The 230,686-nt window shown below is 60.8% G+C and carries 194 protein-coding genes, 1 tRNA gene and 4 pseudogenes (2 of these 199 running past the window's edge); 95 read left to right on the forward strand and 104 right to left on the reverse strand.

The genetic code is table 11. The features are described 5' to 3' along the window. A protein-coding gene (locus A7317_RS29730; protein WP_172831334.1) for an AAA family ATPase crosses the window boundary here: on the reverse strand, positions 1-2,039 show its 5' portion. 610 nt of this gene lie to the left of the window's left edge; 2,039 of the gene's 2,649 nt are visible here — the first part of the coding sequence; the start codon lies at positions 2,037-2,039; its stop codon lies beyond the left edge, outside the window. A gap of 693 nt (positions 2,040-2,732) precedes the next feature. Between A7317_RS29730 and A7317_RS00750 the strand changes: the two genes are divergently transcribed. Beyond that, the gene (locus A7317_RS00750; RefSeq protein WP_069074997.1) at positions 2,733-3,644 is read left to right on the forward strand and encodes an endonuclease/exonuclease/phosphatase family protein; all 912 of its coding nucleotides are present in this window, start codon (positions 2,733-2,735) and stop codon (positions 3,642-3,644) included. Then, positions 3,644-4,372, forward strand: a complete 729-nt coding sequence (locus tag A7317_RS00755; RefSeq protein ID WP_069074998.1) for a hypothetical protein — start codon at positions 3,644-3,646, stop codon at positions 4,370-4,372. The genes A7317_RS00750 and A7317_RS00755 overlap by 1 nt, the downstream gene beginning before the upstream one ends. A 288-nt stretch (positions 4,373-4,660) precedes the next feature. Here A7317_RS00755 and A7317_RS00760 read toward each other — a convergent pair whose 3' ends face one another. Beyond that, positions 4,661-5,059, reverse strand: a complete 399-nt coding sequence (locus A7317_RS00760) for a hypothetical protein (RefSeq protein ID WP_069074999.1) — start codon at positions 5,057-5,059, stop codon at positions 4,661-4,663. Positions 5,060-5,275: 216 nt separating this feature from the next. Further along, positions 5,276-5,352: transfer RNA gene (locus A7317_RS00765), tRNA-Arg, on the reverse strand. Positions 5,353-5,723: 371 nt separating this feature from the next. Between A7317_RS00765 and gabD the strand changes: the two genes are divergently transcribed. From gabD to A7317_RS00780, 3 genes are all read left to right on the forward strand, one after another. Then, the gene (gene gabD / locus A7317_RS00770) at positions 5,724-7,166 is read left to right on the forward strand and encodes an NADP-dependent succinate-semialdehyde dehydrogenase (RefSeq protein WP_069075000.1); all 1,443 of its coding nucleotides are present in this window, start codon (positions 5,724-5,726) and stop codon (positions 7,164-7,166) included. 198 nt (positions 7,167-7,364) lie between these two features. Further along, positions 7,365-8,642, forward strand: a complete 1,278-nt coding sequence (gene gabT / locus A7317_RS00775) for a 4-aminobutyrate--2-oxoglutarate transaminase (RefSeq protein ID WP_024072736.1) — start codon at positions 7,365-7,367, stop codon at positions 8,640-8,642. Between the two features lie 137 nt (positions 8,643-8,779). Then, positions 8,780-9,988 (forward strand): HDOD domain-containing protein, encoded by a 1,209-nt coding sequence (locus tag A7317_RS00780; RefSeq protein ID WP_069075001.1) that lies wholly within the window; start codon positions 8,780-8,782, stop codon positions 9,986-9,988. Positions 9,989-10,227: 239 nt separating this feature from the next. On the opposite strand, the gene A7317_RS00785 is transcribed toward A7317_RS00780, so the two are convergent. Together A7317_RS00785 and desA are read right to left on the reverse strand one after the other, a co-directional pair. Continuing rightward, positions 10,228-11,229: a GGDEF domain-containing protein gene (locus tag A7317_RS00785; RefSeq protein WP_069075002.1), complete on the reverse strand. Its 1,002-nt coding sequence runs from the start codon at positions 11,227-11,229 to the stop codon at positions 10,228-10,230. A gap of 201 nt (positions 11,230-11,430) precedes the next feature. Beyond that, the gene (gene desA, locus A7317_RS00790) at positions 11,431-12,615 is read right to left on the reverse strand and encodes a delta-9 fatty acid desaturase DesA (RefSeq protein ID WP_024072739.1); all 1,185 of its coding nucleotides are present in this window, start codon (positions 12,613-12,615) and stop codon (positions 11,431-11,433) included. 166 nt (positions 12,616-12,781) lie between these two features. Here desA and dibA point away from each other — a divergent pair, with 166 nt between their 5' ends. The 6 genes from dibA to A7317_RS00820 all read left to right on the forward strand — a co-directional run bounded on the left by dibA (position 12,782) and on the right by A7317_RS00820 (position 19,178). Continuing rightward, the gene (gene dibA, locus A7317_RS00795) at positions 12,782-14,695 is read left to right on the forward strand and encodes a phosphodiesterase DibA (protein ID WP_069075003.1); all 1,914 of its coding nucleotides are present in this window, start codon (positions 12,782-12,784) and stop codon (positions 14,693-14,695) included. A gap of 394 nt (positions 14,696-15,089) precedes the next feature. Further along, positions 15,090-15,272, forward strand: coding sequence for a sulfur starvation response protein OscA (gene oscA / locus A7317_RS00800; RefSeq protein WP_003170956.1), 183 nt, complete (start codon positions 15,090-15,092; stop codon positions 15,270-15,272). Positions 15,273-15,338: 66 nt separating this feature from the next. Next, the gene (locus A7317_RS00805; RefSeq protein WP_069075004.1) at positions 15,339-16,349 is read left to right on the forward strand and encodes a sulfate ABC transporter substrate-binding protein; all 1,011 of its coding nucleotides are present in this window, start codon (positions 15,339-15,341) and stop codon (positions 16,347-16,349) included. A 140-nt stretch (positions 16,350-16,489) separates the two neighbouring features. Further along, positions 16,490-17,308, forward strand: coding sequence for a sulfate ABC transporter permease subunit CysT (cysT, locus tag A7317_RS00810; protein ID WP_024072742.1), 819 nt, complete (start codon positions 16,490-16,492; stop codon positions 17,306-17,308). A 13-nt stretch (positions 17,309-17,321) separates the two neighbouring features. Further along, positions 17,322-18,194: a sulfate ABC transporter permease subunit CysW gene (gene cysW, locus A7317_RS00815; RefSeq protein WP_024072743.1), complete on the forward strand. Its 873-nt coding sequence runs from the start codon at positions 17,322-17,324 to the stop codon at positions 18,192-18,194. A 3-nt stretch (positions 18,195-18,197) separates the two neighbouring features. Next, a complete protein-coding gene (locus A7317_RS00820; RefSeq protein WP_024072744.1) occupies positions 18,198-19,178 on the forward strand; it encodes a sulfate/molybdate ABC transporter ATP-binding protein in 981 nt (326 codons plus the stop codon). 126 nt (positions 19,179-19,304) lie between these two features. Here A7317_RS00820 and A7317_RS00825 read toward each other — a convergent pair whose 3' ends face one another. Next, positions 19,305-19,832, reverse strand: a complete 528-nt coding sequence (locus tag A7317_RS00825; RefSeq protein WP_069075005.1) for a DUF962 domain-containing protein — start codon at positions 19,830-19,832, stop codon at positions 19,305-19,307. An 83-nt stretch (positions 19,833-19,915) separates the two neighbouring features. On the opposite strand from A7317_RS00825, the gene A7317_RS00830 reads away from it, so the two are divergent. Both A7317_RS00830 and A7317_RS00835 read left to right on the forward strand, forming a co-directional pair. Next, a complete protein-coding gene (locus A7317_RS00830) occupies positions 19,916-20,602 on the forward strand; it encodes a Crp/Fnr family transcriptional regulator (protein WP_069075006.1) in 687 nt (228 codons plus the stop codon). Between the two features lie 38 nt (positions 20,603-20,640). After that, positions 20,641-21,006: a response regulator gene (locus A7317_RS00835; RefSeq protein ID WP_024072747.1), complete on the forward strand. Its 366-nt coding sequence runs from the start codon at positions 20,641-20,643 to the stop codon at positions 21,004-21,006. A 127-nt stretch (positions 21,007-21,133) separates the two neighbouring features. Here A7317_RS00835 and A7317_RS00840 read toward each other — a convergent pair whose 3' ends face one another. Beyond that, positions 21,134-22,138: an AraC family transcriptional regulator gene (locus tag A7317_RS00840; RefSeq protein WP_024072748.1), complete on the reverse strand. Its 1,005-nt coding sequence runs from the start codon at positions 22,136-22,138 to the stop codon at positions 21,134-21,136. A gap of 101 nt (positions 22,139-22,239) precedes the next feature. Here A7317_RS00840 and A7317_RS00845 point away from each other — a divergent pair, with 101 nt between their 5' ends. Beyond that, entirely contained in the window at positions 22,240-23,319 is a 1,080-nt protein-coding gene (locus A7317_RS00845) for a fatty acid desaturase (RefSeq protein ID WP_069075007.1), read from the forward strand. Here A7317_RS00845 and A7317_RS00850 read toward each other — a convergent pair. The 3 genes from A7317_RS00850 to A7317_RS00860 are packed head-to-tail and all read right to left on the reverse strand — an operon-like array spanning position 23,291 to position 27,335. After that, complete coding sequence (locus A7317_RS00850; RefSeq protein ID WP_069075008.1) at positions 23,291-24,901, reverse strand: arylsulfatase; 1,611 nt, start codon at positions 24,899-24,901, stop codon at positions 23,291-23,293. The two genes, A7317_RS00845 and A7317_RS00850, sit on opposite strands and share 29 nt — an antisense overlap. Positions 24,902-24,930: 29 nt before the next feature. Continuing rightward, positions 24,931-25,746, reverse strand: coding sequence for an ABC transporter ATP-binding protein (locus A7317_RS00855; RefSeq protein WP_024072751.1), 816 nt, complete (start codon positions 25,744-25,746; stop codon positions 24,931-24,933). Next, positions 25,743-27,335 (reverse strand): ABC transporter permease, encoded by a 1,593-nt coding sequence (locus A7317_RS00860; RefSeq protein WP_069075009.1) that lies wholly within the window; start codon positions 27,333-27,335, stop codon positions 25,743-25,745. Before A7317_RS00860 ends, A7317_RS00855 begins: the two co-directional genes overlap by 4 nt. Before the next feature lie 288 nt (positions 27,336-27,623). On the opposite strand from A7317_RS00860, the gene A7317_RS00865 reads away from it, so the two are divergent. Further along, complete coding sequence (locus tag A7317_RS00865; RefSeq protein WP_069075010.1) at positions 27,624-28,625, forward strand: ABC transporter substrate-binding protein; 1,002 nt, start codon at positions 27,624-27,626, stop codon at positions 28,623-28,625. 29 nt (positions 28,626-28,654) lie between these two features. On the opposite strand, the gene A7317_RS00870 is transcribed toward A7317_RS00865, so the two are convergent. Next, positions 28,655-29,575 (reverse strand): LysR family transcriptional regulator, encoded by a 921-nt coding sequence (locus A7317_RS00870; RefSeq protein WP_024072753.1) that lies wholly within the window; start codon positions 29,573-29,575, stop codon positions 28,655-28,657. Positions 29,576-29,756: 181 nt separating this feature from the next. On the opposite strand from A7317_RS00870, the gene A7317_RS00875 reads away from it, so the two are divergent. Further along, the gene (locus tag A7317_RS00875) at positions 29,757-30,662 is read left to right on the forward strand and encodes a TauD/TfdA dioxygenase family protein (protein ID WP_069075011.1); all 906 of its coding nucleotides are present in this window, start codon (positions 29,757-29,759) and stop codon (positions 30,660-30,662) included. 396 nt (positions 30,663-31,058) lie between these two features. On the opposite strand, the gene A7317_RS00880 is transcribed toward A7317_RS00875, so the two are convergent. Both A7317_RS00880 and A7317_RS00885 read right to left on the reverse strand, forming a co-directional pair. After that, positions 31,059-32,666, reverse strand: a complete 1,608-nt coding sequence (locus A7317_RS00880; RefSeq protein ID WP_069075012.1) for an alkaline phosphatase family protein — start codon at positions 32,664-32,666, stop codon at positions 31,059-31,061. A gap of 100 nt (positions 32,667-32,766) precedes the next feature. Next, positions 32,767-33,711 (reverse strand): LysR family transcriptional regulator, encoded by a 945-nt coding sequence (locus tag A7317_RS00885; protein ID WP_024072756.1) that lies wholly within the window; start codon positions 33,709-33,711, stop codon positions 32,767-32,769. Between the two features lie 155 nt (positions 33,712-33,866). On the opposite strand from A7317_RS00885, the gene A7317_RS00890 reads away from it, so the two are divergent. Continuing rightward, on the forward strand, positions 33,867-36,215 hold the full coding sequence (locus tag A7317_RS00890) for a TonB-dependent receptor (protein WP_069075013.1): 2,349 nt from the start codon (positions 33,867-33,869) through the stop codon (positions 36,213-36,215). On the opposite strand, the gene A7317_RS00895 is transcribed toward A7317_RS00890, so the two are convergent. Continuing rightward, positions 36,212-37,396, reverse strand: coding sequence for a CynX/NimT family MFS transporter (locus A7317_RS00895; RefSeq protein WP_069075014.1), 1,185 nt, complete (start codon positions 37,394-37,396; stop codon positions 36,212-36,214). The genes A7317_RS00890 and A7317_RS00895 overlap by 4 nt on opposite strands. A gap of 110 nt (positions 37,397-37,506) precedes the next feature. Between A7317_RS00895 and A7317_RS00900 the strand changes: the two genes are divergently transcribed. From A7317_RS00900 to A7317_RS00970, 15 genes are all read left to right on the forward strand, one after another. Next, complete coding sequence (locus tag A7317_RS00900; RefSeq protein WP_069075015.1) at positions 37,507-38,358, forward strand: LysR family transcriptional regulator; 852 nt, start codon at positions 37,507-37,509, stop codon at positions 38,356-38,358. Positions 38,359-38,598: 240 nt separating this feature from the next. Continuing rightward, positions 38,599-39,414, forward strand: coding sequence for an energy transducer TonB (locus A7317_RS00905; protein WP_069075016.1), 816 nt, complete (start codon positions 38,599-38,601; stop codon positions 39,412-39,414). A gap of 52 nt (positions 39,415-39,466) precedes the next feature. Further along, complete coding sequence (locus A7317_RS00910) at positions 39,467-40,189, forward strand: MotA/TolQ/ExbB proton channel family protein (protein ID WP_093235410.1); 723 nt, start codon at positions 39,467-39,469, stop codon at positions 40,187-40,189. A 1-nt stretch (position 40,190) separates the two neighbouring features. Then, the gene (locus A7317_RS00915) at positions 40,191-40,592 is read left to right on the forward strand and encodes an ExbD/TolR family protein (protein ID WP_010565408.1); all 402 of its coding nucleotides are present in this window, start codon (positions 40,191-40,193) and stop codon (positions 40,590-40,592) included. Positions 40,593-40,908: 316 nt separating this feature from the next. Further along, positions 40,909-41,490 (forward strand): alpha/beta hydrolase, encoded by a 582-nt coding sequence (locus tag A7317_RS00920; RefSeq protein WP_024072766.1) that lies wholly within the window; start codon positions 40,909-40,911, stop codon positions 41,488-41,490. 49 nt (positions 41,491-41,539) lie between these two features. Continuing rightward, the gene (locus A7317_RS00925; RefSeq protein ID WP_024072767.1) at positions 41,540-42,466 is read left to right on the forward strand and encodes a sigma 54-interacting transcriptional regulator; all 927 of its coding nucleotides are present in this window, start codon (positions 41,540-41,542) and stop codon (positions 42,464-42,466) included. Positions 42,467-42,592: 126 nt separating this feature from the next. Beyond that, positions 42,593-43,375: a MetQ/NlpA family ABC transporter substrate-binding protein gene (locus A7317_RS00930; RefSeq protein WP_024072768.1), complete on the forward strand. Its 783-nt coding sequence runs from the start codon at positions 42,593-42,595 to the stop codon at positions 43,373-43,375. A gap of 491 nt (positions 43,376-43,866) precedes the next feature. Then, positions 43,867-44,532 (forward strand): amino acid ABC transporter permease, encoded by a 666-nt coding sequence (locus tag A7317_RS00935; RefSeq protein WP_024072769.1) that lies wholly within the window; start codon positions 43,867-43,869, stop codon positions 44,530-44,532. Beyond that, positions 44,513-45,172, forward strand: coding sequence for an amino acid ABC transporter permease (locus A7317_RS00940; protein WP_024072770.1), 660 nt, complete (start codon positions 44,513-44,515; stop codon positions 45,170-45,172). The genes A7317_RS00935 and A7317_RS00940 overlap by 20 nt, the downstream gene beginning before the upstream one ends. Next, positions 45,169-45,945 carry an amino acid ABC transporter ATP-binding protein gene (locus tag A7317_RS00945; RefSeq protein ID WP_024072771.1) on the forward strand — a complete coding sequence of 259 codons (777 nt, stop codon included), beginning with the start codon at positions 45,169-45,171 and terminating at the stop codon, positions 45,943-45,945. The genes A7317_RS00940 and A7317_RS00945 overlap by 4 nt, the downstream gene beginning before the upstream one ends. Beyond that, the gene (locus A7317_RS00950) at positions 45,942-46,793 is read left to right on the forward strand and encodes a transporter substrate-binding domain-containing protein (RefSeq protein ID WP_069075017.1); all 852 of its coding nucleotides are present in this window, start codon (positions 45,942-45,944) and stop codon (positions 46,791-46,793) included. The genes A7317_RS00945 and A7317_RS00950 overlap by 4 nt, the downstream gene beginning before the upstream one ends. A 303-nt stretch (positions 46,794-47,096) precedes the next feature. Continuing rightward, positions 47,097-48,200 (forward strand): efflux RND transporter periplasmic adaptor subunit, encoded by a 1,104-nt coding sequence (locus A7317_RS00955; RefSeq protein WP_069075018.1) that lies wholly within the window; start codon positions 47,097-47,099, stop codon positions 48,198-48,200. Continuing rightward, entirely contained in the window at positions 48,197-49,267 is a 1,071-nt protein-coding gene (locus A7317_RS00960; RefSeq protein ID WP_024072774.1) for an efflux RND transporter periplasmic adaptor subunit, read from the forward strand. Before A7317_RS00955 ends, A7317_RS00960 begins: the two co-directional genes overlap by 4 nt. Continuing rightward, complete coding sequence (locus A7317_RS00965; RefSeq protein WP_069075019.1) at positions 49,264-52,308, forward strand: efflux RND transporter permease subunit; 3,045 nt, start codon at positions 49,264-49,266, stop codon at positions 52,306-52,308. The genes A7317_RS00960 and A7317_RS00965 overlap by 4 nt, the downstream gene beginning before the upstream one ends. A gap of 316 nt (positions 52,309-52,624) precedes the next feature. Further along, complete coding sequence (locus A7317_RS00970; RefSeq protein ID WP_069075020.1) at positions 52,625-53,251, forward strand: class I SAM-dependent methyltransferase; 627 nt, start codon at positions 52,625-52,627, stop codon at positions 53,249-53,251. A 109-nt stretch (positions 53,252-53,360) separates the two neighbouring features. Here A7317_RS00970 and A7317_RS00975 read toward each other — a convergent pair whose 3' ends face one another. The 14 genes from A7317_RS00975 to A7317_RS01040 form a co-directional block, all read right to left on the reverse strand. After that, positions 53,361-55,535 (reverse strand): glycoside hydrolase, encoded by a 2,175-nt coding sequence (locus tag A7317_RS00975; RefSeq protein WP_069075021.1) that lies wholly within the window; start codon positions 55,533-55,535, stop codon positions 53,361-53,363. A 357-nt stretch (positions 55,536-55,892) separates the two neighbouring features. Then, on the reverse strand, positions 55,893-56,537 hold the full coding sequence (locus A7317_RS00980) for a methionine ABC transporter permease (protein WP_024072778.1): 645 nt from the start codon (positions 56,535-56,537) through the stop codon (positions 55,893-55,895). After that, positions 56,527-57,642, reverse strand: coding sequence for a methionine ABC transporter ATP-binding protein (locus A7317_RS00985; protein ID WP_069075022.1), 1,116 nt, complete (start codon positions 57,640-57,642; stop codon positions 56,527-56,529). The genes A7317_RS00980 and A7317_RS00985 overlap by 11 nt, the downstream gene beginning before the upstream one ends. After that, complete coding sequence (locus A7317_RS00990) at positions 57,639-58,454, reverse strand: MetQ/NlpA family ABC transporter substrate-binding protein (protein WP_024072780.1); 816 nt, start codon at positions 58,452-58,454, stop codon at positions 57,639-57,641. The genes A7317_RS00985 and A7317_RS00990 overlap by 4 nt, the downstream gene beginning before the upstream one ends. A 109-nt stretch (positions 58,455-58,563) precedes the next feature. Continuing rightward, positions 58,564-59,925 (reverse strand): LLM class flavin-dependent oxidoreductase, encoded by a 1,362-nt coding sequence (locus A7317_RS00995; RefSeq protein WP_024072781.1) that lies wholly within the window; start codon positions 59,923-59,925, stop codon positions 58,564-58,566. Next, positions 59,925-61,118: an SfnB family sulfur acquisition oxidoreductase gene (locus A7317_RS01000; RefSeq protein ID WP_069075023.1), complete on the reverse strand. Its 1,194-nt coding sequence runs from the start codon at positions 61,116-61,118 to the stop codon at positions 59,925-59,927. Before A7317_RS01000 ends, A7317_RS00995 begins: the two co-directional genes overlap by 1 nt. Positions 61,119-61,142: 24 nt before the next feature. After that, the gene (locus A7317_RS01005; protein WP_024072783.1) at positions 61,143-62,384 is read right to left on the reverse strand and encodes an SfnB family sulfur acquisition oxidoreductase; all 1,242 of its coding nucleotides are present in this window, start codon (positions 62,382-62,384) and stop codon (positions 61,143-61,145) included. A 187-nt stretch (positions 62,385-62,571) separates the two neighbouring features. Further along, complete coding sequence (locus tag A7317_RS01010) at positions 62,572-63,357, reverse strand: hypothetical protein (protein ID WP_024072784.1); 786 nt, start codon at positions 63,355-63,357, stop codon at positions 62,572-62,574. A gap of 377 nt (positions 63,358-63,734) precedes the next feature. After that, the gene (gene tcyN, locus A7317_RS01015) at positions 63,735-64,481 is read right to left on the reverse strand and encodes an L-cystine ABC transporter ATP-binding protein TcyN (protein ID WP_024072785.1); all 747 of its coding nucleotides are present in this window, start codon (positions 64,479-64,481) and stop codon (positions 63,735-63,737) included. Between the two features lie 3 nt (positions 64,482-64,484). Further along, positions 64,485-65,150: a cystine ABC transporter permease gene (gene tcyL / locus A7317_RS01020; RefSeq protein ID WP_032884921.1), complete on the reverse strand. Its 666-nt coding sequence runs from the start codon at positions 65,148-65,150 to the stop codon at positions 64,485-64,487. Beyond that, a complete protein-coding gene (gene tcyJ / locus A7317_RS01025; protein WP_024072787.1) occupies positions 65,150-65,944 on the reverse strand; it encodes a cystine ABC transporter substrate-binding protein in 795 nt (264 codons plus the stop codon). The genes tcyL and tcyJ overlap by 1 nt, the downstream gene beginning before the upstream one ends. Before the next feature lie 613 nt (positions 65,945-66,557). After that, positions 66,558-66,773 (reverse strand): hypothetical protein, encoded by a 216-nt coding sequence (locus A7317_RS01030; protein ID WP_024072831.1) that lies wholly within the window; start codon positions 66,771-66,773, stop codon positions 66,558-66,560. A gap of 234 nt (positions 66,774-67,007) precedes the next feature. Continuing rightward, on the reverse strand, positions 67,008-68,114 hold the full coding sequence (gene aguA, locus A7317_RS01035; RefSeq protein ID WP_024072830.1) for an agmatine deiminase: 1,107 nt from the start codon (positions 68,112-68,114) through the stop codon (positions 67,008-67,010). Between the two features lie 122 nt (positions 68,115-68,236). Further along, positions 68,237-71,146, reverse strand: a complete 2,910-nt coding sequence (locus A7317_RS01040) for an aminotransferase (protein WP_069075024.1) — start codon at positions 71,144-71,146, stop codon at positions 68,237-68,239. A 151-nt stretch (positions 71,147-71,297) separates the two neighbouring features. Here A7317_RS01040 and rfbB point away from each other — a divergent pair, with 151 nt between their 5' ends. The 7 genes from rfbB to A7317_RS01075 are packed head-to-tail and all read left to right on the forward strand — an operon-like array spanning position 71,298 to position 78,381. Next, positions 71,298-72,380, forward strand: a complete 1,083-nt coding sequence (gene rfbB / locus A7317_RS01045; protein WP_069075025.1) for a dTDP-glucose 4,6-dehydratase — start codon at positions 71,298-71,300, stop codon at positions 72,378-72,380. Then, positions 72,377-73,252 carry a glucose-1-phosphate thymidylyltransferase RfbA gene (gene rfbA / locus A7317_RS01050; protein WP_069075026.1) on the forward strand — a complete coding sequence of 292 codons (876 nt, stop codon included), beginning with the start codon at positions 72,377-72,379 and terminating at the stop codon, positions 73,250-73,252. Before rfbB ends, rfbA begins: the two co-directional genes overlap by 4 nt. Further along, the gene (rfbC, locus tag A7317_RS01055) at positions 73,249-73,794 is read left to right on the forward strand and encodes a dTDP-4-dehydrorhamnose 3,5-epimerase (RefSeq protein WP_069075027.1); all 546 of its coding nucleotides are present in this window, start codon (positions 73,249-73,251) and stop codon (positions 73,792-73,794) included. The genes rfbA and rfbC overlap by 4 nt, the downstream gene beginning before the upstream one ends. Further along, positions 73,791-74,672, forward strand: coding sequence for a dTDP-4-dehydrorhamnose reductase (gene rfbD / locus A7317_RS01060; protein WP_069075028.1), 882 nt, complete (start codon positions 73,791-73,793; stop codon positions 74,670-74,672). The genes rfbC and rfbD overlap by 4 nt, the downstream gene beginning before the upstream one ends. A 36-nt stretch (positions 74,673-74,708) precedes the next feature. Next, positions 74,709-76,517, forward strand: coding sequence for a sensor histidine kinase (locus tag A7317_RS01065; RefSeq protein ID WP_069075029.1), 1,809 nt, complete (start codon positions 74,709-74,711; stop codon positions 76,515-76,517). Continuing rightward, positions 76,514-77,899, forward strand: coding sequence for a sigma-54-dependent transcriptional regulator (locus A7317_RS01070; protein WP_024072823.1), 1,386 nt, complete (start codon positions 76,514-76,516; stop codon positions 77,897-77,899). The genes A7317_RS01065 and A7317_RS01070 overlap by 4 nt, the downstream gene beginning before the upstream one ends. Positions 77,900-77,925: 26 nt before the next feature. After that, positions 77,926-78,381: a YiiD C-terminal domain-containing protein gene (locus tag A7317_RS01075; protein ID WP_041161075.1), complete on the forward strand. Its 456-nt coding sequence runs from the start codon at positions 77,926-77,928 to the stop codon at positions 78,379-78,381. Between the two features lie 81 nt (positions 78,382-78,462). Here the strand turns inward: A7317_RS01075 and cysQ are convergent, their stop codons facing one another. Next, positions 78,463-79,299 (reverse strand): 3'(2'),5'-bisphosphate nucleotidase CysQ, encoded by an 837-nt coding sequence (cysQ, locus tag A7317_RS01080; RefSeq protein ID WP_024072821.1) that lies wholly within the window; start codon positions 79,297-79,299, stop codon positions 78,463-78,465. Continuing rightward, a complete protein-coding gene (nudE, locus tag A7317_RS01085; RefSeq protein WP_024072820.1) occupies positions 79,296-79,862 on the reverse strand; it encodes an ADP compounds hydrolase NudE in 567 nt (188 codons plus the stop codon). The genes cysQ and nudE overlap by 4 nt, the downstream gene beginning before the upstream one ends. 87 nt (positions 79,863-79,949) lie before the next feature. On the opposite strand from nudE, the gene yrfG reads away from it, so the two are divergent. Then, a complete protein-coding gene (gene yrfG / locus A7317_RS01090; RefSeq protein WP_069075030.1) occupies positions 79,950-80,612 on the forward strand; it encodes a GMP/IMP nucleotidase in 663 nt (220 codons plus the stop codon). A 48-nt stretch (positions 80,613-80,660) separates the two neighbouring features. On the opposite strand, the gene lysM is transcribed toward yrfG, so the two are convergent. Continuing rightward, on the reverse strand, positions 80,661-81,101 hold the full coding sequence (gene lysM / locus A7317_RS01095; RefSeq protein WP_024072818.1) for a peptidoglycan-binding protein LysM: 441 nt from the start codon (positions 81,099-81,101) through the stop codon (positions 80,661-80,663). 132 nt (positions 81,102-81,233) lie between these two features. Here lysM and A7317_RS01100 point away from each other — a divergent pair, with 132 nt between their 5' ends. From A7317_RS01100 to A7317_RS01115, 4 genes are all read left to right on the forward strand, one after another. After that, on the forward strand, positions 81,234-82,121 hold the full coding sequence (locus A7317_RS01100) for a LysR family transcriptional regulator (RefSeq protein ID WP_024072817.1): 888 nt from the start codon (positions 81,234-81,236) through the stop codon (positions 82,119-82,121). 97 nt (positions 82,122-82,218) lie between these two features. Beyond that, positions 82,219-83,058 (forward strand): formate dehydrogenase accessory sulfurtransferase FdhD, encoded by an 840-nt coding sequence (gene fdhD / locus A7317_RS01105; protein WP_069075031.1) that lies wholly within the window; start codon positions 82,219-82,221, stop codon positions 83,056-83,058. Continuing rightward, positions 83,055-85,403, forward strand: a complete 2,349-nt coding sequence (locus A7317_RS01110) for an FdhF/YdeP family oxidoreductase (RefSeq protein WP_024072815.1) — start codon at positions 83,055-83,057, stop codon at positions 85,401-85,403. Before fdhD ends, A7317_RS01110 begins: the two co-directional genes overlap by 4 nt. Before the next feature lie 203 nt (positions 85,404-85,606). Further along, positions 85,607-86,083, forward strand: a complete 477-nt coding sequence (locus A7317_RS01115) for a glycine zipper domain-containing protein (protein WP_017848563.1) — start codon at positions 85,607-85,609, stop codon at positions 86,081-86,083. Between the two features lie 73 nt (positions 86,084-86,156). Here the strand turns inward: A7317_RS01115 and A7317_RS01120 are convergent, their stop codons facing one another. From A7317_RS01120 to A7317_RS01130, 3 genes are all read right to left on the reverse strand, one after another. Beyond that, the gene (locus A7317_RS01120) at positions 86,157-86,588 is read right to left on the reverse strand and encodes an acyl-CoA thioesterase (protein ID WP_069075032.1); all 432 of its coding nucleotides are present in this window, start codon (positions 86,586-86,588) and stop codon (positions 86,157-86,159) included. A gap of 23 nt (positions 86,589-86,611) precedes the next feature. Then, positions 86,612-88,549, reverse strand: a complete 1,938-nt coding sequence (locus A7317_RS01125) for a RecQ family ATP-dependent DNA helicase (protein ID WP_069075033.1) — start codon at positions 88,547-88,549, stop codon at positions 86,612-86,614. 285 nt (positions 88,550-88,834) lie between these two features. Beyond that, positions 88,835-90,010, reverse strand: a complete 1,176-nt coding sequence (locus tag A7317_RS01130) for a tetratricopeptide repeat protein (RefSeq protein WP_024072812.1) — start codon at positions 90,008-90,010, stop codon at positions 88,835-88,837. A gap of 175 nt (positions 90,011-90,185) precedes the next feature. On the opposite strand from A7317_RS01130, the gene A7317_RS29735 reads away from it, so the two are divergent. The 4 genes from A7317_RS29735 to A7317_RS01145 all read left to right on the forward strand — a co-directional run bounded on the left by A7317_RS29735 (position 90,186) and on the right by A7317_RS01145 (position 93,058). Beyond that, on the forward strand, positions 90,186-90,356 hold the full coding sequence (locus A7317_RS29735) for a YhfG family protein (protein ID WP_003236014.1): 171 nt from the start codon (positions 90,186-90,188) through the stop codon (positions 90,354-90,356). After that, positions 90,356-90,955 (forward strand): putative adenosine monophosphate-protein transferase Fic, encoded by a 600-nt coding sequence (locus tag A7317_RS01135; protein WP_024072811.1) that lies wholly within the window; start codon positions 90,356-90,358, stop codon positions 90,953-90,955. The genes A7317_RS29735 and A7317_RS01135 overlap by 1 nt, the downstream gene beginning before the upstream one ends. 806 nt (positions 90,956-91,761) lie before the next feature. Next, entirely contained in the window at positions 91,762-92,118 is a 357-nt protein-coding gene (locus tag A7317_RS01140; protein WP_017848567.1) for a DUF1493 family protein, read from the forward strand. An 88-nt stretch (positions 92,119-92,206) separates the two neighbouring features. Next, positions 92,207-93,058, forward strand: coding sequence for an EamA family transporter (locus A7317_RS01145; RefSeq protein WP_069075034.1), 852 nt, complete (start codon positions 92,207-92,209; stop codon positions 93,056-93,058). Between the two features lie 56 nt (positions 93,059-93,114). Here the strand turns inward: A7317_RS01145 and A7317_RS01150 are convergent, their stop codons facing one another. Together A7317_RS01150 and hslO are read right to left on the reverse strand one after the other, a co-directional pair. Then, positions 93,115-94,656 carry a phosphoenolpyruvate carboxykinase gene (locus tag A7317_RS01150; RefSeq protein ID WP_024072808.1) on the reverse strand — a complete coding sequence of 514 codons (1,542 nt, stop codon included), beginning with the start codon at positions 94,654-94,656 and terminating at the stop codon, positions 93,115-93,117. A gap of 179 nt (positions 94,657-94,835) precedes the next feature. Continuing rightward, on the reverse strand, positions 94,836-95,738 hold the full coding sequence (gene hslO, locus A7317_RS01155) for an Hsp33 family molecular chaperone HslO (RefSeq protein ID WP_069075035.1): 903 nt from the start codon (positions 95,736-95,738) through the stop codon (positions 94,836-94,838). 126 nt (positions 95,739-95,864) lie between these two features. On the opposite strand from hslO, the gene A7317_RS01160 reads away from it, so the two are divergent. Further along, positions 95,865-96,668: a phosphatase PAP2 family protein gene (locus A7317_RS01160; protein ID WP_024072806.1), complete on the forward strand. Its 804-nt coding sequence runs from the start codon at positions 95,865-95,867 to the stop codon at positions 96,666-96,668. Positions 96,669-96,717: 49 nt separating this feature from the next. Here A7317_RS01160 and A7317_RS01165 read toward each other — a convergent pair whose 3' ends face one another. Then, positions 96,718-97,125 carry an RNA-binding S4 domain-containing protein gene (locus A7317_RS01165; RefSeq protein ID WP_024072805.1) on the reverse strand — a complete coding sequence of 136 codons (408 nt, stop codon included), beginning with the start codon at positions 97,123-97,125 and terminating at the stop codon, positions 96,718-96,720. Between the two features lie 116 nt (positions 97,126-97,241). Between A7317_RS01165 and A7317_RS01170 the strand changes: the two genes are divergently transcribed. From A7317_RS01170 to rimK, 3 genes are read left to right on the forward strand one after another with little or no spacing between them, the layout of a single operon-like run. Continuing rightward, positions 97,242-98,021 carry an EAL domain-containing protein gene (locus tag A7317_RS01170; protein WP_024072804.1) on the forward strand — a complete coding sequence of 260 codons (780 nt, stop codon included), beginning with the start codon at positions 97,242-97,244 and terminating at the stop codon, positions 98,019-98,021. A 31-nt stretch (positions 98,022-98,052) separates the two neighbouring features. Continuing rightward, positions 98,053-98,517 (forward strand): ATP-dependent zinc protease, encoded by a 465-nt coding sequence (locus tag A7317_RS01175; protein WP_172831368.1) that lies wholly within the window; start codon positions 98,053-98,055, stop codon positions 98,515-98,517. Next, positions 98,514-99,419, forward strand: a complete 906-nt coding sequence (rimK, locus tag A7317_RS01180; RefSeq protein ID WP_024072802.1) for a 30S ribosomal protein S6--L-glutamate ligase — start codon at positions 98,514-98,516, stop codon at positions 99,417-99,419. The genes A7317_RS01175 and rimK overlap by 4 nt, the downstream gene beginning before the upstream one ends. 76 nt (positions 99,420-99,495) lie before the next feature. On the opposite strand, the gene A7317_RS01185 is transcribed toward rimK, so the two are convergent. Both A7317_RS01185 and ompR read right to left on the reverse strand, forming a co-directional pair. After that, positions 99,496-100,809, reverse strand: coding sequence for an ATP-binding protein (locus A7317_RS01185; protein ID WP_024072801.1), 1,314 nt, complete (start codon positions 100,807-100,809; stop codon positions 99,496-99,498). A gap of 117 nt (positions 100,810-100,926) precedes the next feature. Continuing rightward, positions 100,927-101,667 (reverse strand): two-component system response regulator OmpR, encoded by a 741-nt coding sequence (gene ompR / locus A7317_RS01190; RefSeq protein WP_024072800.1) that lies wholly within the window; start codon positions 101,665-101,667, stop codon positions 100,927-100,929. Positions 101,668-102,025: 358 nt separating this feature from the next. Between ompR and A7317_RS01195 the strand changes: the two genes are divergently transcribed. The 7 genes from A7317_RS01195 (at position 102,026) to tauD (ending at position 110,358) form a co-directional block, all read left to right on the forward strand. Beyond that, positions 102,026-104,350 (forward strand): Tex family protein, encoded by a 2,325-nt coding sequence (locus A7317_RS01195; RefSeq protein WP_024072799.1) that lies wholly within the window; start codon positions 102,026-102,028, stop codon positions 104,348-104,350. Then, positions 104,350-104,733, forward strand: coding sequence for a PaaI family thioesterase (locus A7317_RS01200; RefSeq protein WP_024072798.1), 384 nt, complete (start codon positions 104,350-104,352; stop codon positions 104,731-104,733). Before A7317_RS01195 ends, A7317_RS01200 begins: the two co-directional genes overlap by 1 nt. A 214-nt stretch (positions 104,734-104,947) precedes the next feature. Next, the gene (gshA, locus tag A7317_RS01205; protein WP_069075036.1) at positions 104,948-106,531 is read left to right on the forward strand and encodes a glutamate--cysteine ligase; all 1,584 of its coding nucleotides are present in this window, start codon (positions 104,948-104,950) and stop codon (positions 106,529-106,531) included. Between the two features lie 370 nt (positions 106,532-106,901). Beyond that, a complete protein-coding gene (tauA, locus tag A7317_RS01210; protein WP_024072796.1) occupies positions 106,902-107,879 on the forward strand; it encodes a taurine ABC transporter substrate-binding protein in 978 nt (325 codons plus the stop codon). A gap of 18 nt (positions 107,880-107,897) precedes the next feature. Further along, positions 107,898-108,677 carry a taurine ABC transporter ATP-binding subunit gene (gene tauB / locus A7317_RS01215; RefSeq protein ID WP_069075037.1) on the forward strand — a complete coding sequence of 260 codons (780 nt, stop codon included), beginning with the start codon at positions 107,898-107,900 and terminating at the stop codon, positions 108,675-108,677. Beyond that, positions 108,674-109,510 (forward strand): taurine ABC transporter permease TauC, encoded by an 837-nt coding sequence (tauC, locus tag A7317_RS01220; RefSeq protein ID WP_069075038.1) that lies wholly within the window; start codon positions 108,674-108,676, stop codon positions 109,508-109,510. The genes tauB and tauC overlap by 4 nt, the downstream gene beginning before the upstream one ends. An 11-nt stretch (positions 109,511-109,521) precedes the next feature. Then, the gene (gene tauD / locus A7317_RS01225; protein ID WP_069075039.1) at positions 109,522-110,358 is read left to right on the forward strand and encodes a taurine dioxygenase; all 837 of its coding nucleotides are present in this window, start codon (positions 109,522-109,524) and stop codon (positions 110,356-110,358) included. 67 nt (positions 110,359-110,425) lie between these two features. On the opposite strand, the gene mgrA is transcribed toward tauD, so the two are convergent. The 4 genes from mgrA to epsC form a co-directional block, all read right to left on the reverse strand. Then, positions 110,426-111,463 carry an L-glyceraldehyde 3-phosphate reductase gene (mgrA, locus tag A7317_RS01230; protein ID WP_069075040.1) on the reverse strand — a complete coding sequence of 346 codons (1,038 nt, stop codon included), beginning with the start codon at positions 111,461-111,463 and terminating at the stop codon, positions 110,426-110,428. Between the two features lie 108 nt (positions 111,464-111,571). Continuing rightward, positions 111,572-112,921: an OprD family outer membrane porin gene (locus A7317_RS01235; RefSeq protein WP_069075041.1), complete on the reverse strand. Its 1,350-nt coding sequence runs from the start codon at positions 112,919-112,921 to the stop codon at positions 111,572-111,574. A 187-nt stretch (positions 112,922-113,108) separates the two neighbouring features. Then, positions 113,109-115,070, reverse strand: coding sequence for a choline transporter BetT (betT, locus tag A7317_RS01240; RefSeq protein ID WP_172831369.1), 1,962 nt, complete (start codon positions 115,068-115,070; stop codon positions 113,109-113,111). A gap of 424 nt (positions 115,071-115,494) precedes the next feature. After that, a complete protein-coding gene (gene epsC, locus A7317_RS01245; protein WP_041160815.1) occupies positions 115,495-116,421 on the reverse strand; it encodes a serine O-acetyltransferase EpsC in 927 nt (308 codons plus the stop codon). Between the two features lie 166 nt (positions 116,422-116,587). Here epsC and A7317_RS01250 point away from each other — a divergent pair, with 166 nt between their 5' ends. The 3 genes from A7317_RS01250 to A7317_RS01260 all read left to right on the forward strand — a co-directional run bounded on the left by A7317_RS01250 (position 116,588) and on the right by A7317_RS01260 (position 120,396). Continuing rightward, positions 116,588-117,583, forward strand: coding sequence for a D-cysteine desulfhydrase (locus A7317_RS01250; protein ID WP_024072788.1), 996 nt, complete (start codon positions 116,588-116,590; stop codon positions 117,581-117,583). A gap of 236 nt (positions 117,584-117,819) precedes the next feature. Beyond that, positions 117,820-119,070, forward strand: coding sequence for an IS256 family transposase (locus A7317_RS01255; RefSeq protein ID WP_069074985.1), 1,251 nt, complete (start codon positions 117,820-117,822; stop codon positions 119,068-119,070). Between the two features lie 336 nt (positions 119,071-119,406). Further along, positions 119,407-120,396, forward strand: coding sequence for an Abi family protein (locus tag A7317_RS01260; protein ID WP_069075042.1), 990 nt, complete (start codon positions 119,407-119,409; stop codon positions 120,394-120,396). Between the two features lie 181 nt (positions 120,397-120,577). Here A7317_RS01260 and A7317_RS29750 read toward each other — a convergent pair whose 3' ends face one another. The 3 genes from A7317_RS29750 to A7317_RS01270 all read right to left on the reverse strand — a co-directional run bounded on the left by A7317_RS29750 (position 120,578) and on the right by A7317_RS01270 (position 122,811). Then, positions 120,578-121,186, reverse strand: coding sequence for an ankyrin repeat domain-containing protein (locus tag A7317_RS29750; protein ID WP_081329140.1), 609 nt, complete (start codon positions 121,184-121,186; stop codon positions 120,578-120,580). After that, complete coding sequence (locus A7317_RS01265; RefSeq protein WP_069075043.1) at positions 121,167-121,796, reverse strand: hypothetical protein; 630 nt, start codon at positions 121,794-121,796, stop codon at positions 121,167-121,169. The genes A7317_RS29750 and A7317_RS01265 overlap by 20 nt, the downstream gene beginning before the upstream one ends. Before the next feature lie 262 nt (positions 121,797-122,058). Beyond that, on the reverse strand, positions 122,059-122,811 hold the full coding sequence (locus A7317_RS01270) for a hypothetical protein (protein ID WP_069075044.1): 753 nt from the start codon (positions 122,809-122,811) through the stop codon (positions 122,059-122,061). 933 nt (positions 122,812-123,744) lie between these two features. On the opposite strand from A7317_RS01270, the gene A7317_RS01275 reads away from it, so the two are divergent. Further along, entirely contained in the window at positions 123,745-125,874 is a 2,130-nt protein-coding gene (locus A7317_RS01275) for a M48 family metalloprotease (RefSeq protein WP_069075045.1), read from the forward strand. Positions 125,875-125,947: 73 nt separating this feature from the next. Here A7317_RS01275 and A7317_RS01280 read toward each other — a convergent pair whose 3' ends face one another. Together A7317_RS01280 and A7317_RS01285 are read right to left on the reverse strand one after the other, a co-directional pair. Beyond that, complete coding sequence (locus A7317_RS01280) at positions 125,948-127,234, reverse strand: OprD family porin (RefSeq protein ID WP_069075046.1); 1,287 nt, start codon at positions 127,232-127,234, stop codon at positions 125,948-125,950. A gap of 845 nt (positions 127,235-128,079) precedes the next feature. Next, positions 128,080-128,973, reverse strand: a complete 894-nt coding sequence (locus tag A7317_RS01285) for a LysR family transcriptional regulator (RefSeq protein WP_069075047.1) — start codon at positions 128,971-128,973, stop codon at positions 128,080-128,082. 172 nt (positions 128,974-129,145) lie between these two features. On the opposite strand from A7317_RS01285, the gene A7317_RS01290 reads away from it, so the two are divergent. Continuing rightward, positions 129,146-130,366, forward strand: coding sequence for an MFS transporter (locus tag A7317_RS01290; RefSeq protein ID WP_420492580.1), 1,221 nt, complete (start codon positions 129,146-129,148; stop codon positions 130,364-130,366). Positions 130,367-130,398: 32 nt separating this feature from the next. Here A7317_RS01290 and A7317_RS29755 read toward each other — a convergent pair. The 24 genes and pseudogenes from A7317_RS29755 to pilM all read right to left on the reverse strand — a co-directional run. After that, positions 130,399-130,887 (reverse strand): annotated as a pseudogene (locus tag A7317_RS29755) (cytochrome b/b6 domain-containing protein); the annotation flags it as partial. A gap of 192 nt (positions 130,888-131,079) precedes the next feature. After that, positions 131,080-131,511, reverse strand: a complete 432-nt coding sequence (gene gspM, locus A7317_RS01300; RefSeq protein WP_024072982.1) for a type II secretion system protein GspM — start codon at positions 131,509-131,511, stop codon at positions 131,080-131,082. Further along, complete coding sequence (gspL, locus tag A7317_RS01305) at positions 131,508-132,608, reverse strand: type II secretion system protein GspL (protein WP_041160824.1); 1,101 nt, start codon at positions 132,606-132,608, stop codon at positions 131,508-131,510. Before gspL ends, gspM begins: the two co-directional genes overlap by 4 nt. A 2-nt stretch (positions 132,609-132,610) precedes the next feature. After that, entirely contained in the window at positions 132,611-133,465 is an 855-nt protein-coding gene (locus tag A7317_RS01310) for a general secretion pathway protein GspK (protein WP_024072980.1), read from the reverse strand. Next, positions 133,462-134,010, reverse strand: coding sequence for a type II secretion system protein GspJ (locus tag A7317_RS01315; protein ID WP_024072979.1), 549 nt, complete (start codon positions 134,008-134,010; stop codon positions 133,462-133,464). Before A7317_RS01315 ends, A7317_RS01310 begins: the two co-directional genes overlap by 4 nt. Continuing rightward, entirely contained in the window at positions 134,003-134,404 is a 402-nt protein-coding gene (gene gspI, locus A7317_RS01320; RefSeq protein ID WP_024072978.1) for a type II secretion system minor pseudopilin GspI, read from the reverse strand. Before gspI ends, A7317_RS01315 begins: the two co-directional genes overlap by 8 nt. Continuing rightward, the gene (gene gspH, locus A7317_RS01325) at positions 134,394-134,855 is read right to left on the reverse strand and encodes a type II secretion system minor pseudopilin GspH (protein ID WP_024072977.1); all 462 of its coding nucleotides are present in this window, start codon (positions 134,853-134,855) and stop codon (positions 134,394-134,396) included. The genes gspI and gspH overlap by 11 nt, the downstream gene beginning before the upstream one ends. A gap of 4 nt (positions 134,856-134,859) precedes the next feature. After that, a complete protein-coding gene (gspG, locus tag A7317_RS01330) occupies positions 134,860-135,303 on the reverse strand; it encodes a type II secretion system major pseudopilin GspG (protein ID WP_069075050.1) in 444 nt (147 codons plus the stop codon). Continuing rightward, positions 135,304-136,509, reverse strand: coding sequence for a type II secretion system inner membrane protein GspF (gene gspF / locus A7317_RS01335; RefSeq protein WP_069075051.1), 1,206 nt, complete (start codon positions 136,507-136,509; stop codon positions 135,304-135,306). It abuts the gene before it with no gap. 2 nt (positions 136,510-136,511) lie between these two features. Beyond that, complete coding sequence (gene gspE, locus A7317_RS01340) at positions 136,512-137,960, reverse strand: type II secretion system ATPase GspE (protein ID WP_069075052.1); 1,449 nt, start codon at positions 137,958-137,960, stop codon at positions 136,512-136,514. Next, entirely contained in the window at positions 137,957-139,858 is a 1,902-nt protein-coding gene (gene gspD / locus A7317_RS01345) for a type II secretion system secretin GspD (RefSeq protein WP_069075053.1), read from the reverse strand. The genes gspE and gspD overlap by 4 nt, the downstream gene beginning before the upstream one ends. A 4-nt stretch (positions 139,859-139,862) precedes the next feature. Further along, on the reverse strand, positions 139,863-140,348 hold the full coding sequence (locus A7317_RS01350; RefSeq protein ID WP_237141787.1) for a type II secretion system protein N: 486 nt from the start codon (positions 140,346-140,348) through the stop codon (positions 139,863-139,865). 28 nt (positions 140,349-140,376) lie between these two features. Beyond that, positions 140,377-140,901 carry a cytochrome b gene (locus A7317_RS01355; protein ID WP_069075055.1) on the reverse strand — a complete coding sequence of 175 codons (525 nt, stop codon included), beginning with the start codon at positions 140,899-140,901 and terminating at the stop codon, positions 140,377-140,379. Positions 140,902-141,004: 103 nt separating this feature from the next. Next, a complete protein-coding gene (gbpA, locus tag A7317_RS01360) occupies positions 141,005-142,465 on the reverse strand; it encodes an N-acetylglucosamine-binding protein GbpA (protein ID WP_069075056.1) in 1,461 nt (486 codons plus the stop codon). A gap of 312 nt (positions 142,466-142,777) precedes the next feature. Continuing rightward, positions 142,778-143,845 (reverse strand): uroporphyrinogen decarboxylase, encoded by a 1,068-nt coding sequence (gene hemE / locus A7317_RS01365; protein ID WP_069075057.1) that lies wholly within the window; start codon positions 143,843-143,845, stop codon positions 142,778-142,780. A 240-nt stretch (positions 143,846-144,085) separates the two neighbouring features. Next, complete coding sequence (locus A7317_RS01370) at positions 144,086-145,504, reverse strand: FAD-dependent oxidoreductase (protein WP_024072968.1); 1,419 nt, start codon at positions 145,502-145,504, stop codon at positions 144,086-144,088. Between the two features lie 32 nt (positions 145,505-145,536). After that, positions 145,537-149,982 (reverse strand): glutamate synthase large subunit, encoded by a 4,446-nt coding sequence (gltB, locus tag A7317_RS01375; RefSeq protein WP_069075058.1) that lies wholly within the window; start codon positions 149,980-149,982, stop codon positions 145,537-145,539. A 349-nt stretch (positions 149,983-150,331) separates the two neighbouring features. Then, positions 150,332-151,888, reverse strand: a complete 1,557-nt coding sequence (locus A7317_RS01380; protein ID WP_069075059.1) for an SPOR domain-containing protein — start codon at positions 151,886-151,888, stop codon at positions 150,332-150,334. A 10-nt stretch (positions 151,889-151,898) separates the two neighbouring features. After that, positions 151,899-152,999, reverse strand: a complete 1,101-nt coding sequence (gene aroB / locus A7317_RS01385) for a 3-dehydroquinate synthase (protein ID WP_024072965.1) — start codon at positions 152,997-152,999, stop codon at positions 151,899-151,901. A gap of 125 nt (positions 153,000-153,124) precedes the next feature. Beyond that, complete coding sequence (aroK, locus tag A7317_RS01390) at positions 153,125-153,643, reverse strand: shikimate kinase AroK (protein WP_024072964.1); 519 nt, start codon at positions 153,641-153,643, stop codon at positions 153,125-153,127. A 4-nt stretch (positions 153,644-153,647) separates the two neighbouring features. Next, positions 153,648-154,904, reverse strand: a pseudogene (locus A7317_RS01395) (type IV pilus secretin PilQ); the annotation flags it as partial. Positions 154,905-155,039: 135 nt separating this feature from the next. Then, a complete protein-coding gene (locus tag A7317_RS01400; RefSeq protein ID WP_069075061.1) occupies positions 155,040-156,020 on the reverse strand; it encodes a pilus assembly protein PilP in 981 nt (326 codons plus the stop codon). Then, positions 156,017-156,568 carry a PilN domain-containing protein gene (locus tag A7317_RS01405; RefSeq protein WP_024072961.1) on the reverse strand — a complete coding sequence of 184 codons (552 nt, stop codon included), beginning with the start codon at positions 156,566-156,568 and terminating at the stop codon, positions 156,017-156,019. The genes A7317_RS01400 and A7317_RS01405 overlap by 4 nt, the downstream gene beginning before the upstream one ends. Then, the gene (gene pilM, locus A7317_RS01410) at positions 156,565-157,221 is read right to left on the reverse strand and encodes a type IV pilus biogenesis protein PilM (RefSeq protein ID WP_069075062.1); all 657 of its coding nucleotides are present in this window, start codon (positions 157,219-157,221) and stop codon (positions 156,565-156,567) included. The genes A7317_RS01405 and pilM overlap by 4 nt, the downstream gene beginning before the upstream one ends. Before the next feature lie 221 nt (positions 157,222-157,442). Between pilM and A7317_RS01415 the strand changes: the two genes are divergently transcribed. Further along, entirely contained in the window at positions 157,443-159,905 is a 2,463-nt protein-coding gene (locus A7317_RS01415; protein ID WP_420492581.1) for a penicillin-binding protein 1A, read from the forward strand. Positions 159,906-160,115: 210 nt separating this feature from the next. Here the strand turns inward: A7317_RS01415 and A7317_RS01420 are convergent, their stop codons facing one another. From A7317_RS01420 to rpmE, 3 genes are all read right to left on the reverse strand, one after another. Beyond that, the gene (locus tag A7317_RS01420) at positions 160,116-161,384 is read right to left on the reverse strand and encodes a malic enzyme-like NAD(P)-binding protein (RefSeq protein WP_024072958.1); all 1,269 of its coding nucleotides are present in this window, start codon (positions 161,382-161,384) and stop codon (positions 160,116-160,118) included. Positions 161,385-161,565: 181 nt separating this feature from the next. Next, positions 161,566-162,372: a thermonuclease family protein gene (locus tag A7317_RS01425; RefSeq protein ID WP_069075064.1), complete on the reverse strand. Its 807-nt coding sequence runs from the start codon at positions 162,370-162,372 to the stop codon at positions 161,566-161,568. Positions 162,373-162,386: 14 nt separating this feature from the next. Further along, positions 162,387-162,620 carry a 50S ribosomal protein L31 gene (gene rpmE / locus A7317_RS01430; RefSeq protein WP_005784030.1) on the reverse strand — a complete coding sequence of 78 codons (234 nt, stop codon included), beginning with the start codon at positions 162,618-162,620 and terminating at the stop codon, positions 162,387-162,389. Positions 162,621-162,900: 280 nt separating this feature from the next. On the opposite strand from rpmE, the gene A7317_RS01435 reads away from it, so the two are divergent. From A7317_RS01435 to A7317_RS01480, 10 genes are all read left to right on the forward strand, one after another. Continuing rightward, on the forward strand, positions 162,901-165,120 hold the full coding sequence (locus A7317_RS01435; RefSeq protein WP_069075065.1) for a primosomal protein N': 2,220 nt from the start codon (positions 162,901-162,903) through the stop codon (positions 165,118-165,120). 110 nt (positions 165,121-165,230) lie between these two features. Further along, entirely contained in the window at positions 165,231-166,967 is a 1,737-nt protein-coding gene (gene argS, locus A7317_RS01440) for an arginine--tRNA ligase (protein WP_024072955.1), read from the forward strand. 1 nt (position 166,968) lies between these two features. Further along, positions 166,969-167,670, forward strand: a complete 702-nt coding sequence (locus A7317_RS01445; protein ID WP_024072954.1) for an SPOR domain-containing protein — start codon at positions 166,969-166,971, stop codon at positions 167,668-167,670. 257 nt (positions 167,671-167,927) lie between these two features. After that, the gene (gene hslV, locus A7317_RS01450; protein ID WP_010563201.1) at positions 167,928-168,458 is read left to right on the forward strand and encodes an ATP-dependent protease subunit HslV; all 531 of its coding nucleotides are present in this window, start codon (positions 167,928-167,930) and stop codon (positions 168,456-168,458) included. Between the two features lie 37 nt (positions 168,459-168,495). Then, positions 168,496-169,833 (forward strand): ATP-dependent protease ATPase subunit HslU, encoded by a 1,338-nt coding sequence (hslU, locus tag A7317_RS01455; protein ID WP_024072953.1) that lies wholly within the window; start codon positions 168,496-168,498, stop codon positions 169,831-169,833. Positions 169,834-169,980: 147 nt separating this feature from the next. After that, the gene (locus A7317_RS01460; RefSeq protein WP_069075066.1) at positions 169,981-170,358 is read left to right on the forward strand and encodes a gamma-butyrobetaine hydroxylase-like domain-containing protein; all 378 of its coding nucleotides are present in this window, start codon (positions 169,981-169,983) and stop codon (positions 170,356-170,358) included. 249 nt (positions 170,359-170,607) lie between these two features. Beyond that, positions 170,608-172,287 (forward strand): class II poly(R)-hydroxyalkanoic acid synthase, encoded by a 1,680-nt coding sequence (phaC, locus tag A7317_RS01465; RefSeq protein ID WP_024072951.1) that lies wholly within the window; start codon positions 170,608-170,610, stop codon positions 172,285-172,287. A gap of 147 nt (positions 172,288-172,434) precedes the next feature. Further along, a complete protein-coding gene (phaZ, locus tag A7317_RS01470) occupies positions 172,435-173,280 on the forward strand; it encodes a poly(3-hydroxyalkanoate) depolymerase (RefSeq protein WP_024072950.1) in 846 nt (281 codons plus the stop codon). 88 nt (positions 173,281-173,368) lie between these two features. Then, positions 173,369-175,051, forward strand: coding sequence for a class II poly(R)-hydroxyalkanoic acid synthase (gene phaC / locus A7317_RS01475; RefSeq protein WP_069075067.1), 1,683 nt, complete (start codon positions 173,369-173,371; stop codon positions 175,049-175,051). A gap of 27 nt (positions 175,052-175,078) precedes the next feature. Next, positions 175,079-175,699: a TetR/AcrR family transcriptional regulator gene (locus A7317_RS01480; protein WP_024072948.1), complete on the forward strand. Its 621-nt coding sequence runs from the start codon at positions 175,079-175,081 to the stop codon at positions 175,697-175,699. A 17-nt stretch (positions 175,700-175,716) separates the two neighbouring features. Here the strand turns inward: A7317_RS01480 and A7317_RS01485 are convergent, their stop codons facing one another. After that, positions 175,717-176,412, reverse strand: a complete 696-nt coding sequence (locus A7317_RS01485; protein ID WP_041161082.1) for a response regulator transcription factor — start codon at positions 176,410-176,412, stop codon at positions 175,717-175,719. Between the two features lie 348 nt (positions 176,413-176,760). On the opposite strand from A7317_RS01485, the gene A7317_RS01490 reads away from it, so the two are divergent. From A7317_RS01490 to A7317_RS01515, 6 genes are all read left to right on the forward strand, one after another. Then, the gene (locus A7317_RS01490; RefSeq protein WP_024072946.1) at positions 176,761-177,339 is read left to right on the forward strand and encodes a fimbrial protein; all 579 of its coding nucleotides are present in this window, start codon (positions 176,761-176,763) and stop codon (positions 177,337-177,339) included. A 68-nt stretch (positions 177,340-177,407) separates the two neighbouring features. Next, on the forward strand, positions 177,408-178,184 hold the full coding sequence (locus tag A7317_RS01495; RefSeq protein ID WP_069075068.1) for a molecular chaperone: 777 nt from the start codon (positions 177,408-177,410) through the stop codon (positions 178,182-178,184). Positions 178,185-178,192: 8 nt separating this feature from the next. Further along, on the forward strand, positions 178,193-178,960 hold the full coding sequence (locus A7317_RS01500) for a molecular chaperone (RefSeq protein WP_069075069.1): 768 nt from the start codon (positions 178,193-178,195) through the stop codon (positions 178,958-178,960). 147 nt (positions 178,961-179,107) lie between these two features. Beyond that, on the forward strand, positions 179,108-181,675 hold the full coding sequence (locus A7317_RS01505) for a fimbria/pilus outer membrane usher protein (protein WP_069075070.1): 2,568 nt from the start codon (positions 179,108-179,110) through the stop codon (positions 181,673-181,675). Positions 181,676-181,731: 56 nt separating this feature from the next. Continuing rightward, entirely contained in the window at positions 181,732-182,667 is a 936-nt protein-coding gene (locus A7317_RS01510; RefSeq protein WP_069075071.1) for a fimbrial protein, read from the forward strand. An 18-nt stretch (positions 182,668-182,685) separates the two neighbouring features. Continuing rightward, positions 182,686-183,210: a fimbrial protein gene (locus A7317_RS01515; protein WP_069075072.1), complete on the forward strand. Its 525-nt coding sequence runs from the start codon at positions 182,686-182,688 to the stop codon at positions 183,208-183,210. An 80-nt stretch (positions 183,211-183,290) separates the two neighbouring features. Here A7317_RS01515 and A7317_RS01520 read toward each other — a convergent pair whose 3' ends face one another. The 3 genes from A7317_RS01520 to A7317_RS01530 all read right to left on the reverse strand — a co-directional run bounded on the left by A7317_RS01520 (position 183,291) and on the right by A7317_RS01530 (position 185,054). Continuing rightward, positions 183,291-184,238: a phasin family protein gene (locus A7317_RS01520; protein WP_069075073.1), complete on the reverse strand. Its 948-nt coding sequence runs from the start codon at positions 184,236-184,238 to the stop codon at positions 183,291-183,293. Positions 184,239-184,250: 12 nt separating this feature from the next. After that, positions 184,251-184,673 carry a phasin family protein gene (locus A7317_RS01525; protein ID WP_024072939.1) on the reverse strand — a complete coding sequence of 141 codons (423 nt, stop codon included), beginning with the start codon at positions 184,671-184,673 and terminating at the stop codon, positions 184,251-184,253. 105 nt (positions 184,674-184,778) lie between these two features. After that, positions 184,779-185,054, reverse strand: coding sequence for a polyhydroxyalkanoic acid system family protein (locus A7317_RS01530; protein WP_024072938.1), 276 nt, complete (start codon positions 185,052-185,054; stop codon positions 184,779-184,781). Between the two features lie 144 nt (positions 185,055-185,198). Here A7317_RS01530 and ubiE point away from each other — a divergent pair, with 144 nt between their 5' ends. The 12 genes and pseudogenes from ubiE to A7317_RS01585 all read left to right on the forward strand — a co-directional run bounded on the left by ubiE (position 185,199) and on the right by A7317_RS01585 (position 195,257). Next, a complete protein-coding gene (gene ubiE, locus A7317_RS01535) occupies positions 185,199-185,969 on the forward strand; it encodes a bifunctional demethylmenaquinone methyltransferase/2-methoxy-6-polyprenyl-1,4-benzoquinol methylase UbiE (RefSeq protein ID WP_003171186.1) in 771 nt (256 codons plus the stop codon). Beyond that, entirely contained in the window at positions 185,969-186,592 is a 624-nt protein-coding gene (locus tag A7317_RS01540; protein ID WP_024072936.1) for a ubiquinone biosynthesis accessory factor UbiJ, read from the forward strand. The genes ubiE and A7317_RS01540 overlap by 1 nt, the downstream gene beginning before the upstream one ends. Then, a complete protein-coding gene (gene ubiB, locus A7317_RS01545; RefSeq protein ID WP_024072935.1) occupies positions 186,589-188,193 on the forward strand; it encodes a ubiquinone biosynthesis regulatory protein kinase UbiB in 1,605 nt (534 codons plus the stop codon). The genes A7317_RS01540 and ubiB overlap by 4 nt, the downstream gene beginning before the upstream one ends. Before the next feature lie 42 nt (positions 188,194-188,235). Continuing rightward, positions 188,236-188,628, forward strand: coding sequence for a phosphoribosyl-AMP cyclohydrolase (gene hisI, locus A7317_RS01550; protein ID WP_024072934.1), 393 nt, complete (start codon positions 188,236-188,238; stop codon positions 188,626-188,628). A gap of 2 nt (positions 188,629-188,630) precedes the next feature. Beyond that, the gene (locus A7317_RS01555) at positions 188,631-188,963 is read left to right on the forward strand and encodes a phosphoribosyl-ATP diphosphatase (RefSeq protein ID WP_024072933.1); all 333 of its coding nucleotides are present in this window, start codon (positions 188,631-188,633) and stop codon (positions 188,961-188,963) included. A 25-nt stretch (positions 188,964-188,988) separates the two neighbouring features. Further along, a complete protein-coding gene (locus A7317_RS01560) occupies positions 188,989-189,267 on the forward strand; it encodes a twin-arginine translocase TatA/TatE family subunit (RefSeq protein WP_024072932.1) in 279 nt (92 codons plus the stop codon). Between the two features lie 10 nt (positions 189,268-189,277). Further along, positions 189,278-189,700 carry a Sec-independent protein translocase protein TatB gene (gene tatB / locus A7317_RS01565; protein ID WP_024072931.1) on the forward strand — a complete coding sequence of 141 codons (423 nt, stop codon included), beginning with the start codon at positions 189,278-189,280 and terminating at the stop codon, positions 189,698-189,700. Then, positions 189,697-190,488 (forward strand): twin-arginine translocase subunit TatC, encoded by a 792-nt coding sequence (gene tatC, locus A7317_RS01570; RefSeq protein ID WP_024072930.1) that lies wholly within the window; start codon positions 189,697-189,699, stop codon positions 190,486-190,488. The genes tatB and tatC overlap by 4 nt, the downstream gene beginning before the upstream one ends. After that, the gene (locus tag A7317_RS01575; RefSeq protein WP_024072929.1) at positions 190,485-191,192 is read left to right on the forward strand and encodes a 16S rRNA (uracil(1498)-N(3))-methyltransferase; all 708 of its coding nucleotides are present in this window, start codon (positions 190,485-190,487) and stop codon (positions 191,190-191,192) included. The genes tatC and A7317_RS01575 overlap by 4 nt, the downstream gene beginning before the upstream one ends. Before the next feature lie 102 nt (positions 191,193-191,294). Beyond that, positions 191,295-192,353: pseudogene (locus tag A7317_RS31405) on the forward strand (methyl-accepting chemotaxis protein); the annotation flags it as partial. 144 nt (positions 192,354-192,497) lie between these two features. Then, complete coding sequence (locus tag A7317_RS31410; RefSeq protein WP_370531105.1) at positions 192,498-193,211, forward strand: methyl-accepting chemotaxis protein; 714 nt, start codon at positions 192,498-192,500, stop codon at positions 193,209-193,211. A gap of 138 nt (positions 193,212-193,349) precedes the next feature. Further along, positions 193,350-195,257: a methyl-accepting chemotaxis protein gene (locus A7317_RS01585; protein WP_069075074.1), complete on the forward strand. Its 1,908-nt coding sequence runs from the start codon at positions 193,350-193,352 to the stop codon at positions 195,255-195,257. Between the two features lie 72 nt (positions 195,258-195,329). Here the strand turns inward: A7317_RS01585 and A7317_RS01590 are convergent, their stop codons facing one another. The 19 genes and pseudogenes from A7317_RS01590 to hutC form a co-directional block, all read right to left on the reverse strand. Then, the gene (locus tag A7317_RS01590) at positions 195,330-196,064 is read right to left on the reverse strand and encodes an amino acid ABC transporter ATP-binding protein (RefSeq protein WP_024072926.1); all 735 of its coding nucleotides are present in this window, start codon (positions 196,062-196,064) and stop codon (positions 195,330-195,332) included. After that, positions 196,057-197,016, reverse strand: coding sequence for an amino acid ABC transporter permease (locus A7317_RS01595; protein WP_024072925.1), 960 nt, complete (start codon positions 197,014-197,016; stop codon positions 196,057-196,059). The genes A7317_RS01590 and A7317_RS01595 overlap by 8 nt, the downstream gene beginning before the upstream one ends. A gap of 384 nt (positions 197,017-197,400) precedes the next feature. After that, positions 197,401-198,198, reverse strand: coding sequence for a transporter substrate-binding domain-containing protein (locus tag A7317_RS01600; protein ID WP_041160821.1), 798 nt, complete (start codon positions 198,196-198,198; stop codon positions 197,401-197,403). Positions 198,199-198,416: 218 nt separating this feature from the next. Continuing rightward, complete coding sequence (locus A7317_RS01605) at positions 198,417-199,217, reverse strand: transporter substrate-binding domain-containing protein (RefSeq protein ID WP_069075075.1); 801 nt, start codon at positions 199,215-199,217, stop codon at positions 198,417-198,419. Positions 199,218-199,442: 225 nt separating this feature from the next. After that, positions 199,443-202,015 (reverse strand): annotated as a pseudogene (gene mdoH, locus A7317_RS01610) (glucans biosynthesis glucosyltransferase MdoH); the annotation flags it as partial. Continuing rightward, on the reverse strand, positions 202,008-203,744 hold the full coding sequence (locus A7317_RS01615) for a glucan biosynthesis protein G (RefSeq protein WP_041161080.1): 1,737 nt from the start codon (positions 203,742-203,744) through the stop codon (positions 202,008-202,010). The gene A7317_RS01615 and the pseudogene mdoH, both read right to left, overlap by 8 nt. A gap of 266 nt (positions 203,745-204,010) precedes the next feature. Then, positions 204,011-204,448: a D-aminoacyl-tRNA deacylase gene (dtd, locus tag A7317_RS01620; RefSeq protein WP_069075077.1), complete on the reverse strand. Its 438-nt coding sequence runs from the start codon at positions 204,446-204,448 to the stop codon at positions 204,011-204,013. Beyond that, positions 204,445-205,416 (reverse strand): prolyl aminopeptidase, encoded by a 972-nt coding sequence (gene pip, locus A7317_RS01625; protein WP_024072919.1) that lies wholly within the window; start codon positions 205,414-205,416, stop codon positions 204,445-204,447. Before pip ends, dtd begins: the two co-directional genes overlap by 4 nt. A 261-nt stretch (positions 205,417-205,677) precedes the next feature. Further along, positions 205,678-206,481, reverse strand: a complete 804-nt coding sequence (gene hutG / locus A7317_RS01630) for an N-formylglutamate deformylase (RefSeq protein WP_069075078.1) — start codon at positions 206,479-206,481, stop codon at positions 205,678-205,680. 11 nt (positions 206,482-206,492) lie between these two features. Beyond that, positions 206,493-207,698 carry an imidazolonepropionase gene (gene hutI / locus A7317_RS01635; RefSeq protein WP_069075079.1) on the reverse strand — a complete coding sequence of 402 codons (1,206 nt, stop codon included), beginning with the start codon at positions 207,696-207,698 and terminating at the stop codon, positions 206,493-206,495. Between the two features lie 145 nt (positions 207,699-207,843). Next, a complete protein-coding gene (gene hutH / locus A7317_RS01640) occupies positions 207,844-209,376 on the reverse strand; it encodes a histidine ammonia-lyase (protein ID WP_024072916.1) in 1,533 nt (510 codons plus the stop codon). Positions 209,377-209,401: 25 nt separating this feature from the next. Then, positions 209,402-210,925, reverse strand: coding sequence for a histidine ammonia-lyase (gene hutH / locus A7317_RS01645; RefSeq protein ID WP_041161079.1), 1,524 nt, complete (start codon positions 210,923-210,925; stop codon positions 209,402-209,404). 143 nt (positions 210,926-211,068) lie between these two features. Beyond that, positions 211,069-211,893 carry a quaternary amine ABC transporter ATP-binding protein gene (locus tag A7317_RS01650; protein ID WP_024072914.1) on the reverse strand — a complete coding sequence of 275 codons (825 nt, stop codon included), beginning with the start codon at positions 211,891-211,893 and terminating at the stop codon, positions 211,069-211,071. Next, on the reverse strand, positions 211,890-212,741 hold the full coding sequence (locus A7317_RS01655) for an ABC transporter permease (protein WP_069075080.1): 852 nt from the start codon (positions 212,739-212,741) through the stop codon (positions 211,890-211,892). The genes A7317_RS01650 and A7317_RS01655 overlap by 4 nt, the downstream gene beginning before the upstream one ends. Positions 212,742-212,812: 71 nt before the next feature. After that, positions 212,813-213,778, reverse strand: coding sequence for an ABC transporter substrate-binding protein (locus A7317_RS01660; protein ID WP_069075081.1), 966 nt, complete (start codon positions 213,776-213,778; stop codon positions 212,813-212,815). Positions 213,779-213,847: 69 nt separating this feature from the next. Continuing rightward, positions 213,848-215,308, reverse strand: coding sequence for a purine-cytosine permease family protein (locus tag A7317_RS01665; RefSeq protein ID WP_024072912.1), 1,461 nt, complete (start codon positions 215,306-215,308; stop codon positions 213,848-213,850). Positions 215,309-215,448: 140 nt separating this feature from the next. After that, positions 215,449-217,134, reverse strand: a complete 1,686-nt coding sequence (hutU, locus tag A7317_RS01670) for a urocanate hydratase (protein ID WP_024072911.1) — start codon at positions 217,132-217,134, stop codon at positions 215,449-215,451. Positions 217,135-217,536: 402 nt separating this feature from the next. Continuing rightward, complete coding sequence (locus A7317_RS01675; RefSeq protein ID WP_024072910.1) at positions 217,537-218,097, reverse strand: HutD family protein; 561 nt, start codon at positions 218,095-218,097, stop codon at positions 217,537-217,539. After that, entirely contained in the window at positions 218,094-218,804 is a 711-nt protein-coding gene (gene hutC, locus A7317_RS01680) for a histidine utilization repressor (protein ID WP_223817892.1), read from the reverse strand. The genes A7317_RS01675 and hutC overlap by 4 nt, the downstream gene beginning before the upstream one ends. 147 nt (positions 218,805-218,951) lie before the next feature. On the opposite strand from hutC, the gene A7317_RS01685 reads away from it, so the two are divergent. Further along, positions 218,952-220,316 (forward strand): formimidoylglutamate deiminase, encoded by a 1,365-nt coding sequence (locus A7317_RS01685; protein WP_069075082.1) that lies wholly within the window; start codon positions 218,952-218,954, stop codon positions 220,314-220,316. 216 nt (positions 220,317-220,532) lie between these two features. Here A7317_RS01685 and A7317_RS01690 read toward each other — a convergent pair whose 3' ends face one another. From A7317_RS01690 to A7317_RS01715, 6 genes are all read right to left on the reverse strand, one after another. Further along, entirely contained in the window at positions 220,533-221,102 is a 570-nt protein-coding gene (locus tag A7317_RS01690; RefSeq protein WP_024072907.1) for a lipocalin family protein, read from the reverse strand. A gap of 30 nt (positions 221,103-221,132) precedes the next feature. Beyond that, positions 221,133-221,387 carry a hypothetical protein gene (locus tag A7317_RS01695; protein ID WP_017849914.1) on the reverse strand — a complete coding sequence of 85 codons (255 nt, stop codon included), beginning with the start codon at positions 221,385-221,387 and terminating at the stop codon, positions 221,133-221,135. A gap of 176 nt (positions 221,388-221,563) precedes the next feature. Next, a complete protein-coding gene (locus A7317_RS01700) occupies positions 221,564-222,574 on the reverse strand; it encodes a class 1 fructose-bisphosphatase (protein WP_024072906.1) in 1,011 nt (336 codons plus the stop codon). Between the two features lie 111 nt (positions 222,575-222,685). Beyond that, complete coding sequence (locus A7317_RS01705) at positions 222,686-224,038, reverse strand: DUF3999 domain-containing protein (protein ID WP_041161078.1); 1,353 nt, start codon at positions 224,036-224,038, stop codon at positions 222,686-222,688. Then, positions 224,038-227,559: a DUF2339 domain-containing protein gene (locus tag A7317_RS01710; RefSeq protein ID WP_069075083.1), complete on the reverse strand. Its 3,522-nt coding sequence runs from the start codon at positions 227,557-227,559 to the stop codon at positions 224,038-224,040. Before A7317_RS01710 ends, A7317_RS01705 begins: the two co-directional genes overlap by 1 nt. A 133-nt stretch (positions 227,560-227,692) precedes the next feature. After that, positions 227,693-230,143: a glycogen/starch/alpha-glucan phosphorylase gene (locus A7317_RS01715; protein ID WP_069075084.1), complete on the reverse strand. Its 2,451-nt coding sequence runs from the start codon at positions 230,141-230,143 to the stop codon at positions 227,693-227,695. A gap of 236 nt (positions 230,144-230,379) precedes the next feature. Between A7317_RS01715 and A7317_RS01720 the strand changes: the two genes are divergently transcribed. Next, positions 230,380-230,686, forward strand: partial view of a YkgJ family cysteine cluster protein gene (locus tag A7317_RS01720; RefSeq protein WP_069075085.1) — the 5' portion only. Its footprint extends 128 nt past the window's final position; 307 of the gene's 435 nt are visible here — the first part of the coding sequence; its start codon is at positions 230,380-230,382; its stop codon lies off the right edge, out of view.

The raw sequence follows: 230,686 nt of genomic DNA on the forward strand, positions 1-230,686 counted from the left end.
TGTCTAGATAAAGCTTCCAAGCATAGGCGGGACGCAATTTTTTCACGGTACACGTGATCAAGAGAACTAACTGGGTCATCAAAAACAATGGGTGATGAATTTGAAAACGTTTTAATTTCTGCGAGATACGCTGCTAGTGAAACAACTTTTTGCTCACCCTCACTGAGAACTTTTCCTGGTTTTTGTGCACCTATTGAAAAGCTGTGGGAAGTGTCGCTGTCCTTAACGATTGGCGCTATATTAACTTCTAGTTCGATACCAAATGCATCCAGCTCTGCTTTGAAGTTGTTAATAAAATCCGGCGTTACCAGTTCAGAAATAATTAGTTTTGCCTTGCTGGAAAATCGTGTTTTTGTTTGTTTTAGTGAGTTGATACCATTTTCTACATCTTTGTTGTGTTTGAGATTGTCGATGTAGTTAATGATTTTCTCGGACGCGTCTGATAGTAACTTCTTGGTATTTTTCTTCTTTAAGTTTTCTTTGTCTAATTCGTATTTTTCGGGAGATATATTTTCCTTAAGTTCTTTAAGTCTGTTGCTGAGTTTCTCAGTGACGCTGTCTTTTATAGAGTCAGCAGAAATGTTATTTTTGTTATATGGTGCTTTAGGCTGATCCGCTTTGAAAAAATCCTGTCTGGTCTTAAGTGTTCGGAACGCTTCAGCCAACCCAAAGTCTGAACCTATTGCCTCCACCAAATCATTACAAAGAGGTTCATAAGCTTCTGGCTCGGGTAAAGCCAGATTGATGATTTCATTTTTTTTGTTTTTTAAATTGGTGCAAGCTTTGTCGTAAGTTACTTTGCTCTCGTCTTGCATGAATTGCCAGAAGCGATCAAGACGATCTTTTGCATGGTCGTCAAGTGGTTGCATACAAAGGACACACAACGCGTCTTCGCTAGTGTTCGGAAATTCGCTTTCGGTGTAGGCATGAGAGGTAGAAAATTCTTTGGCTGCGGTGAAAAGAATTTTCCAAGGGTCGGAGTGAACTCCCTCTAATGGATCTGCTTTGTCAAAAGTTGTGAGCGAAAAGTCGTAAGCTTTTTTGGCAGTTACTTCAGAAACTTGTAAGTTGTCAATTTCGTCAGGTTTTGTTTCGTTTAATATTTTTTCGGCAGCAGCTAGTTTTTGAATTGCTCGGGGAAGCCGCTCCGTTGAGATTTTTGTTAATTTCGCAATAGTTTTTACTGTGGTGCCATTTTCGTAGTCGGTAACGGTGCTTGTTAAGTTTGTTAGGTCTGTTGAATCTTGCTCACTCCAAGTGAGAGTGAGTTTTACGTCGGCACTGTTGGTTTTTTCCGACATGCGATTTAACCAGGCTTGAACTTCTATGTTTTCTTCCAAGCCGTTTATAATTGGTTTCTTCGCGTCTCGTAGCTTTAACTGCAATGTATTTTTGACGCTTTCTATTGCTTGGGATACATGGTCGAAGATATCAGCGCCTCGGGGCTTGTATGTGACACGGTTGGTGCTATCAAGCAAGGTTTTTCCGCAGTCGGTATCAAATACATTAATGGAGGCTAATTCCGCATGGTTTCTTCCTGGAGTCCAGGTCCATTCCTCTCGACTGCCGTTTTTCAAAAAACTTATGCGGGCGGATTGCTTGGATGTCTTTGGCTTATAAATGTTGCTAAGAAGAGTTGGTTCTACATGTTTTGCAAAGCACGCGCTTTTTAATATCCGGCTGTATCCTGATTTTCCTGAGCCGTTTTCTCCATATATTAGTGTGATTCCAGAGTGTCCAAACGGTAGCTTTGCTTCTGAATGAATGGCATTGATATTTTCTACAATGTCGATGCTACACAGCTTTATAGGTTCTACGGAGGTTTCGGCAATGGTCCCGTCAAGTTGATACACAGGCGGAGAGCATTCCTTATTTTCATTCTCATCATTAAGGCCGAAGGCGCACAGTGCGTTTTTTGATATTTGCTTAAGCTGGTCTGGACTCAACGCTGAGTCTTGTAAAAGGCGACGAACAAGGTCTGCTTCCCATTCTGGCAGGTCTTTTGCCGCCCATTCCACAATCGCTTGATACGAGTTCATACACGTTCCCTGTGGTGGCTTTTTGATATGTTTTACTCGTAAAGCGCCTTGCCGTCTAGACGTCATAAGAACGCTCAAGCTTAGCCAAGAACGCTGACAATAATTAGTCTGAAGTAAAGCGGAGTAGCCGCCATTACTGACTAGATTTGCTTGGTGTATTGAGGTAGAGAACGGCAGGGATTTGCGGGGCTGCAGATCCTCAAAAAAACGGCTCAAGAGCCAGTACGGCCTTGACGTAGCATAGGTGTAGGGGGGGCGGAAAAAGCCATATATTTAGACCGCAGGTGTGGTGGGGGGACAACGGCGCGCGCCTAGTCGCGACCTAGTCAATCAATGCTGACATTCTTCATCAGTGGGACCATTTGTATAATTACTCCTGATGGAGGCCACGTGATCGCATCGCCCTTGACCAACCATTCACTTCGCGTTGACAGCTGCCGCCTTTCAGGGGGGGCACTGAGCGGTCTTAGGTGTACACGTGGCTCTTACTTTCAAACAGTCCCACGACTACCTTCGGTCCAAAAGGAATTGCGAATCAATTGGCCGTTTCAATGTTTAACAGCTGGTGATGTATGAATTTCTTGAAAAGAGGTGAGTCGGGAAACAAAAAGCACCCTGAATGACTTAACAACTTCTAGCCCACGCGATTCTCAGGTAAGGTTCAGGAGATTGATTTCGGAGCCTGAAGATGTCATGGATCTAAAAATAGCCTGGTGGAACTGTCATCTCTCAGCACCTGCCACGAAAGCAAAGCCCGGGAAGGTAACCATTGAGTTTGTAGCAGTGATTTTGGCTATGCTCGATTCAGGAGTTGACTTGTTATGCCTTTGCGAGGTGAACGAAGAGAATTGCGTTGACCTAGAACGCCATATCATTGCTGCAGCACTACGTGACCCGACGTATCTGGACTTTACAGTTAAACCGCTATATAAAAAAGATGGTAATGCGATTGATGACTATGGCGTAGTTTACAGAACTAGTAAGCTCAATCTGGCTGGCGCGGTCGTGGAGTTAAATGCTAAGGCAGTTACAACTGAAAAACGACTGAAAGTCGGACAGAAGCTGCTTTTCAAATTAGGTGGGACCACGGATGTTTGGGTAATACTCTGCCACTGGCAAAGTTTGCAGACCTATTCCGAGGGTGAGTATGTTAGGGTCGAGATAGCCTTGCAGCTTAGAGGCTATGTGGAGGATATTTATGAGCAAGATCCTAATGCTCTCATTATTATCTGCGGTGACTTCAACGACGAACCGTTCAGCATGCCGATCCAGATGACATTAAAAGCGAGTCGAGATATTAGTTACGTCAAGGCGCGTAGTACTGCACTATTTAATCCTACTTGGCGATTAATAGGTATGAATGACCTTGTCACTGGAAGGCATTTGCCTGCTGGTACTTGTTCAAGCTCCGATGCAAGACATATGACCAATTGGCGGACATTCGATCAGATTATTCTTTCTTCTGGGTTTCTTAGAGATGAATGGAGTTTTGTAGGGAGCGGCGTCGAAATCATGAGTAATATAATGGTCGGCGGAAATCCATTGTCATGGAAGGAGTTATCTGATCACTATCCCATTACCTGTAATTTAAAGAGGGCGGTTTAATGGACTTTTTAAAGCTGGTTCAAGAGGGTGTTGAAAAATCCAATCAGTCACTTGCTGCGATTAGAGAGGTGGATGGCGTTTTTGACAGAGTTAATACTGATCTACGTAAATTTCCAGCAGGCGAACTAAAGGTTTTTCGCTCAGTGTCGACTCTTTCCCAAGCGGCTTCGTTGGTGAATAATCTGGCAGGGATTGACTCTATCAATCTGAAGCAAGATTTGGTTGTGCTTTCTCTGACCACCGATATTGGTACATTTTCTCAGGAGGTTGCGGGCTGGAAGCAGCGCGCCACGGGCTACCCATGTATTCTAAAGTTTGAAGGGCAAGAGCTTAGCTTAAGCAATGAAACACAACTTATCAGTGGGTTCGGTGAGCTACTAGCGTCTGTAGGCTTCGGTAATGCCGTCAATAAACTGCTTAAGTTATCTGCTGAGGCTCATCAGAAACAAAATCAAGCGTCTGGCACCATTGTTTCGGCTGGTTCAGAAAAGAAAGTGATTGCGCCCATTAAACAGAGCCCTGTTAAGCTCGCCGCAGTTAAGTCTACTGCCAAACCAAATATGCAATCCAATGTTAAGTATGCAGCGAAACCCCTTGCTGCTACTGCGGCTGCCGCAAAACCTACTGCAAAGCCCACTTCTAAATTACCGGTACAATCCGGAGAAAAGAAGCGGACTCGCAAAGGTTCAGATAAACCTCGCGATGCGAAACCTGAGGCGCCAGCATAAAACATTTAGTTATTGTGCTGTCTGTTCTCTAGCATAGCTCGTTGCGCCGTTTGGCCAGTCGAGTCCATGTTATTAGCGATATGCCGTCGAGACGCGTCTTGGAACTTTCCCGGTCCCGTGTCCAGTGTCTATTTTGAGGAATTTATGCATTCTCGTAGCTATAAAAAGCCGCCCAGAGGCGGCTTGTAGACTACGAGAATGATAGTGCTCAGGGCGTTTGAGTTTGAGCATTTTGCCTAGTCATGGCATTCAATTCTGAAGGTCGACGTGTCCGGTAGATCTTGTTCTTCAACTCGCGCTCGCCAGCCGTGAAGTCATCTCGCGGAACAATAGCAAGCGAATGCCACACGGCATCGTCTTCGGTAGACAATGTAGCGCTTGCTTGGTCAATAAAGCCAAATAGGGCCTCGCCGAGTCGACGAGCCTGCTGTCTGCTGCCTTCGCATTATCATGAAACAACGCCTCTCGATAGAACGCATCCTTCTCAATGTCCCGCTGAATCACCACCTTCTTGCGCTGCAACGCCTTAAGAAAAATCTTAGCCTCGGGAATTTCGAAAAGAGATGTGGTGGCGTTTATGGCCGAAATCGGGTCAGATTTATTTACACCACCGAACTCCTTATTTTCACCATTTGGGCGAACGAGCAGATCACGTGGGGCGAGTAACGAGAATGTCGTTAGGCTCAACCTAGAGCTGATGGCAGGTAGATGATCTGTGAGGTTGGCTCAGCTAGGGCAGCTATCCGGAAACTTCGGACAGTTCAAACCCAATGCTCAAGACGAGCTGTCCACACCGTCAATCTCACCGCTTCAATGTGATTCCCCCCATCAAAAAAACCATCAACCAATCACCCACAAAAAAGCCCCAGATCTTTCGACCTAGGGCTTCTTCATCTCTATATATGGTGCACCCGGCGGGATTCGAACCCACGACCCCTGCCTTCGGAGGGCAGTACTCTATCCAGCTGAGCTACGGATGCTTGTGCGGGCGACATCATACCCATGTCGACCTTGGGCGTCCATGCTGGTCTTTGGCCGTTCAAACGTAGGATTTTGCCGCGCAGAGGCCCTGCGCCGTGCGGTAGGGATCAACCTGGTGGCGCACGGGCCGATCACGCTGATCAGAAAAATCCGGTAAATACGCGGTTTTCGTTCTTTTTTTCGAACAGACTATTGCCCTGCACCCCCATTGATCCTAGGATTCGTTTGAGATTTCAAACGCTCTGTCTCCCGTGCGCTCTTTCACTTCCCGCGCGTGCTGGGGCTGATTTCCCTGACGGCAGCCCACAAGGCGCCTTTCAACAACTCTAATTCGCTCCGCGTGCGCGCGGTGCTGTTAAGGAAAGCCGACATGCAGCTCAAAGATACCCAGTTGTTCCGCCAACAAGCCTTTATCGATGGCGCTTGGGTGGATGCGGACAATGGTCAAACCATCAAGGTCAACAACCCGGCCACGGGTGAGATTATCGGCACCGTGCCGAAGATGGGCGCCGCTGAAACCCGCCGCGCCATCGAAGCCGCCGACAAGGCCCTGCCGGCCTGGCGTGCGCTGACCGCCAAGGAGCGCGCCAATAAGCTGCGCCGTTGGTTCGAACTGCTGATCGAAAACCAGGACGACCTCGGTCGCCTGATGACCCTCGAGCAAGGCAAGCCGTTGACCGAAGCCAAGGGCGAGATCGTCTACGCTGCTTCCTTTATTGAGTGGTTCGCCGAAGAAGCCAAGCGCATCTACGGTGACGTGATCCCTGGCCACCAGCCCGACAAGCGTCTGATCGTGATCAAGCAGCCGATCGGCGTGACTGCCGCGATCACGCCGTGGAACTTCCCGGCCGCGATGATCACCCGTAAAGCCGGCCCGGCCCTGGCCGCCGGTTGCACCATGGTGATCAAGCCTGCCTCGCAAACCCCGTTCTCGGCCCTGGCCCTGGTTGAGCTGGCGCACCGTGCCGGCATCCCTAAAGGCGTGCTGAGCGTGGTCACCGGCAGCGCCGGCGACATCGGCGGCGAGCTGACCAGTAACCCGATCGTGCGTAAATTGTCCTTCACCGGCTCGACCGAAATCGGTCGCCAGCTGATGGCCGAATGCGCCAAGGACATCAAGAAAGTTTCCCTGGAGCTGGGCGGCAATGCGCCGTTCATCGTGTTCGACGACGCCGACCTGGATAAGGCCGTCGAAGGCGCGATCATCTCCAAGTACCGCAATAACGGCCAGACCTGCGTCTGTGCCAACCGCCTGTACATCCAGGATTCGGTGTACGACGCGTTCGCGGAAAAACTCAAGGTGGCCGTGGCCAAGCTCAAGATCGGCAACGGTCTGGAAGAAGGCACCACCACGGGCCCGCTGATCGACGGAAAAGCCGTGGCCAAGGTTCAGGAGCACATTGCCGATGCCCTGAGCAAAGGCGCCAAGCTGTTGGCCGGTGGCAAGGTGATGGAAGGCAACTTCTTCGAACCGACCATCCTGGTCGACGTGCCGAAGAACGCCGCCGTGGCCAAGGAAGAAACCTTTGGCCCGCTGGCGCCGCTGTTCCGTTTCAAGGACGAAGCCGAAGTGATCGCGATGTCCAACGACACCGAGTTCGGCCTGGCGTCCTACTTCTATGCGCGTGACCTGGGTCGTGTGTTCCGTGTGGCTGAAGCCCTGGAATACGGCATGGTTGGCGTCAACACCGGGTTGATCTCCAACGAAGTGGCGCCGTTCGGCGGCATCAAGGCCTCGGGCCTGGGCCGTGAAGGCTCCAAGTACGGGATCGAGGACTACCTGGAAATCAAATACCTCTGCCTGGGCATCTAAGTTCTGTAAGGGATAAGCCCGGCAAGGGATTGCAGTAAACGCAAAGGGCACGAGAGCGCTGACCCTTTGCGTGTTTCACATCGTTATTCGTAGTGGCCGGGAAAGCTGTGGCAGTCGATCATCGCATGCTGCCGTAGTTGCCTCCCCGCCACGTATTCCTTGGACCACGCCACCCGATGAGTGGCGAATGAGGACTTTATGAGCAAGACCAACGCTTCCCTGATGAAACGCCGCGAAGCCGCTGTACCGCGCGGTGTTGGCCAGATTCACCCGATCTTCGCCGAATCCGCGAAGAACGCCACCGTGACCGACGTTGAAGGTCGCGAGTTCATCGATTTCGCTGGTGGTATCGCCGTGCTGAACACCGGCCACGTGCACCCGAAAATCATCGCGGCCGTGACCGAGCAGCTGAACAAGCTGACCCACACTTGCTTCCAGGTATTGGCCTACGAGCCCTACGTAGAGCTGTGCGAAAAAATCAACGCCAAGGTCCCAGGTGATTTCGCCAAGAAAACCCTGCTGGTCACCACCGGTTCCGAAGCGGTAGAAAACGCGGTGAAAATCGCCCGCGCCGCCACTGGCCGTGCCGGTGTCATCGCGTTCACTGGCGCTTACCACGGTCGCACCATGATGACCCTGGGCCTTACCGGTAAAGTCGTGCCTTACTCGGCCGGCATGGGCCTGATGCCAGGTGGCATCTTCCGCGCGCTGTACCCGAACGAGCTGCACGGCGTGAGCGTCGACGACTCCATCGCCAGCATCGAGCGCATCTTCAAGAACGATGCCGAGCCGCGTGACATCGCTGCGATCATCATCGAGCCAGTGCAGGGCGAAGGCGGTTTCTACGTCGCGCCTAAAGCCTTCATGAAGCGCCTGCGTGAACTGTGCGACAAGCACGGCATCCTGCTGATCGCTGACGAAGTGCAAACCGGTGCCGGCCGTACCGGTACTTTCTTCGCCATGGAACAGATGGGCGTCACTGCCGACCTGACCACCTTCGCCAAATCCATCGCCGGCGGTTTCCCGCTGGCCGGTGTGTGCGGCAAGGCCGAGTACATGGACGCCATCGCCCCAGGTGGCCTGGGTGGCACCTACGCGGGTAGCCCGATCGCCTGCGCGGCGGCCCTGGCCGTGCTGGAAGTGTTCGAAGAAGAGCATCTGCTGGATCGCTGCAAAGCCCTTGGCGAACGTCTGGTCACCGGCCTCAAGGCCATCCAGGCCAAGTACCCGGTGATCGGCGACGTGCGTGCCCTGGGCGCCATGATCGCGATCGAGCTGTTCGAAGGTGGCGACACCCACAAGCCAAACGCCGCTGCCGTCTCCGCCGTGGTGGCCAAGGCGCGTGAGAAGGGCTTGATCCTGCTGTCCTGCGGCCCTTACGGCAACGTGTTGCGCATCCTGGTGCCGCTGACCGCGCCGGACGAGCAACTGGACAAAGGCTTGGCGATCATCGAAGAGTGCTTCTCCGAGCTGTAATCGGACGCTGGCCTGTTCGTAAAGAAACCCGCTTCGGCGGGTTTTTTTGTGCCCGAGGCAGCACATTCAGGCGTTGTTCATTGTACGCAGGCGGCGGCATTGACTAAGGTTGCAGGCATTGCCGATGGAGCGTGCAGATGACTGCTGTTGTTTTACCCGCTGTACCCCGTGTGCTGATTGCCGAGGCGGACCCTTGGTCGCGGGATCTGCTCAAGCAAGTCTTGCTGAATGTGCGCTGTGACGCGCGGCTGGATGTGTGTGCCGATGGGCAGCACGCGGCCACGTTGCTGCGCGAAAAACACTACGACCTGATCCTGGCGGATTGGGAACTGCCGGGCATCGATGGCCTGAGCCTGCTGCGCGACGTACGCCAGCAGCGCCGCTCGCCCGTGCTGCCCTTCATTCTGCTGAGCAGTCGCAATGACAGCGCCAGCGTACGCGAAGCCTTGCCCCTGGCGCCCACGGCCTATCTCACCAAGCCCCTGAACTTGGAAGGCCTGACCCAGCGCCTGCAAGACTTGCTGCTCAACGAAGGCGAAAGCGTGTATTGCGAAGTGCCGGCGCTGACGCCGGGCATGACCTTGCCGGCGTTCCTCGAACGTCGCCGCGATGCCTGCGATGGTGCGCCGTTGCGGGTCGATGTGAGGGCGGCCGTGCAGCACAGCCTTGGGCCTGAGGGCCTGGACCTCAAGCAGCTGGAAGACCAGGTGCGCATGGACCCGCAGATTACCGCCGTACTGATCGCCGCCGCCAACAGTGCCGGCCATCACGGCACGCCCGTGCAAACCCTGGCGGCAGCCCTGCACAAACTGGCGGCCGGGCAAAGCATGAACCTGATCCTCGGCCTGGCGCTCAAGCACAATGTGGTATTGGGCGACCCAGCCCTGGTGGCCTACGCCGAGCGCTACTGGCAGGTGTCCCAGGACACCGCCGACTACGCCCGACGCCTGGCGCGCATGTTGGAACTGGACCACGAGCGTTGCTACAGCGCCGGCATCCTGCATCGGCTGGGCGACCTGGCCTTGCTGCGCTGCCTGGAAGACTGGCGCCAGGGCGGCGGAGCCCTGGATGACGAAGCCATCGGCGAGTCCCTCTACACGTTTGGTGCCGCTTATGGCTCGGCACTGCGCGCACGTTGGCGCTTGCCGTTGGAGCTGCGCCAACTGATCGCCGCGATCTATTCCCTGGAGGGTGGGGTGTATGCCCGGGATGCGCTGGTGGTGCACCTGGCCGCGCAAATGGCGCGCTTGACCGAGCGAGAAGGGTTGAAAGAGTTGGCCAGCAGTAAAACGGCACGCTTGCTGAAAGTGGGGTTGTCGGAGCTGATGCGGTTGCGCAAGGCCTAGAGAGCGATGACATTCAAGTATGGGAGGTGCAGTGCTGTCGCGCAGCAAACTGAACCCCCTGTGGCGAGCGGGCTTGCCCCGCGTTGGGCTGCGCAGCAGCCCCAATAAGGCCACCGCATTTCTTCTGGTAGAACCGGGAGACTGGTTTTAGGGCCGCTACGCGCCCCAACGCGGGGCAAGCCCGCTCGCCACAAAAATACGCTCGTTTAAGGAAAGGTTTTAATCCTTGATCTGATCTTCTAACCCGCAACCACGCGATTCTTGCCCTGCCGCTTGGCTTCGTACATCGCCGCATCGGCGCGGGCGAACAGGCTGTCCAGGGTTGAATCTTCGTCGGTGAGGTTGGCCAGGCCCTGGCTGACGGTCACGGTGAACGCCTGGCCTTCGTAGCTGAAATTCAGGGCCTGGATCTCTTTGCCCAGGCGTTCGGCCACTTGCAACGCCATCTCCGGTGCGCATCCAGGCAGTACGGCGGCAAACTCTTCACCGCCAATGCGCCCGAACAGGTCGCCACGGCGCAATACGCCTCGACCGCTCTCGGCGATGCGGCGCAGCACCTGGTCGCCCTCCAGGTGGCCGTAGGTGTCGTTGACGTCCTTGAAATCATCGATGTCCAGCAACAGGAACGCCAGCGGCGCGCCTTGGGCGCGGGCGCTGTCGAAGGCCTGCTTGGCACATTCGAAAAAGTGCCGGCGGTTGCTGCTCTGGGTCAGCACGTCGGTGGTGGCCAGCCGGTGCAATTCCATCTCCAGTTGCTTCTTTTCGGTGATGTCTTCGGCTATGCCCACCACGATCACCGGTTCGCCCGGTCCGACCTGCTGGTTGATGTAGCATTTGTCGCTCAACCAGCGAATCTGCCCGTCGGCGGTGATGATGCGGTACTCACGGTCTTCCACGGCGCCGTGGTCCAGCACGCGGGCCAGGCTGTATTCGGCGTAGTCGAGGTCTTCGGGGTGAATGCTGTTGCGCCATTCCCGATAGTCGGCGAGCAGCAGGCCGGCCGGGCGTCCAAATATCCGCTCATAGGCCGGGCTGACGTACAGCACGCGGCGCGTCTGCCAATCGACGGCCCACAGCACGGCGTTTACGCTGACCAGCAGTGAACTCAGTAATTGCTCGCGCTCACTGAGCCGTTCGACTTCGCCCTGGGCATGCATGAGCGCCAGCAAGGTCGCCGCCGCTGCGGGTCGGGGCGGCTCTGTGGTGGGCGGATCGGACAGGTAGGGTTTTTCGTGGACCATCGGCACAACTCTCTCTGGGCGCGCCGCAGGATTCAGCAGCGGTCACAACAAGGGGCCACCATGATGGCGAAGTGTTGTTTGAGAGGGACGAATTGCAGCGAAGTTCCGTCATCAGGGGCGATTAGGACGGATTAGCGCGTGTCTGGAGAATGACGTCAAAAAAGTGATTGCGGGGGAGGGCAGGCCCCTCCCCCCGCATCATCAGACCGCCGCAGGGCGCAGCGAATAGGTTTTCAGCTGGTGGGCAAAATCGCGCAGGGACTGGATACCACTGGCCTCTGCCTCATGCACCCATTCCTTGATTGCCGCCAGCATGTCGTGGCCATTGGAGCTGGTCTTGAGCCAGATCTGCTGCAGTGCCAGGCGTTTTTCGTAGATCACGGTCAGCGCGTGGCTGTGTTCCAGCATGCTCTGGATACGCAGGTGATGGCGGTCATCCAGCAAGCTGGTTTCCCGCGACAGCAGGCGCTTGGCGCGGTGGAACTGGTGGCGCACCGAGTGATCGACCTTTTCCAGCTCTTGCTTGACCAGTGGGCCGATCACCAGCTTGCGGTACTGGGCCATGATCTGGAAGCGGTTGTTGAGGATCGCCATGGCGGTGTCCATGTCCAGGTGGCCCTTGCCTTCCACGCGGTGGGCAATCGGTGCCACGCGCTGTACCTTGGCCAGGCGCAGGAAGCTGAATACCTTGATCCACGCCCAACCCAGGTCGAACTCCCACTTTTTCACCGACAATTTGGCGGAGTTGGGATAGGTGTGGTGGTTGTTGTGCAGCTCTTCGCCACCGACGATGATGCCCCATGGCACCAGGTTGGTCGCCGCATCGCGGCATTCGAAGTTACGGTAGCCGATGGCATGGCCGAGGCCGTTGATTACGCCGGCGGCCCAGAACGGAATCCACATCATCTGGATCGCCCAGATGGTGATGCCGATGGTGCCGAACAGCAGCAGGTCGATCACGCCCATGATCGCCACGCCCAGCAACGGGTACGGCGTGTAGAGCTTGCGTTCAAGCCAGTCGTCCGGGCAGTTCTTGCCGTAGATGCGCAGGGTCTCGGGGTTTTCCGCCTCGGCCCGGTACAGCTCGGCACCTTTGCGCAGTACGGTGGACAGGCCTTTGATCACCGGGCTGTGGGGGTCGTCGACGGTTTCGCATTTGGCGTGGTGCTTGCGGTGGATAGCGGTCCACTCGCGGGTGTTCTGCGCCGTGGTCAGCCACAGCCAGAAGCGGAAGAAGTGTTTCAGGCCGGCATTGAGCTCCAGGGAGCGATGGGCTGAATAGCGGTGCAGATAGACGGTGACCGCAACGATGGTCACGTGGGTCATCAACAGAGTGACTGCCACCAGTTGCCAGGCCGACAAGTCAAGAAAACCGTTGTACCACATAGGCTGTATGGCCCTCAGATAAAGAAAAAAACAGCTCACGCATTATCACTAAGCCTACAGAGAAAACCAGCCACCCTTTCAGATAGGAGTGACTGGATGTTTCTTATTCTATAATCCGCAGCCTTTGTAGGGCGAATCTGGCTTTTTAGTAAGGACTACTAACCATATGCTGTTTTCATACCGAGGCGCCCGCCGTGCCGGGTTGGTATATCTGCTGGTTTCGATGCTGTGGGTTGGGCTCACTCAACGGGTATTGATCGAGTTTCTCGATAATCCCAGCGAGCTGAACCAATGGCTGCAGGTGCGCGGCTATGTGTGGGTGGCGCTCAGTGCCCTGGCGATCTACCTGATTTGCGCGCGCTTTGCCCGGGCCAATCTGCTTGCCCAGCCCCTGAAAGAAAACCGCGAGCGCCTGCGCCAGGCGGCTGCTGTATTCGATTGCACCCGTGAAGGCGTACTGGTCACCGACGCCCGTGGGCTGATCGTGCATGTGAACCGCGCTTTTATGGCGATCACCGGCTATCGACGCGAAGACGTCATGGGCCAGCAACCGAGCCTGTTCAAGTCCGGGCGCCATTCGTCGAGTTTTTATCAACAGATGTTCCAGACCCTGGAGCGCACCGGCGAATGGAGTGGCGAAATCTGGAACCGGCGCAAAAGCGGCGAAATTTATCCACAGTGGCAAACCATCCGTGTGATCCATGATGATCACGGCCAGCTCAGCCATTACGTCGCGGTGTTTTCCGATATCACCGCGATCAAGGATTCCGAGCACGAACTGGCCCACCTCGCCCACCACGACCCCCTGACCGGCCTGCCCAACCGCCTGTTGTTCACCGACCGCGCCGAGCAGGCACTGGCCTCGGCGCAAGTCCACAAGCGCGGCTGCGCCTTGCTGTTGCTTGACCTGGACCACTTCAAGATCATCAACGACAGCCTCGGCCATAACGTCGGCGACCAACTGCTCAAGCAGGTCAGTGAACGCCTCGCAGGTCTGTTTGGCCCGGGTGTCACCCTGGCACGCCTGGGCGGGGATGAGTTCGCCGTATTGGTGGAAAGTTGTCCACAGGTGGTGCAGGCCGCCGCGCTGGCGCAACGCATACTCGATGCTTTGCGGGAGCCGTTCATCTTCGACGGCCATCAGTTGTTTATCAGTGCAAGCATCGGTATCAGCCTGTTCCCCAGTGATGCCCTGAGCGCCGAACAGTTACTGCGCAATGCCGATTCCGCGCTGTTCAAGGCCAAGAGCGTGGGCCGCGAAGGTTACGCCCTGTACACCGAAGAGCTGACCGCCCACGCGCAGAACCGGGTGGAAATCGCCAGCGAACTGCGCCGCGCGCTCGAACAGCAAGAGCTGCGCGTCTACTACCAGCCGGTGCATGACCTGCACAACAGCCGCCTGATCGGTGTCGAAGCGCTGGTGCGCTGGCAACACCCGGAGCGCGGCCTGGTGCCGCCGGTCGAGTTCATCCCCATCGCCGAACGGACCGGGCTGATCGCCGATATCGACGCCTGGGTCATGGACCAGGCCTGTCGCCAAATGTGCCAGTGGCTGGCCGATGGCGTGCAACTGAGCTTTATCGCCATCAATGTCTCCAGCCGCCTGTTCGCCCGACGCGAGCTGTATGAGCAAGTGGCGCAGGTGCTGCACACCACTGGCCTGGACCCCGCCTTTCTGGAGCTGGAAGTCACCGAGAGCGCAGTGATGGAAGACCCTGAAGTGGCCCTGGAACAACTGCACCGCCTGCGCGAACTGGGCTTGCGCCTGGCCATCGACGACTTTGGTACTGGCTATTCCTCGTTGTTGCGCCTCAAGCGCCTGCCGGTGCAGAAGCTCAAGATCGACCAGGGGTTTGTTGCCGGGTTGCCGTGGGACGAAGATGACGCCGCGATTGTGCGGGTGGTCATCGCCCTGGCCAAAAGCATGGGCATGCAGGTGCATGCCGAGGGCATTGAACAGGTGGAGCAGGCCCGGTTCTTGTTGGAGCAAGGCTGCGATATGGGGCAGGGGTATTGGTTTGGGCGGCCAATGCCGGCGCAGGACATTGATTGGCAGCGCGCCCCGCCAATCCAGACCTGAAATGCAGTCAAATGTGGGAGTTAAGCGTACATCGCCTTCTGTAGGAGCGAGGGGGACGCCTAGTTCTTGCTCGCGAAAAACCTCAACGATAACGCGTGTGTCCTGAATGAACTCGGTGCCTGTGAGTTTTTCGCGAGCAAGAACTAGGCGTCCCCCTCGCTCCTACAAAAAGCCTTCAGCAAGCCCCCTCCCACATTTGGAACTTCACAAGGCGTTATTTCGGCGCTCGGGCGCAAAAACCTCGCGCAACCCCGCGTCCTGTCAGAAAATTCTTTCTGGTTATATAAACATTCTTAAATAGTATTTTTAAGAATATCCGCGCTTATCTACTATCGCCCTCACGCCGCAAGCAGTGCCGCCACTGCGAGGCACTATTCATTTCAGGAGCGAGACCATGAGCGCATCTCTACGTAGCGTCGACGGCCAGGACGAAGCAGCCATTTTGCGTGAGATCCAGAGCGCCCTGCGCGATCTGCGGTTTGGCGCGGTGGAAATCACGGTGCACAACGCCCAAGTGGTACAGATCGAACGCAAGGAAAAATTCCGTCTGCAGAACCCGGGGAACAAACCGAGCTAGGCAAGAACGGCGATAGACCCGCAACTATAAGAAAAAGCCAACACCCCCAGAATTTCAGGAGCTTCTATGTCGTCGATTCGCCGTTATGCCCTGGCCGCATTGGCCAGTGCCGTGTTTGCCGGTTCCGCCGTTGCCAAGGACTACGAGTTGCTCAACGTCTCGTATGACCCTACCCGTGAGCTGTACCAGGACTACAACGCTGAGTTCACCGCCTTCTGGAAACAGTCCCACCCCGGCGACAACGTCAAGATCCAGCAATCCCACGGTGGTTCGGGCAAGCAAGGCCGGGCCGTGATCGACGGCCTGCGCGCCGACGTGGTGACCTTGGCCCTGGCCGGTGACATCGACGAAATCGCCAAGCTGGGCAAGACCCTGCCGGAGAATTGGCAGACCCGCCTGCCGGACGCCAGCACTCCATACACCTCGACCATCGTGTTCCTGGTGCGCAAGGGCAACCCCAAAGGCATCAAGGACTGGGGCGACCTGATCAAGAAAGACGTGTCGGTGATCACTCCGAACCCGAAAACCTCCGGCGGTGCGCGCTGGAATTTCCTCGCCGCCTGGGCCTATGGCCTCAAGGCCGGTGGCAGCGAAGCCAAGGCCCAGGAATACGTGAAAGAGCTGTTCAAGCACGTACCGGTTCTGGACACGGGGGCTCGTGGTTCGACCATCACCTTCGTCAACAACGGTCAGGGTGACGTGTTGCTGGCCTGGGAAAACGAGGCGTTCCTGGCGCTGAAAGAAGACGGCGGCGCCGACAAGTTCGATATCGTCGTGCCTTCCCTGTCGATCCTCGCCGAGCCGCCAGTGGCCGTGGTCGACAAGAACGCCGAGAAAAAGGGCAACACCGAAATCGCCACTGAATATCTGAAGCACCTGTACAGCCCGGCTGGCCAGGAGATTGCAGCCAAGAATTTCTACCGCCCACGCGATGCAAAAGTGGCTGCCAAATACGCCCAGCAGTTCCCGAAACTGGACCTGGTGACTATCGACAAAGACTTCGGCGGCTGGAAAACTGCCCAACCGAAATTCTTTAACGACGGTGGCGTGTTCGACCAGATCTACACGGCGCAGTAAGCCAAAGTACCTGTAGGAGCGGGCTTGCTCGCGAAGATCGTCAATGATGACGCGGGCATTCTGAATGAACGCGGTGCCCTTGAGTTCTTCGCGAGCAAGCTCGCTCCTACAGTGGTTTCTACCTTTAACCAAGGACTCTTATGTCGCGTCGTATTTCCCCCGTCATACCCGGCTTCGGGCTGACGCTGGGCTACACCGTGGTGTACCTCAGCCTGATCGTACTCATCCCCCTCGCGGCGATGTTTGTACACGCCGCTCAACTCACCTGGGATCAGTTCTGGAACATCATCTCCGCACCCCGTGTGCTGGCGGCGTTGAAACTGAGCTTCAGCACCGCGTTGTACGCCGCGCTGATCAACGGTGTGATCGGCACGCTGCTGGCCTGGGTGCTGGTGCGCTACACCTTCCCCGGCCGCAAGATCATCGACGCGATGATCGACCTGCCGTTCGCCCTGCCCACCGCCGTGGCCGGTATCGCGCTGACCGCGCTGTACACGCCGACCGGCCTGGTCGGTCAGTTCGCCGCCGACCTGGGTTTCAAGATCGCCTACAGCCCCTTGGGCATCACCCTGGCGCTGACCTTCGTCACGCTGCCGTTCGTGGTGCGCACGGTGCAGCCGGTGCTCGCCGATATCCCCCGGGAAGTCGAAGAGGCCGCCGCCTGCCTGGGCGCCAAGCCGTTGCAGGTGTTCCGCTATATCCTCGTGCCCGCGTTGCTGCCCGCCTGGCTGACCGGCTTCGCCCTGGCGTTTGCCCGGGGCGTCGGTGAGTATGGTTCGGTGATTTTCATCGCCGGCAACATGCCGATGAAGACCGAGATCCTGCCGCTGCTGATCATGGTCAAGCTCGACCAATACGACTACCGCGGCGCCACGTCCATCGGCGTGTTGATGCTTGTGGTTTCCTTTGTCCTGTTGCTGCTGATCAACTTGTTGCAGCGGCGCATCGAACGTCCATAAGGAGGCGCGGAACATGTCCCAATCGTCTATTTCCGCTGCAGCCTCGGCCAACGCAGCCCGCCGTGGCAGCGCTGTTTCCCGGCGCATCCTGATCGGCCTGGGCTGGCTGGTGTTCTTCCTGTTCCTGTTGCTGCCGCTGTTTATCGTGGTGTCCCAGGGCCTGAAGAACGGCCTCGGTGCGTTTTTCACCGCGATCCTTGAACCGGATGCGTTGTCCGCGTTGAAACTCACGGTGATCGCCGTGTTGATTTCGGTGCCGCTCAACCTGGTATTCGGCGTCAGCGCCGCCTGGTGCGTGAGCAAGTACTCGTTCCGTGGCAAAAGCATCCTGGTGACGCTGATCGACCTGCCGTTCTCGGTCTCGCCGGTGATCGCGGGCCTGGTCTACGTATTGATGTTCGGCGCCCAGGGCCTCTTCGGGCCCTGGTTGCAGGCGCATGACATCCAGATCGTGTTCGCCTTGCCCGGCATCGTGTTGGCGACCATCTTCGTGACCGTGCCCTTTGTCGCCCGTGAACTGATCCCGCTGATGCAGGAACAGGGCACCCAGGAAGAAGAGGCCGCGCGCCTGCTGGGCGCCAATGGCTGGCAGATGTTCTGGCATGTGACCGTGCCGAATATCAAATGGGGCCTGATCTACGGCGTGGTGCTGTGTACCGCGCGGGCCATGGGTGAGTTCGGCGCGGTGTCGGTGGTGTCCGGCCACATTCGTGGGGTCACCAATACCTTGCCGCTGCACGTCGAGATTCTCTACAACGAATACAACCACGTCGCCGCCTTTGCGGTGGCGAGCCTGCTGCTGATCCTGGCGCTCTTCATCCTGCTGCTCAAGCAGTGGAGCGAGAACCGTATTAACCGCCTGCGCGCCGCAGCGGCTGAGGAATAAGTCATGTCGATCGAAGTCCGTAATGTCAGCAAGAACTTCAACGCTTTCAAGGCCCTGGACAGCATCAATCTGGATATCCAGAGTGGCGAGCTGGTGGCGTTGCTGGGCCCCTCCGGCTGTGGCAAGACAACGTTGCTGCGCATCATCGCCGGCCTGGAAACCCCAGATGCCGGCAGCATCGTGTTCCACGGTGAAGATGTCTCCGGCCACGACGTGCGTGATCGCAATGTCGGGTTTGTGTTCCAGCACTACGCGCTGTTCCGCCACATGACCGTGTTCGACAACGTTGCCTTCGGCCTGCGCATGAAGCCGAAGAACCAGCGCCCCAACGAAAGCCAGATCGCGGCCAAAGTCCACGAACTGCTGAACATGGTGCAGTTGGACTGGCTGGCCGACCGTTACCCGGAACAACTCTCCGGTGGCCAACGCCAGCGTATCGCCCTGGCCCGCGCCCTGGCGGTAGAGCCCAAAGTGCTGTTGCTGGATGAACCGTTCGGCGCCCTCGACGCCAAGGTGCGTAAAGAGCTGCGCCGCTGGCTGGCGCGCCTGCACGAAGACATCAACCTGACGTCGGTGTTCGTGACCCACGACCAGGAAGAGGCCATGGAAGTCGCCGACCGCATCGTGGTGATGAACAAGGGGGTGATCGAGCAGATCGGCTCACCGGGCGACGTCTACGAAAACCCGGCCAGCGATTTTGTGTACCACTTCCTCGGCGACTCCAACCGCCTGCACCTGGGTGAAGACCAGCATGTGCTGTTCCGCCCCCATGAAGTGTCGCTGTCACGTCATGAGCTGGAAGACCACCACGCCGCCGAAGTGCGCGATATCCGCCCCTTGGGCGCGACCACGCGGGTGACGTTGAAGGTTGAAGGCCAAAGCGAGCTGATCGAAGCCGAAGTGGTGAAAGACCACGACAGCCTGACCGGCCTGGCCCGTGGCGAGACCCTGTTCTTCAAGCCCAAGGTCTGGCAAAAAGCCTGATAACTCCGCACTACCCAATGTGAAAATGGAACCAAATGTGGGAGGGGGCTTGCCCCCGATAGCGGTGTGTCAGCTAACGAATACTTGGCTGAAGGACCGCAATCGGGGGCAAGCCCCCTCCCACATTTAGATTTCTCTCGGCTTTAGATCGCGGCGCGCCACCGGGCCCGAGCGTTGCTCAATGTCCGCCTTCAGGTCATGCCGCAACCCCAGCAGAAACGCCAACTCCGCCACCACAAACAGCGGCCCGACAATCAGCCCCGACACATCATCCACAAACGCCGGTTTCTTGCCTTCGTAGTAGTGCCCGACGAACTGAATCACCCAGCCCACCACGAACATGCCGATGCCGCTGCCGAGCCACACCTGCGTGCTGTGCGCGGCCAGCTCATGCCCGACCCACACTGACAGCCCCATCAGTACCGTCATCAACACACCCAGGGCCAGTTCCAGGCGCAGGTAAAACCACGCCGCCAGCAGCGCGACCAAGACGGCCGGCGATAGCCAGAACCCGGCCAGCGGCCATTCCGGGCGTGAAAGCAGCACCGCGACGGCCACCACGATCAGCGGGATGCCGATAAAGTGGCTGGCGATATTGCGCGGGTCGCGGTGGTAGGCGGCGTATTGACTGAGGTGGTCGACGAGGCTTTTCATTGTTGTTCCTCCTGTAGGATGTTTGATCATGCCCTGTCAGCCTGCGACTAACTGTCAGTTGGGCGACAATCTTCGGAGTTCCCATGGATGCGACGCAATGGCACGCCCGGCTGGCCGTCGGTCACTGGTTCAGTCACCTGCCTGTACCTTTCCAGCATAGTCTGCTGGCCCATGCCCGGCTGCGGCAGCTGACGGCGGGACAATACCTGTTCAAGCGCGGTGATCCGCCCTGTGGCTTGTATGCGGTGCTTGAAGGCACCTTGCGTGTCAGTGCGGTGAACGAGCACGGCAAGGAAGCGCTGTTGAGCCTGGTGGGCGCGCCCTATTGGTTCGGCGAAATCTGCCTGTTCGACGGCTTGCCGCGCACCCACGACGCCTGTGCCACGGGGCCGTGCACGCTGGTGCAGGTGCCGCAGCAGGCGTTGCTGAAGATCCTCGAGGCGTCCCCCCGGTACTGGCGTGACCTGGCCTTGTTGATGAGCCAGAAGCTGCGCCTGAGTTTTATCGGCCTTGAACAGCTCAGCCTGATGCCCGCCTCGGTCCGCCTGGCCCATCGGCTGTTGATGATCGTTGAGGGTTACGGCGACATGGAACCGTCAAAACGCGTGCTGCAACTGCCCCAAGAAGACCTGGCGGCGATGTTGAGCCTGTCGCGCCAGACCACCAATGCCTTGCTCAAGGACCTGCAAGCCCAGGGCATCGTGCGCCTGGGCTACGGCGAGATCGAAATCCTCGACGCACAGCGGCTACGAGAGGCGGCGCACACCTGAGGGTGTTAGCCTGCAACCCTGATCAATCGAGGTGTGTTATGCGCGTGCTGTTAGTGGAACATGAATCCGAAGAGGCACAGCGGATGGCCCAGGGTTTGAACGAGGCGGGCTACACCGTGGAAGTCGCGGCCAACGGCATGGCGGCGCAGCGGTTTGTCGAAAGCGCGGAGTACGACCTGGTGATCCTGGATGTCATGCTGCCGGGCTTGAATGCCTGGAAGTTGCAGCAGGCGATTCGGCAGAAGGGCGAAACGCCGGTGTTGTTCCTGACCACGCCGGGTGGGATTGAAGATCGCCTGCGCGGGCTGGAATTGCACGAGGATGATTACCTGCTCAAGCCGTTTGCGGCCAAGGCACTGGTGATGCGGGTCAAGAAACTGTTGCGGCGGGATCGGAGCCGCTGAATGATCCCGTGACGGTAGTGTCCGAACGATCGCCATCGGGGGCAAGCCCCCTCCCACAGTTGAAATGCGTCCCCCTGTGGGAGGGGGCTTGCCCCCGATGAGGCCTTCAGCCACCCCGCAAATCCACCTACCGCAACCCATCCCGAAACTGCCCCGGCGTCATCCCCGTCCAGCGCTTGAACGCGCGATTAAAGCTGCTGGTATCAGCAAACCCGAGCAGATGACTGATCTCCGCCAATGAGCACTGCGGATCACGCAAGTGCAGCAGCGCCAGGTTTTCCCGGCATTCATTGAGCAACGCATCAAAGCGACACCCCTCGTCCGCCAGATGCCGTTGCAAACTGCGCAAACTCAAATGCAACGCCTGGGCAATCCGCTCGGCATTCGGCTCGCCATCGGGCAGTTGCGCCTCGATGGCCGCGCGCACCTTGCGTTCCCAGGTCAGCGGTTGCAGTTGGGCGAGGGTGCGTTTGAGCACGGTTTCGTTGTGTTCGGCCAGTTCCGGGTTGGCATCGTCCAGGTGGCTGTCGAAATCCCTGGCGGCGAATTCGAGGCGGTCTTCCTCGGCGCCGAAAAACACCGGGGCGCGGAACACCGTGTGCCAGGGCTTGGGGTCGGCGGGTTCCGGGCGCCGTAGGTAAACCGCCAACGGCGCATAGTCGCGGCCCAGGCGATTGCGGCAGGTGCGCACATAGATCGCGGCAAATGCATCGATGGCTTCCAGCGCCGGCGCCGGGCTGCCCGGCGGTTGCAGCAGGCGAAAGCGGTAGCGCTCGCCCTCCCGGCTCAGCTCCAGCGTCAGGGCATCGCTGACCACCTGGTGATAACGCACGATGCGTTCGAACACCTCGCGCAGGCTGCCGCTGGCCACCAACGCATAGCCCAACGCATGAAAGGTGGTCGGGCTGACAAACCGCGACACCCGCAAGCCGATCGCCGGGTCGTTGCTGGCCTGCACCGCCAGTTCCCATAGCCGGGTGGTGGCCGACAACGGGTAGCGCGCATTGGGGTCGTCCATCTGCTGGGGGTCGAGACCGGCCTGGGCGCACAGGGCGGCGCTGTCGAGGCCCAGGGCGTCGAGCTGCTTGCGCAGTGCGCGGGTCCAGCTGGCGAGGGAAGTTGGTTCGGTCATGGCGATTGGCGCTTGCGGTCAACAGGTTGGCGTCCGGGGCTAGCGTCCTGCCGGATCGCTTGGGGCAGGATGGACACATCAGTAAACAAGAGGATGGAAGCATGGACGGTACTTCTGCAAGTCCCCAGCAGATGAACGCACAACAGCGTTCGGCGCATATCCGTGAGGTGGTGCTGGCCGAAGGCGTGCGCTTGCGCCAGCAGCACCCCTGGCTGTTGCATCAAGACGCATTGGGCGCGGGCATACTGGCGTTTGCCTTGGCCGGCATGATCGGCTCGGCGGCGCTCTATATCACCGGGGCCATGGCCTGGTGGGTGTGCCTGTTGCTGAACGCGTTCCTGGCCTCACTGACCCACGAGCTGGAACACGACCTGATCCACAGCATGTATTTTCGCAAGCAGCGCCTGCCGCACAACTTGATGATGGGCCTGGTCTGGCTGGCGCGGCCGAGCACCATCAACCCGTGGATTCGCCGGCACCTGCACCTCAATCATCACAAGGTCTCCGGCACCGAGACCGATATGGAGGAACGCGCCATCACCAACGGCGAGCCCTGGGGCTTGGCGCGGTTGCTGATGGTGGGCGATAACGTGATGTCGGCGTTTATCCGCATGCTGCGCGCCAAGACCTGGGACCACAAACTCAAGATCCTCAAGCGTTCGCTGCTGGTGTATGCGCCGCTGGCGTTGCTGCATTGGGGCGCGTGGTACGTATTCCTCGGTTTCCACGCGGCCAACGGCATCGCCAGCCTGCTGGGCACGCCGATCGCCTGGTCCGCCGGTACCTTGCAGGTGATGCACGTGATCGATATCGCGGCCGTGGTGATCATCGGCCCCAACGTGCTGCGCACCTTTTGCCTGCACTTCGTCAGTTCCAACATGCACTACTACGGCGATGTTGAGCTGGGCAATGTGATCCAGCAGACCCAAGTACTCAACCCCTGGTGGATGTGGCCATTGCAGGCGTTCTGCTTCAACTTCGGCAGCACCCACGGGATTCACCATTTTGTGGTCAAGGAACCGTTCTACATCCGCCAGATGACGGCCAAGGTGGCGCATAAGGTCATGGCGGAGATGGGCGTGCGGTTCAATGATTTCGGTACGTTTGCGCGGGCCAATCGGCTTGAACCCGCCACGCGGCCGCAGGCCCGCCTCAATCCGGCTGAAACGGCGATGCGCTGAGCACCACGCCGGTTTCGTCCACATACTGTTGCCAGTGGCCGATTAACGTGGCGAGTTTGTCCGGATGACTCAAGGCCAGGTCGTGGATTTCTCCAGGGTCCTGGCCCAGGTCATACAGCTGCCAGGTCGCCGGGCCCACGGGGCCGGGGATGTATACGGCCTTCCACTGGCCCTGGCGAATCGCGCGGCGGCCAAACAGTTCCCAGCCGGTCACCGTATTGTCGTCGTGCACCTGGGTGGTTTCGCCAGAGAGGAAGCCCAGCCACGACTTGCCCCGCAGCGGCGCCACCGGCTTGCCGCGCCATTGTTTGCCCGGATGACGCACGCCGGCCAGGTCCAGGATGGTCGGCGTGATGTCCATCACCGTGCCGAACCCGTGGCTGATACGACCTTTGAGCGACAGCTGCGGATAGTGCACCAGCGCCGGTACGCGAATCCCGCCTTCGGTGGTGAACGCCTTGAACAACCGCGACGGCGCCGTCGCCACCTGCGCCCATGACGGGCCATACCAGACATAGGAGTTGGCGCGGCCAATGTTGTCCAGGCTGTTGTCGTAATGTTGGTTGAGGTAGGTGAGCAACTGCGGTCCGAACTTGGGGAACGCCTCCAACAGCGCACCTTCGGCGCCGTTGTCGGACATGAACACAATGAACGTATTGTCCAACTGCCCCTGCTGGCGCAGGTAATCCACGACCCGGCCGATGTTCCAGTCCATGCGCTCGACCATCGCCGCATACACCTCCATGGCCCGCGCCGATACCTGGCGCTGCTCGTCGGTCAAGGCGGCCCACTGGGTGGTCAGCTCGATCAACGGGTGGGGTTCGACTTCAGCGTCGATCAGCCCCAGTGCCTTGAGTTTTTCCAGGCGTTCCAGGCGCAGCACTTCGGGGCCGGCGTCGTAGCGGCCACGGTACTTCTCGACGATGTCCGCAGGCGCTTGCAACGGCCAGTGCGGCGCCGAAAACGGCAGGTAAGCGAAGAACGGCCGGGCCTGGTCGCGCTCCTTGAGGTAGTGCAGCAGCTTGTCGCCGAAGGCATCCGAGGAATAGAAATCCTTGGGCAACTGCTCGACGAACCGGTCGTCTTCGATGTACAGCGCCGGGGTGGATTTGAGCAGGCCTGGGGTGTCGTCGTTATAGGTCGGTTCGAAGCCGTAGTGGTTGGCCGCCCCCGGCAGCAGTGAGAACGAACGCTCGAAACCGCGGGCGTGAGGCGCCAGTTCGGCGGTCAGGCCCAGGTGCCACTTGCCGCTCATCAGCGTCTGGTAACCGGCCTCGCGCAGCAGCTCTGGCAGCGCCACCACCTTGTCATTCAAGTAACCCTCGTAGCCGGGCTTACCGATCAGCTCCGGGGTCAGCGCCTCGGCCATGGTGCCGATACCGGCGATATGGTGGTCGGTGCCAGTCAGCAGCATCGAGCGGGTGGGCGAGCAGGTGGGGGCGGTGTGGAAGTCGGTCAGGCGCAGGCCGTTCAGCGCCAGGGCGTCCAGATGCGGGGTGGAAATTTCCCCGCCAAAGGCGCCGAGGTCGGAGAAGCCCATGTCATCGGCCAGGATCACGAGAAAATTGGGACGTTGCGGCATCAAGGCACTCCTCATTAGCAGGCGGTTTTTCAGCAGGCAATAAAGGCCAGTGGCAGGTCGCGGATCTGTTCGCGCGCGGGCGGCTGGTAATGGCCGTCGCTGGTCAGTTCGTGCAGCAGCTCTTCACGCAGTTGGTGGAATTCGAAACTGCTGCGCTGGCGCGGGTGGGGCAGGGCGATATCCACCACCTGCTTGATTCGCCCAGGCCGGGGCTCCATCACCACCACGCGGTCGGCGAGGAAAATCGCTTCCTCCACATCGTGGGTCACTAATACCGTGGTGATTTTGGCGCGGGCGCGGATTGCCAGGAGTTCGTCCTGCATTTGCTGGCGGGTCAGGGCGTCGAGGGCGCCGAACGGTTCGTCCAGCAGCAGGATGCGCGGGCTGGCCACCAGGCCGCGGGCAATCGCCACCCGTTGCGCCATGCCACCGGACAGTTGGTGCGGATAGGCGCGGGTGAAGTCGGTGAGGCCGACCAGTTCGATAAAGTCTGCAATGCGCCGGTTTCGCTCGGCCTCGCTCAACGGCTCGTTGACCAGGCCCAGGCCGATGTTTTCCGCCACGGTCAGCCAGGGGAACAAACGGTGCTCCTGGAACACGATGCCGCGTTCGCCGCCGATGCCGTTGACCGCTTTGCCGTCGACGCGGATCTCGCCGCGAAACTGCGTATCCAGCCCCACCAACAGGCGCAGCAGGGTGGATTTGCCGCAGCCGCTGGAGCCGACAATCGCGACGAATTCGCCTTCGGCAATCTCCAGGTTGAATTCACGGATGGCTTCCAGCTCGAAGCCATCGACGTCAAAGGTCTTGCCCACATGGTTGAAGCTGACGATAGGTGCGTTCATGCGTGTCTCCAGCGGGTGGCGCGGGTTTCGATGCGCTGGCCGATCAGGTTGAGGGCCGCGCCGGTGAGGCCGACCAGGAGCATGCCGCTCATGATCAGGTCCATGCGCAGCAGTTGTTGGGCGCCGATCATCAGGCTGCCGATACCGCCGTTGGACGGCATGAAATATTCCGCACCGATGGTGCCCAGCCAGGCGTAGATCAGGCTCAGGCGCAGGCCGGCGAAAATACCGGCTGCGGCGCCTGGCAGCACCAGGCGTCGTAACCGTTGGAACAGGTTCAGGCGCAACACCTGCGCCGCTTCGTTGAGCTGCGGCGACAGATTCAGCACGCTGCGTTGGGTGGCGATAAACAGCGGGAAGAAGGCGGCGAGGGCGATGAACACCCACTTGGCCAACTCACCCAGGCCAAACCAGGCAGTGAGCAACGGCACCCAGGCGAAAATCGCGATCTGGCGCAAGGCAGCCAGGGTCGGCCCGAGGACCCGCTCGCTGCGCCGGGACAGCCCCAGCCACAGGCCCATGGCAAAGCCAAGGCCGCCCCCGAGTACCAACCCGCCCAGGCTTCGCCCCAGGCTGGTGCCCAGTGCAGCGCTCAGGTTGCCATCCACGACCCCGGCGACGGTGGTGTGCAACACCACCCATGGGCTGACCAGAATGTTCGGGTCTACCCAGCCTTGTTGCGTCGCGACCTGCCACAGCGCCAGCAACAGCAAGGGCAGCAACCACGGTTGCAAACGCTGCCAGCCTTGATAGCGCGGCCCGCGACGAATCTGCGCCGTGGCCGGATGGGGCCAGTGCACCCATTTGCGATCCAGCCAGCCAATGCCGCGATCCATCACCACGCCGAATACGCCGATGACCACGATGCACACGAAGACAATATCGAGCATGAACAGCTGGCGCGCCCACACCATCAGGTAGCCGATGCCTTCGCTGGAGGCCAGCAATTCCACCGCCAGCAGCGAGGTCCAGCCGGCCGCCAGGGCCAGGCGTACACCGGCCATGAATGCCGGCAGCGCGGCGGGCAGGATCAGGCGACGGATCAACAGATACGTGGGCAGGCGCAATACACGGGCGGCTTCACGCAACTGGGGTTGGGCGTCGCGTACGCCGACCAGGGTATGCAGGGTCACGGGCACCACGATCGCCTTCACCAGCACCACCAGTTTGAGGGTTTCGCCAATGCCGAAGAACACCATGAACAGTGGAATCCAGGCCAGCGTCGGTACTTGCGACAATGCGCTGAACGTCGGAAACACCAGGCGCTCGGCGCGCGCACTGAAACCCAGCAACGCCCCCAGCAGCGCCCCGGCGCCAATGCCCGCCAGCAGCCCCCAGAACAGGCGTTGCAGGCTGACTGCCAGGTGGCTCCACAACTCGCCGCCGGCCAGTTCCACAGCGCTGCTCCACACCAGGGACGGTGGCGGCAGGATCTGCTCGCTCATCCAGTGATTGCGGCTGGCCAGCCACCACAGCGCCAACAGCGTCACCGGCAGCAACCATGGCAACAGCCGTTCACTGCGCAGCGGCCAGCGTGGCGTGGCGCCGGGGGCCGCGAGCGGGAGGCTCAAAAGTGAAATTCGGGCCATGGAGGACCTCCGTTGTCGCCGATGGCGTTATGTGTTTTTGATCTTATAAAAACGCAATCAAGATGATTGAGGGATAAGAAAAATCATTTAAAGCTTCTGCCCGGCACGCATCCAATGCATTCGAAGAATATTTTCGATGCTGTTTATGCATAGTCCTCTGGGGCCGGCGTTTTCACTTGCATAGATCTAAAAGCTATTAAATTGTGAATTTATAGTATTTAAAGTTTTTATCTGCCTGTGCCTACTTTCTGCTCCCCAGGCGACCCTCGCCCACAAGGAGCTGCGCTTATGAAACTGCCTTTCAAACGTCTGATCACCCTGGTCGCAGGCACCGCACTGGCGGGCCTGGTACAGGCTGCCGACCTCAAGGAAATCCGCATCGCCGTGCCCGACCTCAGCGCCGGCAGCCAGCACAGTGGTGGGGGCATAACGGACGTGCTGCGCGAGCAGCAGATCTTCGAAAAAGCCTTTGCCGACCAAGGCATCAAGATCCAGTGGAACTACTTCAAGGGCGCCGGCCCCGTGATCAATGAAGCCTTCGCCAATGGCCAGGTGGATCTGGCTTACCTGGGCGACCTGGCTGCGATCATCGGTCGTTCCAATGGCCTGGAGACGCGCTTGCTCAGTGCCAGCGCGCGCGACGTCAAGCAGTACCTCGGCGTGGTGCCGGGCTCAGGCATCAAGACCTTGCAGGACCTCAAGGGCAAGCGCGTCGCGGTGTTCCGTGGTACGGCCAGCCAGTTGTCGTTCGATGCCGCATTGGCCAGCCAGGGCTTGAGTGAAAAAGACCTGAAGGTCATCAACCTGGACTTCAACGCCGCCGGTGCGGCGCTGGCCGCCAAGCAGATCGACGCCACCTGGGGCGGTTCGAACCTGACGGCGTTGCAAGCCAAGGGGCTGGCTGAAATACCCCTGACCACCAAGGACCTCGGCGGCGCCGGCAGCGTCCAGGCGGTGCTGGTGGGCAGCAAACAGTTTGTCGACGAGCATCCCGACGCCGTGGCCAAGCTGCTCAAGGCCCAGCAGCAGGCGGTGCAATGGTTGACCGATGACAACAACAAGCAAGCCTACATTGCGCTGGTGTCCGGGCTGGCCAGCTACCCGCCGCTGATCCTCACCAATGACTTGAAAGACCAGACCCTCAGCGAGGTCTTCCCGTCGACCCTGGACCCGGTGTTCCTGGCTAAATTGCAGGGCGCGGTGGACCTGGCCTCCCAGGAGAAGCTGATTCGCAAGTCGTTCCACGTGAGTGACTGGGTGGCGCCGAATCTGGCCGCGGCGGGGCTCTGAGTTGGGAGGTGTCCAGGCGATGAGCCCCTTCAAACCGCCACACTCATCTCCTGGCTGTCCACCTCCACCAAGGTCTCGATCATCGCCTTCGCCGCCGGCGACAACCGCGAACCGGTGCGGCTGACGATGCCGCAGCGGGCGCTCATGGTCTCCATGTTCTGCGGCAGGTTGCGCCAGTGCAGCAGCTTCAACGTGCCCTGGGCGATGTCGTCGGCGAACGCCTCCTCGGTGCCCACTCCGATGGCATTGGACTGCAGCACAATCTTCACCAGCGCCGGGAAATGTTCGGTCTGGATGCTCGGGGAAAAATCCATGCGCCCACTCAGGTTCGCCAACAGTTTGCGAATGCCCTGAGAGATCAGCGGCGACGCCAGCGGGTAGTCGAACATGTCGTTGGTCGACAGGCTGTCCTTGTCCAGCAGCGGGTGCCCCGGGCGGCAGAAAAATACCCCGCGCTTGGGCGTCAGTGCACGGGTCTGGAAATTCGGATCAGCTTCGAACTGACGGATGTCGGCGATAAAGAATTCGATCTCTTCGCGGCTCAGGGCGCGGCTGAGTTTTTCCCAGTTATCCACCTGGAAACTGGTACGGATTTTCGGGTGGGCGCTGATAAAACGCGCCACCGCATCCGGCACCAGTTTCACCGCCGGCGCGGGGCCGCAGCCAAAGCGCAGGTCGCCGGCGTCGAGCTTGGTCATGCGCGTCACTTCACTGCTCAGCAGGTTGGCGCCATGCACCAGGGTCAGCGCGTGTTGCAGTACCACTTGGCCTTCCGGCGTGGGGCGCAGATCCTTGTGGCCGCGGTCGACCAGCACACAGCCGAATTCCTGTTCCAGCCCCTGGATGCTGCGGCTGAACGCCGGTTGGGTGATGCCCATGGCGTCCGCCGCACGCACGAAACTGCGGTGTTCGTTGAGGGCGATGAAGTACCGCAGTTGGCGAAGATCCATATGCTTTCCCTGCATCTTAAAAATAGGTCGAAGGCATTTGCGACCACGGGAGCAGAGGTTTTAAATGCAAGCTCTTATTCCGTCAATGAAGCATTGGTTCATTTGCTAGATCTAAATTGCATATGAATAGAGCGTTGTCGGAAAGCTCCCCACCATCAGTAGGCACAAGAGGGTCATCACAATGAGCAACGCCGCATTAGCTGTTCAACCCGTCGCCCAGGCACTGGATATTCACCCGGTCGCCGGCCGCATCGGCGCCGAGATCCGTGGCATCAGGCTGTCCGGCGATCTGGATGCCGCCACGGTCGACGCCATCCAGCAGGCGCTGGTGCAATACAAGGTGATCTTCTTCCGTGAGCAGACCCACCTCGATGACCAGAGCCAGGAAGCTTTCGCCCACTTGCTCGGCGAGCCGATTGCCCACCCGACGGTGCCGGTGCGCGACGGTACGCGCTTCCTGATGGAACTGGACGGCACCCGTGGCCAGCGCGCCAATTCCTGGCACACCGACGTGACCTTCGTCGACGCCTACCCGAAAGCCTCGATCCTGCGTTCGGTACTCGCCCCCAAGTCCGGTGGCGACACGGTGTGGGCCAACACCTCAAGCGCCTACAACGACCTCAGCGTCGAACTGCGCGCACTGGCGGATAACTTGTGGGCGGTGCACAGCAACGAATACGACTACGCCGCGCTCAAGCCGGATGTGTCGGCAGAGCGGCTCGAGGCATACCGCAAGGTGTTCACCTCGACGGTGTACGAAACCGAGCACCCGGTGGTGCGCGTACACCCGGTCAGTGGTGAGAAGACCCTGTTGCTGGGGCACTTCGTCAAGCGCCTGAAAGGCTATTCCCAGGCAGATTCGACCCAGTTGTTCAACCTCTTGCAAAGCCACGTCACCCGCCTGGAAAACACCGTGCGCTGGCGTTGGAATACCGGCGACGTGGCGATCTGGGACAACCGCGCGACCCAGCATTACGCGGTGGACGACTACGGCACCCAGGAACGCATCGTGCGCCGGGTGACGCTCAAGGGCGATGTGCCGGTGGGTGTGCAGGGGCAGCGCAGCCAGACCACCAAAGGTCTCTGAGCTGACAACGCTTCACCTGTGGGAGGGGGCAAGCCCTGATGCCATTCAGTTAAGGCTTTTTTGTAGGAGCGAGCTTGCTCGCGAAAAACGTCAACGATAACGCGTGTCTCCTGAATGAACGCGGCGCCTGTGAGTTTTTCGCGAGCAAGCTCGCTCCTACAAAAACGTCAACGATAACGCGTGTCTCCTGAATGAACGCGGCGCCTGTGAGTTTTTCGCGAGCAAGCTCGCTCCTACAAAAGGCGATGTACGCTTAACTGAACGGCATTAGGGCAAGCCCGCTCGCCACGGGTTACTGTTTGCCCGTTCTATCTCTTAACTGATCGGCATCAGGGCTCGCCACGGAGGTACCCATTTGCTGCGCGACAGCGGCACCTCCCACATTCGATTTGTGGTTTACCAGACGCCGATTTTCACCACTTTCTCCGCCTCCGGCTCACCGTAACGAAACCGTTGGCCACGCAGATCGATCTCTGTGTGGCTGATGGTGGTGCGCCGTTTCAACCCGCGCAGCCATTCGAACAGATACCCCAAATGAATGTCGCGCACTTGGGCATAGGCCGGGTCGCTGCCCAGGTCGTGCAGCTCCTGCGGGTCGTTTTCCAGGTCGAACAGTTGTGCGCGAAAGCCGTCGTACGCCAGGTATTTCCAGCGCTCGCTGCGTACCATCGTCATCCGGCAACGGTCGATGGGTTGCGCCAGGCGTTCGCGGGCCGGGGCCTGGAAGGCGTAGTCGTACTCGGCGATGGCGTAGCGGCGCCAGCTCGTTTCTTGGCAATGCAGCAGCGGGATCAGCGAGCGGCCTTCCAGGCGATGGTCGGCGGCGGGCAGACCCAAGGCCTCAAGGAAAGTCGGCAGCGCATCGATGGTTTCCACCAGCCGCGCGTCCACTGTGCCACGGCTGATATCGGCCGCGGCCCGTGGGTCGCGCACGATCAGCGGAATGCCCACGGCCGGTTCCAGCAAAAATTCTTTTTCGCCGAGGAAGTGATCGCCGAGAAAGTCGCCGTGGTCGCTGGTGAACACAATCAGGGTGTCGTCCCAACGGCCGTTGCTTTGCAGGAAATCGAACAGTCGCCCGAGTTGGTCGTCGACTTGTTTGATCAAGCCCATGTAGGTGGGAATCACCGTGAGCCGTACCTCGTCACGGGAAAAGTTCAGGCTCTCCTGGTGTTGGCGGAACGCCTGGTACACCGGGTGATCGCTGGTTTCCCCGGGCTGGATCGGTGCCTGGATATGCTCGGCGCCATACAGCGCGTGATAGGGCGCCGGTGCGATGTAGGGCCAGTGTGGCTTGATATAGGACAAGTGCAGGCACCACGGTTGTTCGGCCTGCTCGCGGATAAAGTCGATAGCGCGGTCGGTGGTGTAGACGGTTTCCGAATGCTCCTCGGCCACGCGCGCGGGCAGGCCGGCATTGCGCATGTGCCAACCGCTGAGCACTTCGCCGTTTTCACCTGCTGCGGCATTGGCCCATTCGTGCCACGGGTTGGTGCCGCTGTAGCCCTGTTCGCGCAGGTAATGGGTATAGGGCGCGGACTCGCGTTTGTCATCGAACAGCGGGCTGTCGGGGTAGATGCCGTCGTGACGCAAGTACGCCTCGAAGCCGACCTCGTTCAATGGCTCGGCCTGCTCGCTCCCAGGGTCGATATTCAGGCGCTGCAAGGCTTCGACATTCGGCGTGGCGTGGGTCTTGCCGACCAGCGCCGTGCGGATACCGTAGGGGCGCAGGTAGTCGCCGATGGTCAGTTCTTCCAGGGGCAACGGCACCGCGTTCCACGCCACCTGGTGGCTGCTGACGTAGCGCCCGGTATAGGCCGACATGCGCGAGGGCCCGCAGATGGTGCCTTGGGTATAGGCGCGGCTGAAGCGCACACCGGCGGCGGCCAGGCGATCGATGTTCGGCGTGTGCAGGTGAGCGTGGCCGTAGCACGACAGGTAATCGCGGCGCAGTTGGTCGCACATGATGTACAGCACGTTGCGCACGGGTTGGGCATGGGGCATGGGGTTTCACCAGACGGAGGACAGGTGAGGTTTTTCGCCGTTCGGGTGGGGGGCTGGCAAGTGCATTTGGGGACTGGATTTCATGCAGGGGATGCATGGCCTAAACCGCGACATTCTCCAGTGCACACACATCCTCATCCAACTCATCGATCTGTTTGATCTGCTCGATCATCGCTTGCGCCAGCGGCGACAAGCGATACCCGGCCCGGCTGACGATGCCGTAGCGGGTGTAACGCTCCTCCAGATCCTCGGCCAGGCCCTCGATCTTCAAGCACACCAGCTCGCCCCGGGCCATGTGCAGCACATCGCTGTTGGCGCTGACGATGCCGATGGCGTCGGAGCGCAGCACCACACCCATCAGGCTATAGCCGTTCTCGCATTCGACATTGGGCTGGTAATCGGGGCGGCCGCTGAGGTCGACGATGACCTTGCGCAGGTTGGGCGGGCGGATGGTCACGGCCAGCGGGTAACTCATCAGCTCGGCGGCGCTCACGCTGTCGCGCAGGGCCAGCGGGTGGCCGGCGCGGCAGCAGAAATACCAGCGGCGCGGGCGCAGGCGGTGAGTGTGATAGTCCGGGTTGGCTTCGAAGTGGCGGGTGTCGGCGACGAAAAACTCGAACTCTTCACTGAGCAGGCGTTTGCTCAGGCTTTGCCAGTCGTCGACCTGGTACTGCACCCGTGCCTTAGGGTAGCGCCCGATAAAACTGCCGATGGCGCGGGGCACCAAGCCACCCGCCGGCGCCGGGCCACAACCGAAGCGCAACTCCCCTGCCTCCAGGCCATTGAACTGGTCGATCTCGTTGGCCAGTTGCTGCGCACCGCTGACCAGGCGCCGGGCGTGCTCCAGCAATACCTGGCCTTGTTTGGTCGGTGCCAGGTCTTTACGGCCACGGTCAATCAGCTGGCAGCCGGCGCTGTGTTCCAGGGCCTGGATGCTGCGACTGAACGCTGACTGCGACAGGTTCACCGTCAACGCGGCTGCGACAAAACTGCGTTGTTCGGCAAGGGCGATGAAGTGACGAAGCTGGCGCAAATCGATATGCATTTTTCACATCAAAAATATCCGGGAAATGCATTGGCTATGCATTAGGTCGACTCTTTATAAAGGCTATCTCTTATGCAGTAAATGTTAGTTAAAACATAAATAAATAACCTAAAGGAATATCTCTCGATGGATATTTCCGGGTTCCGGAGCCGCTTATGAGTCTGTTGAAGTCCGCTGTCCCTTCCTCTCCCTGGCGGCTCAAGCGTTTGCCGCTGGCGCTGTTGCTGGCCGGCAGTGCCAGCTGGACGCCCAGCCACGCGGCCGACGCAAACAAGCCTGCGCCCGAAGGCGAGAACGCCACTGGCCAACTGGAAACCGTCACGGTCACCGCTCGGCGCCGCACCGAAAGTGCCCAGGATGTGCCGACGCCCATGAGCGTGATCGGTGGCCAGGCCCTGGAGAGCCAGCGGGTGTATCGGATTCAGGATTTGCAGCAACTGGTGCCCAGCGTCAACGTCGCCTACATGCATGCGCGCCAGTCCAGCGTGTCGATTCGCGGCCTTGGCAACAACCCGGCGAGTGACGGCCTTGAGGGCAGCGTGGGGCTGTATATCGACAACGTTTACCTCGGGCGGCCGGGCATGGCGGTGTTCGACCTGATGGACATCGAGCAGCTTGAAGTCTTGCGCGGCCCGCAAGGGACGTTGTTCGGCAAAAACACCACGGCCGGGGTGATCAACATCAGCACGCGCGCGCCGAGTTTCACCCCGGAGCGCAGCATTGAAACCTCGTTGGGCGAGGACGGCTACTTCCAGACCAAGGGCACGATTTCCGGCCCGCTCACCGATGAGCTGGCGGGGCGTTTCTCGGCGTATCGCACCCGCAGCGACGGCGACATCAAGAACGAATACAACGGCCATGACCTCAACGGTGGCTCGCGCCAAGGCTTTCGCGGGCAACTGCTGTACAAGCCCAGCGAGGCGTTCAACCTGCGCTGGATCGGCGATTACAACGAAGAGGATTCCAGCGCCGGCACCCGTGTGCTGTACAGCATCGGGCCGACCATCAACGGCACCAACCTCTACCAGTCGCGGGCCAACGCGGCAGGCGCGACCCTGGTCGATGGCACCCATCGCAAGGTCAACCTGGACAGCGACCAGCAGGTCACGGTGTTCCAGGGCGGCACGTCGCTGGAAGCCAACTGGACGTTGCCAAGTGACTTCACCCTGACCTCGGTCAGTTCCTATCGCTTCTGGAACTTCACCCCACGCAACGACGACGGCCTTAACGTGCCGGCGTCGTATAACGCCGGGGTGTCGGTGGAAGATAAGCAGTGGTCCCAGGAATTCCGGCTGGCTTCGCCCACCGGCGGTTTCTTCGATTACGTGCTCGGTGCCTACTACTTCGGCAACTCGCTGGACAACAAATCCTTCGCCTATTACGGGCCCCAGGCCGACATTTGGAACGGCACGCCAGCCGGGGCATTGGCCAACGTCAGCAGCGTCGGCAACGGGCACATTCGCACCGACAGTTTTGCACTGTTTGCCCAAGGCACCTGGCACCTCACCGAGCGCCTGGATTTCACCGCCGGCCTGCGCGGCACCTATGAAGAAAAAAGTGCCTGGGTCACGCGTAACAATCCCCTCGGCGGTGCGGCGGTCAGCGGTGCTGCCGCTACGGCTCGACGTGGCCGCGCGGGGGCATACGATTCCGGTGACCTCACGCAATACAGCACCAGCCCCTCGGGTTTGCTCAACCTGAGCTACCGCTTCAACGAAAACCTGTTGGGCTACGCGACGCTGTCCCATGGCGAAAAGTCCGGCGGGGTCAACCTGGCGGTAGGCTCGGCACCGACGGCCGGTGCCGATTCACTGCTGATCGGCACCGAGCGCGCCAACAACGCCGAACTGGGTTTCAAAAGCACGCTGTGGGACCGACGGCTGCAGCTCAATGCCAACCTGTTCTGGACCCAGGTCAATGGTTACCAGACCAATGCCTATGACCAGGACAACCGTGTGCAGTACCTGACCAACGCCGGTTCGGTGCGCTCGCGGGGCGTCGAAGTGGAAAGCACCCTGGTGCCGATCAAGGGCCTGACGCTGAACGTGAACGGCTCGTTCAACGATGTGAGCTACCTGTCTTACAAGGATGCGCCGTGCCCGCCGGAAGTCAGTCTGCGCCCCGGTGCGCCGGCCTCGTGCGACCTGAGCGGGCATCAAGTGGTGGGGGCGTCGAAATGGATCGCCAACGCCAACGGCGAATACAAGTGGAACCTGGATAACGGCTTCGAACCCTACGTCACCGCCAGCTATGCCTTCCGCTCCAAGGCCGTGGGCACGGTGGAGGACTCTGACTATGGACAGATTCCCGCCTACGCCGTGGTCAACCTGTCCACCGGCCTGCGCGGCAACTATGAGCAGGGGCAGTGGGACGTGTCGTTATGGCTGAAGAACGCCTTCGACAAGACCTACTACACCACCCTGTGGACCGGCGGTAACGGCGGTTATGAAGGGCTGCTGGGCACGCCGCGTACGCTGGGCCTGACCGGGCGCTACGACTTCTAGCCGGGTACGGCGGCGGTGCGGTAGGTGGCTGGGCTGAACACTCGCGTCACCATGAGCATCGCCACTGCCGTGACCGTCAACACCCACCAGGCGCTGGTGAAATGGCCGGTAAGTTCGCGCAGCCAGCCGGTCATCCATGGCGAGACCGCGTTGATCAAAAAGCCTATGCCTTGCACAAAGGCCGCCAGTTGCCCGGCTTGCCGAGGGTCGCGATGGTGGTCGAGGGTCAGCAGCAGGCTCAGGGCGAAACACGCGCCCAGGCCGAAGCCGCACAGGGCGACCCACAGGTGGGTCAATTCCAGCGGCGCCAGCAACAGGCCGAGATAACCCACGGTCTGGGCGAGCAAGGCAATGCCCAGCAGCGGCCGCCGATCGATACCGCGTTGCGCAAGCACGGGCATCAGCAGCGCGGCGATCACCTGGAAGATGGTCATGAACGCCAGCAACGAACCGCTGGGCAGCACGCCCCAGCCCAATTGCTGATAGTAGGCCGGCAACCACGCCACCAGGCTCATGTAGCCGCAATTGACCAGGCCGAAGTACAGCGCCAGCAACCAGGCGCGACGATTGCGCAGGCCCTTGAACGTGGGCATCACCTTGGAACTTCTGGCCGCGCCCAGCGGTAAGAACACCCACAGCAGCCACGCGGCCAGCGCCGGTAGCAACCAGATTCCCAGCCCCGCCTGCCATTGCTGGAAATGGCTGGCCACCAGTGGGCTGAGCAGCGCTGCCAGCCCACCGCCGGCCATCAGCGCCGCCGAATACACCCCCATCGCCACCGGCACGCGCTGCTGGAATTCGCGCTTGATCATCGCCGGCACCAACGCCTGGATCAGCGCGACACCGGCACCACCGAGCAGGGCAGTGGCCAGCAATGCCGAGCCCTGGCCCATCAGCCAGCGCGCCAGGCACGCCAGCAGGATCATCATCAAGCCCAGGGCAATGCCGCGCCGTTCACCCAAGCGCGCTTCCACCCGCACACCCACCAGCGCCACCAGGCCCATGCACACCACCGGCAGGCTGGTCAGCAGGGCGCTGCTCTGGAAACTCAGGCCGGTGGCCTGGCGAATCTCGCCGAGCAACGGGCTGATCGAGCTGAGGATCGGCCGCAGGTTGAGGCCCAGTACCACCAGCAGGCCCCAGCCCGCGAGTTTGCTCACGAATGAAGAGTTAAACGTCATGCGGGGCCTGTTCGAGGTGCAAAAAGAGGCAGGTAGTATCGCCAGCTGGCGAGGTATTCTGAAATTAAATATAACCATGCCAATCAGTGGCAAATGGAATGGTGACGAGCATGTTCGATCCTGTGTTGTTGCGCAGTTTTGTCGCGGTGGTGGATTGCGGCAATTTCACCCGCGCCGCCGAGCGCCTGCACTTGACCCAGTCCACCGTGAGCCAGCAAATCCGGCGGCTGGAAGAAGCGGTGACGTGCCAACTGCTGGACCGCGACCAGCGCCGTGTGGTCGCCACTGCCGAAGGCGAGCGGCTGCTGGCCTATGCACGGCGCATCCTGGCGCTGCATGAAGAAGCCGCCGATGTGTTGATCAACCAGCAAAGTGATGGCGTGCTGCGCCTTGGCGTACCGGAAGACTTTGCTGCCGAGCGCCTGATGCCGTTGCTGTCGGCGTTCGTTGTGGCGTATCCACGGGTGCGCCTGGAGGTCACCAGCGGTCTCGGCCCCGAGTTGCAGCGTCAGTACCGCAGCGGCGAATTCGATGTGTTGCTGGTCAAGCAGATGGGCGACAGCGCCGACTGCCTGGCCTCATGGCCCGAGCCGTTGTGCTGGGTCGACAGCCGCAGCACACCCTCCCTGGGGCGCGATCCATTGCCGTTGGTGGCGTTTCCGGTGGGCGGCCTGTACCGCAATGAAATGCTCCAGCACCTGGAGGTGGCGGGTTGGCGCTGGCGCATCGGCTATTCCAGCGCGAGTTTGGCCAGTGTGTGCTCGGCGGTGGCGGCGGGGCTGGGGATCAGCCTGTTGCCGCGCCGGGTGGTGCAGGCCGGGCATGCGGTGCTGGGGGCCGAGAGTGGCTTGCCGGCCGTGCAGGGCGTGCGACTGGCGTTGTATGGCCGCAGTGGCCTGGGAGCGGCAGGGCAGAGTTTGCAGCGCCAATTGCTCGATTTGTGCGCAAACAGCCCTGCCTGATCCATGCCTTTGCTGAATATTTTGTATGCCTGAGAAGCATCGAAAAACCGCGCTGGGGCGCCAGGCCACGTACTACGGGGCTTTGGCGCCTGCGGGTATTTTTCTTATTCAGATTAGATCTATCTATAACTTTAAAGATTACTTTAAGAGATAAGCGTCTGGCCCCGATGATTCAGCCCTCGACGGCCGCTTTGGCAGGCCTGTCGGTTTTTTTGTTTCAAAACCGTAGGGAGTGAATCAATGGGCAATGTCCAGACCGCCGCCAGTGCACCCGAGGCGCTATGGCGCCAGGCACCGAGTGGTGAGTTGGTCGACCTTGGCCGGCCACATCGCGCGCCGTTAGGGCAGTTGCGTTTGCAGAAAACCCCCAAGCGCTTTTCGAGCCGTCGCGAGGGGATTCTGCTCGGGTTGCTGGTGTTGGCCCTGCACGGTGCGGTGATCTATTGGGTGAGCCAGAAGCCCACCCCGGTGCTGCCGATTGTGCCGCCGGAAATCCCGCCAATGACCATCGAATTTTCCCAGCCGGCACCGCCCGTGGTGGAACCGCCACCGCCTGTGCCGCCACCACCGCCGCCGCCCGTGGTCGAGCCACCGCCGCCGGTGGTGGATGAGTTGGCCGCCAAGCCGGCACCGCCCAAGCCGATTCCAAAACCTAAGCCCAAGCCGGTGCCAAAGCCTGAGCCCAAGCCCGCACCGAAACCGGTCGAGCAGGCGCCCACGCCACCGCAACCGGCGCCACCGGCCCCCGCGCCCGCTCCGCCCGCGCCAGCCCCGGTGACCCCTGCTTCGGCCAACGCCGCGTACCTCAAGAACCCGGCGCCGGAGTACCCGTCACTGGCGCAGCGTCGCGGTTGGGAAGGCACGGTGTTGTTGCGAGTGCATGTACTGGCCAGCGGCAAGCCGGGTGAGATCCAGATCCAGAAAAGCAGCGGTCGCCAGCAACTCGACGACGCCGCACTGACCGCCGTGAAGCGTTGGAGCTTCGTGCCGGCCAAGCAAGGCGATGTGGCCCAGGACGGCTGGGTCAGCGTACCGATCGATTTCAAGATTCACTAACTATTCGGCTGCGGTGTGTTGCACACGCCGCGACCCGCACAAGAGGGAAAACATCATGGCATTAGCATCTCCACTTGAATCCATCGAAAGCGCGGTGATCTGGCTGCTGGTGGTCTTTTCGGTCGCCACCTGGGGCCTGGCCCTGCTCAAGGGCGTGCAGTTCGGTCGCCTTAAAGCGCAGGATCGCAAGTTCCACAAACAGTTCTGGGCGGCGTCGAGTCTCGACTCGGCCGCCGAGTTGGCCGAGACCCAGCCCGGTGCCGCTGCCCGTGTGGCCCAGGCCGGTTACGCCGCGATCCAGGTCGGGGAAGCGCCGCACGCGGCCGACCTGAGCCAGGCGATCAACCACCAGGACCGCCTCGAGCGTGCCCTGCGCCAGCAGATCGTACGTGAGCGCCGCTCCCTGGAAACCGGCCTGGCCGTGGTCGCCAGTATCGGCAGTACCTCGCCGTTTATCGGCCTGTTCGGCACCGTGTGGGGGATCATGGAAGCGCTGAAGGGGATCAGCGCGGCCGGCTCCGCCAGCCTGGAAACCGTGGCTGGCCCGATCGGTGCGGCGCTGGTCGCTACCGGCGTGGGTATTGCCGTCGCCGTCCCGGCGGTGCTGGTCTACAACTACTTCCTGCGTCGCCTGAAGCTCACGGCGGCCGACCTGGATGACTTTGCCCACGACTTCTACAGCCTGGCGCAGAAGCATTCGTTCCGCGTGCTGCTGCACCCTGCGCTGACCAAAGGCGCGGCCGGCAACCCGCAAAAAGTGAAGGAGGCGTCCTGAGATGGCCTTCTCCACCCAAGACAGCGATGAGGTGCTGAGCGAGATCAACGTCACGCCATTGGTCGACGTGATGCTGGTACTGCTGGTGGTGTTTATCGTCACCGCGCCGCTTTTGACCAACGCGATCCCGATCAACCTGCCCAAGACCGAGGCGGTCGCCCCGGTGGAGCAGAAGGACCCGCTGGTGGTGAGCATCGACGGTGCCGGCAAACTGTTTATCAACAAGGACGAAATCCAGCCGGACCTGCTGGAATTCAACCTGCAGGCGGCCAAGGCCAAGGACCCCGATGTGCGGGTGCAACTGCAGGCCGATGATGGTGTGAACTACGGCGAAGTGGCGCGAGCCATGGCGTCTATCGAGCGCGCGGGGATTACCAAGCTGTCGGTGATCACGGCACGTTAGTTTCAAAGCCTCGATAATTTTTTGGCCGTTTCCTTGGCAGGGTGCGGCCTTTTTTATGCCTGGAATTTAAGTCGCGCCGCCAAATCCCGATCGGGAATGGGGCCAATGTGGGAGGGGGCTTGCCCCCGATGGCGGAGTGTCAGTTGGCCAATTTGTCTGCTGACCCACTGCCATCGGGGGCAAGCCCCCTCCCACATTTTGATCTCATGCAGGATTGGTTTTTTGGTTATTAATAAATAGCTTCTTATTCCTTAACGAATATAACCCTCGTCCCTATACTGTCCTACAACGTTAAACGCTGCAGGAGGGCACACCCATGCACAGCGAGTTGATTCGTTATCTGATCGTGCCGGGCTGGCAAGGATCGCCAGAAGATCATTGGCAAAGTCACTGGCAGAACAGCCTGCCCAACAGCGCACGCGTGGAGCAGGCCGATTGGCTCACGCCGCGCCGTGAAGACTGGGTCGCCGCGCTGGCCGAGGCGATCGCCGCCGACAGCACGCCGGTGATCCTGATCGCCCATAGCCTGGGTTGCATCACCGTGGCCCATTGGGCGGCCACTGCCCCGGTGCAGTTCCTGCGGCAGGTGCGCGGTGCCTTGCTGGTGGCCCCGGCGGACGTCGAACGTCCGGCGTGCTCGCCTGCCCTGCGCAACTTTGCGCCGATCCCGACCGACCTGTTGCCGTTTCCCAGCCAGGTGGTCAGTTCCGATAACGACAGCGCCGTCAGCGCCCCCCGGGCCCTGGAATTGGCCCGCAACTGGGGGGCCGAAGCCGGCATTCTCTCGGGGGCCGGGCATATCAATGTGAAGTCCGGTCACCAACGCTGGGAGCAAGGCTTCGCCTACCTGTATCGCTTGCAAAGTCGCCTCGAGCATCACGCCCGGCGCACTGCCTGATATTTTTTAAACGCCCCGTCCCTGAGCGGATTTGGGGCGGGAGCCTGCCATGAGCCTGCATGAAACCTTCGGTCAGCCCCTGCTGACCTTCCCCGACGCCGAAAAAAGCCCGCTGAGCATCCGCGCCAAGGCGCTGGTGTTTGTCGACCCGCGTTCGCGGCAACTGCGCGAAGAGCTGGAAAACCTCGCCCCCCGTGCCTTGCCCGTATTGATTCGCGGCGAGACCGGTAGCGGTAAAGAGCTGCTGGCGCGGCATATCCATCGTGGTAGTGATCGTGCCGGGCTGTTTGTCTCGGTCAATTGCGGCGCCATCAGCCCGACCTACGCCGATGCCGAGTTGTTCGGCTACGCTGCCGGCGCTCACAGCGGCGCGGCGAGCAGCCGTGCCGGCTGGTTCGGGTCGGCCAATGGCGGCACCTTGTACCTGGATGAAATCGGCGATTTGCCGCTGCCGATCCAGGTCAAGTTGCTCGCCGCCCTGGAAAACCACGAAGTCACTCGCGTCGGTGCGCATCAGCCAAGCCCGGTGGATGTGCGCCTGGTAGCAGCCACCAGCATCGACCTGGCCCAAGCCGTGGCTGCCGGCAAGTTTCATGAGCGGCTGTTCCATTACCTGAGCGAAGGCCAGCTGGAATTGCCGGCATTGCGCGAGCGGGTCGGCGATATCCTGTCCCTGGCCGAGTACTTCCTCGGTATCTACAGCCAGCGCCTGGACCTGCCGGTGCCGTTGATCAGCGACGCCGCCCAGCGCGTACTGGAACACCACAGCTGGCCGGGCAATACCCGCGAGTTGGAGAACGTCATTCACTTTGCGCTGCTGGTCAGCAGCGGCGATGAGATTCTGCCGGAGCATCTGAATCTGCCCGTCGCCGGTTCGCCCCTTGAACAGGTGCAGCGAATATTCGATAACGCCAGCCCCGCCGAGCAGGAAACCTTGCGCCGCTTTCTACATGAACAAAATGGAATATCAACGTGAATAAAAGATATTGTTCGGGAATAAAAAATCTAGGTATTGTCGCTTGCATGCCGCGATAGCACTTCGCTGGCACTTCTCATCAAAACGGTCGTCAGAGACGCCCCGCAATTCCGATAAGGACACTGCATGAAAAAGGTTCTGTTGTTTACCGCACTGGCGGCTGCCCTGACTGCAAGCTTCGCCCAGGCCAACGAAAAACTGGTGGTGGCTGCCACTCCGATCCCGCACGCGGAGATCCTTGAGCTGGTCAAGCCGACCCTGGCCAAAGAAGGCGTGGACCTGGAAATCAAAGTCTTCACCGACTACGTTCAACCCAACACTCAAGTGGCCGAGAAGCGTCTGGACGCCAACTACTTCCAGACCCTGCCGTACCTGGAAAACTTCAACAAGGGCAAGGGCACCAACCTGGTCACCGTGATCGGTGTGCATGTTGAACCCATCGGTGGCTACTCGAAAAAGATCAAGAATATTTCCGAGCTCAAGGACGGCGCCACCGTTGCCATCCCGAACGAAGGCTCCAACAGCGGTCGTGCCCTGTTGCTGTTGCAAAAGAATGGTCTGATTACGCTCAAAGACCCGACCAACGCGCTGTCCACGCCGAAAGACATCAAGGACAACCCCAAGCACCTGAAATTCAAGGAGCTGGAATCGGCCCTGCTGCCACGTGTGCTGGACCAGGTCGACCTCGATGTGATCAACACCAACTACGCCCTGGAAGCTGGCCTCAACCCAGCGAAAGACGCGCTGATCATCGAAGACGCCAAGTCGCCTTACGTGAACTTCCTGGTGGCTCGCCCGGACAACAAGGACAGCGCCGCTATCCAGAAATTGGCCAAGGCGCTGACCAGCCCGGAAGTCAAAGCTTTCATCGAGAAGAAGTACAACGGCGCAGTCGTGCCAGCGTTCTGATGTAAGCCCAAACCCCTTCAAGGTTTCAACGCCGACGGCTACTACAGCGTCGGCGTTTTTTATGCTGGAATTTGGAATGCAATAAAAACTGTGGGAGGGGGCTTGCCCCCGATGGCGGTATGTCAGTCACAGATGCATTGACTGAACCACTGCTATCGGGGGCAAGCCCCCTCCCACATGGGATCTACGGTGTTTTAGAGATCCCGGCTATTGATCGCCCTGCGCAACGCCACCAACCATTTCACCAGCTCCTGCGGATCAATCGGCTTCGTTTTGTTCATTGTTCATTCCTTCGAAACACAGACCCCCCAACCATAGCCGTCACTTGGAAAACCCGCGAATCCGGCGGTTATCTTTTTGGGTGATATCAATATGCTATTTCGGTATTTAAATTTTATTTTTTATACCTTTAGAGTTCGCGCTACCCGGCGTTACCCACGCCGGCCTGGACGGCACTCGCTGCATTACCCCTGCGGCGTCATGGACTCAAGATGACCTTCGATTTCGCTTTTATCCTCAGCACCCTGCCGGCGTTTTTCAAAGCCGTGGGGGTGACGCTGCAAGTGGGCCTGATCGCCATTGCCACCTCGCTGTTGGTGGCGCTGATCAACGCCGCCTTGCTGGTGTTTCGCACACCTTACCTGTCGCGCCTGGTTGGGCTCTATGTGGAGTTGGCGCGTAACACCCCGCTGCTGATCCAGCTGTTTTTCGTGTACTTCGCCCTGCCGGCCCTGGGCTTCAATATTTCCGGGTTTTGGGCGGCGATCATCACCATGACCTTCCTCGGCGGCGCCTACCTCACCGAAGTGCTGCGCGCGGGCGTGGAAGCGGTGCCGCTGGCGCAGGTCGAATCGGGCAAATCCATCGGTCTGTCCGACTGGCAGTTGCTGCGCCATGTGATCCTGCCCCAGGCCGGCATCCTCAGCCTGCCGGCGCTGTTCGCCAATTTCATCTTCCTGCTCAAGGAGACCACCGTGGTCTCTGCCGTGGCGGTGCCGGAGATTCTCTACACCACCAAGAGCTACATCGCTCTCTACTACAAGACTTACGAAATGCTCGCCGTGCTGACGCTGATTTGCGTGCTGCTGTTCCTGCCGTTGTCGCTGCTGCTCAGCCGCCTGGAAAGGAGGCTCCAGCATGGCCAGTTCGGGTCTTGAATTGTTGTGGGTGTCGCTGCCGCAACTGGGTAAGGGCGCTGCGCAAACCCTGTCGATTTCCTTTCTGAGCATCGCTTTCAGTACGGTCGGCGGGGTGCTGTACGGCGTGTTGCGCACGTTGAATCAAACGGTGATCAATGGGCTGCTGCGCATTTACCTGGAGCTGTTCCGTGCGATCCCGGTGCTGGTGTGGCTGTACCTGCTGTTTTTCGGCCTGCCGATTTTCTTCGGCCTGAGCATTCCGAGTTTCTGGTGCGCGGTGTTGGTGCTGTCGCTGTGGGGCGCCAGCGAGGTGGGCGAAGTGGTGCGCGGCGCTTTGCATTCGCTGCCCCGTGGCCAGCGCGAGGCGGGCTTGTCGATTGGCCTGTCCGCCCCGCAGCTGTACGGCTACGTGCTGCTGCCCCAGGCCCTCAAGCGCATGACGCCGCCGACCATCAACGTCTACACGCGCATCATCAAGACCAGCTCCCTGGCGGTGCTGATCGGCGTGGTGGACGTGATCAAGGTGGGCCAGCAAATCATCGAGCGCACCTATGAGTCGGTGTTGATCTACGGCGCGCTGTTCCTGTTTTTCTTCTTCATCTGCTACCCGTTGTCAGCCGCCTCCAAGCTGCTGGAACGGCGCTGGGGCCAAGCATGAGCGCACTGATCGAGTTCCGGGGTTTCAATAAGTTCTTCGGCGACCAGCAGGTGCTCAAGGGCATCGACCTGAGTGTGCAAAGCGGCGAAGTGGTGGTGATCCTCGGCCCCAGCGGCTGTGGCAAAAGCACGTTGCTGCGCTGCCTCAACGGCTTGGAAGCAGCCCATAGCGGCAGCCTGCGGTTTGCCGGCAAGGAGCTGCTGGCGAAACACACGGATTGGCGCCAGGTACGCCAGGATGTGGGCATGGTGTTCCAGAGCTACCACCTGTTCCCCCATATGAGCGTGCTCGACAACCTGCTGCTCGGCCCGCTGAAAGTGCAAAAGCGCGAGCCCCGCGAAGCGCGCGCCCAGGCAGAAAAACTGTTGGACCGCGTCGGCCTGGCCGACAAGCGCGACGCCTACCCGCGCCAGCTTTCCGGCGGCCAGCAGCAACGCATCGCTATCGTCCGTTCGTTGTGCATGAACCCCCAGGTCATGCTGTTTGACGAAGTCACCGCCGCCCTCGACCCGGAGATGGTCAAGGAAGTGCTGGAAGTGATCCAGGGCCTGGCCCGCGACGGCATGACCCTGCTGATCGTCACCCACGAAATGGCCTTCGCCCGCGCCGTGGCCGACCGCGTGGTGTTCATGGAGGCCGGTCGCATCCTCGAACACAACACCCCCGAAGAATTCTTTACGAACCCGCAAACCGCACGCGCGCAGCAGTTCCTGGAGAAGTTCTCCTTTGTTTCAACACTGCCCAAGAAAACCCAGGAACTGGAGCTGATATGAAAAAGTTACTGCTGCCACTGTTTGCCGTTGCCTTACTGGCCGGCTGCGATAAAAAGGCCGAAGAGCCCGCTAAACCTGCCGCCGCCGTGAGTTACATCGACAAGATCAAGGCGCGCGACAAACTCATCGTTGGCGTGTTCACCGACAAACCACCGTTCGGCTTTGTCAACGAAGCCGGGCGCTACGTCGGCTTCGATACCGACATCGGCCGCCGATTCGCCAAGGACTTGCTGGGCGATGAGAACAAAGTCGAATTCGTCGCCGTCGAGCCGGCCAGCCGTATTCCCTTCCTGCAAAGCGACAAGGTCGACCTGATCCTCGCCAATATGACCGTGACGCCCGAGCGCAAGGACGCGGTGGACTTCACCAACCCCAACCTGAAAGTCGCGGTACAGGCCCTGGTGCCCAACGACAGCCCGGTCAAGAGCCTGGATGACCTGGCTACCCGCACCACCATCGTCACCACCGGCACCACGGCCGATATCTGGCTGACCAAGAACCACCCGGACTGGAAACTGCTCAAGTTCGAGAAAAACTCCGAGTCGTTGCAGGCGCTGTCGGCCGGGCGTGGCGATGCGTACGCGCAAGACAACCTGGTGCTGTTCAGCTGGGCCAAGCAGAACCCGGGCTACCGCGTGTTGGAACAGAAACTCGGCGACGAGGCCCCGATCGCGCCAGCGGTGAAGAAGGGCAATATCGAATTGCGTGACTGGGTGAATGCCGAGTTGGCGAAGCTGGGTGAGGAGAAGTTCTTGCTCAAGTTATATGACCAATATGTGCGCAAAGAACTGAGCGACGACACCAAGCCTGAGAGTGTGATTGTCGAAGGCGGGAAGTGGCAGGGGTGATGCTGCGCTGACTGTTTTACTGCTATCGCAGGCAAGCCCTAATGCCGTTCAGTTAAGGAGGAACACTGTAACTGTGGCAAGCGGGCTTGTTGTGGCGAGCGGGCTTGCCCTAATGCCATTCAGTTAAGCGTACATCGCCTTCTGTAGGAGCGAGCTTGCTCGCGAAAAACGTCAACGATAACGCGTGTTTCCTGAGCCACAGCAAACCCCCTCAATACGCCTTCCCCATGCAGAAAAGGAACCCTGATCTAAGCTCACAGTCGCATGCACACTGGCACATCGCATCGCGCACAAGGAGTCCGCATGGGCGGTCGTATTTCCATCTGTATGGTCGGCATGGGTTTGGCGGTGTTGCTGAGTGGTTGTGGTCAGGAAAAACCCGAACCCAAGCAGCATTCCCGGGTGTTTGTGCAAACCGTGCAACCCGCGGATTTCGCTGCGGCCGTCACGCTGACCGGTGATATCCAGGCCCGTGTGCAAACCGATTTGTCCTTCCGCGTGGGCGGCAAGATCATTCAGCGCATGGTGGACGTGGGCGACCGGGTCAGCGCCAAGCAAGTGCTGGCCAAGCTCGATCCCAAGGACTTGCAGACCAACGTTGATTCCGCCCAGGCCCAGGTCGTGGCCGAGCAGGCGCGGGTCAAGCAAGCCGCCGCGGCCTTCGTGCGCCAGGAAAAGCTCTTGCCCAAGGGCTACACCAGCCGCAGCGAATATGACAGCGCCCAGGCCGCGTTGCGCAGCAGCCAAAGCGCCTTGGCCGCTGCCCAGGCGCAGTTGGCCAACGCTCGCGAGCAATTGGGCTACACCGCCCTGGTCGCCGAAGCGCCTGGGGTGATTACCGCACGCCAGGCGGAAGTGGGCCAGGTGGTGCAGGCCACCGTACCGATCTTCAGCCTGGCCCGCGACGGTGAGCGTGACGCGGTGTTCGACGTGTATGAATCGTTGCTGGTGGAACCGGCCAATGATGACGTGATGACGGTCAAGTTGCTGGATAAGCCGCACGTGCAGGCCACCGGTAGAATCCGCGAGACCACCCCCGCGGTGAACGCTGCCAGCGGTACCTTGCAGGTGAAGATTGCATTGAACACGTTGCCCCAGGGCATGGACCTGGGCGCCGTGGTCAGCACCACTCTCCATGCCCCGGCCAAGGCCAGTATCGAACTGCCATGGGCGGCGCTGACCAAAGACCTCAGCGAACCCGCCGTATGGCTGGTAGACGGCGACGGCAAGGCGCAGTTGCACAAAGTCAGCGTGGCGCGTTACCTCACCGGCAAGGTGATCATCAGTGACGGCCTCAAGGGTGGCGAAAAAATCGTGGTGGCGGGCGGGCAATTGCTGCACCCCGGCATGCAGGTCGAGATCGCCCAGGCGCCGGACACGGCGCAGGCCCAGGGCGTGCAACCATGAAGTACCTGACAGTTGTCCTCATCGCCGGCCTGCTGCTCGCGGGCTGCTCCAAGCAGGAACCGCCGCCCGAGCCGGTGCGCCCGGTGCTGTCCATGGAAGTGAAATCCGAAGACCAGGAAACCTTCGGCCGTTTCGCTGGCACCATCCAGGCGCGCTATGAAAGCAACCTCGGCTTTCGTGTTCCCGGTCGCATCGCCCGGCGCGCCGTGGATGTGGGCGCCGAAGTGGAGAAAGGTGCGGTGCTCGCCGTGCTCGACCCCACCGACCAACAAAACCAACTGCGCGCGGCCCAGGGCGACCTCGCGCGCGTCCAGGCGCAATTTATCAACGCCCAGGCCAATGCCCGGCGCCAGCAAGCGTTGTTCAACCGTGGCGTCGGCGCCCAAGCCCAATTGGATGCGGCCCAGACTGACCTGAAAACCACCCAGGCCAGCCTCGACCAGGCCCAGGCCACGGTCAACCAGGCCAAGGACCAGCTCAACTATGCCGAACTGCGCACCGACCATGGCGGCATTGTCACCGCCTGGAGCGCCGAAGCCGGCCAGGTGGTCAGCGCCGGCCAGCAAGTGGTGACCCTGGCCCGCCCGGACGTCAAGGAAGCGGTGATCGACCTGCCCGCCGGTCTTGCCGAGCGCCTGCCGCCGGACGTGGTGTTCCTCGTCGCCGGGCAGCTGGACCCCAGCATCAACACCACCGCCACCGTGCGCGAGATCGAGCCCCAGGCCCAGAGCGCCACGCGTACCCGTCGGGCGCGGCTGACCCTGGCCGAAACACCGCCCGCGTTCCGCCTTGGCACGGCGATCAGTGTGACCTTGAGTTCGACCATCGCCCCACGTATCGAGTTGCCCCTGAGCGCCTTGCAGGAAGTCGATGGCAAGACCCGCATTTGGCTGCTCGATACCCACAGCCAGACCGTGCAACCGCGCGACATCACCGTGCTTAGCCGTGACGCTGACAGCGCCTTGCTCAACGGCGGCGTCAACCCCGGCGAGCGTATCGTCACCGCCGGCGTGAACAGCCTGAAACCCGGGCAGAAAGTCAAAATCGACGAGGACAGCCCGCGATGAAAGGGAGCTTCAACTTATCCGACTGGGCCCTCAAGCATCAGTCCTTCGTCTGGTACCTGATGTTCGTCGCGCTGCTGATGGGCGTGTTCTCCTACCTGAACCTGGGCCGCGAGGAAGACCCTTCGTTCACCATCAAGACCATGGTCATCCAGACCCGCTGGCCGGGTGCGACCCAGGAAGAAACCCTCAAGCAGGTGACCGACCGCATCGAGAAAAAACTCGAAGAGATCGACTCTCTCGACTACGTGAAAAGCTACACCCGGCCTGGAGAGTCCACGGTGTTCGTGTTCCTCAAGGACACCACCAGCGCCAAGGCGATCCCCGAGATCTGGTACCAGGTGCGCAAGAAGCTCGACGATATTCGCGGCACCTTCCCCCAGGGCCTGCAAGGGCCGTCGTTCAACGATGAATTTGGTGATGTGTTCGGCTCGGTGTATGCGTTTACCGGCGATGGCCTGTCGATGCGCCAACTGCGCGATTACGTGGAGCAGGTGCGCGCCGAGATCCGCTCGGTGCCGGGGTTGGGCAAGGTCGAGATGATCGGCCAGCAGGATGAAGTGATTTACCTGAATTTCTCCACGCGCAAACTGGCGGCCCTGGGCATTGACCAGCGCCAGGTGGTGCAGAGCCTGCAATCGCAGAACGCCGTAACGCCCGCTGGGGTGATCGAGGCTGGGCCGGAGCGGATTTCCGTGCGCACCTCCGGGCAGTTTGCTTCGGAAAAAGACCTGGCCGACGTGAACCTGCGGCTCAATGATCGCTTCTATCGCCTGGCGGATATCGCCGAGATCACCCGCGGCTACGTCGACCCGGCGCGGCCGATGTTTCGCTTCAACGGCAAGCCGGCCATCGGCCTGGCTATCGCCATGCAGAAGGGCGGCAATATCCAGTCGTTCGGTGAGGCCCTGCACACGCGCATGGACGAGTTGACCGCCGACTTGCCCGTGGGCGTCGGCGTGCACAAGGTCTCCGACCAGGCCGAAGTGGTGGAAGAGGCCGTCGGCGGCTTTACCAGTGCGCTGTTCGAAGCGGTGATCATTGTCTTGGTGGTGAGCTTTATCAGCCTCGGCCTGCGTGCCGGGCTGGTGGTGGCGTGTTCGATCCCGCTGGTGCTGGCGCTGGTGTTCGTGTTCATGGAATACAGCGGCATCACCATGCAGCGTGTGTCGCTGGGCGCGTTGATCATCGCCCTCGGCTTGTTGGTGGACGACGCGATGATCACCGTGGAAATGATGATCACACGCCTGGAAAAAGGCGCAACCAAGGAACAGGCGGCGACCTACGCGTACACGTCCACGGCATTCCCCATGCTCACCGGCACGCTGGTGACCGTGGCCGGCTTTGTCCCGATTGGCCTCAACGCCAGCTCGGCGGGGGAGTACACCTTCACCCTGTTCGCGGTCATTGCGGTGGCGATGCTGGTGTCGTGGGTGGTGGCGGTGCTGTTTGCGCCGGTGATTGGCGTGCATATCCTCAGTGCCAATGTGAAGCCCCATGGCAACGAACCGGGGCGCATCGGCCGCGCGTTCAATGCCGGTATGCTCTGGGCCATGCGCAACCGTTGGTGGGCGATCGGCATCACCGTGGCCCTGTTTGCCGCGTCGGTGTTTTCCATGCAGTTCGTGCAGAACCAGTTCTTCCCGTCGTCGGATCGCCCGGAAATCCTCGTCGACCTCAACCTGCCGCAAAACGCCTCGATCAATGAAACCCGCAAGGCGGTCGACCGTCTCGAAGCCATCATTAAGGATGACCCGGACATCGCGCGCTGGAGCACCTACATCGGCCAGGGCGCGATTCGTTTCTACCTGCCCCTCGACCAGCAACTGGAGAACCCGTATTACGCGCAGTTGGTGATTGTCAGCAAGGGACTGGAGGAGCGCAGTGCGTTGATCACGCGTCTGCAAAAACGCCTGCGTGACGATTTTGTCGGTGTCGGCAGCTTTGTGCAGCCGCTGGAAATGGGCCCGCCGGTGGGGCGGCCGATCCAGTACCGCGTTTCCGGTAAAGACACCGACCAGGTGCGCAAGCACGCCATCGAATTGGCGACCTTGCTCGACAAGAACAGCCACCTGGGCGAGATCATTTACGACTGGAACGAGCCGGGCAAAGTGCTGAGGGTCGACATCGCCCAGGACAAGGCGCGGCAGTTGGGTTTGTCATCCGAAGACGTGGCGCAGTTGATGAACAGCGTGGTCAGCGGGGCCTCGGTGACCCAGGTGCATGACGATATCTACCTGATCAACGTGGTCGGCCGCGCCGTAGACGCCGAACGTGGCACGCCGGAAACCTTGCAGAACCTGCAGATCGTGACGCCCAACGGTACCTCGATCCCGCTGCTGGCCTTCGCCACCGTGCGCTATGAGTTGGAGCAGCCGCTGGTGTGGCGCCGCGACCGCAAGCCGACCATCACCATCAAGGCGGCGGTGCGCGACGAGATGCAGCCCACTGACCTGGTCAAGCAGCTCAAGCCCGAGATCGACGCGTTCAGCGCCGGCCTGCCGGTGGGCTACACGGTCGCCACGGGCGGCACCGTGGAAGAAAGCGGCAAGGCCCAGGGCCCGATTGCCAGCGTGGTGCCGTTGATGCTGTTTTTGATGGCGACCTTCCTGATGATCCAACTGCACAGCGTGCAGAAGATGTTCCTGGTGGCCAGTGTCGCGCCGCTGGGACTGATCGGCGTGGTGCTGGCGCTGATCCCCACAGGCACGCCCATGGGCTTTGTGGCGATCCTCGGTATTCTCGCGCTGATCGGCATCATCATCCGCAACTCGGTGATCCTGGTGACGCAGATTCACGAATATGAAGTGGCCGGCCATTCGCCGTGGGATGCGGTGGTGCAAGCCACCGAGCACCGGCGCCGGCCGATCCTGCTCACGGCCGCGGCGGCCAGCCTGGGCATGATCCCGATTGCACGGGAAGTGTTCTGGGGGCCGATGGCCTACGCGATGATTGGCGGCATCATCATCGCCACCTTGCTGACGCTGTTGTTCCTGCCGGCGCTGTATGTGGCCTGGTACAAGATCCGCGAACCCCAACAGTAGCCCGTGGCGAGCGGGTTTGTTGTGGCTAGCAGGCTTGTTGTGGCGAGCGGGTTTGTTGTGGCGAGCGGGCTTGCCCCGCGTTGGGCTGCGAAGCAGCCCCAATAAGGCCGCCGCATTTCTTCTGGTAGAACCGGGAGACTGGTAACTAGGCGTCCCCCTCGCTCCTACAGAAGGCGATGTACGCTTAACTGAACGGCATTAGGGCAAGCCCGCTCGCCACAGTTACAGTGCTCCTCCTTAACTGACTGGTGTGACGGCAAGCCCGCTCGACACATGGGGTATAGTCGGGCCATCTCAGCGCCCGGTATTCATCACCATGCCTCTCAAGCCCGACGACCTCGACCAGATCACGTCCACCACCCTCGGCCACTACAACAAGGTGGCCGAGGACTTCCGTGAAGGCACCCGCGACCACGATGTGAGCCAGAACATCGACGCGCTGCTGCGGCATATCCAGGGCACGCCGCCCTTTACCGTGCTGGACTTCGGCTGCGGGCCGGGGCGGGATTTGCAGACCTTTACGCGCATGGGGCATATCGCCGTCGGGCTCGATGGTTCGGAACGCTTTGCGCAGATGGCGCGGGAAGACAGTGGCTGTGAGGTGTTGCAGCAGGATTTCCTCAAGCTGGAACTGCCCGCTGAACGCTTTGACGGCATCTTTGCCAATGCGGTGCTGTTTCATATCCCCAAGCAGGAACTGCCGCGTGTGCTCAGGCAACTGCATGGGGCGCTGAAACCGGGTGGAGTGTTGTTCAGCTCCAATCCACGGGGGGAAAACCAGGAAGGCTGGAATGGGCCGCGCTATGGGTCTTATCACGACCTCGATGCGTGGCAAACACTGCTCACCACCGCCGGGTTTGTGGAGCTGGAGCATTACTACCGCCCGGCGGGATTACCCCGGGAGCAGCAGCCTTGGCTGGCCAGTGTTTGGCGCAAGGCTTGAGTCCGGGGTTGCCTGGGCGGATGCCATCGGGGGCAAGCCCCCTCCCACATTTGAAATGCATGCCCCTATGGGAGGGGGCTTGCCCCCGATGACGGACTGATGGACGCCACTACTGCACCTGATACACCACCGATTTCTCATCCACCACCGCTGTCACGCTCCTTGCCGCAAACCCCTCTCTCGACGCCGTGGAAAAATTCGCCACCAACCGCGTGCCATCGGCAAACGTGGTTTCCTGCACCTGTCGATCCGCCGTCAGCCAGCGAAACCCGGTCATCGCCTGGGTGGTCAGGCGCTCATGCAACGGTCGAAAAAATCGGTCCTGGCGCTGGATCAGCGGCAGCCGCGCCTTGAGCGTCGCGGCACTCAGGTGATACAGCGGCGGCACGTTGTAGAGCAGTTGGGCCAGCTCGTTCTCGGCGCGCACATTGCTCAGTTTGAGGCTGTCGAACAGCCAGTGATGGGTGGTGATCACCGAGCCGTGGAACACCGCCTGATACAGCGGCAGGCGCAGCGTCGGGTCGAAGTAGAGCGTACGAAACGGCTCGTTCAGCGGCACCGACTTGAAGAACACCGCCGGTTGCTCCGGCGGGTACCAGTTACCCACGTAGTAGGGCGACTGCTTGTCCTGGGTCATGTCGCGATCACCCCAGCCCAGCACCGGGGTTTGCATGCCATGGGCGAACAGAATGCCCTGGGCGGTGATGGCGTTGCCGTCTTCGGAACCTGTCGGCATTTGCAGCGTGGTATTCAGCCAACGGGACGCATCGATATTGCCTTCGGCGTTCTGCGCCTGGGTCATCGGAGCGCTGTCGCGGTAACTGTCGAGCACCATGCTGGTGGCATACGCATCGAGAAACCAGGCATTGAAGCCGGCCCTGGCCTGCACGGCTTTCACCCGCGCTTCCAGCAGAGGCCGCACACAGCGCGGGTCAGTGTAGTGGCCGGACTGCTGGAAGCCGGTCTTGAGTTTGCCGTCCTTCAACACGATGGCGCAGTCGCGGTAGGCCCGGTTGCCCAGGTGGGCGGTGGTCCAGTCGGGGTTTTCGGTGGCGGACAACGCGGTTTGATAGGAATCGTAGGGCGCCATCAGGTAGCCGGCGTCGACACCGGCGCGGATGGTTTCGGGGTGCCAAAGGCCGCCTTCCCAGCCTTCGCCCAGGGTCAGCATCAAGCGTGGCAAGCCGGCGTCGCGCAGGGTTTGTACCGCCTGGCTGCCCCAGGTGTCGGGACTGTCGCCGAGGGCACCGGCAAAGTCCACGGCCAGTTCGCGACGCAATTCACCGTAGCGGGCGGCAAGACGGCTCATATCGGGCTCGTCCACCTGCCAACTCTGCCGGGCCTTCCTGTTGATAGCGGCGTTGAGGCCGCGCAACAGCACGCTTTGTTCGTAGCGATTCAACCCGCCGGGCTGCGCCAGGATCTTGGCGGAGTCCTTGTCCAACAGGCCTTTGAGCTCATGAGCGCGCAAGCGCTTGAGCAACAGCGGCCAATCACGCACATCCTCCGGCGCCAGCAGGTCATTGCCCCACAGGTAAACATGGCTGGCGCCCAGCAGCTTTTCAGCCCCAGGGGTTTGTCGCAGCTTGTCTGCCAGGGGTTCATAGCGGCCCTGCTCAACCAGCCATTGGCGATAGCGCCTGGCGCCGGCCAGCGGATCGCTTTCGCCCAGGTGCAACAACAGGGTCATGGGGGCGGCAGGTGCGAGCGAGGTGAACTCATGGGTCAACGACAACGCCTGGCCCCGCCAGCGCAGGCGGTTGTTATAGGGATTGGTCAGCAACCAGTTCAGGGTGAAGGCGCCGTGATCGACACCCCACAACGGCAGGCTGAGGTCCTGGGTGGTTTTGATGTCGCCCTGGGCCACCAGGAAAGTGTTCCACGTGGTATTGCCGACCGGCACGTAATGCCCTTCGGCCAGCGGCCACATCAACCCTCGGCCCATGGCGCTCGCCGGCTGCAAAAGTATCGGCAGCTCACCGGCTTCCCGCGCCGTGATCGACAGCACCAGGTCGCGCTGCTCCAGGCTGGCAGTTACCCGATAGGCACCGTCATCCCATTGCCAACTGGCCTGTTGATCGTGTTGTGCAAGTTGACTGACGGCACGGGCCGCTACGCCGTTGGAGGCCTGGACCTCTGGCTGGCCGCTGGGTGTCACGCGGATGGCGAGGGTGGCCGGGTCGAGTTCGACTCGCCACAACGGGTTTTCCAATACAGTGCTGGCAAAGGCCACGGGCGACAGCAAGCAGCAACACATCAGCAAGGTATGACGCATACGGTTCATGGCAGGCGACCGTTGAGAGGTGGAGGCCGGAGGTTAAATCACTCAACGGTCGGCCAGGGTAACAAGCGTCACTTCCAGAAATTTCCCACGGCTCAAATGCCCAGCCGAGAACACATTGTGGGAGGGGGCAAGCCCTGATGCCAGTCAGTTAAGGAGCAACACTGTAACTGTGGCGAGCGGGCTTGTTGTGGCGAGCGGGCTTGCCCTAATGCCGTTCAGTTAAGGCTTTTTTGTAGGAGCGAGCTAATGAACGCGGCGCCTGTGAGTTTTTCGCGAGCAAGCTCGCTCCTACAAAAAAGCCTTAACTGAACGGCATTAGGGCTTGCCCCGCGTCGGGCTGCGCAGCAGCCCCAGCTTTCAGCGCTTATTCAGCCCCCGCGCCAACCGATCGCCACCCAACTGGATCACCGCCACCAGGATCACCAGCAGCACAATCACCGTGAGCATGATCTGCGTATCGAAACGCTGGTAGCCGTAGCGGTAGGCAATGTCGCCCAAGCCACCGGCGCCGATTGCCCCGGCCATGGCCGACGAGTTGATCATGGTCACCAGGGTGATGGTGAACCCGCCGACAATCCCCGGCAGGGCTTCGGGCAACAGCACGTGCCAGATGATGTGCCAGCGCCGGCAGCCCATGGCCTGTGCGGCTTCGATCAGGCCGTGGTCGACCTCGCGCAGACTCACTTCGGCGATCCGCGCAAAGAACGGTGTAGCGGCGATAGTCAGCGGTACCACCGCCGCCCATACGCCATAGGTGGTGCCGACGATCAACCGCGTGAACGGGATCAGCGCCACCATCAGGATCAGGAACGGAATGGAGCGGAACAGGTTGACGAACGCCCCCAGCACGCGGTTCAACGCAGGCGCCTGGTAGATGCCGCCCTTGTCGCTGGTGACCAGGAACACCGCCAGCGGAATGCCCACCAGCAACGCGATCAGCGATGACACGCCGACCATCAACAAGGTGTCGAGGGCACCCTGTACTAAACGATCAAACCACATAGCCCACCACCTCCACCTGTTGTGCCCAACGCCCGGCGCGATTGCGCAGTGCTTCGGCGTTATGGGGCGAGCTGTTCACTGCCAGCAGCAGTTGCCCCAGGGCATGCCCCTGGATGCGTTCCACGCCGCCCTGCAGCAAGCGCACGCGCCCGCCAAGTGCGCCGAACAGCGCGGCCAGGTCCGGTTCATCGGTAGCGCTGCCGGTGAACTGCAAGCGCAGCACCACGGCCGCGTCTGACGACGCGGGCGTGGCCTGCAAACGGCTTTGTAGTTCGTCCGGCAGCCCGTGTTGCAACGGTGCCAGCAGGGTCTTGCTGACCTCATGTTGCGGGTTGCCGAACACTTTCCACACCGGGCCTTGCTCGACGATGCGCCCGTGTTCCAGCACGACCACGCGGTCGCAGATTTCGCGGATCACCGCCATCTCGTGGGTGATCAACACGATGGTCAAACCCAGGCGCCGGTTGATCTCGCGCAACAGGCCGAGGATCGATTGGGTGGTCTCCGGGTCGAGGGCCGAGGTGGCCTCGTCGCATAACAGGATTTGTGGGTCGTGCACCAGCGAGCGGGCAATGCCCACACGCTGTTTCTGCCCGCCTGAGAGCTGCGACGGGTAGGCCTTGTGCTTGTCCTGCAAACCCACCAGTTCCAGCAGCTCACGGACCTTTTGCTCGCGTTGCGGCTTGGGCACGCCGGCGACTTTGAGCGGCAATTCGACGTTCTGCCACACGGTCTTGGCCGACATCAGGTTGAAGTGCTGGAAGATCATGCCGATACGCCGACGCAGCGCCACCAGGCGGTCTTCGTCGTAGTCGCCGATGTCCACCTGATCGATCAGCACGCGCCCGCTGCTGGGTTGCTCCAGGCGGTTGATGGTGCGGATCAGCGATGACTTGCCGGCGCCGCTGCGGCCGATAATGCCGAACACTTCACCACGCTGGATCGCCAGGTCGATGCCTTGCAAGGCATGCACGCTGCCGTCGTAGGTCTTGCCCAGGTTGATAAAGCGCACGTGCGCGCGGTTCAGGTCCGGGTGCAGTTCGGTCTGCTCGGCGTCCCTGGGCGGTAAACCCAGGTCGCGCAGTTGAGAGTGGGCGGCGGTCATTTTTTGTCTTCCCAACCGACTTGGTACAACTTGCCAAGGGATTTATCCAACGCCGCGCGCACCACTGGCGAGTGCTGGTAGATGTCGACGAACTTGATCACGCGTGGGTCGGTTTTGCTTTTGGGCTGGATCACGAACTGGATCACGTATTCCGGGTGGTCGAGACCGTCGAACAGCAGCGCCGACTCGGCATCGAAGGTCTTCGACAGGCGGATATACGCCGGGTAGCCCTGCACCAGGTCCGCATCGTCATACGCGCGCACCAGTTGCACGGCTTCGACTTGCAGGATCTTGATCTTCTTCGGGTTGGTCACGATGTCTTCTTCGGTCGCCTTGTAGCCCACGCCCGGCTTGAGAGTGATCAAACCGGCCTTGGCCAGCAGTTGCAGGCCGCGACCGCTGTTGATCGGGTCGTTGGCAATCGCCACGCTGGCGCCTTGGGGCAGGTCGTTGATGCTTTTGTATTTTTTCGAATACAGCCCGACGTTGTTGATGATGCCCGGCGCGTACGGCACCAGGTCAAAACCAGCGGCGGCCTTGGCGTTTTCCAGGAACGGGATGTGCTGGAAGTAGTTCACGTCGATGTCACCGGCGGCCAGGCTGACGTTGGGCGCGATCCAGTCGGTGAATTCCACCAGCTCGACTTTCAAGCCTTGCTTGCCGGCTTCGGCGACGGCGGCTTCCAGGGGAATGGCGAAGGCGGCGGTGGTGCCGATTTTCAACGGTGCATCGGCGGCGAACACCGCCGCGCTGAACAACCCGAAGGCCAGGGCCAGTGCTTTGACTGGGTGGGAGAGCAGGATCTTTTTCATAATCGAGTTCCAGTTGTAGGAGCGAGCTTGCTCGCGAAAAATTTGAGGGCGCTGCGGGGTATCAGAGGCCACGCGTTATCGTTAACTATCTTCGCGAGCAAGCTCGCTCCTACAGGGGGCAGTGGCGGTAGGTGGAGCCGGTGTGTTGTTTGGGCAAGCGCGCGCTGCGCTGGAATACCTTTTCCCGTAGCGTGCCGTTCTCATACTCGGTCTTGTACGACCCACGCTTCTGCAACTCCGGCACCACCAGGTCGATAAAGTCCACGTAGCTTTCCGGCGTCACAATGCGCGTGAGGTTGAAGCCATCCAGGCCGGTTTCGCTGATCCAGGATTCCAGCTCGTCAGCGACCTGTTCGGGCGAGCCGACCAGGGTGATATAGCGCCCACCGAGGGCGTGCTGCTCGAGCAATTTGCGCCGGGTCCAGTCGTTGTTTTGCAGGTTCTTGGTGGCCGACTGGATCGCGTTGCTCTTCACGTACTGGATCGGTTCGTCGATTTCGTATTGGGAAAAATCAATCGCGGTGGACGCCGAGAAATGCGCCACGCCGGCCTCCGCGCTGGCGTAGCTCAAGTACTCGGCGTGCTTGGCCCACGCCAGTTCTTCGGTGGCGCCGACGATCACGTTGAGGCCCATGAACACCTTGATGTCGTCCGGGTTGCGCCCGGCCTCGACTGCGCTGGCGCGCACCTTGTCCACCTGCACCTTGGTAGCGGCCTTGTTTTGCCCGCTGATGAATACGCACTCGGCATGCCGCCCGGCGAACAGCAAGCCACGCTCCGAACTGCCGGCCTGGAACAGCACGGGCGTACGCTGCGGCGACGGTTCGCACAGGTGGTAACCCTCCACCTGGTAGAACTCGCCGTGATGCTCGACCTTGTGCACCTTGCCCGGCTGCGCATACACCCGCGCTTGCGGATCGTTGAGCACCGCGTCGTCTTCCCAGCTGCCTTCCCAGAGCTTGTAGAGCACCTCCAGGTATTCATCGGCCTGGTCGTAGCGCCGGTCATGCTCGACCTGTTCGGACAGGCCCATGGCCTTGGCGGCGCTGTCGAGGTAGCCGGTGACGATGTTCCAGCCGACACGGCCACGGCTCAGGTGATCGAGGGTGGACATGCGCCGGGCGAACAGGTACGGCGGCTCATAAGTGAGGTTGGCGGTGAGGCCGAAGCCGAGGTTTCTGGTCACGGCGGCCATCGCCGAGACCAGCAGCAACGGGTCATTGACCGGCAGTTGGATCGACTCCTTGAGCGGCACATCAATCGAGCGCTGGTACACGTCGTACACGCCGACGATATCGGCGATGAACAAACCGTCGAACAACCCGCGCTCCAGGGTTTGCGCCAGGTCGGTCCAGTACTCGATGCTCTTATATTGGGTGGAGGTGTCCCTTGGGTGGGTCCACATACCGTGGTTGATATGCCCGATGCAGTTCATGTTGAAGGCATTGAGCAGGATCTTTTTCTTCGCCATCAGATGGTCCCCCGCAGTGGCGGGTTTTCAGCGTTGAGGTAGTAATTACCTACCGCGTGGTACTTCCAGCGCACCGGGTCGTGCAGGGTGTGCACGCGGGCGTTGCGCCAGTGGCGGTCGAGGCCGTGCTCGGCCAGGGTGGCCTGGCTGCCGGCCAGTTCGAACAGGGTGCTGCCGGCGGCCAGGGAAATCTCGGTGCTCAAGGCGCGCACTTCGGCCACGGCAATCGATGCCGCCGCCACGGTGTCGGCATTGCTGTCGGCCTGGGCGCGGTCGAGGTAAACACCGGCACGTTCCAGCAAGGCTTCGGCAGCGTGCAGGCGGATGCTCAGGTGGCCAAAACTCTTCAGGGTGAGCGGGTCTTCGGTGGCTTTGTCGTTGCCGGAATCGATCCACGGGCGGGTCTTGGTGCGCACAAAGTGCAGCGCGTCCTCGAAGGCGGCGCGGGCGATGCCGGTGTCGATGGCGGCGTGAAGGATCTGCGCCAACGGGCCTACGGTGGTGGGGCGCTCGAAGGCGCTCTGGAACGCAATCACGTCGTGCGCGGCGACCCACACATTGTCGAAGACGACGGAGCCGCTGCCGGTGGTGCGCTGGCCGAAGCCACTCCAGTCGTCGATCACGTTCAGGCCTTCGCTGTCGCGGGGCACGAAGGCCAGTTGCTGGATGCCGTGTTCATCCACCACCGAGGTGGGGATGCGTTGGGCATAGATCGCGCCGGTGGCGTAGAACTTGCGTCCGCTGATACGAAAGCCATCGCCATCGCGGGTGATGGCGGTCACGCGGTCGTGGGCGGTCTTGGTGCCCAGTTCCGCCAGGGCGTTGCCGAAGCGTCGGCCGGCGAGCACTTCGGCGTACAGGCGTTGTTGCTGTTCAGGGCTGCCATTCACGCGCAGCACTTCGAGGGCATAGAAATGGTTTTGCGGAATCTGGCCCAGCGAGGCGTCGGCCTGGGCGATCAGCGCAATGACTTTGGCGAGGGTGACGTTGGATACGCCGGCGCCGCCGTATGCCTTGGGTACGCTGATACCCCACAGGCCGGAGCGCGAAAACACGTCCAGTTCGGGCAGCGGCAGGCGGCGTTCGCGGTCGCGCTGGGCGCTGTCGCGGCGCAAGTCTTCGGCCAGGTCGCTGGCGACAATAAGGGCTTGTTCGTCGCTGGTGATAACCGCGACACGGTGAGAAAGGGTCATGAGTTTCTCCAGAGGTCTGGTCGGTTAAATCCAGGAATGGCGAGCCGGCAATGTGCCGTTCAAGCGATAGGCGCCAACGGCGTGATACTTCCAGCGCACCGGGTCGTGCAGGGTGTGCACCCGCGCGTTGCGCCAGTGACGGTCGAGGTTGAATTCGGCGAGGGTGGCGCGGCTGCCGGCCAGTTCGAAGAGTTTTTCGCTGACCAGCAACGACACTTCAGTGGTGAGCACCTTCGCCTCGGCCACGGCAATCGACGCCCGCGCGGCGGACTGGGCGGTGATCGGCGCGGCGCTGACCTGGTCCAGCACCTGACCGGCCTTGCGCAGCAGCGCCTCGGCGGCGTGCAGTTCGATTTTCAGCTTGCCGATATCGGCGATCACATACAGGTCATCGCTGGCGCGTTCGACCTTGGCGTCGATCCACGGGCGCGAACGCTCGCGCACAAAGGCGATGGTGTCATCCAGCGCGCCACGGGCAATGCCGGCGTCGATGGCGGCCTGGATCAATTGCGAGACGGCGCCCTGGATATTCGGGCTTTCGCCGATGCGCCAGTTCTCGACCACCAGCTCTGCGTCGACCGGCACCTGGTCCAGCAGCACGGTGCCGCTGGCGGTGGTGCGTTGGCCAAAGCCGGACCAATCGTCGACGATGCGCAGCCCTTCGGTGCCACGGCGCACAAATGCCATGACCTGCTTGCCGTCATCGTTCAACGCTTTGACCGCCACCCAATGGGCAAACAGCGCACCGGTGGAATAAAACTTCTGGCCGCTGATCACATAACCATCGCCCTTGGCAGTGATGCGCGCCTTGAGTTCCAGGGTGTTCCTGGTGCCACGCTCCGGGCCGCCGTTACCAATGCGCCAGCCGTCGAGCACGCTTTGGAACAGCTGCTTTTTCTGGCGCTCGGTGGCGGCACCCTGCAACAGGTGCAGGATGCCGAAATGGTTCTGCGGGATCTGCCCGAGGGCCGGGTCTGCCGCGCTGATGATCGCGAACACATCGGCCAGGGTCACGAACGACACTTGTGGGCCGCCGTACTCACGGGGAATGGAAATACTGCCCAGCCCGCTGCGGGTGAATTGCTCGATCTGTGCCCACGGCAACTTGCGCTGCTGGTCGCGCTTGGCGGCTTGCAGGCGCGCAGCCTGGGCCAGCTCATGGGCCGCGCTCAACGCTTGGGCGTCGTTGCGCAGCACAGTGGCTGGCAACAGCAGGGGGGCTACGTCCAGATCACTCTGGGGGGGTGTTAGAGCCAAGTTAGACATCAGCGCCGCTCCTTGGCTGCACGTAATGCCCTGGCGTTGCGCACCGGGGTAATTCTGACCATACCGACCTCGCATTCAATGAAATGAAAACAAAACAATCAGGAATGTCCGGTGGTCCGGTGCATATACCCTAATCGTGTTAAATCTTTAAATAAACTAACTTTTAGGAATATGCATAGAAGGTCCGTCACCCAGGTTCCAAGGGGGAACCGAGGCGACGCGGTTGATAGGGCAGCGCGTCCCTGGCCGCACGGGTCGGCGCCTGGGGCGCACAGGCGGCGATGCGCAAAGTGCGGGCGGGCGCCCAGCGTGAATTATTGCCAACCCGATCGAGGATGCAGTACGTCACGTCCAGCCGGCTGTCGTCGCCCGCTTCGAGAATCACCGCTGAAGGTACCCACACCTGGACCGCCAGGCCGACGCTGCGCGTCGTTATTTTCGGCAGGTCAAGGCGCACATCACCCCAGCGCAGGGTGATGGCGTCGCCGCTGGCCATGTTCAGGTAAGGCTCGATGGTCAGCGGAATACCGCGACGTACCTGGCTGCCGTTGACGCCGTAACGGCCGATCATCGCGGGTACCCTGATGGGGGCGAGGTTCTGGTTTTCGTCGCTGTACAGCGGCGAGGGCTGGCCGCCTGGGCCGTTGGTCTTGACGCGTACCTGCGTCACCGCCGAGCGGGCCGGGCTGCGGCCGACTTGCATGACCTGGTAGTGAACCTGTGCCAGGCCATCCTGCACGAAGCTTTCGGGCACCCGCAGGTGGGTGGGGGTGCCGACCTTGCACGCCGTTACCCGACGTGAGGCGGCGAAGCAGTTGTTCCAGAACAGTTCGATCAGGTCGCCTTCATCCATGCCCGGATAGGGGGCGATATCGACCTGCAGTTGGGTGGCGGCCAGGGCGTTGATGCCGTGCGGCAGGGCCTGGGGCAGGGTCGGGGCGGTGAGCATGGCCGGGGTTGCAGTGCGCGTCATAAGTCATCTCCTTGATGCAGCCAGCAGCAATCGTTCCGGACCTTGGGCGCAGGTGCGCAAACGGGACCGAAAGGAACGATTCAGTGAGTAGCCGGGATAGGATCCAATCCTCTGGGTGCTAGATAAGAGGGTTGGCCAGGGAGCGTCAATGGCGGCAAAAGGCTAAACGGCGGGTTCGGGAAGATTCAGAAGGGTCTGACTGGGCGGGGGATTTTAAGAGGGGGTGGTGGGGCGATTTACTGGCTGGAACGAAGCATTCCTGTAGGAGCTGGCTTGCCAGCGAAGACCGTCCAGACGACACGGTTAATCCGGTTAAACGCGTTATCGTTGACGATTTTCGCTGGCAAGCCAGCTCCTACAGGGTTACAGGGTGGGTCTCAGTGGGCCAGGAATTTGCTCAGGAACTGCCGGGTCCGTTCTTCCTTGGGGTTGGCGAACAGCGCCTTGGCTTCACCCTGTTCGACGATCACGCCCTTGTCGAAGAAGATCACCCGGTTGGCCACATCACGGGCAAAGCTCATCTCGTGGGTGACGATGACCATGGTGCGGTTTTCTTCGGCCAGGCTGCGAATGGTCGCCAGCACTTCACCCACCAACTCCGGGTCGAGTGCCGAGGTGGGTTCGTCAAACAGGATCACCTCCGGCTCCATGGCCAAGGCGCGGGCAATCGCCACGCGCTGTTGCTGGCCGCCGGACAGGCGCCGTGGGTAGGACGCTTCCTTGCCCGCCAGGCCGACCTTGGCCAACAAACTGCGACCCAGGGTAACCGCCGCTTCGCGGGGCATCTTCTTGACCACGATCGGGCCTTCGATGACGTTTTCCAGTGCGGTGCGGTGGGGGAACAGGTTGAAGTTCTGGAACACAAAGCCCACGTGCTGGCGCAGACGCCGCACCAGGCCCTGTTGCTGGTTGAGCGGCTTGCTGCCGTCGATCTCGATGTCACCCACCTTGATGCGGCCGCTGGTGGGTTCTTCGAGGAAGTTCAGGCAGCGCAGGAAGGTGGTCTTGCCGGAACCGCTGGGGCCGATGATGGCGACGACTTCGCCTTCCTTGACCTCAAGGTCGATACCGTTGAGCACCACCTGGCCGTTGAATTGTTTGGTCAGTTTTTCAACAACGATCATGCTTCAAGACTCCAGGTCATGCCGGTTGACCCGGTCTTCCAGGCGGTTTTGGAAGTGCGCCAGGATGCTTGCCAGCACCCAGTAGATCAGGGCGGCGGACAGATACATGGTGAAAATCTCGAAGGTGCGCGCCGACACCAATTGAGCCTGGCGGAATAGCTCCGGCACCTGGATGGTGGCGGCCAGCGCGGTGTCCTTGACCAGCGAAATAAAGCTGTTGCCCAAAGGTGGCAAGGCGGTGCGCATCGCCTGCGGCAGGATGGCCCGGCGCAGGGTCTGCGCACGGGTCATGCCGATACTGGCGGCGGCTTCCCACTGGCCACGCTCGATGGAAGCGATGGCGGCCCGCAGGATTTCACAGGCGTAGGCGGCCATGTTCAGCGAGAAGCCGATCATCGCCGCCGGGATCGGATCCAGCTCGATGCCCACTTGCGGCAAGCCGTAGTAGATCAGGAACAGCTGTACCAGCAAGGGCGTGCCGCGAAAGAACGACACGTAGACGCGGGCTGTCCAGCTCAGCAGCTTGAAGCGCGACAGCCGCATCAAGGCCAGGCCGAAGCCCAGCAGCAAACCGAAAAACATCCCGCCAAGGCTGAGAATCACCGTGTAATACGCGCCCTTGAGCAGAAAGGGCGCGGAGTCCAGCGCGAGTTGGAAACCTGCTTCCATTATTGAGTGACGTCAGCGTTGAAGTACTTCTCGGACAGCTTCTTCAAGGTGCCGTCGGCGCGCAGCTTGTCGAGGGCCTTGTTCACCGCTTCAAGCAACTCGGGCTCGCCTTTGCGTAGGGCGATACCGGCTTCCTGACGGGAGAAGGCGTCGCCGGCAGCGGCGGTGTCCGGGGCTTTCTTGGCGTATTCCAGGGCCGCCAGGCGGTCGATCAGGATGGCGTCGATACGGCCGATGCGCAGGTCCTGGAACTTGGTCGGGTCATCGTTATAGGTCTTGATAATGGCTTTGGGTTGGTTGTCCTTGAGCCATTGTTCGTAGTTGGTGCCCAGGCCTACCCCGACTTTCTTGCCGGCCAGGTCGTTGGCGGTCTTGATGGTGTCGAGGTTCTTTTTCAGCACCAGCGCCTGGATACCGGAAACGGTGTAAGGCGTGGAGAAGTCGTATTTCTTCTTGCGCTCTTCGGAGATGGTGACTTGGTTGACGACGGCATCCAGGCGCTTGGATTCCAGGGCGGCGAGGATGCCGTCCCATGGCGTGGCCTGGAGCTTGACCTTGACGCCCAGCTCTTTGGCCAGGGCTTCGGACAGTTCGACTTCGAAACCGCTGAGCTTGCCGCTTTCATCGACGAAGCTGAACGGCGGGTAGGTGCCTTCCAGGCCGATTTTGATCTCGCCGGCCTTTTTGATATTGCCCAGTTGCTCGCCGGCAACTGCCTGGCCCAGCCAACCAGCCCCGAGAGCCAGCCCCAATGTGCCGACCAGCAAGGTGCGACGGAATACGGAAATAGTCATGAAGAGCCCCTGTGTTTTTTATGTTGAGCGAAGCAGGTGACGCGGTAGTCGTATCCTGCCTTAAAGCGCGAAGCGCGTCTTCGCCTTCGGCGCGATGATAAAGCCGGGTTTTAAGACTTGAAAATAATATAAATCAATTCATTTATGCTTATCTGGAATATGTGGCGACCCTAATGTGGGAGGGGGCTTGCCCCCGATAGCGGTGTATCAGTAACAAGTGAGCTGGCTGACACTCCGCTATCGGTGGCAAGCCCTAATGCCATTCAGTTAAGCGTACATCGCCTTCTGTAGGAGCGAGCTTGCTCGCGAAAAACGTCAACCTTGCTCGCGAAAAACGTCAACGATAACGCGTGTTTCCTGAATCAACGCGGCGCCTGTGAGTTTTTCGCGAGCAAGCTCGCTCCTACAGAAGGCGATGTACTCTTAACTGAACGGCATTAGGACTTGCCCCGCGTTGGGCTGCGCAGGAGCCCTAATGAGAACGCTGCAGTGTGTCAGTCAGTTCCGGGGGAGGGTTTGGGGCTGCTGCGCAGCCCAACGCGGGGCAAGCCCGCTCGCCACAACAGGCCCGCTCGCCACAACAGCCCGCGTCCACATGTTGAAGGCGGGCACGTCAGTTATTCAGTAACTCGCACAACACCTGCATCTCATCGTCACTGAACAACCCCGCCGGGTAGCGTTCACTCATCACACTGTGCAAATCCGGCTGCTGCCTGAGCTGTCGCGAACCGTTTGCCTTCAACCAGAGCGCCAGCGCATGGATGGCGTCACCGTTGACCCGCAAGGGGTGAAACGTGCGCGTATTCATTGGGTTGATGTTGGCATTCATTTCAGCGCTCTCTCCTACTGCGTGAGCGGCTAACTTACTCAAGGTTTATGACAGAACTGCGCAGTCATCAGCCTTGGCTACTGTGACAACACCAATACAAGAGCTATGCCAATGTCCCGGATTTATAGGTATTCAGACACAAAAAAGCCCACGGCCTTGCGGGGCCGCGGGCTTGCTGCGAGCGCTGGAACCGAGTAGTGCCCGGTCGCCGTTGAGGCGCTGTTACAACTGCACTCAGTTTTTGTGCGGGGCCGGCTGTTGTTGGGTCAGGCAATGGATATTACCGCCACCCAGTAACAGTTCGCGGCCCGGCACCATCACCACTTCGTGCTGCGGGAACAGGCTCTGCAGGATGGCCTTGGCCTGGCTGTCCAACGGGTCGTCAAAGCTCGGGGCGATGATGCCGCCGTTGACGATCAGGAAGTTGACATAGGAACCGGCCAACCGCACGCTCGGATTACGCTCCTGGGTGCCATCCACCGGGTCCACGCCGGCACACTCTTCCTCGGTGGCATACAGCGGGCCCGGAATCGGCATTTTGTGCACTGTGAACGAGCGGCCCTGGGCGTCAGTGCTGCTTTGCAGGACGTCCATGGCTGCGTGGCAACGGGCGTAGTTCGGGTCTTGCGGGTCGTCGGTCCAAGCCAGCAACACTTCGCCCGGGCGCACATAGCAACAGAAGTTATCCACATGGCCGTCGGTTTCGTCATTGAACAGGCCATCCGGCAACCAGATGATCTTATCCACCGCCAGGTTGGCACTGAGCACCGCTTCGATAGCCGCACGGTCGAGGTGCGGATTGCGATTGCGGTTGAGCAGGCATTCTTCGGTGGTGATCAGAGTGCCTTCGCCGTCGACGTGGATCGAACCGCCTTCCAGCACGAACCCTTCGGTGCGGTAACGCGGCGCGCGTTCGATCTCGAGGATCTTGCCGCCCACCTGCGAGTCACGGTTCCACGGCGCATACAGGCCACCATCAAAACCACCCCAGGCGTTGAAATCCCAGTTCACGCCACGCACTTCGCCGGTGTTGTTGATCACAAACGTCGGGCCGGTGTCGCGCACCCAGGCGTCGTCACTGGACATTTCCACCACGCGGATATTCGGCACGTCCAGGCGGGCGCGGGCGTTTTCGTACTGGCCGGCAGACACCGCGACCGTCACCGGTTCAAACCGCGCGATAGCCTTGGCCACCGCCACGTGAGCGGCCTGCGCCGGTTTGCCACCCAGGCGCCAGTTGTCCGGGCGTTCGGGCCAGATCATCCAGGTTTGGGTCTGGGGCGCCCATTCGGCGGGCATATAAAAGCCATCGGCGCGAGGTGTGCTGTGCAGGGTGGTCATGGCAATCAGGGCTCCGAATGGGGGTGAAGGCCGACTTTATAACGGATAAAAATCGGCTTTAACAGCGGCCTGCAATCATAGGCGATAAATATGACAGCAAATAACCGATAACAATCGATTATTTACGCTTGTTCATTCAACGCCTTCGACAGCATGTCGACAAAGAAGTCCACGCTGCGTTTGGAGGTGACCATCGGCGGCTTGATCTTGAGGATGTTCAGGTAGTCACCGGTCGGCTGCATGAAAATCCCAAGTTCCCGCAGACGCTCGCACAACAGCGCGGTCTCTTCGGTGGCGGGCTCCAGGGTGCGTCGATCCCGCACCAGCTCCAGCCCCAAGTAGAAACCGGAGCCATGCACGGCGCCGACCAACGGATGACGGTCGATCAGTGCTTGCAGCCGCGCCTTGAAATGCCCGCCCACGACCTGGGCGTTTTCCCACAGTTTTTCTTCTTCCATCACATCCAGCACCGCCATGCCGATCCGACAACTGACCGGGCTGCCCCCCGACGACGAAAAGAAATACCCCTCGGCTTCCAGCGCTTCGGCAATCTCGCGCCGAGTGATCACCGCCCCCAAGGGCTGACCGTTCCCCATGCCCTTGGCCATGGTGATGATATCCGGCACAACACCCTGCTCTTCAAAGCCCCAGAAGAAATGCCCCATGCGCCCATAGCCCACCTGCACTTCATCGGCAATGCATACGCCGCCCTGGGCACGCACCCGCGCATACACCTGCTGCAGATAGCCCGGAGGCAGGGAAATACCGCCGGCATTGCCGTACACCGGCTCACAAATGAAGCCAGCCAGTTGGCGCTGGCTCGCGGCGATTTTCGCCAGGTTGTGCTCCACACTGCGGACATAATCCGGCGCACTGTCTGGTCCGCGGAACTCACCGCGATAGGTATTCGGCGCAGTCACCGGGTGTACCCAATCCGGGCGGCTGCTCAGGGCCTTGGGGTTGTCAGCGATCGAGGTGGACACCGCATCCGCCGCCACCGACCACCCGTGGTAAGCCTCCAGCACGCTGAGCATGTCGCGCCCGCCGCTGTAGGCCCAGGCCAGGCGAATGGCCAGGTCATTGGCCTCGGTGCCGCTGTTGACCAGGAACACCCGGTCCATACCCTCCGGCGCCAGCGCCAGCAGGCGCTCGGAAAACTCGGCAATCGCCGCGTAGTGGAAGCGCGAGTTGGTGTTGAGCAATGACCATTGCCGAGCCGCCACGGCCGCCATACGTGGGTGGCCGTGGCCGAGCACGGCCACGTTGTTGAGCATGTCGAGGTAGGAACGGCCCTGCATGTCGATCAGATGGTTGCGCCAGCCGCGTTCGATGCGCGGCGGGTCGACGTAATAATGCTTCTGCGAACGGGCGAAACTGGCGTCGCGCCGGGCCAGCAGGGCCTCGGGGTCCAGTTCCGGCTCAGCGTCACAGGCCAGGCCAAGCAGCGTCGCCGGTGACGGGCAAAGCGCTTGCCACGCCGGTACCCGGGAGGGCGCGCAGAACAGCGGCGGTTCGATGTCCGCGCGGCATACCTGCACCATCAGCGGGGCATGGACTTCGCCGATTATCTGCCCTTCCACCAGCACCGCGCCGGGGTTCAATGCGGTTTTCACCCCCCACAGACGCAGGCTCAGCGGACCGTCATGCAGGCTCAGCAGACCGTCGGCGCCCTTGCGCAACGTGCCGCCAAAGGGCGCCTCCAACACGGTGCCATGGGGCAAGTGCAGTTCAACATGCAGCGGGAACGTCTCGGGCTCAACGGCGCTGTCGGGACGGGTGCGCGACAGCCGATATTGCCCATAGCGGCTGGCGGCCAACCCGTGCACGGTGGCCGCTTCATCCAGTAATCGGCGATCGATGCCGGGCTGTTCCCAATTGCCCGCTTCGAAATGCGGGCTGAGCACACCCAGGTCAATCAGCGCGAATTCCTGGCCCACCAACCCTGGCAACAAAGGGGCGAAGTTCTGGTCGGCCAACGGCGCCGGCGTCTCCCCGACACTGCTCAGAATCGCCGCTTCCATTAGTTCAAAGGGCACCGACATTGCCACATGGAAGATTTCCCACTCATGTTCGGCGTTTTTCAGCAGGTAGCTGTTATTCGGATCCAGGCGTTGCTGCTGTTCGCTGCTCAGCACCAGCACCGCCGCGCGGGCGACGATCAGTGGCCACAGGGCCTGCAGTTCTTCGCGCTGTAAGGGGTTGACCGCATGGAACGCACGGATGGCCGGGAGGATGGCAAAGGGATCGCTTTCAGCATGGTGCAGCAGCGCGGCACACGTCACCGACAAATCGGCGATGCGCCAGGTGTGCACCAGGTCGCCGAAATCAATCACCCCCTGGATCTGCCAGTGCCGCTGGGCATCCCGTTGCCACATGACGTTGTCATCGGTGATGTCCATGTGCACCGCTTGCCAGGGCAGGTGATCGGCCAGGTCGCGCAGGCGCGCGTCAACCTGTTCGGCCACCTGCTCCAAGAGGGCGCGATGGGGCAGGTTTTGCAGGGTTGCCAACAGGTGGGTGATCAGCTCCTGGGCGTGGCGCGGGTCCCATTGCAAGGTGCGGTCCAGGCCTGGGTGCTGGAAATCGGCCAGGGCCAGGCTCATTCGCCCGCACAACGCGCCGAAGCCTGCAATGACATCGCGGCCCAGATGGGGGAGATGGGTCAGGGGCTGCCCGTCGATGTAGTCCAGCAACCGCAGGTGCAGGTTTTGTCCATCCACCGCGACGGTGAGCAACTCTTCACCGGTGTGCGCCTTGATGACCTGAGGTACCTGCATCTGCACATGGGCCTGCAGGTTGTTGAGGGCCGCGTGCTGGGCCTGCAACTCAACGGCAGCGTAGTCACCCCGGCAGATTTTCAGAACAAAGCGGCCACGGTCGCTGTCGACCTTGTAATTGAGGTCTTGCTGGCTGCCCAGCGCCTGCAGGGTGCCGGTGAGGCCGTAATGCTGCTCAAGCAGGTGTGCCGCCTGATCGGGGTCCACTTGCGGGCAAGGTAGGCTGGCGCGATGGATCAACGTGGCGAGCAACATTGTGACGACCTCGGTTTTTTTAGGCGTCTATATCGCCATTGTTACGGGGCTAACGCAACCCCCAGCACACGGCACGCTTGCGCCGACCTGCTCCACCACTCAAGCTATGCTCCATTTGCTTAATGTCCGTCTAAGGAAAAGGCCCTCCGACATGCGCATTCTCATCACCGGCGGCGCTGGTTTTATCGGCTCCGCCCTGATCCGCCACCTGATCCAGCACACCGAGCACGAAGTGCTCAACCTGGACAAACTCACCTACGCCGGCAACCTGGAGTCGCTGACCAGCATCGCGTCCAACAGCCGCTATGAGTTCGTACAGGCCGATATCGTCGACCAGGCCACCGTCAGCGCCGTGCTCGCGCGCTTCGAGCCGCAGGCGATCATGCACCTGGCGGCCGAGTCCCATGTCGACCGCTCCATCGATGGCCCGTCGGATTTTATCCAGACCAATATCGTCGGCACCTACAGCCTGCTGGAGGCCGCCCGAGCCTATTGGCAAAAGCTCGACGAGCCCGCCAAGCGCGCGTTCCGCTTCCATCACATCTCCACCGATGAAGTGTATGGCGACCTGCATGGCGTGGACGACCTGTTCACCGAAACCACGCCCTATGCGCCCAGCTCGCCCTACTCGGCCAGCAAGGCCGCGTCCGACCATCTGGTACGCGCCTGGCAGCGTACCTATGGGCTGCCGGTGCTGCTAACCAATTGTTCGAACAACTACGGGCCGTTCCACTTCCCTGAAAAGCTGATCCCGCTGGTGATCCTCAATGCCCTGGCGGGCAAGCCGTTGCCGGTCTATGGCGATGGCTTGCAGGTGCGCGACTGGCTGTTCGTAGAAGACCACGCCCGCGCATTGCTCAAGGTGGTGACCGAAGGTGTGGTCGGCGAGACCTACAACATTGGCGGGCATAACGAGCAGAAAAACATCGACGTGGTGCGCGGCATCTGCGCCCTGCTCGAAGAGCTGGCGCCGCAGCGCCCGGCCGGTGTCGAGCAATTCACCGACCTGATCACCTTCGTCAAGGATCGCCCCGGCCACGACCAGCGCTATGCGATCGACGCCAGCAAGATCGAGCGCGAACTGGACTGGGTCCCACAGGAAACCTTTGAAACCGGGCTGCGCAAGACCGTGCAGTGGTACCTCGACAACCTAGAGTGGTGCCGCAGGGTCCAGGACGGCAGTTATCAGGGCGAACGATTGGGCAACACCGACTTTAAGGATCTGATTGCATGATGAAGGGAATCGTATTGGCCGGGGGCTCCGGCACCCGTTTGCACCCCATTACCCTGGGGGTGTCCAAGCAGCTGTTGCCGGTGTATGACAAACCGATGATCTACTACCCGATCTCGGTGCTGATGCTGGCGGGAATCAAGGACATCCTGGTGATTTCCACACCGCTCGACTTGCCCCAATACCGCAACCTGCTGGGGGATGGCAGCCAGTTTGGCGTGCGCTTCAGCTATGCGGAGCAACCCTCGCCAGATGGCCTGGCCCAAGCGTTCATCATCGGTGAAGAGTTCATCGGCGATGATCCGGTCTGCCTGATCCTGGGTGACAACATCTTCCATGGCCAGCACTTCAGTGACCAGCTGCGTACCGCGGCCGAGCGCCCCTCCGGGGCTACCGTATTCGGCTACTGGGTCAAGGACCCGGAGCGTTTCGGGGTGATCGACTTCGACAAAGACGGCCGCGCCCTGTCCATCGAAGAAAAACCGGCCAAGCCCAAATCGCCGTACGCGGTGACCGGCCTGTATTTCTATGACAACGACGTGATCAGCATCGCCAAGGCGGTCAAGCCTTCACCCCGTGGCGAGCTGGAGATTACCGACATCAACAACGCCTACCTCAAGCGCGGCGACCTGCATGTCGAGCGCTTCGGCCGTGGCTTTGCCTGGCTCGACACAGGGACCCATGACAGCCTGCTCGAAGCGTCGACCTATGTGCAGACCATCGAGCATCGCCAGGGGCTGAAAGTAGCGTGCCTGGAAGAAATCGCCTACGAAAATGGCTGGATCGACCGCGATTACCTGCTGGAGCGTGCGCAGTATTTCGGCAAGACCGGCTATGGCCAATACCTGTACATGTTGGCAGGAGAACGCGCGTGAATGTAGTGCAGACCTGCCTGCCCGACGTGCTGATCCTTGAACCGAAAGTGTTCGGCGATGAGCGCGGTTTTTTCTACGAAAGCTTCAACGCCCGCGCGTTCGAGGCGGCTACCGGGCTCAAGCGTGATTTCGTACAGGACAACCACTCACGCTCACAAAAAGGCGTGCTGCGGGGCCTGCACTACCAGCTCGAACACACCCAAGGCAAACTGGTGCGCGTCATCGCCGGCGAAGTGCTGGACGTGGCGGTGGATATTCGCCGCAGCTCGCCGCACTTCGGCCAGTGGGTCGGCGTGCGACTGTCGGCACAGAACAATCGCCAACTGTGGGTGCCGGAAGGCTTCGCCCATGGGTTCGTGGTGCTGAGCGAGCATGCAGAGTTCCTCTACAAGACCACCGACTACTACCAGCCGAGCGCCGAGCGCAGCATCCTGTGGAATGACCCGACGTTGGCCATCGACTGGGAATTGACTGAACCGCCGCAACTGTCCGCCAAAGACCAGGCGGGCAAACTGTTGATGGAGGCCGACCTGTTCCCATGAGCCGCCCTTTAAAAATCCTCATCACCGGCCAACACGGCCAGGTCTCCCTGGCGCTGCAACAAAAGCTCCAGGGCCTGGGCGAACTCATCGTGCTGGGCCGCGACCAGCTTGACCTGGCCAACGTCGAGCAGATTCGTCAGCAGGTCCGTGCCCATCGCCCCGGCCTGATCATCAACGCCGCAGCGCACACCGCGGTCGATCAGGCCGAAAGCGAACCGGACGCGGCTTTCGCCGTCAACGCCATCGCTCCCGGCATCCTCGCCGAGGAAGCCAAGGCCCTGGGCATCCCGCTGATCCATTACTCCACCGACTACGTGTTCGACGGCAGTAAACCTGCGCCCTACACCGAAGCCGATGTGCCGAACCCACTGGGTGTGTATGGCCAAAGCAAGCTGGCCGGTGAGCGGGCGATCGCCGCCGTGGGTGGCCAATACCTGATCCTGCGCACCAGTTGGGTCTATTCCAGCCACGGCAAGAACTTCCTGCTGACCATGCAACGCCTGCTGCAAGAGAAACCGCAGATGCGCATCGTCGCCGACCAGATCGGTGCTCCGACCTGGGCCGGTACCATCGCCAACAGCACCCGCACGTTGATCGAGCGCTGGCAGGCCGGCCAGGCGGGCGATTGGGGCATCTATCACCTGACCGCCCAGGGCGAGACGTCATGGTTCGGCTTCGCCCAGGCGATTGGCGAGCATCTGCGTGCTGCGGGCAAACCCTGCGCCGAGCTGGAAGCGATCCCTTCCAGCGCCTACCCGACGCCGGCCAAGCGCCCCCTGAACTCGCGCCTCGATTGCAGCCGCCTGCGCCAGCAGTGGCAGGTTGGCCAGCCACAGTGGCAAGACGCATTGCGCGAGTGTCTTGCCGAGCAGCACTAGGCATAATGCGCCTGTACCCACAGGCGCACGACACCCATGACTCCACCTCTCCCGCGAAGACCCCGCTGGCGCAGCCTCGCCCTGCTGGCGCTGTGCCTGGCGCCGCTGCTGTGGCCGCTGGAGCACCTGGCCGAGCGTTATTACCGCAGCGAACTGGCCGGGCAGAACCGCCAGACCCTCGACCTCTACGTCGCCAACCTGCTGGGCACGCTGCACCGCTACGAGGTGCTGCCGCAAATCCTCGGTGACTTGCCGGCCTTGCGCACCGCGCTGGAGGCACCGGACGTCAGCACCAACCTGGTCAACGCCAACCTGCTGCTCAAGGACGTCGCCGCCCAGGCCGGGGTAGAAGTGATGTACCTGATGGACACCACCGGCAAGACCCTTGCCGCGTCCAATTGGGACAAGCAGGACAGCTTCGTCGGGCGCAACTTTTCGTTCCGCCCGTATTTCAGCGAAGCCATGGCCGGGCGGCTGGGACGGTTCTTCGGCCTGGGCACCACCTCGGCCAAGCGCGGTTACTTCTTCGCCGCCGCCGTGCGCAATGGCGAAAAAATCATCGGCGTGCTGGTGGTCAAGGTCGACCTGGACCACACCGAAAGCCTGTGGGGCAACACCCCCGAACAACTATTGGTAACCGACCATAACGGCGTGGTGATCCTCACGTCGCGCCCGCAATGGCGATTCCGCGCCACCCGGCCGCTGACCGATGAAGAGCGCCAGGCCATCATCGCCATCCAGCCCTACCCGACCCGCGACCCGCAACCGCTGACCCTGAGTTCCACGGCATGGTTGCGCCAATCCACTGCGATCGCCGAGACCGGCTGGAACGTGGAAATCCTCGCGCCACGCTCACTGATCAACCGCCCGGTGCGCACGGTAGTGGCCGTAGGTGGCGCCACGCTGCTGGTATTGATGTTGCTGCTGGGGTTGATGATGCAGCGCCGCCGTCATTACCTGGAGCGCATCGCCTTTGAAGCCAAGGCCCGTCGCGAGCTGGAGATGCGCGTGGTCGAGAGGACCAGCGACCTGGAAGGGCTCAATCGCCGCCTGAAACAGGAGGTACTGGAACGCGAACACGCCCAGCAGGAACTGGTGCGCGCCCAGGATGATTTGGTGCAAGCGGGCAAACTGTCGGCACTGGGCACCATGTCGGCGAGTATCAGCCACGAACTCAACCAACCCCTGGCGGCGATTCGCAGCTATGCCGAAAACGCCGAAATCCTCCTCGACCATGAACGCACCAACGATGCGCGCGGCAATCTCAAGCTGATCAGCGAACTGACCGGGCGCATGGCCTCGATCATCGCCCACCTGCGTGCGTTCGCCCGCCGCGATCGGCACGCGCCGGAAAGCGTCGCCCTGCAACCGGCGCTGGACGATGCCCTGGCGTTGCTGGCCAAGCGACGGCGTTCGATGGAAGTGGAACTGATCCGCGATTTGCCCGAGGCAACCTTGTGGGTAGAGGCCGGCGAAACGCGCCTGCGCCAGGTGCTGGGCAACCTGCTGGCCAATGCCCTCGACGCCCTCACTGAAAAAGGCCCGCCGCGCAAACTCTGGCTGAGTGCCCAAACCACCGAACAGGGCGTCAACCTGTACATTCGCGATAATGGCCCTGGCTTTTGCATGGAAGCACTGGGCCGCGCCAGCGAGCCGTTCTACACCACCAAGACCCGCACCCAGGGCCTGGGGTTGGGCCTGGCCATCTGTGACACGCTGATGCGCGCCTTTGGCGGCGAGCTGCTGTTTGCCAACCACAAGGAAGGCGGCGCGCTGTTAACCTTGAAATTGCGTGCCGGCTCGCCGGGCGTCAGTCTGCAACCGTCCGAGGACCGCAGTGTATGAGTATCGATAACCAGATTCAGGTGGTGTTGATCGACGACGATCCACACTTGCGTCAGGCCCTGTGCCAGACCCTGGACCTGGCCGGGCTGAAGGTCCTGCCCCTGGGCGAAGCCACCGGCCTCACCGCGCGCTTGTCGCGGGACTGGCCGGGGGTCGTGGTCAGCGATATCCGCATGCCCGGCATGGACGGCCTGGAGCTGCTCGCCGAACTGCACGGCCAGGACCCGGAGCTGCCGGTGCTGCTGATCACCGGCCACGGCGACGTGCCGTTGGCGGTGCAAGCCATGCGCGCGGGTGCCTACGACTTCCTCGAAAAACCCTTCGCCAGCGACGCCCTGCTCGACAGCGTGCGCCGCGCCCTGGCCCTGCGTCGCCTGGTCCTGGACAACCGCAGCCTGCGCCTGGCCCTCAGCGATCGCCAGCAACTGAGCACACGCCTGGTCGGGCACTCGCCCCAAATGCTGCGCCTGCGCGAACAGATCGGCGCACTGGCAGCGACCCGCGCCGATGTACTGATCCTGGGTGAAACCGGGGCCGGCAAGGAAGTGGTGGCCCGTGCGCTGCACGACCTGTCGAACCGGCGCAGCGGGCCATTCGTGGCGATCAACGCCGGGGCGCTGGCGGAGTCGGTGGTGGAAAGCGAACTGTTTGGCCATGAACCCGGCGCGTTTACCGGGGCGCAGAAGCGCCGGATCGGCAAGTTCGAATTCGCCAATGGCGGCACGCTGTTCCTTGATGAAATCGAAAGCATGAGCCTGGATGTACAGGTCAAACTGCTGCGCCTGTTACAGGAACGCGTGGTCGAACGCCTTGGCGGCAATCAGTTGATCCCGCTGGATATCCGCATCATCGCGGCCACCAAGGAAGACTTGCGCCAGGCCGCCGACCAGGGCCGCTTCCGTGCCGACTTGTACTACCGCCTCAACGTCGCACCGTTGCGCATTCCGCCGCTGCGCGAACGGGGCGAAGACGCACTGATGCTGTTCCAGCACTTTGCCGACGAAGCCAGCAGCCGCCACGGCCTGCCACTGCACGAGCTGCAACCAGGCCAACGTGCGTTGCTGTTGCGCCACAACTGGCCGGGCAATGTGCGCGAACTGCAGAACGCCGCAGAACGCTTTGCCCTCGGCCTGGAGTTGGCGCTGGATAACACCCCGGACAATCCGGTAACCGGCGTGCTGACCTCGACCCCGGGCGGCTTGAGCGAACAGGTCGAGCAGTTCGAAAAAAGCCTGATCGCCGCCGAACTGACCCGCCCCCACAGTTCCCTGCGCAGCCTCGCCGAAGCCCTGGGCGTACCGCGCAAGACCTTGCACGACAAACTTCGCAAGCACGGCCTGAACTTCGCCGACAGCAGCAACCAAGGCGCTGACGACGAATGACCCTGCCCACTCACCAAGAGGCCGCCATGAGCCGCGACAGCCGTTACCTGGAATCCATCCTCCACCACGACATCCCCCTGACCCGTGAAATGGGCCTCAAGGTGCTCGACTGGCAACACGGCCAACTGCGATTGCACCTGCCCTTGCAAGCCAATATCAACCACAAGAGCACCATGTTCGGTGGCAGCCTCTATTGCGGCGCGGTGCTGGCGGGTTGGGGCTGGCTGCACCTGCAACTGCGCGAGGAAGGAATTGAAGACGGGCATATCGTGATTCAGGAAGGGCAGATCAGCTATCCGCTGCCCGTGACGCAAGACGCGACCGCCATTTGCGCGGCGCCGGAGGAGAAGGTGTGGAAGCGCTTTTTAGCCACCTACAAGCGCTATGGCCGGGCGCGGTTGACGTTGGACACGTGGATCGTAAATGAGGGCAGTGAAGAGCTGGCAGTGACTTTCACCGGCCAGTACGTCCTGCACCGCTGAAAGCCATCACACAAAACCAATGTGGGAGGGGGCAAGTCGAATCGTCGCACCGCCCCTCCCACATTTTGATCTGCGCTGGTTTTAAGATCTTGCCAAAGTCAGCAAGCGTTCACGCCACGCCGCCTTCGCCGGTAACGCCAGGAAGAAGGGGTTCAACAACGATGCCCGCGCCGGGTAGCTGAACGGCTCGCCACTCAACTCCAGTACCTCGCCGCCCGCCCCTTCCAATACACCCTGCGCCGCAGCGGTATCCCACTGCGAGGTCGGCGCCAGGCGCGGATAGCAATCGGCGCTGCCTTCGGCCAATAGGCAGAATTTCAACGAACTGCCGATATTCGCCAGCTTCAACTCCCCCACCCCTTCGCTCAAGCCATTGAGCAAACGCTCCTGCTCTGGGCTGGTATGCCGACGGCTGGCAACCACGGTGAAGGCTTCACCCGCCGCCGGAGTCTCGCGTACCTGGATCTGCCTGGGCGCTTCATTCACGTCCGAACGCCACGCGCCAAGCCCTGCGCCGCCGAAGTAGCACCGGCCGTTGGTGGGCATGGATACCACGCCAAATATCACACGGCCCTGTTCGATCAACGCAATGTTGACGGTAAATTCTTCACTGCCGGCGATAAATTCCTTGGTGCCATCCAGCGGGTCCACCAGCCACCACCGCTGCCAGCCGGCGCGTACGCTCTGGTCGATATCGGCGTCTTCTTCGGACAACACCGGGATACTCGGGTCCAGGGCTGTCAAACCGGCGAGAATCAGGTGATGGGCGGCCAGGTCCGCGGCCGTCACCGGCGAATCGTCAGCCTTGGACGTCACCGCCACTTCGGCGCGCCAGTACGGCAGGATGACTTCACCCGCCTGGCGAGCCAGTTCGATCACAGGGGCGATAAACGGGTGGCCTAAAAACAGTTCGCTCATGCGCTAAACGCTCCTCGCTGGGTCAACAGGTCTCGTACCAGATACAACGCAGCCAGCGCGCGGCCTTCGCTGAACTGCTCATTTTGCGCCAGTTGCGACAACTCGCGCAGGTTGACCCTGTCCACGCGCATCGGTTCAGGTTCATCACCTTCCAGGCGTTCTTCATAGAGGTCGGTGGCCAGCACCACCTGGATTTTCTGGCTCATATAGCCGGGGGACAGTGACAGCTCAGTGAGGTGCTCCAACTGGCGGGCGCCATAACCGGCTTCCTCCTTGAGCTCGCGGTCCGCCGCCGCCAGCACGTCCTCGCCGGGCTCGATCAGCCCCTTGGGCAAGGACAGCTCGTATTCGTCGGTGCCACCGCAGTACTCTTCCACCAGCAGCGCATGGTCGGCGTCGATCATTGCCACGATCATCACCGCGCCGTACCCGGCACCACGTCCCACCAGGCGCTCGTAGGTGCGTTCAACGCCATTGGAAAAGCGCAATTGCACTTCCTCCACGCGGAACAAACGGCTACTGGCGACTATTTCGCGGGCGAGGACGGTGGGTTTCTGGCGCATAAGCGGCTCCTTGGCGTGATCGGGTTACTATACCGTGGCTTTTCCGATTGTCTGTGTCGGATATCTTTACTTACATGAGACCGCCCCATGCCCTCTTTGCCCTGGCACGCCATCGACACTGTCCTGCTGGACATGGACGGCACCCTGCTCGACCTGCATTACGACAACCATTTCTGGATGGAACACCTGCCTCAGCGCTACGCCCAGTTGCATGGTGTGAGTCGGGCCATGGCCGAGATGGAGTTGCAGCCGCTGTTCGAGCGTAACGCCGGACAGTTGCAATGGTATTGCCTGGATTTCTGGAGCACCGAACTGAACATTCCGGTGCGCGAGCTCAAGCTGGAAACCGCCCACCTGATCGCCCTGCGCCCAGGTGCCGATACCTTTCTGGCGGCGATCAAACAGGCCGGAAAACGGGTGATCCTGATCACCAACGCTCATCGTGACTCGCTGTCATTGAAGTTGGAACGCATTGAGTTGGCGCCGTATTTCGAGCGATTGATCAGCTCCCACGACTACGGTTTCGCCAAGGAAAACCCGCAGTTCTGGGATGCCTTGCAAGCCGATATCCGGTTCGACCCGGCGCGCAGCCTGTTTATCGACGACACGTTGCCGATCCTGCGCAGCGCCCAGAAATTTGGCGTGGGGCATTTGCTGGCGGTGAAAGAGCCGGACAGCCAAAAAGGGCCCAAGGACACCGGGGAATTTGCCGCAGTCGAGGATTACCGGGACCTTATTGTCGGACTTTGACCCCTTGTGGGAGGGAGCAAGCCCCCTCCCACATTTTTACTTTGTGAATTACTCAGGAATACGCAGCGTCTGCCCTGGGTAAATCTTGTCTGGATGAGACAACAGCGGCTTGTTGGCCTCGAAGATATCGTTGTACCGGCTGGCCTTGCCGTAAACCGCCAGGGAAATCGCGCTGAGGGTGTCGCCCTTTTTCACCACGACGAAACGGGCGGCGGCAACTACCGGGCCGGTTACGGTGATCTGGTCATCCACACTGGCCACACCGGCAATGTTGCCGGCCGCCAGAATGATTTTTTCTTTCTCTTCCTGACTGGCCACGGTCCCTGTAAGCGTGACCTTGTCACCCTCGACAGTGGCGTGAACATCCGGATTACCCAGCCCGACTTCTTCAATGTGCTTTTTCAGATCATCACTGGCGTTGGCGTTGCCCGGCGTCAACAGCTTGACCAACTTCTCGCCGGCTTCCTTAACAAAGCTAAAAAGACTCATAGTGCGCTCTCCTTGATAGTTGATTTCCAGATGCCCAAGACTAGACCAGCCCCGAAGACTTGGGTTCCAGCCCGACCAAAGACCCAAACGCGCTAGAATCCCCCCGCCATTGGAATAAGCCCTGGAGCGAAGATGGACATCAAGCAGCTGAAATTCCTCATCGCCCTCGACGAGACCCGTCACTTCGGCCAGGCAGCAGCGCGTTGCCATATCACCCAGCCGACCCTGTCGATGCGCCTGCGCAGCCTGGAAGAAGAACTCGACCTGCCGCTGGTCAATCGTGGCCAGCGCTTCGAGGGCTTTACCGCCCCCGGCGAGCGAGTACTGGCCTGGGCGCGCACGGTGCTGGCAGCCTATGACGGCTTGCAGGCCGAAGCGGCGGCGTGTCGTGGCAACCTCGTCGGTACGTTGCGCCTGGGGGTGGTGCCGCTGTCGAGCTTCGATCCGTTGGCGTTGATGCAGCAACTGCACAAGGAACACCCGAGCCTGCGCTTTGAGCTTTCGGCCCTCAGCTCCGAACAGATTCTGGAACAACTGGCGAGCAATCGCCTGGACCTCGGCGTGTCGTACCTGGAGCGCCTGGACAATGAACGCTTCGACTCCCTGGCGCTCGGCGAAACCCGCATGGGCCTGCTCTACGACCAGCGCTATTTCAGCTTCGGCGACACACCGCTGAGCTGGGAAGCGTTGATCGAACTGCCCCTGGGCATGCTCACCAGCGGCATGCACTTTCGCCAGTCCATCGACCACAACTTCCACAGCCGGGGCCTGCACCCGCAGCCGCTGTTGCAAACCGATGCCGTCCATCAGTTGTTACAAGCGGTACACGGCGGGCTGTGCTGCGCGGTAATGCCCTTGGACGGTGGCCTGGATGCGCTCACCGAGCACTTGCGCCTGCAACCGATCGAAGACGCCCACACCCTCGCGCGCCTGGGGCTGATCATGCGTCGCAGCGCGCCCCGTTCGGCGCTGGCGGAAGCCTGTTTTGCGCTGTACCAGAAATTGCTGGCAGAGCATTGATCGACGTCATCTATCGGCAGATCAGTACTGGCAATTAGACGCGACGCTTTGTCGCGCCTAGTCTAGACACTGATCAATCCGCCGGTGGTACTGCCCCATGAACGCCAAGCGCCCAGTCTGCGCGGCGCCCGCCCCTGAAACGTCCGCGCCCGCCGCCAGCCAGAGCTACCAGTTCTGCAACCTCGAACACACAGAGGCCGCCAGCACGGCATTGGCGAAAGAAGTGGCGCTGGCAATTGCCTATAACGACATCAGCCAGGCAGTCATGCTGGTGACGCCCACTGACCTGGAAGACTTTATTGTCGGGTTCAGCATGGGTAGCGGCATTATTACCGACGTTGGCGACATTTATGACCTGAAACTCAGCGGCTCGGGCGCCACTCAATACGCTCAAGTCCAAATCTCCAGCCGCGCGTTTTGGAACCTCAAGCAGCAGCGTCGCCAATTGGCGGGCACCAGCGGCTGCGGTTTGTGTGGCGTGGAAGCCGTGGAACAGGCACTGCCAGACCTCCAAGTGCTGCCCGGCGCCCCCTTGCCGCCCGCCGCATGGCTCGACGGCCTGCGCCAACGCATCAGCGCCTTCCAGCCTTTGGGCCAATACAGTGGCGCCGTGCACGCGGCGGTGTTTATGAACAATCAGGGCGAACTGTTGCTGGGCCGCGAAGACATTGGCCGGCATAACGCCCTGGATAAGTTGATCGGCGCCCTGATCCGCCAAAAGATCCCGACAGCGGGTGGCCTGGCAATTGTCACCAGCCGTTGCAGCCTCGAATTGATCCAGAAAGTCCTGCGCGCGGGCATCCAGACCCTGGTCAGCCTGTCGTCGCCCACCGGCCTGGCCCTGCAATGGGCGCGCCGGCACAACCTCAACCTCATCCACCTGCCGCAGAAAAGTGCGCCGCGGGTCTACAGCCCTGCGATGGAGTACCAGCCATGAGCAATCACCACCAAGCCGACCAAACCCCAACCCCGCGCTACAAGCCCTACAAAGGCCCGGCGGGTGGCTGGGGCGCGTTGATCAGCGTGGCGCAGGCGTGGCTGACCAGCGACAACGCGCTGAAAAACATCCGCATGATGCTCAAGACCAACCAGAACGGCGGCTTCGACTGCCCAGGCTGCGCCTGGGGCGACTCGCCGGAAAGCGGCATGGTCAAGTTCTGCGAAAACGGCGCCAAGGCCGTCAACTGGGAAGCCACCAAGCGCCGTGTCGACGCTGCATTCTTCGCCAAGCACAGCGTCACCGCGCTGCTGGAACAAAGCGACTATTGGCTGGAATACCAGGGCCGCCTGACCGAACCGGTGCGCTATGACGCCGAGACCGACCGCTACAAACCCATCAGTTGGGACGCAGCGTTCGACCTGATCGGCAAGCACCTCAATGCACTGCCCAGCCCTGATATGGCCGAGTTTTATACTTCCGGCCGTGCCAGCAACGAAGCGGCGTACCTGTATCAATTGTTTGTACGCGCCTACGGCACCAACAACTTCCCGGACTGCTCGAACATGTGCCACGAAGCCAGCGGCGTGGCCTTGGCGCAAAGTGTAGGCGTCGGCAAAGGCACCGTGACCTTTGACGACTTTGAACATGCCGACGCGATTTTCGTCTGGGGCCAGAACCCCGGCACCAACCACCCACGCATGCTCGAACCGCTGCGTGAGGCCGTGAAACGCGGCGCCCAGGTGGTGTGCATCAACCCGCTGAAAGAGCGCGGCCTGGAACGCTTCCAGCATCCACAGCACCCGCTGGAAATGCTCACCAACGGCGACAAGCCAACCAATACCGCCTACTTCCGCCCGGCGCTGGGGGGCGACATGGCCATCCTGCGTGGCATGGCCAAATTCCTGCTGCTGTGGGAGCGCCAGGCCCAGGCTGAAGGCAAGGAAGCGGTGTTCGACCACGACTTCCTCAACGAGCACACGACCAACGTGCTCGATTACCTGGGCCAGATCGACGACACCTCCTGGGATGAAATCGTCGCGCAGTCCGGCTTGCCCCTGGTCGAGATCGAGCAAGCGGCGCGCATGTACGCCAAAGGCAAGAACGTGATCATGTGCTGGGCGATGGGCATTACCCAGCACCGCCATTCGGTGCCGACCATCCAGGAGATCGCCAACCTGATGCTGTTGCGCGGCAACATTGGCCGCCCGGGCGCCGGCCTGTGCCCGGTGCGCGGTCACAGCAACGTGCAGGGCGACCGCACCATGGGCATCAACGAACGCCCACCGGTGGCGTTCCTCGACGCCCTGGAACGCCGCTTCCAGTTTCAGGTGCCACGTACCAACGGCCACAACGTGGTGGAAGCGATTCACGCCATGCTCGAAGGTCGCTCCAAGGTGTTCATCGGCCTGGGCGGCAACTTCGCCCAAGCCACGCCGGACAGCCCGCGCACCTTCGAAGCACTGCGCAATTGCGACCTGACCGTACAGATCAGCACCAAGCTCAACCGCAGCCACCTGACCCACGGCAAAGACGCACTGATCCTGCCGTGCCTGGGCCGTACCGACATCGATATCCAGGCCGAAGGCCCGCAGGCCGTGACCGTGGAAGACTCGTTCAGCATGGTCCACGACTCCAACGGCCAATTGCAGCCGCTGTCGAAACTGATGAAATCCGAGCCGGCCATCCTCGCCGGCATCGCCGCCGCCACCCTGGGCAGCAAGCCGGTGGACTGGAACTGGCTGGTGGGCGACTACAGCCGCATTCGCGACCTGATCGCCGACACTATCCCAGGCTTCAAGGACTTCAACGAACGCCTCAAGCACCCGGGTGGCTTCTACCTCGGTAATTCCGCCGGTGCGCGTCGCTGGAACACACCGTCGGGTCGCGCCAACTTCCGCCCGAATATCCTGCCCGCAGACCTGATCCACGAACGCACCCACGCCACCGGTCGCGTGCCAGACCTGATCATGCAATCCATGCGTTCCCACGATCAGTACAACACCACCATATATGGCCTGGATGACCGCTATCGCGGGGTGAAAGGCCAGCGTGACGTGCTGTTCGTCAACGAAGCCGACATCATCCGCCTGGGTTTCAAGCCGGGGCAGAAGGCTGACATCGTGTCGTTGTGGGAGGACGGTCGGGAGCGCAGGGTGAAAGGCTTTACCTTGCTGGCGTTTGATATTCCGGCGGGGCAGGCAGCTGCCTACTACCCGGAAGTGAACCCGCTGGTGCCGCTGGAAAGCACGGGGGATGGCAGCCATACGCCAACGTCGAAGTTCGTGGCGATTCGTTTGGAAGCGGCAAGTGACAGTGGGCTGATCATGGCCCGCTCGGCCTGACGAGAATCCGGACACAAAAAAGGCCGCTTTTGCATAAAAGCGGCCGTTCCGAAGTAGCTAAAGACCCACAAAAATTACTTAAGTTCCCCTGCTAAAACAGTAACTTATGGAATTGTGCACAACTCGTGTTACTGGTCGGATTTCTATTGTCACAATGTCGATACAGCCTCAGGATCGCGCCGTCATCCTCTTGAGGTCTCTCTATGAAGTTCTCCTCGATTCTCTTGTTGTCCCTTGGCCTGGTCAGTGGCGCAGCCATGGCCGGTGGCACCACCGAAGCCGGTGTGGGCGGCGCATTGGGCGGGGTACTCGGTTCGGTTGTGGGCCAGCAGGTCGGCGGTAACACCGGTTCGGCCATTGGCGCAGCCCTGGGCGGTGCGGGCGGCAGCGCGGTGGGCGCCGACAAACGCAGCCGCGGCGAAGCCGCTATTGGCGGCGCTCTGGGCGCAGCCGGCGGCAACGTGGTAGGCCGCAGCATGGGCGGCACCACCGGCAGCCTGATCGGCGCAGCTGCCGGCGGCGGCGCGGGTGGCGCACTGGGCAACTACATGGGCAACAAGAGCGATGACGACGACCGCCGTTATCGTGGCCGTGACGACCGTCGCTACTACCGGGACGGTCATCCTGGCCGTGGCCATGCCTATGGGCATCGCAAGAACAAACATCACTACCGTGATTGATCAGATCTAGAGAACATCGAAGAAACACTGTGGGAGGGGGCTTGCTCCCTTCCACATGGGTTTCCATGCAAAGTCAGGCCACCAACCCCTGCAACGCTTCGCGTAATCGCCCCGGAATCATCACCGGCTGGTTCGACCCACGATCCACGAACACATGCACGAAGCGTCCCGCCGCACAGGCCTCCTCTTCGCCCGCCTTGAACACCGCCAACTCATACTGCACTGAACTGTTGCCCAACTTGCCTACCCGCAGGCCGATTTCTATACGGTCGGGAAAGGCGATCGACGCAAAGTAGTCACACGCCGAACTCACCACGAACCCCACCACTTCGCCATCGTGAATATCCAACCCGCCCTGCTCGATCAGGTAGGTATTCACCGCCGTGTCAAAGAAGCTGTAGTAGGTCACGTTGTTCACATGGCCATACACGTCGTTGTCGTGCCAGCGCGTGATGATCGGCTGGAAGTGACGGTAATCGGCGCGTTGGGGCGTTGAGTCGGGCATGGGCACACCTCATGAAAGTGGGTTTACAGGTCATTCAAATGGGCTGCTGCCCATTCGCGCACTTCGGCGTAGGGGTAGTCTTCCAGCGCTGCAAACCCCGGAATGCCCCGTGCCTTCAACTTGGTGAACAACGGCACGCTGATACCGCCCAGGAAGCGCGTCAGCCGCTCCGCACCAGGCAAGTGACCGGTGTGCTCATGATGCCTGTGGATAAAATCACCGCACAGTCCCATGAAGTTTTTATCCACAAGCGGCGGCAGGCTCGGCGGCGCCGGCAAATGCGCGACATGACCGTGGCACACCGAACAATGCCCGCAACGCTGCGGCGCATTCTCATCACCAAAATACTGGGCGAGGCGTTGCCCCAGGCAATGATCGGTGGCAAACAGGTCGAGCATGGCGTGAATCCGTGCAACTTCTCCCACCTCGTGCTGCTTGAAGCCTGTGTATAACTCAGCACTCAGTGCCTGTGGATCAAAGTCGGTATTGAGCAGGCTATAGACCTCAGTCATCTGCTTGCTTTCCAGCTCGATCAGGCCCTGTTCCTGGAAGTAATCCAGCGCCTTCACCACCCGATTGCGCTCGGCATTGTGCTGTTGATACAGCGCGTCGAAATCCACCGTCGCCCAGGTTTTCGCACGTTTGCACACCTGGACGATCGCCGCGACAAACTGCTGGCGCTCGCCGGAAAAACGCGCCAGCAAGGCGTCGGGCTCTATCAGGTACTTGAAGCGGTACTCGGCATAAAACGCATAGCGCGGGGCGATCACGCCCTTGAGCTCCAGCTGGACCAGCAACGTCTTGAGCGGCAGCTCGCGGATGTTGCTATGGTCCGACAGCGAACGCAGCAGGAACTCCCACTGCCCATCGCTGCGCACCGCCTGCAACTCTTCCAGTACACGGCGAATCCCTTCCTGCTCGGGCGTGTCGCCATACACAAAGTTCTCCAGCACATTGAGGCTGTCGCGGTTGGCCAGTACCAGGCAATCGGACGGCTGCCCATCGCGCCCCGCACGGCCGATTTCCTGGCTGTAGTTCTCGATGGACTTGGGCAGGTCGAAGTGCACCACATTGCGAATGTCGCTCTTGTCGATCCCCATGCCAAACGCAATGGTGGCGACGATGCAATTGGAGCGTCCCCCCATGAAGCGCTGTTGGATGCCCTCGCGCTTATCGTGGGGCAAACCCGCGTGATACGCCTCGGCCTGGATGCCGTTGCGGTTCAGGTGCTCGGCAATCTGCTCGGCGGTTTTCTGCAAGGTGACGTAGACGATGCTCGGCTGGTTGGCGCGTTCGCCCATCCACTGCACCAACCGCCGACGCTTGTCTGCGCCCGCTACCGGCTCCACCAGCAGGTTGAGGTTGGGCCGGTAGAAGCCTGTGGTGACCACGTCGCCTGGGGCAATGGCGAACTTGGCCTGCATGTCGGCAATCACCTTGGGCGTGGCCGTGGCAGTCAACAGCAGCGCTTGTGGGATATTGAACTGGCGCTGGTAGTCCGGCAGCTTCAGATAGTCCGGACGAAAGTTGTGACCCCATTCGGAAATACAGTGCGCTTCGTCCACCACCAGCAACGAGATCGGCACGCTTTGCAGAAAGTTGCGAAAGCGCTCGTTCTTCAAACGCTCCACGGAAATCATCAGGATTTTCAACTCGCCCGAACGCGCACGCGCCATCACATCGTTGGCGTCATCGCGGCTCTGGGCCGAATCGATACTGCCGGCCGAAATGCCATGGCGTTGCAGGAACCCCAACTGGTCCTGCATCAGCGCCAGCAACGGCGACACTACCAACGTCAGGTGCGGCAGCAATACCGCCGACAGCTGGTAACACAGGGACTTTCCCGACCCGGTAGGGAAAATCGCCGCGGCCGAACGCCCGGCCAGTACGGCGCTGACGGTTTCTTCCTGGCCCGAACGAAACTGTGGATAACCAAAGACCTGCTGGAGGGTGTCGTGCATAGCTGTCACTCCATTGACCGCTGAAGGTGGCTCAAAAACATAGCCTGGGATATTCAGCGAATCGAGAAAGGTCGTGAGGAAAAAAGAGACAGGATGATACACAGGGTGCAGCCATGGCCTTGGGCCAAATGTGACAAGTTCGACTGGGTCTGCAGGAACGCCACAAACCAAATGTGGGAGAGGGCTTGCTCCCGATGGCAGTAGATCCGTCAGTTATGAGTAACCGATCCACCGCTATCGGGGGCAAGCCCCCTCCCACATTTTTAGAGCTGCGCTACGGCTGGATCAGCGGTTTTGCACCCGCTCGATAGCCGTGTCATACACTGGATTGGCCTTCTGCTCCTTGGCCAACTGGTAATGACGCAACGCATCCGCGAACTGCCCCGCCGCTTCGTAGATCCGCGCGATGTTGTAGTAGGCACCGGCCCGCACGGTTGCGGCATTGGCGCCGCTCGCCAGGGCGATGGCCTTGCGGTTGGCCCAGATCGACTCGGCGGTGTTGCCAGCTTTCTGATACGCCAGGCCCAGGTTGCCGTAGGCTTTGCCGAAGCCGTTGTCCAGCTCGATGGCCTGACGGAACAGGTCGATGGCTTCATCCAGCTTGCCCGCCTGGTAGGCCGCCTCACCTTGCAGGTTCAGACGCTTCGCATCCGTTTGTGCGGAAGAGCTGACAGCCACGGCCGCGACCGCGACGCTGTCATCCAGCAACGGCTTGACTTCGTTGAGCACATCCTTGGCGTCCACATTCACACCGCTGAAGGTGTTGATGTCCTGGAAGTCACCGCTGCCCGTCATGCGGAACACGGTCCACAGGTTGCCACTGCGGTTTTTCGGCACGTAGTAGGTGCGCACCAGGGACTGGCCCATATACACGAACACCTTGGCTTCGCTGTTGGAGAGTTGGCGCGAACCCGGGTTGGCGATGTTGGTGAAGTCATGCACGGCATATACGTAGCTTTCGCCGTAGTGTTTTTTCTGCAGGGTGATGGTTTCCGGGCCGTAGCTGTCGACGTCATCCACGTCCAGCTCGGCATCGGTACCTTTCTGATTCTCGAAATAGATATTGTTGCCAGGGAAGATCATATGGGAGTCGAGGTCTTCCGGGGTCTTGCCCCAGGTCAGCACCACACGCAGGCCGTCGAGGTTTTCCATCACTGGGCTGATGGCGTAGGTCATGCCTTTGCACGGGCACTTCACCACCAGGTTTGAGTAGCCGGGCTTCTTGATGATCAACAGGTTGCTGGCATCATCAGCGGCTTCGCTGGTGAGGGTCACCTGGCCCTGGGCGTTGGTACGGCCTACCACGTTCTGCGCGCCGTTGCGTTGCAGCAACACTTCGGCGTCGGCGATTTTCTGATCCTTGACCACTGCGCTGAGCACCTCGATCGGCAACTGCTCGGCCTGGATCGAAAACGCCACTGCGCACAAAGACATCGCCGAAGCGACACGAAGCAAACCCATGCTTAACTCCCTTTAAGTAGTGGACGGAATCGTCCTACAAGATTTTGCGGTGAAACATACGCTGAATTCAGCACGCCGGCGGACTTTTTATACAAAATGTGACGTGGTTTTTATCCCGCCTGCCCGCTGACGCATTGCGCTACAATCAAACCTTGCTACCCAGGAGTACGCTGCGATGAGCGAACTGACGTTTGAGCAAAAACAGGATCACTATCACAAGATCCGCCGTTCCAATTACCTGGCCAGCCTGCGCCTGGAAGGGTTCGACACCCAACCCGCCGATGTCGACAAACCCCTGCCGACCCGTGAAGCTGTCCTCGCCAAGTACCGCAACACCCCACGCTGATGCTCGACAAATACGGGGTGGGCCAGGATCCGTACTGCTACCCCGGTAGCAGCGTCCTGCGCAACCGCCTCGATTTGCACGATGAAGCGCGCCTGCACCAGGCCGAGCGGGAATTATCCGAAATCGCCGTAGGCGGCCTCCCACTCTTCCCGCCGCCCTACGATCTTGAACGGCTGCAACACATCCATCGCACCCTGTTCGGCGACATCTACGACTGGGCCGGTGAACTGCGCAGCGTCAACATCCAGAAAGGCGACACCCTGTTCTGCACCCCGGAACGCATCCCACCAGAAGCCGCGAAGATCATCCGGCAGATGGCCGAGGCAAACTGGTTTATCGGCGAGAGCCAAACCGAGTTGGTGAGCAAGGTCGCCGAGGCCTATGGCGACCTCAACGTCATCCACCCCTTCCGCGAGGGCAACGGCCGGGCGCAGCGGATTTTGTTTGAACAGATCATCGTGAACGCGGGGTATTCGGTGAACTGGTGGCTGGTCAAGCACGCGGCATGGATACCGGCGAATATTGACGCGGTGGCGTGTGATTATCGGGGCTTGGAGGCGATTTTCGAGCGGTGTATCAGCAGGCCTGCAGGGCAATGATCGTTCCACACACTCAGCATGGGAGCGCCGCCTGTGACGCTCTGCGTCCCGCCATCCGCGCACGGCTTGAACCCTCGGCAGGGGTGGATGCATTCCCACGCGGGAGCGCGGGAACGGTCTGATCAACGATGACGCGGTAAACCAGAAGAAACGCGGCGGCGTTGAGTTCTTCGCGAGCCGCTCGCACCTACAATTGAGCAGCTTGGCCTGTCGAAGCATTGCTAAGTCACCAGTGCCAGAAACGGTTGTAGGAAACCTCCAAACACCGCGACATCCTCTTCCCAAACTGCTTCAAATACCCGTTCAACCCTCTACAGAAGTTACCCGTAGCTGAATGAAAATAACGCCCTCTCAACTGTTTCGGCAGAAACCCGTGAACATCGAAAGGACTCAACACATCGGCCACTACGGGGTCATCTTCACCGTGATGCGCTTTGCAGTGATGCCCGGCAATAGCCATGTCCTGGTCAGCCCTGAGCGATCACTCTCAACCTTCGTCCGACAATACCAAGGTGGGTGAAACGATGACCGAATACTCTTTTTGGATATTCCTCATCACCCTCGTCTTACTCGCCGTATTGCTCGACAGAAAGATGAAGCGTCCTGCCCTCAGAACGTGGCTTGGGTTCGCCCTGATAGTGACAAGCCCAACACTCCTGTTTGGCGCCACGCGCTGGGTAACCGAGCTACAATTCGACAGCATTCCGGTGCTCGCTTTTAGCTACGGCATTCGCTTGCTGGTCACTCGAAACAGTTACCGCCTCCAACGCAACCCTCCCCCTCACCCACTCCTGCGTGCCCCCACCATGAACCTCGCCCCCAACTTCCCCGAAGACCCCGTGATGCAGCAGCTCCTGCAACTGCTGCACGAAGAAATCGGCCTGCCGAAACACAAGACCATCCGCCTGCAAACCTCACTCAATTTCGACCTGGGCTGTGACGGCAGTGAAGCCAAGCAACTCATGGAAGCACTGGAGCAGGAATTTGCCCTCGACCTGGGCGACTACGACACTTATCGTTACTTCAACCCACCGGTCTTTGACGTGTTCCTCAAGCGTCGAGCCAAGGGGCGTGGCGAAAAGGTCCCGCTGACCATCGGCATGCTCTACCTGGCGATCAAAACCCACAGCTGGGATACGCAGACGCTGGAAAACCTGAGCTGAGCGACCGTCGACTTCAGGCACACCATTGGATCTGCGCTAACCTGGCGAGCCGCGCTCAAAACAACAAGGACCTTACATGGATGTAACAATGGGCCTGCTGGCCGCCCTGCTCTGGGGTGGCACAGACTTTCTCGTGGGCCTTAACGCCCGGGCCGTGGGCGTTAAACGCGCGGTGTACTTCGGCCAAGCCCTCGGCGTCCTGATCATGACCCTGCTGCTGGTGATCTTCCCGGCCTTGCTTCTCAAGGCCCTGAACGCCTCCCTGAGCACCTGGCTGCTGGGCATTGCTGCCGCGCTGTTCACCGTCTCCGGCGCCCTCGCCCTGTCCAAGGCTTTCGCCTTGGGCAAAGCCGCCATCGTCGCGCCGCTGGTGACGTCCTACGGCGTCGTCACTACCCTGCTGTCCTGGGCGAGCGGCGAACACATCAGCCTGATCCAGCTCAGCTGCATTGTCCTGTGCGTCATCGGTGTAATCCTCTCCAGCATTCACAAGGACAACGGCGTCCCCCACAGCACGTCAAACCGCTCCATCGCCTACGCCATGCTCGCGGCGATGCTGTACGGCACCAGTTTCTGGTTGCAAGGCCGCTACACGCTACCGACGCTGGGAGCGATCACCATGCTCTGGCTCGGCTACCTGGTGGGCCTATGCGTGCTGGTGGTGATGGTGTTGAAGATCAAGGATGGCCTAAAGATCCCGCCGTTGAAAAACTGCGCGGCGCTGACCGGCGCGAGTGTGATGAACCTGGGTGGTTTCTCGGCGTTTTCGTGGGGGGCGATGGCAGGGTCGGTGTCAGTAGTGACGGTCATCAGTACGTTATCAGGCGGGATTGCGGCGATCCTGGGGTTTGTGTTTTTCAAGGAACGCTTGTCGGCGGTGCAGCTGCTGGGGGTTGTGCTGGTACTGGTCGGGGCCGTAGTCCTGCACCTTGCGCAATGATCAGCGCCCACAAAAAAGCCGCCCACTGGGGGCGGCTTTTTAACAGCGACTGACTCTTACAACTTCGGACCCGCAGCCTTGATCGCATCACTCACTTCAAACTTCTTGAAGTTCTCGATGAACAGGCCGGCCAGCGCCTTCGCTGCCTCGTCGTAAGCCGCCTTGTCAGCCCAGGTGTTACGTGGGTTCAACAGGCCAGTCTCAACACCCGGTACCGCCAACGGCACGTCCAGGTTGATGGTGTCGAGGTGCTCGGTTTCAACGCCGATCAGCGCGCCGCTCTGGATCGCTGCGATCACGCCGCGAGTGGTCGGGATGTTGAAGCGCTTGCCGACGCCGTAGCCGCCGCCGGTCCAGCCGGTGTTGACCAGGTAGACCTTGGAACCGAAGCCGCGGATGCGTTTGATCAGCAGCTCAGCGTACTCACCGGCAGGGCGTGGGAAGAACGGCGCGCCAAAGCAGGTGGAGAAGGTCGACTTGATGCCGCTGCCGGAACCCATTTCGGTCGAGCCCACCAGTGCGGTGTAGCCGGACAGGAAGTGGTAGGCCGCTTGTTCTTCGCTGAGGATGGACACTGGCGGCAGTACGCCGGTCAGGTCGCAGGTCAGGAAGATCACCGCGTTAGGCTCGCCACCAAGGTTCTTCTCGGAACGCTTGGCCACGTGCTCAAGCGGGTAGGCCGCGCGGCTGTTCTGGGTCAGGCTGACATCGGAGTAGTCGGCGTGCCCGGCCTCGTCGATGACGACGTTTTCCAGCACGGCGCCATGCTTGATGGCTTTCCAGATAACCGGCTCGTTCTTCTCGGACAGGTCGATGCACTTGGCATAGCAGCCGCCTTCGATGTTGAACACCACGCCTTCGCCCCAGCCGTGTTCGTCGTCACCGATCAGGTAACGGCTTTCGTCGGCAGACAGAGTGGTCTTGCCGGTGCCGGACAGGCCGAAGAACAGCGTCACGTCGCCTGCTTCGCCAATGTTGGCGGCGCAGTGCATCGGCAAAACGTCGGCAGCCGGCAGCAGGAAGTTCTGTACCGAGAACATGGCTTTTTTCATCTCACCGGCGTAGCGCATGCCGGCGATCAGCACTTTTTTCTGGGCGAAATTGAGGATCACGCAACCGTCGGAGTTGGTGCCGTCACGCTCTGGCACGCATTCGAAGTTGGCCACGTTGAGCACTTGCCACTCGTCACGGCCGGCCGGGTTGTACTTGGCTGGGTTGATGAACAGGCAACGACCGAACAGGTTCTGCCAGGCAGTCTGGGTGGTCATCTTCACGGCCAGGTAGTGGTCTTCGGAAGCCCCTACATGCACGTGGGAAACGAAATGCTCTTGCGCGTTGTTGAACGCCTCGACACGCGCCCACAGGGCGTCGAACTTGTCGGCCGGAAACTTGCGGTTGATCGGGCCCCAGGCAATGGCGTCCTGGGTGGAAGGCTCTTCAACGATGAAACGGTCGACTGGCGAACGGCCGGTACGGTGACCGGTTTCTACGACCAGCGCGCCAGTATCGGCAAGCACGCCTTCACCGCGCTGCAGGGCTTCTTTGACCAGATCGTCAACACTCAGATCGGTGTATACGGCGTTATTGGCTTGCGTCATGAGGTTCCCCGTCGGCCTATGGCCGAGTGCTCCAAACGTTTTGTAGTAGAAAGTTGCGCACTACTACCGCGAAAAAAGTGGGCCGGATTATGCCAGAAAAGCCCAAAAAAAGTAGGGCCCTCCCGTCAGAACAGCGCTAATCCGGCATTTGTCAGGTGATTTACCTGTACTTAAACGTTTTAGTGGCGGGTATCGGAAGGGGTATCAATGCCCGCCCCGGCGAACAATTGAGCCACATCGGCAGCATCGAACAGGTAGCGCTCGTTGCAGAACTGGCAATCGATCTCGATATTTCCACCGTGCTCCACCACCAATGCCTGCGCATCTTCCAGGCCCAGGCTGACCAGCGCATTGGCCGAACGCTCGCGCGAGCAGCTGCAATTGAAGCGCAGGGACTGTGCATCGAACAGGCGTACAGCCTCTTCGTGGTAGAGGCGATGCAGGATGGTTTCGTTATCCAGGGCCAGCAGCTCTTCAGCGGTGAGGGTGCCCGCCAGGGCGGTCAGCTTGCGCCAGCTGTCGGTGCGCTCATCGTCGTCCTTGATGCGGTCGGCCGGCAATTGTTGCAACAACAGGCCACGGGCACACATGCCGTCGGCGTTGAGCCAGAACTTGGTGCCGACTTGCTGGGACATCACGAAATAGTTGGTGAAGCAATCCGACAGGGTTTCGCCGTCGAGGTCGACGATGCCCTGGTAGCGCTGGCCTTCGGTGGGGTCAACGGTAATTGCCAGCACGCCGTTGGCCATCAGGTCGGACAGGGTCGCGTCCGGGGTGATCAAGTCGGCGTCGTAACGGGCCAGGCCACGGATTTCCCGCTCGCTGGAACATTCGATCATCAGCATCGGAACAGGGCCTTCGGACCGCGCCTGAAGAATCAGCAAACCATCGAATTTCATGGTGCCTACCAGCAGCGAAGCCGCCGCCATCAACTCACCGAGCAGTTGCGCGACCGGCTCCGGATAGGGGTGCTTGGCAAGGACTTCGGCATAGCTGCGCTCCAGCGAGACCAGTTCGCCGCGGGCGTCGATCTCGTCGAAGATGAAGCGTTGGGTGAAGTCGGTATCCGGTAAATCAGTCATAGGTCTGGGTATCTGAATTGATGACAAATTGATGACAAGGTTTATAAAATTAAACGCTTTAGCACCAAATTGGTGCGGTTTTCTCCTGGCAACAGAGAGCTTATATAGAGCGAAGAGGGACAGTTTATGAACAATCCGGGTTTGTTCCAAGCCAAGTGGAACCTCCGGCGATGGGCTCTTTGCAATCTACTCGCTATCGGACTGCTGGTTTTTTGGCTGTGGCCCACGGGCCAGATGCTGTGTGTGATTTTCGACGAGTGGCTGTTTCACCTGCTCAATGACCCGCTGGCGACCAGCCCGACCTGGCTGCACACGTGGGCCGTAGCCAGTCTGCGGCCGTTTGATGCGGTGGTCGGGGTTATCTTGCTGACGTTGCTGATTCGCGGTGACTGGGTATTCAAGGCCGCGCAGGTGCGCCAGGCGACGTTAGGATTTGTCGGCATTCTGCTGCTGTTGCTGTTCATCCGCATGCTGTTTTCCAAACTCGCGGCACAGATGGGCTGGCAACACAGCAGCCCGTCGATGGTCATCAGCGGCGCCATTCAAATGAGTGACTTTTTCCCTGGCCTGGAGAAGGCCTGGGAGCTGAAAGACCGTTCGAGCCAGAGCTTCCCGGGGGACCATGCTTCGGTGTTGCTGATCTGGGGGATGTTCATGACCGTGTTCGCCAGGCGGGTTGGCCAGGTACTGGTGATCTGGGGCCTGGCGCTGTTGTTCATGATGCCGCGCCTGGTGGCGGGGGCGCACTGGGGCCAGGACGATTACATCGGCGGCGTGCTGCTGGCGTTGCTGGCGCTGGGGTGGGGGTATTACACGCCGTTTGCGGCGAAGGTGTCGGGCGCTTTGCTACACGTGACGGCGCCGCTGTTCGGCCTGTTTCAGCGAGTGCCGCTGATCGGTCGACTCAGTGTCGTGAGGGCAACGCATTAGCCTGCGGCGAGCGGGCTTGCCACAACAAGCCCGCCACCGTTCGACAAGGTCAATCATCATTGCCACTGCCGCGAAACTTGAACAGGTCGCGGCGCTGCTTCTTGCTCGGCTTGCCATCGGTGGTCATGCCGGTGGCACCTGCCTTGCGCATGGCCGCCGCATTTTCGCGCTTGGCGATGCTGGCTTCCGTTTCGACATACAGCGCTTGCGCTTCGGGTGCACCACGGCGAACGGTGGAAAGTGCCTGGACCACGACGGTCTTTTCTTCAAAACCTATACGAACCTGCAACTCATCGCCGATCCGCGGCTCCTTGCCCGGTTTGCAGCGCTCGCCGCGATGATGCACCTTGCCGCTCTCAATAGCGGCCTTGGCCAGGGCACGCGTTTTAAAGAAACGCGCCGCCCACAACCACTTGTCCAGACGGACTTTTTCTTCCTCTTCCTGCTTTTGAGCCACTTGAATTCCTCGCTCTGAAAAATGTCGCAACTTTACCGTTGAAACCCTTCGACGCATAAACCCCCAGGCTCACCTAAGATACGCCAGGTAGTAACTTGTTTACGCGAGGATATCCTGTGACCGAATTCCCGACTTCACTCACCTCGCCTGATCAACGCTGCGTGGGGTGCCAGCAAAGCGAACCCCTGGGCTTTGATTTCGCTTTCGCCTACCAGCCTATCGTAGACCTGCGTGACCATTCGATCTTTGCCCACGAGGCCCTGGTGCGCGGCACCCATGGCGAAGGGGCGCTGTCAGTGCTGGAGCAGATCAACGATAGCAACCGCTACCGTTTCGACCAGCGCTGCCGCACCCTGGCGATTGCCGGTGCCGCGGCACTGGGCATGCAAACCCGACTGTCCATCAACTTCATGCCCAATGCCGTCTATCGGCCCGAGCTGTGCATTCGCAGCACCCTGGAGGCAGCCCGGGCACATAACTTTCCACTGAACCAGCTGATTTTCGAGACACTGGAAAGCGAGCATGTAGATAACTATCGCCATTTGACCAATATTCTGCGTGAATACCGCGAATTCGGCTTCATGACCGCCATCGACGATTTCGGCGCGGGCTATTCGGGGCTGAATCTGCTGGCTGATTTCCAACCTGACCTGATCAAACTCGACATGGCGCTGATTCGCGATGTCGACCAGGATCGTGTCCGGCAGGTCATCGTCCAGGGGATTGTCACAATCTGTGAGCAGTTGGGGGTTACTGTCATCGCCGAAGGTATCGAAAGTGCCGGGGAGCGTGACTTCCTGTCCGACTGCGGAATATTTCTGATGCAGGGATACTGGTTCGCCAAACCCGCATTCAAAGCCCTGGCCGAGGTTACACCGAAGGCTTGGGCGAATTGACCGGTTACCCATATTGAAGACATTTGACCATTTGACCGTTGTGGGTCTGCGTGAGTGGGTAGCACTTCCCGACCTGGGAGTGGCTGGCCTGCGCGCCAAGATCGACACCGGTGCCAGCACCTCAAGCCTGCACGCCACCGACATCGAGCCTTTTGAGCGTGACGGTGAGAAGTGGGTGCGCTTTACCGCGCACCTGGGCAGCGTTGTACAACTGCGCCACCGCCGCTGCGAAGCACCCCTGGTGACGATGAAAACCATCAAGAGTTCCAACGGCCATGCGCAGGTGCGCTACGTGATCAGCACCACCTTGGCATTGGGTGATCGGGTGTGGCGAGTTGAGTTCACCCTGGCCTGCCGCAAGGCCATGCGTTACCGCCTGCTGCTGGGCTCCAAGGCGCTGATTGACGGCCACCTGGTGGTCAATCCCGGCGTCAAGTACGTTCAAGACAAGCCGGTGTTCCCGGTCTCTACAATTTCTACCCCAGGTGCTGCATGAAGATTGCTGTGCTGTCGCGAAACCCGCGTCTGTATTCCACCCGCCGCCTGGTCGAGGCCGGCACCGAGCGTGGCCATGAAATGGTGGTGATCGACACGTTGCGTGCCTACATGAACATTGCCAGCCACAAGCCGCAGATTCACTACCGCGGCAAGCCGCTGGAGGGATTCGATGCGGTGATCCCACGTATTGGCGCCTCGGTAACGTTCTATGGCTGCGCCGTGTTGCGCCAGTTTGAAATGATGGGGGTGTACCCACTCAATGAATCGGTCGCCATCGCGCGCTCGCGGGACAAGCTGCGTTCCCTGCAACTGCTTTCGCGTCGCGGTATCGGCCTGCCGGTCACCGGGTTTGCCCACTCCCCCGACGATATCCCCGACCTGATCGAAATGGTCAACGGTGCACCGCTGGTGATCAAGGTGCTCGAAGGTACCCAGGGTATCGGTGTGGTGCTGTGCGAAACCGCGACGGCGGCCGAGTCGGTGATCGAGGCCTTCATGGGCCTCAAGCAGAACATCATGGTGCAGGAGTACATCAAGGAAGCCGGCGGTGCGGATATCCGCTGCTTCGTGGTGGGCGACAAGGTGATTGCAGCAATGAAGCGCCAGGCCAAGCCGGGTGAGTTCCGCTCCAACCTGCACCGGGGCGGCAGCGCCAGCCTGATCAAGATCACCCCGGAAGAGCGCATGACCGCGCTACGGGCGGCCAAGGTCATGGGGTTGAGCGTGGCAGGCGTGGATATCTTGCGCTCCAATCACGGGCCGCTGGTGATGGAGGTAAACTCATCGCCGGGCCTGGAAGGGATCGAGACCACCACCGGCAAGGATGTGGCGGGGATCATCATTCAGCACTTGGAGAAGAGTGGCGGGCCGAATATGACCAGGACCAAAGGCAAGGGCTAGCACTACCGCCCCTGACGCAATCTATAACCCAATACGGGAGGGGCCGCCCCTCCCCTATTTTGATCTGGGTTGTTTGCTAGACAGCGTCCCTGGGCAACATCAGCCCCAGCGGCAAGCGCACCCGCGCCTCCAGACCGCCGCCCTCACGGTTACGCAGTTCGACGTTACCGCCATGCATCGACGCAATCCGCCGCACAATCGCCAAGCCTAAACCGGTGCCCTTGCCACCCCGGGCACGGTCGCCACGGGTGAACGGGTTGAAGATGCCTTCCAGCTCCGCAGGGTCGATACCCGCTCCTCGGTCCATCACGCTCAGCACCACATAAGGCGCTGCGCTGTCGCCGGACACATATGCCGCTACTTCCACATCGGAACCGGCGTGGTGCAAGGCGTTTCCGATCAGGTTGTTCAACAGGCGCTTCATGGAAACCCGGCGCAACGCGAACGGCTGGATCGGCTCCAGACGCATACGCACCTGTTCGCCATTCTGGTTGTAGGGCGCCACCACCTCGCGCACCAGGTCGGTGAGGTCGACTTCTTCCACGACTTCATCACGGCCATCGCGGATAAACGCCAGGAACTGGTCGAGAATCGCGTCCATATCCTCGATATCGCGCACCATGTCATCGGTCAGGTCGGTATGGTTGCCCATCAGTTCCAGGGACAAGCGCAATCGCGTCAACGGCGTACGCAAGTCATGGGACACCCCCGCCAGCATGAGCTCGCGTTCGCGCCCGGCCTGTTCGACGTCCTCCGCCATCTGGTTGAACGCGCCATACACCTCGGTCATCTCGCTGGGAGTATCGCTGACCGGCAGGCGCACGCTGCGCCCCTGCCCCAGCTGGCGGGCGGCAAATACCAGGCGTTTGAGAGGCTGGTTGAGCTGACGCACAAAGATCCACGCCGACGCCGTCGAGAGCAGGCCGATGGCCAGGAACCAGCCCAACACGTTCCAGATCTTCTGTCCCCGCAGTGGGTGCGGGTACAGCGGTACTTTCAACCAGTCTTCACCCAGGCTCGGCGCGCGCACCCACAACGCTGGAGAAACGTGCATACGCAACCGAACCTCGGTGTCTTCACCCAGCTCCGCCTGCATCTGGCGCTGGTAGATTTCACTGTAGGGCCAATGCTGTTCTCCCTCCGGCACACCCGCGCCGGCGACGCGCACGAGGGTGGCCGCCTTGGCGATCTTCTCGCGGTTCTCGGGATCGGCGGCCCAATAGGCACGCAATGTCAGTGCAACGCCGTGGCTGTATTGTCGATCCACCAGCACGTCCTCGTTCATCAATAGATAAACCAGCGTCAGTGCCTTGGAGAACAGAACGACGATCAGCACCAGCCAAAGGGTGCGGGAGAAAAAACTTTGGGGGAACCACAGCGGGGTTTTCATAGAAGACAGCTAGACACCTTGCAGGAACGAGCAGCGCTCGCAGAATTGCAGACGCCGGGTATCCCGTCGACCCTCATCGGGCCAATCGCCAGGATACCCGCCCCTGCAAATCATTGGTCACTTGGTTGCGGTGCCATCCGGCACGAACACGTAACCCACACCCCATACCGTCTGGATATACCGCGGCTTGGATGGGTCCGGCTCGATCATCCGGCGCAGACGGGAAATCTGCACGTCGATGGAGCGTTCCAGGGCATCCCACTCGCGGCCACGGGCCAGGTTCATCAGCTTGTCGCGGGTCAGCGGCTGGCGCGCGTTCATCACCAGGGCCTTGAGCACGGCGAATTCACCGGTAGTCAGCATGTGAACTTCGTCACCACGCTTGAGTTCACGGGTGGCCAGGGACAGCTCGTAGTCGCCAAAGGTGACGCTTTCGTCTTCACTGCCCGGAGCACCCGGTACCGAAGGTGCCTGGCGACGCAATACGGCCTTGACCCGCAACATCAACTCGTCAGGGTTGAACGGTTTGGCCAGATAGTCATCAGCGCCCAGTTCCAGGCCCTTGATGCGGCTCAGCTCATCACCCTTGGCAGTCAGCATGATGATGGGGATCTGGTTGTTTGCGCTGCGCAGGCGTTTGCAGGCGGTGAGGCCGTCTTCGCCAGGCAACATCAGGTCGAGTACGACCAGGTTGAACACTTCACGCCCCAGCAGGCGGTCCATCTGCTCGGTATTCGGTACCGCGCGGGCACGATAGCCCTTGGAGTTGAAAAAGCGCTCCAGCAGGCTGCTCAGCCCCGGATCGTCGTCAACGATGAGAATTTTTTCGCCTTCAGCAGTTTGTGCAGTGCTGCTCATTGGATGCTCCTCTTATCTCGGCGCGCATTATGGCGTAGCTGCCGTTATACGCACCGTGTGCATTGTTAGCAGATTTTTCCTCTACCGCCAGCGAACCCGTGCCCTGCCTCACATTTGGCGCAGTACCCCCCAAGGGCAGAACGCTGGTTATAATGCGGCGCCTTCGTGCAGGGCAACGTCAGATCGTTACCGCTTACTGCCGGGCTTTTTTCACCCGCTTGTCGTGATTTTTTCGATTTCGAGGGTCAATAGGCAGCCTCTTGACCCAGGCAGCGGCGCCAGTCGGGCCGCTCAACCAGCCTCGCAAGGCCTTGTTTTCCGGGCCTGCGAGCTGCTTCTAAGAATTTCAGGTGGTTTTATGGACAGCATCAACAGCCGCATCGCCGAAGAACTCGGCGTACGCCCACAACAGGTCGAAGCGGCCGTCGCTCTACTGGATGAAGGCTCCACGGTGCCCTTCATCGCCCGTTACCGAAAAGAAGTGACCGGCAGCCTCGACGACATCCAGTTGCGACACTTGGAAGAACGCCTGCGCTACCTGCGAGAACTCGACGAACGGCGCATCAGTATCCTCGCCAGCATCGAGGAACAGGGCAAGTTGACCCCGCAATTGGAACGCGACATCAAGCTCGCCGACACCAAGACCCGCCTCGAAGACCTTTACCTGCCCTACAAACAGAAGCGCCGCACCAAGGGCCAGATCGCCCTGGAGGCCGGCCTGGGCGAGCTGGCCGACGGCCTGTTCAACGACCCGTCGCTGACCCCGGAGACCGAAGCCGCGCGCTTCATCAACGCCGAAAAAGGCGTCGCCGATGTGAAGGCCGCCCTCGAAGGCGCCAAGTACATCCTGATGGAGCGTTTCGCCGAAGACGCCAACCTGCTGGAAAAACTGCGCAATTACCTGAAACAGGAAGCCACCCTCAGCGCCCGCGTCATCGCCGGCAAAGAGGAAGAAGGCGCCAAGTTCCGCGACTATTTCGAACACGACGAACCGCTGAAAAGCATGCCGTCCCACCGCGCCCTGGCGATTTTCCGCGGCCGCAACGAAGGCATTCTCAGCTCCGCGCTGAAAGTCGGCGACGAACTGCCCGGTACCATGCACCCGTGCGAAGGCATGATCGGCCAGCAATTCGGCATCCAGAACCAGAACCGTCCTGCCGACAAGTGGCTCGGTGAAGTGGTGCGCTGGACCTGGAAGGTCAAGCTCTACACCCACCTGGAAACCGACCTGCTCGGCGAGCTGCGCGACGGTGCCGAAACCGAGGCGATCAACGTATTCGCCCACAACCTGCATGACCTGCTGCTGGCCGCCCCGGCCGGCCCGCGCGCCACACTGGGCCTCGACCCGGGCCTGCGCACCGGCTGCAAGGTCGCCGTGGTCGACGCCACCGGCAAGTTGCTGGACCACGCCACCGTGTACCCGCACGTACCGCACAACAAGTGGGACCAGACCCTCGCGATCCTGGCCGCCCTGTGCGCCAAGCACGCCGTGGACCTGATCGCCATCGGCAACGGCACCGCCAGCCGTGAAACCGACAAGCTGGCCGCCGAACTGATCAAAAAATACCCAGCAATGAAGATGACCAAGGTGATGGTTTCCGAAGCCGGTGCGTCGGTGTATTCGGCGTCGGAGCTGGCGTCCAAGGAATTCCCGGACCTCGATGTGTCGATCCGTGGCGCCGTGTCCATCGCCCGTCGCCTGCAGGATCCGTTGGCCGAGCTGGTGAAGATCGACCCTAAATCCATCGGCGTCGGCCAGTACCAGCACGACGTGTCGCAGCTGAAACTGGCGCGCGGCCTGGATGCGGTCGTGGAAGACTGCGTGAACGCCGTGGGCGTGGACGTGAACACCGCCTCCGTCGCACTGCTGGCGCGTATCTCCGGGCTCAACGCCACCCTGGCACAGAACATCGTGACCCATCGCGACGAAAACGGTGCGTTCAAGACCCGCGCCGCGCTGAAAAAAGTCGCCCGCCTGGGCGAAAAAACCTTCGAACAGGCCGCCGGCTTCCTGCGCGTCATGAACGGCGACAACCCACTGGACGCCTCGGCGGTCCACCCGGAAGCCTACCCGCTGGTCCAGCGCATTGCCGCCGAGACCGACCGCGATATCCGTTCGCTGATCGGCGATGCCGCATTCCTCAAGCGCCTGGACCCGAAGAAGTACACCGATGAAACCTTCGGCGTACCGACCATCACCGACATCCTGCAAGAGTTGGAGAAACCTGGCCGCGACCCGCGTCCCGAGTTCAAGACCGCCGAGTTCCAGGACGGCGTCGAAGACCTCAAGGACCTGCAACTGGGCATGATCCTCGAAGGCGTGGTGACCAACGTGACCAACTTCGGCGCCTTCGTGGACATCGGCGTGCATCAGGACGGCTTGGTGCATATCTCTGCACTTTCGGAGAAGTTCATCAAGGACCCGCGCGAAGCGGTGAAAGCCGGTGATGTGGTCAAGGTCAAGGTCATGGAAGTCGACATCCCGCGCAAACGCGTCGGCCTGTCGATGCGCATGAGCGACACCCCCGGCGAGAAAATCGACGGCGCCCGTGGCGCACGCCCAGGCTCGGCCCCCCGGCCGTCGCAGAACAACGCGCCGCGCAAGGAAACCGCGACCGCCGCCCCGGCCAACAACGCCATGGCTTCGCTGTTCGCCAATGCCAAGCAGTTGAAGAAGCGCTGATGGAGATCCCAGCCGGCTTGACCCAGAGCGCGTTCAGCGAGCTGATCGGCTGCCGCCTGCAACGCCTGGAGCCAGGCGTTGCCGAGGTGGCCCTGACCCTGGAGCCGCACTTGCGCAACCGCGCAGGCAAGCTCCATGGCGGGGCGATTTTCAGCCTGGTGGACATCACCATGGGGCTGGCGTGCTCCAGCTCCCATGGGTTCGACCAGCAGAGCGCGACCATCGAGTGCAAGATCAACTACATCCGCGCCGTGGAAGACGGTGATGTGCTGTGCACCTCCCGAGTGATCCACGCAGGCCGTCGCACGCTGGTGGTCGAGGCTGACGTGTACCAGGACGAAAGACTTGTCGCAAAAGCGCAAGGCACCTTCGCTGTCCTATAGCTCCCCACCCTCGATTTGAGTTAATTTCGGCGCTGCGATAACGGCGTCGGAATTTTCTTGCTGCGCTATAGCCCAATTCATGGAGTGAAGTAGGCTTTTTCAAAGCGAGTCAAATCGACTCAAAACCAGGCGATAACGCCAGTTTTAACTTCACCCTTGTAGACCGTCCTGCCCACCCCCATATTGGGGCGACTGACGCGTGAAGGAATCCAACTTGAGCGAACTTCTCAACCGCCGCCTGGCCCTGCTCGGCAAGCGCGAACACCTCTCCCTGCTAGAGCATTGCCTGCATGGCATCGAGCGCGAATGCCTGCGTGTCACCAGTGAGGGACGCCTGGCGCAAACCCCGCACCCCGAAGCCCTGGGCGCCGCGTTGACCCATGAGCAGATCACCACCGACTACTCGGAATCGCTGCTGGAGTTCATTACACCAGCCCTGCCCAACCCGGCCGATACCCTGAGCAGCCTGGACAAGATCCATCGCTTCGCTTATTCCAAGCTCGGCAGCGAATACCTGTGGAGCCCCTCGATGCCGTGCCCGTTGCCGGCCGAGGAAGATATTCCGATTGCCTACTACGGCACCTCCAATATCGGCCAGCTCAAGTATGTGTACCGCAAGGGCCTGGCCTTGCGTTACGGCAAGACCATGCAATGCATCGCCGGGATTCACTACAACTTCTCGTTGCCGGAACAGCTGTGGCCACTGCTCAAGGAAACCGAAGGTTTTGTTGGCACCGACCGCGACTACCAGTCCGACGCCTATATCGCGCTGATCCGTAACTTCCGCCGCTACAGCTGGCTGCTGATGTACCTGTTCGGCGCCTCGCCGGCCCTGGACGCCGGCTTCCTGCGCGGGCGCTCGCACCAGTTGGAAGTGCTGGATGCCGACACCCTGTACCTGCCGTACGCCACCAGCCTGCGCATGAGCGACCTGGGTTACCAGAGCAACGCCCAGGCCGGCCTGACGCCGTGCTACAACGACCTCGCCAGCTACACCGACAGCCTGCGCAAGGCAGTCGCAACGCCCTACGCGCCCTACGTCGAAATCGGCACCCACAAGGACGGTGAATGGGTTCAGCTCAACACCAACATCCTGCAGATCGAAAACGAGTACTACTCCAACATCCGCCCCAAGCGCGTGACCTACACCGGCGAGCGGCCGATCCAGGCCCTGATGGCGCGCGGCATCCAGTACATCGAAGTGCGTTGCCTGGACATCAACCCGTTCCTGCCGATGGGCATCGACCTGCCGGAGTCGCGCTTCCTCGACGCCTTCCTGTTGTATTGCGCGCTGAACGACAGCCCGTTGTTCGCCAACAACGAGTGCGGCAACGCCACCTCCAACTTCCTCAGCGTGGTCAAGGAAGGCCGCCGCCCCGGCCTGCAATTGCAGCGCAAGGGCCAGGCCGTGGACATGAAGGAATGGGCCACCGAGTTGCTGGAGCAGATCGCGCCCCTGGCAGCCCTGCTTGATGAAAGCCACGGCATCACCGAGCACAGCCAGGCGCTGGACGCTCAGTTGGCCAAGGTCAACGACCCGTCGCTGACCCCCTCGGCCCAAGTGCTGGCGGCGATGGCCGAACGCAAGGAAAGCTTCGCGCAGTTCTCCCTGCACCAAAGCGAGGTGCATGCCGAGCATTTCCGCCAGGAGCCACTGCCAGCTGCTGAGCAGGCGCGCTTTGAAGAGCTGGCGCGCACGTCGCTGGCACAACAGGCGGAACTGGAGCAGAACGAAGTGGGCGACTTTGATGTGTTTGTCGGGTCGTACCAGGCGAGCATCCTCGCCATCAGCAACTAAGAACCTACTCGGTCCCCTGTGGCAGGGGGCTTGCCCTAATGCCAGCGTAAATCGCCTTCTGTAGGAGCGAGGGGGACGCCTAGTTCTTGCTCGCGAAAAACTCACAGGCGCCGCGTTCATTCAGGACACGCGCGTTATCGTTGAGGTTTTTCGCGAGCAAGAACTAGGCGTCCCCCTCGCTCCTACAAAAAAGCCTTAACTGACTGGCATTCGGGCTTGCCCCCTCCCACATTTGCCTTCTTCAATCTCAAGATCAGCCTCAACTTTTCTCCACATAAGCTAATTCGAAAATGTTATTTATTTTCGGATTCTTAGATCATTTAGTCTCCTCACATGCCGACCCTCGGCCGCTTGATTGAGGAGCTTCCCCTTGAAACTGCTTACCCCTCTGCGCCTCTTGGCGGCGTTGTCCCTGGCCGGTGCCAGCCTGTTTGCCCAGGCGGCGGATGTGACCATCGCCTACCAGACCACCGTGGACCCGGCCAAAGTCGCCCAGGCCGACGGTGCTTATGAAAAAGCCACCCACGCCAAGATCGACTGGCGCAAATTCGACAATGGCGCCGATATCATCGCCGCCATCGCCTCCGGCGATGTGCAAATCGGCTACCTCGGTTCCAGCCCACTGACCGCTGCGATCACCCGCAAAGTGCCAGTGGAAACCTTCCTCGTCGCCACCCAGATCGGCGGTGCCGAAGCCCTGGTGGCGCGCAACGGTTCCGGGATCAACGGCCCCCAGGACCTGATCGGCAAGAAAGTCGCGGTACCGTTCGTATCCACCGGCCACTACAGCCTGTTGGCCGCGCTGAAGCATTGGAATATCGACCCGTCGAAAGTCACCATCCTCAACCTCGCACCACCGGCAATCATCGCCGCCTGGAAGCGCGGTGATATCGACGCCACCTACGTGTGGGACCCAGCCCTGGGCGTAGCCAAGGAAAACGGCAAGGTGCTGATCACCTCCGGCGAACTGGCCAAGTTCGGTGCGCCCACCTTCGATGCGTGGATCGTGCGTAAGGACTTTGCCGAGAAACACCCGGAAATCGTCAGCGCGTTCGCCAAAGTCACGCTCGATGCCTACGCCGAGTACCGCAAAGACCCACAAGCCTGGCTGGCCGACAAAGGCAACGTCGACAAGCTGGTGAAACTCTCCGGCGCCAAGGCCAGCGACATCCCGTTGCTGCTGCAAGGCAACGTCTACCCGCTGGCCGCTGACCAGGTGACCTTGCTGGGCGCACCGACCACCAAAGCGGTGACCGACACCGCCGCGTTCCTCAAGGAACAAGGCAAGGTCGAGGCCGTGCTGCCGGACTACGCCCCTTACGTCAGCGCCAAGTTCATCACCCACTGATTCAAGGAGTTCATCGCGATGGCCTTGCTACAACTGGAGCGCATCAGCGCACAGTACCCAGGCGCCACAGAACCGGTACTGTCTGACATTTCACTGAACCTTGGGCCTCAGCAATTGCTGGTGGCCCTCGGCCCGTCCGGCAGTGGCAAGACTTCGCTGTTGAACCTGATCGCCGGCTTTGTCGAACCTTCTGCCGGGCGCATCACCCTCGATGGCATACCGGTCAAAGGCCCCAGCGCCGAACGCGGCGTGGTGTTCCAGGACGACGCCCTGCTGCCCTGGCAGGACGTGCTGGCCAACGTCGGTTTCGGCCTTGAGCTGGCCGGCGTGCCCAAGGCGCAACGCGAAGCCCGTGCGCGAGAAATGCTCGCGCTGGTGGACCTGGCCGGTTTTGACAGCCGCCGCATCTGGCAACTGTCAGGCGGGCAGAAACAGCGCGTGGGCCTGGCTCGCGCCCTGGCGGCAGATCCTCGCGTATTGCTGATGGACGAACCCTTCGGTGCCCTCGATGCCTTCACCCGCGAGCAGATGCAGGAGCTGTTGCTGCAAGTCTGGAAGCGCACGGCCAAGCCGACCTTCCTGATTACCCATGACATCGAAGAGGCCGTGTTCCTTGCCACCGACCTGATCCTGCTGGCGCCCAACCCAGGTCAGATCGTCGAGCGCCTGCACCTGGACTTCGGCCAGCGCTACGCGGCCGGTGAAGCGGCGCGTGCGATCAAGTCCGACCCACGCTTTATCGAAACCCGTGAACACGTGCTGGGCAAAGTGTTCTCGCAACGGCAGGTGTCCGCATGAGCAGCTACGAACTCCCCGCCACCGCTGCAAAACCGGTAGCGCACGTGGTTATCCCCGCGCGTCGCAGCTTGAGCACACGCTGGATCAGCCTGCTGACCATGGTCGCCTTGCTGGCGATCTGGTGGGCGGTGACCGCCACGGGCTTGATCGAACCGCTGTTCCTGCCGCCGCCATCCGCCGTGCTGCAAAAGGGCTGGTTGCTGGCGACCTCCGGCTACATGGATTCCACTCTGTGGCAGCACCTGGGCGCGAGCCTCAGCCGTATCGGCCTGGGCTTGGGCTTTGCGGTGTTGACCGCCGTCCCCGTGGGTATTGCCATCGGTTCCAACCGCATTGCCCGCGGCATTCTCGACCCGCTGATCGAGTTCTACCGGCCGATTCCGCCCCTGGCCTACCTGCCGTTGATCGTGATCTGGTGTGGTATCGGCGAGCTGTCCAAGGTGTTGCTGATTTACCTGGCGATCTTTGCGCCGATCGCCATCGCCACCGCCACCGGTGTGCGCACCGTCGACCCGGCCAAGCTGCGCGCCGCGCAGTCATTGGGCGCCACCCGCGCGCAGTTGATCCGCCATGTGATCCTGCCCAGCGCGCTGCCGGACATTCTCACCGGTGTGCGCATTGGTTTAGGGGTGGGCTGGTCGACCCTGGTCGCCGCCGAGTTGATCGCCGCCACCAGCGGCCTGGGTTTCATGGTGCAGTCAGCGGCGCAATTCCTGGTCACCGATGTGGTGGTGCTTGGCATTCTGGTGATCGCACTGATCGCCTTCGCCATGGAAATGGGCCTGCGCGCCCTGCAGCGTAAATTAGTGCCATGGCACGGCCAGGCACATTAAGTGAGAACAGCATGAGCAGCCTGACCGTTACCCCATTGAGCACCGCCCTGGGCGCCCAGATCAGTGGCGTGGATATCACCCAACCGCTGAACATCGAACAACGCGACGCCATCGAACAGGCGTTGCTCACCCACTCCGTGCTGTTCTTCCGCGACCAGCCGATCACGCCGCAGCAACAGGCGCGGTTTGCGGCGAATTTCGGCGACCTGCACATCCACCCGATCTACCCCAACGTGCCGGAACAGCCCGAAGTGCTGATCCTCGACACCGCCGTCACCGACGTACGCGACAATGCCGTATGGCACACCGACGTGACCTTCCTGCCCACCCCTGCCCTCGGCGCGGTGTTGAGTGCCAAGCAGCTGCCCGCGTTTGGTGGCGACACGTTGTGGGCCAGTGGCATTGCCGCGTACGAGGCGTTGTCGGAGCCGTTGAAAGCGCTGCTCAACGAACTGACGGCAACCCATGACTTCATCAAGTCCTTCCCGCTGGAGCGCTTCGGCAACACCGCCGAAGACCTGGCGCGTTGGGAAGAAACCCGCAAGAAGAACCCACCGCTGTCACACCCTGTGGTGCGCACGCATCCGGTGAGTGGGCGCAAGTCGCTGTTCGTCAGTGAGGGGTTCACCACCAGGATCAATGAGCTTGAGCCTGCTGAAAGCGAGGCGATCCTCAAGCTGTTGTTCGCCCATGCGACCCGCCCGGAGTTCACCATTCGCTGGCGCTGGCAGGAAAATGACGTGGCGTTCTGGGATAACCGCGTAACCCAGCATTACGCGGTGGATGACTACCGGCCGCAACGGCGGGTGATGCATCGGGCGACGATTCTTGGGGATGTGCCGTTCTAGTCGCCACACTGAAAATCAAATGAGGGAGGGGGCTTGCCCCCTCCCTCATTGACCCAGTGCAGCCGGGTTATTCAGCGCTGGATGGCTTTTCCCACAAGTTGATCCCGCCTTCCTGCGCAAACCGATCGATCTCCGCCAGTTCCTCGGAGGTGAAGCTCAAGTTCTTCAACGCCCCGACGTTCTCGATGATCTGCTCCGGCCGGCTTGCACCGATCAGCGCGCTGGTCACCCGAGGGTCACGCAAGGTCCAGGCCAGCGCCAGTTGCGCCAGGCTTTGGCCACGGCGCTGGGCGATTTCGTTCAGTGCACGTACGTGGGCGATGTTGGTTTCAGACAGGTGCTTGGCCTGCAACGAACCGCCACCCGGACGGTTGACCCGGGCGTCGGCCGGCACGCCGTTGAGGTACTTGTCGGTGAGCAGGCCCTGGGCCAGCGGCGTGAATGCGATCACCCCGGCGCCGAGTTCTTCGGTGGTGTCCAGCAGGTCTTTTTCCACCCAGCGGTTAAGCAGGTTATAGGCCGGTTGGTGGATCAGCAGCGGCACTTTCCACTCTTTGAGCAGGGTGGCGATTTCGCGGGTTTTCACACCGGAGTAAGAAGAGATACCGATGTACAGCGCCTTGCCCTGTTGCACGGCGGTGGCGAGGGCGCTGGCGGTTTCTTCCAGGGGGGTGTCGGCGTCGAAGCGGTGGGAGTAGAAAATATCCACGTAGTCGACGCCCAGGCGTTGCAGGCTCTGGTCCAGGCTTGCCAGCACATATTTGCGCGAGCCGCCGCCCTGGCCGTAAGGGCCCGGCCACATGTCCCAACCGGCTTTGCTGGAGATGATCAATTCGTCGCGGTAGTGCTTGAAGTCTTCGCGCAGCAAACGGCCGAAGTTGATCTCGGCGCTGCCGTAGGGCGGGCCGTAGTTGTTGGCCAGGTCGAAGTGGTTGATCCCAAGGTCGAACGCGGTGCGCAACAGGGCGCGTTGTGTGTCGATCGGGGTGCTGTCGCCAAAGTTGTGCCACAGGCCCAGGGACAGTGCCGGCAGCACCAGTCCACTGCGGCCTACGCGGCGATACGGGATAGATTCATAGCGGTTTTCGGCAGCAATGTAAGTCATCGAATCCTCTCTTGGACGTAGGCAAATAAGGCCTGGGAATAACGATATTCCCAGGCCTTTTAACCAGCTGAATCGCTTAAGTCTGCCTTTCCGTTTTACAGCAATTGCCTACCAGAGGGGAACGACATAGCTGACATAGAAGCGGTTTTCGTCCTGCACCGTGGCGCCGGTAATGTCCGGGCTGGCGTGCGCGTTTTTCCACGTGACACCAAGGCCCTTGAGGGTCCCGGTCGGCACTTGATAGGCCACGGCCACGTTACGTTCCCATTCGCTGGTGGTGCCTTGGGCAGTGCGGATGTCATCGCCGTGGGCATAGGCAGCGGAGAACGTCAGGCCGTTGAGGCCAAGCTTGCCGAAGTCATATTTGTATTGCGCCAGCCAGGTGCGCTCACCCGCGTGCTGGAATTTGTTCAACTGCATGTTGGTCAACGCCGGAGTGTCGGCACCCGAGCCAGGCCCTTGACGGTTATCGCCGCTGTTCAGGCCGGAATCCAGGTATGGGAAGTCGCTGTCGCCACTGTTTTTCTGGATGCCCAGGCCGACGGTGTGGCCCTCCAGGCTGTAGCTTTCCAGCAGGCTGACGGTGGACTGGTTGATGCGCCCCTTGGTGCTGCCATCGCCATATAAACCGGCGCCGGCAAAGTCTTTGTCGCCATCGGCGTTACCGCCTACCCCCAGGCTGCGGAACACGCGTACATCGGTGTCGATCGCACCGACTGACAAGGCGTCATGGCGCTTGGCGCCGAGGAAGAACTGCTGGTAGTAATCCTCAAGGTTGGAGTACCACAAGCTGACAGTGGTGTTCTGTATGCCGCTGTAGTCCGCACCGCCGAACAGGAAGCGGTCACTTTCTTTGGTCCCGCCAGCGGTGATCATGCCCTGGTCGCCGGTTTCGTTGCGGATCTTGGTCTTGAAAATATCGCCGCCGGTGAAGGTAAAGTCACTGAGGTCCTTGGACACCAGTTGCACACCGGTGTTGGTCTGCTGGTACAGGCGCCCGTCGGTGTTGGCCAGCACCGGGTTGTTGCCGTACAGCGTGCCAACGCGCAACTCATCCTTGGCAAAGCGCATCTTGAAGGTCGGGCTGAGCACACCGAATTGGTCGGCGGACTTGCCGTTGTCCAGCGGGAACATGCTGCCAGGGTAGCGGCCCAGGTGGTCCTTGTCGTTGAGGTCGCCGCCGGAATCCAGCTTCAAGCCGTAGAACGCTTGCAGGTCCAAGCCAAAGCCAACCGGCCCCTCGGTGTAGCCCGATTTGAAGTTGAACTCGAACCCCTGGCCCCAATCCCGAATGCTGTGGGCCTTGGCATTGCTGCCAACCACGTCACGCCCCTGCTGGTTGAGGTAGCGGTTGAGCAGGGTCACGTCGGCGTGGCTGTCATCGATAAAATCGGCATGGGCAGACAGCATAAAGCTCGCCATGGCGGCTCCCACCACAGGGCTTAAAAACGTCTTCATGGGTACCGGTCTCCGTCACTGTTCTGAAATGAAAGCGTCAAACGCTTCACACAATTACGCAGTGGCCAGATGACAGTTACGCGTCAAAACGGCGCGCAGGCGGATGAAATTAAATTTAAGAAAGCCCGTGAATTCAGGGCCTTGCGCGGTTTTTTGTGGGAGGGGGCCAGCCCCCTCCCACAAACGGCTAGCGAACCAAGTGTAAAAACTGCAGGTGCCGCTCGTACTGGTCGAGGATGTCGTTGATGATCTGCTCCTTGGTGTAGCCCACCAGGTCGTAGTCCTGGCTGCCCTCGCTCAAGTGCACTTCCGCGCGGTAGTAGCGACGGTTGTTGATCTCTTTGGAACCCATGCCGCCACGGGCAAACGACGGCGTGAAGTAGCCGCGCATCTGCACCTGGTAGATGAACGGGTGCTCCTCGCCGTGGCCGATTTCCAGGCTGACGCTGTCGTTGGAAGGATCGGGCTGAGTCACGACCGAGAGCCCCTTCTCGACAAACACCGCTGTCACTTCTTCGATCGCCGGGCGCACGGTCGATTCGAGGAAGCGGTACACCTCGTCCCGCGATGGGAAGTGCACCGCCTGGCTCAGGCGCTGGCGCCAACCGCCCTTGCCTTTGCGCGAGGCCGACACCGGCGCCAGCGAATGCAACTGGGCGATGCGCTTTTGCGATTCGAGGTAGAAGGCCTTGTGCAGCCCCCACATCATCAGCAAGAGGATCAGCGAGAACGGCAATGAGGTCAGCACCACGGCCGACTTCAGCGAGTCGATGCTGCCGGCAAACAACAACGCACTGGTGACCAGCGCGGTCATGGCGCCCCAGAACACCCGCAGCCATTTCGGCCCGTCTTCATCGGCGTTGCCGCCCTTGGACGACAGGGTCGAGAGCACCACCGTGCCGGAGTCGGCCGACGTGACGAAGAACACGAAGCTGATAAACACCGTGACCGCGATGACGGTTTTGCTCCACGGGTAGGTTTCCAGCAGCAGGTAGAGGCTCATCGAGGGGTCATCGATGGCCGACTGACCGAGCGCGGTCATCCCGTGGTTGAGCACCTGGTCGATAGCGCTGTTGCCGAAAATCGACATCCACGCCAGGGTGAAACCCAGCGGGATCAGCAGCACGCCGAACACGAATTCGCGGATGGTCCGACCACGGGAAATCCGTGCGATAAACAGGCCCACGAACGGCGACCATGCGATCCACCAGGCCCAGTAGAACACCGTCCAGCCGCCCAGCCAGTCGCTCGGTTTGTCGTAGGCGTACACATCGAAACTCTTGGTCGGCAGCGCACCCAGGTAATCACCGATGTTCTGGATCAGGGTGTTGAGCAAGTGCTGGGTGGGGCCGGCAAACAACACGAACAGCAGCAGCGCGCAGGCCAGCAGCATGTTGATGTCGGACATCACCCGCACACCCTTGTCGACGCCGGCCACGGCGACGAGGATCGCCGCGCCCATCATCAAGGTGATCAAGCCGACCTGGATCCACTGCGTGTGGGCAACCCCGAACAGGTAGTCGAGCCCGGAGTTGAGGTGCAGCACGCCAAAGCCCATGTCGGCACCCAGGCCAAACACCGTGGCGATGATGCCGAAGCCGTCCACCGCATAGCCGATAGGGCCATTGATGCGTTTGCCGATCAGCGGGTACAGCGCCGAGCGCAGGGCCAGCGGCAGGTTATGCCGGTAGGCGAAGTACGCCAGGGCCATGCCGACAAAGGCAAACACCCCCCAACCATGCAGGCCCCAGTGCAGGAAGAGAATCTGCATGGCCTGGCGCGCGGCATCGGCATTCATCGCTTCGCCCTGGGGCGGTTGCACCAGGTGGGTCAGCGGCTCAGAAACGCAGAAGAAAAACAGCGTGATGCTGATGCCGGCGGCGAACAGCATGCCGGCCCAGGACAGGTAACTGAATTCGGGCTCGTCGTGGTCGGCACCGAGTTTTATCTTGCCGTAGCCCGATAACGCGGTGACCACCACGAAGACCAGATACAGGGTCATCGCCAGCATGTAGTACCAGCCGACCGTATTGGCCGCCCAGTTTTGCGCCGCCAGCAGCCAGGCACCAGCCTGTTGCGGGATAGCGATGACAGTGATGCCGAACAGCAGGATGAAGGTCGCGGCAAAGTAGAAGACGGGCGCATTCATGCGCACCAGGCCGCTGGCTGGGGTGGACGATGCACTCATGAACGATGCACCCCGAGGGTGAAGGATGTGGCTGTGAATAACGGACTCAGCAAAGGTAAGCCTCCTGTTGTGAGCGGGCAGCGAACCACCGGTTTAACTTGAACGAGCATTCAAGTTAAACATGGATAGGCAGCCTGGGACTAATCGCAGGGCCGAGTGGTAGGGGATTCCTACATCAGCTCAAGGATTGGTATGACGGGTGGGAGAGGCAAATCGTTCAGCCCTTGCTGACTGAAATACGGCTCAACTTTGCAATGCAGTCACAAAATGTGGGAGGGGGCTTGCCCCCGATGGCAGTGGTTCAGTCAATGCATCTGTGACTGACACACCGCCATCGGGGGCAAGCCCCCTCCCACAGGGTTGTGTGTGATTTTCAAGACCGGCGCTATTTCTGCGCCCCATCATCATGCTGCAAATTCGCCTGCGTAATATTCGCCCCCGCCGGCACACTGCGGGTCAGCCATACGTTGCCGCCAATGGTCGAACCCTTGCCGATGGTGATCCGCCCGAGGATCGTCGCCCCGGCATAGATCACCACGTCATCCTCGACAATCGGATGGCGCGGATGGCCCTTCTGCAACTGCCCATCTTCATCTGCCGGGAAACGCTTGGCGCCAAGGGTCACGGCCTGGTAGATGCGCACCCGCTCACCGATGATCGCGGTTTCGCCGATCACCACGCCGGTCCCATGGTCGATAAAGAAGCTTGGGCCAATCTGCGCGCCGGGGTGAATGTCGATGCCCGTGGCCGAGTGGGCGATTTCCGCGCTGATCCGCGCCAAAAGCGGCAGGCCGGCCCGGTACAGATGGTGCGCCAGGCGATGGTGAATCACCGCGAGGATCCCCGGATAGCACAGCAGCACTTCGTCCACGCTGCGCGCGGCAGGGTCGCCGTGGTAAGCGGCCAGCACGTCGGTGTCGAGCAGGCTGCGCAGGGACGGCAAGGCCAGGGCGAAGTCCTGGATCAGGCGGATGGCAAGGGCGTCGACGTCGCTGTCGTCCTGGCCGCTTTGCCGGGCGGCATAGCGCAGTTCCAGGCGCGCCTGAGCGAGCAAGGCGTTGAGGGCAACATCGAGGGTATGCCCGACGTAGAAATCTTCACTCTCTTCACGCAGGTCCACCGGCCCCAGGCGCATCGGGAACAGCGCACCACACAGCGCTTCGAGAATCTGCGCCACGGCTTCGCGCGAGGGCAGCTCACGCCCACCGTGCTCGCCGCTCAAACGGCCATTGCGCGCACGCCACTGGTCACGGGCGCCGCGCAGTTGGCTGACGATGGTCTGTAATTGCCAATGACTGGAACGCTCACTCACGGTATTCACTCCTGACGAAATGGCCATCACTTTACGGTATGCACCCCGGCCGCCCTTAAGAACCAATGGTGTGATGCTAAGAACCTTCCGGCATATGCGATTGACGGTTGCCCGATGAAAAGTGCCTGCCTATAGTCCCTCCATCACTTAGCAACCGTGCGTAGCCATGATCAAACAACAGCTCGACCGCTTTAACCGTCTGGAACTGCTGGGCGGTGCCACCGCCCTGGAAAAACTCGAGCGGCTGTCGACCTGGCTGGGACGCGATATCTACGTCAAACGCGATGACACCACGCCGCTGGCCATGGGCGGCAACAAGCTGCGCAAACTCGAATACCTGGCCGCCGATGCCCTCGCCCAGGGGGCCGACACCCTGGTGACCGCTGGCGCCATCCAATCCAACCACGTACGCCAGACCGCCGCGCTCGCCGCCAAGCTCGGCCTGGGCTGCGTCGCCCTGCTGGAAAACCCCACCGGCACCGAAGACCCCAACTACCTGGGCAACGGCAACCGCCTGCTGCTGGAGCTGTTCGACGCCAAGGTCGAGTTGGTGGAGAACCTCGACAACGTCGACGAGCAACTCAACGCCCTCGCCGACCGCCTGCGCAGCAACGGCAAGAAGCCTTACCTCGTCCCCATCGGCGGCTCCAATGCACTCGGCGCCCTGGGCTACGTGCGCGCCGGCCTGGAACTGGCCGGGCAGATCGAGGCCAGCGGGATCGAGTTTGCCGCCGTGGTGCTGGCCTCCGGCAGCGCCGGTACCCACAGCGGCCTGGCACTGGCCTTGAGCGAAGTGCTGCCGAAGTTGCCGGTAATCGGCGTTACGGTGTCGCGCACCGAGGAAGCGCAGTTGCCGAAAGTGCAGGGCCTGGCCGAACGCACGGCCGAGTTGCTCGGCGTGGACATCCCCGACGCGTTCAAGGTGATTCTGTGGGACGAATATTTCGGCCCTCGTTATGGCGAACCGAACGCCGGCACCCTTTCGGCGGTCAAGCTATTGGCAAGCCAGGAAGGCCTGCTGCTGGACCCGGTCTACACTGGCAAGGCCATGGCCGGCTTGCTGGACGGTATCGGGCGCCAGCGCTTTGAAGATGGCCCGATTATTTTCCTGCATACCGGCGGGGCACCGGCGTTGTTTGCCTATGACTCGGTTTTCAGCTGAATAAACGCGGGCTGAATATGGGAGGGGGCTTGCCCTAATGCCGTTCAGTTAAGGCTTTTTTGTAGGAGCGAGCTTGCTCGCGAAGAACTTACAGGCGCCGCGTTCATTCAGGAAACACGCGTTATCGTTGACGTTTTTCGCGAGCAAGCTCGCTCCTACAGAAGGCGATGTACGCTTAACTGAAGGGGGTGTCAGAAATTTTGTGTTCGGGCATAACATGAGTAAGAGGTGCATGTATGCCAACCAAAAAGAAACCCGCGTTGCGAGAGCTGCCGAAAATCCCGAAAGAGCTGCTCGAGCAATTCACCGATGGACCGATGACCGCTGAAGCTATCGAGGACGCGTCTGCGGCGTTCAAGAAGGCTTTGATCGAGCGAGCGCTGAGTGCAGAGCTAGGTCACCACTTGGGCTATCCGCCGGGCGCGCAGCGCCCAGAGGATGAAACCAACCAGCGCAATGGCAAAAGCGGCAAGACGGTTCTAACCGGCGACGGTCCGCTCCGACTGGATATTCCCCGCGACCGGGACGGCAGTTTTTCGCCCATTTTGATCCCCAAGCACGAACGCCGCTACACCGGTTTCGACGACAAGATCATCGCCATGTATGCCCGTGGAATGACGGTCAGAGAGATCCGAGCGTTTCTTTCCGAGCAGTACGGTACTGACGTTTCTCCCGACTTCATCAGCTCTGTAACCGACGAGGTCATGGCAGAGATCGGTGCATGGCAACAGCGGCCTTTGGAGCCGATGTATCCGGTTATTTTCTTCGATGCTCTACGGGTCAAAATTCGCGAAGAGGGGCTGGTTCGCAACAAGGCGATTTACTTGGCCCTGGGCGTTTTGCCTGACGGAACACGCGATATTCTCGGCATCTGGGTAGAAAATACCGAGGGCGCCAAGTTCTGGATGAAAGTTTTCAACGACCTCAAGACACGCGGCGTCGAAGACGTGTTGATTGCTGTGACCGATGGACTGAAAGGCATGCCAGAGGCTCTCAACGCCGTATTTCCAGACACGACACTGCAAACATGCATTGTTCATCTGATCCGCAACAGTCTTGATTACGCGGCCTGGGACAAGCGTCGCGAACTGGCCAAGGCGCTCAAACCGATCTATCAGGCGGTGACCGCCGAAGCGGCCGAGCAGGCGCTGGATGCGTTTGAAAGCGGGCCATGGGGCAAGCAGTATCCGACGGTAGTGGCTGCCTGGCGCCGCGCTTGGGATCGTGTGATCCCATTTTTCGTGTTCCCGCCGGCGATTCGAAAAGTGATCTACACGACCAACGCCATTGAGAGCATCAACGCTCAGTTGCGCAAGATCATCAAGACCCGAGGTCACTTCCCGACCGACGATGCGGCGACAAAACTGATCTGGCTTGGACTGCGCAATATCACCGCAAACTGGGGCTCCGCGGCCCATGACTGGAAAAGTGCGATGAATCAATTTGCGATTCTGTACGGAGATCGATTTATCAGGCCAACCTGGTAAAGCATGGCCTGCCTGACGGCAGGCCGTTACCGGCCCGCACACAAAATATCTGACAGTCCCGGCATTCAGAAATCCAACGCCTAAAAAGCACCCCGCCGCCGCCCTGTAGGAGTTGCCGAAGGCTGCGATCTTTTGATCTTCAGATTTCGCCCCCTATGCAAGTCCGGCTGCCCATCCAAATCTGCCTGCACACCTACCCGTTACAATTTCACTTCAGCATGAAGTTGACGACCTCCTCCAGCTACCTATAATGCACCCCAACACACCCGCCAAGCCTAGGTTGACCCAGTCAGCAAGCTCAAATCGTGCGGGTTTTTTTTGCCTGGAGAAAACTACATGAGGCCCTTCGATAAGCCGGCCCTCAGCGTAGAACAGCAATTGGAACTGCTAAAGCAACGAGGCCTGCACGTCGCCAACGACGATCGGGCCATGCGTTTTCTCGAAGTGGTCACGCTGTTTCGCCTGAGCCCCTATATGCGCCCCTTCCAGGAGCCAGACCCTGAACACACCTTCAAGCCCGGCAGCACCCTGAAAGCAGTTGTCGATATCTACCGCTTCGATGGTTCGTTGCGACGCATAACCATGGATGCCATCGAACGTGTCGAAGTCGCCATACGAGCGACTATAAGCAATCACATGTGCCCTAAATATGGGCCTGACTGGATAGCTGACGCGTCAGTCTTCTCCTCGTCATACGCGCATCTCGAGTTGTTGCGCCCCCTGCGGGAGCAATTGAATAAAGAGCGCAACAAACTCAGACGTGATATTGAGCGCATAAAAAACGGTCGACAGGCCGATGGGCTCCAGCAACAGCGGATCGAAAACCGCATGCGCGATAACTACTTCCGATACTACGGAGCGACCTATGCCCACCCTGAGCTGCCGCCCGCTTGGGCGATCCTGGAAGAACTCAGCCTTGGGACGGTATCTACCCTCTTCAGTGCCATAGGCAGAAGTGCCGATAAGAAAGCTATCGCCGCCAGATTCAATCTGCCCTTCGATGTATTGGCCTCCTGGCTACATACTCTGACTTTCATTCGAAATTGCTGCGCCCATCACTCACGGCTATGGAACCGAGAGCTCTCGATTCGACCAGCCTTACCCAATGAATGGGTCATCCAAAATGCACCTGCCAACCGGCCTCAGCCCAAGCAGCGGCTATACATCGTATTGACGATACTGGCCTATCTAACCGACTTGATCAGTCCAGACAGCCAATGGAAGCTTCGTCTGGCCGAAATCATGGATCAGCAGGAACTGGGTTATTTGAGACTCATGGGATTTCCAAATGACTGGAAAAATCAGCAGCAATGGTGTTTGGAATAAGGAAGCCAGAAACTGCAGGTATCGTCTTGACTATCCCCCCAACCTAAAAATCCGAAAATAAATCCGTCCCCTTTTCACTGCGGGCGGCAGCATTGAAGGCCTCCAGCGTAATTTGGTCGTAATTTTGGGACAGACCACGCTAAATTAGTCGTGAACTGTCCCCGATTTTCGTTTCACTCCCTTAACCACGATTTAAGTTATTTCTTATCATGCTAGCTATTTGACCTAGCTCATTTTCTTCAGCGCAACGCAAAGCGGTTTTATCTCGTGGCCCCACAAGACCTACATCTGCGCCGATCTCAATCAAGAACATGGCAACATCTTCATGCCTGTTTTCTATAGCAGCCATAAGGGGTGAGCCATTATATCCCCCGACGGATCCATTGATATCTGCACCTGCAAACACCAACTTCTCTACCAAATCGAGAAATCCGTATCGACTAGCAAAATTTAATGCAGATCGCCCCAAATTATTAACAACATTAACATCCGCACCGTACCGCAAAAACAAGTCAACTATTTCACGATCGCCATTTGCAACGCTTAACATAAAGGGAGTCCACCCATGCTGCTCCTTACGGTTAGGATCAGCCCCATGCTCAACAAGCTCGCGAACCTTATCAAACGACCGCTCTTCAGTGGCCTGGTACAAATCCGTACAACTTGCTTTTGCACGACGATCATAACCATAGACCTGATACGCGGCATCATGCTGATCGAATACTAACTGCAGCTTTTCCCTCTTCACCTCATCAGGAAATAAGAAGAATTTAGCCAAAAAAAATAGCATGCACTAAAATCGGCGTAGCTATTATCCACAACCAAACATCACGAAGAGCATCGTTACCGAAAAACTTCGTTAAAAAATACGCCACGAGAAAAAGCAAAAAACCCAACGGGATATAAATTAATAGCGCCCCACGAGTGGCTATAGGTATTCTAGGCAAACCAGCGGCATAGGCTTTACTTCGCGTTCTGATATAAGCCAAAGACTCAAGCGCCACCGATATCGTCGCAGAAATCACCTCACCAATTATCAGTATCGCCATACTTGGGAAAAATGGTAAATCCCACACAGCCAAATGCCCAAAAACAACTTTGGCAGCTACAATAATCGCCCCAACGCCAAAAATCAGAGACGAGTAAAAATCCGCCTTATTGGAGAATTCGCTTCTAGCAATGCCATCCGACTTGAGCCACTCCAAGATAGTCCTGAAAGAAAAGTAAAAACTTAACACCAACAAACACAACAACCAATTATCTTTAGATACCAACTTCGCACTAACAAACGGCAATTGGAAATCGAAATCCATTTTCAAAACAACGGTAAAAAATATCAATATACTGCTAATCGCAAGAAGACTACGCTCCTTACCGAAATCATCAGCTAGTTTTGTCACACATTGCCCCTTTGCAAAGTTACCAACTAAATTAAAATCATGATATCACAAGCCAAGTTTTTGCAAGTCGTCATCCGCCCCCCAAACCGCATAGACCAACAACTAGTAGAACTATATAAAAAGCTTAGACCATCGACAAAACAGAAATAAATCAATAAGCGGTACGTAGCGCGAGTGCCGTCATCCCGGAGCGACATGATCGATTAAACTGCGATTTATACTGCATCCGGGAGAAATATTAAAGCAATAAAAACCGCCCCACTCACGACGGCCCATCATCGAAATCGTTACTACTAGAAAGTCGGATTTTGTTGGTCGATTTAGCTTTTGATTTTCTTCCTTGCTGACTAAGGGAAGGCGTTTTATACAGTTTTGTTAGCGCCCACTTATGCAAATCAAGAACATTATCGAAGCGAATCGATATACAGCGATTTTGGTCGTTAACATCTGAAGCGACAAGGCATACCTCAACTCCTTTCCGACCTCCCGTCGTCGCATCCACAAGCACTTTCAAATATTTTCCAAATTCGGTCACGCTCAATGCATACGCTGGCGTCGATGAGAAAATATCACTAGCATACTCATCAAGATATATTCTGCCGCCTTCATTAATGTTTGAGCTGAGATAGGGTAAATGCGCTTCAGCAGGTTCAGCGAATACTTCGCGATTGCAAACCGCATGGCGATATATAAATAGAACTTGTTCAGAAGTCTTTAAATCATCGCCGGCAATGAAATGACATTGGTCGTGCAGTTGGCACATGATCTTGTCAGAAAATACCGTCTCACACACAGCCAATACTCTATCCTTTTTGTGCACCTCGGACGAGGCCTTATGTATTGTATCCTTGAACTCGACTAGGCTGTACGTGGTTGAGTTGGTAAATATTGTGTCCCCCAGCAGTTTCCTATCCTGCCCGCCGGTGGGATAATGCCAAAAGTTCACCCCTTTGGCCTTAGCTATATTTTCGACGTTACGCACAAAGGCTGCCATTACCCCACTTTCGTTATCCACGATTTATTCCTTGAACTAGATTTGGCCCTAAATGCAGCATTTTTCTTTTGAAATCGCGCTGCGCCATGCGATGGCTCGCTGAGAAAACTTCTTTGGTCAATTGCTATGATTTGGTGGAGCAGGCAAGGATGACTAACATTGGCTTGATAGGCTTGCACTCCGCTCGTGTATCGCCAGTTGTGGTGATGAAGTTTAAATTTATAATCCAAAAATAGGATACCAAACAGGGGTAAGATCCAAAAACCACATCCCGTCGGCAATATTCTAACCCACGATGCTTACCATGCTTACTCTGGATGATCTACCTGTCAGCCTATAGCGTTCTGATACCTTATAAATCCCGAATTCGATTCCACTGAAGACCATAACCAGCTGATTTATTTATAGTTACCGTTTGGGGTACGCCAAATTTTCCACCGACTTCCAGACCCACAGGAAACCTAGCCCTGCCGAAAGATACCGTTCGTCTGGTGCCGCACCATACAAAACAAAGCCCCTGCAGAAATGCAGGGGCTTTGTTGTTTCTGGGGTGTTTGTATTTAGCTGATGCCCGCCCGCCTTTCTCCACACCTCTACACCCCCTCGAAAATCCCCCACCTCTATACCCAAGATTCAATTTCCAAGCTTTATGCTGAATTATGAACTGGCAATAATTATGGCTAACCCATAAAAACACCTAATTCCACCAACCCAGCTATCTTCCCAATCGCTCCCCACTCCCCCGGCTGCAAACCCAGCGGCCGAGCCTGAGAAACCGACTTGATGCAGGCGCTAACCACGCCCCCCATTCGCAGTGATTACGAACGTGACAGCTCTCACTCGATAGAGGAGTTTTACCGATCCCCAGCCTAGTCAGGCCGGGGCTTTTTGGTGCCCTGCTGGGCGGTTTTTCTGTATAACGCCGTCAAGACTAAGCGTTGCGAACGGATGCCCATGAACGCCCTGAAACTGATCTGCCTGCTGGTGATTGTCCCGCTGCTGCTCGCCGCTCTGGGCGGTTGGGAGCGTGAGCGGGCGGGTGAGGCTGCCGCGTGGTTGATCAACTACCAGGCCGATGTCAGCGCCACTCGGCAAACCCTGAACACCTTGGCGACGCAAAACCCTACGGCCCTTATCGACCTGGGCGAGGAAAAAATCGGCATTCAGCCGGCGCTCGAGCGGCTGGATAAAATCACGTCCGAACTGCCCACCGCTCAACGTATCAATAGCGGCATGCGCACCCTGGCGCCGTGGGTGACGGGGCTGGGCCTGCTGGCGGCGTTGATCGGTGTGGCGGCGCTGGCCGGCACACAGTGGGCGGGGCGGCGTGCGCGGCAGTCGCGGGAAAAACTATTGCAGGTGTTCGCCCTCGGCAGCCGCTTGTTGCCCTACGTGCTGGTGAGCCATGTGGTGGCGATGGCGACGACGGTGGCGCTGGCCTTGAGTTTCGAAGGCTTGGCGATGTGGCACATCGGTCGATTGGGTCGCGGCGAGTTCAAGCTGATGGCCGTGCTGGCGGTGATTGCGGCGTTCTGCCTGTATTCGATCTGGCTGCTGCTCAAACAATCGCGGCACATGCTGGGTATGTTCAAACCCGAGCCGCTGGAGATGTTCGGGGCGGTGGTGACGCCCGCGCAGGCGCCGGCGCTGTGGCGCGACGTGAATACGTTGGCCGGCAAGCTCGGCGCGCTGTCACCGGACCATATCGTGGTGAGCCTGACCCAAGGTTTTTACGTGACCTCCAGCGAGGCCCACGTGCAACCGGCGCATACCACGCTGCATGGGCGCACCTTGCATGTGCCGCTGCTGTACCTCGGCCTGCTGAGCCGCGACGAAATCGGCGCGGTGATCGGCCATGAGCTCGCACACTTTGCAGGGGAAGACACCGAATACAGCCTGCGCTTCTTGCCGATCTACGATGGGGTCAATCGCAGCCTGGCGGTGCTGCTGGATACCCTGCTGGCCAGTGACCTGATCCAGGAGTGGCTGATGCGGCCGTCATTCCTGTTCGGCGTGTTTTTCATGCAGCGCTTTGATCAGGCGGTCAACCATTGGAGCCGCGAGCGCGAGTTGCTGGCGGATGCCGCAGGTGCGCGCCTGGTCGGCAATGGCGCGGCGGCTTCAGCGCTGTTGCGCGTGTCGGTGTTGCAGCCGCTTATCGAGGACGCGCTGTTGGCCTTGTGTGACTCAGCCTCGGAAGAGGATCTGCCCGCCGCCGCCCTGGCCGCGCTGCAAGGCCGTGAACTGCAGGTGCCGCCACAAGCGCTGGAGATTCATCAGCCTCACCCGACCGACTCGCACCCGTCGAATGGCGAACGCCTGCAGGCGCTTGCCGTGTCGCCGGATGACGCCCTGCACAGCGCCATACGGTTCATGGATGCGCACGTTGCAAATGGGCAAATCGACGCTTATTTCAGTGCGCCGCGCACGCTGCGTGAGCAGTTGTCGCGCGACCTGATCGACGTGGCGGTCACCGAAAACACCGCGCACACGGCGTTGCTGGAAACCCTGGCCACATCGACCGACGGCGAACGTGAACTGCATGAAGGTGGGCGTTGGCGTGGCGTGCTGATGGCGGTGTGCGCCGTGCCTTTTGTGGGGCTCGGCCTGGCCATCATGAGCCAGCCCTGGCTGGCCCCGGAACGTTTGAAAAGCAACACGTTGTCGGCGATCGGCGCCGGGGCGGCAATCGCTGTTATCGCGTTGATCTTTTTGTGGCTGGGTGTGCGCCGTTTCAAGCGCGCACCGCAGGTCGCGTTGCGCCTGACGCCGAAGCATTTTGTGTTCGCCAACCTGGCACAGCCGTTGCCGATTGAGCACATCGCCGGTGTCACCCTGCAATTTATGCAGGGTATCTGGGTGACCGTGGAGCTGACGCCGGAAGCGCCCTTGCCTGAACGGCGCAAAACCGCATTCGGCGTGCCGGGCGCGCGCATCAACAAGAAGAAACGTCAGGTGTTGTTGCAGATGGCGCAGTTGTGCATCGACAACCAGAAGCTCGAACCCTATGAGGGCTTGTCACTGATGCTCGACTATGTGAATGCCTCCCTCGCCCGCAAGATTTTGCAGCACCGCGAGGACTGATCGGCGCACATAAAAAAACCCCGAACCAGTCGGGGTTTTTTATCGCCTGGAATCAGGCACGACGCCAGATCAATTAGAAAACGTTGATCGGGTAGTCAGCGAACAGACGGACTTCGTTACCGCCGACGTTGTACTGGTCGGCGTTGTTGGAAACACGCAACCAGGACGCACGAGCACGCAGGCTCAGGTCTTTGGCCGGGCCGCTCTGGACGACGTACTTGAACTGGTTGAAGATTTCGCGCTCGGTGCCATTGCCACGGTTGGAACCGTCGTCAATGTTGGTACCGCGCACGTAGGCCACGTTGTAGGTCAGGCCCGGCACACCGAAGGTGCTGAAGTCCAGGCCGTAGCCGACTTGCCAGGAGCGCTCGTCCTTGCCGTTGAAGTCAGACCAGTAGGAGTTGGCCAGCAGGATGGTGTTGCCGCCATCGCCGACGCCGCCGGCGTTGCGGTAGCCGCCGTACAGGTAGCCAGTGTCGCCGGTGCTGCGCTGGTGAGCGACGGTGAAGCTGTGCGGGCCAACGGCCCACGTGGCGCCCAGGCTCCAGATTTTGTTGTCGCGGGCGTCGGCGTCACCTTGGTTCTCCAGGGCGAAGCTGCGGTCCAGCTTGGTTTTGTAGCCATTGAAGTCAAAGGTCAGCGACTGTTGCTCTGGCAGGGCCAGCACGTAGTTGACGTTGACGTATTGCTTTTTCAGCACGTCTTGCATGTCGGAAGCGTACAGCGCAGCGGACAGGCTTTCGGTGAATTTGTAGCTACCACCGATGTAGTCGATGCTTTTCAGGCGGCCGCTGTCGCTGCCTTCGGCGCTCTTGCGCGCTTCTTTGGTGAAGTGACCGGCGTCCAGTTGCAGACCGGCGATCTCTTTGGAAACGATCGAGGTGCCTTCGTAGGTTTCCGACAGCAGGCGCGAGTTGTCGTATTCCAGAACCGGCACGGCTGGCATCTGCTGACCGTATTTGATCACGGTGTTGGAGATGCGCGCCTTGACGGCTGCGCCGCCCTTGGCCAGGTCGTTGGCGGCTTCGCCGCTGTCGCCTTGTTTGAAGAAGTCGATACCGCCCGCGCCGCTGCGACCTTTACCACCGTCCAGACGGATAGCGTATTGGCCGATGACGTCCACACCTACACCGACGGTGCCTTGGGTGAAGCCGGACTCGAACTTGCCGATAAAGCCTTGGCCCCATTCGGCTTTGTCTTGCTTGCCATTCTTGTAGTCACGGCTGATATAGGCGTTGCGTGCCGCGATGTTCAGGTGGCTGTCGTCTACGAAACCCTTGGATTGCTCCTGGTCGTTTGCCATGGCCTGAGTGGCGCTCAAAATCCCCAGAGCAATCAGACCCATCCGTTGCTTCAACATTTTTTGTATTCCTTATTACTGGTTGAGTACGCGCTGTGACACCAGGCTCCGTTCTGCTTTTTCTGGCGTCGACTTTTCCCGGAAAAAAGAAGGCCCGCGGACGACTGAACTGCCGCAGGCCTTTTTTTATTGGATGAGTCATGGCGGTTAGCCACAGGCGTTGGGCGCAATCCTAGTCCCGCGTTGAACTATGTGTCAATTTCGCGAATCGTCTGTATTTAGGCGAAATAATTCTAAGCAACGCCCTACATCGGTTCTAAAAACGACCCAATTCCTTCTCTTACGACGTCAAAAACATATTTCGTAATACATTTGGGAAGCGGTACGTGTGCTGATACCTGACGTGATGGCGCCGGGCCAGGGTGGTGGGGATGGATTGCGGTTTTCGGCAGAAGGCCTGGGATAGGTGCGCGGCACTGAGCCGTCGTGGTGCTTACAGGCACCCACCCTTTATAGGGCTGAACAGGCTTTAAATGGGGGTTCCACTAAATCTCTGACTTGGCGCTGTCGCGCAGCAAACTGGAGCCGCTGTGGCGAGCGGGCTTGCCCTAATGCCGTTCAGTTAAGGCTTTTTTGTAGGAGCGAGCTTGCTCGCGAAAAACGTCAACGATAACGCGTGTTTCCTGAATCAACGCGGCGCCTGTGAGTTTTTCGCGAGCAAGCGTGGCGAGCGGGCTTGCCCCGCGTTGGGGCGCGAAGCGGCCCCATTACAGGCGATGTGTTTTTAACTGACACACCGCAGTGCCTGGTTTTGGGGCTGCTGCGCAGCCCAACGCGGGGCAAGCCCGCTCGCCACAACAAGCCCGCTCGCCACAGTTACAGTGTTCCTCCTGAACTGACTGGCATCAGGGCAAGCCGCTCGCCACCAACAACGCCACAAACGCCTTCGCCATCGGTGTTTGCGCGCCCTTGCGCTGCACCAGCCACACCGCTGTCACCGCTTCCTGATCGAGCAAGGTGCGATAGACCACGCCATCGATACGTATGCGCTGGTACGACGCCGGTAGCACCGACACCCCCAGCCCCGCCGCCACCAAGCCGATGATGGTCATCGCCTCCCCCGCCTCCTGGGCGAAGTGCGGGCTGAAACCGGCGTCGCGGGCCAGGTTGAGCAGTTGCGCATACAGACCGCTGCCGTAGGTGCGCGGGAAAAACACAAACGGTTCCTGCGCCAGTTGCGCCAGGTGCAGGCCGCGCTCGCTGTCGTCCACCAACGGGTGTCCGGCGTTGAGTACCGCGACCAGGGGCTCACGCATCAGCTCGATGACACTCAGCGAATCGGGCAAAGGCAGCGGGCGCATCAAACCCACCTGGATCGACTCGTCCACCAGCGACTCCGCCACCTCGGTGCTGCTCATTTCCTGCAGATTCAAGTGCACGGCCGGGAACGCCTGGCGAAAGGCAAAGATGGCCTGGGGGATGCTGGAGTTGAAGGGGGCCGACGAGGTAAAGCCGATCTTCAACTCCCCCAGCTCACCCAACTGCGCCCGTCGCGCCACATCCGCCGCCTTGTCGACCTGGGCCAGCACCAACCGCGCCTCGTGCAGGAACAGGCGCCCCGCCTCACTCAGTTCGACCCGACGATTGGTCCGCTCAAACAACCGCGCCCCCACCTCCTGCTCCAGCGCCTGGATCTGCTGGCTCAGCGGCGGCTGCGAGATGCCCAGCACCTGCGCCGCACGGCCAAAATGCAGTTCCTCGGCGACGGCGATGAAGTACCGCAGGTGACGTAATTCCATGCAAGCCTCATTAGGTCGTAAAAGCTATCAAACAGGTCGAACAATATATTGGAAAGAATCATTAGGCAGCTATATGCTTTTTTGCATTGCCGGTCCTGGCACGTTCTTCCTCCCCGAGGTCCCCGTGAAATCTGCTGTCGCTCCACTCCCTCAAGAAGCCCCGCCGACCGCCCTGGATGAGGTGGTAGCCCAGCTCAACGACGCGTACATCGAAAAAGGCACGCCGATGTTCATGCGCACGGTGCTGGCGCTGTTCTCCGGCGGCTTCGCAACCTTTGCCCTGTTGTATTGCGTGCAGCCCATGATGCCGGCGCTGTCCCAGGAATTTTCCATCAACGCGGCCCAGAGCAGCCTGATCCTGTCGGTGTCCACCGCCATGTTGGCCCTGGGCCTGCTGATTACCGGGCCGATCTCCGACACCCTGGGGCGCAAGCCGGTGATGGTCGCGGCGTTGTTCTGCGCAGCCCTGGCCACCATCGCCAGCGGCTTGATGCCGACCTGGCAAGGGATCCTGTTGATGCGCGCGCTGGTGGGGCTGTCCTTGAGCGGCCTGGCCGCCGTGGCCATGACTTACCTGAGTGAAGAGATCCACCCCCAACACATCGGCCTGGCCATGGGCCTGTATATCGGCGGCAACGCGATTGGCGGCATGAGCGGGCGCCTGATCATCGGCGTGCTGATCGACTTCGTCAGCTGGCACACCGCAATGCTGATCATCGGCGGCCTGGCCCTGATCGCCGCGACCGTGTTCTGGAAGATCCTCCCCGAATCGCGCAACTTCCGCGCCAGCAGCCTCAAGCCGCGCAGCCTGGTGAACGGCTTTGTCATGCACTTCAAGGACGCGGGCCTGCCGTGGTTATTCCTTGAAGCCTTCCTGCTGATGGGTGCATTCGTGACGATGTTCAACTACATCGGCTACCGCCTGCTGGCCGACCCGTATGACCTGAGCCAGGCCGTGGTCGGCCTGCTGTCGCTGGTGTACCTGTCGGGCATCTACAGCTCGGCCAAGATCGGCTCCCTGGCCGACCGCCTCGGCCGCCGCCGTGTGCTGTGGGGCACCATTGTACTGATGCTCGCCGGCATGGCCCTGACCCTGTTCACCCCACTCTGGCTGGTGGTGCCCGGCATGCTGATCTTCACCTTCGGCTTCTTCGGCGCCCACTCGGTGGCCAGCAGCTGGATCGGGCGCCGCGCGGTGAAGGCCAAGGGGCAGGCGTCGTCGTTGTACCTGTTCTGCTACTACGTAGGGTCGAGTATCGCCGGTACGGCGGGCGGGTTCTTTTGGCACTTTGCCGGGTGGAACGGCATCGGTGCCTTCATCGTGGCGCTGTTGGTCGACGCGCTGCTGGTGGCGTTGAAGCTGGCGAAGCTGCCGCCATTGGCCTCGGCTTGAGGGGCCGCCACCTTGAACGACATTCGCGCCAGCACCCGCTTACCCCGGCGCTCGTGCATGACTACGGCGCCGATATGCAGGACCAGCATCAGCAACAACGCCACGCAGGACAGCACATGCGTACGGGTATACAAGGCGATGCGGGCCGGATCGCTTTCAAACGGGCCAAAGGAAACCAGGTTAAAAACATTGATCGGACGATCCATCATCAGCACGCCCGTCGCCAACACCAAGGCAAGCACCAGGTACATGGCTTTGTGGACCAGCAACGCCATGTATTCCTGCGGTGTTCGCTTGATGGAAAAGTCCAGGCCGTGGGCAAAGGAACAATAAACCCGCAAGACAAACACCGGGATATAGAGGGTGGTCAACGATACATTGAAGAACGCCACCCACGCCTTGACCGACGCAGGCACGCTGAATACGGCCACAAAAAAGCCTGAGAGTAACGCCCACACAATAATGACAGCCGAAACCCAATGCAGCAGTTTCTGGCTCGTTGAATACGCTGAAGTGTTCATCCTGATATCACCTGACAATGAACGCCATGCACTGGCGAGAGGAAGAGTCGGGTAGGATTTTTACCGAGGCGAGTTACCTGAGGCTGTAGGAGAAATCCTAAGGCGCCCAAGCTACCAAGGCAGGACTTAACGAACGCTGAAGCGCAGCGAATCCCCCGCCGCCTGGGCGAAGCTGCCGCCGTTGGCCCATGCTTAAAGCACCAAGCGTGCCTCCAGGTGGCTGCCGCGCTTTTCCAGCGTCAGCGTCTGGAAAGCGCCCGCATCGCGCTCCAGTTCCGCAAGCCATTTGAGCAAAGCGTGTGCATCGCCGCTGAGGGTCAGGCGCAACTGCTCGTTTTGCACCTCGATCTGCTGCACCTTCAGCCCCGCCGCTTCGGCACTGTCGTTGATGGTCGAGGCTAGCGGTTGCCCTGCCACCGGCAAGGCGCGTTGGGGTTGAGTGCTGTTGACCTGCTGCGCCAACGCCAGTTGCTGCTGGTAATGGCGCTCGACGCTGGTCACACGTTGTCGGCTGGGCTGCCACAGCATTTGGAAGGCCAGCACACCGATCACGAATACCGTCAGTCCTTTCAACAAAAACCGATCACGTGGCGACAGCGCTTTCCAGGTCTGGAGCCCCTTCATGATGGGTCCTCCAGCATCAGCACGGCATGCACTCGATGACCTTCCTTGCTGGCGTGACCGATACGCACTGGCATACCGCTGCGCTGCCCCTGCTCCCGCAACCGTTCCAATGCGGTGAAACCGTTGGCGGCCAATTGGATCGTCCACCCTTCACCACGGCGAAACTCCATGCGCTGTACCTCCACATCGGCACCACCGATCACCTGCTCGCTGAGGCTGACCAATCGTGTCAGCGGCGTCGCGAGCTGGTTTGCATTTTGCCCCTGTAGCGCCTTGAGCTGCGCGGCCAGATCGACAATACGAGTCTGCTCGGGATACATCGCCTGGAAGCGCTCCACACTCTGCGCATACAGCCGATGGGCTTGCCCTTCGACGTACTGGCTACGTAGCTGCATAAACCCCACCTCAAGCAGGAATAACACCGCGGTGGCCAGGACCAGCGTTGACCAGGGCCAGCGTTGCCGGACACGGCCCAATTCCCCATGCAGCAGGTTGATCGGTTGACCTTGAGCCCCCCATAACGCCTGTTCGACCTGTGCCCTGCTCGCCTCTTCATCCAGCCACTGCAACGGCTCGCTCAACACCCCTTCAAGCGTCTTGAGGGCCACTGCGGACATGGCCAGGGGCGCGGGACAGCGGACAACCCGGCGACCGTACCAGTGAACTGCAACGGCGCAGTCGCCAGGCAGCATATCGGCATCGACATGCACGGCACGCACCTCAATGGCCAGCGTCGCCAGCAGGTGCAACAACGCCTTGAAACGCGCCTTGTGCGTTACCAGCACGGGGTAGCAGCCCGCCCCGTCACGAGGTCCGACACACACATGCAAGGCTTCAAGGTCCTCGCCCACCTGTTCTTCAATGGCGAAGGCGATGGCCTGGGCGCTGGGTCGTCGCTTTGAAGGCCACACGTCGGTGCGCAAACCGCTGCACATCTCCATTGGCAGCAGCAGGTGCACCGGCTGCCCTGCCAGGTAAACCGCCGCTTCATCCAGGGTCATCTGCCGATTGTCCCCTGCTGCGCGCCAGACACAACACGGCCATTGCTTCGAGGGTGAGGTCAAGCCTTCGGCACTCAAATGAAGCCAGGTTTTCATCATCAGATCTCGTTCAGATTCGCAGGGAGGAAGCGTCGCTGCACCACACGCCAACGCCCGGATTTAAGCTCGCGCTCGACGTCGCTGGCCATACGCAGTCGGCTGCTGCCGAAGCTCACGTCGATGTTGATGCGAAACCAGCGGCTGCTGACGCCCAGCCCATGGCTGGTCACCCCCTGCCCGGCGATCAACGGATCATGGGTAAATGCCGCCACTCGCGCATAACCGCCGACGGGTCGCTGGCGGACCAGGGCTGCAGCGGTCGACAGCGAGACCCCATCGAGTATTGCCAGCATCTGTGGCGCAGCCGTGTTGATATTCAAGCCGGCATCCCTGGGCAACAGCGCGACCCAGGGTTCCAGTTGTCGCAAGATCGCGCCGTCCACACCTGGGAGCTCACGCAGTTGACTCAGTTCCTGACGTTGCAAAACCTGGCCGGCGGCCCGCAAGTCCAATGGCTGCAACCCCAGGCTGGCGAGCAGGTTTGACCAACGCTGGCGCGCGACTTCATCGACTTGCCCGGTGCCGAGCAACGCGTTGACGTTGAAGCGTGCAGACAGGTCTTCGATTTCCAGCGCGACCTGCGCGCCTGGCGTCTCAAAAGGCCAGGTGACCCGAGCCCACGCCTGACCCAGGTGCACCACTGACTGTTCGGCGTCATCCGTGCGCGCCAATGCCGCCATCGCCCAGGCTTCGACCGAAAACCCCAACTGACGCAATTGCACCTGATGCACCTGGCGCGCGCTGCTCTGCACCATCAGTTGATGACTGCGCAACATGCCGGCCGTCAGCAACAACGCCAGGCTCATGACCAATAAGACACTGAGCAGCGCGACACCTTGCTGGCGAGTTTTCATGGGTGTCCCTGGGGCAATGGCAAGACGCGTCGCACCTGTTCGAAGCGCCCAGCCGACAGCACCATTTCAAGCGCCTGCGGGGGCGTCGCCGCCGCGCCTTTGCCCACTGGCCAGACGTGGCTCCAACCCACATCGCGGTCAAACAGGCGCCAGTTCAACATGCGCACATCGTCGAGCAATCGTTGCCGCTCGACGGTTGATGACTCCAGGCCGCGGCTTTCGCGCCATAGCATTTGGTTGTCCAGCCGATAAATCACCTGCTGGCGCTCACTGCGCGGCAAGTCTTGCGGATTGCGCCAGTTGCCGCGCTGCAATTGCAACGTGGTGGGCCCCAGGACAATGACGGCCGACGCCAATTGCAGCACGTCACGCTCAATCACCCCGACCGCTCGTTGCAGGCGCCGCAGATCCTGTTCATGGCTGGTCGTTGCCTGCTGCGCGCGCACCACGGTGTCGAACAAGCGCCCACTGGCGAGCCCCAGCAAGGCGAAGATGGCCAGCGCAATAACCAGCTCCAACAACGTGAAGCCAGACTGCTTATTCATGCCCAGCGGGTATCCAACCCCGGGTGCGGTAGACCGGCTGATCGTCGTCGGCCGGGCTGACATCGATATCGACCCTCAGCAGGCGCGGGTCCGTTTCGGGGGTGATGGTTTGGTCCACCTTCCAGTCGCGCCCATCGAAGCGTCGTAACAGTTGCTGGTGCCCCGGCGACGCCGTTTGCAAACGCAGCTCGCTCAATTGGTTGTCCGCTACCCAGGCGCACTGCACCTGCTGTTGCAAGCGAGCATTCTGGCGCAATGAATAGTGCCCGGCGGCAATCACCGCTCCCGCCAGGGCGGCAAAAACCGCCAATGCAATCATCACTTCCAACAGGGTGAAACCACGGGTGTTCGCCGGACGCTGTCGACGTCGACGTCGACGGTGATTAGCTTTCAACGGACAGCTCTCCAATCCCATCGCTGACAATGTGCGCCAGCACCTGTTCTTCGGCGACGAAGGACAACACAAACGCACTGATTTCATCGCTGCTGAGCATCAGCAATTGCGGGGCCAGGCTATCGAGACTCAGACGCTGCCCCTCCTGTTCAAGGTGCATTTGCACACCTTGTCCCAACCGATGAACCGCGCCCGCCGGCTGCCACCCCGGAGGTTCAAGGCGCCACACCTGGTACTCGGTACGCCGCACGCGCACACCGTATTCACGCCCTTCAATCACCGCCTGCTCGCGCAATTGCTGGATCAGTTGCAACACCTGGCCGGCCTCCTGTCGGGCCTGACGCGCCGGCGTATTACCCGCTGCCAGGCCAGCCACACCGAGCACGATGCCGACTAATGCGATCACCACCATCAGCTCCAGCAGGGTAAAACCGCGGCTACGCCTGGGCACTCGGTCAACCCTCCCAGTTACCTATATCGGCCGCTGAACCTTCGCCACCGGGGGCACCATCGGCCCCCAGGGAATAGAGGTCATAGCCACCGTTAGCGGAGCGCACGCCAGGGTTCAGATACTGGTAAGGCGTCCCCCACGGATCCACCGGCTGGCCTTTCAGGTAGCCCTGGGCGTTCCAGTTCCTGACGGCCGGTGTGCCGGTCGGACGCTTGCTCAGGGCCTCCAGCCCTTGCAGGGTCGAGGGGTAAACAGCGTTGTCGAGACGGTACATTTCCAGGCTGGTCGCGATCGCCTGGATATCGGTCTTGGCGGCGGTGACCTTGGCCTGGTCGGGTCGGCTCATGAACTGCGGCACCACGATGGCCCCCAGCACGCCGATAATGACCACCACCACCATAATCTCGATCAGGGTAAACCCGCGTTGTTGCTTGAGTATTTTCACCATTCAGTTCACCAATTGGTTAAGGCTGAGAATCGGCAACAGAATGGCCATGACGATCAGCAGCACGACCCCGCCCATCACCACCAGCATCGCCGGTTCAAACAAACTCACCACCAGCGCGATGCGGGCAGCGAGATTTTTTTCCTGTTGCTCGGCCGCGCGCGCCAGCATCGCGTCGAGTTCACCGGCACGTTCGCCACTGGCAATCATGTGCAACATCAACGGTGGTATATCGCCCCCGGCCTCGAGGCCACGGGTCAGGGTGCCGCCCTCACGGACCGAGCGGGCTACATCGCTCATGCGCGCACGGATGGTCACGTTGCCAATCACGGCGGCGGCAATTTCCAGCGCATCGACCAGGGGGACGGCACTTTTGCCGAGTATCGCCAGGGTGCTGGCGAACCGCGCGGCTTCCATGGCTCGAAAGACACTGCCCAGCAAAGGCAGGTGCAGCGCCAGACAATGCCAGCGCCAGCGTCCGCGTGGCTGGCGCAGGCTCCAGCGCAGCGCCATTGCGATGCTCGCCAATACCCCCAACAGCACCAGGCCATAGGTACGCAGACCATTGCTCACGACGATCATGGCTTGGGTGAGCCAGGGCAGCGGCTGGCCACTGTCGACAAAAATGTTCACCACATCGGGCACCACATAGCCGAGCAGAAAGCCAACGATGGCCATGCAGGCGAACATCAGCAGTGCCGGGTACACCAGCGCCAGCTGGATCTTCTGCCGGGACGCCTGGCGCGCCTCGGTATAGGTTGCCAATTGCTCCAGCACATGGCCCAGGTGACCCGAGCGTTCGCCCGCGGCAACCGTGGCGCGAAACACATCGGGAAACGCCCGAGGAAACGCACCGAGAGCGGCCGCCAGCGAGTGCCCTTCCATGACCCGCTCACGAATCTGCGCCAGCAAGTTGCTGACCCGCCGCTTCTGGCTTTGCTGGGCAACGGCTTGCAACGCCAGCTCCAATGGCAAACCGGCCTGGACCAGAGTCGACAGTTGTAAGGTCAGCAAAGCCAGATCACCCGCACTCAGCCTTGCCACACCCACCGGCCCCCTGCCACCGTGTGCGCTCGCAACCTGCACCTGGCTCGGCAACAGCCCCCGTTCGCGCAGCAACTGTCGGGCATGACGTGGGCTGTCAGCCTCCTGCCGGCCCTTGCACGGACGTCCCTCGCGGTCCTGGGCCCGGTAGTCATAAGTGGGCACAGCTAGTCCTCCTGGGTAACCCGCAACAGCTCATCCATGCTGGTGAGCCCTTCGAGCACCCGACGGCGCCCATCCTCGAACAGGCTGGGCGAGGCACGCCGCGCTTCAGCCAGCAGTTGCTGTTCACTGGCGCCCTGATGAATCAGCGCGCAGAGCGTGGGCGTGAGGCTGACCAATTCGTAGATACCGATCCGCCCGCGATAACCTTGGCGACACTGTTCGCAACCGGTGGCCTTGAACACCCGAGGCACTTGGTCGAGGTCTAACCCCAACCGCCGGCATGCGTCGGCGTCCGCCGCTGCGGGGGCCTTGCAGGCGGGGCAAAGCTTGCGCACCAAACGCTGCGCCAGCACGCCCACCAACGACGATGCGAGCAGATAGGCATCGACCCCCATGTCCACCAACCGGGTAACGGCACCGATGGCACTGTTGGTGTGCAGTGTCGACAACACCAAATGCCCGGTGAGTGACGCCTGAACGGCGATCTCGGCGGTTTCACTGTCACGAATCTCGCCGACCATCACCACGTCCGGGTCCTGGCGCAGGATCGCGCGCAGCCCACGGGCAAATGTCATCTCGACCTTGGGGTTGACCGGTGTCTGGCCGATGCCCGGCAGGTGATATTCGATCGGGTCTTCGACCGTGAGAATATTGCGGGTCTGGTCATTGAGGTGGGTCAGCGCCGCATACAAACTGGTGGTCTTGCCGGAGCCGGTGGGGCCGGTCACCAGTAAAATGCCATGGGGCCTGCCCAGTAATTGCAGCAGGCCGTCCAGGGTTTTTTCAGCCATGCCCAATCGCACCAATTGCAGGCGCCCGGCATGCTTGTCGAGCAGGCGCAACACGACCCGCTCGCCATGGGCCGAGGGCAGCGTGGAGACCCGTACGTCCACTTCGTGGCCCGCCAGGCGCAACGCCATGCGGCCATCCTGGGGGACGCGTTTTTCAGCGATGTCCAGCTGCGCCATGACCTTGATTCGCGACACCAGCAGCGTTGCCAGCTCACGCCGTGGCCGCAGCATTTCGCGCAGTTGACCATCCACCCGCATGCGAACGGTCAGTGTGTGTTCGAAGGTTTCAAGGTGCACATCCGAGGCCTTTTCCCGCACCGCTTCACTGAGCAGTGCGTTGATCAGACGTATGATCGGCGCATCGCCTTGCTGCTCCAACAGGTCGGCGGTCTGCGGCACCTGGTCCACCAGGCTGAGCAGATCCAACTCATCATCCAAGCCTTGGGCAACCTGTTCGGCGGCGCTTTGGCCTTCGCTGTAGACCACCGCCAGGCGTGTGGCGAAGTCCTCGACTGTCAGCATCCGCAGCGGCAGCTCGTGATCGGTCAGGCGCCGCGCTTCGGCAATGGCGCTCAACGACGTATCACAGCGAACGATCAGGTGCCCATCGTCGAGCAGTACACCAAAACGTCGGGCGAAACCGAACGGCAGGGGTTTCATGGAACCTCCCGCGCAGGCTGACCCAGGTCGAACAGCTGCGACGCACTATCGGGCAGTTGCAGCGAGTGCTCCGGGCGGGCGTTCGGCAGGCTGTGCTGGCGCAGGTCCTGGTAACGCTGCCGGCTGATCCCGGAGAGATCCTGACCGCTACGCACAATGGTCGGGCGCAGGAACACCATCAGGTTGCTCTTGGTCTGGGTGTCGCGGCTCCAGCGAAAAAGCGCCCCAAGGTAGGGAATATCACGCAACAGTGGCACGCCGCTTTTCTGGGTGCGCACGCTGTCTTTGATCAGGCCGCCGATCACGATGATCTCGCCATCGTCGGCCAGGATCGTACTTTTCAATGCACGCTTATTGGTGATCAGGTCCGACGAGTCGACACCGGACACCGCCGGCGCAATGTCGGAGACCTCCTGTTCGACCTCCAGCCGCAGGGTCGAACCTTCGTTGATATAGGGCTTGATCTTGAGGCTGATCCCGACGTCCTTGCGCTCCACCGTGGTGAACGGGTTATCCGCGCCACTGCCGTTGGTAGCGTAGGAGCCAGTCTTGAACGGCACGTTCTGACCCACAATGATTTCGGCTTCCTGGTTGTCCAGCGTCAGCAGGCTTGGCGTCGATAGCAGGTTGCTGCGCGAGTTGCCGGCCAGGGCGGACACCAATGCACCGAAACGATCACCGCCCAGCTTAAGCACGCCGCCCTCCGGGGCAACCGTGTTTTCATCGAACTTAAGGGCACCGAGGATCGGAATGCCTGTGCCGGGGAAGTTGATAAGCCCCTTGGCATCACTGCTGTTCAGCGCCCATTGCACACCCAGGGCCTCGCTGATATCACCGGTGACCTCAACGATGGCGGCATGAATCAGTACTTGAGCCCGCGGCCGATCCAACTCACGCACAATGCCTTCGAGGGTCGCGAGCTGGGCCGTCTGCGCCACGATCACCAGGGCGTTCTGGCTTTCATCGGCCCGTACCATGAACGCTGCGGCAGCGGCCGTTTCTTTCAGGCCCGAGCTCGCCAGTGGCGTTTTCATGCTCTGGCCCATGGTGTCTAGCACTTCGGCCAATTGCTTGGCATCGCTGTAGCGCAGGCGTATGACGCGGGCATTGTCCAGCCGCGCAGGGGTGACCGTGTCCAGGCTACGGGCCAGTTGCACGAGGCGCTGACGAACCTGCGCCGTACCGACAATGACCAACCGGTTGCTGCGCGAGTCGGCCAAGACCTGAATGGCACCGTCGGCACTCTGCTTACCGAGGGACGCTTCCATCAACCGGGCGATATCCACCGCCACCCCATGGCGCAAGTCCACCAGCTCATAGGCATTTTTCGCTCCGGAATCCAGTTGCCTGACGACCTCGCCGATGCGACGGACGTTGCTCGCGGTGTCGGTAATCACCAAGGCATTGGCCGATACCGAAGGGCCGACATAGCCATTGGGCGAAATCAACGGTCGCACCAGCCCAGCCAGATCCGCCGCATTGCTGGCGCCTAACGCAATGACCTGAGTGACAAACTGCTGCGGGGGCGATGAGTGCGGGTCCGCCGTACCGGCCAGCGATTTAGCCTGGGCCACCGGTACGATGAGGATCTGGTCGCCTTGATCGATCACGCTGAAGTCATGGGCATCCAGCACGCTATAAAACAGCTGGCGCACCCCTTCACGGTTCAGGGCCTGCCTGGACATGACGGTGATGCGTCCTTGTACCTTGGGGTCGAGGATGACGGTGGTGTCGAGGATGGTCGACATTTCCTCAACAACATCACGCAACTCAGCGTTATTCATCGTCAACTGCCAACGCTGCTCAGCCGCCGACGACGGCCCAACGTGTAACAACGCGCCCAACACGAACGTGCCAAATACGCCGGTCAGAGCGCGCTGCCCGATGATGCGGTTCATGGGACTACTCACTCCTCGGTTGTTCGACCATGGGCCGTAGATGAAGGACCGCCGTCGCTTTACGTTGCGCGTGGGCGGGCTGCAGAAAGCCCCCGCTCGCCGGATGGAGCCTGAGCAACTCCTCGCGCCCCTGACGCCACAACACCACCTGTGCAGGCTCGATGCGACGCAGCAGGCTACCTCCCGGCAAGCGCTCGCCGGCGCGGTAAAACCGCTCACTGTCGGGCCCGGCCAGCAAGGCACGTGACTCGCTGTCGCTGGCAACCACAGTGGCTCGTAATGTCAGTGGTTCAGCGCTGCTCAAGGCACCGCCCTGCGCGCTCAAGCCGAGCACCGACGCGACGGCCAGGGTATCGAGAGCGACGGTCGGCTGGGGCATGGCCGACGGAACAGGCAGCGCCTGCGCTGCCGGCATCCGCGCCTGACGAAACTGCCACTCCTGCCACGCCAACATCAGCCCATAACCCAAGGGCAGCATCAAGACGAGCACCCGCCAGCCAGCCGTCTTCATGGCGCGTTCACTGGCGGATCGTTTCTTGGGAAAAAGACATATTCTTCAGAACCGGGCGACCGCTCATCTCATGCTTGAAAACAGCTCCCACGTGCAGGGCAACCAGCACCGCGAGCACCACACAGGCTTGAATATGGATCTGCGTGAACCACTCAATGGCCGTCGGATCAGTCAGCAGTTGTGCAATCAACAGGACGTTAAATATGTTGATCGGGCGGTCCATCATCAGGACTCCCGTCACGAGCACAATGCCCAACACCAGATAAATGGCTTTATGAACAACTAACGCCACATACTCGGCTGCGCAGCGCTTTCTGCCATACGCTAAAAAACCATGAAAAAAAGAAAAATAGACTCTGAGAATAAAGATTGGAATATATAGAGCAGTCAACGAAACGTTTATAAACCCCACCCAATTCTTGGTTTCCATCGCCACATCAATAAACGCGACATAAAAGCCTGAGAATAAGGTCCACAAAATAACCACGGCCGAAATCCAATGAAGCCAAATCTGGCCGACCGAATAGCGCATATACGTCGTCAATTGAAAATCCACATTCAGAAAAGAATAACTGCACGATAGAAATGCCCAGGCAGGCTCGAACGCGCCTGCCTGGGACTTCGTCAACGAACGATCAGAGCTGGTCCCAGGCGGTCTGCCAATGATGGCCTACACCCGGCTCAAAGCCATTGGCGGTTGGCAGGTACTGTTTGCAGTAGCCCGAACTCGGAAACGGCTTGCACTCATACACTTCGCCGGTTTGCGGATGCAACACGCGAGTGCCTGCTTCGTAACTGGCCAGACCTTCAGGGAACACGAAGTGATAGTCCTTCGCGCCCCCTTCACCCGTCAGGTTGACGGCCTGGGTATCCTGGCGAGTGGTACGACCATCTGTGGTGGTGCCCAGCAAGGTCATGTGGTGAAGCCCTGGCTCGCTGCGAACATCCATTTCAAGCCAGTTACTGGTGCCTTGCGCAAGCGCTTTGACGGTACCCACCGGCTTGTTGCTGGCATTGAACAGCGTCGCTTCGACATTCATATCGCGGTTGGCGATCATGGCGAAGCGAACCTTCGCGCGGCCCTTATCCAAAACGTACTCTTCGGCGAACGCCGACAGCGCCATGCGTGCCTCGGTATCTTCCTTGACGTCCATCGCCAGCTCATAACGAATCACGCCGCTGTCTTTCTGAGCGAACAGATTGTTCTTGCCTTTGACCGGCGCTATACCGCCCTGCTCATCGCGAATGCCCGCTTGAATCAGGGTCTGGGTCTGGTTGATCTTTTCAGCCAATTTGAACGCCCAATTCTGCGGTTGGCCCTCTTCGGCATTGTCTATCGAGATTTCGACGGTGTACGCCGCGCTTTCGCCCATGGCGGTGAAGGCACGGGCCTTGACCTTGTCGCCCACCAGCAACGTGGCGGATGGCGTGATGCTACCGACGGCGCTCCAACCGCCCGGTAATTCGGGTTCGGCCAGGATATCCACGTCGACGACGTTGTAGAACGCCGCATCGGTATCACCGACGGTCCAGATACCGAGGAGCACATGAGAGCCCGTCTTGTCTTGAGGGATCACACACGCATGTTTTTCGCCGCTGACCGGCAGTACATTGCCACCCTCCACGACACAGAACGGCGTACCGTCAAACGATGCACGCTTGAGCGGCTCATTGGGGTTCCATCCGTTGCGGGTGATGAAGTACTCGTGCTTGGTGGCCGGGTGAGCCGCCGTGTACTTCCAGTCGAACGTGATATTTCGGTCTTTGATTTCAGTCTTGTGCCAGCGAGTGGCCGACTGCGCATCCATAGCCGAGAACAGGCCGATGCCACCACTGGCGATCTTACCGTCTACCGGCCCCTGCATCGGTTTACCGCCGACGCCAGCAGGAAACCCCTTGAAGGTTTCACCGACACTTTGAGGCTCGTACTGTGCACCACCACAGTCTTTATTCAGGCCTTTCTGACATTGAAAGGCGCGTGACGGTGGATCATTCAAATAACCATGCGCCTGTGCACTTTGGGAGGGTAATAACAAGGCACTTAACAATGCCAACGACGAAACACCGCCCCAACGGGAAATATCTTTTTTAATCATACAATCCAGCCCTAACACACAACCCAATAAAAACCCATACTTTGCAATATGGAAGACGTTTTTCTACGGCTACTGCAAAACGAGCGAGATGGATTTTACGGGCGTTAAAAAAAATTAATGTAGGACAAGTTGAATTATCACGATTAAAAAAACAAGCTTCGACTAATGACCACCGCCCAAAAAGAATACTCCTACAAAAACACTGAAGTATCCCTACGATAGAAAGTCGCAACAGGAAATTTATTATTTTTTACTTAAACGACAAGCATCACCCTCTTCGAGAAAGAGGGTGATGAAGTTCTGACGGGAGTATTACTGATGGTATTGCGCGGACAACTCGTGCACGGCTTGCAGGAACGCGCCGGCATGGTCCGGGTTCACTTCCGGAGTGATGCCATGGCCGAGGTTGAACACATGCCCGGTGCCTTTGCCGTAGCTGGCCAGGATGCGGCCGACTTCGCTGCGGATCGCTTCCGGCTTGGCGTAGAGCACGGTCGGGTCCATGTTGCCTTGCAGCGCGACCTTACCACCGACACGACGGCGGGCTTCGCCGATGTCGCAGGTCCAATCCAGGCCCAGTGCATCGGCACCGGCATCGGCGATGCTTTCCAGCCACAGGCCGCCGCCCTTGGTGAACAGGATCACCGGCACTTTACGGCCTTCGTGTTCACGGATCAGGCCGCTGACGATCTTGCGCATGTAGGCCAGGGAAAACTCCTGGTACGCCGCCGCCGACAGGTTGCCACCCCAGGTATCGAAGATCTGTACCGCTTGGGCGCCGGCCATGATCTGGCCATTGAGGTAAGAAGTGACCGACTGCGCCAGCTTGTCCAGCAGCAGGTGCATGGCCTGCGGGTTGTCGTAGAGCATGGCCTTGGTCTTGCGGAAGTCTTTCGACGAGCCGCCTTCGACCATGTAGGTAGCCAGGGTCCAGGGGCTGCCGGAGAAGCCGATCAGCGGCACGCGGCCATTGAGCTCACGGCGGATGGTGCTGACGGCGTCCATCACATAGCCGAGGTCTTTATGGGGATCGGGAATCGGCAGGGCTTCGATATCGGCCAGGGTACTGATGACTTTCTTGAAACGCGGGCCTTCGCCGGTTTCAAAGTACAGGCCTTGGCCCATGGCGTCGGGGATGGTGAGGATATCGGAGAACAGTATGGCCGCGTCCAGTTGCGGGTAGCGGTCCAGCGGCTGCATCGTGACTTCGCAGGCGAACTCCGGGTTCATGCACAGGCTCATGAAGTCACCGGCGTGGGCGCGGCTGGCGCGGTATTCCGGCAGGTAGCGACCGGCTTGACGCATCATCCACACAGGGGTCACGTCTACAGGTTGCTTGAGCAGGGCACGAAGGAAACGGTCGTTCTTGAGGGCAGTCATGTCGGCATCCGCAAAAAAAGTGCGGGCATTTTCTCAGAGCGCGACGCAAAAGGCACGGGATGAGGCGTGCCTTTTATCTATCGGGTTGATTTACGACAATCTCTTGAACCTGCGCAAATCAAATGTGGGAGGGGGCTTGCCCCGATTGCAGTGTGTCAGTCTCAGTATCTGTAACTGAACCACCGCTATCGGGGGCAAGCCCCCTCCCACATTTTTGACCGCATTTCAGCCTGAAATGGGTTAGACGTTCAGGTAGTCCAGGATCCCTTCGGCGGCGTTACGGCCTTCGAAGATCGCGGTTACCACCAGGTCAGAGCCTCGCACCATATCGCCACCGGCGAAGATTTTCGGGTTGCTGGTCTGGTGCTTGTACTGGCCTTGTTCCGGGGCGACGACACGGCCCTGGCTGTCGGTCTGGATTTCGAACTGCTCGAACCAGGGAGCCGGGCTTGGGCGGAAGCCGAACGCAATGACCACGGCGTCGGCCGGGATGATCTCTTCGGAGCCCGGGATCGGCTCGGGGCTGCGACGGCCACGGGCGTCCGGTTCGCCGAGACGGGTCTCGACCACCTTCACGCCTTCGACACGGTCTTCACCCACGATGGCGATCGGCTGGCGGTTGTAGAGGAACTTCACGCCTTCTTCCTTGGCGTTCTTCACCTCTTTGCGCGAGCCAGGCATGTTGGCTTCGTCACGACGGTAGGCACAGGTCACCGACTTGGCGCCCTGGCGAATCGAGGTGCGGTTGCAGTCCATCGCGGTGTCACCACCACCCAGCACCACGACCTTCTTGCCCTTCATGTCGACGAAATCTTCCGGCGACTTTTCAAAGCCCAGGTTGCGGTTGACGTTGGCGATCAGGAAATCCAAGGCGTCATACACGCCCGGCAGGTCCTCACCGGCAAAGCCGCCCTTCATGTAGGTGTAGGTGCCCATGCCCATGAACACGGCGTCGTATTCGGCGAGCAGTTGCTCCATGGTCACGTCTTTACCGATTTCGGTGTTCAGGCGGAACTCGATGCCCATGCCGGTGAACACTTCACGACGGTTGCTCAGTACGGTTTTTTCCAGCTTGAACTCGGGGATACCGAAGGTCAGCAGGCCGCCGATTTCCGGGTTCTTGTCGAACACCACCGGGGTCACGCCGCCACGCACCAGCACGTCGGCACAGCCCAGGCCCGCCGGGCCCGCACCGATGATCGCCACGCGCTTGCCCGTCGGCTTGACCTTGGACATGTCCGGACGCCAGCCCATGGCGAACGCGGTGTCGGTGATGTACTTCTCCACCGAACCGATGGTCACCGCGCCGAAGCCGTCGTTAAGGGTGCAGGCACCCTCGCACAGACGGTCTTGCGGGCACACCCGGCCGCAGACTTCCGGCAAGGTGTTGGTCTGGTGCGACAGCTCGGCGGCGGCGAGGATGTTGCCCTCGGCCACCAGCTTGAGCCAGTTGGGAATGAAGTTGTGCACCGGGCACTTCCATTCGCAATACGGGTTACCGCAACCCAGGCAGCGGTGGGCCTGGTCGGCCGACTGCTGGGGTTTGAAGGGTTCGTAGATTTCCACGAACTCTTTCTTGCGTTGACGCAACAGTTTCTTCTTCGGATCTTTGCGCCCGACATCGATGAACTGGAAGTCGTTATTCAGACGTTCAGCCATGTTAAAACCTCATCAAACTCTTCAGGCGCATATCACTGCGGGTTGGCACGGATGCTGGAAAGCAACGATTTCAGGTTGGCAGCCTTGGGCTTGACCAGCCAGAAACGACGCAGGTAATCATCGAGGTTCTCGGCGAGGTTACGACCCCATTCGCTGCCGGTTTCCTCGACGTACTCGTCCAGCACGTGCTGCAAGTGGTTACGGTAGGATTCCATCGCTTCGCCGCTGATCCGCTGGATCTCGACCAACTCGTGGTTGACCCGGTCGACGAAGGTGTTGTCCTGGTCCAGCACGTAGGCGAAACCGCCGGTCATGCCCGAACCGAAGTTGTAGCCGGTCTTGCCCAGTACCGCGACAAAGCCCCCGGTCATGTACTCGCAGCAGTGATCGCCAGTGCCTTCCACCACGGTGTGGGCACCGGAGTTACGCACGGCGAAACGCTCACCGGCCGTACCGGCGGCGAACAGCTTGCCGCCCGTGGCGCCATACAAGCAGGTGTTGCCGATGATGGCACTGTCCTGGGTCTTGTAGACGCTGCCTTTGGGCGGAACGATGACCAGCTTGCCGCCGGTCATGCCCTTGCCCACGTAGTCGTTGGCGTCACCTTCCAGGTACATGTGCAGGCCACCGGCGTTCCACACGCCAAAGCTCTGGCCCGCAGTGCCCTTGAAGCGGAAGGTGATCGGCGCTTTCGCCATGCCTTGGTTGCCGTGCTTGCGCGCGATTTCGCCGGAGATGCGGGCGCCGATGGAACGGTCGCAGTTGCAGATATCCAAAGCGAATTCGCCACCGCTGGCATCGTTGATCGAGGAAGCAGCCATCTCGACCATCTTCTCGGCCAGCAGGCCCTTGTCGAACGGTGGGTTGCGGTCCACCTGGCAGAATTGAGGCTTGTCTGCCGGGATGTGATCGCTGCCCAACAGTGGCGTCAGGTCCAGGTGCTGTTGCTTGGCGGTCTGGCCTTCGAGGACGTCCAGCAGATCGGTACGACCGATCAGCTCTTCGAGGGAGCGCACGCCCAGCTTGGCCAGCCACTCACGGGTTTCTTCGGCGACGTAGGTGAAGAAATTCACCACCATGTCGACGGTGCCGATGTAGTGATCCTTGCGCAGCTTCTCGTTCTGAGTGGCGACGCCGGTGGCGCAGTTGTTCAGGTGGCAGATGCGCAGGTATTTGCAGCCCAGGGCGATCATTGGCGCGGTGCCGAAGCCGAAGCTTTCGGCGCCGAGGATCGCGGCCTTGATCACGTCGAGGCCGGTTTTCAGGCCGCCGTCGGTCTGCACGCGCACTTTGCCACGCAGGTCGTTACCGCGCAGGGTCTGGTGGGTTTCAGCCAGGCCCAGTTCCCACGGCGCACCGGCGTACTTGATGGAGGTCAGCGGCGAAGCACCGGTGCCGCCGTCGTAGCCGGAGATGGTGATCAGGTCGGCATAGGCCTTGGCCACGCCAGCGGCGATGGTACCGACGCCCGCCTCTGCTACCAGTTTCACCGAGACCAGCGCCTGCGGGTTGACTTGTTTGAGGTCGAAAATCAGCTGCGACAAGTCTTCAATCGAGTAGATGTCGTGGTGCGGCGGCGGCGAAATCAGGGTCACGCCCGGCACTGCGTAACGCAGCTTGGCGATCAAACCGTTGACCTTGCCGCCTGGCAGCTGGCCGCCTTCGCCGGGCTTGGCGCCCTGGGCAACCTTGATCTGCAGCACTTCGGCGTTGACCAGGTATTCCGGGGTCACCCCGAAACGGCCCGTCGCCACTTGCTTGATTTTCGAGCTCTTGATGGTGCCGTAGCGCGCCGGGTCTTCACCGCCTTCACCGGAGTTGGAACGCGCACCCAGGCGGTTCATGGCTTCGGCCAGGGCTTCGTGGGCCTCAGGCGACAAGGCGCCCAGGGAGATACCGGCGGAGTCGAAGCGCTTGAGGATCGATTCCAGCGGTTCGATGTCGCTGATCGCCAGCGGCGTGTCCAGGGTCTTGACCTTGAACAGGTCGCGGATCATCGACACCGGGCGGTTATCCACCAGCGCGGTGTATTCCTTGAACTTGGCGTAGTCGCCCTGCTGCACGGCGGCTTGCAGGGTGCTGACCACGTCCGGGTTGTAGGCGTGGTATTCGCCACCGTGGACGAACTTGAGCAGGCCACCTTGCTGGATCGACTTGCGCGCGCTCCAGGCTTCGGCGGCCAGGGCTTTCTGTTCGGCTTCGATATCGACGAAACGCGCACCCTTGATGCGGCTCGGCACGCCACGGAAGCTCAGCTCGCAGACTTCTTCGGACAGGCCGATCGCTTCGAACAATTGAGCACCGCGGTACGAGGTGACGGTGGAGATGCCCATCTTCGACAGGATCTTCAACAGGCCCTTGGTGATGCCCTTGCGGTAGTTCTTGAACACCTCATAGAGGTCGCCCAGTACTTCACCGGTACGGATCAGGTCACCCAACACTTCATAAGCAAGGAACGGGTACACCGCCGAGGCGCCGAAGCCGATCAACACCGCAAAGTGGTGCGGGTCACGGGCGGTGGCGGTTTCCACGAGGATGTTGGAGTCGCAGCGCAGGCCTTTTTCGGTCAGGCGATGGTGTACTGCACCAGTGGCCAGGGAGGCGTGGATCGGCAACTTGCCCGGCGCGATATGGCGGTCGGTCAGCACGATCTGGGTACGCCCGGCGCGCACAGCTTCTTCGGCCTGGTCAGCGACGTTGCGCACAGCGGCTTCAAGGCCGAGGCTCTCGTCGTAGTTCAGGTCGATGATCTGGCGGTCGAAGCCCGGACGCTCCAGGGTCATCAACGAGCGCCACTTGGCCGGGGAAATGACCGGCGAGCTGAGGATCACGCGGGAGGCGTGCTCAGGCGACTCCTGGAAGATGTTGCGCTCGGCACCGAGGCAGACTTCCAGGGACATCACGATGGCTTCGCGCAGCGGGTCGATCGGTGGGTTGGTCACCTGGGCGAACTGCTGGCGGAAATAGTCGTACGGCGTGCGCACACGCTGGGACAGCACGGCCATCGGCGTGTCGTCACCCATGGAGCCGACGGCTTCGTAGCCTTGCTCGCCAAGCGGGCGCAGCACCTGGTCGCGCTCTTCGAACGTGACCTGGTACATCTTCATGTACTGCTTGAGCTGGTCGATGTCGTAGAACGCCGAACCGTGGTCGTTGTCTTCCATGGTCGCCTGGATGCGCAGGGCATTCTTGCGCAGCCATTGCTTGTAGGGGTGACGGGACTTCAGGCGGTTGTCGATCGCATCGGTGTCGAGGATCTGCCCGGTTTCGGTGTCCACGGCCAGGATCTGGCCAGGGCCGACGCGGCCTTTGGCGATCACGTCTTGCGGCTGGTAGTTCCACACGCCGATTTCCGACGCCAGGGTGATGAAACCGTTGGTGGTGGTCACCCAGCGCGCCGGGCGCAGGCCGTTACGGTCGAGCAGGCACACCGCGTAGCGGCCGTCGGTCATCACCACGCCGGCCGGGCCGTCCCAGGGTTCCATGTGCATCGAGTTGTATTCATAGAACGCCCGCAGGTCGGGGTCCATGGTCTCGACGTTCTGCCACGCAGGCGGAATGATCATGCGCACGCCACGGAACAGGTCGATGCCGCCGGTGACCATCAGCTCGAGCATGTTGTCCATGCTGGAGGAGTCGGAACCGACGCGGTTGACCAGCGGGCCGAGCTCTTCGAGGTCCATCAAATCGTTGGCGAACTTGGTGCGACGGGCCACGGCCCAGTTACGGTTGCCAGTGATGGTGTTGATCTCGCCGTTGTGGGCGAGGAAGCGGAATGGCTGGGCCAGCGGCCATTTCGGCAGGGTGTTGGTGGAGAAGCGCTGGTGGAACACGCAGATTGCGGTTTGCAGGCGCTCATCGCTCAGGTCTGGATAGAAGGCGGTGAGGTCCGCCGGCATCATCAGGCCTTTATAAATGATGGTCTTGTGGGAAAAGCTGCAGATGTAGTGATCGGTGTCGGCAGCGTTGGCCACGGACGAACGACGACGGGACGTGAACAGCTTGATCGCCATGTCCTGGTCGCTCAGGCCATCGCCCGCGATAAACACTTGTTCGATCTGCGGCAGGCGCTCCAAGGCCAGGCGGCCGAGCACGCTGGTGTCGATCGGCACTTTGCGCCAGCCGACGAGTTGCAGGCCGGCAGCCAGGATTTCGCGGTTCATGTTCTCGCGAGCGGCTTCGGCTTTGACCGGGTCCTGGTTGAAAAACACCATGCCCACGGCGTACTGCTTGGGCAGGTCGACAGCGAAATGCTGTTTGGCGACGGCGCGCAGGAACAGGTCGGGCTTTTGAATCAGCAAGCCACAACCGTCACCGGTCTTGCCGTCGGCGTTGATCCCACCGCGGTGGGTCATGCAGGTCAGGGCCTCGATGGCCGTTTGCAAAAGGGTATGACTGGGCTCGCCCTGCATATGGGCAATCAGGCCGAAACCGCAGTTATCCTTGAATTCATCGGGTTGGTACAGACCTGCTTTCATAGACACTTTCTCACCAGGCTGCCTCTTATATCGAGGCAAATTTCTTTTCAATTCAACCGGTTACCTTCCACGCCGAACGTACGCCGGCTTTGCGGGGGCAAAAGGGAGGTCATTGTACACACCGACACAGACGCCCACAAATTTAGCGACGAAATGTCGCAAATCTATGTCGCATTTATGAAAGGTTTAAAGCGATATGCTGTGCTAGTCAAAACTTTTTTAATTCTGACCGCTACGACTCAAAAGCTACTGTGACGCAGACACCACAAAGCGCGCGGCCTTCAGGGCTGCACGCTTTGTTGTTTTTTTGAGGTGCCGAGAGGGCGGCCTGGGTAAGGCCGCCGGATCTTCAGCGAGTTGTTGCCAGTTCTTGTTGAACGCTGGCGACAGTGCGAGGCCAAGGTTTACCAGCCTGAACCTTCGCTGGCAAGGCCTTGATAGCGGATTCAGCTGCTGCGCGGCTGGAGAAGTTGCCGTAAGTGATCACGTAGAGAGGCTTGCCGTTGAGCACTTTCTTGAAATAACGGTACTCGCCGCCCTGCTCTTTCACGAACGCCTGGGCGTTGGCTTCGGAACTGGTGCCGAGAATCTGCACCACGAAGTTACCGGTAGGCTGGCTGCTGTACCAGCTGCTGCCGGCGGCACCGGCCTTGGCAACGGTCACGGGTTTTTCAGCAGGCTTGGCGGCCGGCGCCGGGGCTGGCTTGGCGACCGGTGCAGCTGCGACGGGCTTGGTGACAGGCGCAGGCTTGGCGGTCGCGACCGTCGGCGCTGGTGTCGGTTTTGTCGCCGGCTGACCGGCTGGCACGCCCGCAGGTGGCGCGGTGGTGGTCACGGTCGGCGGCGTGGCGCTGGAGCCTTCTACCGGCACGCCGTCGTCGCCTTCGGAGATGCCACCGGCTTCTTCGGCAAGCGGGCCGCGCATGACCGGCTGGCCCACCATCGGCAGGCTGGTCGGCTGACCGGAGTTGGCGAATTCTACGTTTGGCGTGGGCTTGCCCAGTGGCAACTGCGCCTGTTCGGTTGGCGCGCCGGCGGTCGTCGGTGCCTTGCTGCGGCCCGGGATCAACCAGGCGGCGGCAACGGCGACCACGACCACGGCGGAAATGGCCAATACGTGCTTCTTAGGCATAGTGAACCCCATCTTTGGACGCTTGACCGCAGAGCGGCTGGCAATCATGGCTTCGATCATTGCATCGCGGGCGACCTGATTGATGGTGCCAGGCCAGCCGTCGGAGCTTTCGTGAATATCAGAGATCTGTTGAGCGGAGAAAAGTTCGATGCCCTGCCCGGCGCCTTCAAGGCGTTGGGCCAGATATTCACGGGTTTCTTCCTCTTCGTAAGGCTGCAACTCAATGACGTGGAACAGCTCCTGTTCGCCACTGATCTGCTCCAGATCGGCGATCAGCGACGACTCACCGAACAGGAACACATGCGGGCGACCTTCCGGCGTACCGGCGGCCAGCGCCAACAGCGCTTCCAGGGCGGATTCGTCAAGCTGCTCGGCGTCATCCACCAGCAGGTAGACCTCCTGGCCGGTCAGGCCCAGTTGCACCACCTGCTTGAGAATCGCGTTCGGCTCGGCAGTGGGCACATCAAGAGCCTGGGCCACCTGGCGCAGTACACCCGCCGCATCACCGGCACCGCGAGCCGATACTACGACGCTCTGTACCGATTGCTTGTTGGTACTGGCGACCAGCGCCTGGCGCAACAGGGTCTTGCCACTGCCCAGTGGGCCGGTGACCACCAGCAGCAACTGGCTGTAGCGCGCGAGATGGTGCAACTGGCCGAGCACCGGCTTGCGCTGGGCCGGGAAAAATTTGAAACCAGGCACCCGTGGAGCAAAAGGGTCGTGGCTTAACTGGTAATGGCCGAGGAACGCCTCGTCGGCATGCAAACTAGTCATCGGGATCTTATTAACCTTTAAGCTGGGCCAGGGCGCGGTAATCCGCTCCCAGCGTGGCCTGTAAAATCTCTTTCGGATAATCGTCGGTCACTACCGCTTCACCCATGTGGCGCAACAGCACCAGTCGCAGTCGACCGTCGATCACTTTCTTGTCTATCGCCATATGTTCGAGGAAGTCTGCCTCGGTCATCTCGGTAGGCGGGATGACCGGCAAGCCGGCGCGCTGGAACAGGCGGATACCGCGATCACGCTCCTGGGCGCTGATCCAGCCCAGGCGTTGCGACATCTCCAATGCCATCACTGTGCCAGCCGCTACGGCCTCTCCATGCAACCACACACCATAGCCCATGTGGGTTTCGATCGCATGGCCGAAGGTGTGCCCGAGGTTCAAGGTGGCCCGTACGCCGGACTCCCGTTCATCGGCGTTCACCACCAACGCCTTGGCGGCGCAGGAGCGGGAAATCGCTTCGGTCAGCGCCACCTGGTCGAGGGCGCGCAGGGCGTCGACGTGTTCTTCCAGCCAGGTCAGGAACGGTTCGTCGCAGATCAGCCCGTACTTGATGACTTCGGCCAGCCCCGCCGACAGCTCGCGCGGTGGCAATGTGTTGAGGGTCGCGGTGTCGATCAGCACGGCTTGAGGCTGATAAAACGCACCCACCATGTTCTTGCCCAGCGGGTGGTTGATGCCAGTCTTGCCGCCCACCGACGAATCAACCTGGGACAACAGGGTGGTGGGCACCTGGATAAAGTCCACGCCACGCTGGTAACAGGCGGCCGCAAAGCCGGCCATGTCACCGATCACGCCGCCGCCGAGGGCGACCACGGTGGTGCGGCGGTCATGGCGTGCGGTGAGCAGACCATCGAAGATCAGTTGCAGGGTTTCCCAGTTCTTGTGGGCTTCGCCGTCGGGCAATACCACGGAGATCACCGAATAAGCCGCCAGGCTGCGGCTCAGACGCTCAAGATACAGCGGCGCGACCGTTTCGTTGGAGATGATCGCCACTTGCCGCCCGGCAATGTGCGGTGCGAGCAACTCGGGCTGGTCCAGCAGACCTTCGCCAATATGGATCGGGTAGCTGCGCTCGCCTAGATCGACCTTAAGTGTCTGCATGTGTCCCCGCGTTGAAGATGTTTTGACGACCGGTAACGTCGAAATCCGACGCCACCTGATGGCTCTACGCCACACCCCGCAGGGTGATAACGCGCCGCCGAGAATAACGCATTTCGGGCCTGGCTTTAACGGGGTGGCAACCGTTGCAGGCGCTCAAGAATGTCGAGTACCACCATACGAGGCGGCCGCTCATCGGTTTCCACCACCAGATCGGCGATTTCCCGATACAACGGATCGCGCAGCGCCAGCAGATCCCGCAAGGTTTTCGCCGGGTCGGCGGTGCGCAGCAATGGGCGATTGCGATCGCGAGCAGTGCGGCCCACCTGCTGCTCGACCGACGCATGCAGATAGACCACCCGACCACCGGCATGCAGGGCCCGGCGATTTTCCTCGCGCATCACCGCGCCACCGCCGGTCGCCAATACCACGCCATCGCAGCCGCACAGCTCGGCAATCATCGCCTGCTCGCGGTCGCGAAAGCCCAGCTCGCCTTCCTTATCGAAGATCCATGGGATATTGGCGCCCGTGCGCAATTCAATTTCCTTGTCGGAATCTTTGAATGGCAGGCGCAGCTCTTTGGCCAGCAAACGGCCGATGGTGCTTTTGCCAGCGCCCATCGGTCCTACAAGAATCAAATTTCGCACAGAATCAACGACTCACAGCAATCGCCTGGTTATTCATAATACGCGGAGTCAGGAATACCAGCAGCTCGGATTTTTTCTCCGCCAGCACATCGCGCCGGAAAAGGCGGCCAAGATACGGCACATCGCCGAAAAATGGCACTTTATCTACCACTTTGCTTTGGGTATTCGAGAAAACCCCGCCGATGACGATGGTCTCGCCATCCTTGACCAGCACCTTCGCGTTCACCTCGTTTTTCTTGATCGGCGGTACGTCGTTGAGCTTGTTCAGGTAGTCGGGCTCGTCCTTGGTGACCTTGACCTCCATGATCACGCGGTCGTCAGGCGTGATTTGCGGGGTGACCTCCAGTGACAGCGAGGCCTCCTTGAAGGACACCGAGGTGGCGCCACTGGAGCTGGATTCCTGGTAGGGGATCTCGGTGCCCTTGAGGATGCGCGCGGTTTCCTTGTCGGACGTCACTACCTTGGGTTGCGAGACGATTTCGCCATTGCCGGTCTTCTCCATGGCCGTCAGTTCCAAGTCCAGCAGCAGGTTATCGGTGATAAACGCGACGCCCAGCCCTGAGGTGCCCGTAACCGCGCCCAGGTCGACAAAGGGCGAACTGGGCGGGTTATCCGGCAGTTCCTCGCCGCTCGCCAAGGGTTTGCTGATACCACCTGCGCCCCACTTGCCGTGACTCAATCGACCGCCCCAACGCGCGCCCAGGCTTTTGTCATAGTCAACGTTGGCCTCGACAATCCGCGCCTCGATCATCACCTGGCGCACCGGGATGTCCAACTGCGCCACGATCCGCCGCAGCTCCTCCAAGCGCTCGCCGGTCTGGTAGGCGATGATGTTATTGGTGCGATCATCCACCGCCACCGAACCGCGCTCATCGGTCGCGCCCTCGTGCCCCGTCACCGACTGGAACAGCTTGGCCAGGTCCGCTGCCTTGGCGTAGTTGACCTGTAACAGTTCGCGGCGCAGTGGCGCGAGTTCGGCCATCTGCCGCCGCGACTCCAGGGTCAGCAGTTCGCGGGCGGCCAGCTCGTCGGCAGGCGCCACCAGCAAGACACCGGCCTTGATGCGCTTGTCCAAGCCCTTGCTTTGCAACACCAGGTCCAGGGCTTGATCCCAGGGCACGTCCCTGAGCCGCAGGGTGATCGCGCCCTGCACTTCGTCGCTGGCCACCAGATTGAGGCCCGCCACATCGGCGATATGTTGCAGCACCGCGCGTAGCTCGATGTTCTGGAAATTGAGGCTCAGCTTGTCGCCGGAGTAGCTCGGCGACGCGCTTTCGGGTCGCGGCAGCTGGATCAGGTCCACACGATTGGGCACAGCGAAAACCATCGGTGCCGTGAACGCTATCCATAGCGCCACACCGAAGGACGAGAAAGTCCTTTTCATTGTTTGATTCCGTTATGAGTTGACGTTGAGTACGAGGGTTCGCGGGCGCTCCAGCCAGGCACCCTGTTCATTCGGGAAAAGCTCGACCAGTTCGACATGACCATCATGAATGGCGGTCACCCGACCATGGTCGGGCCCCAGGTAGTCACCCACTGCGAGCCGATGCACCGCGGAGGCCGCCCGCAGCAGGGCAAAGCGCTGCACACCACGGGACAGCGTGCCGACCATTTCGAACTTGTCGATAGCGATAGCTTCGAGCGCGCCTCGTGGCCGCGCGAAGTCGGGGGCCTGGGTTGGCCGGCCTGGCGTGTGATGTACCTGCAACGCGGGCGGCTGGAAGGGATCGCGCAAGGACGAAGCGTCGTAGACAAAGTGCGGCCGCGGCTCGACGCCCTGGCCGAGCTCTACCGACCGGACACCTGGCGACGTACGCCGATAGGTCCTGGCCTGCAGGTCGAGGCGCAGCAGTGGCCCATCAGATCGCAGCGCCAGATCGTGTACCGTGACGATTCGCGACAACCCGGCCAGAGCGCTCAGGAATGTCGCCAGGTCGTGATACCCCCCGGTGACAGCCATTTGCACGGGCTGCTCGATATACAAGGCGTGCGCCTGCTCATCCAACAGGACGATGCCCTCGACTGCCAAGCCATTGGCGACGCCCAACCGCGCTATGTCTTCAAGCAGCCTTGGCACTTCAGCCTCTTGGGACAACGCCTGCAAAAGCCCGGCGAAGCGCTGTTGCATCGCCTGGAACTGTTGGGTTTGCTGTTCAAGCGCGGCGACCAGCCCAACCTTCTCGGCGAGCTGCTGCCGCAAGCCTCCTTCCTGCACCTCGAGTACCTTCAACCGGTCCCGCGACGGACTCAGGCATGCAGCCTCGCCCACTACCAGCACCAGGCCGGCGAGCGCGCAGCCGAGCAGGACCTTGCCAGGCAAGGGCCATTTCGCAGCGTGGTGAGAGAGTGCAAAAAAGTCGAGCCTGGGCAGGCTCATGGCTGGGCCTCGGTGGACGCTCCCTGGCGTACCATCAATTGAAACCCGTTGCTGCCCCGCTCGCCTTCCGCCCGCACCTGTTGCAGACGCGTCGCGTGGGCGCCTTCGGAGGCGTCCAGGCGGCGCATCAACTGGGCGATATCCTGGCTCGAATCAGCGCTGCCGCTGATGCTCACCGTATTGCCCTTTGCCACGACCTCATGCAGATGTACGCCATCAGGCACCGCACGGGCCAGTTGATCCAACAACCGCGCGCTGCCGGAGCGGGCGTCATGCAGGTCCTGCACGACTTTCATGCGCTCCGCCAGTTGCTGGCTTTGCACCTGCAGGTCGTCGATGGTCTTGATGCGCGCGTCCTGGACAGTGATTTCCTTGCCCAGGTGATTGTTACGCGTCACCTGCCGGTCGATCGCCTGGTCGATAACCTGGTCCGCCAGCCATACCGCCGCCAGCGCCACGCAGGCAAACGCCAGCAACAGCATCAGGAGATACTTGCGCCGCCGCTCCGCCAGTGCCTGGCGCCAGGGCAAAAGATTGATTCGTGTCATCCAGCGAAACTCCTCAGGGCCAACCCGCAGGCTACTCCCATCCCTTGGGCATCCAAGGCCCACTGTGCGCCATCGACTCGACGGCCCGGCGTGAAGCTGGCGAAATCCTGACTGCTTGCGCGCGCCAATGCAAACCCTTCCACATCGACCACTCGCGGCACCAACCCGGCCAAGGCCAGAACCGCCTCACGCGCCTCGACCTGCTCCTTGAGGCATGCCGCCAGCAACACCTCGACCCGCTTCGGGTCCGCGGCCGATGGACCGCGCACCTGAAAGTCCAGGGCCATCTCCTCCAATGGGTAGGGAATGTATTGGTCTGCCTCCATCAGGATCATGCTGGCCATTTCATCGTCACTGAGCCCTGCCTCCATTTCGATCACCCGCGTGATCACCGAGGACCCAGACACGGCAATCGCCGCCTGCCGGGCCGACGTATGCAGCCGGGACAACGCCTGCTGCAGCGCCAGCCCGATGCCCTCAAGGTCGAGCAACGTGCCATCGACCACCGCGCGGGCCGGCAGGGCCTGCGTGGCGTAGCCTTGAACGGTGTAGCCGCTGGCTGAACGCCCCAGCTCGACCAGTTTGATCCCCGCTTCATTGATATCGACCCCCAGGACGGTGTCGACTTTTCGCCTGAAAAATCCCTTTACCATAAAACTCCTCATTGCTTTCCCTGTCATACCGCCTGATTGCGGCCGGGCACCCTGCATTCGGTCGGCTTGTTTAAGAGGCGCGAATGACGCCCCAAGGCGAAAAATGCTTTAATGCCCAGCGTTTTTTCCCGCTTTTTATCTGCAGGTCGGGTCGATCCATCGTTTCCCATGCATACCCCGGCGCCTAACTCATTCTTTTCTCTGGAAATCCAAAAGCCTTGATTCGTCTGCTGAAGTTTTTCGGGTACTCCATCATCGCGATCGTCTGCGGGCTACTGCTCGTACTCAGCGGGGCCTACCTCTACCTTAGTCCGGGTTTGCCCTCTGTAGAGGCCCTGAGAAGCATCCAGTTGCAGATTCCTTTGCGGGTCTACAGCAGCGATGAAAAACTGATCGCGGAGTTCGGCGAAATGCGCCGTACCCCGATCCGTTTCGCCGACATCCCGCCCAATTTCATCAGCGCATTGCTGTCGGCTGAAGACGATAATTTCGCCAACCACTACGGTGTCGACCCCAGCAGCCTGGTACGGGCCGCCACGCAGTTGGTCAAAAGCGGACACATTCAATCCGGCGGCAGCACCATCACCATGCAGGTGGCGAAGAACTTCTTCCTCACCAGCGAACGCAGTTTTTCGCGCAAAGCCACCGAGATTCTCCTGGCCTTGCAGATCGAACGTCAGCTGACCAAGGACGAAATCCTCGAGCTGTACGTCAACAAGATCTACCTGGGCAACCGCGCCTACGGCATCGAAGCCGCATCCCAGGTGTACTACGGCAAGTCGATTCGTGACGCCAGCCTGGCGCAGATGGCGATGATTGCCGGCCTGCCCAAGGCGCCGTCGCGCTTCAACCCCCTGGCCAACCCGGCGCGCAGTAAAGAACGCCGCGACTGGATCCTGGGCCGCATGTACAAGCTGGGCAAGATCGACCAGGCCGCCTATGAAAGTGCGGTGGCCGAGCCGCTGAACGCCAGCTACCACGTGCCGACGCCGGAAGTGAACGCCCCGTATATCGCCGAGATGGCGCGGGCCGAGATGGTCGGCCGCTATGGCAGCGATGCCTATACCGAAGGTTTCCGCGTCACGACCACGGTGTCGAGCGACTTGCAGGAAATCGCGAATACCTCGTTGCATTCCGGCCTGATCACCTACGATCAGCGCCACGGCTATCGCGGCCCTGAGTCGCGCCTGCCGGGCAAGACGCTGAGCGCCTGGACCGCCGAGCTGGGCAAGCAGCGCGCGATCAGCGGCCTGGAGCCGGCCATCGTCATCCAGGTGCAAAAGGATGGCCTGCAGGTACTGACCCGTACCGGCGAAGCCCATGTCGCGTGGGACAGCATGAAATGGGCACGCCCATTCCTGAATACCAACAGCATGGGCCCAATGCCCAAGCAGCCGTCAGACGTGGCGCAGGTGGGTGACCTGATCCGCGTGCAACGCCAGAAAGACGACAGCCTCAAGTTCAGCCAACTCCCCGTGGCCCAGGGCGCCCTGGTGTCCCTCGACCCACAGAACGGCGCAATCCGCTCCCTGGTCGGCGGCTTTGCCTTCGAGCAGAGCAACTACAACCGCGCGACCCAGGCCAAGCGCCAACCGGGTTCGAGCTTCAAGCCGTTCATCTACAGCGCCGCACTGGATAACGGCTACACCGCCGCCAGCCTGGTCAACGACGCGCCGATCGTGTTTGTCGATGACTACCTGGACAAGGTCTGGCGCCCCAAGAACGACACCAACACGTTCCTCGGCCCGATTCGTATCCGCGAGGCGCTGTATAAGTCGCGCAACCTGGTGTCGATCCGCCTGCTGCAGGCGATGGGCGTAGGCAAGACCATCGACTACATCACCCGCTTTGGTTTCGCCAAGTCGGACCTGCCACCCAACTTGTCCCTGGCCCTGGGTACCGCGACCCTCACGCCGATGGAAATCGCCACCGGCTGGAGCACCTTCGCCAACGGCGGCTACAAGATCACGCCCTACCTGATCGACAAGATCGAAAGCCGCAATGGCGATACCCTGTTCACCGCCAACCCGCCACGCGTGCCGGGTGACGTGGTCAACGGCGTGGCAGCCAGCGATGGCATTGCGGCGCCGAGCCACGGTGGTATCACCATCGAGCCGACCCCAGGCACCGCCCCCGTAGCACCGGGCGCCGCCGCCACCGACCCACAGGTACCCGCCGTGGCCGAGCGCGTGGTCGACGGTCGCACCACTTATATCCTCAACAGCATCCTCGAAGACGTGATCAAGAAGGGCACCGGCCGCCGCGCCCTGGCCCTGGGCCGCGCGGATATCGCAGGCAAGACCGGTACGACCAACGAATCCAAAGATGCCTGGTTCTCCGGCTACAACGGCGACTACGTGACCACCGTCTGGACGGGCTTCGACCAACCGGAAAGCCTTGGCCGCCGCGAGTTCGGTGGCACCGTCGCATTGCCGATCTGGATGAGCTACATGGGCGCGGCATTGAAGGACAAACCGCTGCATACCCAACCGGAACCTGAAGGCATCCTGAGCCTGCGGATCGACCCGGTGAGTGGCCGTGCGGCATCGCCGAGCACCCCGAATGCGTACTTCGAGCTGTTCAAGAGCGAAGACACCCCGCCCTCGGTCAACGAGCTGGGCAATGGCGTTGCACCGGGCAGCCCGCTGCCGGCGGATGAGGCAGCGCCGATCGATTTATTCTGACCTGGGCCTCAGCCTACGCAGAACCCAATGTGGGAGGGGGCTTGCCCCTGATAGCCGTGGACCAGCCAGCTCATCGAGTGACTGACACACCGCCATCGGGGGCAAGCCCCCTCCCACATTTTGGCCTTCAAAAATCTTCAGATAACGGTCACCCAACAAAAAGCCCCGACTCGTGAGAGCCGGGGCTTTTTGTTGGTGCGCTACAACGGCTTAGCCGTTGAACACATCATCCACGCTTTGCAGCGGGTAGTTCTTCGGATACGGCAGGGTCGCCACACCGGTCTCGATGGCGGCTTTAGCCACGGCATCGGAGATCACGGTGATCAAGCGCTTATCCATTGGTTTCGGGATGATGTACTCACGGCCGAATTCCAGCTTGGCGCCACCGTAGGCATCGCACACATCCTGAGGGACTGGCAGCTTGGCCAGTTCACGCAGGGCGTTTGCAGCAGCCACTTTCATTTCTTCGTTGATACGCTTGGCGCGAACGTCCAAGGCACCACGGAAGATGAACGGGAAGCCCAGTACGTTGTTGACCTGGTTCGGGTAATCGGAACGGCCGGTGGCCATGATCACGTCGTCGCGGGTGGCGTGAGCCAGCTCCGGGGCGATTTCCGGGTCCGGGTTGGAGCAGGCGAACACGATCGGGTTGGCCGCCATGGCCTTCAGGCCTTCAGCGCTCAGCAGGTTCGGGCCGGACAGGCCGACGAACACGTCGGCACCGTCAAGGGCCTCAGCCAAGGTGCGCTTGGAGGACGGGTGGGCAAACATCGCCTTGTACTGGTTCAGGTCGGTACGCTCGGACTGGATCACGCCCTTGCTGTCGACCATGTAGATGTTTTCCAGCTTGGCGCCCATGCTGACGATCAGCTTCATGCAGGAGATGGCCGCAGCGCCAGCACCCAGGCAGACGATCTTGGCGTCAGCCAGGGTTTTGCCAGCGATTTCCAGGGCGTTGATCATGCCGGCCGCGGTAACGATCGCGGTGCCGTGCTGGTCATCGTGGAATACCGGAATGTCGCACTGCTCGATCAGGGCCTTCTCGATCTCGAAGCACTCAGGTGCCTTGATATCTTCCAGGTTGATGCCACCGAAGGTGATGGAAATGCGCTTAACGGTGTCGATGAAAGCCTGCGGGCTTTCGGAATCGACTTCGATGTCGAAAACGTCGATGCCGGCAAAGCGCTTGAACAGCACGCCTTTACCTTCCATGACTGGCTTGGAGGCCAATGGGCCGAGGTTACCCAGGCCAAGGATCGCGGTGCCATCGGAAATCACTGCAACCAGGTTGCCTTTGCCGGTGTACTTGTAGGCCAGCTCAGGGTCGCGGGCGATTTCACGTACGGGCTCGGCAACGCCAGGGCTGTAGGCCAGCGACAGGTCGCGGGCAGTGGCAGTGGCCTTGGTGAGCTCTACACTCAGCTTTCCTGGACGAGGATGGGCATGATATTCGAGAGCGGCAGTTTTCAAATCAGACATATCGGCATTCCGCTTTTACTGTTGGTCGACGGACCGCCGAGGATACTCGTGTCGCAAAGTCCCTACAAGACTGGGCAGTCACCGGTGTCAAGGGCCCTGCACTAAGACTTTCGGCCAAGAGCCACGGGATACAAGGGCTTAACTGTTCACAATCGACACAAAAAATGTCTACAATTTTTTCTCAAGGCGTGGTTTTCAACATGCCGGGGGCGGTCAGTGGCAGGAGCCAACGGGCCTGTCCACTTTTCAGGCCGCCACGTCGCGCACGATCCTGTACCCAGCCACGCGCCTCGATCGAGCGGCCTTGCAGACCATCGAGCAGCACCGTGTCGAATTGACTGATCAAATCGGGCGCAATGCGTAATACCAGCGCCCCTTGCAATTCAATCCAGATTCCGCCGCGATTGCGCTCTATCCTGCTGACCCGGCCGCCGACCACGGCAAACCCGGAACGCTTGAGCTGCTCCGCGCTTTGCACCGGCGATTGGCGCCACACCCCCAGGCGTGCCTGGCGAGCGCTGTCTTCCGCCGCCTGCTGACAGGTGACAAGGTCGACATTCGGCGCCACGCCCACCTGGAAACCCAGGCCGTCGGCCAGCAGTTGTGCCTCCAGGTTCTCGCCGTTGGCACCGTAGAGGTGGGCCAGCGTGCGACCATAATGATCCTTGCGCTCACGCCCCGGCACCAGGCCCACGCGCCCCTCACTGGCGTCCACCAGTGTCTGCAGGCGCAGGCGGGCGGCAACGGCAAAAGGTTCGTCGGGGCGGCCCTTCTTACCGATTTCCGGCGCGTTGAGGCCGATCATACGCACGCTGCGGCCATCCTTGAGGCGCACCGTGTCGCCATCCACCACGCGCTGCACGTCTACGCGCGCCAGGGCCGCCGGTGCGGGGCAGAACACCTGGGCCTGGGCCGCCGACAGCCAAATCCCAGGCACAAAAAAGGCGCCCACAAGGGACGCCTTTTTCAACAGCTGGCAAAAGCCCATAAGGCCCTTGAGCCTTACTCTGCTGGAGTAGCAGCAGGCTTCTTGCCGAAAGCACCAAAGCGATCTGCGAAGCGCTGTACACGGCCGCCGGTGTCCAGAGTTTTCTGCTTACCGGTGTAGAACGGGTGGCACTCGTTGCATACGTCAGTACCCAGTGGCTTGCACAGGTTCGAGCGAGTTTCGAACTTGTTGCCGCAGCTGCAGGTTACTTCGATGGTTTCGTACGCTGGATGGATATCGGCTTTCATGGTGACTTCCTCGGGCTAGCGTGCCGCCACTCGACACTATTGTCGAATACCGCACGTAATTAGGCCGCGGATTCTACCAGACCTTTTTAAACGCGCAAGCGTCGACGCCCGTCGCCGGTAAAGATAAAAGCGCCTTTCATCAGAAAACAACGGCATAGCCTGGCCCTTGCGGGAGCGCTCTGGCTCGCGATGCAGGCACCGCAGTGCTGCATGCTCACCGCCGGTCTGCTAGTCTCCCGCCCCTGCGCCACCGCCTGCCCTTATAGATGAGACCCCCCGCGTGCCCGACGCCATCCTGCGCCTCGCCCTGCCCTCGCCCCTGCGCCGCCTGTTCGACTACCGGGCCCCGGCCGGTGTGCTGCGCGCGCAGTTGCAGCCGGGCATGCGCGTGCGCGTGCCGTTTGGCCGCAGGGAGATGATCGGCATCCTGGTGGAAGTCGCCGACCACAGCGAAGTGCCCGCCGAAAAACTCAAGCCCGCCGTGGCCATCCTTGATGCCACGGCGCCTCTGCCGCCCGCGCTGTTCAAACTGTGCCTGTGGACCGCCCAGTATTACCAGCACAGCCTGGGCGACACATTGAGCTGGGCGCTGCCCGTACTGCTGCGCCAGGGCGAGCCGGCCGAGGCGCGCCAGGAGCGCTTCTGGTCGATGGTGCCCGGCGCGCGCCTTGACGACCCACGCATCGCCCGTGCCCCGCGCCAGCGTGAAGCCCTCGCCACCCTGGCCCAGCACCCCCATGGCGTCGCGCATCAGCTATTAAGCAAACTGATGCTGAGCAAAGACAGCCTCGACCTGCTGCTGGCCAAGGGCCTGGTGCAAGTGGAAATCCGCAAGCACGCCCCCGACCCACGCCACGAACACTGGCTGGCCCAGCCGGAATTGCCGCTCAACCCCGAACAACGCGCCGCGTACGAAGCCATTCGCGCCGGTTTCGACTGTTTCCACGCATTCCTGCTGGCCGGTGTCACCGGCAGCGGCAAGACCGAAGTCTATTTGCAGCTGATCCGCGAAACCCTGCAAGCCGGCAAGCAGGCGCTGGTGCTGATCCCCGAAATCAACCTGGGCCCGCAGACCCTGGCGCGTTTCGAGCAACGCTTCAACGCGCGTATCGCCCTGGTGCATTCGGCGGTCAACGACCGGGAGCGCCTGGAGTCCTGGCTGGCGGCGCGGGACGGCGAAGCAGACATCATTATCGGCACCCGTTCGGCGCTGTTCACGCCGATGAAAAATCCCGGGCTGATCATCATCGACGAGGAGCACGACGGCTCCTATAAACAGCAGGAAGGCCTGCGCTACCACGCCCGCGACCTGGCGCTGGTGCGCGCCCGCCAGGAAGACATCCCGATCGTGCTGGGTTCAGCCACGCCGTCCCTGGAAAGCCTGCACAACGCCTACACCGGTCGTTATGGACTGCTGCGCTTGAATGAACGGGCCGGCGGCGCCAAACAGCCCCGCTTCCTGCGCCTGGACGTGAAAAGCCGACCGCTGGACAGCGGGATTTCCGGCCCGATGCAGCAGGCCATCGGCCAGACCCTCGCTGCCGGCCAGCAAGTCCTGGTGTTTCTCAACCGCCGTGGCTTTGCGCCGACGCTGCTGTGCCATGACTGCGGCTGGATGTCCGAGTGCGAGCGCTGCGATGCGCGCATGACCGTCCACCAGCGCCATGGCGAACTACGCTGCCACCACTGCGGCCATGTGGAGCGCGTGCCACGCCACTGCCCGCAGTGCGGCAAGGTCGACCTGCGCCCGGTGGGTGCCGGCACTGAGCGCGCCGAAGAGCGCCTGGGCATTCTGTTCCCGGACTACCCGGTACTGCGGGTCGATCGCGACAGCACCTCGCGCAAAGACGCGATGAACCAACTGTTCGCCACGATCCAGAAAGGCCAGCCGTGCATCCTGGTGGGCACGCAGATGCTTGCCAAAGGCCATCACTTTCCCCGGGTGACCCTGGTATCGATCCTGGATGCCGATGGTGGCCTGTTTTCCGGCGATTTCCGCGCCAGCGAGCGCATGGCACAACTGATCGTGCAGGTCGCCGGGCGCGCCGGGCGGGCCGAGGAGCCGGGCAAGGTGATCATCCAGACACACCTGGCCGACCATCCACTGCTGATTCAACTGACAGAACAAGGCTACTTCGCCTTCGCCGAGCAGGCGCTGAGTGAACGCCGCTCCGCTGGCCTGCCGCCCTTTGCGCACCTGGCGTTGCTGCGCGCCGAAGCCCACAAGCCGGGGCAGGCCGAAGGTTTTCTGGATGAAGCGTGCAGCGCTGCCGAACGCTTGCTCGGCGAACTGGGCCTGGGCGGCATCGAATTGCTCGGCCCCGTGCCCGCCCCCATGGAGCGCCGCGCCGGACGTTATCGCGCTCAACTACTCCTGCAAGCCACCTCCCGCGCGCCCCTGCACCGGCTATTAAGTAGCTGGTTACTTGCGCTGGAGCAAATGCCCAGCGGCCGCCAGGTGCGATGGTCACTGGATGTAGACCCGGTAGATTTGTATTAAGCCTGGCCATAGGTCCTGCGAAGGTTGGCAAGCCCGCCCTCGCCACGGATAATGCCCAGTTTTTCCACCTGCGCATCGCGCACCGCCGCTTGCGGTCGAAAGAGAACACCATGAAAGACACCATTCGCCAGCTGATCCAACAAGCCCTCACCCAACTCGTCAATGAAGGTGTGTTGCCTGAAGGCCTGACGCCGGCGATCCAGGTGGAAAACACCCGCGACAAGACCCACGGTGACTTCGCCAGCAACATTGCCATGATGCTGTCCAAGCCCGCCGGCATGAAGCCGCGCGACCTGGCAGAGAAAATCATCGCCGCGCTGCCCGCCGACCCACAGGTGAGCAAGGCCGAAATCGCTGGCCCAGGCTTTATCAATATCTTCCAGAACACCCAGGCCCTGGCCTCGCGCCTCGACGCCGCGCTGGCCGATGCCAGGATCGGCACGCGCAAAGCGGGTGATACCCAGCGTGTGGTCATTGACCTGTCGGCGCCGAACCTGGCCAAGGAGATGCACGTGGGTCACCTGCGTTCGACCATCATCGGCGACGGCGTGGCGCGGGTACTGGAGTTCCTCGGTGACACCGTGATCCGCCAGAACCATGTGGGCGACTGGGGCACCCAGTTCGGCATGTTGATGGCCTACCTGCAGGAAAACCCGATCACCAGCAACGAGCTGTCGGACCTGGAGAACTTCTACCGCGCCGCGAAGAAGCGCTTCGACGAATCCGAAGAGTTCGCCGACCGTGCCCGTGGCCTGGTGGTCAAGCTGCAAGCCGGCGACAAGGAATGCCTGGAACTGTGGAGCCGCTTCCGCGATATCTCGCTGGCCCACTGCCAACACCTCTACGAACTGCTCAACGTCAAGCTGACCATGGCCGACGTGATGGGCGAAAGCGCCTACAACGACGACCTGATCAACGTGGTCAACGACCTCAAGGCCAAGGGCCTGCTGGTCGAGAGCAATGGCGCACAGTGCGTGTTCCTCGAAGAATTCAAGACCGCCGATGGCGAGCCGCTGCCGGTGATCATCGTCAAGGCCGATGGCGGCTATCTCTACGCCACCACTGACCTGGCCGCCGTGCGCTACCGCAGCGGCGTGCTAAAGGCGGATCGTGCGCTGTATTTCGTCGACCAGCGCCAGGCCCTGCACTTCCAGCAGGTGTTCGAAGTGGCGCGCCGCGCCGGTTTCGTCACCCACCCGATGCACATGGAACACATGGGCTTCGGCACCATGAACGGCGCCGATGGCCGCCCGTTCAAGACACGCGACGGCGGCACCGTGAAGCTGATCGACCTGCTGACCGAAGCCCAGGAACGCGCCTACACCCTGGTGAAGGAAAAGAACCCGGAGCTGGCCGAGGCCGATCTGCGCAACATCGCCCGTGTGGTGGGCATAGACGCGGTGAAATATGCCGACCTGTCCAAGCATCGCACCAGCGACTACAGCTTCAACTTTGAACTGATGCTCAACTTCGAAGGCAACACCGCGCCGTACCTGCTGTACGCCTACACCCGCGTGGCCGGGGTGTTCCGCAAGCTGGGCAAGGATTTCAGCGAAGTGCAAGGGCAGATCGTGCTGGAAGCCCCCCAGGAACAGGAGCTGGGCGCCAAGCTGGCGCAATTCGGCGAAGTGCTGAACAGCGTCGGCGAGAAAGGCACGCCGCATATCCTGTGCACCTATTTGTACGAAGTAGCCGGGTTGTTCTCCAGCTTCTACGAGAACTGCCCGATCCTCAGCGCCGACGACGAAGCCCACAAGCAAAGTCGCCTGCGCCTCGCCGCACTGGCTGGACGGACCCTCAAGCAAGGCCTGGAACTGTTAGGCCTGGAAACCCTGGAGCGTATGTAAGTTGGCCGCCAAGAAAAAACCTGCCCCCAAGCGCGGCGCCAGCCGCTACCAGGCACCGGCAAAGAAGCCCATTCCGGGCTGGCTGTGGATGGCCATCGGCCTCACGGTCGGCGCGTTTATCGTGTTCCTGATGAAGCTGGACCCAGGCCAGGGCGATGACGTCAAACGCGTCAAGCAGGAGCAGCAAAAAGCCACGAAAATCGCCGAGGCCAACAAGACCACGCCAAGTCCGACCGCACCGGTGAAGCCGAAATACGACTTCTATACGTTGCTGCCGGAATCGGAAGTGATCGTGCCGCCTGACGCCGTGCCGGAAAAAACCCTGCCGACGCCACAAGTGCCGACCACCCCGGTAACCCCGGCGGAAGCGGCGAAAATCGACACCGCCCGGGCCCAGGCCGCGCTGGCCGGGATCACCCCGCCGCCAGCACCACCGGTTGCGGAGACCAAGGCAGCGCCGGTGACCAAGTTCTTCCTGCAAGCGGGCTCCTTCCCGAAACAGGCGGATGCGGATCGTGTGCGTGCGCAGATCATCCTGCTGGGACAGTCGGTGACGGTAGAGTCCGGCACTGTGAAAGATGCGACCTGGTATCGCGTACTGGTGGGGCCGTTCAGCAACCGCGAACAGCTGACCGTGGCGCAGAAACAATTGGCGGGCGCGGGCTTTAGCAACCTGTTGTTACAACAACGCCAGAGCCGCTGATTCAAGCTCAACACCGATCAAAATGTGGGAGGGGGCTTGCCCCCGATAGCGGAGTGTCAGTCAATCAATCTGGTGACTGATACTCCGCCATCGGGGGCAAGCCCCCTCCCACATTGGTTCTTGGGTGTTCTCGAAAGTGTGTCAGACCGATAAACGCCACTCGTCCGCCATAAACCCCTACGGTTGAAATCCCCCCCGCCACCCCCATATGAGTTTCCATCCGGGCATTTTCGCCCCGCTGCGTGGAGACTCTCCCCTTGACCACCATCGTTTCAGTACGTCGCCACGGCAAAGTCGTCATGGGTGGCGACGGCCAGGTTTCCCTGGGCAATACCGTGATGAAAGGCAACGCGAAAAAAGTGCGTCGCCTGTACCACGGCCAGGTGCTCGCCGGTTTCGCCGGTGCCACCGCCGACGCCTTCACCCTGTTCGAGCGTTTTGAAGGCCAACTGGAAAAACACCAGGGCCACCTCGTCCGTGCCGCCGTCGAGCTCGCCAAAGAATGGCGTACCGATCGCTCCCTCAGCCGTCTCGAGGCCATGCTGGCCGTCGCGAACAAAGACGCGTCGCTGATCATCACCGGCAATGGCGATGTGGTTGAGCCTGAACATGGCCTGATCGCCATGGGATCCGGCGGTGGCTACGCCCAGGCGGCGGCCAGCGCGCTGTTGAAGAAAACCGACTTGTCGGCCCGCGAAATCGTCGAGACCGCCCTGGGCATCGCGGGCGATATCTGCGTATTCACCAACCACAACTTCACCATTGAGGAGCAGGACCTCGCCGAGTAAGCCGTAGGCTTATTCCCGCTTGAGGGCCGCACACACTATGTCCATGACTCCCCGCGAAATCGTCCATGAACTCAATCGCCATATCATCGGCCAGGACGATGCCAAGCGCGCCGTTGCCATTGCGCTGCGTAACCGCTGGCGCCGCATGCAACTGCCCGAAGAACTGCGCGTTGAAGTAACGCCGAAGAACATCCTGATGATCGGCCCGACCGGCGTCGGTAAAACCGAAATCGCCCGGCGCCTGGCCAAACTGGCCAATGCACCGTTCATCAAGGTCGAAGCGACCAAGTTCACCGAAGTCGGCTATGTAGGCCGCGATGTCGAGTCGATCATCCGCGACCTGGCCGACGCGGCCCTGAAGCTGCTGCGCGAGCAGGAAATGACCAAGGTCAGCCTGCGCGCCGAAGACGCCGCCGAAGAACGCATCCTCGATGCCCTGTTGCCGCCGGCACGCATGGGCTTCAACGAAGACGCCGCACCGGCCTCGGACTCCAACACCCGCCAGCTGTTCCGCAAGCGCCTGCGCGAAGGCCAGTTGAACGACAAGGAAATCGAGATCGAAATCGCCGAAGTGTCCGGCGTCGACATCTCCGCGCCGCCTGGCATGGAAGAAATGACCAGCCAGTTGCAGAACCTGTTCGCCAACATGGGCAAGGGCAAGAAGAAAAGCCGCAAGCTCAAGGTGAAAGAAGCGCTGAAGCTGGTACGCGACGAAGAAGCCGGGCGCCTGGTCAATGAGGAAGAGCTCAAGGCCAAGGCCCTGGAAGCGGTCGAGCAGCATGGCATCGTGTTTATCGACGAGATCGACAAGGTCGCCAAGCGCGGTAACTCCGGCGGCGTCGATGTGTCCCGTGAAGGCGTACAGCGCGACCTGCTGCCGCTGATCGAAGGCTGCACCGTGAACACCAAGCTGGGCATGGTCAAGACCGACCACATCCTGTTTATCGCCTCCGGTGCATTCCACCTGAGCAAGCCAAGCGACCTGGTGCCGGAGCTGCAAGGCCGCCTGCCGATTCGCGTGGAACTCAAGGCGCTGACCCCAGGCGACTTCGAGCGCATCCTCAGCGAGCCGCATGCATCGCTCACCGAGCAGTACTGTGAGCTGCTGAAAACCGAAGGCTTGGGCATCGAGTTCCTGCCGGACGGTATCAAGCGCCTGGCGGAGATCGCTTGGCAGGTCAACGAGAAGACCGAGAATATCGGTGCTCGTCGCCTGCACACCTTGCTGGAGCGCCTGCTTGAGGAAGTGTCCTTCAGCGCCGGTGACCTGGCCGGTGCGCAGAATGGCGAAACGATCAAGATCGATGCCGACTACGTCAACAGCCACCTGGGTGAATTGGCGCAGAACGAAGATCTGTCTCGTTATATCCTGTAAGCCATATACAGGATCGCTTTGCTTTCATGTGGGAGGGGGCTTGCCCCCGATAGCGGTCTGTCAGAAAGATGTATGCCTGACTGACCACTGCTATCGGGGGCAAGCCCCCTCCCACATTTTGAGCCGGTTTATTCAGGATCATCATCAATGTCCAAATTTCCTACTGCTGTAAACCTGCACAAAACCTCCAACACCCTCGGCCTCACCTACGGGCCCGATGAGGCCTACCGGTTGCCCGCCGAATTCCTACGGGTTCACTCGCCTTCCGCCGAGGTCCAGGGCCACGGCAAACCCATCCTGCAATTCGGCAAGCTCAACGTGCGCTTGAGCAAGGTCGAACCGGCCGGCCAGTACGCACTGAAATTGACCTTCGACGACGGACATGACAGCGGACTGTTCACCTGGGACTACCTCTACCAATTGGCCGTGCGTCAGGACGCACTGTGGGCTGACTACCTTGCCGAGCTCAAGGCAGCCGGCAAAACCCGCGACCCGAGTCAGTCGGTCGTACGGCTGATGCTCTAGCCCAGGCTTCTTGCTCTTTAGAGGGCATTTTCTAATTTCATCTGCTTGAATGCCCTGTCGCGTGGCCAACGATTGGCCCGCTTGCGAAAAAAATTAAACTCGGGTAACCAATGGAACTGGCAAGTTCCCTGCATTTGACGATGCGGTATCAACGGTCACCCGAGTCGCAGTACCTGGCTTGTGTTGTGTATCGAAAACTGGTGCGCAGCGGTACCCGGTACTCGTCTTTCGGACAATGGAGCGTCGTAGATGAGTAACAAGAATAACGATGACTTGAAACGCCAGGCCTCGGAAAACACCCTGGGGCTCAACCCGATCATCGCGTTACGTAAAAAGGATTTACTGGCCTCGGCCAAGATGGTGCTGACCCAAGCCATCAAGCAGCCGTTGCACAGCGTCAAGCACGTCGCCCATTTTGGCGTTGAATTGAAGAACGTGATGTTCGGCAAATCGCAGCTGCAACCCGAAAACGATGACCGTCGCTTTCACGACCCGGCCTGGAGCCAGAACCCGCTGTACAAACGCTACCTGCAAACCTACCTGGCGTGGCGCAAGGAACTGCACGACTGGATCGGCGACAGCAACCTGTCGGAACAGGACATCAGTCGCGGCCACTTCGTGATCAACCTGATGACCGAAGCCATGGCCCCCACCAACAGCGCGGCCAACCCGGCGGCAATCAAGCGCTTCTTCGAAACCGGCGGCAAGAGCCTGCTCGATGGCCTGTCCCACCTGGCCAAGGACATGGTGCATAACGGCGGCATGCCGAGCCAGGTCAACATGGGCGCCTTTGAAGTCGGCAAGAGCCTGGGCACCACCGAAGGCGCGGTAGTGTTTCGCAATGACGTACTGGAGCTGATCCAGTACAAGCCGATCACCGAGCAGGTGCATGAGCGCCCGTTGCTGGTGGTGCCGCCGCAGATCAACAAATTCTATGTGTTCGACCTGAGCCCGGATAAGAGTCTGGCGCGCTTCTGCCTGCGCAATGGCCAGCAGACCTTTATCGTCAGTTGGCGCAACCCGACCAAGGCCCAGCGCGAGTGGGGCCTGTCCACCTACATCGAGGCGCTCAAGGAAGCGGTGGACGTGGTCACGGCGATTACCGGCAGCAAAGACATCAACATGCTCGGCGCCTGCTCCGGCGGCATCACCTGCACCGCCCTGCTGGGCCACTACGCCGCGCTGGGTGAGAAGAAGGTCAACGCCCTGACCCTGCTGGTGAGCGTGCTGGACACCACCCTGGACACCCAGGTGGCGCTGTTCGTCGACGAGCAGACCCTGGAAGCGGCCAAGCGCCACTCCTACCAGGCCGGTGTGCTGGAAGGCCGCGACATGGCCAAGGTGTTTGCCTGGATGCGCCCCAACGACCTGATCTGGAACTATTGGGTCAATAACTACCTGTTGGGCAACGAGCCGCCGGTGTTCGACATCCTGTTCTGGAACAACGACACCACGCGCTTGCCCGCCGCGTTCCACGGCGATCTGATCGAATTGTTCAAGAACAACCCACTGGTACGCGCCAACGCCCTGGAAGTGTGCGGTACACCGATCGACCTCAAGCAGGTCACCGCCGACATCTACTCCCTGGCCGGCACCAACGACCACATCACGCCGTGGCAGTCCTGCTACAAGTCGGCGCAGCTGTTTGGCGGCAAAGTAGAGTTCGTGCTGTCCAGCAGCGGGCATATCCAGAGCATCCTCAACCCACCGGGCAACCCCAAGGCACGCTACCAGACCAGCGACAGCCTGGCGGGCAAGCCGCTTGAATGGCAGGAGAATGCGACCAAGCACACTGACTCGTGGTGGCTGCATTGGCAGGCGTGGCAGGCGGAAAGAGCGGGCAAGCTGAAGAAGGCTCCGACAACATTAGGCAATAAAACCTACGCCGCAGCAGAGGCGGCGCCAGGCACCTATGTGCACGAACGCTAGATTGAAATGCGTTCAAATGTGGGAGGGGGGCTTGCCCCCGATAGCGGTGGACCAGTTGATCCTGTGGTGACTGATACACCGCCATCGGGGGCTAGCCCCCTCCCACACTGACCTCACTCGGACTGCAATACTTCACAGGGCTTGAGCATGCCGCAACCGTTCATCTTCCGTACCATCGACCTGGATGGCCAGACCATCCGCACGGCGGTACGCCCGGGCAAGCCCCACTTGACACCGTTGCTGATCTTCAACGGCATCGGCGCCAACCTTGAGCTGGTGTTTCCGTTCGTCCAGGCCCTGGACCCGGACCTGGAAGTGATTGCCTTCGATGTGCCAGGGGTGGGCGGTTCGTCCACGCCCAAACGGCCGTATCGTTTCCCTGGCCTGGCCAAGCTCACCGCGCGCATGCTCGATTACCTGGATTATGGCCAGGTGAATGTGGTGGGTGTGTCCTGGGGCGGCGCACTGGCGCAGCAATTTGCCTATGACTACCCGGAGCGTTGCAAGAAGCTGATCCTCGCTGCCACCGCCGCCGGTGCGGTGATGGTGCCGGGCAAGCCGAAAGTGTTGTGGCTGATGGCCAGCCCCCGGCGGTATATCCAACCGTCCCACGTGGTGCGCATTGCGCCGATGATTTATGGCGGCTCGTTCCGCCGCGACTCGAAACTGGCCGCCGAGCACGCCAGCAAAGTGCGCTCGGCCGGCAAGCTGGGCTACTACTGGCAACTGTTCGCGGGGCTGGGCTGGACCAGCATCCACTGGCTGCACAAGATCCGCCAGCCGACCCTGGTGCTGGCCGGGGACGACGACCCGCTGATCCCGCTGGTCAACATGCGCATGCTGGCCTGGCGCATTCCCAACGCACAGTTGCACATCATCGATGACGGCCACCTGTTCCTGATCACCCGGGCTGAAGCCGTGGCACCGATCATCATGAAATTTCTCGAGGAGGAGCGCATGCGGGCCGTGATTCACCCGCGACCAGCGGTGTAAGGACCACACCGCCGCGCAACTTGCCGAGAACCGACTATGGTTCTGAATTGGCGTGCCTGTTGATGGCTTGACGAAGGAGTGTTGGCTCATGCGAGAAAGACCCGTGACGAACCCGGCGCCCACCCCCGCCGCGTTCATCAACGCGCAAAACGCGATCACCGGCCTGCACGGTCGGGATTTGCTGTCGACCCTGCGCAGCGTTGCCGCCCACGGTTGGCGTAACCCCCTGCATACCGCCCGTCACGCCCTGGCCCTGGGCGGTCAGTTGGGGCGCGTGCTGCTGGGTGAGACCGTGCATGAGCCCAACCCGCGCGACAGCCGCTTCACGGACCCGACCTGGACGCTCAACCCCTTCTACCGGCGCAGCCTGCAGGCCTATCTGAGTTGGCAGAAAGAAGTCCGCCACTGGATCGACGACAGCACCCTGAGCAGCGACGACCGGGCCCGTGCGCACTTTGCCTTCTCGCTGCTCAACGACGCCGTCTCCCCCTCCAACACCCTGCTCAACCCGCTGGCCGTCAAGGAGTTGCTCAACTCCGGCGGCAACAGCGTGGTGCGCGGCGTGAGCAACCTGCTCGACGACCTGCTGCACAACAACGGCCTGCCGCGCCAGGTGACCAAGCAGGCGTTCGAAGTCGGCAAGACCGTGGCCACGACCCCAGGCTCGGTGGTGTTTCGCAATGAGCTGCTGGAGCTGATCCAGTACAAACCCATGAGCGAAAAACAGTACGCCAAGCCGCTGCTGATCGTGCCGCCGCAAATCAACAAGTACTACATTTTCGACCTGAGCCCGGCCAACAGCTTTGTGCAATACGCACTGAAGAACAGCCTGCAAACCTTTATCGTCAGTTGGCGCAACCCGGATGTGCGTCATCGCGAATGGGGCTTGTCCACGTATGTGGCGGCGCTGGAGGAAGCGCTCAACGTCTGCCGGGCCATCACCGGTGCCCGCGAAGTCAACCTGATGGGCGCCTGCGCCGGGGGCCTGACCATTGCCGCCCTGCAAGGCCATTTGCAGGCCAAGCGCCAGTTGCGGCGCATCTCCAGCGCCAGCTACCTGGTGAGCCTGCTGGACAGCCAGATTGACAGCCCCGCCACCCTGTTCGCCGACGAACAAACCCTCGAAGCCGCCAAGCGCCGTTCCTACCAGCAAGGCGTGCTCGAGGGCCGCGACATGGCCAAGGTGTTCGCCTGGATGCGTCCCAACGACCTGATCTGGAACTACTGGATCAATAATTACCTGCTGGGCAAGGAACCGCCGGCCTTCGACATCCTGTATTGGAACAACGACAACACGCGCCTGCCCGCCGCACTGCATGGCGACCTGCTGGACTTCTTCAAGCACAACCCCCTGAGCCACCCCGGTGGCCTGGAGGTATGCGGCACGCCTATCGATTTGCAGAAGGTCACGGTGGACAGCTTCAGCGTGGCCGGGATCAACGACCACATCACGCCGTGGGACGCGGTGTACCGCTCCACCCAGTTGCTCGGCGGCGACCGGCGCTTCGTGCTGTCCAACAGCGGGCATATCCAGAGCATCCTCAACCCGCCGGGTAACCCCAAGGCCAACTATGTCGAGAACCCCAAGCTGAGCAGCGACCCACGGGCCTGGTACTACGACGCCAATCACGTCGAGGGCAGTTGGTGGCCGCAGTGGCTGGAGTGGATCCAGCAACGCTCAGGCGTACAGCGCGAAACCCTCACCGCCCTGGGCAACCAGAATTACCCACCGATGGAAGCGGCGCCGGGCACTTACGTGCGCGTGCGCTGAGCTCAACGATCACATTAAGAAGACTGGATGAAGACCCGCGACCGTATCCTTGAATGCGCCCTGCAGCTGTTCAACCAGAAGGGCGAACCGAACGTGTCGACCATGGAGGTGGCCAATGAAATGGGGATCAGCCCCGGCAACCTCTACTACCACTTCCATGGCAAGGAGCCACTGGTGCTCGGGTTGTTCGAGCGCTTCCAGAGTGAGCTGATGCCCCTGCTCGACCCACCGGCAGACGCCCAACTGGAAGCCGAGGACTATTGGCTGTTCCTGCACTTGATCATCGAGCATATGGCTCACTACCGGTTTTTGTTCCAGGATCTGTCAAACCTGGCGGGGCGCCTGCCGAAACTGGCCAAGGGCATTCGCAACCTGCTCACCGCGCTCAAGCGCACCCTTGCATCGCTGCTTGCGCACTTGAAGGCTGCGGGGCAATTGGTCAGCGATACCCAGGCGCTGGGGCAATTAGTGGAACAGATCACCATGACCCTGCTGTTCTCCCTGGACTATCAACGGATTCTCGATCGTGAAGGGGAGGTACGGGTGGTGATATATCAAATCATGATGCTGGTGGCCCCCCATCTGCTGCTACCGACACGACAGGCGACCGAGCGGTTGGCGCTGCGTTATCTGGAGGATGCGGTTTAACGGAGTGTCCAATACGGTCAGCCAAACTCCCCGAACTGCTGGGTAAACCTGAACAGTTCGCTGTCGCTCTTGATGCCCAACTTTCGATACGCCGATTGTTTTTGTGTACTGATCGTACTGACGCTGCGCGAGAACTTTGCCGCGATTGAATTCACAGACATCCCATCCAGAAAACACCGCAGAACTTCCTGCTCTTTTGGCGTAAGGCAGGCGTTCAACCATGACGAAGTTGAAAACTCCATGTTCGACGGTTTATGGGCAACATCAATAAGTGATTGCATACCCTGCAACGCTGGCATCATGCAGGGGTGCAGATAAATACGCCCCTGGGCCACCGTTCGAATCGCCGTAACCAACTCGCTCATGTTCTGGGTTTTGCCCAGTACCCCCCAACAACCTGCCTTCAAAGACATTGAAACAGTGGCGGGCGTGTAGTGCGAACATACAATCAAGGGCCTGCACTGGCGAAAACGTCGGTTCAACGTCTGGATCAAACTGAGGCCGTCGATTTCCGACGGTGCCAGAATAAAGTCCATGACCACCACATCCGCCGGCCGCAGGGTCAGCGCCTCCAATAATTGCTTCCCCGTGCCGAAGGAGCCGATCACACTGAGGTCGGCCTCTTTTCTCAAGCCCAACTCGATCCCCTGCCGAACCATCTCATGATCATCCAACAGAACGACGGTATATGGATTGGAACTTGAAGTCGGCATAAAGATACCCGCATGAATAAATGCAGCATCGAACCCACAATCACCCATTGTTTCTAGCCCGGTATAGCCCAGCCATGCACAGGGTTCAATACAGGCACGCAATAAGCCCCGCCACTTCCTACAGAAACAACTGAAAGAATATTCCCAATAGAACAGTAAAAAACCAAATTACAGCCGAAAAAAAATTTAACTAAAACAGCATGCTTTCGAACAATTTCGAACTAAAACTCGTCACGCTTCTATAGAAGTCATTCACGTTTAGATACAAATTACAGCCACCCGCCACTCAACACATGCTGTGTTTCAACCCGTGGCTGGCAACACCTGTCATTCATCAGTGGAAATGTCATGAACGTAAATGTTTTATCTACTGTCGCGGCCGCATTGGCCTTGACTGTTGCTGTATCACACTGCGCGCACGCTGCAGATGGCGTTATGAACTTCAGCGGCCTGGTCACCGATGTGACTTGCACGGTCGAGGGTGCGGCACCGGGCACCGGGGCTGTGGTCAAGGACGTCAACCTGGGCGGGGTTTCTGCCGCGCGCTTGGCGAAACCGGGTGATCGCGCCAACCTCACAGGCTTCACCATTCGCATTGGCGCGCCTGGCGAAGGCAGCTGCACCAACGGTCGCACCGCCATGGTTGCATTCGATCCCACCAGCCCCGCCATTGATGTGGCGACCGGCCGTTTGAACATCGATGGCCATGATGACCCGTCCGACACAACCAATGCCAAGAACGTACAGGTTGAAGTGACTAAACGCGATGGCTCGCCCCTGAACGTATACACCGAAAAATCTGAAGGCGTGGTAATCGCCGACAACCAGGCATTGATCCCACTGGCCGCACAAATGTATGCCAGCGGCGCGTCCACTGAAGGTACGGTCAAGACTCGGGTCGGCTTTACGATCGTGTACGCCGATTAAGGTGTGTAGACAACGGACCTGCAGCCGTCAGGCAGGTCCTCCCCTGACCCGAAGAGACCTCTGACACCATGAAAAGAATGGTCTGCCTCGCATTTGTAGCCTGTGGATTTGGGTTGCTCCCACCGCTGGCGCCCCCAGCCCATGCCGGCGTGATTATTTACGGTACCCGCGTGATCTTCCCGGCGGAACAACGAGAGGTCGTCGTGCGCCTGGAAAACAAGGGAGACCGTCCGGCGCTGGTGCAATCCTGGCTGGATACGGGCAATCCACACTCAACACCGAGCACAACGCAAACGCCGTTCACCCTTTCGCCGCCGATCTTCCGCATTGAGCCGCATCAGCAACAGGCGTTGCGCCTACGCTACTCCGGCGAACCAGCACCTGCCGATCGCGAAAGCCTGTACTGGCTGAATGTGCTGGAAGTACCGCCGCGCACCGCCAATACCGAACAAAACAACCAGATCGAACTGGCGTTCCGTACCCGCGTGCGCGTGTTCCTGCGGCCCGATGCATTGCCCTACCCGGTGAGCAGCGCCCCATCAAAACTGCAATGGGCACTGGTGGCCCACGAGCAGGGCTATGCGCTGCAAGCGACCAACCTGACGCCCTACCATATCTCCTTGACCTCGGTTGACTTGCTGAGCGGCGGCAAACGCTTCAGCAAAGCGGCAAACAAGGATGCCAACGATGGCCTGCTCATGCCGGCCGGTGACATCAAATTGTTTGCACTGCCGCTGCTGCGCAGTCGCCCCAACGATGTGGCAGAAGTCGAGTTCACCAGCGTCAGTGACTTCGGTGCCCGCGTGCGCCACTCGGCCCCCCTTGCCCCTCCAGCCGCCAGATGAATACCCAGATGAACGCGCGCTCCATTTCATACTTGTCAGTCAAGTTCATGGCCTTGGTTTTCGTGCTGTCGGGCAGCACTGCCGCACACGCGAGTGTTGTCATCGACAACACCCGTATTGTCTACCCGCAGCACGCCAAGGAGGTGACGGTCAGGCTTGAAAGCAAGAATCAGGCACCGGTGTTGATCCAGGCCTGGCTGGACAAGGGCGACGAGCACTCGACACCGGACCTGACCGGCATTCCTTTTATTGCCACCCCTCCCATTTTTCGTATGGAGCCAGGCAAACAACAGGTCATGCGCCTGGCGTATACGGGAGAGGCCTTGCCGTCGGCCCAGGAAAGCCTGTTTTGGTTCAATGTGCTCGAGGTACCCGCCCAATCGCAAGGCCCCGAACACAGCAACCAGTTGCAGCTCGCCTTCCGCTCTCGGATCAAGCTGTTTTTCCGTCCGCCCAACCTGCCTTACGGCGCCGACGCCGCACCCGGAAAACTGCAATGGCGTCGCGAATTGACCGAGCAAGGCCAAGTCCTGGAAGTCTATAACCCCACGCCTTACTACGTGACATTCGAACAGGTCCAACTGCTCGAGGCCCAGCACGGCCCTACCCACCAGGCCTCCACCTCAGGCACCGCGAATATGGTGATGCCCGGCGGTCGCAGCCGTTTTGAACTGCCCAACCTCAAGTCGCCGCCAGGCAACGCGGCAACCGTGGAGTTTCAGACGCTGGATGACTTCGGAGTAACGGTCTCTCACCGCGCCAAGGTCTCCACATGACCACCTGACGCCGCCGCCTCACGAGCCGCCATCGCCTGGAGGGTCACGCAGCTCACTTCATTACCTACGTTCGGTTGATGCCCATTGTTCAGGGCAGGGCTTCCCTTTGCCCACATTCGGACAGCACCTTTTTTGAGAATGCCAAACATGAGTTTGAACACGCCCGCCAGGGTGAGCAACGGGTCCCTGATACGTCGTCGATTACCGTTCATGGCGCGTGGCCTGATACTGCTGACCAGCGCTCACGCCTGGGGTGCAGGCGCTGTCGAGAATGTCGAATTCAACCCCGCCTTCTTCCCGGATGCCGTCAGAGGCCGACAGGTTGATATTTCAAAGTTCAGCCAGGGCAACGTTGTTCTGCCCGGAAGCTACCGCATCGATATTTATCTGAACGGTCAGTGGATCGGGCGGGAAACCCTGTCATTCGTTGCGGTGCAAGGCCGAGACTCTGCACAAATGTGCCTGGAGCGCGAAGCGCTTCTGCGGTTTGGAATCCAGGTGGATGCGCCGCACAATCAACCCACCGAACCCGCTCAAGCACCGCGTCGTACCTTTGCCAGCTGCGATGATATTTCGTCCTACCTGCCGGGCAGCAGCAGCCAGTTCGACGCCGGCGAAAACCGCCTGGCGCTGCAGGTTCCGCAGATCTACCTGGCGCGCAAGGCGCGGGGCTATGTCGACCCACAACATTGGGACAGTGGGATCGACGCCGCCTTTGTACGCTACAACGCCAACACGTTTGTGACCCGTACGAATGGCCGCTCGCTCGACTCCCAGTACCTGGGGCTGAACACCGGGCTCAACCTGGGCGATTGGCACTGGCGTCATAACGCCAGCTTCAACCGCACCGACTCCACTTCGAAGTACCAAAGCAGTGCCACCTATGTGCAGCGGGAACTGAGCCCGCTCCAGTCACAGTTGATGATGGGAGAAACCTACACGCCAGGCGATCTGTTCGACAGTGTGCGCCTGCGGGGGATCAGCCTGTTCAGCGATGATCGGATGCTGCCGGACTCCCAGACAGGTTTTGCGCCGGTCGTGCGCGGCATCGCCGAGACCAATGCGCGGGTCACGGTGCGCCAGCGCGGCGTGTTGCTGGATGAAGTTTCCGTCGCCCCTGGCCCCTTCGTGCTCAACGACCTGTTTCCCACCGGCTATGGTGGCGATCTGACCGTTACGATCACCGAGGCCGATGGTCGTCAACGCGAGTTCATCGTTCCGTTCGCCGCCAACGCCAACCTGCTGCGTACGGGCTATCACCGTTACGCACTGAGTGTCGGCCAGTTGGATGAAATTGGCCTGCGCCACCCACCCAAGCTGATGCAAGCCACTTACCAACATGGCCTCAGCAACCTGCTGACCGGCTATACCGGCGCGGTGCTGGGCGAAGACTACCGGTCCCATTTGTTGGGTACAGCGTTCAATACCCCGTTTGGCGCGCTGTCCATTGACCTGACCCATTCGAATGCAACGTTGCCGGGCCACGGGTCCCGTGACGGACGAAGCGTGCAGTTGCGCTACAGCAAGAACTTCACCGAGACCGGCACCCACTTTGCCCTCGGCGCCTATCGCTACTCCACCGAAGGTTTCCTGAGCGCTGCCGATGCCGCCCGGGTTCGCGACCTGGCCATAGACGGAGGCAACCTGGAGCACGTATCGCGTTTGCGCGACAGGATGGACATCAGCCTCAATCAAAGCCTGGGCAACGGATCGATATACCTTACCGGCTCGTCGCAGAACTATTGGAACCGCAAAAGCGGCAACTTGACGTTCACCACGGGGTACACGGGCAGTTGGAAGGGCCTGCACTACACCGTCAGCGCCCAGCGCACCAAGGACTTACTCAGTGAGCGGATCGACCAGCAATTGGAGCTGACCCTGAGCCTGCCCTTGGGCAGCCGCGCACGCACACCGACCTTGACCACCACCGCGTATCGCGGCAACCAAGGCGACGGCGAGCGGTTGAGCCTGGGCGGCACTCTGGGTGAGCGCAACGAGTTCACCTACGGGATAGGGGCCAGCCGGGTACAGGGTGCCAGTACGGCGACGAGCGCTGACGCGAAGTACCAGACCAGCCAGGGGGTGGTGTCCGCCGGTTTCGGGCAGGGCAACACCTACCGCGCGATGTCGCTCGGCATGACCGGCGGTATCGTTGCCCATGCAGAGGGCGTGACTTTCGCTCCGGAGCTGGGCGACACCATCGGTGTCGTCCAGGCGCCTGATGCCCAGGGTGCGCGGATCAATGGCAACCACAGCGCCCAGGTCGGCCGGAGCGGCTTTGCCGTGGTGCCCCACCTCACGCCGTATCGACAGAACGCGGTGGAACTCGACCCCAAAGACCTATCGGTGGATGTGGAACTCAAGACCGCTGCGCAAAACGTCGCACCGCGTGCCGGTTCAGTGGTGAAGCTGCAGTTCGCTACCGTCAGCGGTCAAGCCATCTTGATCACGGCACTGCGCGACGATGCCAGCCCACTGCCGTTCGGTTCGGACGTATTCGATGAAGACGGCGCCAGCGTCGGCATTGTCGGCCAGGGCGGTAAAGCCTTTGTGCGAGTGGCGCGTGCGCAGGGGCGGTTAACCGTCAAATGGGGGGGCGATACCGAGGACTCTTGCCGGCTGCAATACCGCCTGGGCACAGGGCCGAAGGCGAATGGCTCAGCGCGTTTGCGCCATCTGGACGCAGGCACTTGCAAAACCCATACGAGCGGTTGATTGGGCGCAAGCCTGCATGTTGCCGCAGCCCCTCTATTTCTCCTAGCGGACTGAAGATGAAACATTCCACCAAACTCGTTTCGACCCTCGCGACCCTTGCGCTGCCAATCGCCGCGCAAGCGGCATGCACCCGGTATCCCGATGCAACGCTGACGCTGAACATGCCGACGACTATCACCGTACCGGACAACCTGCCTGTCGGGAGTGTCATCACCCGCCAGACATTCAGCGGTACGTCAGAAGCCTTTTTTGCCGATTGCGGGCCGACCCTGAGAACAATCATCGGCCGATACCCACGCCAAACAGACCCGGCAACAGGCGCTTATCAAACCGAGGCGCCGGGGGTTGGGCTGCACGTCAGATTGAAATGGGCCGATGGAGGCCCCGCAACCTTTGGGTTACATAGCCAAACAGGCGCGATACCCCCTGGGCGGGTTCCCAGCTTCATCGCCGCAGAGGCCTTGTTCTACAAAACCGGTCCTGTCACAGACGGAACAGTGCCTGGCGGGTTCCTCTGGTCGGACAGATGGGGCAGCGTTCCAGACAAATTCACCCTGATGCTGGGCAACTCGGTTCGCTTTATCAGGCCCGCGGCCACCTGCGACCTGGCAGCCGGCGACGTAAACCGCACGATTACACTTCCCGCCATCAAGGTCAGCGATTTGGACAAGGCCGTCCATGCGGGCGCACACAACTTTGAACTGATCGCCAACTGCAGCAATGCCGCCAACGTCACCTTCCGCTTCAGCGGCACGCCCGCATCGGGGAACAACGCGCTCTTCGCCAATACAGGCACGGCCAAGGGCGTCGCATTGTGGCTGTACTCACGCATCAATGGCGTGCCCCAGAACATCAGCATCAATGGCGAGCGCACGCTGGCGGTTTCCGGCAACCGTGCAGTTTTGCCGCTCGGTGCCGCTTATCACAAAAACGGTACGGTGAGCCAAGGCACGCTGGTGAGTACCGCCACCGTCAACATTACCTACAACTGAAACCCTGAGAACGACCCGATGAAGATCCCACCCCTGCCCCTGCTGCTGGTTATTACGGCGAGCCTTGTCCACATCACGGCCCAGGCCGTAACGACAGGCACCTTGCGTTTTACCGGCCAGGTCAACGCCGGCACCTGTAACCTGGCGGCCGGCGATGTGAACCGCACCATTACGCTGCCAACCGTCAAGATTTCAGACTTCGACAAGAGTGCTTCGGCAGGCTCGCACGACTTCGAAATATCCGCCGACTGCGAATCGGACATCCGCAACGTGGTTTTCCTGTTCGCCGGCACCCCATCCACCGGGAACGCTGCACTGTTTGCCAATACCGGAACGTCGGCCGGCACGGCTCTTTGGCTGGCACATCGTGCGACCTCTGTTGATGCCATCCCTGCCAACGGCACCGCCGCTCAGCGCAGCCGGACGATTGCGACAAGCAACAAAAAAGCCGTCATACCGCTCAACGCGGCCTACTATAAAATCGGTGCGATCACCCAGGGAACCCTGGCCAGCGCGGTGACCGTATCGATCACGTACAACTGATGGCGACTTAAGCGGCTGCGCCCTGGGCAAAAAAAATGCCTGACCTTTGCGGGTCAGGCATTTTTATGTCCCGGAAGAAATCAGGACTGACTGGATGGCGTCGGGGTAACCGGCGCTGCAGTCGGAGCCACAGCTGCGGGCGTCGGTGCGGACACCGAGTTGGCCGTGGAAGCAGTGGATGCAGGTGCACTGGCAGGTTTGGCCGCTACAGCTGGCTTGGGCGCCGCTGGTTTTTTAGCCGCAGCTGGCTTCTTCACGACGGCCGGTTTGGCCGCTGGCTTGGCTGCAGGTTTTGCAGTGGCTGCCTTGGCAACGGGTTTGGCGGCTACGGTTTTAGCTGCTGGCTTGGCGGCGGGTTTAGCAGCTGCCTTGGCTGCAGGTTTAGCTGCTGGCTTGGCAGCCACTTTTGCGGCCACTGGTTTAGCGGCAGGCTTGGCGGCCGGTTTGGCCGCTGCGGTTTTTGCCGCTGGCTTGGCTGCTGGCTTGGCGGCAGCTTTGGCTGGAGCCTTGGCAGCCGGCTTGGCGGCAGCTTTTACCAGAGGCTTGGCAGCGGCTTTCGCGGCGGGCTTGGCAGCAGCGATTTTAGCGGCAGGCTTGGCTGCCGGTTTGGCGGCTGCGGTTTTCACCGGAGTCACTTTGGCGCCGGTGAGCTTTTCGATCTGCTTGGTCAGGGTATCGACCTTGCTATGCAACGCCTTCAATTCCGCTTTGCTTGGCACCCCAAGCCGCGAAATAGCACTGTGGAGGCGTTTATCGAACGTCTCTTCCAACTTGCCCCAAGTGTCAGAAATGCTCGACTTGGCGGAGCCGGCAGTTGCCTTCGCCGCTTCAACTTTTTTACCCACCGTGCTCTTGGTCAACTTCTCGGCTTTCTCGCCGTCTTTAACCAGCGTCTCGAAGAGTTTGCTGCCGTCACTGTCGATCTTCGAGTAAACGCCTAAACCAGCGAGCCAGATTTTGCGGGAATATTCTTCAACTTTCCCGACCCACGAGCTGCCTTCTTTCTGAGTAGTCTTTTTAACAGCCATCCCGATGTCTCCTTAGTGTTTACGCGCGACACGTTCGAGCAATGCCGTCAGCTCTTCGAGCTTAGCAGAGAGTGTCTCCACGTCATGTTTAGTCGCAATGCCGATTCGATTCAAGGCACTTGCAACACGAGTATCAAAAGCTTTTTCAACTTTATCCAGCTGAACTTCAACCAGGCCTTTGACGCTGGAGACATTACTCTTTACTTGGTCAATCTGACTATTGGCAGCATCAAGTTGTTCAACTACAACTTTTTTGCCTTTACTTTCAACATGTTGGCCAGTTTTAACCAGCTCTTTGAAGTACTCGCCGCCCTCGCTTCCGACCTTGGCGTAGGCCCCAAGACCTGCCAGCCAGATCTTGCGGGCGTAGCTTTTAACGTCACTCAGGGCAGTGGTCTGAGCGTCGATTTTTTTCTTCAGGATAACTTTGGCCATGGTGCACCTCACGCAGAATAGGGTGGAGGAACGGCCCACAGGAGTTGAGGGCTTGGGCACAAAGTAGGTTGAAAAATTAGAATCGGCACCCTAAGAGCAATCGGATCAGGCCAGGGCTTTATCCAGGGCTTTCTCGATTTCGGACTTGATGGTGCCACTCATGGCCGACATCAACAGGCCCAGTTCCACATCAATACGCAGCGAATCATCCGCCACCCACACCGTGCCTTTAACCCCCGAACGCTTGAGGTTCAAGGTGTCGCCAGACCACGACGGCTCCAGGCCATATTGCTCCTGGAGTTTGCTCGCCAACTTTTCGGCCTTGGCGCGTGCGCCTTCTTTACCCAGGGAATGTGCACGCTCAACGGTAATACGGGCCATTGCGATGACTCCTCTTTATAACGACTGGAACACCCGCCATGCGGCAAAAGGTCTCGGTGGCCCTCTATCTTACCTTCAGCCTTGCCAAGACAAAGCAGGCCTTGGGGATTATCATGTCCCGCATTCTCTTTTGGTGACAGCGATATGACTGATCAGCGCAAAGGCAGCGATGCCGAACCCACCACTCACTTCGGTTTCAAGAACGTCCCGGAAAGCCAGAAAGCGGAAAAAGTCGCTGAGGTGTTCCACTCCGTAGCCGCCAAGTACGACCTGATGAACGATGTGCTCTCGGGTGGCATGCACCGCCTGTGGAAACGCTTCACCATCGAGCTGTCGGGCGTGCGCACCGGCAACCGCGTGCTGGACATCGCCGGCGGCACGGGCGACCTGGCGGCCAAGTTCTCCAAGCTCGTCGGCCCGACCGGCCAGGTGGTGCTGGCAGATATCAATGGCTCGATGCTCAAGGTCGGCCGCGATCGCCTGCTCGACAAAGGCGTGGCCGGCAATATCGAATTCGTCCAGGCCGACGCTGAAAAGCTGCCGTTCCCCGACAACCATTTCGACTGTGTGACCATCGCCTTCGGCCTGCGCAACGTGACCCACAAGGAAGACGCGATCCGCTCGATGCTGCGCGTGCTCAAGCCGGGTGGCCGCCTGCTGGTGCTGGAGTTCTCCAAGCCGACCAACGCGCTGATGTCCAAGGTCTACGACACCTACTCGTTCGCCTTCATGCCGTTGATGGGCAAGCTGATCACCAATGACGCCGAAAGCTATCGCTACCTGGCCGAGTCGATCCGCATGCACCCCGACCAGGAAACCCTGAAGTCGATGATGGTGGAGGCCGGTTTCGACCGCGTGACGTACCACAATATGACGTCGGGCATCGTCGCCTTGCACCGCGGCATCAAGCCCTGATGCTGCTCAAAGGTCTTCTCGCCAGCGTCGAACACGGCCTCAACCGTGTACTGCACCTGGACAGCACCGCCCTGGCACGGCTCGCGCACCTGAACGGCAAGATCATTGCCGTCGACTGCCGCAGCCCTGCCTTGCAGCTGTTTATCCTGCCCAGCGATGAAGGCCTGCTGCTTGCCAGCCACTGGGCTGCCGAGGCCGACTGCACCCTGCGCGCGCCGGCCTCCAGCCTGTTGCATCTGGCGCTGAGCCGTAACAAGACCGCCATCCTGCATGGCCCGGAAGTGGAGCTGGAAGGCGATAGCGCGGTGCTGATGGACCTGGCCGCCGTGCTGCAGGACCTGGAGCTGGACTGGGAATACGAGCTGTCACAATGGATCGGCCCAGTCGCCACCCAACTGATCAGCGGGCACCTGCGCAGCCGCGCACGCTGGTACCAGCAGGGGTTCGCCAGCCTCAACCAGAACCTCGCCGAATACCTGAGCGAAGAATCGCGCACCCTGGTCGGACAACGGGAAGCGCAAGCGCGCTTTCGCGAACTCGACAAGGCCAAAATCGACCTGGAACGCCTTGAGGCACGCTTCGAGCGCCTGAGCCGTTCCCTTGATCCAAGCGATAACGCATGAAGCTGCTCGCCGTCCGCCGTTTGTTTCGTATCCAGCGCGTCGTAATCCGCTACCGCCTCGATGACCTGCTGTTCGCCCTGCCTCTCCCCTGGTTCCTGCTGGCGGTGCGCTATGTGCTGCCGTGGCGCTGGTTCCCGCGCAAGCCGCTGGAACTGAGCCGTGGCGCGCGCCTGCGCCTGGCCCTGCAGGACCTGGGGCCGATCTTTATCAAGTTCGGGCAGATTCTCTCGACCCGCCGCGACCTGCTGCCCGAAGACATCGCCGACGAACTGATGCTGCTGCAAGACCGCGTGCCGCCGTTTGATTCGCAGCAGTCGATGAAGCTGATCGAAGAGCAGCTGGGCAAGAAAATCAGCGACGTGTTCAGCCGCTTCGACGTCGAGCCCCTGGCCTCGGCCTCGGTGGCACAAGTGCATGCCGCGCAACTCAAGACCGGCGAAGAAGTGGTGGTGAAGGTGATCCGTCCGGGCCTCAAGCCGATCATCGGCCAGGACCTGGCATGGCTGTTTATCCTCGCCCGCGCCGCTGAACGCTTTTCTGCCGATGCGCGCCTGCTGCACCCGGTGGACGTGGTCGCCGACTACGAAAAAACCATCTACGACGAGCTCGACCTGCTGCGCGAAGCGGCCAACGCCAGCCAGCTCAAGCGCAATTTCGAAGGTTCGCCGCTGCTGTATGTGCCGCAAGTCTACTGGGACTGGTGCCGCCCGAAAGTGCTGGTAATGGAGCGTATCTACGGCGTGCAGGTCACCGACCTCGCCACCCTGGCCGACCAGCGCACCGACATGAAAATGCTGGCCGAGCGTGGCGTGGAAATTTTCTTCACCCAGGTGTTCCGCGACAGCTTCTTCCATGCCGACATGCACCCAGGCAACATCTTCGTCAGCACCGTCAACCCGTGGAGCCCGCAGTACATCGCGATCGACTGCGGCATCGTCGGCAGCCTGACCCCGGAAGACCAGGATTACCTGGCGCGCAACCTGTTCGCCTTCTTCAAGCGCGACTACCGCCGCGTGGCGCAGTTGCACATCGACTCGGGCTGGGTACCGGCAGAAACCAAGCTCAATGAATTCGAAGCGGCAATCCGTACCGTTTGCGAGCCGATCTTCGAAAAACCGTTAAAAGATATTTCCTTCGGCCAGGTGCTGATGCGCCTGTTCCAGACCGCGCGACGCTTCAATATGGAAGTGCAGCCGCAGCTTGTTCTTTTGCAGAAAACCCTGCTGAACATCGAGGGCCTGGGCCGTCAGCTGTACCCGGACCTCGACTTGTGGAACACCGCACAACCGTTCCTCGAACGCTGGATGCGCGAGCGCGTCAGCCCGAAAACCCTGCTGGGCAACCTGCAAAGCCAGGTCGAACAGCTGCCGCACTTGGCCAATATGACCCGCGACCTGCTGGAGCGCATGTCCCAGCCCCACGCCAAGGACCCGTCGCCACCGTGGCAACAGCGCAAGGATGACTGGTTCCTGCGCTTGCTGGGGGCCGCGCACCTGGTGGGCGGGGTGATGCTGGCCATCGGCGGGCCATTGAACGAGTTGGGCCACTGGCCGGCCGGGATCATGGTCGCCGTGGGTGTTTATCTGATCGTGCGTCGATAGCCGATCCGGTTATACACTGTCGCAAATTGCCGGAGCCGAACGATGAAAGACTGGCTGGACGAGATCAAGTGGGACAGTGACGGCCTGGTGCCGGCCATTGCCCAGGACTACAAGACCGGGCGCGTGCTGATGATGGCCTGGATGAACCGCGAGGCCCTGAGCCTCACTGCCGCCGAGCAGCGCGCCATTTACTGGTCACGTTCGCGTGGCAAACTGTGGCGTAAGGGCGAAGAGTCCGGGCACGTGCAGACCCTGCACGAGATACGCCTCGACTGCGACGCCGACGTGGTGATCCTGATGGTCGAGCAGATCGGCGGCATTGCCTGCCACACCGGCCGCCACAGCTGCTTCTATCGCGTGTTCGAGAACGGCGAATGGAAGGTGGTGGAACCGGTACTCAAAGACCCGCACGCCATTTATTCGGCAGGACACTGAACATGAGCGATACCCTGAACCGTGTGGCCCAGGTGCTGGAAGACCGCAAAGGCGCGGACGCCGACAGCTCGTATGTGGCGAGCCTGTATCACAAGGGCCTGAACAAGATCCTGGAAAAACTCGGCGAAGAATCCGTCGAGACGATCATCGCTGCCAAGGATGCCGAGATCAGCGGCGACTGCAGCGATGTGATCTACGAAACCGCCGACCTGTGGTTCCACAGCCTGGTCATGCTCGCCCAACTGGGGCAGCACCCACAGGCCGTGCTGGATGAACTGGACCGTCGCTTCGGCCTGTCCGGGCATGCCGAAAAGGCCTCGCGCCCGTCCGCCTGAATAACTTTTAACGAGGAATTGCAGCATGGGCATTTTTGACTGGAAACACTGGATCGTCATTCTGGTGGTGGTGGTACTGGTGTTCGGCACCAAGAAACTGAAAAACCTCGGCACTGACGTCGGCGAGTCGATCAAGGGCTTTCGCAAGGCCATGAACGACGACGAAAAACCGGCCGAGCCCGTCGTCAACCCGGTGCCGCCAGCCCAGCCTGTCCACCCGCAGGCCGCCCAGCCGATTACCGAGCGTCGTACCTTCGACGTGCAGGCTGAAAAAGTCGAAGAGCCGACCCGCAAAGACTCGTGAGCACTGACTAATGTTTGGTATCAGCTTCTCTGAACTGCTCCTCGTCGGCCTCGTGGCTTTGCTGGTGCTGGGGCCGGAACGCCTGCCCGGTGCCGCACGCACGGCCGGCCTGTGGATCGGGCGCCTGAAACGCAGTTTCAACGCCATCAAACAGGAAGTTGAACGGGAAATCGGCGCCGATGAAATCCGCCGCCAACTGCACAACGAACATATCCTGTCGTTGGAGCAAGAGGCGCGCAAAATTCTGTCGCCGGTGCAGGAGCCGGCCAAACCGGTGGAGCCTGTGGCCGAGCACAGCATCGCACCCACACCCGCGGCGACCGAAGCCACACCGGTCGCGCCAGGCCCGACCGCTACCCCGACAGAGCCAGCGCCGGCGCCCGTGGCGTCGCCCGCTCCCCATGACCCTACATTGCCGCCGCGAGCCCCATGAGCGCTGATAAACCGGAAAACGACCAGCATATGCCGCTGGTCTCGCACCTCACCGAGCTGCGTACCCGCCTGCTGCGTTGCGTAGCGGCAATCTTCGTGATCTTCGCCGGGCTGTTCGCCTTCACCCAGCAGATCTACACCTTCGTCTCCACGCCCTTGCGCCAGTACCTGCCGGCCGGCGCGACGATGATCGCCACCGATGTGTCGTCGCCGTTCCTGACGCCGTTGAAGCTGACGATGATGGTCTCGCTGTTCCTGGCGATCCCGGTGATCCTGCATCAGATCTGGGGCTTTATCGCACCAGGGCTGTACAAGCATGAGAAGCGCATCGCCGTGCCGTTGCTGGTGTCGAGCATCCTGCTGTTCTATACCGGCATGGCATTCGCCTACTTCCTGGTGTTCCCGCTGATCTTCAAGTTCTTCGCCGCTGCCACCCCCGCTGGCGTGGAGATGATGACCGACATCACCAGCTACCTCGACTTCGTGATGACGTTGTTCTTCGCCTTCGGCGTGGCCTTCGAGATCCCCGTGGCCGTGGTGCTGCTGGTATGGATCGGCGTAGTCGACGTGAAGTACCTGAAGAAGGTCCGCCCGTACGTGATCATCGGCTGCTTCGTGGTCGGCATGATCCTGACGCCGCCGGACATCTTCTCCCAGACCCTGCTGGCGGTGCCGATGTGGATGCTGTTCGAGATTGGCATCCTGTTCAGCGGCCTGATCAGCAAGCGGGGCGAGCACCCGGATGACCAACCCGCCGACGATGACCAGCCGCCAGCGACCCAGCCGTGAACCTGCTGCTGCTGGAGGAGGCCGACTTTATCGCGGCCGACCGGGTGGTGCTGCGTGATCGGCGCCTGGTGCATATGCAGGACGTCCACCGTGTGGCGGTGGGCGACAACCTGCGCGTGGGGCGCATCGGCGGCCTGATGGGCAATGCGCAACTGCTGCGCCTGGACGCCCGTGAGGCCGAGCTGCAAGTCAGCTTCGAGCTGCCGCCCCCGGCCAAACTGCCCCTGACCCTGTTGCTCGCCCTGCCGCGCCCGAAGATGCTGCGTCGGGTGCTGCAAACCGTGGCGGCCATGGGTGTGCCGAAAGTGGTACTGCTCAATAGCTACCGGGTTGAGAAGAGCTTCTGGCAAACCCCGTTCCTGGAGCCTGCGGCGCTTCGCGAGCAACTGATCCTCGGTCTCGAGCAGGCTCGGGACACGGTGCTGCCGGAAATCATCATCGAAAAACGTTTCAAGCCATTCGTCGAAGACCGCCTGCCAGCCATGACGCAAGGCACCCTCGGCCTGATCGGCCACCCCGGCGACTATCCGCCTTGCCCGCGTGCCCTGGACGAGCCGGTCACCCTGGCCATCGGCCCGGAGGGCGGCTGGATTCCCTACGAGGTGGATCTGCTGGCCAAGGCCGGCCTGCAGCCGGTGCAGTTGGGCGCTCGCATCCTGCGCGTGGAAACCGCCGTCACTGCCCTGCTCGCCCGCCTCTTCTAACCACACGACCCTCCCACAGTCGCACCACGGCGCTACAGAATCCCGTTTGCAGGCCGATACCCCCTGAATAAATCTAAGCTTTGCTCCAGGGGAGTTCGCAGCATGTATCGTTGGTTAGCCGAAAAGCTGGGAAATGTCAGCGTCAAAACCAAACTGGGCGTCGGCTTTGGTCTGGTACTGCTGCTGACGCTGGTGATCACCTTCACTGGCTGGACCGGCCTGGGTGATGTGATCAGTCGTGGCGACAAACTGGGGTATATCTCCAGCCTCAATGCCTTGACCAAAGACCTGCGTCTGGCCCGCCTGGACTACGAAATGCGCCGTGGCGAGCAAGGCACCAGCGCTGTCAGCGAGTTGCTGAACCAGCTCGACAGCGGCCTGAAGACCGCCCGCACCCTGATCGAACAACCGGCCGACGTCGCCCTGATCGACGAGCAACTGGCGGCCGTGGAGCAGTACAAGCGGGCCTTCAACGACATGGCACAAGCCGGTGCCAATCGCGAAAACGCGCGCAGCAAGTTGGGCGATACCGCCGACAATGCCGTGCTCAAGATAGGCGAAGTCGAAAAATCCCTGCTGCAAGGCGACAGCGTCACCCAGTTCAACAACGTGGTCAGCCTGAGCAAGCTGATCCAGCAAGCGCGCTTCCAAGTGCGCGGCTACACCTACAGCGCCAAGGTCGAAGCCGAGCAACCGGCCCTTGATGCCATCGACAACGCCCTGAAAAAAATCACCGAGCTGGAAGGCCAACTGCCGGCCAACTACCAGGCCAACCTGCAACAGGCCAGCGTTTCGCTGCAAGCCTATCGCGCGGCCGTCAGCCAGTACCGTGACTCCCAGGTGGCCAGCGCGGCAGCACTCAAGGCCATGGGTGCCCAGGGCGATATCCTGCTCAGCCATAGCGAAAAACTCACGGCCTCCCAGACCGTGGTGCGTGACACCGACGCTGCACAAGCCAAGTACCTGTTGCTGCTGGCCACCGTGCTGGCGTTGATCTTCGGCCTGGTCGCCGCCTGGGCCATTACCCGCCAGATCATCATCCCGCTGAGCCAGACCCTCAAGTTGGCCGAGCGCGTCGCCTCGGGCGACCTGAGCCAAAACCTGACGTCGGAGCGCCAGGACGAACTCGGCCAACTGCAACGCGCCATGCAAAGCATGACCGTCGGCTTGCGCGAATTGATCGGCGGCATCAGCGAAGGCGTCACCCAGATTGCCAGCGCTGCCGAGCAGCTCTCGGCCGTCACCGAGCAAACCAGCGCCGGGGTCAACAGCCAGAAAGTCGAGACGGACCAGGTGGCCACGGCCATGAACGAAATGGCGGCCACTGTGCAGGAAGTCGCCCGCAACGCGGAAGAAGCCTCCGAAGCCGCCGTAGCCGCCGACCAGCAGGCCCGCGAAGGCGACAAGGTAGTCGGTGAAGCCATCGCCCAGATCGAGCGCCTGGCTACGGAGGTCGGTAATTCCACGGTGGCCATGGGCGATCTGAAGCGCGAAAGCGACAAGATCGGCAGCGTGCTCGACGTGATCAAGTCGGTGGCCCAGCAAACCAACCTGCTGGCCCTGAACGCCGCCATTGAAGCCGCGCGCGCCGGCGAGGCCGGGCGTGGTTTTGCGGTGGTGGCCGATGAGGTACGCAGCCTGGCCCAACGCACCCAGAAGTCCACCGAAGAGATCGAAGAACTGATCGTCGGCCTGCAAAGCGGCACCCAGCAAGTGGCGACCATCATGGACAACAGCCGTGGGCTCACCGACAGCAGTGTCGAGCTGACCCGCCGGGCCGGCAGCGCCCTGGCGAGCATCACTCGCACCGTGTCGACCATCCAGACGATGAACTCACAGATCGCCACGGCGGCCGAGCAACAAAGCGCGGTGGCCGAGGAGATCAACCGCAGCGTACTGAACGTGCGCGATGTGTCCGAGCAGACCTCCGCCGCCAGTGAAGAAACGGCCGCGTCCAGTGCCGAACTCGCGCGCCTGGGTAACTACCTGCAAACCCTGGTCGGACGCTTCCGCATCTGAGCGGTCGTGCGCGGCGCCCCCTCCAGGTCGCCGCCACACGACTACTTGTGAAATTTCCTACGCAGTTATCAGCCCGCCATCACCTCGAATCGTTTTAGCGTTTCTAACGAAGCGTTTATTCCGATTCGGAGGTTCACCATGTTTCCTCGGCTGATCCGCTTGCTGGCCAATGCCAGCGTCCGCCTCAAGCTCGCCCTGGGGTTCGGCCAAGTGCTGATCCTCAGCCTCATCATCGCCGCAACCGGCTGGCAAGCCTTGAATGCCGCGCTTTTCCGCTCAGCCAACCTGACGGTCCTGGGCCAACTCACTGCGGCCGCCGAAGCGGTGCGCGCCGACCGTATCGTGTATCGAACCCTCACGGACACTGCCAGCCTCGACGCCATGAACACGCGGATCGAGCAAATCGGCCAACACCTGAGTTATCTGGCAAACCATCTGCTCGCCCCGGCCGACTTGCAGCGCATTCAGGAAGCGGAGCGCCTGGTGATCGGCTTCAAGACCGGCCTGGCAGAGCTACCGCCCCTGATCGAACGGCGAGAAGCCACCCACACCTCCCTGCATCAGTCCAGCCTCCAGGCCAGCGATACCCTCACCCAAGTGGCCAGCGACCTGCCCGACCAGAATGACCAGCAGGCCCTCGACACCATCGAGAACCTGCGCCAGGCCATGGCACGGGCCGAGGATCGCGCCCAGGCGCCTGCCTGGGCCGCCGATTCACTGGATGCGTACGCCGAAGGGGTGGGCCGGACCCTCGACACCCTGGACGTCACGCATGCGGCCGTGACCAGCCTGCCCGTGGACTCGGCCTTGCTCAAGACAGACGTGGCCGCCTATCGCGCGCAGTTGATCAAACTCAAGGAGGCCCAAGTGGCCACGGAGACGGTCCAGGACCGGCTTGAACACCTGCTCAACCAATTGCTCGAACAAAGCGAACAGGTGATAGAGGCCCAGACCTTCAAACGCGACAAAGAGGCGGACAATACACGCCGCCTGCTGATCAGCGTGACCCTCGGCGCCTTGTTACTAGGCTCGCTGGCCGCCTGGGGGATCGCTCGACAAATTGCCGTCCCCCTGCGTCAGGTACTGATCACCGCCAATTGCATCGCCGAGGGCGACCTGCGCCACACCGCCGAGGTGGAGCGCCGGGATGAACTGGGCCAGTTGCAGCACAGCATCGGGCAGATGACCCGTAACCTGCGCCACCTGATCAGCGGCATTGGTGACAGCGCCCGACAGATTGCCAGCGCGGCCGGGCAACTGTCCGCCGTGACCGAGCAGTCCCGGACCGGCGTGAACCACCAGAAAGTTGAAACCGACCAGGTCGCCACCGCCATGAACGAAATGCTCGCCACGGCCCAGGAGGTCGCACGGCATGCCGAACAAGCCTCGCTCGCGGCCATCGAGGCAGACCACCAGGCCCACGCAGGCGACAAAGTGGTTGCGCAGGTGATCGAACAAATCGGCCAACTGGCCGATGAAATGGCGCTCTCCAGTCGAGCGATGCTGACGCTGCAGCAGGAAAGCAGCAAGATCGGCAGTGTGCTGGATGTGATCAAGTCGGTGTCCCAACAGACCAACCTGCTGGCGTTGAACGCGGCGATCGAAGCGGCACGTGCGGGCAATGCCGGTGAAGGGTTCGCCGTGGTGGCCGATGAAGTACGCAGCCTGGCCCAGCGCACCCAGGCGTCGGCAGAGGAAATCGAAGGGCTGATCCTTGGCCTGAACAACGGCACCCGGCAGGTGGCAGACATCATGGACAGCAGCCGCAACTTGACCGATTTCAGCGTTGGCCTGAGCCGCGATGCGGGCGACGCGCTGGCGGCCATCGCGCGCACGGTATCGGTGATCCAGGAAATGAACCCACAGATAGCCGCCGCCGCCGAGGAGCAAAGCGCGGTGGCCGAGGAGATCAATCGCAGCGTATTGAAGGTACGGGACGTGACCGAACAAGCCGCCGCCGCCAGTGAGGAAACGGCGGCGGCGAGCGTTCAGTTGACGCGGCTGAGCCTGGATTTGCAGGCGTTGGTCGGCAAGTTCAAGCTCTGAGGTTCACGGCACGCGTGGTGAGTGAGCGTGCTCGCCCACCACACAGAGCCCTTTCCCCAAGAACCATCAGCGCTACAACACCTGGCGCAGGAACGCCTGGGCACGCGGGTCTTTCGGCGCGTCGAAGAACTGCGCCGGTGATGCATCTTCGAGCAACTTGCCGTGGTCGAAGAACAACACACGGTCTGCCACTTCACGGGCAAAGCCCATTTCATGGGTGACGCAAACCATGGTCATGCCTTCCAGGGCCAGGGTCTTCATCACGTCCAGCACTTCGCCGACCATTTCCGGGTCGAGGGCCGAGGTGGGCTCATCGAACAGCATCACCTTGGGTTCCATCGCCAGGGCACGGGCGATCGCCACCCGCTGCTGCTGGCCGCCGGACAGGCGCGACGGAAATTCATTGGCCTTTTGCGCGATGCCGACCTTTTCCAGGAGTGCCAGGGCCTTGGCTTCGCGTTCCTTCTTGCCGCGCTTACGCACGACTTTTTGCGCCAGGCAGAGGTTTTCCAGCACCGTCATGTGCGGGAACAGGTTGAAGTGCTGGAACACCATGCCGACTTCACGCCGATAGGCATTCACGTCGGTTTTCGGGTCGGCCAGTTGCAGGCCATCGATGCTGACCGAGCCCGAATCGAACTCTTCCAGACCATTGAGGCACCGCAGGAACGTGGACTTGCCCGAGCCTGACGGGCCAATCACCACCAGCACTTCGCCCTTGGCCACCTGAGTGGTCACATGGTCCACCGCGCGCACCACATGGCCACGGGTGTCGAAGACTTTTACCAGATCGCGGACTTCAATCACTTTGTGCGAGCCTCCGCTCAAGCCGGCTGGCCATTTTCGACAGCGGCAGGTTGATCAGCAGGTACAGGCCTGCGACGCAGAACAAGATTTCAAACGGCGAGAACGAGGTGGTGATCACTTCGCGCCCGCTCTTGAGCAGCTCGGTAATCGCGATCACCGAGACCAGCGAGGTGTCTTTCACCAGGCTGATAAATTGCCCGGCCAGCGGCGGCAGCACGCGCTTGAAGGCCTGCGGCAGCACCACATGGCGCATCGACTGGCTGGCGCTCAGGCCCAGGGAGCGAGCCGCCTCGTTCTGGCCACGGGTAATGGACTGCACCCCGGCGCGGACGATTTCCGCCACATAGGCACCCGTGAACAGCGACAGCGCGGCGATCCCGGCGAATTCCCGGGACAGGTTGAGCACCGTGCCGATAAAGAAATAGAAAATGAAGATCTGCACCAATAGCGGCGTACCGCGCACCAGTTCGACGTAGATCGTCGACAGATCGCGCAGGGTCGGATTATTGGACAGCCGGCATAAACCGGTGGCAAGGCCAATCGCAAGGCCGAGAATCCCGGACACCACCGACAGCCACAACGTGGTCCACAAGCCCCACATCAAAGGGCCCAACGCCCAATGGCGGTTAACCCCGATGACATCGCCTTCGGCCACATCATCGCCGCGCGCCACTTGCAGGCTGTTGCCGGCCACACTCACGCGTTGTTCGACGCCGGCATCGTTGCGCAGGGTGACTTCGGCCACATCGCCTTTGCGCACCAGTTCAACGACGGTGGAAATGTCTGCGGCGCGCTGGGACTCTTCGGCCTGGTAGGCGAAGTATTGCGGTACACGGTTCCAGCGCCATTCGTAGGACATCAGCGAGGTGGCGTAGTACAAGGCGCCCGCCAGGCCGACCAGCACGACCACGGTCAGCAGATGCCAGGGCCATTGGGCTTTTTTCTGTTTCATTACTCAACATCCAAAAGAATCGGGGTACGCGCACCTGATGTGGCAAGCGGGCTTGCTCTGTGGCGAGCGGGCTTACTGTGCTGAGCGGGCTTGCTGTGGCGAGCGGGCTTGATGTGGCGAGCGGGCTTGTTGTGGCGAGCGGGCTTGCCCCGCGTTGGGCTGCGAAGCAGCCCCACTAAGATCACCGCGCTGTTTCAGATGGACCGTGGCCTGAGGTTTTTGGGGCTGCTTCGCAGCCCAACGCGGGGCAAGCCCGCTCGCCACAGCAAGCCCGCTCACCACATCAAGCCGTCTCACCACATCAAGCCGCCTCACCACAGCAAGCCGTCTCACCACAGCAAGCCCGCTCACCACATCAAGCCGTCGCACCAAAGCACTACAGCGTTATTCCATGTCCTTGAGCCATTCGGAGCTCTTGAACCACTTGTCATGGATGCGATCGTAGGTGCCGTCGTTCTTGATCTGGTGCAGGAAGTTGTTGATGAAGTTGATGCTGTCGTAGTCGCCCTTCTTCAGACCGAACGCCAGCGGTTCGAAGGTGAAGGGTTCTTCCAGGAACACCAGCTTGCCGTTGCCGACTTTTTTCTCGGCAACGACGTTGTACGGGGCGTCATACACGAAGGCATCGGCCTTGCCATTGACGACGTCCAGCACACCTTCCTGCTCGTTGTCATAGCCGTGGTACTTGGCCTTGGAGATCAGCTTCTTGGCAACCATCTCGCCGGTGGTGCCGAGCTTGGAGGTCAGGCGGTATTTCTCGTCATTCAAGTCTTTGTAGGACTTGATGGTGCCTTCCAGCTCCTTGCGAATCAGCAGGGTCTGGCCCACCACGATGAAGGGTTCGCTGAAGTTCAGGCGCAGGTTGCGTTCCTGGGTCAGGGTCATGCCGCTGCCGATCATGTCGAACTTGCCGGTCAGGAACGCCGGGATGATGCCGTCGTAGCCAGTGGACACCAGCTCCAGCTTGACGCCCATGGACTTGGCCATGGCCTTGAGAATGTCGACTTCGAAACCAATGATTTCACCGCGCTTGTCGGTCATTTCGAACGGCATGTAGGTCGGGTCCATGCCGACTTTCAACGTGCCGCGCTTGACCGCATCATCGATCGCGCCGGCCTGGGCCGCATTGGCCGCGACCAGCGCGGTGACGCCGAGCAGCAGCATCGAAAGATACTTTTTCATCATCAAGTCCCCTGAACCATTCTTATGAGGTCGGCGCGCAAAAGGGCTGCACCATTTCGGGGTGCGATCCTAACCCACTCGATGCCTGTCACAAAGGTTTCACCGGGATTTGTTGTCGGGGTATGTCAGAAACGCCCTACAACGGTGCAGCAAAGCGCAGAGGCAGACACTTCGCCACCTGGCAATAGCCATTGATTGATGTGTAAGCAGTTATGACTTCAGTAGACTTCCGCCATCCAGGCGGTGTCCTTGAACCACTTGTCATACAGACGATCGTAGGTCCCGTCCTGGGCCACCTGGTTCAGGAAATGGTTGATCCAATTGAGGCTGTCGTAATCGCCTTTTTTCAGGCCGAACGCCAGTGGCTCATAGGTGAAAGGCTGCTCCAGGGCCAACAGCGAGCTGTTTTCGGGCTTGGCGATGGCGATCAGGTTGTAAGGCGCATCGTGGATAAAAGCGTCGGCCTTGCCCTCTACCACCTGACGCACGCCTTCTTCCGGCGTCGGGAACGTGCGTAACCGCGCCGCTCCAAGGAATCGCCTGGCGGCCAACTCACCGGTCGTCCCCTCGATGGCGACGACTCGATAACCGGCATCATCCAGGTCTTCGATACTGCTGACCTTGCCGGCAAGGTCGGGATGCAGCAACACGGTCTGGCCGACAATGATGAAAGAGTCGCTGAAGTTCAATTTCAGGTTGCGCTGCTGGGTCACCGTCATGCCGCTGCCGATCAGGTCGTATTGCTTTTGCATCAGCCCCGGCAGCAGTTCGGTATAGGGCACCGGCACCATCTCCAGCTCGACGTCCAGGGCCTTGCTCATGGCTTGGAGCAAGTCGATTTCGAAGCCGACGATCTGCCCACGCTTATCGGTCATTTCGAAGGGCACGTAGGTGGGCGTCGTGCCGACCCTCAATACCCCTCGTTGAACCGCGTCGTCGATGGCGCCAGCGTTGGCCGGAGCACCGTATAAGAACCCGACGACACCCAGCAACACAGCACACAAACACCTTTTGATCATGAGATACCCCCGTTCCATTGAGCACACGACAACCCGCTACAGCGCCAGTGCGCGTAAACCTGGGTGGTCGAGTCAGATTGGGGGGCGATGCTAACCCACCCGTCGCCGCGGCAATACGCCTTGGACAGGGGTCTTTTGTTTCGAAATAACAAGGGGTTGGAGCAACAGAGGGCGCTGTAGGAAGACGCCGTGAACGCCCTCAGGGTAACCCCCTGAGGGCTTCAGCATCAGGCCGGTTGAGCCTGGGACACCACCGGTTGCAACGGTAGCAACGGGGCGTGCGGGTCGGCCTTGATCGAGTTACGCCAAGCGGCCAGCCACTCGGCGTGCCCATCGTTCCAGACCTGCTCGTGCAGGCGAGCCAGGGCGACCGGGTCGCTGAGCAGGGCCAGGCGTTCAGCGTTGTTGAGGCCGGCAGGGCCGACTTTCAACGCATGACGAACACGCTCGCCACGCAGGTACTCGATCGGCTCCGCCTCACGGTGACGCGAGGTCGCCAGGGCGCAGGCCAGGGCGTTCTGCTGCGGGTCGACCACCGAACGTATGAAGCCATCATTGAGGGCGTGCCAACGGTTTTCGTGGGTGTACTTCTCGGTAGACAGCAACGCCTGCGGCGGATTGTATTCCTCAGGGATCAGGAACAGGCTTTCGTCGCGGGACTTGAGGCCCAGATTGACCCGGCTGGAAATCACCGATACCGGGATCGACAGCATCAGCGACCCCACGATCGGCACCAGCCACCACAGGAAGCTTGGGTTCAACCACACCACCAGCAGTGCCCACAGGAAGCCGAGCAAGGTCTGGGTACCGTGGCGCTTGATCGCTTCGCCCCATGGGGTGGAGTCGTCGTCACGCTGCGGCGAATTCCAGGTCGCGGCCCAGCCGAGGAACGCGGCCAGTACGAAACGGGTGTGGAAGATCATGCGCACCGGCGCCAGCAGCATGGAGAACAGCATCTCCAGCAACATCGACAGGGTCACCTTGAACTTGCCGCCGAACTCTTTCGCGCCCTTGGCCCAGATCAGGATGATGCTCAGCAACTTTGGCAGGAACAGCAACACAATGGTGGTGGAGAACAGCGCCACCGCCTTGTCCGGATGCCATTGCGGCCACAGCGGGTACAACTGGCGCGGTGCCATGAAGTACTGTGGCTCCATCAGGGTGTTCACCGCCAGCAGGGCCGTCGACAGCACCAGGAAGAAGAACCACAACGGCGCCGACAGGTAGGACATCACACCGGTCAGGAACACGGCACGGTGTACCGGGTGCATGCCCTTGACCAGGAACAGGCGGAAGTTCATCAGGTTACCGTGGCACCAGCGACGGTCACGCTTGAGTTCGTCCAGCAGGTTCGGCGGCAGTTCTTCATAGCTGCCCGGCAGGTCGTAGGCAATCCACACACCCCAACCGGCACGACGCATCAGCGCGGCTTCGACGAAGTCGTGAGACAGGATCGCACCGGCGAACGCACCTTTACCTGGCAACGGCGCCAGGGCGCAGTGTTCGATAAACGGCTTCATGCGGATGATTGCGTTGTGACCCCAGTAGTGGGATTCACCCAACTGCCAGAAGTGCAGGCCAGCCGTAAACAGCGGGCCATAGACGCGGGTGGCGAACTGCTGCATGCGCGCATACAGGGTGTCCATGCCCGACGCCCGTGGCGCGGTCTGGATAATCCCGGCATCCGGCGTGGCTTCCATCAGGCGCACCAGGCTGGTCAGGCATTCACCGCTCATCACGCTGTCGGCGTCGAGCACCACCATGTACTTGTATTCACCGCCCCAACGACGGCAGAAGTCGTCGAGGTTGCCGCTCTTGCGTTTGACGCGACGGCGACGGCGGCGATAGAAAATCTTGCCGAAGCCACCGGCTTCGCGGCACACGTCCAGCCAGGCTTGTTGCTCGGCGATACAGATGTCAGCGTCGTTACTGTCGCTGAGCACGAAGAAATCGAAGCGGTCCAGGTCACCCGTGGCCGCGACCGACTCGAACGTGGCGCGCAGGCCAGCGAATACCCGCGGCACGTCTTCGTTGCAGATCGGCATCACCAGCGCGGTGCGTGCATCCTTGGGAATCGGCTCGTTGCCGGCACTTTTACCGGAGATACGGTATTTATCGTGACCGGTGAGCAGTTCAAGGAAGCCCATCAACGCGGTCCAGAAACCGGCCGAAACCCAGCAGAACAGGATCCCGAACATGATCAGGATGCTGGTTTGCAGGGCGTAAGGCAGGACCTGGGTGGCGGTTTGCAACAGGGTCTGGTTGCGGATCTCGTCAAAGTCGACCAGCGACCAGCCCTGGTACGGCATGATGCCTTTCATGTACCAGCCGGCCACGATGGTCTGGCCGAGCATCAGTACCAGCAGGATGTAGCGACGGATCGACCCCACGGTGCGCCAGCGCGCCGCCGGCAGCACGCGCTCGTCTTTCGGCGGCTTCGGCGGGTTGGTTCGGCCAGTCAGGCGACGCCAGCCGCGCACCAGGATATTGGTGCGCCATGGCTCCGGTACGACCTTGGTGCGACGAATCGGCGGCGTGGCCTTGAGGCACACGCGGCCGCTGGCGTCGAGCACCAGCATTTCGGCGTCTTGCAGCTCCTCGGCCGTGCTGAGGGTCAACCGGCGGCCGACCGACGCCTGGGCGGCGTCGACGGGCGAATCGAAGGTCGAAGACGACAAACGCTCGTGCAGTTCGGTGAAGGATGTGCAGCCTGCCAGTTCGGCACGCTGCTCAGCGGTCATCGGGAGATGCGCCAGATACTCGGACAGAGTCTCTGGCTGGGCTTGAGAATTACTCATCGGCAGGCAACTGATAGCTCCAGGTTTCGGTCAGGACTTGCTCGGTCTTGATCGGCTCCGGTGTGGCTGGGGCAGCTTCTGGCTGCTTGGCGTCCTTGTCTTTCGCGTCTTTCTTGGCCTGTTTCTCGTGCTGCTTGGCCAGGACCTTGTCGGCCTTGAGCACTTGGGTCGAAACCTGCTCAGGCTCAGGCTGCACGATGTCCTGCACCAGGGACGCACGCATCTCGGTGGGTTTTCCGGGATCCTTGATCTTCATGCGCAGGGTCAGGCGCCAGCCTTTGGTGTGCTCGTTGTAGCGCACGCTGTTTTCAACCAGCTCAGCGTTGTCACCCACACTCACCTGGCTGCGCACCGGCGCGTCCGGCAGCAGTTTCTTCAGGGACGGGCCCTCGAAATCGATCAGGTACGCCACGCTGCCGTCGGGCTGACGGATCAGGTTGGATTGTTTCACGTCACCGGTCGAACGCAGGGTCTGCTTGACCCAGGCGCTGTCCGGCGAATGGAACGCGGCGTCGTCCAGGGTCCAGTGCAGGCGGTAGGCAACATCCAGCGGCTTGCCGACTTCCGGCAGTTCGGCCGGGCTCCAGAACGCTACGATGTTGTCGTTGGTTTCATCGGCGGTCGGAATCTCGACCAGGTCGACGGAACCCTTGCCCCAGTCGCCTTCAGGCTCGATCCAGGCGCTTGGGCGCTTGTCGTAGTTGTCGTCCAGGTCTTCGTAGTGGCTGAAGTTGCGGCCGCGTTGCAGCAGGCCGAACCCACGCGGGTTCTCCACGGTGAAGTTGCTGACCGACAGGTGTTTAGGGTTGTTCAGCGGGCGCCAGATCCACTCGCCATTACCGGCATGGATCGACAGGCCGCTGGAATCGTGCAGTTCGCGACGGTAGTTCAGGACCTTGGATGGCTGGTTGGCGCCAAACAGGAACATGGAAGTCAACGGGGCAACCCCCAGCTTGCTGACTTTGTCGCGCAGGAACATCTGGGACTTGACGTCGACCACGGTGTCGGTGCCCGGGCGCAGGATCAGGCGGTAGGCGCCGGTGGCGCGGGGCGAATCCAGCAGGGCGAAGATCACCAGGTGCTTGTCACCCGGCTTTGGACGTTCGATCCAGAACTCGGTGAAACGCGGGAATTCTTCGCCGGACGGCAGCGCGGTATCGATCGCCATGCCACGGGCGGACAGGCCATACACCTGGTCCTTGCCCACGACGCGGAAATAGCTGGCGCCGAGCATGGTCATGATTTCGTCTTGCTTGTCGCCCTTGTTGATCGGGTACAGCACACGGAAACCGGCATAACCGAGCTGTTCGGTGGCCTTGGGATCAACCTTGACGTCGCCAAAATCGAAACGCGACGCGTCGTACTTGATTTCCTGGACGCTGTCAGCGGTGACTTCGTTGATTTTCACCGGTGTATCGAAGTGCATACCCTGGTGATAGAAGGACAGTTTGAACGGGGTGTTCTGATCGGCCCACTCGGCTTTTTCGTTGCGGAAACGAATCTTCTGGTAGTCCGCGAATTTCATTTCGCGGAATTCGTTCGGCAGATTGCTGCGCGGAGCTTCGTATTTCTGCCCGGCCAGCTCTTTTGCCTTGGCCGACACATCGTCCAGACTGAATGCCCACAGTTGACCCGCGCCGAACAGGCAAAACAGGGCGGAGCCCGTCACCAGTGCGTTTCGTAACCGTTTGGCAGACAATTTTGGTGCATTACAGGGACTAACAATCACGAGCAACCCTCGCCGAAAACAGATCAAAAAACCAACGGCCAGCTATCTATATGCCAGGTTGGCGAGCATTGTTCCGACTCCCCTGGGTCAAAATGATTCCCCTGAGGCTATCGGACAAGTCTCTACCTAAGTCAAAAATGGACCAATCAACGCTGATCCCCGTAGCGCGCGATTATCTAGTAGCCCGCGATACAACGCATCAGGGACAACGAAGTATTTGTAGCGAAACCCTGCGTTTTTAGGCATTAAAGTCGTTTTTAATACATTCATGTCTGTAGGAGGAAGGTCACAGGGCCATCATTGACCAAATGCACCTGCATATCCGCACCAAAACGCCCCGACGCCACCGTGCCATGCAATTGTTGCGCTTGTGACAACAAGTGCTCAAAAAGCGCCGCTCCCAAGGCGGGAGGCGCCGCCGTGGAGAAGCTTGGCCGCAGCCCGCTCCTGGTGTCGGCCGCCAGGGTGAACTGCGACACCAGCAGCAAACCGCCGCCGATATCCCTCAGCGAACGGTTCATCTTGCCCTCGTCGTCGCTGAATACCCGGTAGTTAAGCAGCTTGTGCAGGAGTTTGTCGGCACTCTCGCGTGTATCCGATGGCTCAACGGCCACCAGCACCAGCAAACCCTGGTCGATCGCCCCTACGATTTCGCCTGCGACTTCGACACGGGCGCCACGCACCCGCTGCAACAGGCCCTTCATGCTTCTTCTGGTGGCAGATCAAGCAGGCGTCGCGCCATTTCGCCGGTCGCGCGGACCAAAGCATCCGTAATACCGGGCTCGGACGCCGCATGGCCAGCCTCGCGGATCACCTGCAGTTCGCTGTTGGGCCACGCCTGATGCAACTCCCAAGCGTTATCCAGAGGGCAGATCATATCGTAGCGCCCATGGATGATTACGCCAGGCAGATGGGCGATCTTATGCATGTCGCGAATCAGTTGGTTGGGCTCCAGGAAGGAATTATTGGTGAAGTAATGGCACTCGATACGCGCAATGGACAGTGCGCGTTGCGGCTCGGAGAAACGCTCCACATGCTGCGGGCTCGGGCACAGGCCCAGCATGCGACCTTCCCAGCCGGACCAGGCCTTGGCCGCGTGCATCTGGGCGATCTGGTCGTTGCCGGTCAGGCGCTTGTGATAGGCCGCGATCATGTCGTGACGCTCATCGGCAGGAATCGGCGCGATGTAGTCCTGCCAGTAATCCGGGAACAGGCGGCTGGCGCCGGCCTGGTAGAACCACTCGATGTCCTGCGGGCGGGCGAGGAAAATGCCGCGCACGATCAGGCCATGCACGCGCTCGGGGTGGGTTTGCGCGTAGGCCAGGGCCAGGGTCGAGCCCCAGGAGCCGCCAAACAGCACCCATTTGTCGATGCCCAGGTGCTCGCGGATGCGCTCGAGGTCGGCGACCAGGTCCCAGGTGGTGTTGTTTTCCAGGCTGGCGCGGGGTGTAGAGCGGCCGCAGCCACGTTGGTCGAATGTGACGATGCGGTACAGGTTCGGATCGAAATAGCAGCGGCTCTGGGCGTCGCAACCTGAGCCTGGGCCACCGTGGATGAAGACCACAGGCAAGCCTTCGGGGGAGCCACTTTCATCGACATACAGCGTGTGAATGGCATCAACGGCCAGATCGTGCCGGGCGTAGGGTTTGATCTGCGGGTACCAAGTCTGCATTGCGCGCTCCATAAGGGGTCGGGTTCATCCCTGGTGGGACGTCTTTTATTTTGCCGTCTGGCACTATAAACCCGAATTGTGCAATGAGCATGTCCTTGAGTACTTAGACCGGTGTCAGCCGTTCGCCATGTAAGTACTGGAACAGACAGCGATACAACGGATCGACCTCTGCCGCCTGGCCCTGGGCCCGCAAACGAGCGTGGACCAGCCCTTTGCCGAGGTACAGCACAGTGCCCACGCCCCCGAGAGCTCGCACTTCAATTACTTTGAATAACGCTGTTTCCCCCACGCTAGCAGCCCCTGCAGCAACTGCTTCAACACCACCCGCGTCGGTTCGGCCAGATCCGGGCGATAGCGGAACGGCTCGAACTCTTCCATATAGGTGCTCTGGCACAACTCCAGCTGCACGGCGTGGATATCCTGCGCCGGGTTGCCGTAATGGCGGGTGATATGGCCGCCCTTGAAGCGCCCGTTCAAGACGTGGGTGTACTGTGGATAAGTGGCACAGATGGCCTCGAGCTGGCTGGCCAGTTCCGGATCACAGGCGGCGCCGTTGAAGGTGCCCAGGTTGAAGTCCGGCAGCTTGCCGTCGAACAGGTGGGGGATTACCGAGCGGATCGAATGCGCATCGAACAGCAGCGCATAGCCGAACTCAGCCTTGAGGCGGGCCAGCTCCTCTTGCAGTGTGCGGTGGTACGGGCCCCAGACCTTTTGCAGGTAGTTGGCGCGTTCGGTCGCGCTCGGTTCCAGCCCTTCACGGAACAACGGCACGCCATCGAACAGCGTCGCCGGGTACAGGCCGGTGGTGGCGCCGGCGTACAGCGGCTTGTCGTCGGACGGCCGGTTGAGGTCGATGACAAATCGCGAGTACTGCGCCGCCAAGGTGCTGGCGCCCAGTTCCTCGGCAAAGTCATACAGGGTCGGAATGTGCCAGTCGGTGTCCGGCAGGCTTTGCGCCTCGGGGATCAAACCGGCTTCGACCGCGGGCGTGAGGCGCAACCCGGCGTGGGGCATGCTGATGAGCAGCGGCACGCGGCCTTGTTTGAAGCTCAGAACCTTATCCACAACGGTACTCCTTAAACATTGATATCGACGCCGTGGCGCACGACGCGTTTATCCAGCTCGCCGCCCAGCCAATAGGCCAGGTCGGCGGGGCGATCGATCTGCCAGGCCACAAAGTCGGCAACCTTGCCCACTTCCAGCGAGCCATGGGTATCGCCCATGCCCAGGGCGGTGGCCGCGTGTTGCGTGGCGCCGGCCAGGGCTTCTTCCGGGGTCATGCGGAACAGGGTGCAGGCCATGTTCAGCATCAACCGCACCGACAACGCCGGCGAGGTACCGGGGTTGAGGTCACTGGCGATGGCGATTTTCACGCCGTGCCTGCGCAAGGCATCCATGGGCGGCAACTGGGTTTCGCGCAGGAAGTAGAACGCCCCCGGCAGCAAGACTGCGACGGTACCGGACGCGGCCATGGCGATGGCGTCGTCTTCGGTCATGAACTCCAGGTGATCCGCCGACAGCGCCTGGTAACGCGCCGCCAGGCTCGAACCGTGCAGCGATGACAGTTGCTCGGCGTGCAGCTTGACCGGTAGGCCGAGTTGCCGGGCGACTTTAAACACGCGCTCGACTTGTTCGGGCGAAAACGCCAGGTATTCGCAGAAGGCATCCACCGCGTCCACCAGCCCTTCGGCGGCCAGCGCCGGCAGCATCTCGGTGCAGATGTGATCGATGTAGTCGTCGGCGCGGTCCTTGTACTCCGGTGGCAAGGCGTGGGCCGCCAGGCAGGTGGCGCGCACGCTGACCGGCAGCGCATCACCGAGGCGGCGAATCACCCTCAGCAACTTGCGTTCGCTGGCCAGGTCCAGGCCGTAGCCGGATTTGATCTCCACCGTGGTCACGCCATCGCGCAGCAAACTGCACAGGCGCTTGCGGCTGCTTTCGAACAATTCGTCTTCGCTGGCGGCGCGCGTGGCGCGCACGGTGCTGGCGATACCGCCGCCCTGGGCGGCGATCTCGGCATAGCTCACGCCTTCAAGGCGCTGCTCGAATTCGCCACTGCGGTTGCCGCCGAACACTGTGTGGGTGTGGCAGTCGATCAGCCCGGGAGTCACCCAGGCGCCTTGCAGGTCATGCACCTGGGCATAGTCCAGCGTGGGCACTTGGCTGCGCGGGCCGATCCACTCGATAAGCGAACCCACGGTGACCATCGCGGCATCCTCGATGATCGAGTATTTGCCTTGGGCCATGGTTGCAACGTGGCAGTGCTGCCAAAGGGTTTTCATCAACGGCTCCCGATGTGATCCCTGATCCCTGTAGGAGCGAGCTTGCTCGCGAAGGACGTCAGCGATAACGCGTGCATCCTGGATGAATGCGGTGTCCTTGAGTTTTTCGCGAGCAAGCTCGCTCCTACAGGGGGGTGTGGTGTGTTTAGAGGCTCGGCAGCAACTTGGCCGGCACCAGTTCATTCAGGCAGCGGCTGGCGAGCAGTTCGCTGGCGGCGATGATGTCCGGGGCGAAGAAGCGGTCCTTGTCGTAGAACGCCACCTTGGCGCGCAGGATGCCACGGGCCTTTTCCAGTTTCGGCGAGGTTTTCAGGCCTTCGCGCAGGTCCAGGCCCTGGCAGGCGGCCAGCCATTCAACCGCCAAGATACCGCGTACGTTCTCGGCCATTTCCCACAGGCGCTTGCCGGCCGCCGGCGCCATGGACACGTGGTCTTCCTGGTTGGCCGAGGTCGGCAGGCTGTCGACGCTATGGGGATGGGCCAGCGCCTTGTTCTCGCTGGCGAGTGCCGCGGCGGTCACCTGGGCAATCATGAAGCCGGAGTTCACCCCGCCATTGCCCACCAGGAACGGCGGCAGTTGCGACATGTGCTTGTCCATCATCAACGAGATACGGCGCTCGCTCAGGGAACCGATTTCAGCGATGGCCAGCGCCATGTTGTCAGCAGCCATGGCCACCGGTTCGGCGTGGAAGTTGCCGCCGGAGATCACGTCGCCTTCCGCGGCGAAGACCAGCGGGTTGTCTGACACGGCGTTGGCTTCGATCACCAGCACGTCGGCGGCCTGGCGGAACTGGGTCAGGCAGGCGCCCATGACCTGTGGCTGGCAGCGCAGGGAGTACGGGTCTTGGACCTTGTCGCAATTCTGGTGCGACTGCGACACCTGGCTGCTGTCGCCGAGCAGGTCGCGATAAGCCGCCGCCGAGTCGATCTGCCCACGCTGGCCACGGGCTGCGTGGATTCGCGCATCGAACGGCGAACGCGAACCCAGCACCGCTTCCACGGTGAGGCCGCCACAGGCCAGGGCGCCGGCGAACAGATCTTCACCTTCGAACAGGCCGCGCAAGGCGTAGGCAGTGGACACCTGGGTGCCGTTGAGCAGCGCCAGCCCCTCCTTGGCGGCCAGGGTCAGCGGTGTGAGGCCGGCGACTTTCAGCGCGTCGGTCGCCTCCAGCCATTCGCCCTTGTGGCGCGCCTTGCCTTCACCGAGCAGCACCAGGGACATATGGGCCAAGGGCGCCAAGTCGCCGGACGCACCGACCGAACCTTTCAGCGGAATATGCGGGTACACCTCGGCGTTGATCAGCGCGATCAGTGCGTCGATGACCTGGCGGCGAATCCCGGAAAAGCCACGGCTCAGGCTGTTGACCTTGAGCACCATGACCAGCCGCACCAGCGCATCGCTGATGGGCTCACCGACGCCTGCGGCATGGGACAGCACCAAGGAGCGCTGGAGGTTTTCCAGGTCTTCGCTGGCAATGCGGGTCGAGGCCAGCAGGCCGAAACCGGTGTTGATGCCGTAGGCAGTGCGGTTCTCGGCGAGAATCTGTTCCACGCAGGCGACACTGGCTTCAATCTGGGCCGAGGCACTGTCATCCAGGCTGAGGGTTACCGGCTGCTGGTAGATGGCCCGCAGTTGGGCGAGGCTCAGTTGGCCTGGAATCAGGTTTAGCGCAGTCACATTCGTGCTCCTTGTGAATTATTGTTCAGTGCAATTCGGGAAAAACCGGGTGCAGCAAAGCGGTGTTCTTGAGCAGCGCGGCGGCGGTGGCGATGTCCGGCGCCAGCCAGCGATCCTGCTCGTACGGTGGCACGTGTTCACGCAACAGGCGCCAGGCGCTGTCGGTGCCCGCGCCGAAGCGCTGGCCCTTGAGGAATTCGAATGCCTGGGCCGCCAGCAGGTACTCGATGGCGAGGATCTGAGTGACGTTGGCCAGCACCTGGTGCAGCTTGAGCGCGGCATTGGTGCCCATGCTCAAATGGTCTTCCTGCAGGCCCGACGTGACGAAGTTGTCGAGTACCGCCGGTTGCGCCAGCTGGCGGTTTTGCCCGCACAACGAAGCGGCGACGTACTGCACGATCATCATCCCGGAGTTGACCCCGGGGTTGCTCACCAGAAACGCCGGCAGGCCGCTGACGTGGGGGTTGATCAGGCGGTCGAGACGGCGCTCGGCCACCGAGCCGATTTCGGCCATGGCGATGGCGAGCATATCGGCAGCCAGCGCCACGGACTGCCCGTGAGGGTTGGCCTGGGACACTACGCGGTAGTTGTCCGGCGTACCGAGTACCAGTGGGTTGTCGGTGGCGCTGTTGAGTTCGGTCTCGATCTGGCGGGTCGCGTGCTCCAGCTGATCGCGCGCCGCACCGTGGATCTGCGGGATCGAGCGGATGCTCAAGGCGTCCTGGGTGCGGATGCCTTTGCTGCTGGCGATCACTTCACTGCCATCGAGCAACGCGCGCAGGTTGATACCGACCTGCTGCATGCCGGGGTGAGGCTTGAGGGCAATGATTTCTTCGTCGAACGCATCGATCTGGCCACGCAGGGCCTCGAAACTCATGGCGCCGATCACATCGGCCCATTGCAGCAGGTGGTGAGCATCGGCCAGGGCCAGGCAACTCAGGCCGGTCATGCACGGCGTGCCGTTGACCAGGCACAGGCCGTCCTTGGCGCCGAGTACCACCGGCTGCAAACCTTCTTGGTCCAGGGCCTGTTGCGCCGGGACGACCTGACCGCGATAGCTCACATGACCGACGCCCAGCAGCGCCACACCGACATGGGCCATATGGGTCAGATAACCCACCGAGCCCTGGGACGGTACTTGCGGCGTGATGCCGTGGTTGAGCAGCGCCAGCAGCGAATGCACCACCTGCGGATGCAGGCCGGATTTGCCGTGGCTGTAGTTGATGACGGCCGCACAGATGATCGCGCGGGTCTGCTCGTCGCTGAGTACCGGGCCGACGCCACAGGCGTGGCTCAACAGGGTATTGCGCGACAACTGGCTCAGTTGCTCGCCCTCAAGCGACACGTTGCACAACGCGCCCAGCCCGGTGTTCACGCCGTAGGCGCGTTCGCCGCTGGTGACGATGCGCTGCACGATGGCCTGGGCATTGTCGATCCGCGCCCAGGCCTGGCCGGAGAGTTGGAGCACCGCGCCGTGACGGGCGACGGCGACCACGTCCTGCCAGCGCAGGGGGGTGTCGGCGATGATGATTTTTGCTGCCTGGGACATCTTCATACCTTCTTCAATTCTTGTGCAGCCTTACCGGCCCTATCGGGGGCAAGCCCCCTCCCAGCTTTGAAGGTGTTCACAATTCAAAATGTGGGAGGGGGCTTGCCCCCGATAGGGCCAGCAGCCTTCCCACACATCCAGGATCAGACCACCGCCGCCCGCCGCTGAACAAACCGATCCACATACTCATCCGCCGGCGAGTGCAGGATCTCCCGCGGCGTGCCGACCTGGATCAGCTTGCCGTCCTTGAGGATCGCGATGCGGTTACCGATACGCACGGCCTCGTCGAGGTCGTGGGTGATGAATACGATGGTCTTGTGCAGGGTCTTTTGCAGCTCGAGCAACTGGTCCTGCATCTCGGCGCGAATCAGCGGGTCGAGGGCGCTGAAGGCTTCGTCCATCAGGATGATGTCGGTGTCGGCCGCCAGGGCGCGGGCCAGGCCCACACGTTGGCGCATACCGCCGGAGAGCTGGTGCGGGTATTTGTTTTCGTAGCCCTTGAGGCCCACGGTTTCGACCCAGTGCTGTGCGCGTTCGGTACAGACTTGCTTGGTTTCGCCGCGCACCTTGAGGCCATAGGCGACGTTGTCGAGCACGCTCTTGTGGGGCAACAGGCCGAAGCTCTGGAACACCATGCTGATCTTGTGCCGACGGAATTGGCGCAGGGCGTCCATGTCCAGTTGCAGGATGTCTTCACCGTCGACCAGGATCGCACCGCTGGTGGGGTCGATCAGGCGATTGAAGTGGCGCACCAGCGTGGATTTGCCCGAGCCCGACAGACCCATGATCACGAAGATCTCGCCGGTACCGATGCTCAGGGACAAATCGTTAACGCCGACCACGCAACCGGTCTCGGCCAGCACTTGATCCTTGGTCTTGCCCTGGCCGATCAACGACAGCGCCTCCTTGGAGCGGGCGCCGAAGATCTTGAAGACGTTTTTTACTTCGATTTTGCTGACAGTAGTCATTTGCTCGCCTCATGCCGTGGACGACCATAGGCCTGGGTAATGCGGTCGATGACCACTGCGAGAATCACGATCGCCAGCCCGGCTTCCAGGCCACGACCGACGTTGAGGGTCTGGATGCCGACGAGCACGTCTTCGCCCAGGCCACGGGCGCCGATCATCGAGGCGATCACCACCATCGACAACGCCATCATGGTGGTCTGGTTGATACCGGCCATGATGCTCGGCAGGGCCAGCGGCAGTTGCACGCCGAACAGTTGCTGCCAGCGGTTGGCACCAAAGGCGTTGATGGCTTCCATGACTTCGCCGTCGACCTGGCGAATCCCCAGGTCGGTCAGGCGAATCAGCGGCGGCGCGGCGTAGATCACCGTGGCGAAGATCGCCGGCACCTTGCCCAGGCCGAACAGCATCAGCACCGGGATCAGGTACACGAAGCTGGGCATGGTTTGCATGATATCGAGCAGCGGCATCAGCACCGAACGCAGGCGATTGCTGCGTGCCGACAAAATGCCCAGCGGAATGCCGATCAGCACCGAGATCACCGTGGCGACCATCATCAGCGCCAGGGTCTGCATCAGCTTGTCCCACAGGCCGACCGCGCCCACCAGGAACAGCAAGCCGACGATCACCGCCGTGGTCAGCGCCTTGCGGGTGGCATGCCAGGCAACACCGCCGACGATGGCCAGCATCAGCCACCAGGGAGCTGCACGCAGCAACCCTTCCAGGTTGACGATGGCCCACAGCAGGGTGTCGGAGATGTGCCGGAACACATCGCCGTAATTGGTGACCAGTGAGTCCACCCAACCGTTGACCCAGTCGGCAATGGAAAACGTAAAACTCTCAGGAAACATAGCGTGCTCTCGATCCAGTGGGTTGTGGCCAGGCGCCCGGCTACCCCTCAGGGTAGCCGTGCACACTTGACCTACAAGGCCGCGTCGATTTTCTTGGCTGCGTCTTCACTCACCCAGGCGTGCCAGACTTCAGGATGTTCCTTGAGGAAAATTTTCGCCAGTTTCGGCGACTCAATTCGCTCCTTGGCCATGCGCCCCAGGTTCTGGTTCAGCAGGTCGATGGGCAGGTTGACTTTTTCCAGCACCGCCACCAGTTCCGGGGCTTGTTCGTGGAAGGTCTTGGACAGGCCGACCTTGATGCTCACGCTTTTATCCACACCCGGTTTTTCTTCCAGTTTCACCAGGTCGACCTGGCCCATCAGCGGTGTCGGCGACCAGTAGTAGAACAGGATCGGTTCGCCACGCTTGTAGCTCGACAGCACCGCGGCATCCAACGCCGGGCCGGTGCCTGGACGGAAGTTGGTGTAGCTGCTTTCCAGGCCGTAGCTCTTGAGCATTTCGCTGTTGTCCAGCTCGCAGGTCCAGCCGGCCGGACAGTTGTAGAAACGGCCCTTGGAGGGTTCTTCCGGGTCTTTGAACACAGAGGCGTACTTGGCCAGGTCGGCGATGTTTTTCAGGCCCGCCGCCTTGGGTTCCAGCTTGCGCTTGGCATCACCTTCGACCACATAGCGCGGCACGTACCAGCCTTCGATAGCGCCCACAATCGGCGCACCGACGCCGACGACTTTGCCGGCCTTCTCGGCCTTGTTCCACACTTCGCTGCGGCCAACCCACTCTTCGGCAAACACTTGGATATCGTTGCTGCTCAGGGCGTTTTCCATGGTGATGGAGTTGCCGGGCAGGCTATCGGTTTTGCAGTCGTAGCCTTTTTCCAGAACGGTTTGCAGGATGTCGGTGAGCAACATGCCGCTTTCCCAGTTCAGGCCGGCGAACTTCACCGGTTTACCGGATTCACACCAACCGGCCGCCTGGGCGCCAGCAGTGGCCAGCAAGCCCGCGGAGAATACGGTGGTCAACAGGGTCTTGTGCATTTTCATTGTTGTGACGCTCCCAATCATGAAATGGATTACGGCAGTCATTAGGCATCCTGCCCTGTCCACGTCCCCTCAGGCCTGTGCAACCAGCCCGTTTGTCGTCGTTGGTACAGCGCCCTGCTCTAGCGGCAGGATCAGGTGTTCAGGCATCGATCTGGGCCATTTTTTTGCCGCCCAGTAGTACAGCGCGGCGGGAAGTACCAGGCCGATGATCCAGGAAATGTCCACATCCCCCAGGGCCGCCACCAGCGGGCCGGTGTAGAACTTGGTGGAGATGAATGGCAATTGCACCAGCACCCCGAATACGTAGACGCTGATACCGACCGGGTTCCAACGGCCGTAGCGACCGTTCGGATCGGCCAGCGCCGACACGTCATAGCGATCACGAGTGATGCAGTAGTAGTCGACCAGGTTGATCGCACTCCAAGGCGTAAAGAACGCCAGCAGGAACAGGATGAAAGACTTGAATGCACCGAGGAACGAGTGCTGGCCAAGCAAGGCGATCAGGGTCGCCGCGCCAACGATGGCCAGCACGAACACCAGACGCTGCAAGCGCGTGACCTCCAGGCGACCCCGAAAGCCGCTGATGATGGTCGCGATGCACATGAAGCTGCCGTAGGAGTTCAGCGTGGAGATGGTGACCTTGCCGAACGCGATGCTGAAGTACAGCAGCGCAGCCGAGGCCCCCGCACCACCCAGACCTACGATGTAGGCCACTTCATGACCGGCAAATTGCCCGTTGGACATGGCCGCGGCAAACACGCCGAGGATCATCGCCACCTGTGCGCCAACCACCGAACCGGCACCGGCCGCCAGAAAGGTTTTCACCGAGGACGTCGTGCTCGGCAGGTAGCGTGAATAGTCCGCCACGTAAGGGCCGAAGGCGATTTGCCAGGATGCCGCGAGCGACACCGCCAGCAGGAAGCTGCTCCAACTGAAGTGGCGGATTTGCAGGAGCGCACCAACGTCGGCCTGGCTCATCAGACGGCTGAACAGGTAGACAAAGGCAATCACGCCAATGACGCTGGCAACGCGGCCGATGAAGTGGATCACCCGATAACCGAGCACCGTGACCAGCACGATGACACTGGCGAAGGCCAGGATCCCGACGCTGTCGCTGACACCGAACAATTGGCCCAGCGCCTGACCGGAAAGCACCGTGCCCGTCGCGGTGAAACCGAGGTACATCAAGCAGACCAGTACGATCGGGATCGCCGCGCCATACACACCGAATTGCACCCGGCTGGAGATCATCTGCGGCAGGCCCAGCTTGGGCCCTTGCGCCGCGTGCAACGCCATCACACCACCGCCCAGCAGTTGACCGATCAGCAGGCCGATCAACGACCAGAACACATCACCGCCCAGCACCACGGCCAGGGCCCCGGTGACGATCGCAGTGATCTGCAGGTTGGCACCCAGCCACAGGGTGAACTGGCTCAATAGACGACCGTGTCTTTCCGCTTCCGGGATGTAGTCGATCGAACGCCTTTCGATCAACGGGGTGGTGCTTGCACGCGCATCATTTGCAGCCATGGGTGTTCAACCTCTGATGGATTGTTTTGGGTTCGCCGCCGATCACATGTGGAGGGGGCTTGCTGCCGATGGCAGTGGGTCAGTCGCCAGACCTATTGGCTGATACACCACCATCGGGAGCAAGCCCCCTCCCACATCGGTTACTTGATCATCGGCAGGTTCAGCCCCTGCTCTTTGGCGCAGTCGATCGCGATCTGGTAACCCGCATCGGCATGACGCATCACCCCGGTGGCCGGGTCGTTGTGCAGTACGCGAGCAATCCGCTCAGCGGCTTCGTCGGTGCCGTCACAGACGATTACCATCCCGGAGTGTTGGGAGAAGCCCATGCCCACGCCGCCGCCGTGGTGCAGCGAAACCCAGGTCGCGCCGCTGGCGGTGTTGAGCAAGGCGTTGAGCAGAGGCCAATCGGACACGGCGTCGGAACCGTCCTGCATGGCTTCGGTTTCGCGGTTGGGGCTGGCCACCGAGCCGGAGTCCAGGTGGTCACGGCCGATCACGACCGGTGCCGACAGCTCACCGCTGCGCACCATTTCGTTGAACGCCAGGCCCAGCTTGGCGCGCTGGCCCAGGCCAACCCAGCAGATACGCGCCGGCAGGCCCTGGAAGCTGATGCGCTCGCGCGCCATGTCCAGCCAGTTGTGCAGGTGGGCGTCGTCGGGGATCAGCTCCTTGACCTTGGCGTCGGTCTTGTAGATGTCCTGCGGGTCACCGGACAGCGCCGCCCAACGGAACGGGCCGATGCCACGGCAGAACAGCGGGCGGATGTACGCCGGTACGAAGCCTGGGAAGTCGAACGCATTTTCCACGCCCTCTTCCTGCGCCATCTGGCGGATGTTGTTGCCGTAATCGAAGGTCGGGATGCCTTGCTTCTGGAATTCCAACATGGCTTTGACGTGCACGGCCATCGACTGCTTGGCGGCCTTGATCACGGCCGCCGGTTCGGTCTTGGCGCGGGCGCGGTATTCGTCCCAGGTCCAACCGGCCGGCAGGTAACCGTTGAGTGGGTCGTGGGCGCTGGTCTGGTCGGTGACCATGTCCGGACGCACGCCGCGCTTGACCAGTTCCGGCAGGATTTCGGCGGCGTTACCCAGCAGGGCGATGGAAATCGCCTTGCCCTCTTTGGTGTACTTGGCAATGCGCGCCAGGGCGTCGTCGAGGTCGGTGGCTTGTTCGTCGACGTAACGGCTGTTCAGGCGGAAATCGATGCTGACCTGTTGGCATTCAATGTTCAACGAGCAGGCGCCAGCCAGGGTTGCGGCCAGTGGTTGAGCGCCGCCCATGCCGCCGAGGCCGGCGGTCAGTACCCAACGGCCCTTGAGGTCGCTGTTGTAATGCTGGCGACCGGCTTCGACGAAGGTTTCGTACGTGCCTTGGACGATGCCCTGGCTACCGATGTAGATCCAGCTGCCGGCGGTCATCTGGCCGTACATGGCCAGGCCCTTGGCATCCAGTTCGTTGAAGTGTTCCCAGCTGGCCCAGTGCGGCACCAGGTTGGAGTTGGCGATCAGCACGCGCGGCGCATTGGTGTGGGTCTTGAACACGCCGACCGGTTTGCCGGATTGCACCAGCAGGGTTTCGTCGTCATTCAGGTGGGTGAGGCTTTCGACGATCTGGTCGTAGCACTCCCAGTTGCGCGCTGCACGGCCAATACCACCGTACACCACCAGTTCTTTCGGGTTCTCGGCCACTTGCGGGTCAAGGTTGTTCATCAGCATGCGCAGCGGCGCTTCGGTCAGCCAGCTTTTGGCGGTGAGCTTATTACCGCGGGCGGCACGGATTTCGACGTCACGGTATTTTGTAGGCCTTGCTTTCGAAAAATCGGTCACAGCTGGACTCCTCGGCATGATGCGCGAACATGGACGGTGCGAAGGAGAGTCTTACGCACACATCTTTACTTGTACATACAAGCATATGCAATCAGGCGGCCAACTTTCTGAGCGAGGTGTTCGGATTTTTTTGGAAAGCGCGTTCGAGCCTTGGAAATTAAGGCTTGGAGGGATGATGAAATTTCTTACGAAGGCGTTTTATAGCGAGGGAGGTTTGTCACGACAGCGCGGTTTTGCGCCGCGCTGGGGCGTTCGGTAACAAAATGGTGCGGGAGTTGGAAACAGGTCGCAAGAACAGTGGGAAACAAATGTGGGAGGGGGCTTGCCCCCGATAGCGGTGGATCAGTCAGCCCATCTGGTACTGACACACCTATATCGGGAGCAAGCCCCCTCCCACAGTTTTTAACCGCGTGCGGTCAGTTCGATGATGCAGCTGCGGCCAGCCACGCCTATGTCCAACAGGCCGGTGTTACCGTCGATTTGCAGGCAATCGTGATGACCCAGCGTGTGCCCCAGCACCTTCACTTCATCCGCCACGCTGAACACCAGCACGGTCTGCGCGGTACTGAAGAACTGCTGCACACCGTCCACCCATTGCAGCCTCGCGTGGTAACGCTGGGGCGAATAGATCAGGTTGAAATCGCGGATCGGCCCGGTGATCAGGCGGCATGACACCTGGCTATCACCCTTGAAGGCAAATGGTTGCAGGGGCAACAGGCCGCGCTGTTCTTCGCCATCCACGGTCAACACCATGCCGGCGCCCTTGATCACCGTGATCACGCGCTGGTAACCGGCGAAGCTGGAAAAACCGCCCGACTCGCCGATGTCGGCAATCGACAAGCGCCAGCCAAACCCCTCCAGGCCCTCGCCAGCATCACGGGTGATTTCTTCGGTGCTGCCACCGCCGTTTTTCCACGGCATGCGCACGTAATCGGTGGCGCGCCAGACTTTCACTGCACTCATTTACTGAAACGTCCTTCCAGGCTATGACGGGAACCGGGGTGGATCAAACGCGCGGCGGTCACCGGCTGGCGACCCGACCACGTGCGGCGGCGAATCAACAGGCATGGCTCGCTCGGCTCGATCTGCAACAGTTTGCACTCGGTGGCATCGGCGAGGATCGCTTCAACCACGTGCTCGCCTTCGGTCAGCGGCGCCACCTGGTTCAGATAGGCGTAGGGCGTTTGCTGGGTGAAATCCTGTTGCAGGTATTCCGGGGCGACCAGCGCGTTGACGAAACGGTCTTCGATTTGCACGGGAATATCGTTTTCGTAATGCACGATCAACGAGTGGAACACCCGTCCGCCCTCACGCATTTCCAGGGCGACGGCGCGCTCGGAACCGGCGGCCTCTTCGCCCAAGGTGATGACCTGGCAGGTATGGCGATGTCCGCGGGAGGCGATCTCATCGGCAATGTTGTGCACTTCAAACAGCGCGGACTGGCTCTTGGGCTCGGCGACGAACGTACCCACGCCTTGCATGCGTACCAGCAAACCTTCGGCGGTGAGTTCGCGCAGGGCGCGGTTGATGGTCATGCGGCTGAAACCCAGCTGGCTGACCAGTTCGCTCTCCGACGGTACGCGGTAATGGGGCGGCCAGTTGCCGTTGAGGATCTGCTGGCTGATCATCTGTTTGACGCGGGCATACAAGGGCGCCGGACTTTCGTCCATGTGGGCAGCCAGCGAAGACTTGGCGGGCGGAGTCGGCACAGGGAATCCTTGCAGGTGGAAAAGATGCATAGATTGCCGGAGTTTACCGAGCAGGCAAACGTCTGTATATGTATATACAAATAAACACACGACCGGGGTGCTCTAATCATGTCCGCTTTCTTTGCCGAACGCGCGCTGCTGCCTAATGGATGGGCCAACGATGTACGTCTTGAAGTCGACGCCGCTGGCGTACTGACACGCGTCCAGGCCAATGCCAGTGCAGACGCCGCCGAACGGCTCAGAGGTCCGCTGCTGGCGGGCATGCCGAACCTGCATTCCCACGCGTTTCAACGCGCCATGGCGGGCCTGGCGGAAGTCGCCGGCAACCCGAATGACAGCTTCTGGACCTGGCGCGAGTTGATGTACCGCATGGTCGGCAAGATCAACCCGGCGCAGTTGCAGGTCATCGCCCGACAGCTGTACATCGAGATGCTCAAGGCCGGTTACACCTCGGTGGCTGAGTTCCACTACGTGCATCACGACGTCAGCGGCCAACCCTATGCCGACCGCACGGAACTGTCACGCCAGATCAGCCAGGCCGCTACGAGCAGCGGGATCGGCCTGACGCTGGTGCCGGTGCTGTACAGCCACTCCGGGTTTGGCGGACAGGCACCGAATGAAGGGCAGCGCCGGTTTATCAACAGCACCGAAAACTACCTCGACCTGCAGGCGCGCTTGCAACCGATCCTCGCGGCGCAGCCAGCGCAACAACTGGGCCTGTGTTTTCACTCCCTGCGTGCGGTCACGCCGGAGCAGATCCATGAGGTACTCGCGGCCAGCGACAAGACCTGCCCCGTGCACATCCACATCGCCGAACAGCAAAAAGAAGTCGACGACTGCCTGGCCTGGAGCGGCAAACGCCCACTGCAATGGCTGTACGACAATGTCGACGTCGACGAACGCTGGTGCCTGGTCCATGCCACCCACGCCAACCCGGAAGAGGTCACGCGCATGGCCAGGAGCCGGGCGATTGCCGGCTTGTGCCTGACCACCGAAGCCAACCTGGGCGACGGGATCTTCCCGGCCGTGGACTTTCTCGCCCAGGGTGGGCGCATGGGGATTGGCTCCGACAGCCATGTGTCGCTGAGCGTGGTGGAAGAACTGCGCTGGCTGGAATACGGCCAGCGCCTGCGCGATCAGCGGCGCAACCGCCTGTATCGCAGTGATCAGCCGATGGTCGGCCGCACGCTGTTCGACGCCGCGCTCGACGGCGGCGCCCAGGCGCTGGGACAGCCGATTGGGCAATTGGCAGTGGGCAAGCGTGCGGATTGGATCGTGCTGGACGGCAACGATCCGTACCTGGCGACGGCGACCGAAGACGGGATTCTCAATCGCTGGTTGTTTGCCGGTGGGGATCGACAGGTGCGCGATGTAATGGTCAACGGGAAGTGGGTAGTGCGCGATGGGCGGCATGCCGGCGAGGAAGAAAGCAGCCGGGCGTTTACGCAGGTCTTGAGGGATTTGTTGGGCTGACAGGCAATCCATAACAAATGTAGAGGCCCCCGCTAAATCTCCGATTTAGCGGGGGCCTCTGTGGCGAGCGGGCTTGTCCCGCGTTGGGGCGCGAAGCGGCCCCTGACAAAAGACACCTGCGCTGTGTCAGGTACGCCTCAGTAGCTGGTTTGGGGGCCGCTTCGCGCCCCAACGCGGGACAAGCCCGCTCGCCACAACAGCCCTCTCCCACATTGTTTACTGCGAGGTCTTCGCCATCTGCTTGTCCGACGTACGCCAAATCAAACGCGTGGTGTCATACCCCTGCTGGCGCGCCCTGCTGAGCAGGTCTTCGCGGGTATCGGCGCTGACCGTCGGCGTACGTGACAGGATCCACATATAACGTCGGCTCGGGCTTCCAACGATGGCGGTCTTGTAGTCATCGCTGACGTACAACACCCAGTAATCGCCTTTGGCGACGCCCGGCAACAGCGCGGTAAACCAGTTATTGAATTCCACCCAGAGCTTGTCGGTCTTGCCCGGCACCTGCGGCGTAGCCGTGCCCTTGGCTTCTTCCCACTTCCAGTCAGTCGTCAGGCAGCGGTTGAACACCGACATATCGCCATCGGGCAGCAATGTGTAGCGGGCTTCGGACTGTGCACAGTTGCGCTGGAAGTACATCGGCAATCGAGCCAACTCATACCAGGTACCCTGGTAACGCTTGAGGTTGACGTTACTCGCTGTCTTGGGTTGCAGATCGTCGCCAGAATGGCTGGCACAGCCCGCCAAAAAAAGGCTGGCACAAAGGAACAAAACAAAACGCATCATTCTTCTTCTCCCGCAGGCTCTCGCCCCGGTTTACTTCAGGCCTTGCCCGGAAAACATCAGAACCTTGTCACCGGCATATTGAACGCTGATAAAGCTGTTTTTATCACCCCAGGTGCAACTGGACATGCCCAGTGCGCCGGAACAATCGGTCGGCTTACCCAGCAACGACTCCACCTCGGCCTTGGCCATGCCGGCCGACAACTTTGCGTAGTTTTCTTGGTTGACCTTGCTGCAAGCGGCCAACAGCACGCAAAAAGCCAGCAAAGCGAGACGGCGTAACGACATGGAATAACTCCTGGAGGGACGAAGCAGCTTGGGTATCTGCCAGAAGCTTAGAAGGGAAAAGAGGTGTCTGGTTCCCGACGAACGAAAACAAAAAAGCCCCGAAAACGCTGAAACGTTTCGGGGCTTATTTAAGGGTGAACCGGCTCACAACAACGCCGATCACTTATCGCGAAAAGTTACTTCTTGTGGTAACCGGTTACGCGCTCAACCTCTTCCTTCGAACCCAGGAACACCGCCACGCGCTGGTGCAGGCCTTCGGGCTGGATGTCGAGGATACGCTGATGGCCGTCGGTCGACGCACCGCCTGCCTGTTCAACCAGGAACGACATCGGGTTGGCTTCGTACATCAGGCGCAGCTTGCCCGGCTTGGACGGCTCGCGGCTGTCGCGTGGGTACATGAACAGGCCACCGCGGGTCAGGATACGGTGCACGTCAGCCACCATCGCCGCAACCCAGCGCATGTTGAAGTTCTTCTTCAACGGGCCTTCTTCGCCTTCCATCAATTCATTGACGTAGCGCTTGACCGGTTCTTCCCAGTGGCGCTGGTTGGACATGTTGATCGCGAATTCCTGCGTGGCAGCAGGAATGGTGATGTCTTCGTGGGTGAGTACGAAGCTGCCCATTTCACGGTCCAGGGTGAAGCCCTTGACGCCATCGCCCAGGGTCAGCACCAGCATGGTCTGCGGGCCGTAGATCGCGTAGCCGGCCGCAACCTGCTCGGTGCCTGGCTGCAGGAAGGCCTTTTCGTTGAGGGCTTCGTTCTGGCTCAGGTATTCGTTCGGGCAACGCAATACCGAGAAGATGGTACCGACGGGGGCGTTGATGTCGATGTTGGACGAACCGTCCAGTGGGTCGAACACCAGCAGGTAGGCACCTTTCGGGTACTTGCCCGGGATCTGGTAGGCATTGTCCATTTCTTCGGACGCCATGCCGGCCAGGTGACCGCCCCATTCGTTGGCTTCGAGCAGGATCTCGTTGGAGAGTACGTCGAGTTTCTTCTGCACTTCGCCTTGGACGTTTTCAGTGCCCATGCTGCCCAGGACACCGCCCAGTGCGCCTTTGGACACGGCGTGGCTGATCTCCTTGCAAGCACGCGCCACCACTTCGATAAGGAAGCGCAGATCGGCAGGCGTGTTGTTGCTGCGGGTCTGCTCGATCAAATAGCGACTCAGGGTAACGCGGGACATGGAAGGCTCCGATGTATGGGGGGGGCTTAAAAACCCGCGCAGTTTAACGCGAGTCGGGGCGTATTTCCTCCTATCAGAGGATTTAAACCCAATAGAGTTCATGGACTTTATTTAACGTACCGCCGCAGGCTTGCGCAGCAAACTGTAGGCCATGGCCCCCAACGCCGCGACACCGAGCAGTAACACGGCCCAGAGCCCGAACTTTTTCCAGTTCGGCCCGGTATCGACAACGGCTGCGGCCGCAGGCGACGTGACGGTCACGCCCCCGGCTACCTGGGCCTGCCCCAACGTATTGAAACGCTCGGCGTTGTAGCCAGGGATCAGGGTCGACAGCGGCAGGTTCGCCGCCTTGGCCGACGCATTACCCAGCGCCAAGGTAAATGGCGGCTCGCCCCGCGCCAGGAACACCAGTTGCGTGGCACGCACGGCAACGCGCAGTGCCGGGGCTTCGACGCCCAGGCCACCGCCGCGCTCATCCACCTGCAACTTGAGCTCAGTAACCGTTTGGCCCGGCAACGGTAATTCATCCTGCACCACGTCCTGGCCATTCTGGGTCAGGCGGTACAGCACACCGTTGCTCAGCGGCTGCCAGGCCTGCTGGCTGTCACGCCGCCCCGCCAAGGTCACGGGCGCCAGCGTGTTGGGCTGCTTCAATTCGACGCGCAGGCGCTCGACATTCAGCCCCGTCGGCAACTGCCAGCTGTACTCCCCCGCCTTGAGTCGCGAACCGGCCAGCGGCTGCGACCACACCAAGGGCATCGGTAAACTGCTGCGGGTGGCGCTTGTCAGCTTGGCCGAGGTCAGCAGCGGCGCCGCCTGGCCTTGCCACAACAAGCGCAGGTAGCGCGCCGGTTGCCCCGGCAGGCTGACGTCATGCTGTTCGACCCGCTCGTCGGCAAACGACAAGCGCGCCACTTGCCCATCACCCCAGGCTTCCCAGTGCTGCAAGTCATCACTGGCTTCAATGCTGAAACGCTGGAAGCCCTCCTGCTCGTGGCTCCAGTCAAGGCTCAGTTGCTGCAACGGTGCCTTGATCGCGCTGGCGTCCAGTACCCAGCCGCGCAGCACCTGCTTGCCGGGCTTGGCGGCGGTGGAGGGGCGTACCTCGAGCAAGGTGCCTTCGGCGCTGGACTTCACCACCACATCGGGCAAGGTTTCGTGGGTGTCGGCCGCGTACAGCGGGAACCACTTCACCTCGGTGACGTTGCGGTTTTCGGTGTGCTGGGGCGATTGTCGCGACAGTGCATAGGCCTGAGGTTCACCGGCCGCGTTAAAGACGCGTACATCACTGAGGTCGGCCTGGCGCGCGCCCAGTTGCACAGCCAAAGGCAATTCAAGGCGATACCAGGGGCCGTTGCCACTGACGCTCAGCGGCACCTGGGTGGTGAAATCGGCAGGCGTTTCCTGGGCCCACACCGACCACGTTGCGCACAACCCCACTACCGCCACGCTCAACTTACCGATCAAGAGGATGCTCCTTCAGTTTCCAGCACAGGTTCGGCACGCTTGGGCGGCAGTGGCGCGAAGTAGCCCACCACCAGCAACAACCCGCCCACGCCAATGAACGACACGATCCGCGCCAGGCCACCACGGTTGCTCAGCTCGACAAAGAACAGCTTGGCCACCACCACGGCAATCAACGCTGCGCCGATCAGCCACACTTCGCGGCGATGGCGCAGGTGGCCGCCGATCATCAGGCCGAGGGCGACCAGGGTCCAGACGATCGACAGGCTGGCTTGTACCAGCATCGATTCGAGCAACGCATCCACCTGGAACGGCACGCCGCCCCAGTGGTGGGCGGCGCGCATCACCAGCGCGGTGAAGAATGCAAACAGCGAGAGACCTGCCACGCCTTCGGCGATCAACTCGACTCGAGCCCCACGTTGCGGCGCAACGCTGCGTGACCACAGATACACACCGAACAGGGCAAACAGCAGCCCCAGGTCCAGCGGGCTGATCAGCGGCACATACGGCAACGGCCTGGCCGTGCCGTCACTGAAGCTATTGGCCAGCCAGAACCAACCGAGCATCAACACCGCCAGCGGCAGCGCCGCCAGCACCCGGTACTCTTTCGGGTAAGCCGACACCGGCCACGGCCAACGACGCGGCGTGGCTGCCAGCACCAGATACAGGCTTGGCAGAATCGCCCAGCCCAGCCAGCGCCAGGCGTTGTATTCGGCCGACAGCCGCAACAAGCCGTAACGCAGCTCCAGGGCCAGCACGCCGATCAGCATCCAGCAGCCAAGCACATGGGCGACACTCAGCGCCTTGCCCGGCGCCACTGCCGCCAGCCGCCGCAACGACACGAAGTGCACCGCAAAGACTGTCAGCCAGGCCAGCCAGCCGTACTGGGCCGCCGGGTGGTAATAGTCATGCGCGGACACCAGCAACACCACCCCCGCCGCCGGCATCAACACGGTGCAAAGCATGCCCAGCGACGCCCAGCGCAATCTCGCCGCCAGCAACGCCCAGAGTGCCACGCTGAGCGCCGCGCAGCCCAACAGGAAAGCCCCCTGCAGTTCCCGCGGGATAAACCGCAACACTTCACTGATCAGCGCCACGGCCCACCAGGCCGCGCCCCACACCAGCAACAGGTCGGACAGGCGTTGCAGCTTGAGTACGGCAAACATCGGCGCATGGGGCTCACGCTGCAAGCGCCACGCGCCAACCAGGGCGGCCAGGCCCAGGACCATCGGCGTCCAGAAACCGCTGTGCCCCAAGGGGCGCACACCTTCAGGGGTCAACGGCCCGAGCAGCTCCGGTACCGACAGCAGGAACGCAGCACCGCCGATCACCTGCAGCAGCAAACCAAATACAAAACTGACGCGCTGTTGCAGGTACAGGCTCAACCAGATGATCAGCAAGCCACTGGCCGCCCATACACCGCTGGCACTTTCCCATGGCAGCACAAACAGCACCGCAAGGTTGATCAATACCAGACCCGCGAGCAGCACCACCGACAGGCCACGCAACAGCCGCACATCGCCACGCACCTGGTCGTCGCGCACCGCCAGGAGCATGCCGCCAATCAAGGCCAGGCCGATCAGCGACGCCGTCAGCAGGCCGCTCCAGCCCGCGCTGAATACCGCCGCCCCGTCACCGCCTTGCAAACGCAGCAGAAACAGCGCGCCGCCCAGCAGTTGCACGGCGAACGCGGTAAACAGGAACGTACGCGAGCCGATGCGCAGGCCGATCCACAGGGTGGCCAGGCCGGCGACCGCCCAACTGATGGCGGTGCCTTGGGTCAGCAACAACAGCGGCGCGAGCAGGTACAAAAAGGTCAGGCCCAGGCTGGCCAACACCGGCAGCCCCTTGCGCTCCCATCCCGCCGCCTGCTCCGGCGACGCCTTGCGTAGTTGGTCGAAACTGAACAGCAGCGCCGCGCCCAGCAGCAGCGCGCCCAATGGCGCACCGTCGAGCAACGTATGGTCGCCAACGCGCAGTTCGCTGAGAAAGGCCAGCGCCGAGCCCAATTGCAATAACACGCCGAAGGCTCGCGCCAACGGCCGTTGCTGACGCAAGCCGAGCCAGAAGATCCCGGCGCCTTCCACGGCCCAGGCCGCCGCCGTCCAGCGTGCGTCGAGGCCCAGGGGAATCGCCAGGCTGGCGAAGATCACCCCCAGGGCCAGGCAGGTTTCCGCCAGCAGCAAGGCACGCCCGCCACTGAGCAATCGCGCCAGGCCCATATAGATAACGCCCAGGCCAAGGGCGCTGAACGCAGCGGCAAACTCCAAATGCTGCACCAGTGCGAACTGCAAGCCAAAACCCACCAACGGCGGACCGAACAGCAGGCTACCGTCGACGTAATCACCCTTGGCCGCCGACCAGCGCAGCAACGCCCCCCGGCTGTCATCTTCGGGCGCGTCGTTCATCTCCAGCAATTTGCGGCGGGTGAACAACAGGCCGATGACCAGGTACATCAGGAAAAACAGGATCAGGAACGGCTCGGTGCTCCACAGCAGTTCCGGAGTATACGAACGCAACCCCCAGGCGAAGCCAATGCCAAAGGTGCCGACAAAGCCGATCAGGTTGAGCAGGCGCCAGGCCTTGAACCAGGCGATGGCGAGGATGCCGGCATTGAGCAGGGCGAAATAACTGAACAGCGCCACATGGTTGCCGGCGCCGGTGGACGTGAGGATCGGTGCTGCAAACCCGCCGAGTGCCGCCGCGCAGGCCAGGCCCAGGGCATCCTGGGTAATCGCCAGGATCGCCGAGAACACGGTGATCGCTACCAGCAGGCCCAGTGCCGCGCTCGGATCGATCAACGGGTGCAGGCGCATCGCGGCAAATACCGTCAGGTACAACACCGCGATCCCGGTGCCTTGCAGCATCAATCCGTAGTTGCTGTTGCGCAGTCGTAACCACCAGCCCAGGCCCAGCAGGCCCACGGCGGCCGCAGCCACCCCGGCGTAGCGCAACTCGATCGGCACCACCATGCCTTCGGTGGCGTAGCGCAACAGGAACGCCAGGCCCAGGAACAACAGCACCACGCCGACACGCAGCACGGTGTTGCCACCCAACAGCCAATTGCGTGCGCCGCTGATGGCGCGTTCGATCAGGTTGGGGCCACGGGGAGCGGCAGGTTCTTGAGGCGCACGCGGCGTCGGGGCGGGCGTCCAGACGTCATCCGGCAGTGGGTGGCTCGGTTCGGCGACCATCGCCACAGGCGCCAATTCAGCCGGCAGTTCCCACACCAGTTCAGGCGCCTTGGCGACAGGTGTCGGCTCAGGGACAGGCGTTTCGACGATGCCATTGCTCGTTGGCGCGGGCACTTCCAGTTGCCGCAGGCGCTCGCCCAGGGCGATCAACGCCTTCTGCGTGGTTTCCAACTGAGCAGCCTGCTGCTGCGCCTGGGTCGCCAGCCTAGACAGGCGAATCGCCTGGCCAATGCCCAACCCCAACAGCGCACCGATGCCCGCGTCACTGAACGACTCATCGAGCGTCCAGCCGAGCACCAGGCCAATCAGCATGAAAATCCATTGCATGGTCGATATTCCCTAGGTAAACCGTGCTGTAGGAGCGAGCTTGCTCGCGAAGATCGCAAAGATACCGCGTTAAATCAGAAAGCACGCGTTATCGTTGGCGTTTTTCGCGAGCAAGCTCGCTCCTACAGTAGATCTAGTCCAGGGCTTTCCAGATATCGGTAGCGTACTCGCGGATCGTCCGGTCCGAAGAGAACCACCCCATCCGCGCGGTATTGAGTACCGCCGAGCGCCACCATTCCTTGGAATCATGCCAATGCGCTTCGACCCGCGCTTGTGCATCCCAATAGGCGTCGAAGTCGGCACACACCAGGAAGCGGTCATAGTCGATCAGCCCATCGATCAAGCCCACATATCGGCCTGGATCGTCCGGCGAGAACACCCCGCCTCGAATCGCCTGCAGCACATCGTTCAAACGATGGGAGGCCGCGATGTCCGGCCCGGCATGGAACTCGCCAGCCTGCTTGCGCGCCTCGACCTGTTGGGCGCTGAGACCGAAGATAAACATGTGCTCGGCCCCCACGCGCTCGTGCATCTCGACGTTGGCGCCGTCCATGGTGCCGATGGTCAGCGCGCCGTTGAGGCCGAACTTCATATTGCTGGTGCCCGACGCCTCAAAGCCGGCAGTGGAGATTTGCTCCGACAAGTCGGCCGCCGGAATGATGCTTTCCGCCAGGCTGACGTTGTAGTTGGGCAGGAACACCACCTTGAGCAGACCGCGCACGGTCGGGTCGTTGTTCACGGTGCGCGCAATGTCGTTGGTCAGCTTGATGATCAACTTGGCCTGGTGATAACTGGCCGCCGCCTTGCCCGCGAAAATCTTCACCCGCGGTACCCAGTCGGTGCCCGGCTCGGCACGGATCGCCTGGTACAGCGCCACGGTGTGCAGCAGGTTGAGCAACTGGCGCTTGTACTCGTGGATACGCTTGACCTGTACGTCGAACATTGCCGCCGGGTTGACCGCAATGCCCAGGCGCTCATGGATGATATCGGCCAGCGCGCGCTTGCTGTGCAGGCGCTGTTCGGCAAACGCCTTGCGGAATGCTTGCTTCTCGGCAAAGGTTTCCAGCTCGACCAGGCGGGTTTCCACGGTGTCGAGAATGTCGGGGCCCAGTGCATCCACCAGCATCGAGGTGAGCTTGGGGTTGGCCTGGTACAGCCAGCGGCGGAAGGTAATGCCGTTGGTTTTGTTGTTGATGCGCTCCGGGTACAGCTTGTGCAATTCGGAGAACACCGTACTGCGCATCAACTGGGTGTGCAGGCCGGAGACCCCGTTGACACTGTGGGAGCCGAGGAATGCCAGGTTGCCCATGCGCACACGGCGGCCGTTGTCTTCTTCGATCAGCGACACGGCGCGTAGCACGTCAAAATCATGGGTGCCCTTGGCCCGCAACGAGTCGATGTGCTGGGCGTTGATCAGGTAGATGATCTGCATGTGCCGGGGCAGCATGCGTTCCATCAGGCCGACCGGCCAGGTTTCCAGGGCTTCGGGCAACAGGGTGTGGTTGGTGTACGACAGGGTTTCGACGGTGACATCCCACGCGGCGTCCCATGGAATGTCGTGCAGGTCGACCAGTTGACGCATCAACTCGGCCACGGCGATCGACGGGTGCGTGTCGTTGAGCTGGATCGCCGCATGCTCGCCCAGGCTGAGTACCGAGCCGTGCATGTTCTTGTGGCGACGCAGCAGGTCTTGCAGCGAGGCCGAGACGAAGAAGTATTCCTGGCGCAGGCGCAGTTCCTGCCCCGCTTCCGTGCTGTCAGCCGGGTAAAGCACTCGGGAGATGCTTTCCGCACGGGCCACTTCGGCGACCGCACCCAAGTGGTCACCGGCGTTGAAGCGCTCCAGATGCAGGTCTTCCACCGCCCGCGCACGCCACAGGCGCAGGGTGTTGACGCTGGCGCCGCGCCAGCCGACCACCGGGGTGTCATAGGCGACGGCACGCACCGTTTCGTTGGGCGTCCACACTTGGATCATCTTGCCGGCAGGGTCCGGCAGGGTTTCGACGCTGCCGCCAAAGCCGATCGGGTAAATCACCTCGGCCCGTTCGAATTCCCACGGGTTGCCGAAATCCAGCCAGCGCTCGGTCTGTTCCTGCTGCCAGCCATCGACAATCGCTTGGCGGAACAAGCCGTGCTCATAACGAATGCCATAACCATGGCCGGCAATGCCCAGGGTCGACATGCTTTCCATAAAGCACGCCGCCAGGCGGCCCAGGCCACCGTTGCCAAGCGCCGCGTCGGGCTCCAGCAGGCGGATGCGCTCCAGGTCGACACCCAGTTCGCTCAGGGCTTCGCGAGCGATCTCCAGCACACCGAGGTTGCTCAGGCTGTCATAGAGCAAGCGGCCGATGAGGAATTCGAGGGAGAGGTAATACACCCGCTTCTGGCCTTTACGGTAGATACGCCGGGTGTGGTCCATCCAGTGGTCGACCATCTGGTCGCGGGCGGCCAGGGCAATGGCTTCGAACCAGTCGTGGTCGAAGGCGTGATCCGGGTCTTTGCCCACCGCGTAGGTGAGTTTGGTCAAGACAGCATCGCGAAACGCGGCTACCTCTGCTTCTCGTGCAAGCGGTTCCTGAGACATCGGTGCGACCTCGGGCGAGATTGAAGGAGTTGCTAGAGCCTAGTCGGTCTGACAGACGGTGAAGGCTCTGGTTCGGCAGTTTTTTAACTCATTCACCTTTGCGCGAATTTAATGCAGGGGTCGTGCCCGATCTGCACTCGAACAGCCTTCGAGCTGAAAACCAGAAAATATTGTTCAAAAAACCATCAATCCCGGTATGATCGCGCGCCCGGATACCGCCCCACCTTGGAACCCTGATGAAGCCTCAACTGATCGCCGCCGCGGAACTCGACCGTCTCGAGACTTGGCAGAAATACTCCGCCCACATGTGCGGTGGCTGCGTGTCCAGCTGCTGCACGCTGCCGGTTGAGGTGAAGATCAAGGACCTGATCCGCATTGGCATCGTCGATGAATTCGAGCTCGGCGACCCGCCGAAAAACATCGCCAAGCGTTTGCAGAAGGAAGGCATTGTCGAACGCTACAACAACAAATCCGAGATTTTTACCCTGCAGCGCATGAGCAACAACGACTGCTTGTACCTGGATCGTAAGACGCGCTTCTGCA

This window comes from Pseudomonas fluorescens, assembly GCF_001708445.1.
Classification (GTDB): domain Bacteria; phylum Pseudomonadota; class Gammaproteobacteria; order Pseudomonadales; family Pseudomonadaceae; genus Aquipseudomonas; species Aquipseudomonas gorinensis.

What these genes read in the sequence shown, in the direction of transcription:
- A7317_RS00750 (WP_069074997.1), top strand. Translation starts at nt 2,733, where the DNA reads ATGGATCTAAAAATAGCCTGGTGGAACTGTCATCTCTCAGCACCTGCC.
- A7317_RS00755 (WP_069074998.1), top strand. Translation starts at nt 3,644, where the DNA reads ATGGACTTTTTAAAGCTGGTTCAAGAGGGTGTTGAAAAATCCAATCAG.
- gabD (WP_069075000.1), top strand. Translation starts at nt 5,724, where the DNA reads ATGCAGCTCAAAGATACCCAGTTGTTCCGCCAACAAGCCTTTATCGAT.
- gabT (WP_024072736.1), top strand. Translation starts at nt 7,365, where the DNA reads ATGAGCAAGACCAACGCTTCCCTGATGAAACGCCGCGAAGCCGCTGTA.
- A7317_RS00780 (WP_069075001.1), top strand. Translation starts at nt 8,780, where the DNA reads ATGACTGCTGTTGTTTTACCCGCTGTACCCCGTGTGCTGATTGCCGAG.
- A7317_RS00785 (WP_069075002.1), bottom strand. Translation starts at nt 11,229, where the DNA reads ATGGTCCACGAAAAACCCTACCTGTCCGATCCGCCCACCACAGAGCCG.
- desA (WP_024072739.1), bottom strand. Translation starts at nt 12,615, where the DNA reads ATGTGGTACAACGGTTTTCTTGACTTGTCGGCCTGGCAACTGGTGGCA.
- dibA (WP_069075003.1), top strand. Translation starts at nt 12,782, where the DNA reads ATGCTGTTTTCATACCGAGGCGCCCGCCGTGCCGGGTTGGTATATCTG.
- oscA (WP_003170956.1), top strand. Translation starts at nt 15,090, where the DNA reads ATGAGCGCATCTCTACGTAGCGTCGACGGCCAGGACGAAGCAGCCATT.
- A7317_RS00805 (WP_069075004.1), top strand. Translation starts at nt 15,339, where the DNA reads ATGTCGTCGATTCGCCGTTATGCCCTGGCCGCATTGGCCAGTGCCGTG.
- cysT (WP_024072742.1), top strand. Translation starts at nt 16,490, where the DNA reads ATGTCGCGTCGTATTTCCCCCGTCATACCCGGCTTCGGGCTGACGCTG.
- cysW (WP_024072743.1), top strand. Translation starts at nt 17,322, where the DNA reads ATGTCCCAATCGTCTATTTCCGCTGCAGCCTCGGCCAACGCAGCCCGC.
- A7317_RS00820 (WP_024072744.1), top strand. Translation starts at nt 18,198, where the DNA reads ATGTCGATCGAAGTCCGTAATGTCAGCAAGAACTTCAACGCTTTCAAG.
- A7317_RS00825 (WP_069075005.1), bottom strand. Translation starts at nt 19,832, where the DNA reads ATGAAAAGCCTCGTCGACCACCTCAGTCAATACGCCGCCTACCACCGC.
- A7317_RS00830 (WP_069075006.1), top strand. Translation starts at nt 19,916, where the DNA reads ATGGATGCGACGCAATGGCACGCCCGGCTGGCCGTCGGTCACTGGTTC.
- A7317_RS00835 (WP_024072747.1), top strand. Translation starts at nt 20,641, where the DNA reads ATGCGCGTGCTGTTAGTGGAACATGAATCCGAAGAGGCACAGCGGATG.
- A7317_RS00840 (WP_024072748.1), bottom strand. Translation starts at nt 22,138, where the DNA reads ATGACCGAACCAACTTCCCTCGCCAGCTGGACCCGCGCACTGCGCAAG.
- A7317_RS00845 (WP_069075007.1), top strand. Translation starts at nt 22,240, where the DNA reads ATGGACGGTACTTCTGCAAGTCCCCAGCAGATGAACGCACAACAGCGT.
- A7317_RS00850 (WP_069075008.1), bottom strand. Translation starts at nt 24,901, where the DNA reads ATGCCGCAACGTCCCAATTTTCTCGTGATCCTGGCCGATGACATGGGC.
- A7317_RS00855 (WP_024072751.1), bottom strand. Translation starts at nt 25,746, where the DNA reads ATGAACGCACCTATCGTCAGCTTCAACCATGTGGGCAAGACCTTTGAC.
- A7317_RS00860 (WP_069075009.1), bottom strand. Translation starts at nt 27,335, where the DNA reads ATGGCCCGAATTTCACTTTTGAGCCTCCCGCTCGCGGCCCCCGGCGCC.
- A7317_RS00865 (WP_069075010.1), top strand. Translation starts at nt 27,624, where the DNA reads ATGAAACTGCCTTTCAAACGTCTGATCACCCTGGTCGCAGGCACCGCA.
- A7317_RS00870 (WP_024072753.1), bottom strand. Translation starts at nt 29,575, where the DNA reads ATGGATCTTCGCCAACTGCGGTACTTCATCGCCCTCAACGAACACCGC.
- A7317_RS00875 (WP_069075011.1), top strand. Translation starts at nt 29,757, where the DNA reads ATGAGCAACGCCGCATTAGCTGTTCAACCCGTCGCCCAGGCACTGGAT.
- A7317_RS00880 (WP_069075012.1), bottom strand. Translation starts at nt 32,666, where the DNA reads ATGCCCCATGCCCAACCCGTGCGCAACGTGCTGTACATCATGTGCGAC.
- A7317_RS00885 (WP_024072756.1), bottom strand. Translation starts at nt 33,711, where the DNA reads ATGCATATCGATTTGCGCCAGCTTCGTCACTTCATCGCCCTTGCCGAA.
- A7317_RS00890 (WP_069075013.1), top strand. Translation starts at nt 33,867, where the DNA reads ATGAGTCTGTTGAAGTCCGCTGTCCCTTCCTCTCCCTGGCGGCTCAAG.
- A7317_RS00895 (WP_069075014.1), bottom strand. Translation starts at nt 37,396, where the DNA reads ATGACGTTTAACTCTTCATTCGTGAGCAAACTCGCGGGCTGGGGCCTG.
- A7317_RS00900 (WP_069075015.1), top strand. Translation starts at nt 37,507, where the DNA reads ATGTTCGATCCTGTGTTGTTGCGCAGTTTTGTCGCGGTGGTGGATTGC.
- A7317_RS00905 (WP_069075016.1), top strand. Translation starts at nt 38,599, where the DNA reads ATGGGCAATGTCCAGACCGCCGCCAGTGCACCCGAGGCGCTATGGCGC.
- A7317_RS00915 (WP_010565408.1), top strand. Translation starts at nt 40,191, where the DNA reads ATGGCCTTCTCCACCCAAGACAGCGATGAGGTGCTGAGCGAGATCAAC.
- A7317_RS00920 (WP_024072766.1), top strand. Translation starts at nt 40,909, where the DNA reads ATGCACAGCGAGTTGATTCGTTATCTGATCGTGCCGGGCTGGCAAGGA.
- A7317_RS00925 (WP_024072767.1), top strand. Translation starts at nt 41,540, where the DNA reads ATGAGCCTGCATGAAACCTTCGGTCAGCCCCTGCTGACCTTCCCCGAC.
- A7317_RS00930 (WP_024072768.1), top strand. Translation starts at nt 42,593, where the DNA reads ATGAAAAAGGTTCTGTTGTTTACCGCACTGGCGGCTGCCCTGACTGCA.
- A7317_RS00935 (WP_024072769.1), top strand. Translation starts at nt 43,867, where the DNA reads ATGACCTTCGATTTCGCTTTTATCCTCAGCACCCTGCCGGCGTTTTTC.
- A7317_RS00940 (WP_024072770.1), top strand. Translation starts at nt 44,513, where the DNA reads ATGGCCAGTTCGGGTCTTGAATTGTTGTGGGTGTCGCTGCCGCAACTG.
- A7317_RS00945 (WP_024072771.1), top strand. Translation starts at nt 45,169, where the DNA reads ATGAGCGCACTGATCGAGTTCCGGGGTTTCAATAAGTTCTTCGGCGAC.
- A7317_RS00950 (WP_069075017.1), top strand. Translation starts at nt 45,942, where the DNA reads ATGAAAAAGTTACTGCTGCCACTGTTTGCCGTTGCCTTACTGGCCGGC.
- A7317_RS00955 (WP_069075018.1), top strand. Translation starts at nt 47,097, where the DNA reads ATGGGCGGTCGTATTTCCATCTGTATGGTCGGCATGGGTTTGGCGGTG.
- A7317_RS00960 (WP_024072774.1), top strand. Translation starts at nt 48,197, where the DNA reads ATGAAGTACCTGACAGTTGTCCTCATCGCCGGCCTGCTGCTCGCGGGC.
- A7317_RS00965 (WP_069075019.1), top strand. Translation starts at nt 49,264, where the DNA reads ATGAAAGGGAGCTTCAACTTATCCGACTGGGCCCTCAAGCATCAGTCC.
- A7317_RS00970 (WP_069075020.1), top strand. Translation starts at nt 52,625, where the DNA reads ATGCCTCTCAAGCCCGACGACCTCGACCAGATCACGTCCACCACCCTC.
- A7317_RS00975 (WP_069075021.1), bottom strand. Translation starts at nt 55,535, where the DNA reads ATGAACCGTATGCGTCATACCTTGCTGATGTGTTGCTGCTTGCTGTCG.
- A7317_RS00980 (WP_024072778.1), bottom strand. Translation starts at nt 56,537, where the DNA reads ATGTGGTTTGATCGTTTAGTACAGGGTGCCCTCGACACCTTGTTGATG.
- A7317_RS00985 (WP_069075022.1), bottom strand. Translation starts at nt 57,642, where the DNA reads ATGACCGCCGCCCACTCTCAACTGCGCGACCTGGGTTTACCGCCCAGG.
- A7317_RS00990 (WP_024072780.1), bottom strand. Translation starts at nt 58,454, where the DNA reads ATGAAAAAGATCCTGCTCTCCCACCCAGTCAAAGCACTGGCCCTGGCC.
- A7317_RS00995 (WP_024072781.1), bottom strand. Translation starts at nt 59,925, where the DNA reads ATGGCGAAGAAAAAGATCCTGCTCAATGCCTTCAACATGAACTGCATC.
- A7317_RS01000 (WP_069075023.1), bottom strand. Translation starts at nt 61,118, where the DNA reads ATGACCCTTTCTCACCGTGTCGCGGTTATCACCAGCGACGAACAAGCC.
- A7317_RS01005 (WP_024072783.1), bottom strand. Translation starts at nt 62,384, where the DNA reads ATGTCTAACTTGGCTCTAACACCCCCCCAGAGTGATCTGGACGTAGCC.
- A7317_RS01010 (WP_024072784.1), bottom strand. Translation starts at nt 63,357, where the DNA reads ATGACGCGCACTGCAACCCCGGCCATGCTCACCGCCCCGACCCTGCCC.
- tcyN (WP_024072785.1), bottom strand. Translation starts at nt 64,481, where the DNA reads ATGATCGTTGTTGAAAAACTGACCAAACAATTCAACGGCCAGGTGGTG.
- tcyL (WP_032884921.1), bottom strand. Translation starts at nt 65,150, where the DNA reads ATGGAAGCAGGTTTCCAACTCGCGCTGGACTCCGCGCCCTTTCTGCTC.
- tcyJ (WP_024072787.1), bottom strand. Translation starts at nt 65,944, where the DNA reads ATGACTATTTCCGTATTCCGTCGCACCTTGCTGGTCGGCACATTGGGG.
- A7317_RS01030 (WP_024072831.1), bottom strand. Translation starts at nt 66,773, where the DNA reads ATGAATGCCAACATCAACCCAATGAATACGCGCACGTTTCACCCCTTG.
- aguA (WP_024072830.1), bottom strand. Translation starts at nt 68,114, where the DNA reads ATGACCACCCTGCACAGCACACCTCGCGCCGATGGCTTTTATATGCCC.
- A7317_RS01040 (WP_069075024.1), bottom strand. Translation starts at nt 71,146, where the DNA reads ATGTTGCTCGCCACGTTGATCCATCGCGCCAGCCTACCTTGCCCGCAA.
- rfbB (WP_069075025.1), top strand. Translation starts at nt 71,298, where the DNA reads ATGCGCATTCTCATCACCGGCGGCGCTGGTTTTATCGGCTCCGCCCTG.
- rfbA (WP_069075026.1), top strand. Translation starts at nt 72,377, where the DNA reads ATGATGAAGGGAATCGTATTGGCCGGGGGCTCCGGCACCCGTTTGCAC.
- rfbD (WP_069075028.1), top strand. Translation starts at nt 73,791, where the DNA reads ATGAGCCGCCCTTTAAAAATCCTCATCACCGGCCAACACGGCCAGGTC.
- A7317_RS01065 (WP_069075029.1), top strand. Translation starts at nt 74,709, where the DNA reads ATGACTCCACCTCTCCCGCGAAGACCCCGCTGGCGCAGCCTCGCCCTG.
- A7317_RS01070 (WP_024072823.1), top strand. Translation starts at nt 76,514, where the DNA reads ATGAGTATCGATAACCAGATTCAGGTGGTGTTGATCGACGACGATCCA.
- A7317_RS01075 (WP_041161075.1), top strand. Translation starts at nt 77,926, where the DNA reads ATGAGCCGCGACAGCCGTTACCTGGAATCCATCCTCCACCACGACATC.
- cysQ (WP_024072821.1), bottom strand. Translation starts at nt 79,299, where the DNA reads ATGAGCGAACTGTTTTTAGGCCACCCGTTTATCGCCCCTGTGATCGAA.
- nudE (WP_024072820.1), bottom strand. Translation starts at nt 79,862, where the DNA reads ATGCGCCAGAAACCCACCGTCCTCGCCCGCGAAATAGTCGCCAGTAGC.
- yrfG (WP_069075030.1), top strand. Translation starts at nt 79,950, where the DNA reads ATGCCCTCTTTGCCCTGGCACGCCATCGACACTGTCCTGCTGGACATG.
- lysM (WP_024072818.1), bottom strand. Translation starts at nt 81,101, where the DNA reads ATGAGTCTTTTTAGCTTTGTTAAGGAAGCCGGCGAGAAGTTGGTCAAG.
- A7317_RS01100 (WP_024072817.1), top strand. Translation starts at nt 81,234, where the DNA reads ATGGACATCAAGCAGCTGAAATTCCTCATCGCCCTCGACGAGACCCGT.
- fdhD (WP_069075031.1), top strand. Translation starts at nt 82,219, where the DNA reads ATGAACGCCAAGCGCCCAGTCTGCGCGGCGCCCGCCCCTGAAACGTCC.
- A7317_RS01110 (WP_024072815.1), top strand. Translation starts at nt 83,055, where the DNA reads ATGAGCAATCACCACCAAGCCGACCAAACCCCAACCCCGCGCTACAAG.
- A7317_RS01115 (WP_017848563.1), top strand. Translation starts at nt 85,607, where the DNA reads ATGAAGTTCTCCTCGATTCTCTTGTTGTCCCTTGGCCTGGTCAGTGGC.
- A7317_RS01120 (WP_069075032.1), bottom strand. Translation starts at nt 86,588, where the DNA reads ATGCCCGACTCAACGCCCCAACGCGCCGATTACCGTCACTTCCAGCCG.
- A7317_RS01125 (WP_069075033.1), bottom strand. Translation starts at nt 88,549, where the DNA reads ATGCACGACACCCTCCAGCAGGTCTTTGGTTATCCACAGTTTCGTTCG.
- A7317_RS01130 (WP_024072812.1), bottom strand. Translation starts at nt 90,010, where the DNA reads ATGGGTTTGCTTCGTGTCGCTTCGGCGATGTCTTTGTGCGCAGTGGCG.
- A7317_RS29735 (WP_003236014.1), top strand. Translation starts at nt 90,186, where the DNA reads ATGAGCGAACTGACGTTTGAGCAAAAACAGGATCACTATCACAAGATC.
- A7317_RS01135 (WP_024072811.1), top strand. Translation starts at nt 90,356, where the DNA reads ATGCTCGACAAATACGGGGTGGGCCAGGATCCGTACTGCTACCCCGGT.
- A7317_RS01140 (WP_017848567.1), top strand. Translation starts at nt 91,762, where the DNA reads ATGAACCTCGCCCCCAACTTCCCCGAAGACCCCGTGATGCAGCAGCTC.
- A7317_RS01145 (WP_069075034.1), top strand. Translation starts at nt 92,207, where the DNA reads ATGGGCCTGCTGGCCGCCCTGCTCTGGGGTGGCACAGACTTTCTCGTG.
- A7317_RS01150 (WP_024072808.1), bottom strand. Translation starts at nt 94,656, where the DNA reads ATGACGCAAGCCAATAACGCCGTATACACCGATCTGAGTGTTGACGAT.
- hslO (WP_069075035.1), bottom strand. Translation starts at nt 95,738, where the DNA reads ATGACTGATTTACCGGATACCGACTTCACCCAACGCTTCATCTTCGAC.
- A7317_RS01160 (WP_024072806.1), top strand. Translation starts at nt 95,865, where the DNA reads ATGAACAATCCGGGTTTGTTCCAAGCCAAGTGGAACCTCCGGCGATGG.
- rimK (WP_024072802.1), top strand. Translation starts at nt 98,514, where the DNA reads ATGAAGATTGCTGTGCTGTCGCGAAACCCGCGTCTGTATTCCACCCGC.
- A7317_RS01185 (WP_024072801.1), bottom strand. Translation starts at nt 100,809, where the DNA reads ATGAAAACCCCGCTGTGGTTCCCCCAAAGTTTTTTCTCCCGCACCCTT.
- ompR (WP_024072800.1), bottom strand. Translation starts at nt 101,667, where the DNA reads ATGAGCAGCACTGCACAAACTGCTGAAGGCGAAAAAATTCTCATCGTT.
- A7317_RS01195 (WP_024072799.1), top strand. Translation starts at nt 102,026, where the DNA reads ATGGACAGCATCAACAGCCGCATCGCCGAAGAACTCGGCGTACGCCCA.
- A7317_RS01200 (WP_024072798.1), top strand. Translation starts at nt 104,350, where the DNA reads ATGGAGATCCCAGCCGGCTTGACCCAGAGCGCGTTCAGCGAGCTGATC.
- tauB (WP_069075037.1), top strand. Translation starts at nt 107,898, where the DNA reads ATGGCCTTGCTACAACTGGAGCGCATCAGCGCACAGTACCCAGGCGCC.
- tauC (WP_069075038.1), top strand. Translation starts at nt 108,674, where the DNA reads ATGAGCAGCTACGAACTCCCCGCCACCGCTGCAAAACCGGTAGCGCAC.
- tauD (WP_069075039.1), top strand. Translation starts at nt 109,522, where the DNA reads ATGAGCAGCCTGACCGTTACCCCATTGAGCACCGCCCTGGGCGCCCAG.
- mgrA (WP_069075040.1), bottom strand. Translation starts at nt 111,463, where the DNA reads ATGACTTACATTGCTGCCGAAAACCGCTATGAATCTATCCCGTATCGC.
- A7317_RS01235 (WP_069075041.1), bottom strand. Translation starts at nt 112,921, where the DNA reads ATGAAGACGTTTTTAAGCCCTGTGGTGGGAGCCGCCATGGCGAGCTTT.
- betT (WP_172831369.1), bottom strand. Translation starts at nt 115,070, where the DNA reads ATGAATGCGCCCGTCTTCTACTTTGCCGCGACCTTCATCCTGCTGTTC.
- A7317_RS01250 (WP_024072788.1), top strand. Translation starts at nt 116,588, where the DNA reads ATGATCAAACAACAGCTCGACCGCTTTAACCGTCTGGAACTGCTGGGC.
- A7317_RS01255 (WP_069074985.1), top strand. Translation starts at nt 117,820, where the DNA reads ATGCCAACCAAAAAGAAACCCGCGTTGCGAGAGCTGCCGAAAATCCCG.
- A7317_RS01260 (WP_069075042.1), top strand. Translation starts at nt 119,407, where the DNA reads ATGAGGCCCTTCGATAAGCCGGCCCTCAGCGTAGAACAGCAATTGGAA.
- A7317_RS29750 (WP_081329140.1), bottom strand. Translation starts at nt 121,186, where the DNA reads ATGCTATTTTTTTTGGCTAAATTCTTCTTATTTCCTGATGAGGTGAAG.
- A7317_RS01275 (WP_069075045.1), top strand. Translation starts at nt 123,745, where the DNA reads ATGAACGCCCTGAAACTGATCTGCCTGCTGGTGATTGTCCCGCTGCTG.
- A7317_RS01280 (WP_069075046.1), bottom strand. Translation starts at nt 127,234, where the DNA reads ATGTTGAAGCAACGGATGGGTCTGATTGCTCTGGGGATTTTGAGCGCC.
- A7317_RS01285 (WP_069075047.1), bottom strand. Translation starts at nt 128,973, where the DNA reads ATGGAATTACGTCACCTGCGGTACTTCATCGCCGTCGCCGAGGAACTG.
- gspM (WP_024072982.1), bottom strand. Translation starts at nt 131,511, where the DNA reads ATGAAGGGGCTCCAGACCTGGAAAGCGCTGTCGCCACGTGATCGGTTT.
- gspL (WP_041160824.1), bottom strand. Translation starts at nt 132,608, where the DNA reads ATGAAAACCTGGCTTCATTTGAGTGCCGAAGGCTTGACCTCACCCTCG.
- A7317_RS01310 (WP_024072980.1), bottom strand. Translation starts at nt 133,465, where the DNA reads ATGAAAACTCGCCAGCAAGGTGTCGCGCTGCTCAGTGTCTTATTGGTC.
- A7317_RS01315 (WP_024072979.1), bottom strand. Translation starts at nt 134,010, where the DNA reads ATGAATAAGCAGTCTGGCTTCACGTTGTTGGAGCTGGTTATTGCGCTG.
- gspG (WP_069075050.1), bottom strand. Translation starts at nt 135,303, where the DNA reads ATGGTGAAAATACTCAAGCAACAACGCGGGTTTACCCTGATCGAGATT.
- gspE (WP_069075052.1), bottom strand. Translation starts at nt 137,960, where the DNA reads ATGAAACCCCTGCCGTTCGGTTTCGCCCGACGTTTTGGTGTACTGCTC.
- gspD (WP_069075053.1), bottom strand. Translation starts at nt 139,858, where the DNA reads ATGAACCGCATCATCGGGCAGCGCGCTCTGACCGGCGTATTTGGCACG.
- A7317_RS01355 (WP_069075055.1), bottom strand. Translation starts at nt 140,901, where the DNA reads ATGCGCTATTCGGTCGGCCAGATTTGGCTTCATTGGATTTCGGCCGTG.
- gbpA (WP_069075056.1), bottom strand. Translation starts at nt 142,465, where the DNA reads ATGATTAAAAAAGATATTTCCCGTTGGGGCGGTGTTTCGTCGTTGGCA.
- hemE (WP_069075057.1), bottom strand. Translation starts at nt 143,845, where the DNA reads ATGACTGCCCTCAAGAACGACCGTTTCCTTCGTGCCCTGCTCAAGCAA.
- A7317_RS01370 (WP_024072968.1), bottom strand. Translation starts at nt 145,504, where the DNA reads ATGGCTGAACGTCTGAATAACGACTTCCAGTTCATCGATGTCGGGCGC.
- gltB (WP_069075058.1), bottom strand. Translation starts at nt 149,982, where the DNA reads ATGAAAGCAGGTCTGTACCAACCCGATGAATTCAAGGATAACTGCGGT.
- A7317_RS01380 (WP_069075059.1), bottom strand. Translation starts at nt 151,888, where the DNA reads ATGACTAGTTTGCATGCCGACGAGGCGTTCCTCGGCCATTACCAGTTA.
- aroB (WP_024072965.1), bottom strand. Translation starts at nt 152,999, where the DNA reads ATGCAGACACTTAAGGTCGATCTAGGCGAGCGCAGCTACCCGATCCAT.
- A7317_RS01400 (WP_069075061.1), bottom strand. Translation starts at nt 156,020, where the DNA reads ATGAGCCTGCCCAGGCTCGACTTTTTTGCACTCTCTCACCACGCTGCG.
- A7317_RS01405 (WP_024072961.1), bottom strand. Translation starts at nt 156,568, where the DNA reads ATGACACGAATCAATCTTTTGCCCTGGCGCCAGGCACTGGCGGAGCGG.
- pilM (WP_069075062.1), bottom strand. Translation starts at nt 157,221, where the DNA reads ATGGTAAAGGGATTTTTCAGGCGAAAAGTCGACACCGTCCTGGGGGTC.
- A7317_RS01420 (WP_024072958.1), bottom strand. Translation starts at nt 161,384, where the DNA reads ATGTCTGATTTGAAAACTGCCGCTCTCGAATATCATGCCCATCCTCGT.
- A7317_RS01425 (WP_069075064.1), bottom strand. Translation starts at nt 162,372, where the DNA reads ATGGGCTTTTGCCAGCTGTTGAAAAAGGCGTCCCTTGTGGGCGCCTTT.
- rpmE (WP_005784030.1), bottom strand. Translation starts at nt 162,620, where the DNA reads ATGAAAGCCGATATCCATCCAGCGTACGAAACCATCGAAGTAACCTGC.
- argS (WP_024072955.1), top strand. Translation starts at nt 165,231, where the DNA reads ATGAAAGACACCATTCGCCAGCTGATCCAACAAGCCCTCACCCAACTC.
- hslU (WP_024072953.1), top strand. Translation starts at nt 168,496, where the DNA reads ATGTCCATGACTCCCCGCGAAATCGTCCATGAACTCAATCGCCATATC.
- A7317_RS01460 (WP_069075066.1), top strand. Translation starts at nt 169,981, where the DNA reads ATGTCCAAATTTCCTACTGCTGTAAACCTGCACAAAACCTCCAACACC.
- phaC (WP_024072951.1), top strand. Translation starts at nt 170,608, where the DNA reads ATGAGTAACAAGAATAACGATGACTTGAAACGCCAGGCCTCGGAAAAC.
- phaZ (WP_024072950.1), top strand. Translation starts at nt 172,435, where the DNA reads ATGCCGCAACCGTTCATCTTCCGTACCATCGACCTGGATGGCCAGACC.
- phaC (WP_069075067.1), top strand. Translation starts at nt 173,369, where the DNA reads ATGCGAGAAAGACCCGTGACGAACCCGGCGCCCACCCCCGCCGCGTTC.
- A7317_RS01480 (WP_024072948.1), top strand. Translation starts at nt 175,079, where the DNA reads ATGAAGACCCGCGACCGTATCCTTGAATGCGCCCTGCAGCTGTTCAAC.
- A7317_RS01485 (WP_041161082.1), bottom strand. Translation starts at nt 176,412, where the DNA reads ATGCCGACTTCAAGTTCCAATCCATATACCGTCGTTCTGTTGGATGAT.
- A7317_RS01490 (WP_024072946.1), top strand. Translation starts at nt 176,761, where the DNA reads ATGAACGTAAATGTTTTATCTACTGTCGCGGCCGCATTGGCCTTGACT.
- A7317_RS01495 (WP_069075068.1), top strand. Translation starts at nt 177,408, where the DNA reads ATGAAAAGAATGGTCTGCCTCGCATTTGTAGCCTGTGGATTTGGGTTG.
- A7317_RS01500 (WP_069075069.1), top strand. Translation starts at nt 178,193, where the DNA reads ATGAACGCGCGCTCCATTTCATACTTGTCAGTCAAGTTCATGGCCTTG.
- A7317_RS01505 (WP_069075070.1), top strand. Translation starts at nt 179,108, where the DNA reads ATGAGTTTGAACACGCCCGCCAGGGTGAGCAACGGGTCCCTGATACGT.
- A7317_RS01510 (WP_069075071.1), top strand. Translation starts at nt 181,732, where the DNA reads ATGAAACATTCCACCAAACTCGTTTCGACCCTCGCGACCCTTGCGCTG.
- A7317_RS01515 (WP_069075072.1), top strand. Translation starts at nt 182,686, where the DNA reads ATGAAGATCCCACCCCTGCCCCTGCTGCTGGTTATTACGGCGAGCCTT.
- A7317_RS01520 (WP_069075073.1), bottom strand. Translation starts at nt 184,238, where the DNA reads ATGGCTGTTAAAAAGACTACTCAGAAAGAAGGCAGCTCGTGGGTCGGG.
- A7317_RS01525 (WP_024072939.1), bottom strand. Translation starts at nt 184,673, where the DNA reads ATGGCCAAAGTTATCCTGAAGAAAAAAATCGACGCTCAGACCACTGCC.
- A7317_RS01530 (WP_024072938.1), bottom strand. Translation starts at nt 185,054, where the DNA reads ATGGCCCGTATTACCGTTGAGCGTGCACATTCCCTGGGTAAAGAAGGC.
- ubiE (WP_003171186.1), top strand. Translation starts at nt 185,199, where the DNA reads ATGACTGATCAGCGCAAAGGCAGCGATGCCGAACCCACCACTCACTTC.
- A7317_RS01540 (WP_024072936.1), top strand. Translation starts at nt 185,969, where the DNA reads ATGCTGCTCAAAGGTCTTCTCGCCAGCGTCGAACACGGCCTCAACCGT.
- ubiB (WP_024072935.1), top strand. Translation starts at nt 186,589, where the DNA reads ATGAAGCTGCTCGCCGTCCGCCGTTTGTTTCGTATCCAGCGCGTCGTA.
- hisI (WP_024072934.1), top strand. Translation starts at nt 188,236, where the DNA reads ATGAAAGACTGGCTGGACGAGATCAAGTGGGACAGTGACGGCCTGGTG.
- A7317_RS01555 (WP_024072933.1), top strand. Translation starts at nt 188,631, where the DNA reads ATGAGCGATACCCTGAACCGTGTGGCCCAGGTGCTGGAAGACCGCAAA.
- A7317_RS01560 (WP_024072932.1), top strand. Translation starts at nt 188,989, where the DNA reads ATGGGCATTTTTGACTGGAAACACTGGATCGTCATTCTGGTGGTGGTG.
- tatB (WP_024072931.1), top strand. Translation starts at nt 189,278, where the DNA reads ATGTTTGGTATCAGCTTCTCTGAACTGCTCCTCGTCGGCCTCGTGGCT.
- tatC (WP_024072930.1), top strand. Translation starts at nt 189,697, where the DNA reads ATGAGCGCTGATAAACCGGAAAACGACCAGCATATGCCGCTGGTCTCG.
- A7317_RS31410 (WP_370531105.1), top strand. Translation starts at nt 192,498, where the DNA reads ATGAACGAAATGGCGGCCACTGTGCAGGAAGTCGCCCGCAACGCGGAA.
- A7317_RS01585 (WP_069075074.1), top strand. Translation starts at nt 193,350, where the DNA reads ATGTTTCCTCGGCTGATCCGCTTGCTGGCCAATGCCAGCGTCCGCCTC.
- A7317_RS01595 (WP_024072925.1), bottom strand. Translation starts at nt 197,016, where the DNA reads ATGAAACAGAAAAAAGCCCAATGGCCCTGGCATCTGCTGACCGTGGTC.
- A7317_RS01600 (WP_041160821.1), bottom strand. Translation starts at nt 198,198, where the DNA reads ATGAAAAAGTATCTTTCGATGCTGCTGCTCGGCGTCACCGCGCTGGTC.
- A7317_RS01605 (WP_069075075.1), bottom strand. Translation starts at nt 199,217, where the DNA reads ATGATCAAAAGGTGTTTGTGTGCTGTGTTGCTGGGTGTCGTCGGGTTC.
- dtd (WP_069075077.1), bottom strand. Translation starts at nt 204,448, where the DNA reads ATGAAGGGCCTGTTGCAGCGGGTGCGTGGCGCCCGTGTCGAAGTCGCA.
- pip (WP_024072919.1), bottom strand. Translation starts at nt 205,416, where the DNA reads ATGCAGACTTGGTACCCGCAGATCAAACCCTACGCCCGGCACGATCTG.
- hutI (WP_069075079.1), bottom strand. Translation starts at nt 207,698, where the DNA reads ATGAAAACCCTTTGGCAGCACTGCCACGTTGCAACCATGGCCCAAGGC.
- hutH (WP_041161079.1), bottom strand. Translation starts at nt 210,925, where the DNA reads ATGTCCCAGGCAGCAAAAATCATCATCGCCGACACCCCCCTGCGCTGG.
- A7317_RS01650 (WP_024072914.1), bottom strand. Translation starts at nt 211,893, where the DNA reads ATGACTACTGTCAGCAAAATCGAAGTAAAAAACGTCTTCAAGATCTTC.
- A7317_RS01655 (WP_069075080.1), bottom strand. Translation starts at nt 212,741, where the DNA reads ATGTTTCCTGAGAGTTTTACGTTTTCCATTGCCGACTGGGTCAACGGT.
- A7317_RS01660 (WP_069075081.1), bottom strand. Translation starts at nt 213,778, where the DNA reads ATGAAAATGCACAAGACCCTGTTGACCACCGTATTCTCCGCGGGCTTG.
- A7317_RS01665 (WP_024072912.1), bottom strand. Translation starts at nt 215,308, where the DNA reads ATGGCTGCAAATGATGCGCGTGCAAGCACCACCCCGTTGATCGAAAGG.
- A7317_RS01675 (WP_024072910.1), bottom strand. Translation starts at nt 218,097, where the DNA reads ATGAGTGCAGTGAAAGTCTGGCGCGCCACCGATTACGTGCGCATGCCG.
- hutC (WP_223817892.1), bottom strand. Translation starts at nt 218,804, where the DNA reads ATGGACGAAAGTCCGGCGCCCTTGTATGCCCGCGTCAAACAGATGATC.
- A7317_RS01685 (WP_069075082.1), top strand. Translation starts at nt 218,952, where the DNA reads ATGTCCGCTTTCTTTGCCGAACGCGCGCTGCTGCCTAATGGATGGGCC.
- A7317_RS01690 (WP_024072907.1), bottom strand. Translation starts at nt 221,102, where the DNA reads ATGATGCGTTTTGTTTTGTTCCTTTGTGCCAGCCTTTTTTTGGCGGGC.
- A7317_RS01695 (WP_017849914.1), bottom strand. Translation starts at nt 221,387, where the DNA reads ATGTCGTTACGCCGTCTCGCTTTGCTGGCTTTTTGCGTGCTGTTGGCC.
- A7317_RS01700 (WP_024072906.1), bottom strand. Translation starts at nt 222,574, where the DNA reads ATGTCCCGCGTTACCCTGAGTCGCTATTTGATCGAGCAGACCCGCAGC.
- A7317_RS01710 (WP_069075083.1), bottom strand. Translation starts at nt 227,559, where the DNA reads ATGCAATGGATTTTCATGCTGATTGGCCTGGTGCTCGGCTGGACGCTC.
- A7317_RS01715 (WP_069075084.1), bottom strand. Translation starts at nt 230,143, where the DNA reads ATGTCTCAGGAACCGCTTGCACGAGAAGCAGAGGTAGCCGCGTTTCGC.